Origin of the sequence: Sphaerisporangium corydalis (genome assembly GCF_025506355.1) — a bacterium.
Lineage (GTDB): Bacteria > Actinomycetota > Actinomycetes > Streptosporangiales > Streptosporangiaceae > Sphaerisporangium > Sphaerisporangium corydalis.
Genome location: NZ_JANZYP010000010.1, coordinates 1 through 165,877 on the forward strand (window position 1 = coordinate 1; position 165,877 = coordinate 165,877).

General features: G+C 69.1%; 151 protein-coding genes and 3 tRNA genes. 74 read left to right on the forward strand and 80 right to left on the reverse strand.

Translation table 11 applies throughout. The features are described 5' to 3' along the window. Window positions 1-156 precede the first annotated feature (156 nt). Window positions 157-238 (forward strand) — tRNA-Tyr (locus NYZ98_RS09715). 123 nt (window positions 239-361) lie between these two features. On the opposite strand, the gene NYZ98_RS09720 is transcribed toward NYZ98_RS09715, so the two are convergent. The 21 genes from NYZ98_RS09720 to NYZ98_RS09820 form a co-directional block, all read right to left on the reverse strand. Beyond that, window positions 362-1,744, reverse strand: coding sequence for a tyrosine-type recombinase/integrase (locus NYZ98_RS09720; RefSeq protein WP_262842251.1), 1,383 nt, complete (start codon window positions 1,742-1,744; stop codon window positions 362-364). Further along, window positions 1,744-1,932 carry a helix-turn-helix transcriptional regulator gene (locus NYZ98_RS09725; RefSeq protein ID WP_262842252.1) on the reverse strand — a complete coding sequence of 63 codons (189 nt, stop codon included), beginning with the start codon at window positions 1,930-1,932 and terminating at the stop codon, window positions 1,744-1,746. The genes NYZ98_RS09720 and NYZ98_RS09725 overlap by 1 nt, the downstream gene beginning before the upstream one ends. An 18-nt stretch (window positions 1,933-1,950) precedes the next feature. Beyond that, on the reverse strand, window positions 1,951-3,516 hold the full coding sequence (locus NYZ98_RS09730; RefSeq protein ID WP_262842253.1) for a YfjI family protein: 1,566 nt from the start codon (window positions 3,514-3,516) through the stop codon (window positions 1,951-1,953). After that, window positions 3,513-4,460: a bifunctional DNA primase/polymerase gene (locus tag NYZ98_RS09735; RefSeq protein ID WP_262842254.1), complete on the reverse strand. Its 948-nt coding sequence runs from the start codon at window positions 4,458-4,460 to the stop codon at window positions 3,513-3,515. Before NYZ98_RS09735 ends, NYZ98_RS09730 begins: the two co-directional genes overlap by 4 nt. Before the next feature lie 107 nt (window positions 4,461-4,567). After that, the gene (locus NYZ98_RS09740) at window positions 4,568-5,653 is read right to left on the reverse strand and encodes a DNA cytosine methyltransferase (RefSeq protein ID WP_262842255.1); all 1,086 of its coding nucleotides are present in this window, start codon (window positions 5,651-5,653) and stop codon (window positions 4,568-4,570) included. Then, window positions 5,650-7,512 carry a DNA polymerase gene (locus NYZ98_RS09745; protein ID WP_262842256.1) on the reverse strand — a complete coding sequence of 621 codons (1,863 nt, stop codon included), beginning with the start codon at window positions 7,510-7,512 and terminating at the stop codon, window positions 5,650-5,652. The genes NYZ98_RS09740 and NYZ98_RS09745 overlap by 4 nt, the downstream gene beginning before the upstream one ends. Next, entirely contained in the window at window positions 7,509-7,772 is a 264-nt protein-coding gene (locus NYZ98_RS09750; protein ID WP_262842257.1) for a hypothetical protein, read from the reverse strand. The genes NYZ98_RS09745 and NYZ98_RS09750 overlap by 4 nt, the downstream gene beginning before the upstream one ends. A 70-nt stretch (window positions 7,773-7,842) precedes the next feature. Further along, window positions 7,843-8,328 (reverse strand): single-stranded DNA-binding protein, encoded by a 486-nt coding sequence (locus NYZ98_RS09755; protein WP_262842258.1) that lies wholly within the window; start codon window positions 8,326-8,328, stop codon window positions 7,843-7,845. 29 nt (window positions 8,329-8,357) lie between these two features. Next, complete coding sequence (locus NYZ98_RS09760) at window positions 8,358-8,594, reverse strand: hypothetical protein (protein WP_262842259.1); 237 nt, start codon at window positions 8,592-8,594, stop codon at window positions 8,358-8,360. A 64-nt stretch (window positions 8,595-8,658) separates the two neighbouring features. Beyond that, on the reverse strand, window positions 8,659-8,958 hold the full coding sequence (locus NYZ98_RS09765; RefSeq protein WP_262842260.1) for a hypothetical protein: 300 nt from the start codon (window positions 8,956-8,958) through the stop codon (window positions 8,659-8,661). A 24-nt stretch (window positions 8,959-8,982) separates the two neighbouring features. Beyond that, window positions 8,983-9,201, reverse strand: a complete 219-nt coding sequence (locus NYZ98_RS09770; RefSeq protein ID WP_262842261.1) for a hypothetical protein — start codon at window positions 9,199-9,201, stop codon at window positions 8,983-8,985. Between the two features lie 139 nt (window positions 9,202-9,340). After that, on the reverse strand, window positions 9,341-11,608 hold the full coding sequence (locus NYZ98_RS09775) for a cell division protein FtsK (protein WP_262842262.1): 2,268 nt from the start codon (window positions 11,606-11,608) through the stop codon (window positions 9,341-9,343). Next, a complete protein-coding gene (locus NYZ98_RS09780; protein ID WP_262842263.1) occupies window positions 11,605-12,609 on the reverse strand; it encodes an MFS transporter in 1,005 nt (334 codons plus the stop codon). The genes NYZ98_RS09775 and NYZ98_RS09780 overlap by 4 nt, the downstream gene beginning before the upstream one ends. Further along, the gene (locus NYZ98_RS09785) at window positions 12,606-12,782 is read right to left on the reverse strand and encodes a hypothetical protein (protein WP_262842264.1); all 177 of its coding nucleotides are present in this window, start codon (window positions 12,780-12,782) and stop codon (window positions 12,606-12,608) included. The genes NYZ98_RS09780 and NYZ98_RS09785 overlap by 4 nt, the downstream gene beginning before the upstream one ends. After that, on the reverse strand, window positions 12,779-13,165 hold the full coding sequence (locus tag NYZ98_RS09790; RefSeq protein ID WP_262842265.1) for an RRQRL motif-containing zinc-binding protein: 387 nt from the start codon (window positions 13,163-13,165) through the stop codon (window positions 12,779-12,781). The genes NYZ98_RS09785 and NYZ98_RS09790 overlap by 4 nt, the downstream gene beginning before the upstream one ends. Further along, entirely contained in the window at window positions 13,165-13,350 is a 186-nt protein-coding gene (locus tag NYZ98_RS09795) for a hypothetical protein (protein WP_262842266.1), read from the reverse strand. Before NYZ98_RS09795 ends, NYZ98_RS09790 begins: the two co-directional genes overlap by 1 nt. Then, window positions 13,347-14,042, reverse strand: a complete 696-nt coding sequence (locus tag NYZ98_RS09800; RefSeq protein WP_262842267.1) for an NUDIX domain-containing protein — start codon at window positions 14,040-14,042, stop codon at window positions 13,347-13,349. Before NYZ98_RS09800 ends, NYZ98_RS09795 begins: the two co-directional genes overlap by 4 nt. Window positions 14,043-14,054: 12 nt before the next feature. Continuing rightward, complete coding sequence (locus tag NYZ98_RS09805) at window positions 14,055-14,936, reverse strand: DUF4097 domain-containing protein (protein WP_262842268.1); 882 nt, start codon at window positions 14,934-14,936, stop codon at window positions 14,055-14,057. A gap of 11 nt (window positions 14,937-14,947) precedes the next feature. Then, the gene (locus tag NYZ98_RS09810; protein WP_262842269.1) at window positions 14,948-15,184 is read right to left on the reverse strand and encodes a hypothetical protein; all 237 of its coding nucleotides are present in this window, start codon (window positions 15,182-15,184) and stop codon (window positions 14,948-14,950) included. Continuing rightward, window positions 15,184-15,639, reverse strand: coding sequence for a WhiB family transcriptional regulator (locus NYZ98_RS09815; RefSeq protein WP_262842270.1), 456 nt, complete (start codon window positions 15,637-15,639; stop codon window positions 15,184-15,186). The genes NYZ98_RS09810 and NYZ98_RS09815 overlap by 1 nt, the downstream gene beginning before the upstream one ends. Before the next feature lie 182 nt (window positions 15,640-15,821). After that, a complete protein-coding gene (locus NYZ98_RS09820; protein WP_214415358.1) occupies window positions 15,822-15,992 on the reverse strand; it encodes a hypothetical protein in 171 nt (56 codons plus the stop codon). Window positions 15,993-16,248: 256 nt separating this feature from the next. On the opposite strand from NYZ98_RS09820, the gene NYZ98_RS09825 reads away from it, so the two are divergent. From NYZ98_RS09825 to NYZ98_RS41505, 4 genes are all read left to right on the forward strand, one after another. Beyond that, the gene (locus NYZ98_RS09825) at window positions 16,249-17,013 is read left to right on the forward strand and encodes a GntR family transcriptional regulator (RefSeq protein ID WP_262842271.1); all 765 of its coding nucleotides are present in this window, start codon (window positions 16,249-16,251) and stop codon (window positions 17,011-17,013) included. A gap of 36 nt (window positions 17,014-17,049) precedes the next feature. Further along, complete coding sequence (locus NYZ98_RS09830; protein ID WP_262842272.1) at window positions 17,050-18,141, forward strand: alanine racemase; 1,092 nt, start codon at window positions 17,050-17,052, stop codon at window positions 18,139-18,141. Between the two features lie 248 nt (window positions 18,142-18,389). Then, window positions 18,390-19,166 (forward strand): hypothetical protein, encoded by a 777-nt coding sequence (locus NYZ98_RS09835; RefSeq protein ID WP_262842273.1) that lies wholly within the window; start codon window positions 18,390-18,392, stop codon window positions 19,164-19,166. Beyond that, window positions 19,156-20,319, forward strand: a complete 1,164-nt coding sequence (locus NYZ98_RS41505; protein ID WP_380707194.1) for a helix-turn-helix domain-containing protein — start codon at window positions 19,156-19,158, stop codon at window positions 20,317-20,319. Before NYZ98_RS09835 ends, NYZ98_RS41505 begins: the two co-directional genes overlap by 11 nt. 120 nt (window positions 20,320-20,439) lie before the next feature. Here the strand turns inward: NYZ98_RS41505 and NYZ98_RS41510 are convergent, their stop codons facing one another. From NYZ98_RS41510 to NYZ98_RS09870, 7 genes are all read right to left on the reverse strand, one after another. Next, a complete protein-coding gene (locus NYZ98_RS41510; RefSeq protein ID WP_380707196.1) occupies window positions 20,440-20,901 on the reverse strand; it encodes a GIY-YIG nuclease family protein in 462 nt (153 codons plus the stop codon). Between the two features lie 1,689 nt (window positions 20,902-22,590). After that, window positions 22,591-23,199, reverse strand: a complete 609-nt coding sequence (locus NYZ98_RS09845) for a hypothetical protein (RefSeq protein WP_262842274.1) — start codon at window positions 23,197-23,199, stop codon at window positions 22,591-22,593. Window positions 23,200-23,794: 595 nt separating this feature from the next. Continuing rightward, a complete protein-coding gene (locus NYZ98_RS09850; RefSeq protein WP_262842275.1) occupies window positions 23,795-24,127 on the reverse strand; it encodes a YnfA family protein in 333 nt (110 codons plus the stop codon). Further along, the gene (locus NYZ98_RS09855) at window positions 24,124-24,744 is read right to left on the reverse strand and encodes a MerR family transcriptional regulator (protein ID WP_262842276.1); all 621 of its coding nucleotides are present in this window, start codon (window positions 24,742-24,744) and stop codon (window positions 24,124-24,126) included. The genes NYZ98_RS09850 and NYZ98_RS09855 overlap by 4 nt, the downstream gene beginning before the upstream one ends. Further along, entirely contained in the window at window positions 24,741-25,100 is a 360-nt protein-coding gene (locus NYZ98_RS09860) for a hypothetical protein (protein ID WP_262842277.1), read from the reverse strand. The genes NYZ98_RS09855 and NYZ98_RS09860 overlap by 4 nt, the downstream gene beginning before the upstream one ends. A gap of 155 nt (window positions 25,101-25,255) precedes the next feature. After that, the gene (locus NYZ98_RS09865; protein ID WP_262842278.1) at window positions 25,256-26,068 is read right to left on the reverse strand and encodes an MBL fold metallo-hydrolase; all 813 of its coding nucleotides are present in this window, start codon (window positions 26,066-26,068) and stop codon (window positions 25,256-25,258) included. Beyond that, the gene (locus NYZ98_RS09870) at window positions 26,062-26,658 is read right to left on the reverse strand and encodes a dihydrofolate reductase family protein (RefSeq protein WP_262842279.1); all 597 of its coding nucleotides are present in this window, start codon (window positions 26,656-26,658) and stop codon (window positions 26,062-26,064) included. Before NYZ98_RS09870 ends, NYZ98_RS09865 begins: the two co-directional genes overlap by 7 nt. Window positions 26,659-26,731: 73 nt before the next feature. Here NYZ98_RS09870 and NYZ98_RS09875 point away from each other — a divergent pair, with 73 nt between their 5' ends. Continuing rightward, entirely contained in the window at window positions 26,732-27,268 is a 537-nt protein-coding gene (locus NYZ98_RS09875) for a winged helix-turn-helix transcriptional regulator (protein ID WP_262842280.1), read from the forward strand. 61 nt (window positions 27,269-27,329) lie between these two features. On the opposite strand, the gene NYZ98_RS09880 is transcribed toward NYZ98_RS09875, so the two are convergent. Further along, complete coding sequence (locus tag NYZ98_RS09880; protein ID WP_262842281.1) at window positions 27,330-27,893, reverse strand: dihydrofolate reductase family protein; 564 nt, start codon at window positions 27,891-27,893, stop codon at window positions 27,330-27,332. 297 nt (window positions 27,894-28,190) lie between these two features. Next, window positions 28,191-28,880 (reverse strand): type 1 glutamine amidotransferase domain-containing protein, encoded by a 690-nt coding sequence (locus tag NYZ98_RS09885; RefSeq protein ID WP_262842282.1) that lies wholly within the window; start codon window positions 28,878-28,880, stop codon window positions 28,191-28,193. A gap of 315 nt (window positions 28,881-29,195) precedes the next feature. Between NYZ98_RS09885 and NYZ98_RS09890 the strand changes: the two genes are divergently transcribed. Further along, the gene (locus NYZ98_RS09890) at window positions 29,196-29,603 is read left to right on the forward strand and encodes a hypothetical protein (protein ID WP_262842283.1); all 408 of its coding nucleotides are present in this window, start codon (window positions 29,196-29,198) and stop codon (window positions 29,601-29,603) included. 37 nt (window positions 29,604-29,640) lie between these two features. On the opposite strand, the gene NYZ98_RS09895 is transcribed toward NYZ98_RS09890, so the two are convergent. Both NYZ98_RS09895 and NYZ98_RS09900 read right to left on the reverse strand, forming a co-directional pair. Then, a complete protein-coding gene (locus tag NYZ98_RS09895; RefSeq protein WP_262842284.1) occupies window positions 29,641-30,162 on the reverse strand; it encodes a hypothetical protein in 522 nt (173 codons plus the stop codon). 119 nt (window positions 30,163-30,281) lie between these two features. Then, complete coding sequence (locus NYZ98_RS09900; protein WP_262842285.1) at window positions 30,282-30,917, reverse strand: TetR/AcrR family transcriptional regulator; 636 nt, start codon at window positions 30,915-30,917, stop codon at window positions 30,282-30,284. Window positions 30,918-31,025: 108 nt separating this feature from the next. Here NYZ98_RS09900 and NYZ98_RS09905 point away from each other — a divergent pair, with 108 nt between their 5' ends. Together NYZ98_RS09905 and NYZ98_RS09910 are read left to right on the forward strand one after the other, a co-directional pair. Then, entirely contained in the window at window positions 31,026-31,748 is a 723-nt protein-coding gene (locus tag NYZ98_RS09905; protein ID WP_262842286.1) for an SDR family NAD(P)-dependent oxidoreductase, read from the forward strand. Window positions 31,749-31,884: 136 nt separating this feature from the next. Then, the gene (locus NYZ98_RS09910) at window positions 31,885-32,328 is read left to right on the forward strand and encodes a nitroreductase/quinone reductase family protein (RefSeq protein ID WP_262842287.1); all 444 of its coding nucleotides are present in this window, start codon (window positions 31,885-31,887) and stop codon (window positions 32,326-32,328) included. 55 nt (window positions 32,329-32,383) lie between these two features. Here NYZ98_RS09910 and NYZ98_RS09915 read toward each other — a convergent pair whose 3' ends face one another. From NYZ98_RS09915 to NYZ98_RS09925, 3 genes are all read right to left on the reverse strand, one after another. Beyond that, window positions 32,384-33,196 carry a hypothetical protein gene (locus tag NYZ98_RS09915; RefSeq protein WP_262842288.1) on the reverse strand — a complete coding sequence of 271 codons (813 nt, stop codon included), beginning with the start codon at window positions 33,194-33,196 and terminating at the stop codon, window positions 32,384-32,386. Between the two features lie 165 nt (window positions 33,197-33,361). After that, the gene (locus tag NYZ98_RS09920) at window positions 33,362-33,766 is read right to left on the reverse strand and encodes a hypothetical protein (protein WP_262842289.1); all 405 of its coding nucleotides are present in this window, start codon (window positions 33,764-33,766) and stop codon (window positions 33,362-33,364) included. Window positions 33,767-33,947: 181 nt separating this feature from the next. After that, a complete protein-coding gene (locus NYZ98_RS09925; RefSeq protein ID WP_262842290.1) occupies window positions 33,948-34,799 on the reverse strand; it encodes a lysozyme in 852 nt (283 codons plus the stop codon). Between the two features lie 430 nt (window positions 34,800-35,229). Between NYZ98_RS09925 and NYZ98_RS09930 the strand changes: the two genes are divergently transcribed. From NYZ98_RS09930 to NYZ98_RS09940, 3 genes are all read left to right on the forward strand, one after another. Next, window positions 35,230-35,796 carry a MarR family winged helix-turn-helix transcriptional regulator gene (locus NYZ98_RS09930; protein WP_262842291.1) on the forward strand — a complete coding sequence of 189 codons (567 nt, stop codon included), beginning with the start codon at window positions 35,230-35,232 and terminating at the stop codon, window positions 35,794-35,796. Continuing rightward, window positions 35,793-38,315, forward strand: coding sequence for an MFS transporter (locus NYZ98_RS09935; protein ID WP_262842292.1), 2,523 nt, complete (start codon window positions 35,793-35,795; stop codon window positions 38,313-38,315). The genes NYZ98_RS09930 and NYZ98_RS09935 overlap by 4 nt, the downstream gene beginning before the upstream one ends. A 73-nt stretch (window positions 38,316-38,388) precedes the next feature. Next, the gene (locus NYZ98_RS09940) at window positions 38,389-38,877 is read left to right on the forward strand and encodes a MarR family winged helix-turn-helix transcriptional regulator (RefSeq protein ID WP_262842293.1); all 489 of its coding nucleotides are present in this window, start codon (window positions 38,389-38,391) and stop codon (window positions 38,875-38,877) included. An 81-nt stretch (window positions 38,878-38,958) separates the two neighbouring features. On the opposite strand, the gene NYZ98_RS09945 is transcribed toward NYZ98_RS09940, so the two are convergent. Next, complete coding sequence (locus NYZ98_RS09945) at window positions 38,959-39,927, reverse strand: SPFH domain-containing protein (RefSeq protein ID WP_262842294.1); 969 nt, start codon at window positions 39,925-39,927, stop codon at window positions 38,959-38,961. Between the two features lie 288 nt (window positions 39,928-40,215). Here NYZ98_RS09945 and NYZ98_RS09950 point away from each other — a divergent pair, with 288 nt between their 5' ends. The 8 genes from NYZ98_RS09950 (at window position 40,216) to NYZ98_RS09985 (ending at window position 44,468) form a co-directional block, all read left to right on the forward strand. After that, window positions 40,216-40,434 (forward strand): transposase, encoded by a 219-nt coding sequence (locus NYZ98_RS09950; RefSeq protein WP_262842295.1) that lies wholly within the window; start codon window positions 40,216-40,218, stop codon window positions 40,432-40,434. A 206-nt stretch (window positions 40,435-40,640) separates the two neighbouring features. Continuing rightward, window positions 40,641-40,713: transfer RNA gene (locus tag NYZ98_RS09955), tRNA-Thr, on the forward strand. Window positions 40,714-40,929: 216 nt separating this feature from the next. Beyond that, window positions 40,930-41,003: transfer RNA gene (locus NYZ98_RS09960), tRNA-Met, on the forward strand. A gap of 78 nt (window positions 41,004-41,081) precedes the next feature. Beyond that, window positions 41,082-41,246 (forward strand): 50S ribosomal protein L33, encoded by a 165-nt coding sequence (gene rpmG / locus NYZ98_RS09965; RefSeq protein WP_203881979.1) that lies wholly within the window; start codon window positions 41,082-41,084, stop codon window positions 41,244-41,246. Between the two features lie 409 nt (window positions 41,247-41,655). Next, a complete protein-coding gene (locus tag NYZ98_RS09970) occupies window positions 41,656-42,105 on the forward strand; it encodes a MaoC family dehydratase N-terminal domain-containing protein (protein WP_262842296.1) in 450 nt (149 codons plus the stop codon). Window positions 42,106-42,108: 3 nt separating this feature from the next. Further along, a complete protein-coding gene (locus NYZ98_RS09975; RefSeq protein WP_262842297.1) occupies window positions 42,109-42,537 on the forward strand; it encodes a MaoC family dehydratase in 429 nt (142 codons plus the stop codon). Between the two features lie 69 nt (window positions 42,538-42,606). Next, on the forward strand, window positions 42,607-42,975 hold the full coding sequence (locus NYZ98_RS09980; protein WP_262842298.1) for a hypothetical protein: 369 nt from the start codon (window positions 42,607-42,609) through the stop codon (window positions 42,973-42,975). Between the two features lie 281 nt (window positions 42,976-43,256). After that, entirely contained in the window at window positions 43,257-44,468 is a 1,212-nt protein-coding gene (locus NYZ98_RS09985) for a UDP-N-acetylmuramate dehydrogenase (RefSeq protein ID WP_262842299.1), read from the forward strand. Window positions 44,469-45,251: 783 nt separating this feature from the next. On the opposite strand, the gene NYZ98_RS09990 is transcribed toward NYZ98_RS09985, so the two are convergent. The 4 genes from NYZ98_RS09990 to NYZ98_RS10005 all read right to left on the reverse strand — a co-directional run bounded on the left by NYZ98_RS09990 (window position 45,252) and on the right by NYZ98_RS10005 (window position 50,531). Beyond that, entirely contained in the window at window positions 45,252-45,818 is a 567-nt protein-coding gene (locus NYZ98_RS09990) for a TMEM165/GDT1 family protein (protein WP_262842300.1), read from the reverse strand. A 351-nt stretch (window positions 45,819-46,169) separates the two neighbouring features. After that, entirely contained in the window at window positions 46,170-49,040 is a 2,871-nt protein-coding gene (locus NYZ98_RS09995; RefSeq protein WP_262842301.1) for a helix-turn-helix transcriptional regulator, read from the reverse strand. Window positions 49,041-49,430: 390 nt separating this feature from the next. Further along, on the reverse strand, window positions 49,431-49,601 hold the full coding sequence (locus NYZ98_RS10000; RefSeq protein WP_262842302.1) for a hypothetical protein: 171 nt from the start codon (window positions 49,599-49,601) through the stop codon (window positions 49,431-49,433). A gap of 249 nt (window positions 49,602-49,850) precedes the next feature. Next, window positions 49,851-50,531 (reverse strand): TetR/AcrR family transcriptional regulator, encoded by a 681-nt coding sequence (locus tag NYZ98_RS10005; protein ID WP_262842303.1) that lies wholly within the window; start codon window positions 50,529-50,531, stop codon window positions 49,851-49,853. Between the two features lie 123 nt (window positions 50,532-50,654). Here NYZ98_RS10005 and NYZ98_RS10010 point away from each other — a divergent pair, with 123 nt between their 5' ends. From NYZ98_RS10010 to NYZ98_RS10030, 5 genes are all read left to right on the forward strand, one after another. Next, entirely contained in the window at window positions 50,655-51,854 is a 1,200-nt protein-coding gene (locus NYZ98_RS10010; protein ID WP_262842304.1) for a cytochrome P450, read from the forward strand. A gap of 148 nt (window positions 51,855-52,002) precedes the next feature. Beyond that, window positions 52,003-53,019, forward strand: coding sequence for a 2-deoxyribose-5-phosphate aldolase (gene deoC, locus NYZ98_RS10015; RefSeq protein WP_262842392.1), 1,017 nt, complete (start codon window positions 52,003-52,005; stop codon window positions 53,017-53,019). A gap of 10 nt (window positions 53,020-53,029) precedes the next feature. Then, window positions 53,030-54,460 (forward strand): aldehyde dehydrogenase family protein, encoded by a 1,431-nt coding sequence (locus NYZ98_RS10020; RefSeq protein ID WP_262842305.1) that lies wholly within the window; start codon window positions 53,030-53,032, stop codon window positions 54,458-54,460. Continuing rightward, the gene (locus NYZ98_RS10025; protein ID WP_262842306.1) at window positions 54,453-54,662 is read left to right on the forward strand and encodes a hypothetical protein; all 210 of its coding nucleotides are present in this window, start codon (window positions 54,453-54,455) and stop codon (window positions 54,660-54,662) included. Before NYZ98_RS10020 ends, NYZ98_RS10025 begins: the two co-directional genes overlap by 8 nt. Further along, window positions 54,655-55,527 (forward strand): aldehyde dehydrogenase family protein, encoded by an 873-nt coding sequence (locus NYZ98_RS10030; protein ID WP_262842307.1) that lies wholly within the window; start codon window positions 54,655-54,657, stop codon window positions 55,525-55,527. Before NYZ98_RS10025 ends, NYZ98_RS10030 begins: the two co-directional genes overlap by 8 nt. Before the next feature lie 53 nt (window positions 55,528-55,580). Here NYZ98_RS10030 and hrpB read toward each other — a convergent pair whose 3' ends face one another. Continuing rightward, a complete protein-coding gene (gene hrpB, locus NYZ98_RS10035; RefSeq protein ID WP_262842308.1) occupies window positions 55,581-58,067 on the reverse strand; it encodes an ATP-dependent helicase HrpB in 2,487 nt (828 codons plus the stop codon). Between the two features lie 272 nt (window positions 58,068-58,339). Between hrpB and NYZ98_RS10040 the strand changes: the two genes are divergently transcribed. Further along, window positions 58,340-59,398 (forward strand): lysylphosphatidylglycerol synthase transmembrane domain-containing protein, encoded by a 1,059-nt coding sequence (locus NYZ98_RS10040; protein ID WP_262842309.1) that lies wholly within the window; start codon window positions 58,340-58,342, stop codon window positions 59,396-59,398. Here the strand turns inward: NYZ98_RS10040 and NYZ98_RS10045 are convergent. Beyond that, window positions 59,355-59,933: an LURP-one-related/scramblase family protein gene (locus NYZ98_RS10045; RefSeq protein WP_262842310.1), complete on the reverse strand. Its 579-nt coding sequence runs from the start codon at window positions 59,931-59,933 to the stop codon at window positions 59,355-59,357. The two genes, NYZ98_RS10040 and NYZ98_RS10045, sit on opposite strands and share 44 nt — an antisense overlap. Before the next feature lie 158 nt (window positions 59,934-60,091). On the opposite strand from NYZ98_RS10045, the gene NYZ98_RS10050 reads away from it, so the two are divergent. Next, the gene (locus tag NYZ98_RS10050; protein ID WP_262842311.1) at window positions 60,092-60,283 is read left to right on the forward strand and encodes a PspC domain-containing protein; all 192 of its coding nucleotides are present in this window, start codon (window positions 60,092-60,094) and stop codon (window positions 60,281-60,283) included. A 55-nt stretch (window positions 60,284-60,338) separates the two neighbouring features. Then, window positions 60,339-61,001 carry a lipoyl(octanoyl) transferase LipB gene (gene lipB, locus NYZ98_RS10055; RefSeq protein WP_262842312.1) on the forward strand — a complete coding sequence of 221 codons (663 nt, stop codon included), beginning with the start codon at window positions 60,339-60,341 and terminating at the stop codon, window positions 60,999-61,001. A 117-nt stretch (window positions 61,002-61,118) separates the two neighbouring features. Here lipB and NYZ98_RS10060 read toward each other — a convergent pair whose 3' ends face one another. Both NYZ98_RS10060 and NYZ98_RS10065 read right to left on the reverse strand, forming a co-directional pair. Continuing rightward, window positions 61,119-62,684 carry an amino acid permease gene (locus NYZ98_RS10060; protein WP_262842313.1) on the reverse strand — a complete coding sequence of 522 codons (1,566 nt, stop codon included), beginning with the start codon at window positions 62,682-62,684 and terminating at the stop codon, window positions 61,119-61,121. A 49-nt stretch (window positions 62,685-62,733) separates the two neighbouring features. After that, window positions 62,734-63,729, reverse strand: coding sequence for a phosphotransferase (locus NYZ98_RS10065; protein ID WP_262842314.1), 996 nt, complete (start codon window positions 63,727-63,729; stop codon window positions 62,734-62,736). A gap of 71 nt (window positions 63,730-63,800) precedes the next feature. On the opposite strand from NYZ98_RS10065, the gene NYZ98_RS10070 reads away from it, so the two are divergent. Further along, the gene (locus NYZ98_RS10070) at window positions 63,801-66,344 is read left to right on the forward strand and encodes a GcvT family protein (RefSeq protein ID WP_262842315.1); all 2,544 of its coding nucleotides are present in this window, start codon (window positions 63,801-63,803) and stop codon (window positions 66,342-66,344) included. A 292-nt stretch (window positions 66,345-66,636) separates the two neighbouring features. After that, window positions 66,637-67,938 (forward strand): cytochrome P450 family protein, encoded by a 1,302-nt coding sequence (locus NYZ98_RS10075; protein ID WP_262842316.1) that lies wholly within the window; start codon window positions 66,637-66,639, stop codon window positions 67,936-67,938. A 139-nt stretch (window positions 67,939-68,077) separates the two neighbouring features. On the opposite strand, the gene NYZ98_RS10080 is transcribed toward NYZ98_RS10075, so the two are convergent. The 3 genes from NYZ98_RS10080 to NYZ98_RS10090 form a co-directional block, all read right to left on the reverse strand. Next, window positions 68,078-68,965 (reverse strand): sugar kinase, encoded by an 888-nt coding sequence (locus tag NYZ98_RS10080; protein ID WP_262842317.1) that lies wholly within the window; start codon window positions 68,963-68,965, stop codon window positions 68,078-68,080. A gap of 103 nt (window positions 68,966-69,068) precedes the next feature. Beyond that, a complete protein-coding gene (locus NYZ98_RS10085; RefSeq protein WP_262842318.1) occupies window positions 69,069-69,614 on the reverse strand; it encodes a type 1 glutamine amidotransferase domain-containing protein in 546 nt (181 codons plus the stop codon). 93 nt (window positions 69,615-69,707) lie between these two features. After that, window positions 69,708-70,613 carry a helix-turn-helix domain-containing protein gene (locus NYZ98_RS10090; protein WP_262842319.1) on the reverse strand — a complete coding sequence of 302 codons (906 nt, stop codon included), beginning with the start codon at window positions 70,611-70,613 and terminating at the stop codon, window positions 69,708-69,710. 261 nt (window positions 70,614-70,874) lie between these two features. Between NYZ98_RS10090 and NYZ98_RS10095 the strand changes: the two genes are divergently transcribed. Further along, the gene (locus tag NYZ98_RS10095) at window positions 70,875-71,369 is read left to right on the forward strand and encodes an ATP-binding protein (protein ID WP_262842320.1); all 495 of its coding nucleotides are present in this window, start codon (window positions 70,875-70,877) and stop codon (window positions 71,367-71,369) included. A gap of 67 nt (window positions 71,370-71,436) precedes the next feature. Here the strand turns inward: NYZ98_RS10095 and erm are convergent, their stop codons facing one another. Beyond that, window positions 71,437-72,303, reverse strand: a complete 867-nt coding sequence (gene erm, locus NYZ98_RS10100) for an ErmE/ErmH/ErmO/ErmR family 23S rRNA (adenine(2058)-N(6))-methyltransferase (RefSeq protein ID WP_262842321.1) — start codon at window positions 72,301-72,303, stop codon at window positions 71,437-71,439. A 419-nt stretch (window positions 72,304-72,722) separates the two neighbouring features. Between erm and NYZ98_RS10105 the strand changes: the two genes are divergently transcribed. From NYZ98_RS10105 to NYZ98_RS10125, 5 genes are all read left to right on the forward strand, one after another. Next, complete coding sequence (locus NYZ98_RS10105; RefSeq protein WP_262842322.1) at window positions 72,723-73,211, forward strand: hypothetical protein; 489 nt, start codon at window positions 72,723-72,725, stop codon at window positions 73,209-73,211. Between the two features lie 53 nt (window positions 73,212-73,264). Beyond that, complete coding sequence (locus NYZ98_RS10110; RefSeq protein WP_262842323.1) at window positions 73,265-74,452, forward strand: sensor histidine kinase; 1,188 nt, start codon at window positions 73,265-73,267, stop codon at window positions 74,450-74,452. Beyond that, window positions 74,416-75,138: a response regulator transcription factor gene (locus tag NYZ98_RS10115; RefSeq protein ID WP_316249551.1), complete on the forward strand. Its 723-nt coding sequence runs from the start codon at window positions 74,416-74,418 to the stop codon at window positions 75,136-75,138. The genes NYZ98_RS10110 and NYZ98_RS10115 overlap by 37 nt, the downstream gene beginning before the upstream one ends. Window positions 75,139-75,342: 204 nt before the next feature. Then, window positions 75,343-75,996, forward strand: coding sequence for an ATP-dependent Clp protease proteolytic subunit (locus tag NYZ98_RS10120; protein WP_262842324.1), 654 nt, complete (start codon window positions 75,343-75,345; stop codon window positions 75,994-75,996). A 44-nt stretch (window positions 75,997-76,040) separates the two neighbouring features. Next, on the forward strand, window positions 76,041-76,712 hold the full coding sequence (locus tag NYZ98_RS10125) for an ATP-dependent Clp protease proteolytic subunit (protein ID WP_262842325.1): 672 nt from the start codon (window positions 76,041-76,043) through the stop codon (window positions 76,710-76,712). 112 nt (window positions 76,713-76,824) lie between these two features. Here NYZ98_RS10125 and glnII read toward each other — a convergent pair whose 3' ends face one another. Together glnII and NYZ98_RS10135 are read right to left on the reverse strand one after the other, a co-directional pair. Further along, on the reverse strand, window positions 76,825-77,838 hold the full coding sequence (gene glnII / locus NYZ98_RS10130; RefSeq protein WP_262842326.1) for a glutamine synthetase: 1,014 nt from the start codon (window positions 77,836-77,838) through the stop codon (window positions 76,825-76,827). Between the two features lie 176 nt (window positions 77,839-78,014). Beyond that, on the reverse strand, window positions 78,015-79,898 hold the full coding sequence (locus tag NYZ98_RS10135) for an AfsR/SARP family transcriptional regulator (RefSeq protein ID WP_262842327.1): 1,884 nt from the start codon (window positions 79,896-79,898) through the stop codon (window positions 78,015-78,017). 193 nt (window positions 79,899-80,091) lie between these two features. Between NYZ98_RS10135 and NYZ98_RS10140 the strand changes: the two genes are divergently transcribed. Beyond that, window positions 80,092-80,559, forward strand: coding sequence for a phospholipase (locus NYZ98_RS10140; RefSeq protein ID WP_262842328.1), 468 nt, complete (start codon window positions 80,092-80,094; stop codon window positions 80,557-80,559). A gap of 98 nt (window positions 80,560-80,657) precedes the next feature. Here NYZ98_RS10140 and NYZ98_RS10145 read toward each other — a convergent pair whose 3' ends face one another. The 4 genes from NYZ98_RS10145 to NYZ98_RS10160 all read right to left on the reverse strand — a co-directional run bounded on the left by NYZ98_RS10145 (window position 80,658) and on the right by NYZ98_RS10160 (window position 83,884). Then, a complete protein-coding gene (locus NYZ98_RS10145; RefSeq protein WP_262842329.1) occupies window positions 80,658-81,653 on the reverse strand; it encodes a DNA polymerase ligase N-terminal domain-containing protein in 996 nt (331 codons plus the stop codon). A gap of 34 nt (window positions 81,654-81,687) precedes the next feature. Then, a complete protein-coding gene (locus tag NYZ98_RS10150) occupies window positions 81,688-82,110 on the reverse strand; it encodes a DUF6114 domain-containing protein (RefSeq protein WP_262842330.1) in 423 nt (140 codons plus the stop codon). A 49-nt stretch (window positions 82,111-82,159) separates the two neighbouring features. Beyond that, entirely contained in the window at window positions 82,160-82,756 is a 597-nt protein-coding gene (locus NYZ98_RS10155; RefSeq protein ID WP_262842331.1) for a DUF6230 family protein, read from the reverse strand. 225 nt (window positions 82,757-82,981) lie between these two features. Then, window positions 82,982-83,884 carry an SMP-30/gluconolactonase/LRE family protein gene (locus NYZ98_RS10160; protein ID WP_262842332.1) on the reverse strand — a complete coding sequence of 301 codons (903 nt, stop codon included), beginning with the start codon at window positions 83,882-83,884 and terminating at the stop codon, window positions 82,982-82,984. A gap of 248 nt (window positions 83,885-84,132) precedes the next feature. Between NYZ98_RS10160 and NYZ98_RS10165 the strand changes: the two genes are divergently transcribed. The 10 genes from NYZ98_RS10165 (at window position 84,133) to NYZ98_RS10210 (ending at window position 94,420) form a co-directional block, all read left to right on the forward strand. Then, a complete protein-coding gene (locus tag NYZ98_RS10165; RefSeq protein WP_316249552.1) occupies window positions 84,133-85,722 on the forward strand; it encodes a flavin monoamine oxidase family protein in 1,590 nt (529 codons plus the stop codon). A 120-nt stretch (window positions 85,723-85,842) separates the two neighbouring features. Continuing rightward, complete coding sequence (locus tag NYZ98_RS10170) at window positions 85,843-86,364, forward strand: RNA polymerase sigma factor (protein WP_262842333.1); 522 nt, start codon at window positions 85,843-85,845, stop codon at window positions 86,362-86,364. 58 nt (window positions 86,365-86,422) lie between these two features. Beyond that, window positions 86,423-86,926 (forward strand): hypothetical protein, encoded by a 504-nt coding sequence (locus tag NYZ98_RS10175; RefSeq protein ID WP_262842334.1) that lies wholly within the window; start codon window positions 86,423-86,425, stop codon window positions 86,924-86,926. A 48-nt stretch (window positions 86,927-86,974) separates the two neighbouring features. Beyond that, window positions 86,975-87,667, forward strand: coding sequence for a response regulator transcription factor (locus tag NYZ98_RS10180; RefSeq protein ID WP_262842335.1), 693 nt, complete (start codon window positions 86,975-86,977; stop codon window positions 87,665-87,667). Beyond that, a complete protein-coding gene (locus tag NYZ98_RS10185) occupies window positions 87,664-89,160 on the forward strand; it encodes a sensor histidine kinase (protein WP_262842336.1) in 1,497 nt (498 codons plus the stop codon). The genes NYZ98_RS10180 and NYZ98_RS10185 overlap by 4 nt, the downstream gene beginning before the upstream one ends. A gap of 170 nt (window positions 89,161-89,330) precedes the next feature. After that, window positions 89,331-89,876, forward strand: coding sequence for a hypothetical protein (locus NYZ98_RS10190; RefSeq protein WP_262842337.1), 546 nt, complete (start codon window positions 89,331-89,333; stop codon window positions 89,874-89,876). Between the two features lie 23 nt (window positions 89,877-89,899). Continuing rightward, on the forward strand, window positions 89,900-90,982 hold the full coding sequence (locus NYZ98_RS10195) for a peptidoglycan-binding protein (RefSeq protein ID WP_262842338.1): 1,083 nt from the start codon (window positions 89,900-89,902) through the stop codon (window positions 90,980-90,982). Window positions 90,983-91,104: 122 nt separating this feature from the next. Continuing rightward, window positions 91,105-91,788: an ABC transporter ATP-binding protein gene (locus NYZ98_RS10200; protein WP_262842395.1), complete on the forward strand. Its 684-nt coding sequence runs from the start codon at window positions 91,105-91,107 to the stop codon at window positions 91,786-91,788. Continuing rightward, window positions 91,782-93,290 carry an ABC transporter permease gene (locus NYZ98_RS10205; RefSeq protein WP_316249553.1) on the forward strand — a complete coding sequence of 503 codons (1,509 nt, stop codon included), beginning with the start codon at window positions 91,782-91,784 and terminating at the stop codon, window positions 93,288-93,290. Before NYZ98_RS10200 ends, NYZ98_RS10205 begins: the two co-directional genes overlap by 7 nt. A gap of 245 nt (window positions 93,291-93,535) precedes the next feature. Beyond that, window positions 93,536-94,420: a helix-turn-helix domain-containing protein gene (locus NYZ98_RS10210; protein WP_262842339.1), complete on the forward strand. Its 885-nt coding sequence runs from the start codon at window positions 93,536-93,538 to the stop codon at window positions 94,418-94,420. 16 nt (window positions 94,421-94,436) lie between these two features. Here NYZ98_RS10210 and NYZ98_RS10215 read toward each other — a convergent pair whose 3' ends face one another. After that, a complete protein-coding gene (locus tag NYZ98_RS10215; RefSeq protein ID WP_262842340.1) occupies window positions 94,437-95,123 on the reverse strand; it encodes a class I SAM-dependent methyltransferase in 687 nt (228 codons plus the stop codon). Window positions 95,124-95,312: 189 nt separating this feature from the next. After that, a complete protein-coding gene (locus tag NYZ98_RS10220; RefSeq protein WP_262842341.1) occupies window positions 95,313-98,924 on the reverse strand; it encodes a S8 family serine peptidase in 3,612 nt (1,203 codons plus the stop codon). A gap of 88 nt (window positions 98,925-99,012) precedes the next feature. Between NYZ98_RS10220 and NYZ98_RS10225 the strand changes: the two genes are divergently transcribed. Both NYZ98_RS10225 and NYZ98_RS10230 read left to right on the forward strand, forming a co-directional pair. After that, window positions 99,013-99,147, forward strand: a complete 135-nt coding sequence (locus NYZ98_RS10225; RefSeq protein WP_262842342.1) for a hypothetical protein — start codon at window positions 99,013-99,015, stop codon at window positions 99,145-99,147. A 135-nt stretch (window positions 99,148-99,282) separates the two neighbouring features. Next, window positions 99,283-102,165, forward strand: coding sequence for a helix-turn-helix transcriptional regulator (locus tag NYZ98_RS10230; protein ID WP_262842343.1), 2,883 nt, complete (start codon window positions 99,283-99,285; stop codon window positions 102,163-102,165). 5 nt (window positions 102,166-102,170) lie between these two features. Here NYZ98_RS10230 and NYZ98_RS10235 read toward each other — a convergent pair whose 3' ends face one another. Further along, entirely contained in the window at window positions 102,171-103,283 is a 1,113-nt protein-coding gene (locus NYZ98_RS10235; RefSeq protein WP_262842344.1) for a glycosyltransferase family 4 protein, read from the reverse strand. A 66-nt stretch (window positions 103,284-103,349) separates the two neighbouring features. On the opposite strand from NYZ98_RS10235, the gene NYZ98_RS10240 reads away from it, so the two are divergent. After that, window positions 103,350-106,883 (forward strand): ADP-ribosylglycohydrolase family protein, encoded by a 3,534-nt coding sequence (locus tag NYZ98_RS10240; RefSeq protein ID WP_262842345.1) that lies wholly within the window; start codon window positions 103,350-103,352, stop codon window positions 106,881-106,883. Then, window positions 106,880-107,773: an SIR2 family protein gene (locus NYZ98_RS10245; RefSeq protein ID WP_262842346.1), complete on the forward strand. Its 894-nt coding sequence runs from the start codon at window positions 106,880-106,882 to the stop codon at window positions 107,771-107,773. Before NYZ98_RS10240 ends, NYZ98_RS10245 begins: the two co-directional genes overlap by 4 nt. A 73-nt stretch (window positions 107,774-107,846) precedes the next feature. On the opposite strand, the gene nadD is transcribed toward NYZ98_RS10245, so the two are convergent. Continuing rightward, window positions 107,847-108,437, reverse strand: a complete 591-nt coding sequence (nadD, locus tag NYZ98_RS10250; RefSeq protein WP_262842347.1) for a nicotinate-nucleotide adenylyltransferase — start codon at window positions 108,435-108,437, stop codon at window positions 107,847-107,849. Window positions 108,438-108,708: 271 nt separating this feature from the next. Next, complete coding sequence (locus NYZ98_RS10255; protein WP_262842396.1) at window positions 108,709-109,131, reverse strand: ATP-binding protein; 423 nt, start codon at window positions 109,129-109,131, stop codon at window positions 108,709-108,711. 277 nt (window positions 109,132-109,408) lie between these two features. Between NYZ98_RS10255 and NYZ98_RS10260 the strand changes: the two genes are divergently transcribed. Both NYZ98_RS10260 and NYZ98_RS10265 read left to right on the forward strand, forming a co-directional pair. Next, on the forward strand, window positions 109,409-110,275 hold the full coding sequence (locus tag NYZ98_RS10260; RefSeq protein ID WP_262842348.1) for a helix-turn-helix domain-containing protein: 867 nt from the start codon (window positions 109,409-109,411) through the stop codon (window positions 110,273-110,275). Further along, window positions 110,272-110,493, forward strand: a complete 222-nt coding sequence (locus tag NYZ98_RS10265) for a DUF397 domain-containing protein (protein ID WP_262842349.1) — start codon at window positions 110,272-110,274, stop codon at window positions 110,491-110,493. Before NYZ98_RS10260 ends, NYZ98_RS10265 begins: the two co-directional genes overlap by 4 nt. 21 nt (window positions 110,494-110,514) lie before the next feature. Here the strand turns inward: NYZ98_RS10265 and NYZ98_RS10270 are convergent, their stop codons facing one another. From NYZ98_RS10270 to NYZ98_RS10285, 4 genes are read right to left on the reverse strand one after another with little or no spacing between them, the layout of a single operon-like run. After that, complete coding sequence (locus NYZ98_RS10270) at window positions 110,515-112,479, reverse strand: DUF1998 domain-containing protein (protein WP_316249554.1); 1,965 nt, start codon at window positions 112,477-112,479, stop codon at window positions 110,515-110,517. Further along, window positions 112,367-115,564, reverse strand: a complete 3,198-nt coding sequence (locus NYZ98_RS10275) for a helicase-related protein (protein WP_262842351.1) — start codon at window positions 115,562-115,564, stop codon at window positions 112,367-112,369. The genes NYZ98_RS10270 and NYZ98_RS10275 overlap by 113 nt, the downstream gene beginning before the upstream one ends. After that, window positions 115,557-117,470 carry a UvrD-helicase domain-containing protein gene (locus tag NYZ98_RS10280; RefSeq protein ID WP_262842352.1) on the reverse strand — a complete coding sequence of 638 codons (1,914 nt, stop codon included), beginning with the start codon at window positions 117,468-117,470 and terminating at the stop codon, window positions 115,557-115,559. Before NYZ98_RS10280 ends, NYZ98_RS10275 begins: the two co-directional genes overlap by 8 nt. Further along, window positions 117,467-122,122: a DEAD/DEAH box helicase gene (locus NYZ98_RS10285; RefSeq protein ID WP_262842353.1), complete on the reverse strand. Its 4,656-nt coding sequence runs from the start codon at window positions 122,120-122,122 to the stop codon at window positions 117,467-117,469. Before NYZ98_RS10285 ends, NYZ98_RS10280 begins: the two co-directional genes overlap by 4 nt. Window positions 122,123-122,435: 313 nt before the next feature. Here NYZ98_RS10285 and NYZ98_RS10290 point away from each other — a divergent pair, with 313 nt between their 5' ends. The 4 genes from NYZ98_RS10290 to NYZ98_RS10305 all read left to right on the forward strand — a co-directional run bounded on the left by NYZ98_RS10290 (window position 122,436) and on the right by NYZ98_RS10305 (window position 127,198). Then, complete coding sequence (locus NYZ98_RS10290; protein WP_262842354.1) at window positions 122,436-122,945, forward strand: hypothetical protein; 510 nt, start codon at window positions 122,436-122,438, stop codon at window positions 122,943-122,945. Between the two features lie 349 nt (window positions 122,946-123,294). After that, window positions 123,295-125,373 (forward strand): helix-turn-helix domain-containing protein, encoded by a 2,079-nt coding sequence (locus NYZ98_RS10295; RefSeq protein ID WP_262842355.1) that lies wholly within the window; start codon window positions 123,295-123,297, stop codon window positions 125,371-125,373. Next, window positions 125,370-126,329: a hypothetical protein gene (locus NYZ98_RS10300; protein WP_262842356.1), complete on the forward strand. Its 960-nt coding sequence runs from the start codon at window positions 125,370-125,372 to the stop codon at window positions 126,327-126,329. Before NYZ98_RS10295 ends, NYZ98_RS10300 begins: the two co-directional genes overlap by 4 nt. Further along, window positions 126,326-127,198, forward strand: a complete 873-nt coding sequence (locus tag NYZ98_RS10305; protein ID WP_262842357.1) for a DUF6339 family protein — start codon at window positions 126,326-126,328, stop codon at window positions 127,196-127,198. Before NYZ98_RS10300 ends, NYZ98_RS10305 begins: the two co-directional genes overlap by 4 nt. A gap of 84 nt (window positions 127,199-127,282) precedes the next feature. On the opposite strand, the gene NYZ98_RS10310 is transcribed toward NYZ98_RS10305, so the two are convergent. Together NYZ98_RS10310 and NYZ98_RS10315 are read right to left on the reverse strand one after the other, a co-directional pair. Next, window positions 127,283-128,542, reverse strand: coding sequence for a DNA cytosine methyltransferase (locus tag NYZ98_RS10310; protein WP_262842358.1), 1,260 nt, complete (start codon window positions 128,540-128,542; stop codon window positions 127,283-127,285). A 96-nt stretch (window positions 128,543-128,638) separates the two neighbouring features. Further along, window positions 128,639-129,616 carry a DNA cytosine methyltransferase gene (locus tag NYZ98_RS10315; RefSeq protein WP_262842359.1) on the reverse strand — a complete coding sequence of 326 codons (978 nt, stop codon included), beginning with the start codon at window positions 129,614-129,616 and terminating at the stop codon, window positions 128,639-128,641. Window positions 129,617-129,728: 112 nt separating this feature from the next. On the opposite strand from NYZ98_RS10315, the gene NYZ98_RS10320 reads away from it, so the two are divergent. Further along, window positions 129,729-130,157, forward strand: a complete 429-nt coding sequence (locus NYZ98_RS10320) for a very short patch repair endonuclease (RefSeq protein ID WP_262842360.1) — start codon at window positions 129,729-129,731, stop codon at window positions 130,155-130,157. Between the two features lie 364 nt (window positions 130,158-130,521). Here NYZ98_RS10320 and NYZ98_RS10325 read toward each other — a convergent pair whose 3' ends face one another. Both NYZ98_RS10325 and NYZ98_RS10330 read right to left on the reverse strand, forming a co-directional pair. Then, the gene (locus tag NYZ98_RS10325; RefSeq protein WP_262842361.1) at window positions 130,522-130,683 is read right to left on the reverse strand and encodes a hypothetical protein; all 162 of its coding nucleotides are present in this window, start codon (window positions 130,681-130,683) and stop codon (window positions 130,522-130,524) included. A 30-nt stretch (window positions 130,684-130,713) separates the two neighbouring features. Continuing rightward, complete coding sequence (locus NYZ98_RS10330) at window positions 130,714-131,274, reverse strand: MerR family transcriptional regulator (protein WP_262842362.1); 561 nt, start codon at window positions 131,272-131,274, stop codon at window positions 130,714-130,716. Window positions 131,275-131,330: 56 nt separating this feature from the next. On the opposite strand from NYZ98_RS10330, the gene NYZ98_RS10335 reads away from it, so the two are divergent. Next, window positions 131,331-132,260 (forward strand): oxidoreductase, encoded by a 930-nt coding sequence (locus tag NYZ98_RS10335; RefSeq protein ID WP_262842363.1) that lies wholly within the window; start codon window positions 131,331-131,333, stop codon window positions 132,258-132,260. A gap of 583 nt (window positions 132,261-132,843) precedes the next feature. Further along, window positions 132,844-133,629, forward strand: a complete 786-nt coding sequence (locus NYZ98_RS10340) for an NPP1 family protein (RefSeq protein ID WP_262842364.1) — start codon at window positions 132,844-132,846, stop codon at window positions 133,627-133,629. Between the two features lie 135 nt (window positions 133,630-133,764). On the opposite strand, the gene NYZ98_RS10345 is transcribed toward NYZ98_RS10340, so the two are convergent. From NYZ98_RS10345 to NYZ98_RS10370, 6 genes are all read right to left on the reverse strand, one after another. Further along, complete coding sequence (locus tag NYZ98_RS10345) at window positions 133,765-135,681, reverse strand: adenylyl cyclase (protein WP_262842365.1); 1,917 nt, start codon at window positions 135,679-135,681, stop codon at window positions 133,765-133,767. 570 nt (window positions 135,682-136,251) lie between these two features. After that, on the reverse strand, window positions 136,252-137,124 hold the full coding sequence (locus NYZ98_RS10350) for an SDR family oxidoreductase (RefSeq protein ID WP_262842366.1): 873 nt from the start codon (window positions 137,122-137,124) through the stop codon (window positions 136,252-136,254). 202 nt (window positions 137,125-137,326) lie between these two features. Then, on the reverse strand, window positions 137,327-137,938 hold the full coding sequence (locus NYZ98_RS10355) for a peptidase inhibitor family I36 protein (protein ID WP_262842367.1): 612 nt from the start codon (window positions 137,936-137,938) through the stop codon (window positions 137,327-137,329). Between the two features lie 355 nt (window positions 137,939-138,293). Next, window positions 138,294-139,268 carry an AraC-like ligand-binding domain-containing protein gene (locus NYZ98_RS10360; RefSeq protein WP_262842368.1) on the reverse strand — a complete coding sequence of 325 codons (975 nt, stop codon included), beginning with the start codon at window positions 139,266-139,268 and terminating at the stop codon, window positions 138,294-138,296. A gap of 422 nt (window positions 139,269-139,690) precedes the next feature. Beyond that, window positions 139,691-141,079: a metallopeptidase TldD-related protein gene (locus NYZ98_RS10365; protein ID WP_262842369.1), complete on the reverse strand. Its 1,389-nt coding sequence runs from the start codon at window positions 141,077-141,079 to the stop codon at window positions 139,691-139,693. A 35-nt stretch (window positions 141,080-141,114) separates the two neighbouring features. Next, entirely contained in the window at window positions 141,115-142,617 is a 1,503-nt protein-coding gene (locus tag NYZ98_RS10370; RefSeq protein WP_262842370.1) for a TldD/PmbA family protein, read from the reverse strand. A gap of 519 nt (window positions 142,618-143,136) precedes the next feature. Here NYZ98_RS10370 and NYZ98_RS10375 point away from each other — a divergent pair. From NYZ98_RS10375 to NYZ98_RS10400, 6 genes are all read left to right on the forward strand, one after another. Beyond that, a complete protein-coding gene (locus NYZ98_RS10375) occupies window positions 143,137-144,243 on the forward strand; it encodes a nucleotidyltransferase domain-containing protein (RefSeq protein ID WP_262842371.1) in 1,107 nt (368 codons plus the stop codon). A 64-nt stretch (window positions 144,244-144,307) separates the two neighbouring features. Continuing rightward, a complete protein-coding gene (locus tag NYZ98_RS10380) occupies window positions 144,308-145,264 on the forward strand; it encodes an ABC transporter ATP-binding protein (RefSeq protein ID WP_262842372.1) in 957 nt (318 codons plus the stop codon). 2 nt (window positions 145,265-145,266) lie between these two features. Further along, window positions 145,267-145,995, forward strand: coding sequence for a hypothetical protein (locus tag NYZ98_RS10385; RefSeq protein WP_262842373.1), 729 nt, complete (start codon window positions 145,267-145,269; stop codon window positions 145,993-145,995). Between the two features lie 6 nt (window positions 145,996-146,001). Further along, window positions 146,002-146,763: an ABC transporter permease gene (locus NYZ98_RS10390; RefSeq protein ID WP_262842374.1), complete on the forward strand. Its 762-nt coding sequence runs from the start codon at window positions 146,002-146,004 to the stop codon at window positions 146,761-146,763. Between the two features lie 50 nt (window positions 146,764-146,813). Continuing rightward, window positions 146,814-147,464 (forward strand): hypothetical protein, encoded by a 651-nt coding sequence (locus NYZ98_RS10395; RefSeq protein WP_262842375.1) that lies wholly within the window; start codon window positions 146,814-146,816, stop codon window positions 147,462-147,464. 135 nt (window positions 147,465-147,599) lie between these two features. Beyond that, window positions 147,600-148,712, forward strand: a complete 1,113-nt coding sequence (locus NYZ98_RS10400; RefSeq protein WP_262842376.1) for a nucleoside-diphosphate kinase — start codon at window positions 147,600-147,602, stop codon at window positions 148,710-148,712. 83 nt (window positions 148,713-148,795) lie between these two features. Here NYZ98_RS10400 and NYZ98_RS10405 read toward each other — a convergent pair whose 3' ends face one another. Continuing rightward, on the reverse strand, window positions 148,796-150,046 hold the full coding sequence (locus tag NYZ98_RS10405) for a nucleoside-diphosphate kinase (protein ID WP_262842377.1): 1,251 nt from the start codon (window positions 150,044-150,046) through the stop codon (window positions 148,796-148,798). Window positions 150,047-150,215: 169 nt separating this feature from the next. Between NYZ98_RS10405 and NYZ98_RS10410 the strand changes: the two genes are divergently transcribed. Then, window positions 150,216-150,599, forward strand: coding sequence for a VOC family protein (locus NYZ98_RS10410; protein WP_262842378.1), 384 nt, complete (start codon window positions 150,216-150,218; stop codon window positions 150,597-150,599). 61 nt (window positions 150,600-150,660) lie between these two features. On the opposite strand, the gene NYZ98_RS10415 is transcribed toward NYZ98_RS10410, so the two are convergent. From NYZ98_RS10415 to NYZ98_RS10430, 4 genes are read right to left on the reverse strand one after another with little or no spacing between them, the layout of a single operon-like run. Continuing rightward, window positions 150,661-151,299, reverse strand: a complete 639-nt coding sequence (locus NYZ98_RS10415) for a GTP-binding protein (RefSeq protein ID WP_262842379.1) — start codon at window positions 151,297-151,299, stop codon at window positions 150,661-150,663. Beyond that, a complete protein-coding gene (locus NYZ98_RS10420) occupies window positions 151,280-151,630 on the reverse strand; it encodes a DUF742 domain-containing protein (protein WP_262842380.1) in 351 nt (116 codons plus the stop codon). The genes NYZ98_RS10415 and NYZ98_RS10420 overlap by 20 nt, the downstream gene beginning before the upstream one ends. Then, window positions 151,627-152,052: a roadblock/LC7 domain-containing protein gene (locus NYZ98_RS10425; protein WP_262842381.1), complete on the reverse strand. Its 426-nt coding sequence runs from the start codon at window positions 152,050-152,052 to the stop codon at window positions 151,627-151,629. Before NYZ98_RS10425 ends, NYZ98_RS10420 begins: the two co-directional genes overlap by 4 nt. After that, complete coding sequence (locus NYZ98_RS10430) at window positions 152,033-154,303, reverse strand: sensor histidine kinase (RefSeq protein ID WP_262842382.1); 2,271 nt, start codon at window positions 154,301-154,303, stop codon at window positions 152,033-152,035. The genes NYZ98_RS10425 and NYZ98_RS10430 overlap by 20 nt, the downstream gene beginning before the upstream one ends. 492 nt (window positions 154,304-154,795) lie before the next feature. Between NYZ98_RS10430 and NYZ98_RS10435 the strand changes: the two genes are divergently transcribed. The 4 genes from NYZ98_RS10435 (at window position 154,796) to NYZ98_RS10450 (ending at window position 158,396) form a co-directional block, all read left to right on the forward strand. Further along, entirely contained in the window at window positions 154,796-155,221 is a 426-nt protein-coding gene (locus tag NYZ98_RS10435; protein WP_262842383.1) for an ester cyclase, read from the forward strand. Between the two features lie 86 nt (window positions 155,222-155,307). Next, complete coding sequence (locus tag NYZ98_RS10440; protein WP_262842384.1) at window positions 155,308-156,591, forward strand: serpin family protein; 1,284 nt, start codon at window positions 155,308-155,310, stop codon at window positions 156,589-156,591. Between the two features lie 90 nt (window positions 156,592-156,681). Continuing rightward, on the forward strand, window positions 156,682-157,179 hold the full coding sequence (locus NYZ98_RS10445) for a SigE family RNA polymerase sigma factor (RefSeq protein ID WP_262842385.1): 498 nt from the start codon (window positions 156,682-156,684) through the stop codon (window positions 157,177-157,179). Further along, complete coding sequence (locus NYZ98_RS10450; RefSeq protein ID WP_262842386.1) at window positions 157,179-158,396, forward strand: hypothetical protein; 1,218 nt, start codon at window positions 157,179-157,181, stop codon at window positions 158,394-158,396. The genes NYZ98_RS10445 and NYZ98_RS10450 overlap by 1 nt, the downstream gene beginning before the upstream one ends. Before the next feature lie 15 nt (window positions 158,397-158,411). Here the strand turns inward: NYZ98_RS10450 and NYZ98_RS41355 are convergent, their stop codons facing one another. After that, complete coding sequence (locus NYZ98_RS41355) at window positions 158,412-161,318, reverse strand: helix-turn-helix transcriptional regulator (protein WP_316249555.1); 2,907 nt, start codon at window positions 161,316-161,318, stop codon at window positions 158,412-158,414. 192 nt (window positions 161,319-161,510) lie between these two features. On the opposite strand from NYZ98_RS41355, the gene NYZ98_RS10465 reads away from it, so the two are divergent. Beyond that, the gene (locus NYZ98_RS10465) at window positions 161,511-161,972 is read left to right on the forward strand and encodes a PPOX class F420-dependent oxidoreductase (RefSeq protein ID WP_262842387.1); all 462 of its coding nucleotides are present in this window, start codon (window positions 161,511-161,513) and stop codon (window positions 161,970-161,972) included. A gap of 81 nt (window positions 161,973-162,053) precedes the next feature. Here the strand turns inward: NYZ98_RS10465 and NYZ98_RS10470 are convergent, their stop codons facing one another. Then, window positions 162,054-162,707 (reverse strand): TetR/AcrR family transcriptional regulator C-terminal domain-containing protein, encoded by a 654-nt coding sequence (locus NYZ98_RS10470; RefSeq protein ID WP_262842388.1) that lies wholly within the window; start codon window positions 162,705-162,707, stop codon window positions 162,054-162,056. A gap of 90 nt (window positions 162,708-162,797) precedes the next feature. Here NYZ98_RS10470 and NYZ98_RS10475 point away from each other — a divergent pair, with 90 nt between their 5' ends. After that, window positions 162,798-164,372, forward strand: coding sequence for an FAD-dependent monooxygenase (locus NYZ98_RS10475; RefSeq protein ID WP_262842389.1), 1,575 nt, complete (start codon window positions 162,798-162,800; stop codon window positions 164,370-164,372). Window positions 164,373-164,508: 136 nt separating this feature from the next. Next, the gene (locus NYZ98_RS10480) at window positions 164,509-165,816 is read left to right on the forward strand and encodes a glycoside hydrolase family 18 protein (RefSeq protein WP_380707239.1); all 1,308 of its coding nucleotides are present in this window, start codon (window positions 164,509-164,511) and stop codon (window positions 165,814-165,816) included. Window positions 165,817-165,877: the final 61 nt, after the last annotated feature.

A 165,877-nucleotide genomic window follows, 5' to 3' on the forward strand; every position in this document is an offset into this window, starting at 1 on the left:
CCACCCCCGAACCCCCCGAACCCTCGGCGGAGGCGAGGACGCGAGGACGCGAGGAGCCACCGGGGCAAAGCATGATCAGGCCGGGGACAAACCGGTGTCACGGGCACCCCGGAAGTCCGCTATTCTTCTTGCTGTCGCCGCGAGAGCGGACGACACGGCAGGTTGCCCGAGTGGCCAAAGGGAGCGGTCTGTAAAACCGTCGGCTCAGCCTACGCAAGTTCGAACCTTGCACCTGCCACACCAGCGCAAAGAGGCCCCTGACCAGCATGAACGTGGTCAGGGGCCTCTTGCTATGTGTCCGGTTGTCTACGGCTCGCGATGGCTCTCTACGGCTGATCGTTCCCAATACGTTCCCACGTGCCTACGAGGCCGTCGCGTCCCAGATACGGCGCATCGCTTCCCCTTGCTGCCCGTGGATGCACGTGGCGTAGACCCGCAAGAGCACGTCTACGCTGTGCCCTGCCCACTCGGCGACCTGTGGAGCGGGCACGCCGGCGTTGAGCCATGTGGACACGGCCGCGTGGCGTAGGGCGTAGGGCACATCCATGAGCGGTGAGGCGGCTTCCTCGGGGGTGAATGCCTTCTCTCTGGCCTCGTGGAAAACCTTCAGATAGGCGCGGTCGGTCATCTCTCCCCCTCGGGGGCCGATGAACACGCGCCCATCGGGGCCGGTGCCGAACTCTTCCAGGTGCGAGCGCAAGAGAGTGACCAACTCCGGATGGATCGGTACGGGTCGTGTCTCGCCGTCCGCTCGATGCTTGAGGGCGCGACGCTCCCGCGGCTGGCCGTTGTTAGTCCAGCGGCTACCGGCGCGCGGTTCGGCGTTGGTGAGTCGCATTTCTCCCCATCCTTCGCCGGGCAGGCTTGTCAGGTGTGCGCGGCGAATGTCTATGACTTCCTCCGGGCGTAGCGCGGCGTAGTACATGCACCCGAAAAATGCCTGCATTCGTTCGCCGCGCTTGCCGTGCTTGCGTACGGCCACGAGGAAACGGCGGGCTTGTTCCACGTTGATTACCGTACGCGGATCCACAGCGCTCATGGTCCGGGGTTTGGTCCACTTCACGCTTTTCAGCGGGTTCCCTGGCAGCGCGCCGATCTCCCGCGCGTATTCCATTGCGTTGTTGAGAACCATCCGCTTCCGGTTGGCAGTATTCGCGGCGGCCAATTCGCCGCTCTTAGTTCGGCTGATTCGATCGAGCACGGCGCGGGCGAGTGTGGCACCTCTACCGGGTTCGCTGAGCGCAGCTAGCGGAATGGTGTGTTCTTCGAACCAGCGCAGCGCTTCGGCATGCTCGGGGGACGGTTCGCTCTTGTCTCGAATGCGCGTGCTGTAAGCCCACCGGAGAGCGCCCCGGCGGGCATCCCGGGATGGTTGGCCGCTATCGCTGGTCAAGAGTGCTTCGGTGGCGTCGGTGAGCGCTTCGGCGATTCCGCGACGGTGATTCGGTGAGGCGTAGGGCCATTTCGTCTCTACGTAGGCGAGGGTGAAGGCATACCAGCTCAGGGGCGACTTCTCTCGTGCCCATGAAACGGGGCGCCCCGTGCGCATGTCGAATGCTTCACCCTCGCGTGAAGCAGTCATCAGCTTGGAGCGGAATGCGTCGGCTTGCGCCGCCTTCCTCAGGGTCTCTTTCCGCAGCTCACCCCCGACCCTCCATAGCACGCGGAATGAGGTGATGGTCCCCTTGGCGTTCTTGCGCGCCTCAATCTTGTACACGCGCACGTCGTACGTGGTGTCTTCCATCAGGCGGCAGAGTCCTCTCGGGCGTCTAGCCAGCGGTCCAGGTCGGTTCGGCGAATCCGCAGTGAGCCGTTTGGGAGGGTGATGCAACGAGGGCCGTTCTTCTTGGCTCGCCATTCGTAGAAGGTTGAACGGGAGATCTGGAGTTCGGCACATACCTCGCGAACGGTGAGCTTGGCGGCCGTGAGCATTCGGCAGGCTCCCTTCGGTTATTGCTGTGCGCCAGACAGGCAAGGGTGAACGGTGTAGGCGGGGGAAGGGCGGCGGCCGGGGCCGGTACGTGGCGGTTCGGGTTCACGCTGGATCCAGCCGAGTTGTTCGAGTAGATCGAGCGGTGTTTCCAGGTCGGCCACCTTGCGGAATCGCTTGCTGGCCACCCCGCGGAATGCCTCGCGGACGGTGAAGCGTTCGGGGCGGGTGCGTTCGAGCCAGGTGTGGACGGTACGTGCGGCTTCTAGGTCGGGGTCGGCGCCCATGGAGTCGAAGGCGGCCAGGGCGTGTGCGGTGAAGTATTCGCCGAGGGTGGCGGCGGCGTTCATGGTGTCGGCGGTGATGGGGTGTCGCCAGCCGTCGTCTATGTGCGCGGCGAGGTGGATGAGGCCGGCGATGCGGGTGACGGCGCCGTCGAATTTGCCTGCCCAGTCGGCGATGTGGCCGAGGTCGCCGGAGTCGGGGCGTAGGCGGGGTTCGGTGCGGTGGCGGTGGGCGGTGAAGACCTCGGCGGCTTGGGGGGAGAGGGTGAGTCGGGCGGGGTCGTCCCAGTCGTGCATGCCGATGACGAGTTGCCGGAGGTTGGTCTCGTATCGGTCGGTGACGTGCTGTGGTACGGGCGGGGGGTCGATGCGGCGGTATCCGACGTTGCTTTTCGGCAGGCTGTAGAGGATGCGTCCCAGGAGGCCCTTGCCGCGGAAGCCGGGCATGTTGGCGATGTCGGCGATGATCTCGGGTTGGACGGCGAGACCCAGGGTCAGCGCGGCGTGTTCTACGTGTTCGGTGCGGCCTCGCCGGTCAACGATGAGGGTGTCGCCGGCGTGGCCTTTGAGAAACAGGTCCAGGTTGGGGATTCCGGAGTAGCGGCCGGCGACGGTGGCGAAGATGCCGCCCTCGGCGCTGAGGACGGCGAGGCGTCCGCCTTGTTCGGCCAGCAGGCTGGCGGCGGCTTCGGGGGTGATGTCGTCGGCCACGAGACGCGGTTTGACCGGTATCTGGATGCTTTCCACGGCCAGTGCGGCGCTTTGGGCTTCGGCGACGGCGGACAGTGCGGCCTCGCCGCGCGCTGCTGTAGCGGCACGCGCGGCTTTATCGGCGGCTTCGACGGCGAGGCGGCGTGATACCTCGGCTTCAACGATCTGCGGTCCGACCCTGTTGAACAGGGCCTTTTCGGCTTGCCGTAGGGGTGAGGTCATGTCGCGGAACACGGCCGACTTTCGCGAGCCGGGCGGCATGGCGACCATGACGAACAGGTTGACCGGCTCGACCCACGAGCCGCGGACGTTGACCACGGCGCGTCCCCCGGCGGCGGTGGACAGTGCGGCCATGGCGACGCATCCCGCGAGGTCGAGCGGGGTTTGGGTCTCTTCGGCGACTGCGGTCATGTGGTCGGCGACCCAGGCGGGGAACACGTGCGCGGGGAAGGGCGGCAACTCGGCGCGTTGCCCGAGCGGCACGGGTGTGTCCCACACGTGCGGGCGTGCGTGCAGTTTGGCCAGCACCTCGCTGGCGCCGACCTGGTGAAGGATGGCGTCAGCGCTGATGTCGGGTCGGTCGGTGCTCATGCCGGGTCCCGGGGTTGGCGTTGCCCGGAGTCGAGCCCGGATCGGATGGTGGCGAACGCTTCACCGGCGGTGAGCCCGATGATCTCGGCGGCGATTTGGAGCGTTGTCTCGGCCAGATGGCGGGGAAGTAGTCCGCCGCCGGTGAGCAGGCCGAGGGCGAATGCCGCGGCATTGAGTGTGTCGTTGCGGGTGCCGGGCTGTGCGGTCAAGACCTGATCGATCTCGCCGCGGAGCGCTCCCAGGGCGTACCCGGCGGCGCGGTCTCCGCCTGTCTTGGCCAGTACGTCCCCCACGGAGGTACCGGCCGGTCGGGGGGCGGGCGTGGTTTGCGTCAGTCTCGTGGCCAGCCAGGCGGGCAGGGGTGCCGGGGTGGCGGGGTTGATGACCTCGTAGGGGCCGGTGCCGTCTGGCAGGTCTACGTAGCTGCCGGGGCCGACGACGTAGCCGCCGGATCCTCGTGTGTCGATCAGCCAGCCGAGGCCACGGCCGCGGTTGCCGGCGGTGTTGCCCAGTGTGGTTCCGGGCGGGGCGGTGTAGTACAGGTGGGTGCCGCCTCGGCGGGTGCGGACTTGGAAAGTCTCCAGCGTGGGGGACGGCTGTCCGGCTTCCTCGCAGACCAGGGCGAGCACGTCTGCCCCGTCGTTGACGCCGGGCCGATCCCATGCGGGCGGGGGCGTCTCGCCTGGCTTGGGGGTGTCCAGATCGAGCACCACGAGCCCGGACGGGCCGGTCGCAATCCCGATGTTGTAGGGCCGCCGCCCCCAGATCCGGCGGATGAGTTCGGGGTCGGTGGTGACGTGGCGCTCCCAGTCGGTGAAGCCCTTGAGGGGCACCTTGTTGTGCATGGTGAGGGGGAAGACGTGCCAGCCGCGGGCGGCGGCGGCCAGCGCGCAGGCGGCCAGGCGCGTCCGCGAGGTGGGTGATATGGGGTGGGCGGTGGTCACGGTCACTCCTGTCGATTGACGGCGCTTGAGCGGGCTGCGAACCGGGGCCGGACCCCCTCTTGCCGGCCTAGGAGGGCGGGCTCGTAGGCCATGGAGAGGGGGCCGTGTCATGCCGCGCGTTGCGCAAGGGTCGGCGCCGTGCCTGCCATGTGGGCGCCGAGTAGGAGTCCGTAGGCGTGGTGTGCCTGCTGGGGCACTGCGCCGTTGCCGATGATCCTCAGTTGCTCTGTACGGGGGAGGTCCAGGTCGGTGACGTGGCCAGAGGGGAGGCCCATCATCCACTCGCCGAACTCGGGGTTGAGGCGGCGGTTTCCCCGGGTGCCGGGTTCGGTGGGGCAGGGCGCGGGCCGTCCGGTGATGGTTTCCCAGCGGTGGATGGCGGGGCCGTAGTCGGTGCCGTCAGTGGCGATCCACCGTTCGTCCAGGCGTACGGCTTGGCCGGGCAGGTAGTACCGGCCGCCGCCGTCACGCTGGTTCGGCCCGCCGTGGGGGCCGTCCGACGCCTTCGGGGTGGGCAGCAGGTTGACCACCACTTCGTTCAGCGGCCGGCTGTTGACGCCGATCAGGTTGGAGGCGCCGGACTTCCAGTCCCGCGCCGCTTGGGCGAGGTGCCAGGGCCGCCAGTTCCGTCCGAAGTCGTCGGGGTCGGCATCAGCGGGATGGGCGACGCAGAACCACCGATCCCGCGCGTGCGGTGCCCCGACTTCGGGGTCACCAGCTCGTAGACATGTCCATCGCGCGTCATACCCGAGCGCGGCCAGGTCGGCGGCGACGACGTCCAGCCCGCGGGAGCGGATCGCCGCCACGTTCTCCAGGAACACGAGACGCGGTCGAAGGACGCCCACAGCCGCAGCGACGTTCTTCCAGATCTTTGACCAGCGGCCACCGATTCCGTCCCTTCGTCCGGCGTTGGAGATGTTCCGGCACGGGAACCCTGCCCCGACCACGTCCGGCCGGTAGAAGTCCCGTACCGCGTGCCAGTCGGCACCGGTGATGTCCCCCAGGTTCGGGATCCCGGGGTGGTGGGCGGCGAACACGGCCGCGGCGAACGGGTCGTTCTCGGCGAACGCCACCACGCGGGTGCCGATCCCCGCGCCGATCGCGATCTCCAGTCCGCCGTAGCCGGCGCACAGCGCCAGCACCCGTTGCGCCGGTGCCTGAATGCGGGAGGGCGTGGCGGTGAGGGGGCTCATGCGGCGGCCCTCATGCTCGCTGAGGTGCCGCCGGGCAGGTGACCCCAGTGGGCGCCGAGGATCTCGGCGTCGGCCACGATCGGCACTCCGCGGAAGGTCAGGGTCATGGCGTCTCGCAGGGCGGTGCGGAGGTGTTCGGCCTTGGCGGCGGGGGCTTGGATGATGACTTCGTCGTGGACGAACAGCCAGAGTTTGGCGGTGGGGTGGCGGGTGGCGAAGGTGTAGACGGCGGCGAGCAGGAGGTCGCGGGCGGTGGATTGGACCATGTAGTTGCCGTTTGCGTAGCCGCGGGCGGGGTCGGCGGGGATGCGGCGCCCGCTGGGGGTGGTCACCGTTTTCTCGGTGGCCAGGCGTGCGGTGTAGGCGATGACGTTCGGGTAGGTGGTGCGCCATCGGGCGATGACCTGTCGGGCGACGTCGGGGGTGACGCCGGTTTGATCGGCTAGGGCGGTGGCGCCGCCGCCGTACAGGGTGCCGAAGGTGCATCGTTTGGACACGGTGCGTTGTTCGGGGGTGAAGTTGGGGCCGTACATCAGGGCGGCGGTGGCGTCGTGGATGTCGACCCCGGAGGCGATGACGCGTTTGAGGGTGGGGTCGTCGGCCAGGGCGGCGGCTACCCGCACCTCTACTTGGGAGAAGTCGCAGGAGATCAGGACGTGCCCGGGGTCGGCGGCGAAGCACCTGCGGAGCCGGGGGTCGTGTTTCTTGAGGGTTTGCAGGGCGGGTGCGGTGATGCTCATGCGGGCGGTCTTGGCGCGCAAGGTGTTGATCTGCGGGTGGACCCGCCCGGTCGGGTCGGCGGCTTGGATGAAGGACTTCAGGTTGTGGATCAGGTTGGAGGTCCGTGCCATGGTCAGACGTGCGGCCACCAGCTTGGCCACCACGGCGGGCAGCGTGGTGGCGTGCTGCTCGGTCAGGGCGGTGAGGGTGTCGGCGGTGATCTGGAGGCGGTCGGTCGGGGTGCGGGGCATGCCGGTGATGCCGGCGGCGGTGAGTTGGGTGTCCAGCCAGGCGGCGAAGCGGGGTGAGGCGCCGCGGAAGCACAGGGCGGTGGTGATCCGCGTCTCTGCGGCGGCGTGCTCGCCCTGGACCTCGGCCAGGAGGGTTGCGGTATAGGGGCGGTCGAGTTGCAGGCCGCGGATGGTGATGGCGGTGGCGCGGGCGGCGAGCCACTGTTCCATGTGGACCAGGTGGGTGAAGGCGCGGCAGCGTGCCAGTAGTGCCGGGAGCAGGCGTCGCGCGTAGAGGGCGTCCAGCCCGGCGTAGACGACGTACGCCTCATCGTGGGTGGGTAGGTGGTTCCAGCCCCAGACCAGCCAGGCGTTACCGGCGCGGTGGCCGGATGGTGCCAGGGCGCGCATGCGGTCGTGCAGTGCGGCCTCGGCGTCGCACAGGCCGTTGTCGAGGTGGCGGGCGGTCAGTTCCTTGAGCCCGTGGCCGGCGCGTTCGTCGGGGTCGATCAGCTTGGAGATCAGGTGGGTGTCGATGACGCGCTGTCCGAGGGCGATGCCGAACACCGCCCAGAGCGCTACGGGGTCGTAGTTGGTGTGGGTGACGAACCGCCGGGCGGGGTCAGCCAGGGTGGCGCGGATCGCGGCGTTCTGGGCGGGGTCGGCAGGGTCCAGGACCCACGCGTGGGTGGCGCTGGCGAACTGGACGAGTCGTACGGTGAAGCCGGGGGCGAACTGGCGGGGGCCCTTGTCGTTGATGGCGCTGGTCTCCACGTCCAGCCCCAGCATCTCCTCCCCGGCGGTGAACGCGGTGAACGCGCGGGGGTCGAATCCGGCGGGGGTGTGGACGGTCAGGGTGTGCCCGCCGATGACGCGCACGTAAGCGGCCGGGGGCGGGGCGCTGGTCATCGGGCCTCCTGCGGGTGGCAGGCCGGGCAGGTCCACAGGACGGGGGCCGAGGCCGGGAGGACTTCCGGCGTGCGGCACCTCTGGCAGGCAGGCGGCCGGGGGCGGGGCAGGGCCGCGGCGAGCCACAGGTAACCGTCGCCGGCGAGTGCGGCGTCGCTGGCGGCGGGGTCGGCGCCCGCGGAGGTCACACCGGATATCGGGGTGTCGGTTTCGTGGTCGACGGTGAACAGGACGGCCTGATCGGCGGGTGTGGGTGTCATGGTGGTGTCTCCCTTCGTCGGAGCCTCGGGGCGGGTGGGGTGCCGCCCCGAGGCGCGTTCAGGGGCAGGGTTAGAACGGGGGTTCGTCGCCGTTCCAGGAGCTACCGGGCGCGCCCGCCGCGGCCGGGGCGGGGGTGTTGGAGGCCCACGGGTCGCTCTGCGGTGTGGCCGGCGAACTGGCGTCGCCGTTGCGGGTGGCCTTGACGGGCTTGGCGGTGGCGAAGCGCAGGGAAGGGCCGATCTCGTCAACGGTCAGTTCCACGACGGTGCGCTTGTCGCCCTCGCGGGTCTCATACGAGCGCTGGGACAGGCGGCCGGTGACGATGACCCGCGCGCCGCGGTTGAGGGACTCGGCGACGTGGTCGGCCATCTCGCGCCAGGCAGAGCAGCGCATGAACAGGGTGTTGCCGTCGTCCCACGCACCGGCTGCGCGGTTGAAGGTGCGCGAGGTCGAGGCGACGGTGAAGCCGGCCACGGCCAGGCCGCTGCCGGTGAAGCGCAGTTCGGGGTCGGTGGTCAGGTTGCCGATGATGGTGATGGTGGTCTCGCCGGACATGAGCGGGTCCCTTCCGTTGGGTGATCAGGTCAGCGGACGTTGAGCAGGCGGGTACCGGTGCGGGGGCGGCGGCCGTTGCCGGCGCAGGTGGGGCACCGGGCGTCGGAGTGGGCGAACACTCGGCTCAGGCGGTAGCCGGTGCCACGGCAGGGGCGGCAGCGAACCTCAGGGCTGCGGGTCAGCGCGTGGCGGTAGCCGACGACGGCGAGCGCGACGGCCGGGGGCAGGGCGAACAGGGCGATGGTGATGGTGGTCTCGCCGGACATGGGCGGGTCGTCCTTCCATCGGGGCGGGTCGTGCGGGACGCCGGCGCGGCATTTCACGGGGTTGTCAGGGCGTGGTGGTGAGCAGTGCGGTCAGGTGGGCGCCGTTCGCGGTCACGAAGGCGAAACCGTTGCTGGTGGGGCGGAATCGGTCCAGGCGGATGCGGCAGGTGGTGCCACGCATGTCCCGCGGGTTGCCGTACGCGGGGTAGTCCACGACGCGCTGAACGTCGTCGGAGTTGGTCAGGGTGAGGCAGGTGGCGTGCTGGGTGTCGGTCGCGGTGACCAGGACGGTTCGGCCGAGGGCGCGCTGGTCGGCCCAGATGCTTCCGGGGGTGACGACGTAGATGGCGTGGATCGTGCGCATGCCGGGGGTCCTTCCGGGGAGGGGTCAGCGGGTGCCGTTGTGGTGCAGGCGGCGGGCGTAGACGTAGAGCTGCCAGCCGATGCGGGGGCGCATGCCGGTTCCCTCGCAGGCGCGGCAGGTGCGGTTTCTGCCGGCGGGGCGGCATCGGTTGCAGGTTCCCCAGGGGGAGGCGTAGCAGAAACAGGTGTAACCGAGTGTGACGACGGGGAGGCAGAGGACTAGCAGGACGATGAGCGCGGTCATGGTGGGCTCCTGGCCGGTTTCCGTGGTTTGCGCAGGTGGGCCGCTAGGCGTTAGGGCGCTGGTAGATCAGCGGATGGGGTGCTAGCGGGGGTGCTAGGTCTAGCGGAGGCGGGCGCTAGACCTAGCACCATTTCGCGGGTCAGGATCCGGTCCCGGACCCCTGCTTTCCGTCACGCTGGGTGATTGCGGTGGTGATGTCGTCGCGGGTGATGCCGCGCCGGTTGGCGCCCTTGCCGCCGGTTTCGGGGGTGCCCCAGACCTGCCCGGTCTTGATGCCGTGCGGTTTGAGGGCGGTGGTGAGCTGGGCGGCGCGGGCGTCGGCCTCCAGCTCCATCCACGGCCCGTAGACCTCGGGCCGCAGTTCGGCGAGCCGTGCCACGACGATCTCGTTCCACACCTTGACCTCGGCTGGGCCGACCACCGACAGGATGTCGGCGAGAAGGTCGTGGGTCGGCGCCGTCACGGTGGGGCCCTCGCCGAGGGCGTGCCCGGTCAGGGTGCCCGCGGCCTTGCGCAGGGCGTGGGCGCGGTCGGCGATGAGCTGGGTTTGGGGGGTGTCCAGGTAGGCGGACTTGACCACTTTGGGCATCGGGGTGGCGCCGACCAGGTAACCGGTGCCGGCGTCGGCCTCGGGCACGAACACCGTGGCGCGGATCCCGTTCTTGTACGCGGAGGTGCCGAGGATCATGTCGTTCTCGATCTGGCCGGCGACGCGCAGGCAGTACCGGATGGACACGTTGGCGCTGATGCCGGTGGGGAGGCTGTCCTTGTCGGGGCGCTGGGTGGCCAGGATCAGCACCACGCCCAGGGCGCGCCCTAGTTTGATGATGAATTCGGCGTCCTCACCGGCCTTGGCGCCGTAGGTGGCGTGCGCGAACAGGTTCTGGCATTCATCGATGATGCAGACCAGTGGGTGAAGTCCCAGAGAGCGTTTGTCGGCGATCTGCCGGGTGACGCGCTTGTCGGGGCAGAGGTCGGGCGGCAGGGTCTTGAGCGTGGCGGCGCGGCGCATGACCTCTTTGCGCAGCAGGGTCAGCGAGTCGGCGGCGTAGGCGATGGCCTCGTCGTGGATGCCGGAGACGTACCGGTGGCACACCTTCTCGTAGGGGTCCAGGTCGCCGGTGCCCTTCAGCTCGTGGAACCATCCCTCGGTGGTGGGGTCGAGCACGATGCCGGCGCCCAGTTCGCGCACGGTGGCGGTTTTGCCCTGTCCGGGGAGGGAACCGATCAGCACGTTGTGCTGGATGAGCGGCACCTTGACGGCACGGCCTCGGGGGTCGTTGCCCAGCGGGATGCCCTTGAACACGTCGTGGATGGTGGCCTTGAGCAGGGGCGAGGTGACGATGGTCTTGGACAGGTCCTTGTCGCCGACCCACAGGATCAGCCGCCCCTCATGGATGGAGGAGTCGCCCTCAGGCCAGATGGCGCCGAGGGGCCGGCGCAGCGCACCGGACAGCCGGTCTCGTTTGTCCAGGACGTCTCCCACGGTCACGCCGTAGGGCAGGTCCAGGTCGGCGCGCCAGCCGGGGCCGTCGCGGGTGATCGGGGCGACGAACCGGATGGCGTCCTTGGGGTTCTTGGACATGGCCTGGGTGATGCCGGGGATGCTGAGCGCGGTCAACGCGCGGATGACGATGTCGCTGGTCAGCTTCTCCACCGTGGAGGCCAGTACGGCGCGCTCGATCAGCGGGCGGTCGGCGGGCTTGCCCAGGACGCCGAGGGCGGCCAGCGCCACGGCCAGCGTCCCCCACTGGGCGGCGGTCGGGGCGGCGGTCACGATCAGCGCCACGATCAGCAGGGTGATCAGCACGGCCAGCGCGATCGGGACCCGCAGCCGGACCCGCGAGTCACGCTGACGCGACAGCTTGAGGTAGATCTCCGGGTCGGCCTTCTGGACCGCGGCCACCCGCACCGGTTCGCCCTCCAGGTCGAACGTCCAGCGCACCATGCCACCCACCAGGCGGACCAGGCCGCGGGGGGAGCGGTAGGCCAGGCGTCCGGCGTACAGGGGGGTGTGGGTGAGCTGGTAGCCGGTGACGTGGGCGTAGTGCCGGCCCATCCAGCTCAGGGTGTGCACGGCCTCGGTGCGCGAGCGCAGCCACAGCGGGACGATCCGGCGGCGGGTGCTGGCCTTGCCCTCCAGTTCGGCCCACCAGTCGCGGCGCTCCCCGCCGGGCTGGTCGACCTGGACCGCGTCGCCCAGAACCCTCGCGCCGGTCGGGGTCTCGGGGTCGGTGGGGGTGGGGGCGTCCTCGGCGGGCGGGTAGGGGTGGCGTCCGGCGCGGGCGGTCTCGATCGAGACCACCTCAGCGACGGGCCCGTCATCGGGCATCTGGTCGTGGGGTTCGTCGGGGAACAGGTCCCAGTCGCGTGCGGGACGCTCGCCGGGGTCGTTGGGCTGGGTCATGATGGGGTCACCTCGTGCTCGTTCATGCGGGCGGGGTTGCGGGGCGCGGCCACTGTTCTTGGCGGATTGGGGGCCGCGTCCCGTACGGGGACGGTCGGGGGCGGGGTGCGGTCGGACCGCGTCTGGTCGGTGCGGTCGGCGGGGGTGGGGTCGGCGGTCGGACCGTGCGGTCGGTCCGCGGCGGTCGGTGCGGTCGGGGCGGGGTCGGTCGGGGGTTCGGTCCGCAACCGGGCGAGCAGTCGTCCGGCGCGGTCGGTCGAGATGGACTGGCCGGTCTGGCGGACCGCGTCGCGGAGCCGGTCGCGGGTCAAGGTGATGCCGCGTGCGTCGTGGTCGGCCACGATGCGCCATCCCAGCGGCATGAACTCGTCCACGTCCGCGGGGGAGACAGCCGTACGGCGAGGCCGGTCGGCGGGCGTCTTAACGGGCTTGGCCGTGCGGGCTGGCTTGCGCGCTGGGGCCGGGCGCGGCTGGACCGGCAGAGGTGCGGGCGGCGGGATAAGGGTGGTCGGGCGGTCGGCGGTCTGTATCGCCTGGCGCAGGGCGGTGATGGTCACGGCGATGTTGCGCTGTATCGAGGCGGCGGCCTCGGCCACCACGATCAGCAGCACCGGTCCGCAGGAGTGGATCAGCACGCCGATCCCGTCGACTCCGGCGGGGTTCATGGCGGGGGTGGCGACGTTAAGCAACCACGTCATCAGGCCGGCGGTCCAGCGCAGTGCGGTCAGCCATCCGTCACGCACGCCGTAGCGGTCCAGGGCGCGGCCACCCACCAGGGCGACGACCAACCCCATGTCCACCATCGGCGACAGCATCCAGGCGATAGCGGGGTGGACGGCGTGCGCGGTGAGCAACCCGAACACGTTGCCCGCGCCGTAGACCATGACCCCGACCGCGATGCCCCATACCGGGCGCCCGACGTTGCGGCTGGTGCGCTGCAACCCTTCGAGTTCCGCCTGAGCTTCGGCGCGGGTCAAGGTGGCAGCGTTCGCGCCGGTCATGGCCGTTCACCTCCCGCGGGGCGGCGGTCGTGGATGGAGTGCGTCGAGCGGGTCATGCCGTGCTTGCGGGTGACCTCAAGGAAGCGTTCGTCGGACTTCTGAAAGGTGGGGAGCTTCTCCCCGTGGACGGTGATGCCGGGGCGCTTGCTGGTGTCGAGCTTGCGGGGCGTCATGCGGCCACCTCCGTGGCCTCGGCGCAGTCCAGGCAGGTGCCGAGGTGGCGCGGCAGCACGTAACCGGCGTCGGTGCCGCAGTCGGGGCAGGTGCGGCGGGCGGTGTTGGCCTTGTCCAGCGCGCGAAGCTGGGCGGGGGTGGCGGTGCGCTTGGGCAGGGCGAACCGCACGTCGTACAGGTAGGCGGCGCGGACGCCGGGGGCGCCGTGCCGGCGCGAGCGCCACAACACCTGTGCTTGCACCCCCTGCCCGCCGGGGCGCAGACCGGCGGCGGTGAGCTGCCGCAGGGTGGCCAGGTGCGGCGGGGCCATCCGCCACGGCCAGGTCGGGATGCCGTACCGGGAACCGGTCGGGTCCCAGAACGCGGCGCGGATGCGACTCATCAGGCAGCCTTCCCGAGGGTGGCGTGGAATTCGCTGTCCAGGTCGGCGGCGTAGACGGCGCGCCGGCACGGGGCGCAGTGGAACAGCACCGGTCCGCCGTCCAGGGGGGCGTGGCAGCGTGGGCAGGGCTTGGCGGCGCCGGCGCGGGGCATCGTGCCGGTTGCGGGCGTGGCCGGTGCGGTCATCGCGGGTCGCCTCCCCTACCGGGCGCCACGGCGGCGGCCGTGAGGAATTCGGTGAGCATGGCCTGGTGGGCGGCGAAGATGACCCCGCGGTACGTCGCGTGGAGGTAGTCGGCCAGGATCGTGACGGTGTCGGCGCGCACCCACGCGGCCCGCTTGGCGTCGTCGGCCCCTGCCAGGGCGGGGAACGCCTCCCTGCGGTTGGTCCCCAGGTGGACTCGGGCGGGTACGGTCACCATCCACGCCTCATCGCTGGCGCGAGGATCGGGCACATACCGCGCCGGGAGCACCTGCCAGGTGACCCCGGGCAGGGTCAGCCCGGTTTCCTCGGCCAGCTCACGGATTGCGGCGTAGGCGGCGCTCTCGCCGGCCTCGACGTACCCGCCGGGCAGCGCCCAGCCGTGTCCGTCCCGTCGTTCGACCATGGCCAGCCACCGCCGCCCGTCCTGGTCGGTGGCGGTCACCACGGCGTCGGCGGCCAGTTGCTCGCCCCAGTGCCCCAGCTCGTTGCGGCCGTAGCGGATGCCGGTCGGCGCGTGGGGGTTGACCGGGCGGCCGTCGACCACACGGAACGGGATCGCGGCCTCGGCCTGCCGGATGGCCCAGTCGATCAGGGCGGGGTCGGCGATCGGGTCGGCCCACCCCTCCCGGACGCCCTTGTCGAACACGTCGGGGTGTGTGTAGGTGCGGGTCATGGCGACTCTCCTTCAGTACCGGCGCGGGCGGCGGAGGCGGGTAGTGGCCGGCTGTCGGCGGGGGGTGCGCACGTCGCCGGAGATGGAGCGGGCGTCCACCGTCAGGGCGCCGGAGGCGGCCAGCTCAGCGGGGGCGTTGATGGCGATGTCACCGGAGATCGCTGAGGCGGTCAGATTGCCGGCGTCGGTGGCGTGGACGGTGATGTCGCCCGAGACGGTGCCCAGCCGCCCCGACCCGCCGAAGTCCTCGATCCGGATGTCTCCAGAGGTGGTGACGGCGGTGACGGTCTCGGTGCGCCCGAGCCGGATGTCCCCCGAGACGGTTTGCACGTTGGCGTGGTCGGGGTAGTCGGCGCGGATGTCGCCAGAGGTGGTGTGGGCGGTCAGCTTGCGGCATCCGTCCATGTCCAGGTCACCGGAGCCCGAGGTGTGATCCACCCACTCCAGCTCACCGCGCGCGGTCACCGGCGCGGACCTGGTACGGACGCGCAGGGCCGAACCGTGCGGCAGCCGGACCTCGGCGCGCACACCCTGCATGCCGGGCACGGGCTGCCCGTTGATGAGGTTCCCGGAGATGTGCATGGTCCCGCCGGAGACGAAGATCCCGGAGGCGACGTTTCCGGTGACGATCGTGCGACCGCCGTTGCCGGTGACGACGGTCACGCTGGGCTGGCTTGTGGTGGGGACGTTGACCGTGAGCACGCGGGTCTCGGCGGTGAGCGTGGCGGCGGTCATGGCGGTGGCGTCAGGGCCATCAGCGGGGGCGGTCAGGGTGACCTCGGCGCGGTCGGTATCGGTGACGGTCACGGTGATCTGCCCGTGCGGCATGGTCAGGTCCAGGACGACAGGACCGGGCATGGGCGCGGACAGCGTCCGGGTGCTGGTGTCGTTCATCGGGCGCCCGCTCACAGCGAGATCCGGTTGGTGCGACCGCACTCGCGGCAGTCGGCGAGCGTCTCGTCCTGGTTCGGCGACAGGGGGTCGGCGGTGGTCTTCTGGCAGTAGCCGCACACCCACTGGCCGAGGCCGCCGACGTTGCACCACGAAGTGGCGACGTAGACGGGGTAACCCTCGACGTAGGACTTCCACGACTTGCGGTGAGCGGGTACGGCCTTGTCCCTGCGAGGCTTGAACGGGGTCATCACGCGGCCTCCCGCCAAGCGGCCTCGGCCTCGGCGTCGATCTCCGCGGGCGTCATACCAGCCCACACACCCGAATCGGGGCGGACCTTCAGGGCGTAGATTCCGCAGACCAGGCGGGCCGGGCAGGGTGCGCAGACCTCCCGCGCCACGGCCTCCCGTGCGGCCTGATCCTCGGCGGACTCGCCGCCCTTGGGGCCGACGTGCAGCTCGGGGTCATACACGCACTCGGCGTTCTCGGCGAGCACGCCCGGCGCACCGGCAATGGCCAGCGCCGAGGGATGAACAGGGGTGAAGGCGGCGCCGTAGGTCCAGGCCGCGGCACGGGCCAGCGTGACCAGGTCGGCGGCGTCCTCGGCGGTACCGCACACCTTGACCAGGCGGCCCTCGTACCGCTCGACGGCCGCCCATACCGGGCTGCCGCTGATGGATGTCCGCCGGTGAAGCTCAGCGGTCACCAGCTCCACGCCGACCGTGTGTCGGCGAGAAGCGCGCTGAGCCCTGGCTAATTTGCCCGTGCTGATCGGGACGGCTTCCGTCATGATGGAGGTACTCCTTATTGACTCGTACGGGTTGTGAGGAGCGAGAAGCGGTCCGTGTCTTGGCGGATGGGGGCCGCTTCTCCGCTTGCCTGGCTGAATCAGCCGAGGTTGGAAGCGAAGGTCATCAGCGCGTCGGCGACGACCGTCAGCCCGTGGAACGCGTTGGTGGCCGTCACAGCGGCCTGTGCGGGCTGGCGGATGATGAAGAACAGCGCACAGACCATGAGCAGGATGGGAACGAGCCGGCGGGGCTTCGGCGTCTGGATCATTGATGCGGCCCTCCTGTAGCGGGAGTGCTGAGGTGCGGGTCCTGTTGGGCGGCCCGCCGCACCTCGGCTCTTCAGTTGACTGTTCGACTCCGGCTTGACGGGCAGGTATGCTGCCCTTTTGAAACATCAAACGTTTGTCGATAGCCCCGATGATGGACCTGTCCCTGAGGCGTTGTCAATGAACATCAAACGTTTGGTGTTTAGGAATTTAGACTGGTAGCGCAGGAACCGGACTAACGGCATGAAAGAGGGATAAATGAGTCAGCCGGGAAAGTTGGGCTTCCGTCAGATCGCTTCGCAGATCCGGCAGGAGATCGTGAACGGCGTCTATCCGCCTGCCACGGTCTTTCCCGCTGAGCCCGTGCTTGCCGAGAAGTACGGCGCATCGCGAAGCCTGGTCAACAGGGCGATGCAGGTACTAGCCGCAGAGGGCATGATCCGCCCTCGGCAAGGGAGGGGAACCTTGGTCACCTACATTCCGCCGATGCTGCACTCGCCGGCGCGCTACTCCAGAGAAGCGCGCGAGGGTGGTCAGGCGCGCGGCGCCTTCGACGCGGAGGTGCGGGCAATCGGGCTGGAACCGCAGCACGAGATCACAACGGAAAGAGCCGTACCGCCGGACGATGTCGCCGACGCCCTCGGGCTGCCGCCGGGCGAGGAGAACGCCCTCGTTCGTCGCCGGCGCCTACTCGCGTCCAGCATTCCGGTGCGTCTGAACGCGTCGTGGTTCCCGCTGTCCATCGCCGAGGGGACGGTACTGGAGGAGGCGGGGCCGGTCATCGTCGGTGGCGTCAAGTCGGCGCTGGCCGAACTCGGCTACCCGCAGACGGAAGCAACCGAGCGCATCATCGTCCGGCCCCCTACGGACGCCGAGGCCGAAGCGCTGGAGATCAGCCCGGAGCGGACCGTTCTCGACATCTTCCACGTGGGCAAGACGGCGGATCAGCGAGCCGTGGAAGTGACCACGACCGTCACGCCGGCTCACTACCTGGTGATAGAGAACAGCTTCCCCCTCGCCTGACGTGCGGCCAGACACGACCCGATCGGAGACCATGCGATGACAGCCACACTGCCGACGCACGCGCGAGCCCTGGGATTGACCGACCCGGATCAGCTACCCGCGTACGTGTACGACCTCGCCGAACTTGACGCCCACATGGCGACCGTGCGGGCCGCCCTCGGCGACATCGAGGTCTACTACGCAGTTAAGGCCAATCCCGATCCGAAGCTGTTGCAGGTGATCGCGCCGTACGTCGATGGCTTCGAGGTGGCATCAGGGGGAGAGCTTGCCCACGTGCGCACGTTCTTCCCTGAGACGCCGATCGCGCTGGGCGGTCCCGGCAAAACAGATGCTGAACTCTTCGCCGACGTGACCAGGTTGCACATTGAAAGCCCCAGCGAGATCCGCCGACTCTTCGCGGCCGGTCGCTCCGCGGACGTGCTACTCCGGGTCAACCTCGACATCCCGATCAGCGGGGCATCCCTGGCCATGGGCGGCGGCGCCACGCCGTTCGGTATGGATCCGGCGGGCATCTCCGAGTGCATCAAGCTGCTGGCCGGCCAGGACGCGGTACGACTGCGCGGCATCCACGCCCACCTCGCCAGCGGCCTGGAAGCGCCGGCCATGCTTGAGCTGGTGTCCGCGATTCTCGATTACGCTCGGGGACTCGGTGCCACCGAGATCAACCTCGGGGGCGGCATGGCCGTGTCCTACGCCGATCCTGACGCTCGCTTCGACTGGAAGACCTACGGCGAAGGGCTAGCCGCTCTACGGCGTCCGGGCGAGACTTTCCGCATCGAGCCGGGCCGGTCCTTGTCGGTCTACTGTGGCCGGTACGTCACGCGGGTCATCGACGTCAAGCGCGTGCATGGCGAGCTTTTTGCTGTGGTGGCAGGCGGTACGCACCACATTCGGACGCCAGCGACCAAGGGGCACAGTCAGCCCATGGTCATTGAAGAGCCGGGGGAGCCGATCACGATCGTCGGTCAGCTCTGTACACCGAAGGACACCATGGCGCGACGCGTCCCGGTAAGTCTGAAGCCGGGGGATGTAGTGGAGTTCCTAATGGCCGGCGCCTACGCCTGGAACATCTCCCACCACGACTTCCTAATGCACCCGAAGCCGAACTTCCGCCACCTGAGAGGCTGAGCCATTCACCCTCAAGAGGCCCGCGACAACCTGCGGGCCTCTTCGCTGTTGCGGGAGCAAGCCAGTGCATCCACACGGACGTGCCGCACGACCGTCCTCAAGGATCTCGCGATGTGGCTTTGACCTGGCAAGACGCCCGGTCGGGAGTATGTCGATAGTCTACATGCAAGAAAGTCAAGATCAACTGAAGTTGCTGCGCTATGATCGTGGATCACGCAGAAGTATCTAGTAGCTAAGGAGACCCAACCATGGAGACCAGCTCCCCCCGATGGGCCGTCACGCTCTTCGGCACTGATGCCGACAGGATCCGCGAAGCCGCAGCTACGAGCCTCGCCGAAACAGAAGACGCGATGCTCAGCGCTCACGCTGTTGGGCGTTCGAAGCATCAGTTCGCGGCGAGCGGTGCCCGTATGACCAATCAATTCGAACGTCTACTGGACAACATCATGGAACTCGACATCCCCGGCACGCGGGTAGTTGAGCATCTTGCAGTCTTCTACAAACTAGTCCTCGTGCATGACGTGCTGCTCTTCCCTTACCGAGCTGACACGAAGGAAAGGGTGGAGCCAAGTGATAAGTGGCCAAAGAAAGTATCTAAGATAGTTAGAGAGCTGTTCGCCTTCGCGCCTGAGCGTCGATGGGAGACACCTTCTTTATTCGAAACGGGCGCGGATAATAAGGTAGAACTACGTGCCACGTTGGCAAGCTTGCCGGAAAGTACTCAGCTTGTCCTCGTCCCGTATGTGATGAACCTTTCGGGGCTTCGCGCGGCATGGTGGGGCCAGGCAGCGCTGGCAGGCAAGGGGAGCCTTCTGCAATGGGTCCATAAGCCAGAGTCGCTGCTTTCGCAGAATCAGACTAGAGCGACTGGTGTGCCCCCGTACTCGGCTCATAGCTTTGATGCTGGCGACATGCCCGAGGCAAAGATGACTGTTAGGTCTGACGCTGAGCGCAAGTTCAACGTCCCGCCCGTAACGGAACAGGAAGCGTCACACTCTGACGTTATTGAGAACAATGAAGGATAACCAGCCGTCGCTACCTGGAATTGATCAGGGTCGGGTTACTCCCAAAGTCGTCTGGGAAGGTTTCGACCCCAGTCGAGTAACTCAGGCCAGACATCTTATCGGCCTTACCAAGAAAGAAGTGGCTGAACGTATCGGCGTTTCAGCCGCAGCGGTTAGTCAATACGAAACAGGTAGCATTCGCCCGCGTCCTGAGGTGATTCCGCGCCTTGCCGAAGCATTGCGGGTACCCATTAATTTTTTCATAGCCGGGAGGCCACACGGGAAGCTGGATCCATCGATGGCCCACTTCCGAAGCTTGAGGTCCACTTCGGGAATGCAACGGAATAAAGCGCTCGGATTTGCGGAGCAGGTTTGGGAGTTGACGTACGCTCTCGAAAAGAGAGTCCAGCTACCACCCGTAGATCTTCCTGGCTTCGCTGGAGGGGAGGTCCATCCGGGTTCAGAGTTGCCTCAGAACCCGATAGAGGCTGCTAAAGCATTGCGAAGCTATTGGCAGTTGGGAAGAGGGCCGGTAACCCATATGGTGCGCCGAATGGAATCGCACGGAATCGTGGTTGTTACACCTGACGCTGACGAGTCCGCTTCTAAGGTAGATGCCTTCTCTAGTGCTAGTCTGCCGCGCCCTCTTGCCGTACTGACCCCTAATCGGTCGAATGACGTATATCGACACAGATTCAGCGCCGCTCACGAGCTTGGCCATCTGGTTCTGCACGCTGTCGCTACAGGTGAGATTCAGCAAGAACGAGAAGCCGACACCTTTGCTGCTGAGTTCTTAACGCCACGGGCAAGCGTTCTGCCCATACTTCCTCGCCGAATCGATTTTTCGCAGCTTATTGCTATTCAGCGTACGTGGGGCGTCTCTATCCATTCGCTGATATACAGATATCGAGAGTTTGGCCTGGTATCTGACGCGACCACTAGCCGAGCGTACCAGCGTTTGCGAGGTCTCCAGGGACAATCTGGATTCAGTCCGGAATCCACTGATGGCTACCCAGGGGAGCAACCGACCATGCTTCGGCGTGCATATGAGCTGGCTGAACAGCATGCCGGACTGACTGTCCCTCAGCTCGCATCAGAGTTGGCATGGGAGCCTGTTCGAGTCCGACAATTGTTGGGAATGAATAATATTCGCCCGGTTTTGCGAATAGTCTAGTATGAAGATGGAAGATGGGGGACTGTGAAAGCTTCTTCAGAGTCCCCCATCCGCATATTTCCAGTATTTCTAGCCCTGTCTGTCACTAGTGGGGTTCGTGTGCCTTTCTCGAATCTGGCCTTAAAGGATCGCTGTCCCATCAGGCCGAGGTCCATGAAGGACTAGGTAAGAATTAGGCTGGTCGGGTATCTTTTCGTGTCGCATATAGAAAACGCGACCCGTGATATCGATGTAGCGCCCTAAGCTATTCCGATGCATCCATGCCTCTTCGCTTACCCAATCTCGGCGAACTCGCTTGTGTTGTGGATTCCTTTTTCGGTCATTCATTAAAGGGTTCTCGGAGTAGATGGCGACGCTTTCTGCGGCATCTGCTTGGTCTCGATTATTGTAAAGCTCAACCTCGATTCGAACGACCCTGTGCCACCACCGTTGAGTGAGGGCATGCCGTTTTAGGCGTCTGCCGAGGTTCTCCGTGATGCCGATGTAGATGAGTTGATCACCGATTCCGTATAGGCGGTAGAGAGTCGTCGGGACTTGGATGGAGAGATTCATGGGGAGGATGATGCCAGGCGACACCGACATCCGTGTGGTCTGTGACGAACCTGGTAAGTTCTCCGCTGGTGGCCAGGGCAATCGAGCGCTGGCTGCCAGGCGCGGGACGTGGTACTAGATAGGTGATCCCATCTTGTGCTGATCGGGTGTGTCATGCTGCTTTGGCGCTACGGTAGTGCTGACTAGCATGATGCTCGGTGAATGGGCTGACGATCGCGCAGCGTAAGCGCGTGAGTGGGAGCTGTGGAACTATAATCTGCTGACGGAACTGACAGAGCCGACAGAGTCCGTGCCGGGGCGTGTTCGCGCACCTCAGTGGGCGACGCGTATCGTCGGACCCTACCCTGACAGAATTTGACAGAATTAGCCGCATGCCTGACACAATGGATTGCTCGACCATGCCCGGCTTTGCCGCCGAGGGCTGGATCGGATTCTGTCAGGTATTCTAGCTATTTTGTCGGATTTTGTCAGATAGCCTCAGACGCTATCCGAGCGTGGGTCTGATCTCGACGAACGTCGCGCAACCGTGGATTACGTCGGTTCCGTCAGTTCCGTCAGGAATCCTGGTACCCGAGTCGATAGCCTGCCGCCTCCGGAGACAGCGATTCGTAGGGCGATCCGACGCGCTAGAAGGCGCTGTGGCGGTCGCGCGGCGTTATCTCAGAGGTAACGTGTGGCCGCGAGCTTCACGCTCATAGAGGGGCGCTGAGACGTGAGTGTTTCCCGATGTGTTCCCATCGGCCGACGAGAACACACAAGCTTGCAGGTCAAAGTGTTTTTGGGCTTGGTCTGTAAAACCGTCGGCTCAGCCTACGCAAGTTCGAACCTTGCACCTGCCACACCAAGCAGAAACGGCCCTTGACCAGCGTAAATGCGGTCAAGGGCCGTTCTCGTTGTGTCCGGCTGGGATCGGGTCTCTACGGCTGGCTGTGCCCAATGCGTGCCCAAGGATTCACGGGGCCGTGGCGTCCAGGATCCGGCGCATGGCCTCCCCCTGTTGCCCATGGATGCACTTGGTGTAGACCCGCAAGAGCACGTCCACGCGGTGCCCGGCCCACTCGGCGATCTGAGGCGCGGGGGCGCCCGGCGTTGAGCCACGTGGACATCGCCGGGTGACGCAGGGCGTAGGGCGCATTCATGAGCGACGATGCGGCTTCCTCTGGGGTGAACGCCTGCTTTCGAGACTCGTGAAAGACCTTGAGGTACGCGCGATTAGTCATCTCACCGCCTCGCGGGCCGATGAACACTCGCCCATCAGGGCCGGTGCCGAACTCCTTCAGGTGGGAGCGAGTCGCGCCACCAGGTCAAGGTGAATCGGTACTGGGCGCGTCTCACCGTCCGCGCGGTGCTTGAGCGCCCGGCGCTCTCGCGGCTGGCCGTTGTTGGTCCAGCGGCTGCCGGCGCGTGGAAGCTCCCGCAGGATCTCGCGCACCGTATGTATGTAGCCGAGACGCGACAATCAGCGACATCGTACTAATTCGCTATCTTCCTCGAGGTAACGCAACGCCCTAGCTTGGAAATGGCCAGGACGGGAGACGGCAGGGGCCGAGCACTACGCGACTGCGGAATGATACTTACGAATGAGCCTGATCGAGGAGCGCGCCAATGCTAAGCGCAAGTTCTGGCCGATCTCGTGACGCGGCGGTGCGACTCGAACATGTGAACCAATCGTAGTAACGGGAGTGTGGATTTCTCCCGTAGATAGCTTGCGTGGCCGCCCTATCGCTTGCGTCTTTTCGTTATTAGAAATATTAACGCCAGGCATATTATGTGTCGCCATCCAATAAGCTCTGTGGCGTGCGCTAGGGCGCTTGTTGGCTTAGCGGTTCTTGGACGAAGGCGCTTCGGCTGCTTTTCGTTGATCTCCAATAAATGTTGCTCTGTTGAGTTGTTGACGAGTACGGGCTTTCTTGACTTCCTATACCAAATTATCATGTAGCCCAAAGTAAAGCTGAGCCCGCTGCCAATCCACCATGGATACAGTAGCTGGGTAGCCTTTGATGCCAGGCAATCAGCCATGCGTGTTGCATCGCGTACGTCCGGGCAGAGCTCCCAGCCGAGCTGTTGCTGTACCGGAAATGCGGCAATTAAAAGAGCGCTCGCGCCGATCACAGCACCTGTTGCAGCGGCTCTAAGCAGGGCAGTCAGCCAGTGTGTCGGTCTTTCAAATCTAAGGAATCCCCCGATGGTTAATAATAGCAGAGTGCCGATTATCGTGGTGGAAGTATCCCAGCCTCCATCTTCGGATAGAGTCGCAAGGCTAATGCTGATTGGAATTGCAATCAACGCCGCTGGATCGATCTTTGAATCATTAGTACGTGTAACCATGAGGATACGATAGGTGATCCACATGGCTGGCTGTGGGCTCTTTGCCCATCTGGCCTGCGCCCAAGTAGCCAAGCGAGACAGAAGCACACCAGCACGCCCACGCTTCACCAGCCAATCAGCGGGCATTGCGCTGTAGGAGGACCCCCTGTCGGCCGCTCCTCGGCGGCTGGCCTGGAGGCCAACGTAGACATGCGTCGTATTCGCGTCGCGATACATGTTCGGTAAGTCAAAGACTGAGAGTTTTACCAGTTCAGAGGCCTGTTTGTGGTTCGGTGGACAGCACTCTGTAAATCGTCGGCTCAGCCTACGCAAGTTCGAACCTTGCACCTGCCACCGGGATTTCCCCCAGCTCAGAGCCCCGTAAGGGGCTCTTTTGCTTTCCAGGGGCATGCAGTCAAGCGCAGCGACCTTGAGAGCCGGTAGGCCGTCGTTGGGTCACAGAGAAACGGCCGTGAGTTACGCGGCCGTGGCGCGAGTCGTTAGGTGAACTGGGCCGGAGTCGGCTCCCTATTCGACTCGTCGCGTTGAGGCCGTACGCTCACCGTGAGTTGTAGCAGTCGGGTGCCAGGGTGTCGGACGTTCCGGTGGGCTGGGGTTAGCCGCGTGGGGCGTACATGATGATTAGTACGCCGATCAGGCAGATGGCTGCTCCGGTGATGTCCCAACGGTCGGGGTGGAATTTGTCCACCGCCATGCCCCAGGCCAGCGAGCCTGCGATGAACACGCCTCCGTAGGCGGCAAGGATGCGGCCGAAGTTGGGGTCCGGTTGGAAAGTGGCGACAAACCCGTACGCGCCTAGGGCCACGATTCCGGCGCCGACCCACAAGAGGCCACGGTGTTCCCTCACTCCCTGCCACACCAGCCAGGTCCCGCCGATCTCGGCGAGGGCGGCCACCAGGAAGAGCAGGAGGGAACGCGCGACAGTCATGGCCGGGCCGGTCGTTGTCGGTTTTCGGGCATCACACCCGGCCCCTGTCCGCCAACGAGGTCGCCATCCCGGCCCGATCCGCCAACGAATTCGTCATCCCGCCTCGATCCGCCAACGAGGTCGTCATCCTGGCCCGATTCGCCAACGAGGTCGTCATCCTGCCCCGATCTGCCGACGAAGTCGCCATCTCTGCCCGTGTCCGTTGGTTCGGAGAACGGCAGCGGGCAACAGGAGCTGCCCGCGCACGCCACCAGGTCGTCGCACCCGGCGTTCACCGCCTGGATCAGTGTTTCCCGGATCGTCTGGAGGTCGGAGATCTTTCGCTCCACCTCTGCCAGCTTGCCCGACGATCGCGCCCGCAGGCCGCCGTCCGGTTTGCCGTGACGGTGTGCCGTCGTCTCGACCAGGCCGGTCACCTCGTCCAGGGTGAATCCCAGCCGCTGCGCGACCTTGATCACGCGGAGGACGGTCACGGTATTCGGCGGGTACAGCCGATGGCCGCCGTTGGTGCGCTGCGGCTCCTCCAGCAGGCCCCGCCGATGGTAGTAGCGCAGCGTCTGGGCATTGACCCCCGCCGCTTCCGCGACCTCTCCCGTACGCAGCCAATTCCCGCTCATGACGCCACCCGAGGAGCCGCGCCGCCAGCCACTGCCTGGGGAGCCGCGCCGCCCGCCCGGGACGCGAGCCCGTCGAGCACCGTGACGTGAGTCGCGGGAACGTGGATGTCCAGGGTCAGGATTTCACCGGCAGGAGTAAGGGTGAAGTCGAAGAAGGAGCAGCAGTTCGTCTCACGTGCCATCAGTTCGCGGGCGGTCTCCTCTATCTGTCGTCCGGCTTCCAGAGTCAGCCGAAGGTGTGTCGGTCCTACGCGTTCCAGGGCGCGCGACGCCGAGGCGAACAGGTCGTCGAACTCCGCCACCCGCAACGGACGGTCCTCGGTCGGAAGCGTGCATTCGGCCGGCGTCCAATCCATGGGCCCTCCAGGTGCCGAGGCCGCCGCCCGTCTTTCCCGCGAGCGTCGTCCCTTTCAGACGGTAAGCCTGTACTCCGGTACAGGATGCAACCCCCGAAACCATGGATGGCCCGAGCGGCGGCTTGACCTGCACCGGCACCGTTGTGGACAGTGCACTAGGGCGTCCCGTCGCGCTCGCTTCCTTGGGTGAGGCGCTGGAACTGCCGTTCGTGCACGCTCGCCACCCACTCCCAGCCGGGCTTGGCGGACGGGCCGACCCGCAGGTCGCTGGGATCGTGGCCGTCGCGCAAAGCGAGCACGTACGCTCGGTCCCGCTCGATCCGTGCGCGTACCTGATCGGCTCCGCCGACGGACCCGTGGCCGGGGACGACGACATCGACATCGCCTGCCACGCCGTCGAGCAGCCGCAGCGCGGCGAGGTAGTCCTCGATCGGGTCGGTGGTGCCGTTCAGGTCGAGCATCGGGATCAGGACGTCGGACAGCATGTCGCCTGCGATGAGGACGCCGCGCTCCTCGATCAACAGCGCCGCGTGGCCCGGGGCATGCGCCTCGTGCTCGATGATCCGGACCTCGGGGCCGTCCCACGGAATTCGCGCCGTGGCCGAGGGCAGGCCGGTGATGAGGCCGAGCAGGTCCAGCGGTACGTCGTCGGGGATGCCGAACCGGCGGGCGTCGATCCCGTTCGACAGCCGGGCCCTGACGGTGTCCGCGCAGCGGGCCGTGCCGTAGCGGGGCGCTTCGCCGAGCCCGGGGTGCCAGAGCAGGTGATCCCAGTGCGGATGGGTGGAGAAGGCCACCACGACGGTCTGCCCCGAATCGGACAGGTCGCGTGCGAGGCAGGCCAGTTCGTCCCCGTGTACCCCGGCGTCGACGAGCAGCACGCCGTCCTGGCCCTGCACGACGACGGCGTTGCTCGCGCAGAACTCGCTCTGGTGGACCAGCACACCGTCCGTTACCTGCTTCAGCACGGGTTGGCCTCCTTCACGTCCCGGACGGAGTAGTGATGCAGCGTGACGCCCTGTTCGAACGATCGCTGGTCGAGCAGGTCGAGCTCGATCGGCATGTCGTAGTCGTCGAACAGCGGCCTGCCGAAGCCGAGGATCGCCGGGTGGGTGCAGAGCAGCAGTTCGTCAAGGAGGCCCGCCCGGAGCAGCTGCGTCGCGAGCGTCGCGCCGCCCACACTGATGGTGCCGTCGGTCCCGGCCCGCAGGGCGGCGAGTTGCTCGATCGCGTCGTCTCCGCCGATGATCCGGGTGTTGTGATCGGCGCTGAGGCGTGTGCGGGAGACGAGGATCTTGGGCTTGGCGATCCAGAGCTCGCCGTACTCACGCATGAAATCCGGCAGCGACGCGTCCTCGGGCGCCCGTGGCCAGTACTCCTCCATCGTCTCGTAGATGACCCGGCCGTGGACCATCAGCGCGAGCTCCCGCGTCCGCGCGTTGAACTCGCGATGCAGTTCCTCGGTGAGGCGCAGCCACTCGCCGGCACCGTTGTCCCCAGGAACCTGCTCGATCCGCAGGTCGAGGGACACGTTCATGAAATAGACGAAGCGGCCCATCATCTCCTCTTTCACTAGTGGTTGCGATTTGCAACTACTATAGGGAGGGCGAAATACCTGTCAAGGAGGAATCGTGCAACCACGGTCCGGGTGTCCGATCAACGCCGCCGTCGAAGTGCTCGGAGATCGCTGGACGTTGCTCGTGCTTCGCGACGTCATCTTCGGCGACCGCCGGTACTTCCGGGCGCTGCTCACCGGGTCGATGGAGGGCATCGCATCGAACATCCTCGCCGACCGCCTCGTACGGCTCGTCGAGGCGGGGCTCCTCACCCGTGGCACCGCGGCGCGGGGGCAGCGCGCTCGGTACAGCCTCACCGAAGCCGGCATCCGAACCCTTCCGATCATCTACGCCCTCGGCGACTGGGGCCTCGACTGGCGCCCCGGCAGCGACGAGCTCCGGAGCCGGCAGGAGATCATGCGCGCTGAGGGTCCGGCGTTCGTCGAGGAACTCATGGACGAGCTCCGCGTCCGTCACCTCGGCGCCCCGCCGATGCCGCACGACGGCCCAGGCCCGCTCGAGCGCCTCGACGCCGCACTGCAGAGCGCGCGACCGCTGAGTACGCGACCGCTGAGTACGCAAGGGGCGCACAACGAATCGGACGGTCCATGACCTCGCCCAGCACCGCACCCGCACAGGTCCCACCAGCCTGGGACCACGCGGGCCGATGGGGTCAGCGATGTCGGCGGTACCGCAGCTCCACGATCCCGCTGCTGGAGGGGGCGCTGGAGACCAGGTCGAGCTGGTAGGACCTGGGAACGCCGTCGAACAGCCGGGTGCCCTCGCCCGCGACGTAGGGGAACATGCTCACGTGGAGCTCGTCGATCAGGTCGAGCCGCATGAGCGACCGCCAGAGGCTGACGCCGCCCCAGACGATGATGTGGCCGTCACCGCCCTGCCTGAGCTTGTCGACCTCCTCTGTCGTGTCGCCGGCGGCGATGGTGGTGTGGGCCCAGTCGGCGGTCGTCAGGGTCCGGGAGAAGACGACCTTGCGACCGGCGTTCAGGATGCCGGAGAACGGGTGGTCGGTGGCCGTCGTCATGGACGCGCCGATGGACTCGTAGGAGGTACGGCCCATGACGTGCGCGTACGCGCTCCGGAGAAAGTCGAGGTGCGCCGGGTCGTCGGGCTCACGGTTCTCGGGCAGGTCGAAGCAGAACTTCCAGAAATCGGTGTCCTCGTCGGCGAGAAGGCCGTCGAGGGAGTAGTTGAACACTGTCGCTATCAGTTTCCGCATGATCAGAACTCCGTGGTCTCGGGTCGTCTGGGGGTCGTGCTCACTGGGGAACGGGCCGCGGCGCTCGCGTGGCAGCGGCGGCTGTGGCCTGTCGCCTGGGGTTCAGACGCCATTGCCGCCCGAAACTCATCGGCATGAAGCGCGTGGCGTCGCCGCCCAGGGCTGGGGGCGGGCCGAGGTGACCACGTCGTGCGGCCGGCCCAGGGGGATGCGGCTGATCTCGCCGAGGCGGTGAGCTCGCTGAGCGGACGAAAGGGGACGCGTCGGAGCGCGGCTCAGATGACCTTGAGCAGCGGCTTAGATGACCTTGAGCAGTTGTTCGGCCAGGACGGCTGCCGAGGCGGGGTTCTGTCCGGTGAACAGGTTGCGGTCGACGACCGTGTAGGGCTGCCACATCTCGCCCTTGGTGAAGTCGACGCCCAGGTCGATGAGCTCGTCCTCCAGCAACCAGCGGGCCTTCGGGCCGAGCCCCACCGCGTTCTCCTCATCGTTGGTGAACGCGGTGACCCGGTAGCCGGCGAACGGCGAGACACCGTTGATCCTGGTCGCGAGCATGGCGGCCGGGGCGTGGCAGACGATGGCGAGGGGCTTGCCGGAGGCGAGCGCCGCGGTCAGCAACCGGCCGGCATCCGCGTCGAGGCACAGATCCTCCATGGGGCCGTGGCCGCCGGGGAAGTAGACGGCGTCGTAGTCCTCCAGACGGGCGTGCGCCAACCGGATCGGCCGCCGCATCACCTCCGCGGAGCGGATGACCTCCTCGAGATCGATAGCGGCCTGGGCGCTGCCGGCCATCTCGGGCCGCAGGCTCATCATGTCCACGGTCGGGACCACCCCGCCGGGGGTCGCGACCACGACCTGGTGACCGGCCTCGGTGAGCGCCTTGTACGGGGCCGCGAACTCCTCGGCCCAGAATCCCGTCGCGTGCCGGGTGCCGTCCTTGAGCGTCCAGTACGCCGCCCCGCTCATCACGAAAAGCACCTTCGCCATCGGACAGCCGCCCCCTCGTCCGCAGTAACCCGGTCGCCACAAAGCCCTGACCAGGACGTTCATCCCCCATCATGATCGAGGCCACACCGCCGCTCCGGTTCGAAGAATTATGCGTAGGCGGCTTTCCGGGACTTCATGTGAATCTCGGGCTTGGGTGGTTTTGCTTTTCGCTTTCTCGGACCTTTCGCTACTCTGCTCATCGTGTTCTCCCTCGTTAAAATTGCTCCCGTACCCACTACGAGTGACAGCTTTTCGCCGGAGTCGAGCGAAGCCCAGGTCAATCGCCCCACTCGATATGCGCCGTACAGTTCGCCTATGTCTCTTCTCAGAAGCCTGGCCCCCATCAAGGCGGGTCAGGTAACCGTCAGCAAGATGTTCATGGCGTTGATCATTCTTGTCTCGGCGGTGGTGGGTGGGGTGGTGACGAGCCTCCTGCCGCGCGGCGACGTCCCGCTGATCGTCGCTGAAGGGCATGCTCAGCTCACCATGCGAGGGTCGGGCTCGTTCCAGCCGGATGATGGAGTGACGGCGTTACTTCCGGCCAATGTGTGGTGGACCGACAGTGGCGGTGGCGAGCATGTTGGAGGCCGTCCCTCGTGTCTTTGGGACGAGAAGAACAAGGGCAATGAGAACAAGTGGTCCAGGGTGGAGGCCGGTTATCGGTGGATGAAGATGCCGAGCGGTGGATCGTATCCCCTGGTCGCCTGGCTCAGGTGCCCTTAGCTTCCGGAATATGAGCAGCAGGCGGTCGGGTGGGGGGTCAGGAGGCGAGGAGGTCGAAGTGGAAGCCGATGAGGAGGAGGGTCGCGGCGACCAGGCGTAGGGGGGCGGCAGTGGGGTGTCTGAAGCCGTCGGCCGTCCAGTGGACCAGGGCGGTCAGGGCGAACCAGATCGCGCAGCCGGCGCCGGTGCCGGCGATGGCGGCGACGATCACCAGGGTGATGTTGGCGGGTGTTTCGAGCTTCGAGCCGGTGAGGTGCCACAGCGGGTAGTTACGTAACGCGACGTAGATCGCTGCGGACATGCCGATGATCCCCGCGGCGATCAGGGTGACGAAGTGGACGACGAGGTTCGTCTCCGTGGGGCGGTCTATTTGGACCTGGGCCGCCCGCAACCGCGTGGGGCCGACGATGTCGAGCACGATGGTCGCCCCGCTCGCGAAGGCTGTGATCTTGCCGAGGCGACCCAACCAGATCATGGGCATGCCCAGCAGGTCGTTGCCCAGCGTCGACCTGCCCTCCGACCACATCCGCCATGCGTCGAAGTAGCTGATGTCAGGCATGACCGGAGCCTAGAAGTCGCGGAGGTGGTTGCCTAGCGGATGGTGAGGGATCACCCGTGCCGGTACTGAATGCCCGTCGCGATATCCCCGCGTAATTCAGGGCGGCCGGAGGCCGCGGGTCAGGAGCACTCGCGCATGATGTCCGCCAGTTCGTCGGGTCGCATCGGCGGTTCGGGTAGGGGGTGGGCCGCTGAGGCGCGTAGGCCGTCGAGCATGAGGGCGAGCTGGCGGCGCCATGCCTGCGGCCTGACGTGGGCGGTGGCCTCGACCGTGCGGGCGGTTCCCCAGGTCACGAAGGCCATGTCCTCGAGGGTGACGTCGCTTCGCAGTGCTCCGGAGTCGCGCGCCCGCTCGATGATCTGCTTCATCAGCTCGTACCCGCGCACGTGGCCCTCGGTCGGGGGTGCCTGGGGGACGCGGCGGCAGACGAGGTCGTTGTAGCCGCGGTCGGCGGCCTGCAGTTCGCAGATCCGTTCCAGGAAGTGGACCAGGCACTCCCACGGATCGTCCATGGCCAGGGCCTGCTCGGCGAATCGCACCACGGTCCCGGCGCGGTCGGCGAAGACGGCTCCGATCAGGTCGGCGCGGTCGGGGAAGTGGTTGTACAGCGTGCCGCTGCTCACCCCGGCCGTACGGGCGATCTCGTCCAGGGAGACGTCCAGCCCGCGCGCGGCGTACAGCTCCTGGGCGGCCTTGATCAGCAGGTCACGGTTGCGCTGCGCGTCCTTCCTCAGTGGCTTCGCGCGAGTCGGCATGAGAGCGATCCTACCTAAGTTGACCGCATTCCCAACTTATGGCTACGCTCCAAGAAGTTGACGGTACAGTCAACTTACGGAAATCCGATCGAGGAGCTGACCTCTCGCATGCCCAGAACCCTCGCGATCTTCGGTGCCGGCCCCGTCCTGGGCCTGTCCCTCGCCCGCCGATTCGGCAGTGAAAGCTTCCGCGTCGCACTCGTCGCCCGTACCACCGAGAATCTCGGCCATCTCGTCGCCAGGCTCGCCGAGGACGGCATCGAGGCGGCCGGTTTCGTCGCCGACGTCTACGACCGCGAGCAGCTCGCGGGTGCCGTCGCGGCCATCACCGCGGAATACGGCCAGATCGACGTGGCCGAGTTCAGCCCGGGGGGCGGCGACATGGGCGAGGGCATCAGGCCCGTGCTGGACGTCGACCCCGAGAATCTGCAGTTCATTCTCGACCGCTTCCTGCTCTCGGGTGTGGCCCTGGTCCGGGCCGTGCTGCCGGGCATGGTCGAGCGCGGCGACGGCGCGATCTTGTTCACCGCGGGACAGTCCGGCGTCCACCCGGCGCCGTTTCTCGGCAACATCGGCATGGCGCAGGCGGCGCTGCGCAACTACTACTCCAACCTCAACCGTGTGGCCGCCGGCCAGGGGGTCTACGTCGGCGCCGTCAACGTCGGCGCGCTGATCGAGGGCAGCGTGCCGCACCGGGCGATCATGGCGTCCACCGAGCCGCTCGGGTTCGAGCCGGAGGTGATCCACCCTGACGTGTTCGCCGAGAGCTTCTGGGACCTGTACGCCAAGCGCGACCGCGTGGAGGCTCTGGTCGGCTCGTTCGGCCAGTAGGACCTGCGAGGGGCAGGCAAGTCGAGAGCAGTACGCAGATTAGAGAGCACTGCTCTTGACTGTGACGGGTTGTCGGGGCATGCTTGTTCTTGAGCGAGAGCAGTGCTCTCGTAAGGAATCTGCCGAGGAGCCTGCCATGACCCGCTACATCGAACCGAGCCGTATGGACCACCTGTTCAACCGCACGGTCGCGGGCCTCACCCGGCTCGGGGTCAGTGTCTGGGGTTCTCGGATCCTGTACGTCCGCGGCCGGTCCAGCGGCGATTGGCGGACCACGCCGGTGAACGTGCTGACCCTGGACGGCACCCGGTACCTGGTCGCGCCTCGCGGCATCACCCAGTGGGTGCGCAACGTGCGCGTATCCGGTAACGGCGAACTGCGCGTCGGCCGTCGCGCCGAACCGTTCACCGCCACCGAGCTGTCCGACGACGAGAAGCCGGCCATCCTGCGGGCGTACCTGAAGCGCTGGGGCTGGGAGGTCGGCAGGTTCTTCGAGGGGCTCGACGCGAACGCGTCCGACGAGCAGGTGCGGGCGATCGCTCCGGGCTTTCCCGTCTTCCGGATCGACCAGGGGGCCTGAACCCTCCGCTGGTGGATGCCGGAAGGCGGGGGATGGCCGTGGCGAGTCACAGCGGTCAGGTCGTCAGGGAGAGGAGCAGGGCCCCCGCGATGGCGATGCCGTAGCAGGTTGCGGCGAGGGCCACGATTCGGGTGCGGCGGTGTTCGGTCCAGGATGTGCGGGTCAGCAGCCAGGCCAGGGCCGGGAGGACCAGGATGCCGTGCAGGCTGATCCCGTGGACAGGCTTGAGGAAGCCGCCGAGCTGGTAGGCCAGTCGCTGGTGGCCGGTGTTGACCAGGGTCACCCCGCGGGCGATCATGGCCGCGCCGGAGGCCAGGCCGATGAGCAGGGTGACGAAACCGGCGCGGATCGCCAGCCGCATGCTCGGCGGCTGGTCGGGGTCGGTACGCAGGGCGTGCGCGGCGAAGGTGACCAGCACGGTCACCAGGACGGCGCCGCCCACCGCGAGCATCAGCGAAACCGACCTGTTCACCGTGGTCTCGGTGTTGAAGTGTGACGGGACATGCCGCCATGCCTGGAGCGTGGTGCCGCCGACCTCGACGACGCAGTCGGCGGCGAAGACCGCGAGCAGGATCGTCCGGGTGCGCGGGCCGACGCGCAGGTAGGAGGTCACCCAGGTGATCGTGATCAGGGTCAGGCCGAACGACAGGCCGAACGTGGCCGGCTTGCGCCACGACACCGGCCCCTCCCAGGGCCCGCCGCTCACCGCGAACACCCCAAGGTGGAACACTCCGGCCACGAGCAGGGCCGCTCCCACGACGTAGCAGGCGCGCTCGACCCCGCGGGCGTCCGTCCAGGACGACGCCAGCGCGGCGAGGCCCCGGCGGAGTGCCGTCTCGTTCGTACGGTCGGCCGCTGCGGTGGTCATGGGCACTCCTGGGGTGGGGCGGTGATCGCCCACCCCAGGCTGGTCGTCCTTTTTCGGCCCTGAGGAGGGAGCGAACCGGTCGCCTCTCACGCTGCCGAATGCCCGGCGCCCGCGCATCGTGCGGCGGGCGGCTCCCGGTGTACGCCGGGGGGAGTATCCGAGGGGTCAGGGGAGGTTGCCGCGCCAGTAGGTGCCGCAGACGCGGAGTTTGGCGGTTCGCTTGAGTACCTGGCGGACCTGGCCGAACGAGATCTCGGTGCCCCAGTACTGGTGGATGACGGCGGTGACCGTGGTGCCCTTGCCGTTCCAGATGCGGACCGGGATGACGTGGCGGCCACGGTAGGCGCCGTCGTACCAGATGTCCGCCACGGGCTGCCGGTTCTGGGTGCGCTTCTTCACCTGGAGCGTGTGCCGGCCGTCCCTGCTGACGAGGGTGATCGGCGACAGCCCGGGAATGTAGGTCGACTGGCGGCAGGCGGCCGCCTCGGCCGGGAGCGTTCCAACAACGGGGAGCAGGGTGGCCGCTCCCAGGGTCAGGGCCGTCAACGAGCGTGCCAGCCGAAGACGCATCGCCGTTCTCCTCGCGTTTCGATGTCGTGGGTCTCCCGGAGGACCGGCCCAGACGCTCTGGGACGGGCGGGGGCCGGTCCTCCGGGAGGCGGTGAATGGCGAGTGCAGCGTAAATCGGGGAGCCCGCGCGAAAAACAGCATTCGATGGGTTCTCGGTGCGGATTCTCAGGGGCGCGGGGTGTCAGCCGTTGGCGAGGGCCTGGACGCGGGAGAAGTCGCCGTTGAAGAGGTCCTGGTCGCCGGGGAAGGTTCCGTGGTCGGCGAACTGCCAGATGGTCTGGTAGCCCCAGTTGTACGGCATCGGGCCGGGCGAGCCGTTGTAGTTGGCGAGCATCAGCGGGTTGGTGGAGGAGAAGTCGCCGGAGTTGCCGGTGCACTGGCTCCACCAGCTCGTCGCGGTGTAGATGACCGGCCAGCGGGTGGTCCTCGCGTGGTACTGGTTGCTGAAGGAGAGGATCCAGTTGACCATGCCGGCCGCCGAGAGCCCGTAGCAGGTCGCGCCGTACGGGTTCCACTCCATGTCGAGCAGCCCGGGAAGCGTCCTGCCGTCCTTGGACCAGCCGCCGCCGTGCGCGATGAAGTAGTCGGCCTGGGCCGCGCCTGACGAGGTGTTCGGGGTGGCGAAGTGGTACGCGCCGTGCACGATGCCGACGTTGTAGGCGCCGGTGTACTGCTGGCTGAAGTACGGGTTGACGTAGCTGGTGGACTCCGTCGCCTTGACGTAGGCGAACCTGGCGCCGTTGGCGGCGACGCTGGACCAGTTGACGTTGCCCTGCCAGCCGCTGACGTCCAGGCCGGGGGTCTGCGCGGCGAACGGCCGGATGACCACGTCACCGTTCCGCGGTGGTTCGTGCTTGGCGACCTGCGATCCCATCCAGTCCATCTCGGGATGGGTGACGGGGTTGACGGGGGTGGGGGCGGCCACGGCGGCGGGGGCGCCGAGCGTGACCGTCATGGCGGTCAGCGCCAGAACGGCGAGTGCCTTGGCGCGGGTGGTGAGGGCAGGGCGGGGCGATTGGGCGGGTGATGCCACGTGATCCTCCGAGGGGGGTGTGCCCGGGGAACGGTCGCGAGACCGCGGCGGGTGTCCGTTCGGTGGCCGGATCGTGGTTGGCCGTGCGCCGCGGTGTCGGCAGAGCGGGTGGGCTCCTTTAAGGGGATAAGACCGATTTCCTTAGTAAATATCCTTCATCCGCCTCATGATGAAAGGTGTAAAGTTTCCTAACTATCCCAGTCTGATTGGCAGATCCGGCACCCACCGCAGGTCGTGAGGGGCGGACAGGCCAGGAGTGGCTTCGAGGTCCTGGGCCGATGGCGGGCTCCCCGCGCGAGGCGGTCAAGGGGTGGCTGGAGCGGGGCTGGATCTGGGGTGGACGGCGATGGGACATCGTTGGACATACCCCACTTTCGGTTGCCTCGGGCAATAATATATATTTGCCTTAGGCAACCAGATGGAGGCGGTCATGGCGTCGAAGGAGAGCTGCGGCGAGCTGCTGGTGCGGTTGAGCGACATGGGCACCGTGATCAAGGCCGTGAAGCGGGACCTGCCGTTCGTCGGCCCCCGTACCGGCCTGGCCCTGCTGGTGGCGCTGCACAGGTGCGGTGAGCTGCGCATGGGCGAGCTGGCCGACCTGTTCGACGTCGACCAGTCCGTGATCAGCAGGCACGTGGCCGACCTGGAGGAACGCGGCTGGGTCGAGCGCGTCCCCAACCCCCGTGACGGGCGGTCCTGGTACGTCCGGCTCACCTCCGACGGCCGGCAGGTCACGGAGAAGTCGCTCGCACGAGTCCGCGATCTCCTGGCCAGCACGCTCGACGACTGGACCGACGAGGAGATCATCAACCTCGCCGGCCTCCTCGCCAGGCTGCGCGACAGCTTCGACGCCCACCGGGACCGTGCCGCCGCGCACCACTCCCGCATGCCAAGGACGGCCCCCCCACCGCCCCCGACTCCCGCGGTCTCCGCGGTCCAGGCACCGGAGGTCACCACGGCCGCCGGCGCCGCCCAGGTAGTGAGAGGAATTCGATGACAACCGCAGTACCGGCCGGGGTGCGGGAGGCGGCGCCTGAGGCGGCCGCGCCGATGTCGCACCGGGAAATCTTGGAAGCGCTGTCGGGACTGCTACTCGGCATGTTCGTGGCGATCCTGTCGTCCACCGTCGTGTCGAACGCCCTGCCCACGATCATCGCCGACCTGCACGCGGACGAGACCACGTACACGTGGGTGATCACCGCGACGCTGCTCGCGACCACGGTCTCCACCCCCATCTGGGGAAAGCTCGCCGACCTGGTGAGCAAGAAGATCCTGGTGCAGCTCGGGCTGGTGATCTTCGTCGTCGGCTCGGCCATCGCCGGCGTCTCGCAGAATCCCGGGATGCTCATCGGCGCCCGCGTGATCCAGGGCCTCGGCGCCGGCGGTCTCACCGCGCTGGCCCAGGTGATCATGGCGGCGATCATCTCGCCGCGCGAGCGGGGCAGGTACTCGGGCTACCTCGGCGCGGTCTTCGCCCTCGCCACCATCGGCGGCCCGCTCATCGGCGGCGTGATCGTGGACACGTCCTGGCTCGGCTGGCGGTGGTGCTTCTACGTCGGCGTGCCGTTCGCCCTCATCGCCCTGATCGTGCTGCAGAAGACGCTGCACATTCCGGTGTACAAGCGCGAGGTCAGGATCGACTGGGCCGGCGCGACGCTGATCACCGCGGCGGTGTCCCTGCTGCTCGTGTGGGTGTCGTTCGCGGGCAACAAGTACGACTGGATGTCGTGGCAGACCGGCGCGATGGTCGGCGGCTCGCTCGTACTGGCGCTGCTGTTCCTTCTCGCGGAGTCCAGGGCCCGCGAGCCCATCGTCCCGCTCCGCCTGTTCCGCAACAGCGCGATCAGCCTCGCCGTGGTGGCCAGCCTGCTGGTGGGCGTCGCCCTGTTCGGCGCGACCACGTTCCTGAGCCAGTACTTCCAGCTCGCGCGGGGTGAGACGCCGACGATGGCGGGGGTCATGACCCTGCCGATGATTCTCGGCCTCGCGCTGTCGTCGACCATCGTCGGGCAGATCATCACCCGCACCGGCCGCTGGAAGATCTTCCTCGTCATCGGCGGCGTGTCCCTGACCGCCGGCCTGGGGCTCATGGGCTCCCTGCGGTTCGACACCCCTTACTGGCTGATGGCGATCTACATGTTCCTCGTCGGCATGGGCGTCGGCATGACCATGCAGAACCTCGTCCTGTCCGTCCAGAACCAGGTCAGGCCGGAGGAGCTCGGCGCGGCCAGCTCGGTCGTCGCGTTCTTCCGCACCCTCGGCGGCGCGGTCGGCGTGGGCGCGCTCGGAGCCGTGCTCGGCCACCGGGTCATCCAGTACCTCGACGAGGGCCTCGCCAGGCTGGGCCTGCACACCACCCTGACCAGCGGTTCTGTTCCCCACCTCGCCGACCTGCCCCTCCCCGTGCGGCTGGTGGTCCAGGGCGCCTACGGGCACGGCGTCGGCGACGTGTTCCTGTACGCGGCGCCGTGCGCGCTGCTGGCCCTGGTCGCCATCCTGTTCATCAAGGAGATCCCGCTGCGCACCGCCAGCGCCGAGGAGATGCGCAACGCGGGCACCCCGGAGGACGGGAACAACGGCTCGGGCCCCGGCCGTCACGCCCAGCGTGAGGTCCCGGAGCGGGTCACCGTGCCGGCCGACTCCGCGTACGGCACGCAGGAGCCCGTGCCGGTCGGCGCCTCGGTCGCGGCGGCGGAATCGGACGTCCCGGTCACGACGGAGGCGTTCGTCCCCGCCCAGGCGGGCTTCATGGAGCCCCTGGAGGGCGGCGGCGTCCGGGGGTTCGTGCGGGGCGTCGGCGGGACCCCGGTGGTCAACGCGACCCTGACCCTGATCGATGTGCGCGGCGCCCAGATCGGCCGCGCGGTCACGCGGGACAGCGGGGAGTACGGCCTGTGGGTGCCCGGCGTCGGCACCTACGTCCTGATCGCCTCCGCGCTCGAACACGACCCGCAGGTGGCGACGCTGGCCGTCGGTGAGGCGCCGCTGGACTTCGACCTGGTGCTGAACGGGTCGGGCAGGCTGGCCGGCACCGTCCGCGACCCGGAGGGCAAGCCGGTCGTCCAGGCGACGGTCATCGTGACCGACGCGCGCGGCGAGGTGGTGACCACCGGCGTGACCGGCCCCGACGGCGCGTACGGCTTCGCCGGGGTGGCGGCGGGCAGCCACACCCTGGCGGTGAGCGCCGCGGGGCACCGTCCGGCCGCGCTGCCGGTCGAGGTCGGCACCGGACAGACCAGGCTGGACGTCGAGCTGCTGCCGACCGTCCGGGTGCGGGGCACGGTGCGCCTCAAGGACGGCGGCCCGCTCGCCGACGCGCGCGTCACGATCCTCGACGGGTCGGGCAACGTCGTCGGCTCGGCGACCACCGGGCAGGACGGCGAGTACGGTTTCACCGACCTCGCCGGCGGCCGGTACACGGTCGTCGCCACGGGGTACCCGCCGGTGGCCAGCGCGCTCGACCTCACCCGCGAGGGCGACGACGCCTACGACCTGTGGCTCGGATACCCCGAATGACCGGAATGCCGCCGGTTACGGGTCACGTGGGGGCCGGGCGTGCCCGACACTGAGGGGAGGAGGAGGCGGAATGATGTCTGACACCCAGACGGTGGCGCCCGTCGACGCGTCGGTCCCCATCGAGGAGTACGAGGCGTACTGCGCGGTCGAGCATCAGCTCGGCGTCCTCTTCCGGCGCTCCCGCGCCCTGTCCGCCGAGATGGGACGCCAGGTGCATCCCGAGCTGGAGCCGGGCGCGTACGGGCTCCTGGTCCGCATCGGGGACGCGGCGCCCGCCCGGCCGAGCGACCTGGCGGCCTACTTCGGCGTCGGCAAGGCCACGATCAGCCGCCAGCTCAAGGTGCTCGCGGAGCTGGGCCTGATCGGGCGCGAGCCTGACCCGCTGGACGGCCGCGCCCACCTGCTCGGGCTCACCACCGAAGGGCGCGAGCGGCTCGACCGGGCGCGCTCGGCCCGGCAGAAGCGCTTCTACGCGCTGCTCGGCACCTGGCCCGAGAAGGACGTGCGGCAGCTCGGCCAGATGCTCGCCCGCTTCAACGCCCTGGCCGACAAACTGGACTGACACCTCGCACGGCCCGTCCGTCCACACCGCGTACCTGCCGGCGGTGTGGACGGTCGGTCATTTGGTGGGGAGAGCGGTGGGTCATTTGGTGGGGAGGGCGACGCCGCCGCTGTTGCCCGGCGCGTAGACCGTGATGCCCTGGGGGAGCGCCTTGAGCTTCTCGATCTCGGCGCAGGTCTTGCACCGGTCGTACCCGTCCTGCCGTGCCTTGTTCGCGTCGGCCTGCGCGCGGGCCTGGGCGACGGCCGCCTGGGCCTCGGCCACTCCGGCGAAGGCCGCCTGCGCCCGGTCGACCGAGGCCTGGACCTGGGCCGGCAGCGAGACCTTGACCAGGTTGAAGCGCAGGTCGATCAGGAAGTTCGCGCCCAGCATCTGCCGGAGGTCGCGCTCCAGCGTGCTGTTGACGGCGTTCTGGACCTTGATGAGGTTGGCGTTGTTGTCCTGCGGCGCCAGCCGCACCGGCTTCTGGGCCGCGCCGTTCTCCACGAAGGCGCAGGAGGAGACGAGCTCGGCGCAGCGGAACACCCCGATCTGGCTGCGCAGGGCGTTGTCCACGACCGGCCGGATGGCCTGGCCGAAGAAGCTGGACCAGCCCTCCTCACCGTCGTAGGGGTAGCGCATCTCGTTGTCCTGGCCGCGGAAGCGGCGGGTGCCGAACTTGTCGTCGAACAGCTTCAGGGTGTCGTGGTCGAGGTTGAGCGTGAAGTACAGCGTCCCCTCGATGCCCATGTTGACGCCGTCGCCGCTCGGGACGGTCACGACGTCGACGCCGAGCAGCGTGCTGCGCTTGGGGTCGGCGGTGATGGTGTAGAACCGCTGCTGGGCCGGGTACTTGTGCACCTCCGACCACCAGCCCGTCCACGTGACGCCCGACGCGGGGTCGATCACCTGGCGGACGAGGTTGTCGTCGAGCGGGCCGCCGTCGCGGACGACCGCCACCTCCCCGCCGTTGGTGCTCTCCCAGCCGCCGAACAGGCCGAACAGGGTGACGATGGCCGTGACCAGCGCCGTCGCGACGGCGACGAAGATCAAGGTGGGGCGTAATGACATCGGTGCCTCCTAGAACCGCTCGTGCCGAAGGGGTGGGCTTCGTCGTATGATCTCCCTTCAAGGTAGATTTCGTTGAACAATACGACAAGCCCCTGATATGACCATTTACTTACGGTCTTTCTGGCGAACGGGCGCGTGCGGGTGGGGCCGCCCGATACGGTGGAACCGAGGTCACGGGGGATCACGTCGCAGGTCAGTGGGCCTGGTGCCGCTGGCGGGACGTTTGGTGTCATAGCGATGCGTGTCACTTCCTGACACCTATGGGGATTGGGCATAATCTGTCCCGCTATGGAGACGCGCTGGGTCGGGCCTGACGGCTACGAGATCACACCCGCGACGCGTGGTGATCGCCAGGTGCTCCGCCTCCGACGGCACGGCGAACTCGTGGTCGACTGCTTCAGCATCGACGAACTCCGTCAGTTCGTGAACCTCGCCGAGCTGTGCGAGGTGATCACGGTGCCGTTCGGCAGCCGTTCCCCGCGCGGGCGGCAGGAAGCGCTCCGCTGATCGCTGACGACGGGTCCGCGCCGGGCGTCTTCGCACGTCCGGCGGCGGCTCCTGCCAGGCCGCTCGCGGACAGGCCTGGGGGCACCCACAGTGGGGTCCCCATAAGGGTTCCCGGATGGGCGTTCTGATTCGCATCGGTCGCGGGGTCCGTGTATGGTTACACCTGTCCGCAGCGCGGCGCGGTGACGCGAACGCGAGCGAGACCGGCCCCTTTAGCTCAGTCGGCAGAGCGTCTCCATGGTAAGGAGAAGGTCTACGGTTCGATTCCGTAAAGGGGCTCGACAGCGTAAATGCCCTCTCCCGGATTGTCGGGTGGGGCTTTTCGCTTGTGGGTATCGGCGCGTGCAGACCAGTCGCCTGAAATGGGGAATTGCGGGGGCCCAGCGATCAGGCATACTGGGAGCACCCAGCCCAGATCGGGCACGCGAAACCGCGTACGCGATCGTCGTACAGGTCAGGTATCCTCTAGAGGCCGGTCGAGTTCACCGGCCCTGAAGCGGAGTAGCTCAGTCAGGCAGAGCAAGCGGCTCATAATCGCTGTGTCGCCGGTTCAAGTCCGGCCTCCGCTACTACCCTGCCCGGTCCCTCTGTGAAGAGTGGCCGGTTCGGGTTGTCCATGTGTCCCAAACGTAGAAAGGCACTCCCACGTGGCTGCCACCGACGTTAGGCCGAAGATCACGCTGGCCTGCCAGGAGTGCAAGCACCGCAACTACATCACGCGGAAGAACCGGCGCAACGACCCGGACCGGCTTGAGCTGAAGAAGTACTGCCCCAACTGCAAGTGCCACCAGGCGCACCGCGAGACGCGCTAGGGAAGTACTGCCGGCGGCTCCTCACCCGGCCGGGCACCGACCTGCCCCTGCCGGAAGGCCCGCTGCGCGGCGCGCTTGGCCGTTCTCGGGCCAGGCGCGCGATCGGCGTTCTACCCCCGGAAAGCTGATCCGCCCTTCCACGCGGCAAGGCCGATCTCGTTTCGACGTCCGATGATTCGACGTTCGCTGCGGGAAGATCTTCACGACGCGGGAAGCCGGTTCGTCATGTCACGCGGGATGATCCGCTTTGCCATGCGACGAACCCGGCCGTCCTGCCGTGCGAGGGAAGCCGATCCGTGCCGTGACGCGTTCGTCGGCGACTGCCGAACGTTGTTCTGTTACCGTCGGGCTCGTCAGCTGCGCGTTCCGAGAGGGCTCAGCTTCGCGTTTCCGAAAGGGCACCGGCACGATGGCATTGAACCGTGATTTCGTCGGACGGACGTACCCGTCGTCCACCTCCTACGAGGTGGCCCGCGTCAAGATCAGAGAGTTCGCCGCCGCGATCGGCGACCACAATCCGATCTACCGCGATCCCGAGGCCGCCAAGGCGGCGGGCCACCCCGACGTCGTCGCGCCGCCGACGTTCCCCATCGTGTTCAGCCTCTCCGGCGCCGGAGAGGCGCTCGCCGACCCCGAACTCGGCCTCGACTTCGCGATGGTGGTGCACGGCGAGCAGCGCTTCGAGTACGAGCGCCCGATCTACGCCGGTGACGAGCTGCTGTGCACCTCGACGATCACCGAGATCCGCAGCGTCGGCCGCAACGAGCTGCTGACGGTCACCAGCGAGGTCACGACCCTCCAGGGCGAGCCGGTCTGCAAGACCTACAACACCATCATCGAGCGCGGAGGGGCGGCGTAACCCATGACCGCGACCGTGAAGTACGACGAGGTCGAGATCGGCCACGCGATCCCCGCCGCCGAATACGCCGTCCACCGCGTCAACCTGGTCATGTACGCCGGGGCGTCGGGGGACTTCAACCCGATCCACTGGAACGAGCGGTTCGCCAAGGCCGTCGGCCTGCCGGACGTGATCGCGCACGGCATGTTCACCATGGCCGAGGCCGGCCGGTTCGTCACCGACTGGGCGGGCGACCCGGGGGCGGTCCTGGACTTCGGCGTCCGGTTCTCCTCCATGGTGGTCGTCCCGGACAACGAGGACGGGGCGGTGATCACGGTGAGCGGAGTCGTCGAGGAGAAACTGGACGACAATCGCGTGATCGTCGCGCTCACCGCCAGGTCCGGCGACTCCCGCGTCCTGTCCAAGGCTCGCGCGACCGTCCGCCTCGCCTGACCGTCCCCGCGCGAGCCCGTGTCCCGGCGCTGCCTGAATGCTTCCGTGTGAGCTGGGTACGGGGGCGGGATGAACGAGCCGTCGAAGCAGGAACGCGTAGCCGCTGATCAGCGTGCGGAGACCAGGCCGGACGTCGGCGAGGGCACCCGCGCGGAGGCGGGGCCGGAGAACGTGATCGCCTCCCAGGTGCTCTGGGATTCGAGCCTCGCGACGTCGCGGCTGGACCAGGAGATCGCCGTCCCTCCGGCGGAGAACGACGAATCGGCCGGGAAAGCCGAGACGCCGGTGTCGAAGGCCGAGAAGTCGGGGTCGGCGGAAGAGAAGGACGTGCCGGTACACGAGGATCACAAGGACGCCGAGGCCGACCACCACGAGCGCGAATCCCGCTCGCCCGCCGACCGAGCCCGCGACCTGCGCCGCCCGAACGTCAATCACTGACCCGTCCCGACGGAACGGCCGAGGCCGGCCCGGACGATCGACGGGCCACCGAGGTTGGCCGATCTCCTTGACCGTCCCGACGGGACGGCCGAGGTCGGTCCAGGCGTTCGACCGTCTCTGCGGGAGGGCCGGGGGTCGGTCTAGGCTGAGGGCCGGCGCGTGGTGTTCGCGCGCCGGGCTCGCCACCGCCGGGCTCGCCCGCGGGGTTCGTCCATCTAGATCGTTCTTCTGGTTCATCCTTCGGGTTCGTCCGCCGGATCCGTACGCGCTGGGGAAGGTGCATGGCTGACCGTGTGGCAGGGGTGCGGCTCGCGCCGTACACCACGTTGAGAGTGGGCGGGCCCGCCCGCGCCTTCGCCGAGGCCCATTCGGGCGAGGAGCTCGTCGCGCTGGTGGCGGACGCCGACCGCGTGGGCGAGCCGGTGCTCGTCCTCGGAGGCGGCAGCAACCTGATGGTCTCCGACGAGGGGTTCGACGGCCTGGTGATCCGGGTCACCTCGCGAGGAGTGGACGTCAGGGACGACGGCGACCGGGTCGTGGTGACCGCGCAGGCGGGGGAGGACTGGGACGCCCTGGTAGCCCGCGCCGTGGCCGAGGGCTGGTCCGGGATCGAGTGCCTGTCCGGTATCCCGGGCCTGGTGGGGTCGACCCCGATCCAGAATGTCGGCGCGTACGGGCAGGATGTCTCACAGACCGTCGTCGGCGTGCGGGTGTACGACCGGCAGGCGCGCGAGCTGCTCGACCTCGACGCCGGGCAGTGCGGTTTCGCCTACCGGCACAGCGCCTTCAAGGCGGATCTCGCCCGCTACGTGGTGGTGTCGGTGACCTACGCCCTGGAGAGGTCGGTCAGATCGGGGCCGGTTGGGTACGCGGAGCTGGCGGCCAGGCTCGGGGTCGAGATCGGCGACAGGGTCACCCTGCGCGAGGCCCGTACGGCCGTGCTCGCCCTGCGCCGGGGCAAGGGCATGGTCCTGGACGCCGCCGACCCGGACACCTGCAGTGCCGGCTCGTTCTTCACCAACCCGATCCTGACCGCGCCGGAGGCGGCCGAGCTGGAGCGCCGGGCCCCGGGGTTCCCCCGCTGGGCCGTGCCGGGGGGCGCGGTGAAGGTGCCCGCGGCCTGGCTGATCGAACATGCGGGCTTCCCCAAGGGCTACCGGCGCGGCCCGGCGCGGATCTCCACCAAGCACACACTGGCGCTGACCAACCCGGGCGGCCTGGACCTCACCGGCTTTCCCACCGACCCCGAATCCCAGACCAGGGCCGCCCCAGCCATCGAGCCCCACGCTCACACCGACACCCAGGGCCACCCGCCCGGTCCGCACGCGGGTCCGCACGCTGGCCCGCACGGCGGTTTGCACGCTGGCCCGCACGGCGCCCCGGCGACGGCGGCCGACCTGCTGGCCCTCGCCAGGGAGGTCGTGGAAGGCGTCGACACCAAGTTCGGCGTCACCCTGGTCAACGAACCCGTGATGATCGGCCTCCACCTCTAACACCAATCGCCGTACCACTCCCCACTCCCTCGGCGCCCCAACGAACCGCTGAGGCGGAGGGGCGCCGGGCCAGAGGTCGGGAGGGGCGTGGACGCTGTAGGTCGCCGGGCCCGGTCGGTAAAGGTCCTCGCTTCGCTCGGGCAGTTTTTAGGGCCTCCCGGCATGGCTGGTGTCCGCTTCCCCACCCTTCCGCGCCCCCTCCACCTCTTCCACCGCTTCCGCTCCTCTACCCCTCCTGCCCCACCGTCCCTTGCGCCCCGACCCGTTCGCGCCGGGCTGATCCCCACTCGGCATCGTGGGTTTCTTGTTCGGCGCCGATGCGGTGGGAAGTGGCACGGTCAATTCGGCGCCGAACTACGGTGATCGACCGGAGCACGTCTGCCGAACCCAGCCTTTGTTCCCGGCAGGCAGGTAGAGCGCTATTGATTCGGTGGTCAAGAGGGCCGGTAGGCCGTGGAGAACACTGCCCGAGCCGAAGGCGAGGACCTTTGATGGTGAAGCAGGGGGTAGGCGCGACATGAACGGGGTCGGTGGGGCGGGCTAGGCGGTCGGGCCTTGGAGTGTCGTGGGCTGGTTGGGCTGGTAGGTCTTTGGTGTAGTGGGGGGATCGGTAGGGCCGGTAGGCCTTTGGAAACTGCCCGAGCCGAAGGCGAGGACCTTTTCAGGTGGGTTGGCGCCGAAGAGGGCGCCGGATTCGCCGTTCCATTTCCCGCCAGTTCGGCGCCGAGCGGAGATCTCGCGATCGAGGGTTGAGCAGGGTCTCCGTGAGGGAGCGGCAAGGTGTCAGAGGAGGGGTTCGGCTAGGAGGAGGAGGCCGAAGATGGCGAAGGCGGCGGCGGCGCCGTAGCGGATGACCTTCTCGGGGAGGTGCTTGCCGATCAGTCGGCCGGCCAGGATGGCCAGCGCGTCGGCGGCGACCATGCCGACGGTGGAGCCGATCCAGGTGCCGAACCAGCCGTGCTGCGTCGCCAGCGTGATCGTGGCGAGCATGGTCTTGTCGCCCAGTTCGCTGAGGAAGAACGCCACGGTGACCGCGACCAGCGCGCTGCCCGTGGTGCGCTGTGCCTTCCTGGACTCGTCGTCGCTCAGCTCGTCACCCCGCAGCGTCCACACGGCGAAACCGAGGAAGGCGATGCCGGCCGCGATGGCGATGGCGGTCGTCGGGAGCGCGTCGCCGATGAGCCCGCCGAGGCCGACGCTGAAAAGGTGGACCACCGCCGTGGCGACGGTGATGCCCGCGAGCACCGGCCATGGCCTGAATCTCGTGGCGAACGTCATGGCCATGAGCTGGCTCTTGTCACCCAGTTCGGCCACGAAGACGACGGCGAGGCTGATCCAGAACGCTTCCACAGGGGGGTCGCCCTTCCTTGTCGTGCGACCGGGCCGGGAAGCGGGCACCTGAGGGAGTTCGGGGTGCGTCGACCTCGGCCCGGCAGCGTGATCGTGCAACTGCTGCCGGACCGAAGGTCTCGTCCGCCTCGGAATCGAGGCCCGCGCGACCGGGCTTTCGCCAGCATGTCGATCACGCGATTGGGACTACTCCCCTTCGGTGTTTCACTCCAACCTTAACGGATCGCTCCAGCCAGCTTTCCGGCAAGACCGGGTAAAGGACGCTCGTGTCGCGACGTGGCGGGCCGGAACCCCGTGCTCGCAGGGCACCGCGCACCAGGTAAAAATCCGCGAGCTGGATGGTGCGGGGGGTCAGGTGAGGAGGGAGAGGCGGTGGGCGGCGGCGGAGGCTTCGCCTCGGGTGGAGACGCCGAGTTTGCCCAGGATGTTGGAGACGTGCACGCTGACCGTCTTCGCGGAGATGAACAGCTCCGACGCGATGTCCCGGTTCGACCGCCCGAGGGCCACCAGCCGGAGCACCTCCAGCTCCCGAGGCGTCAGGTCGGCACTGGCCAGGCCGTTCCCGCCGGACGGCACGGGGGCGGTGGCGAGGCTGACGCCGACGCGCCGGCACAGGGTCTCGATCTCGGTGATCAGCGGGCGGGCGCCGAGCGCGTCGGCGATGGGGTAGGCGTCGCGCAGCCGCGCCGACGCCCCCTCCCGGTCGCCCAGCCTGGCCGCCGTCGCGGCGGCCTGCGTGAGGGACACGGCCCGGGGGTAGGGCCGCCCGAGGACCTCCCAGGCCGAGGCCGCCGCGTCGAAGTCGCCTGAGCACATCAGCCGGTACGCCTCGGCGACCGGGCCGTCGGAGGTCATGGTCGCGACCAGCGCGTCCGCCCTGGCCCGGACGGCCCGCGCGGCATCGGGGGCGGCCGTGGCCGCCGCGTCGCAGACCAGCCGGTTCTGCGCCATGGCCCGCCAGCCGAGCATGGCCTTGCTGGAGTGGGCGTTCCCCGTCGGCGAGAGCAGCTCGTCCGAGGCCTTGAGCGCCTCGAACGGATCGCCCTTGAGCAGGTGGAGCTCGACGACGAGGCGGACGTTGGTCATCCACTCCTGCGCGTACTCCTGGGGCTCGCCGTGCAGGGCGCCGACCTCGCTGAGCAGGCGCTCCAGAAGCTCGACCTCCCCGCGCCCTGCCGCGATCTCGCACCGGACCCGGAGGAGGTGCTCGCGCGTCCTCGGGACGGGGTCCATGGTCAGGGCGTGTTCGACGACCTCGACCACTTCGTCCCACCGGCCGAGCGCTTCGAGGGCCTCGGCGCGGTTGTTGGCGGTGAACATCCCTGAGACGCGGTAGCGGCCGTACTTCTTGGCCAGCGCCTCGCCTTCCAGGGCGAGGTCCACGGCCTGCTGGGAGCGGCCGAGGTTGTTGAGCGCGTCCACGTTGTTGGCCATGGCACGCAGGACGATCTGCGCCGAGCGGAGGTTCTCGCCTATCGCGACGGCCCGCTCGTTGGTCTGCAGCGTCGCCTCCAGGTCGCCCGCGAGGGACTGCCCGAGCGCCAGGTTGGTCAGCAGCTCGGCCTCAAGGCGGTCGTCGCCGATGCCGCGCGCGATCTGGAGCGCCTCCTCGGTGAGGGCGGTGCCCTCGACCGTCTGGTTGGTGAACATCAGGAACGAGCCGAGCCGGTGGAGGACCCGGGTGCGGGTGGCGCTGGGGCCGGGCACCAGCCGCTCGGCGTACCGGAGGTCGTCGAGGCCGCCCCTGCGGCCCTTGTCCACCTTGAGCTGGGCCCGGCGGACGAGAAGGTGGGCGACGCGCTCGGGCTCGGTGTTCTCGTCCAGCTCGGCGAGCGCGCCCTTCACGAACTTCATGCCGCGGTCGGTGTCACCGCTGATGATCGCGGCCTCCGACGCCATCTCCAGCACGGTGACGTGGTCGGCGCCGATGCGCTCGGCGGCGTCGGGGACCCGGTCCCACAGGGACAGCACCCGCTCGAGGAGCTGCATCTGCTCGGTGTAGGCGAAGGCGTTGACCGCCTTGCCCGCGGCCTCCCAGGCGGAGATGAGCGCCCAGTGGTGGTCGCGGGCGGAGAACCAGTGATGGGCGATCTCGATGGCGGCCCGGCCGGGGGGCACGAGCTTGCGGTCGCGGTCGATCTCCTCGGCGAACCGGGCGTGGATGCGGTTGTGCTCGCCGGGCAGCATCTCGTCGTGCACGGCCTCGCGGATGAGGGAGTGCCGGAACACGTACGCCCGCCCGTCGGACACCTGGATGACGTTGCCGGCGATGGCCGGCCGCAGGGCGTTCTCGAGGTCGACGTCGGACAGGTCGGTGACGGCCGCGAGCAGTTCGTGGCCGAGCCGGTTGCCGCCGGCCGCCGCGATGCGGAGCACCCGCTGGGTCTCCTCGGGCAGCCGCTCGACCGATCCGATGATCAGGTCGTGGAGCGACTCGGGGAAGCCGCAGTCGTCGTCGCGCTCGACCAGGGCCTCGACGAACAGGGGGATCCCCTCGCTGCGCTGGTACACGTGCGTGACCCAGGCGAACTCGGGCACGCCACCGCGTATCCCGGCGATCTGGGCGGCGACCTCGCTCTCGCTCAGCCGGGGCAGGTCCAGCCGTACGACGCCCTCGACCCGGCTCAGCTCGGCGAGCACCGGGCGCAGCGGGTGCTGGCGGTGCAGCTCGTCCGAGCGGTACGTCATGATCATGAGGACCGGCGCGGTCCTGAGGTTGCGGCTGAGGAAGGCGATCAGGTCGCGGCTGGACCGGTCGGCCCAGTGGATGTCCTCGATCACCAAGATGACCGAGCGGCGCTCGGCGAGCCGCTCCAGCAGGGTGAGGAACTGCTCGAACAGGCGGGCCCGGCCCGTGTCGGTCTCTCGGTCGCCGCTCGGCTCGCCGAACTCGGGCAGCAGCCGCGCGAGGTCGCGCGCGGCGCCGTCGGGGAGCAGCGCGGCCACCTCGGCGGCGCTCATCTCCTTGACGAGCTGCCGGAGGGCCGCGGTGAACGGCGCGTAGGCGAGGCCTTCCGTGGAGAGTTCCACGCATCCGCCGATGAGGATGTGCGCCCCGATGCAGGCGGCGTCCTCGGCGAAACGGGTGACCAGACGGGTCTTGCCACCACCGGCCTCACCACCGAGGAGCACGGCGGACGCGGCCTGCTTGCGTGCCTGCTCGAAAGCGTCGGAGAGTGTTTTGAGCTCTGCTTCCCGTCCTACGAAAACCGGACTGACCATCCGACCCATCATGTCTGCAAGCATGTCATGACCCATTACATCGATCGCCCTATTTATCAGCGCATAAGCGGTCCGTTTCGCCGCCGTAGGGGTCGGGAAACGGCCCCTGGCCGACCGGCGCTGCGGGCCGGTCGGCTCAGGGTGGCTGGGCGGCCCGGCCGGGAGGGAGGTTCCGGCCGGGCGTCACCGCCCCGGGTCTTTCCCGATGGGATCGACCCATGTCCAGGGGGTCTCGCCGCCCGGACGTGCGGTCAAGGGCACTTTCGGTTCCGGTCGGGAAGGACCGGGACCGTCCGGGGCTCGTCCGTGCGGACGAGGGATACCCCGGACTCCAGGAGTTCGTTCGCTCCGCGCGGTGCCGGCGGGCGGTGCGAACCTGACGGAGCGCGATCACGAGGTGCGGAGCTTGCCGAAGGCGGCGCGCAGACGCGGGTGCGAGCGCTCCCCGGACTCCTTGTTCTTGCCGTTGACGGCGAGGCGTGCGAGCCTGTGGTCGGCCGCCTCCTGCTGCAGTTCGGCCACTCGGCTGGTGATGAGCTGGTAGTGGATCTCGGGGGCCATCTCGGTTCTCCTTGAGGTTGTTTCTGCTGATAACTCAAGAATCCGGCTAAGGCCCCCATGTCCACATCGGGCGGATGTCTTATCTCCTGGGGTACCTCGTCCTAGGACCGCCTACGACCCCCGCCTTGTGCCTTAGACGCGGGCGCGGCGCCTAGGCACACCCTCCGGATCATGCCTAGGCCGCCCGTGGGTCAGGGTGTTTCCGCTGGTCACGGCCCTGCGGCCCGGGACGCGCGGGTAGGGGGGTACTTAGGTCAGCCAGGTGGCCGTCAGCCCGGTGTCGGGCGGCAGCGGGGTGGCCGAGGCGGGGCGCAGGGAGTCCAGCACCAGCGCCAGGTAGCGCTGCCAGCCGTCGGCGGGCCGCTCGGCCAGCCGCAGCGTGCTGACCAGCATGAACACCAGCCGGGGCAGGTCGTCTCTGTGCAGGTCGGCCCGCACCAGCCCGGCCCGCTGGGCGCGTTCGACGACGGTGGACAGGGCGGTGAAGAACCGCGACTTGAGGCCGGCGGTGAGGGTGGCGGGCCCCTTGGCGGCCTGCAGGATGCCGAACTCCTCGCCGGCCATGGTCAGGGCGGCTTCGAGCACGGTCACCAGGGCCCGCCACGGGTCCTCGTCGGCCAGGGCCCTGACGATCGCGGGCTCGACACCTTCGGCGTAGCAGGTCTCCAGCACGGCCTGGAGCAGCTCCTCCTTGCCGGGGAAGCGCCGGTAGAGCGTCGCCACGCCGACCCCGGCCCTGCGGGCCACCTCTTCGAGCGGGACGTCGATGCCCGACTCGGCGAAGGCGTCGCGGGCCGCGCGCACGAGCCGCTCGGCGTTGCGCGCCGCGTCCGCCCGGAGCGGGCGCGGGCCGGTGGTGCCGCCTTCAGGGAGAGGCGGCCGGGCGGAGGCGGCCTCAGGTAGCGGGCGCGGGCCGGTGGTGCTGTCCATCGTGAACGATCCTAACAGATAGTGAACTATCACTTGTGGTAGCCTCGAAGCGCACGGTCACCCAGTGGAACCCGTCCTTGGCACCGACGCCAGGCACGTCCGCCTCACGAAAGGAACCGGGCGATGACCGAAACCCCGCTCGCGCCGACCCATATCAGGCGAGACCGCTTCGACCCCGTCCCCGAGCTGGCCCGGCTGCGGGCCGAGGAGCCGGTCAGCCTCATCCAGTCCGTCTTCGGCCTCGACCGCGAGGCCTGGCTGATCACCCGGTACGAGGACGTACGCGAGGTGCTGGGGGACGCCTCCCGCTTCAGCAACAAGATGCGGTCCCCCTTCGCGCCCGGATCCGAGCCCGAAGGGCAGGCGTCCAGGCGGGCCGTGTCGGGCGTGCTCATCGGGTACGACCCGCCGGACCACACCCGGCTCAGGCGCCTGCTCACGCCCGAGTTCACCATGCGGCGGATGCGGCGGATGGAGCCGCGCGTCGAGGCCATCGTGGCCGAGCACCTCCAGGCGATGGAGGACGCCGGTCCCCCCGCCGACCTGGTGAAGTCCTTCGCGCTGCCCATCCCCTCGCTGGTCATCTGCGAGCTGCTCGGCGTGCCGTACGGCGACCGGGAGGCCTTCCAGCGCCGCAGCAGCGCCCGGCTGAACGTCTTCGCCGACCTGGAGGAGCGGGTGGCGGTGATCGCGGAGTCGCAGGCGTACATGGGCGAGCTGGTGGCGCGGCAGCGGGCGAACCCGGGCGACGACATGATCGGCATGCTGGTGCGCGAGCACGGCGACCAGATCAGCGACGCCGAGCTGATCGGCGTCTCCGACCTGCTGCTGATCGCCGGTCACGAGACCACCTCCAACATGCTCGGGCTGGGCACCCTCCTGCTGTTGCTCAACCCTGACCAGCTCGCGCAGGTGCGCGACGGGGACCAGGTCGACCAGGCCGTGGAGGAGCTGCTGCGTTATCTGTCCATAGTCCACACGGTCGTCCCCCGCACCGCCAAGGTGGACGTCGAACTGTCCGGCCAGAAGATCAAGGCGGGCGAGACGCTGATGCTCTCGATCCCCTCGGCCAACCGCGATCCCGCGTTCGGGGAGGACCTCGACCAATTCGACCCGGCCCGCGAGCTGGCGGCGCATCTCGCCTTCGGGCACGGTATCCACCACTGCCTGGGCGCGCCCCTGGCCCGGATGGAGATGCGCATCGCCTTCCCGGCCTTGCTGAAGCGTTTCCCCTCGCTGCGCCTGGCCGTGCCGGTCGAGGAGATCCCGTTCCGGTCGTTCTCGGTGGTGTACGGGGTGGAGTCCCTGCCGGTGGCCTGGTGAGAGTCCCTTTCCCTCGCCGGTTCTCCGCCCGGCGCGAGGCCGGGCGGGGGGCTGTGGGCGACATTTGCTGAAATGTCGTCTGACCTCTCGGCGGGTGGCCCGGTTTGGAACAATCACGCTGGTCGGCGATGCTGGTGAGGTGTCAACTCTGACTCCCTCGTTCGCCGGGGTCGCGTCATCGAACGCGACCCTGCGGGCATTCCTGCAGGGCCTTCCCGGGGTCGATCGCGTGGGCGCCGACCAGCGCGCCGCGATGCTCGCCACCCGTTCCATCAAGACCACCGCCAAGGCACAGGCCATCGACCTGGCCATCTCCATGGTCGACCTGACCACTCTGGAGGGCGCGGACACCGCGGGCAAGGTGCGCGCGATGTGCGCCAAGGCCGTACAGCCCGATCCCGGCGACCCCTCCGTCCCCAAGGTGGCCGCCGTGTGCGTCTACCCGGACATGGTCGCGGGCGCCGTACAGGCGGTCGGGCGGTCCGGTGTGCGGGTGGCCAGTGTCGCCACTGCCTTCCCCAGCGGCAGGTCCTCCCTCGACGTCAAGGTGACCGACACCGCGTTCGCCGTGGCCGCCGGGGCCGACGAGATCGACATGGTGATCGACCGGGGCGCCTTCCTGTCCGGCGACTACCGCAAGGTCTTCGAGGAGATCGTCGCGATCAAGGCCGCCTGCGCCCGCGAAGGCGGGCCGTCGGGGAACGGGACCGCCAAGTCCGGGAACGGGGCCGCCAAGAAGGGTTCCCCCGCCAAGGGCGACGCCCACCTGAAGGTCATCCTGGAGACCGGCGAGCTCGCGACGTACGACAACGTGCGGCGGGCGTCCTGGCTGGCGATGCTGGCCGGGGCCGATTTCATCAAGACCTCCACCGGCAAGGTCTCCCCGGCGGCCACCCTCCCGGTCACGCTGGTGATGCTGGAGGCCGTGCGCGACTTCCGCGCCCAGACCGGGCGCATGGTCGGGGTCAAGCCCGCCGGCGGCATCCGCACCACCAAGGACGCCGTCAAGTACCTCGTGCTGGTCAACGAGACCGCGGGCCCCGACTGGCTGGACCCCGAATGGTTCAGGCTCGGCGCCTCCAGCGTGCTCAACGACCTGCTGATGCAGCGCCAGAAGATGGCGACCGGGCGCTACGCCGGTCCTGACTACTTCACCCTCGACTGAGGCGGGCCCCATGTTCGAATACGCACCGGCGCCCGAGTCGCGGGACATCGTCGACATCCGCCCCTCCTACGGCCTGTTCATCAACGGCGAGTGGGTCGACTCCCTGGGGGACGAGCGCGACAAGACCGTCAACCCGGCGAGCGAGGAGGTGCTCGCGGAGTTCACCCTCGCGAGCGAGGCCGACGTCGACCGGGCCGTCTCGGCCGCGCGCAAGGCCTACGAGTCGGTCTGGGGCCAGCTCCCGGGCCGCGAGCGCGCCAAATACCTGTTCCGGATCGCCCGCATCATCCAGGAGCGCTCGCGCGAGCTGGCGGTGCTGGAGTCCCTGGACAACGGCAAGCCGATCCGCGAGTCGCGCGACGTGGACCTTCCCCTGGTCGCGGCGCACTTCTTCTACTACGCCGGCTGGGCCGACAAGCTGGAGCACGCCGGGCTCGGCGCCGACCCCCGGGCGCTCGGGGTGGCCGCGCAGGTCATCCCGTGGAACTTCCCGCTGCTCATGCTCGCCTGGAAGATCGCCCCGGCGCTGGCCTGCGGCAACACCGTGGTGCTCAAGCCCGCGGAGACCACGCCGCTGACCGCGCTCGCGTTCGCCGAGATCTGCCGCCAGGCCGACCTGCCCCCGGGCGTGGTCAACATCGTGACGGGCGCCGGGGCCACCGGTCAGGCGCTGGTCGGCCACCCCGACGTCGACAAGGTCGCCTTCACCGGCTCCACCGAGGTCGGCCGCATGATCGCCCGCTCGGTGGCCGGGACTCGCAAGAAGGTGACGCTAGAGCTCGGCGGCAAGGCCGCCAACATCGTGTTCGACGACGCCGCGCTCGACCAGGCCGTCGAGGGCATCGTCAACGGCATCTTCTTCAACCAGGGCCACGTCTGCTGCGCGGGCTCACGGCTGCTGGTCCAGGAGTCGATCGAGACCGAGCTGCTCGACGCGCTCAAGCGCCGCCTCTCGACGCTGCGGCTGGGCGACCCGCTCGACAAGAACACCGACATCGGCGCGATCAACTCGGCGGCCCAGCTCGCGAAGATCAGGTCGCTGACCGAGGCGGGGGAGCAGGAGGGCGCCGAGCGCTGGTCCCCGTCCTGCCCGATCCCGGACAAGGGCTACTGGTTCCCGCCGACCCTGTTCACCGGCGTCGCCCAGTCCCACAGGATCGCCCGGGAGGAGATCTTCGGCCCCGTGCTGTCGGTCCTCACCTTCCGCACCCCGGCCGAGGCCGTCGAGAAGGCCAACAACAGCCCGTACGGCCTGTCCGCGGGGGTGTGGACCGAGAAGGGGTCCCGCATCCTGTGGATGGCCGACAAGCTCCGCGCCGGCGTCGTCTGGGCCAACACCTTCAACCGCTTCGACCCCACCTCGCCGTTCGGCGGCTACAAGGAGTCCGGATACGGCCGCGAGGGCGGCAGGCATGGACTGGAGGCGTATCTCGATGTCTGAGCCCTGTGAGCACCGCCGGGCACCCCGCAGATCCCGCCGGGGGCAGGCCACGCGCGGGCACTCCTTCGCGCGGGCCGGCCGCACGACCACGACCGGCCGCCAGGGCTGGTTCGCCCACCGCTGCGGGGTGAGCCGCTGCCGCCAGGTGTTCGCGCCGGTACGGCTCTCGCCGGAAGAGATGACCTGGAGAGGCGATGACTGAGCCCAGCAGGCTCGCCGTACGCAAGACGTACAAGCTGTACATCGGCGGGGCGTTCCCGCGTTCGGAGAGCGGAAGGTCCTACGTGGTGACCTCCTCCAAGGGCGACTTCCTCGCCAACGCCTCCCGGGCCTCGCGCAAGGACGCCCGCGACGCGGTGCAGGCGGCCCGCAAGGCCTTCCCCGGCTGGTCGGGCGCCACAGCGTACAACCGGGGGCAGATCCTCTACCGCGTCGCCGAGATGCTGGAGGGGCGCCGCGCCCAGTTCGTCGCCGAGCTGGTCGACGCCGACGGGGTGTCGGCGCGCAAGGCGGGCGAGCTGGCCGACGCGACCGTGGACCGGCTGGTCTGGTACGCGGGCTGGTCGGACAAGATCGGGGCGGTGCGCGGTGCGGCGAACCCGGTCGCCGGGCCCTACTTCAACCTGTCCACCACCGAGCCGACCGGCGTGGTCGCCGTGGTGGCACCGCAGGGCGCGCCGCTGCTCGGCCTGATCTCGGTGATCGCCCCGGTGATCGTCACGGGGAACACCTGCGTGGTGGTCGCCTCCGAGCGCGCGCCGCTTCCGGCGATCACTTTGGCCGAGGTGCTGGCGACCTCCGACCTGCCGGGCGGCGTGGTCAACCTGCTGACCGGCGCGGCGCCCGAGCTGGCGCCGTGGCTGGCGTCCCACATGGACGTCAACGCGATCGACCTGACCGGCTGCGCCGCCGAACTCGCGGTGACCTGCGAACAACAGGCCGCCGAGAACCTCAAACGCGTCCTGCGCCCCCCGAACGCCACCCCCGACTGGCTGGCCACCCCCGGCCTCGACCGCATGACCGCCTTCCTGGAGACCAAGACCGTCTGGCACCCCACCGGCATCTGAGCCCCGGCCCGCCGGCTCACCGCCGGCCCGGCGTCCGAACCCGGCCGGGCGGTTCACCGTGGCCGGGGGTTCTTGGTACGGCGGGTGGGGACGGCGGTGAGGGGGTCTTCCGGCCAGGGGTGGCGGGGGTAGCGGCCGCGGAGTTCGGCGCGTACGGCGCGGTAGCCGTCGCGCCAGAAGGACGCCAGGTCGGCGGTGACGGCGGCCGGGCGGCCCGCGGGGGACAGCAGGTGGACCACCAGCGGCACCCCGGCGACGCTGGGCGCGGCGTCCCAGCCGAACAGCTCCTGGAGCTTGGCGGCCAGCACGGGCTGGTCGCCGGAGTAGTCCAGCCGGATCCGCGACCCCGTCGGTACGGTGATCCGTTCGGGGGCCACCTCGTCCAGGCGGAGCTGCCAGGTCAGCAGCCGGCGGAGCGCCGCCGTCACGTCGACCCGTTCCAGGTCGGCGCGGCGGCGCAGGCGGGGCAGGGGCAGCCAGGAGGCGGCCGCGGCGAGCAGGCCGGCGTCGGACACGTCCGGCCAGGGGGCGCCCAGCACGCGGTGGCAGAACGCCATGCGGTCGCGCAGGGCCACCGCGTCCGGGGTCCAGCGCAGCAGTGACAGCCCTTCCTGGCGCAGCCCGGACAGGATGGCCTCGCCGACGTCGGCGTCACGCAGCGGGACCGAGGACAGCTCGACCGCGCCCAGGCGCTCCACCCGCCGGGCCACGACGTCGCCGTCCCAGCGGACCTCCTCGGTCACCTGGTGGAACGGCCGCGCGGCCTCCCTGGCCACGTCCTCGTCGATGACGACGGCCTGCCTGATCCTGGCGGAGGCGGCGCCGGCCGGGCGGTCGGCCACGGCGATGGCCAGCCATTCGGCCGAGGCGAGGTGGGAGTCCCGGGGCAGGGTCGCGGCCGTGCCAGAGACCATGAGGTACCCGCCGGAGCGGCGGCGGGCCACCCGCTCGGGATAGGCCAGCGCCACCACCATCCCCGCCACCACATCATCACTCCCACCATGCCCACTCACCCGGCTCCCGGCCCGGTTTCCGCCGCTTCGGGCGTGGGTGTCGGTGCCGTTCGTGGGCTCGGCGCCGCTTCTGAGGGACTGGGTCAGGCGGCGGGTCTCCTTGCGCCAGTCCTTCCAGTCGTTCCTCCGGGCCTCGCGCCACACCGCCACCAGGTCGTCGGGCGCGGAGTGGGGGAGGTCGCCGGACAGCAGCGCCACCACCTCGGCCGCCGCCGGGGGGCCGTCGATCAGGGCGCGGGCGAGCCGGGGGTGGACGCCGACGCCGGCCATCCGGCGCCCGCGCGCGGTGACGCGGCCGTCCTCCAGGGCGCCGAGCGCGTGCAGCGTACGGCCGGCGACGGCCATGGACGCGGCGGGCGGCGGGTCGAGCAGCGACAAGGTCGAGGCGTCGGGGGTGCCCCAGAGGGCGGCCTGGAGGGCGAACCCCGTCAGGTCGGCCAGCGCGATCTCCGGTTGAGCGTGGTCGGGCAGCCGGTCGTGCTCGGCCGACGTCCAGCACCGGTAGACGGTGCCCGGCGCCTCGCGACCGGCCCGCCCGGCCCGCTGGGTGGCGGACGCCTTCGACACCCGCACCGTCGTGAGCGACCCGAGCCCCCTGCCCTGGTCGGTGCGCGGCTCGCGCGCCAGCCCGGCGTCCACCACCACCCGGACCCCGGGGACGGTCAGGCTGGACTCCGCCACGGACGTCGCGATGATGACCCGCCGCCGCCGGCCCCGCGCCAGCACCTCGTCCAGGGTGCCGGCCTTGCCGTGGACCTGCAGGACGTCGGTGCCGGGAAGGTCGCCCAGCGCGCCGGCCACCCTCGCGATCTCCCCGACCCCCGGCAGGAAGCAGAGCACGTCGCCGGTCCGTTCGGCCAGGGCCCGGCGGACGACCCCGGCGACGTGCGCGAGCAGGGCGGGGTCGACGCGCATCCCGTGCGGGGGCGTCACGGGCCTTTCGGGGGGTGCCCAGACGACCTCGACCGGGTGGGACGTGCCCGCCGCGCGCACGACGGGCGCGTCGCCGAGGAGCCGAGCCCAGGGGGCGGCGTCGGCGGTGGCCGAGGTGGCGACGAGCAGCAGTTCGGGGCGGATGGTGGCCCGGACGTCCAGCAGGAACGCGAGCGCGGTGTCGGCGTCCAGGTGGCGCTCGTGGCACTCGTCGAGCAGGACGGCGTCGATCCCGTCGAGGCCGGGGTCGCGCTGGAGGCGCTGGAGCAGCACCCCGGTCGTCATGACCTGCACGTGCCTGCCGGGACGGTGCTCGCCGCGTACGGTGAAGCCGACCTCCTGGCCGACCTCGGACCCGAGGAGCCACGCCATGCGGCGGGCGGCGGCGCGGGTCGCGATGCGCCGGGGCTCGGCCACGATCACCCGCCGCCGTGGGCCGTCCCCGTCGAGGCCGGCCAGCACGAGCGGGACCAGGGTGGTCTTCCCGGTGCCTGGGGGCGCGGTGAGGACGGCGGCGCCGCCGTCGCGCAGGGCCGCGAGCAGCTCCGGCAGGGCGTGCCTGACGGGCAGGCCGTCCGTCCGAGCGTCGTCCACAGCAGTGCCCTCCCGGCGGTCTCCCCGCACACGAGGCTATGCCGTCGGCCCGTCGGCGGAGACCACGGCCGATCCGGTCGTAGGGCGCCAAACGGGAGGAACTACCATATGACATCTAATGACTAACTATGGTGAACTTTGGCTGACCGCAGGTCGGCCGGTCCGGGACCGGGACCTTGCGGGAAACCGGAAACATCCGGACCGGCAACTGTCGCGATCCGGCACTCGCCCGGCGCTCCCGTGAACGTCATGATCCTCACGAGGAGGCGTTGATGGCGTGTCATACCTTGGTGGCCCCCGCCTACGAGCCGGAGGTGACCGCCCCGCTCAGCGACCCCCCGCCGGCCGGGCCCGCGCGGCGTACCGGCGCCGGACGGCGGGCGCTCACCCGGGCGCTGGTCGCCGCGGCCGTGGTCGCGGTGGTCGTGCTCTTCCGCGACCGGCTGCCCAGCCCGGGCGAGGTCTGGCGCCTGATCACCGCCGCGCACCCCGGCTGGCTCATCGTCGCGGTGCTGGCCGAGTCGGCGTCCATGCGGGCCTTCGCCCGGCTGATCCGCCACCTGCTGGTCGCGGGTGGCGCCCGGCTGACGCTTCCCCGCGCCCTAGCGGTCACCTACGCGCGCAACGCGGTGTCCAACTCGCTGCCCGGCGGCCAGGTGCTCAGCGTGGCCTACACGACGCGGCAACTGCGGCGCCTGGGCGCCTCGACCCCGCTGATCGCCGCGACGCTGCTGCTGACCGGCGTCTTCTCCACGCTGACCTTCATCGCGCTCGGCGCCGTCGCGCTGGTCGCCGAGCCCGCGACCCGGGTCACGGCGCTGTGGGGCTTCCTGGCCGCCGGGCTCGTCGCCGCGGCCCTGGTGCGCTTCCGCCCGAGGTGGCCGGGACGGTGGCTCGCCGGGCGCGGCGCCAGGACGGCGGCGGTGCTCGCACAGATCAAGGGCGCGCGGGCGGCGATCTCGCTGACCCCGCGCGACCGTCTCACGCTGCCCGCGCTCGCCCTGCTGAACTGGCTGCTCGACCTGGCGTGCCTGGCGGCGGTCTGCGCCGCCGCGGGCGTCTCGGTCGGCCCCCACACGGTGCTGCTCGGCTACGTCGCGGCCAAGGCCGCGGGCGTGCTGGCGCTGGTGCCAGGCGGGCTCGGCGTCGCGGAGGTCGGCATGGCCGCGACCTTCGTCAGCGCGGGGATGACGGGGGTGGCCGCGGCCGCCGTGGTGGCGGTCTACCGCCTGATCTCCTACTGGGCGGTGCTGATCGTGGGGTGGACCGCCTGGCTGGCGCTCGGCCTCATCGTGCCTGGAGGGCGTCCAGAGCGACGGCCATCGCGATGACCAGCCGCCGGTCGAGGCGGGGGTCCTGGATGTCCACGAGGTAGCGGTCGCGAAGCCCCCACTTGCGGTCCACGGAGAACGCGATCTGGGCGCCCGCCTTGAAGTCGAAGTGGTACGGCAGCCACGACAGCGAGTCGACGAACCGCCGCAGCAGGCTGACGAAGACGTTGCGCTCCTGGCCGGTGAACGTCGTCATTCCCGGCTGCTGGAAATGCCAGGTCGAGCGGATGAGCGACGCGGCGAACTCCTTCTTGAAGAACCCGATCGGCTGCCCGGCGTGGTCCAAGATGTCGTATCCGCTGCCGAGGTCGATCACCTTGCGCGCCTTGAACCCGGCGAGCACGAACTGCCGCGTGTCGTCGGTGTACAGGGTGACCTGCTCCTTGAACGCCATCCGCTTCTGCTCGGCGAAGGCGACCATCGGACCTTCCGACCCGTCGGGCTGTTCCAGATGGACCACATAACGGTTCACCATCATGGTGATCTTCTGGCGAACGAGCAGGCGGCGCTGCGCCTGCAGGGTTGGGAGGTCCACTTTGCTCTCCATCGTCAGGGGATTGCCACCCTAAGGGTTTTACCGCGCGTGCATCGCGTGCCTCGCACGGTGAACCGTACGACGAATGACTTTCCCGGAACGGGGCAGGGGACTCGATCGTTGGGAGCAATGAGAAGCCAACCGGGGGAGGAGACTCTATGTACAGGTCGAGAGAGCACAAGATGATCGCGGGTGTCTGCGGCGGCATCGCGGAGAGCTGGGGCTGGACGCCCACGATGGTGCGTCTCTTGTTCCTGCTGTCCTGCATCCTGCCCGGGCCGCAGTTCATCATCTACCTCATCATGTGGGCCTTCATTCCCAAGGCCCCGGCCGTTTCCGGCCGGTACTGAGCCCGCCGCCCATCGGGCGCCATAAACGTCCACTCGTAGGACGTATGCTCGACATGTGAGCGAGCGAATCGTACGGGCGCGGCCCCTGGCCCTGCTCCAGGACGACCTGGTCGACTACGAGAAGGCCATGGAACGCATGACCGAGCTGGTCGGCGCGCGGCAGCGCGACGACCGGCCGGACACCCTGTGGCTGCTGAGCCACCCTCAGGTCTTCACGGTCGGCAAACGGACCGCCGCCGAGCACCTCCCCGACCCCGCACACGGCATCCCCGTGATCCCGACGGGCCGGGGCGGCCAGCTCACCTACCACGGCCCCGGGCAGCTCGTCGGCTACCTGATCGTCAAGCTCCGGGCGGACGAGGGCGTCGTCGACTACGTGCGCGAGGTGGAGCTCCGGCTGGTCGAGGCGCTCGCGCGGCTGGGCGTCGCGGCGGAGCGCCGCGAGACCCCGCCCGGCTCGGAGCTGCTGACCGGTGTGTGGACGCGCGACACCGGGCGGAAGATCGTCTCGATCGGCATGCGGTCCAGCAGGGCGGTCACCAGCCACGGCTTCGCGCTCAACGCTGACGGCGACCTCGACCCGTGGCACTACGCCGTGCCGTGCGGCATGCCCGAGGTGGACATGACGTCGCTGGCCCGCGAGCTGGCCGGGCCGCCGGACGCGGAGCACGTCCGCGCGGTCGTCGCCCAGGCGTTCGAGGCCGCCCCCGAATCCTGAGGCGCCGCGCCTCCCCGAGCACGCGCGCGGCCCGAGGCCCGCGCGGAGCACGCACATCCCGAGCCGGGCACGCGTACGGCCCGCGCCGAAGCCGGGCGCGGGCCGTACGCGTGAGGGTCAGACCAGCGGCTCGGGGGAGGACGTGTCCATCGGGACGTCGTCGACGTTGCGGCGGGGCCCGGTGAACCAGTTCTTCGCCGACAGCGCCCACCACAGGCCGATGCCGATGAGCACCGCACCGACCGCGAGCGGCGCGTAGTTGACCGACGCCCAGGCGAAGTCCTTGTTGCCGGGGACGCCGGCCGGGACGATCGGCATGATGAAGTACAGCGAGATGACGGCGATCTCGATCACCGCGATCCAGCAGAACACCTTGTACTTGGCGCCCAGCGTCCACGGACCGGGCTTGAAGGCGGCGCCCATGCGCAGCCGCAGCCAGATCGGGATGAGGAACGCCAGGTAGAGCCCGATGACCGCGATCGACACGACGGCGAGGAACGCGACGGGCGTCGTAGTGCCGGCCGGCGCGTACAGCGCGGGGATCGTGATCAGCAGGGCGACGACGCAGCCGGCGATGATGGCGTTGACCGGCGTCCGGTTCTTGTCGACGCGCGACCACAGCCGCCACCCGGGGACGGCGCCGTCACGCGAGAACGCGTAGGTCATGCGGGACATCGAGGTGACGCAGCTCATCCCGCAGAAGAACTGGCCGATCGTCGAGATGCCGAAGATCACGGTGGCCAGGCCGGGCGTCAGCGAGGACGTGAAGATCGCGCCGACGAAGCCGAACTCCTTGTTGACCGCGTCCACGTCGGTGGCGGCGAACAGGAAGGCCAGCAGCAGGATCCAGCCGCCGATCGCCGAGTAGAAGATCGACTTCCACAGGCCCTTGGCCGCGCTCATGGCCGCGCCCTGGGTCTCCTCCGACACGTGGGCGCACGCGTCGAAGCCGGTGATCGTGTACTGGGTCAGCAGGAACCCGAGCGGCAGCACGTACAGCCAGAAGGACGGGCCCGAGGCGCCGTTCCCGAACCCGGAGTTGTTGAACTGCTCGAACAGGAAGCCGACGTTCTGGTGCTTGGACGGGCCGAAGATCAGGATGAGCACGACCGCGGCCGCGCCGAACACGTGCCACCACACCGAGATGTTCTGCAGGATCGAGATCAGCCGGTGGCTGAAGATGTTGATCAGCGCGTGGAGCACCAGCACGATCGCGAACAGGATGAACGTCTGCTGCAGCAGGGGGCCCTCGGCCCAGCTGTCGCTGAACCGGCCGATCGTGATGTTCAGGAACGTCGCGCAGCCGTAGTCCACCGAGGCGGTGACCGCGATCAGCCCGATCAGGTTGAGCCAGCCGGTGAACCAGCCGTGGATCGGCTTGCCCAGCTTGGCGGCCCACCAGTAGATGCCGCCGGCCGTCGGGTAGGCCGACACCAGCTCGGACATGCAGAAGCCGATGATGAGAATGAACGCCGAGATCAGCGGCCAGCCGATGGAGATGGCGATCGGCCCGCCGTTGTTCCACGCCTGGCCGAACGTCGTGAAGCAGCCGGCGAGGATCGAGATGATGGAGAACGAGATCGCGAAGTTGGAGAAGCCACTCCAGCTACGCGAGAGCTCCTGCTTGTACCCGAGTTCGGCCAGACGTTCTGCGTCGTCGTCGGTGTAGGACTGCTGGGCCATGGAGGCCTCCTTGCGTGGCGCGGTTACGCGGTGATGCGGGTTTCGCCCATCAGGCCGGGGCAGCCGATGGCGGGGGGTCGGCCGGGGTTTCCGGCTGTGGAGGGGGTGGTGGTGACGCGGGGGGCCGTCGCCGGCCCCGGACGTCGTCGATGAGCGGGCCGAGACCGGGATCGGTGAGGTCCCGTACGGCTTGCGCGAACTTGTCGGCGGCTTCGGCGTGGTAGTCGAAGTCGGCTGCCGCGGCCTGCTCGGCGAGCAGGCCGTGATGGACGCTGAACCACAACGTCCAGGTGAAGTTGGACATAGTCAGATAAAGCTGGACCCTTGACGCGGGATCATCGCCCCCGAAGTAGGCGCGCGTCAACCGCCCGACCATTTCCCGGTCGTAATCCGCCTCGGCGGCGATGTCCCCCAGCTCGAAGGCCGGATCGTTGTTCCCGGAGAGCTGGTAGTCGACGATGCGGACCGCCGACCCGTCGAAGATGAAGTTCTCCGGCAGCAGGTCGTTGTGGCATGGGACGGACGCCGGCCGGCGCACGTCCAGCGCGGCCTCGATGTCGGCCACGACCGGCAGCCAGTCCTCGAAGCCCTCGGGGACCTCCAGCCCGTGGGCGTGGCAGAGCGCGAGCAGTTCGTCGAGCTTGCGGAAGATCGAGAACTCGGTCGCGAACCTCGGCCCGGCGTGCAGGCGGCGGCAGGCCTCGGCGATGCCTTCCGTCATCGCGGGATCACGGACGGCCGCCGCGTCGAGGGTGGGGCCGTCGATGTACTCCAGCAGCACCGCGTCGGGGAGCTCCAGGAGCACCCCGGCGCCGACTCCGGCTTTGGCGGCCCTGACGGTGTTGACGATCTCCAGGTCGAGGGGGATGCCGAGCCCGGCCTCGGACACGCGCGGGTCGAGGATCCGCAGCAGCCAGCGGTCGCCGGCCTCGGTGTCCACCCGGACGATCCGGTGGCTCAGCCCGCCCTTGATCTGGGTGGGGACGACCGGCCGGCCGGCCCAGGCCGTGACACGTTCGAGCGCCGGGCCGAGGAGATCTGGCACGCGGGCCTCCTTTGGTCTACCTTCAGACCATTGATCTGATTCTGCGGGCTGGGTGTTACACGGGGGTACCGATGGTGAAACTTCCCGCCGAGGCGCAGGCCGTGGTGGTCGGCGGCGGCGTCGCGGGATGCAGCGTCGCCTATCACCTGGCCCGGCTCGGCTGGACGGACGTCATCCTGCTCGAACAGCACGAGCTGACGGAAGGCACGACCTGGCACTCGGCCGGTTTCGTCGGCCAGCTCAGGTCCACCGTCACACAGACTCGCATGATCATGTACTCGGCGGGACTGTACCCCGAGCTCGCCGAGCTGACCGGACTCGACCCCGGCTGGCACGGCGTCGGCGGCCTGCGGCTGGCCACCACCGGCGAGCGTCACGAGGAGCTGCTGCGCCAGGCCGGCGCCGCCGAGACGTACGGGCTGGACATGGAGATCCTCTCGGCGGACGCGGCGCGGGACATGCTGCCGATGATGGAGGTGGGCGACGTCCGCGCGGCCCTGTGGCTGCCGGGCGACGGCTGGCTCGACCCGGCGAGCCTCGGGCGCGCGCTCGCGGCGGGCGCGGAGAAGCTCGGCGTGCGCATCGTCACCGGCGTCGAGGTGACCGGCATCGACGTGCGGGACGGGCGGGTGCACGGCGTCCGGGCCGGCGAGCAGTTCGTCAGGACCGGCACGGTGGTCGACGCGGCCGGGGCGGCGGCGGGGCGGGTCGGGAGGATGGCGGGAGTCGACGTCCCGATCGTGCCGATCAAGCACCAGTACGTGGTGACGCGCCCGTTCGGGGTGCCGGCGAGCACGCCCACGGTGCGCGACCCGGACAACATCGTGTACTTCCGTGAGGACGGCGGCGGCATCCTGGTGGGCGGGTACATCCGCACGCCGGACGTCTGGGAGACCCCGGCGCCGCTGGCCGAACCCCGGACGCTCTTCGAGCCCAATATGCCGAAATTTCGTGAATCGTGGGAGTCGGCGGCCCGGCGGCTCCCCGCGCTCGCCGACGCGGGCGACGCCGAGGACGCCGCCGCGTTCGGCAAGGTCGTCCACGGGCCCGAGGCGTTCACCCCCGACGGCGAGTTCCTGCTCGGGGAGACCTCGGTGGCCGGGATGTGGGTCGCGGCCGGGTTCTGCGTGCACGGCCTCGCGGCGGCCGGCGGCGTCGGCAAGGTCATGGCCGAGTGGATCGTCGACGGCTCGCCCGAGTACGACGTCTTCGGCATGGACATCCGCCGGTTCGGCGCCCACGCGCGCGGCGCCCGCTGGGCCCGTGCCAAGGCGCTGGACTCCTACAGCAAGTACTACGACATCGTGTACCCGGGCGAGGAGCGCACCGCCGCCCGCCCGCTGCGCCGGTCGCCCGCCTGGGGACGGCACGCCGAGCTCGGCGCCGAGTTCGGCGAGAAGGCGGGCTGGGAGCGGGTCAACTGGTTCGCCACCGGCCCGCAGGACGCTGAGCCCTCGGGCGGGACGCGCTCGGGTGAGGCTTCCCCGGGTGAGGCTTCCCCGGGCGGGACTTCCCCGGGTGGGACTTCCCCGGGTGGGTCGAACGCGGGTCGAGTGAACGCGGGTGAGGAGAACCCGGGTGAGGCGTTCCGGCCTGCCGGGTGGGCCGGGCGGTTCTGGTCGCCCGCGATCCGTGCCGAGTGCCTGGCCACCCGCGACACCGCCGGGCTGTTCGACCAGACCTCGTTCTCCAAGCTGGAGATCACTGGCCTGGACGCCCTGCGGCGCCTGTGCGCCAACGACATCGACCGCCCCCTCGGCTCGGTGGTCTACACCCAGATGCTGAACGAGCGCGGCGGCATCGAGGCCGACGTGACCGTGACCCGGCTCGCGGCCGACCGGTTCCGCATGGTCACCGGGACCGCGTTCGGCGTGCACGATATGGCGTGGCTGCGCGGCCACGGCCTGGAAGTGCGCGACGTCACCTCGGCGTACGCCTGCTACTGCCTGTGGGGGCCGAAGGCGCTCGCCATCCTGGGCGAGCTGACCGGCGACGACCTGACCTTCGGGTACATGCGGGCGCGGGAGATCAGCGTCGGGAACGTCCCGGTGCTGGCGCAGCGGGTCACGTTCGCCGGCGAGTTCGGCTGGGAGCTGTACTGCCCCACCGAGTACGGGCTGACCCTGTGGGACACGCTGATGGAGGCGGGCCTGCCGCACGGCATGCTCCCCGCGGGCTACCGGGCCCTGGACTGCCTGCGGCTGGAGAAGGGCTACCGCGTCTGGGGCCTGGACATCACGCCCGAGACGACGCCCATCGAGGCCGGCCTGGGCTTCGCCGTGCGCGACGGCGGGGGTTTCGTCGGCGGCGACGCGCTGGGGGCGCTCCGGCGCACCCTGTGCTGCCTGGTCCTGGACGACCCCCGGCAGGTCTGCCTCGGAGGCGAGCCGGTGCGGGTCGGCGGCAAACCCGCCTCCCGGGTGACCAGCGGAGGCTACGGCCACCGGGTCGACCGCTCCATCGCCTACGCCTACCTGCCGGTCGACGCGAACGGCGCGCCGTTCGCCGGGCGGGTCGAGGTCGGCGTCAACGGCGCGTGGGCGGGCGCCGCGACCGTCGCCGAGCCGCTGTACGACCCGGCCAGCACGCGGGTCCGCCGCCTGCCGGTCGCCTAGGAAGCGCCACCGGGATACGGCCGACCGCGTTCCGGGACGTACGGCCGTCCCGCGTCCCGGGACCGGGAAAGCGCCCCTTCCACCCCCTCGGGTGTGGCGGCGCGGCGTCCCGAGGCGACAGTCGTTCGACAGTTGTGTGGAGCAGGGTTGAGAACGGCCGGGGATGTGCATAGATCTACGCGATCCCCTTGGCTGAGCGGCGGCGTCGCCCCGTGCGAGCCGCGCCTCGCTGAGCCGGAAAGAGGAGGGAAACCACCAGGCGCGACCTCATTGACGCCCGAGGAGGGCAAGCATGGGCAATCCCCACGACAACCGTACGAACAGCACCACCGGCTCGGCGCCAGCCGCCGGCCCGGCCCCCACCGTCGACATGATGGACCCGGCACTGATGCGGGACCCGTTCGGCGGGTACGCGCGGATGCGCGAGCAGGCGCCTCTCGTCCGCGGCTCCTTCTTCGGGCGCGGCACCCCGATCTGGCTGGTCACCCGGTACGACGACGTCAAGATGGTGCTGGGAGACCCCCGGTTCGTGAACAACCCGGCCAACGTCCCGGGCCTGGACATCGAGAACATCCGGGAGAAGGAGATCGAGGCGCGCGGCATCCCCCGCGAGTACGCCCAGTACGTGCTGGACAGCGTCCTGGACGCCGATGGCGCCGACCACATCCGGCTGCGCAAGCTGGTGTCGCGCACGTTCACCGCGCGCCGGGTCGCGGAGCTGCGGCCCCGCGTCGAGCAGATCACCGAAGGCCTCCTCGACCGGCTCGCTGGCACCGCCGACGACGGCGTCGTGGACCTGATGGAGCACTTCGCCTACCCGCTGCCGATCACGGTCATCTGCGAGCTGGTGGGCATCCCCGAACAGGACCGCGCGCAGTGGCGGGAGTGGGGCAAGGCGCTGGTCACCCTGCAGTCGGGCGGCATGGCCGACGCCCTGCGCGACATGGTCGGGCACATCCACGAGCTCATCGAGCGGCGCCGCGTGGCGCCCACCGCCGACCTGCTGTCCGGGCTGATCCGCACGCACGACGAGGACGGCGACCGGCTCAGCGACACCGAGATGGTCACCCTGGTCCTCACGCTGATCCTGGCCGGGCACGAGACCACCGCCCATCTGATCGGGAACGGGACCGCCGCGCTCCTCACCCACCCCGACCAGCTCGCCCTGCTCCGCAAGGACCCGGGGATGATGCGCGGCGCCGTCCACGAGCTCATGCGCTGGTGCGGGCCCGTCCAGGCGACCCGCCTGCGGTACGCCGCGCGTGACGTCGAGGTCGGCGGCATGCCGGTGGCCAAGGGCGAGGCGGTGATGGCCGTGCTGGTGGGGGCCAACCACGATCCGCGCGAATTCGACCACCCGGAAAGGCTCGACATCACCCGGGAGCCGGACGGCCGCAGGGAGAACCACGTGGGGTTCGGGCACGGGCTGCACTACTGCCTGGGCGCGGCCCTGGCGCGCCAGGAGGGTGAGGTGGCGTTCGAGGCGCTGCTCCGGCGCTTCCCCGATCTCGCCCTGGCCGTCCGGCCCGAGGAGCTGGAACGGCAGATGATGCCGGGTTCGTGGCGGCTCGCCCGGCTGCCGCTGCGCCTCTGACCCCCCGCACGACCGTGGCACACCGGCGGCGAGGCGACCCGGGTTGGCGAGGGGCCCGGATCCCGCGACGGCGGTGTGCCCGGCGGTGGGACGGCTGGGGGCCGGTGGGCGACCTCGCGGCCGGGAGGCGCGGGAGGCGTCAGAAGGTGAGGGGCGGCAGTTCGGTGCGGGTGGGCAGGCCCTGCCAGGGACTGGCGCTGGCGACGGTGAAGGCGGCCAGCGCCGAGCCGCGCCGCAGGCGGTCGGTGGGGTGCAGTTCCTCCAGCAGCGCGCTGAGGTACCCGGCGGCGAACGCGCCGCCCGCGCCGACCGGGTCCACGACCGTGACCGGCGCAGCCTGGGCGTCGTACCGCATGCCGTTGACGGTGGAGCTGGCCCCCTTGGCGCCCCGGGTGATCACCAGCTCGCGGATCGTTCCAATCACCGGCTCGATGATCTGGAGCTCGTCCTGGTTGGCGAACAGGACGTCCGCGCCGGTGGCCAGCTCGTTGAGCGCCTCGACGGCCTCCTGGCGGTCGATCCAGAGCTGCGGGCGGTAGTTGACGTCCACCGAGACCGCGACGCCGGCGTCCCTGGCCAGCTTGATGGCGTGGTGGGCCGCGCTCCAGGCGGTGCCGCTGAGCGCGGGGGTGATGCCCGTGACGTGCAGCACCTTGGCCGCCTGGAGGGCACGCGCCGGTACGTCGCCCGGGCCGAGCCGCGAGCCCGCCGACCCGCCTCGGTAGTGGACGACGTGACCGACCCGGCCGATGCGCCGCTGCCTGATCGCGACGCCGGTGGGCGCGCCGGGGTCGGACTGCACGTGGGAGACGTCCACCCCCTCGCCGCGCAGCACCGTGACGACCCGGGCGCCCAGTTCGTCCGCGCCCACCCGGCCGAGCCAGGTCACGGAGTGCCCGAGCCGGGCGAGGCCGACGGCGGCGGTGAGCTCGGCGCCCGCGACGTCGAGACGTACGTCGGTGTCGTGGCGGAGACGGTCGGCGGAGATGACGCCCAGCGCCTCTCCGAGCGTGAAGACCTCGGTCATGTCAGCATCTCTCGTGCCATGCGGAACGCCCATCTGCCGCGGATGGCCGCCAGCATGGCAGAGACCGATGCGCCCCACAACGCGATGCGGACTTCCGGTCGGCTCAGGCGCCGAACGCGTCCATCGCGGCCTGGCAGAAGGCCTTGAGGTCGTCGGGCCTGCGGCTCGTGATCAGCTTGTTGGGCCCGTTGGCGCAGACCATGACCTCCTGGTCGACCCAGGACGCGCCCGCGTTCGTCAGGTCGGTCCTGAGGCTGGGCCACGAGGTCATCGCGCGGTCCCCCACGACGCCCGCCTCGATCAGCGTCCACGGCGCGTGGCAGATCGCCGCGACGGGCTTGCCGTCGTCGAAGAACGACCGCGCGAACCGCACGGCCTTCTCGTCGAGGCGGAGGGCGTCGGGGTTCGCCACGCCGCCGGGCAGGACGAGGCCGTCGAAGTCGTCGGCGCTCACCTCGTCCACGGTGGCGTCGACCTTGAACCGGTCCGCCCTGTCGAGATGGTTGAAAGCTTGAACTTCACCGGCTTCGGTGGAGATCAGCCGGGGGGTCCCACCGGCCCGCTCCACCGCCAGCCACGGCTCGGTGAGCTCGATCTGCTCGATTCCCTCCGTGGCCACCAGAAAGGCGATCGTCTTGCCCTGAAGCATGTCGACTCCTTCGAGCTCGGGTTCTCCGTAGTGAACCCGTGCCCGGCATCGCCCCGGGTATGCGCAGGTCCCCGAGGGGGAGCCCGCCGGGGCTCACATCTCGTCGAGGAGCTTGGTCAGGAACCGCCTGGACTCGGCGACGGTGGAGGCCTCGACGCACAGCCGGTCCATGACCTTCATGTAGGGGTCGGTCTCGTCGCGCTTGTCGAGGTACAGGGCGCTGGTGAGCTGCTCCATGTAGACGACGTCGGGCAGCTCGCGCTCGTCGAAGCGCAGGATCGTGAACGGGCCGCCGGCCGCCGCGTGGCCGCCGTGGCCGAACGGGACGACCTGCAGGCTGATGTTGGGGCAGTCGCCCAGCTCGATGAGGCGCTCGACCTGCGCGCGCATGACCTTCGGGCCGCCGAGCGCGCGCCGGAGCGCGGCCTCGTCCAGCAGGGCCCACAGCCTCGGCCCGTCTGAGGAGACGATGCGCTTCTGCCGGGTCATCCTCAGCGAGATGCGGCGCTCGATCTCCTCGGCGGACGCGCCGGAGTGCCCGAGCATGATCACCGAGCGGGCGTAGTCCTCGGTCTGCACCAGGCCGGGGACGAACTGGATCTCGTAGGTGCGGATGACCGAGGCGGCCTCCTCCAGCCCGACGTAGAGCTCGAACCACGTGGGCAGCAGGTCGCTGTACTTGTGCCACCAGCCGGGGGCGTTGGCCTGCTCGACCAGCAACAGGAAGGTGGCGCGCTCGTCGGTCTCGCCCACGCCGTACAGGGTCAGCAGGTCGGCGACGTCGCGGACCTTGAAGCCGACCCGGCCGAGCTCCAGCCGGCTGATCTTGGCGTGCGAGGCGCGGATGGCCTCGCCCGCGGCCTCACGCGTGATCCCCTTGGCCGTGCGCAGCCGGCGGAGCTGGGCGCCCAGCAGGATCCGCAGGGCCGTCGGCCCGCCGCCGGTGTAGGAGTTGATGAACCCGTCCGCCGCGCCGTCGTGTCCGAGTGCCGAAATCATGCGAGCTCCCTGGGGCCTCGGATGAATGAGCCGTCAGTCTCTCATCCCCGGTACGTAGCCGTATACAGCATCTCATCTCGTGGATCTTTCAACAGTACGTTGGATGAAGGATGCACACAGATCGTCCTATGTCACGATTCCGTGGGAAATTAGTGATCTGCACGTGCATCTGCTCTTGCATCTGTACGCGACGTGAAGAAAGATTGAGCGTCCGACGTCATGTCCCGACCGCGTGAACGGCCCGACGTAGTGAGGACCTTGATGACCGCACACCTGGTACGCCGGCAGTCCGTCGTACGGGGGGAGGCACCCTGGTGGCTACTCCCCGCGATGGAGGGCAACCTCTGGGAGCCCGTCGGCGCCGAACTGCGCGCCCTGGGGCGCACCGGCGCGCCGGTCAAGATCGCTCGCGACTTCACCGTGCTGACGTTGAACAACTGGGGTCTTGACGAACTGGCGTCCGACGCGCGCCTGGTGGTCTCCGAACTGGTCACCAACGCCGTGCGGCACGCGGGAGAGCCTACCCGGCTGCGCCTGCTGCACCGCGCCTCCCATGTCGTGTGCGCCGTCTTCGACCCCCGGGAGCAGCCCCCGGTCGTCACCGACGCCGACTACTTCGCCGAGACCGGCCGGGGGCTGTGGCTCGTCGAGAGCCTGAGCTGCTCGTGGGGCTGGCGGCTGCAGGCGGGTCGCGGCAAGCTGGTCTGGGCCGCGTTCACCGCTCCTTCCGCGGTCGGCCGCCGCAACTCCGCCTGAGCCGCTCACCTCAGGGTGGAGCCGGGCGCGCCGCTCGCCTGGACGGCGAGGCGGCGCGCCGGTCACCTCAGGGGGAGCCGAGGGCCCGCCACAGGACGACCCACTGGTCCGGGTGGACGAAGGCCACGACCGTGCCGGGCCGGATCCCCGCACCGGCGAACGCCGTGTCCACCCTCCTTGCGCCGTACCGCGTGAGCAGGGAGGCGCGGAGCGAGCCGCCCGCCCCGCCGAAGCCCAGCTCGGCCAGGTCGCCGTATGCGGCCGCGTCGCCGGGTGGCAGGAGCGGCACCGGCCGCCGGTCGACCCGGAGGATGGCCGAGTCGACGCGGGGCACCGGCCGGAACGCCTCGCGGCCCAGCCGGCCCGCCAGGCGCCACGAGTACCACGGCCAGGTCCGTACGGTCAGCAGGCTCCAGCGCCCGAAGCCGCCCGTGCGCTTGCGGGCGTACTCGAGCTGGGTGACCAGCGTCGCGGACGACAGGGCCGGCGCCCGCAGACACCAGTCCACGATCCGCGACGTGACCGAGTACGGGATGTTGCCGGCCACGGCGAACCGGTCGCGAGGCGGGCGGGCGGCCAGGAAGTCGCCCCTGACCACCTCGACGCGGGCGTCGTCACGGGTCCCGGCCGCCAGCCTGCCCGCGAGCAGGGGGTCGATCTCGTAGGCGACGACCTTTCCCGCGCGCCGGGCCAGGGCGCGGGTCAGCACGCCCTCTCCCGCGCCCGGTTCCAGTACCGTCTCGCCCGGCGCGGGGGCGGCCGCGCGGACCACCCGCGCCAGCGCGTCCTCGTCGACCAGGAAGTTCTGCGACAGCTCCCGCCTGGCCCGGTCGCGGCCGGTGCGCCCGCCGCCCTTTCCTGCTTGGTCGCGGGGCTGGTTCCGCCCCTGTTTCTGGATATGCGAATAGTCGCCGTGCGCGAAGGATCGTGCCACTTCCGATGCCCTTCCGGGTCCGAGATGAACAAGGTCTCGGAGGCCCTGGGCACGCAGGAGCGACCAGCGGGTTCAGTGGTGGGGAAGCCCCGCTAGATGACGCGTTCCTGACGAGCCAGAGCCCGTCGGACGCGGGGGCGCTTCACCAGGCACGGTTCGCGGTGAACCGGCCGGTCGGCGAGGTTGAGCGGGAAATTGAGCACGTCCACGACCCTAAGAAAGGCCCCGCGAGGCCCGCAACGGATTTATCCACCCCCACGCTTCGCCTGCTCCACTCCGCCCGCCCGTTCGCCTGCTCGGCCGCTCCGCCGCCGGCGGCCGGGCGCGGGTCCGCCGGGTCCTCCACCCAGGGGTGGAGGGGCGGATCTCCACCGGTGCGCCGATCCCGTGGCGGGCGCGGATCCCTACCGTTTCGAGGCATGGACCCCTTGCAGACCGCGGCGCTCGCGATCGTCGTGACCGTACTGATCGTCTACCGTCAGATGAGGACCCGGCGCGCCGCCGGCCAGGGTCTTCTGTACTTCGCCCTGGCCCTGATCGCGGTCGGCCTGTTGTCGGGTGGCCTGGTCGGCACGCACGATGTGCCGCTCAGCGTGGGCTTCCTGGTCGTGGAGCTCGCCTTCGCGGTCGGCTTCGGCGCCGTACGAGCCCGCACGGTGCGGGTGTGGCGTGACCGCGCGGGGGTGGCGTGGGCCAAGGGCACCGTCTGGACCCTCGCGGGCTGGCTGGCCTCCCTGATCGCGCGCATCGGCCTGTACGCCGCCGGACGCGGCCTCGGTCTGGACACCGCGCCCACCTCGGTGCTCCTGTTCGTCGGCGTGACCATCGGCGTGCAGGCCCTGCTCGTGGCCCGCCGCGCCCGCGACCTCCCGGCCGAGCGGGTCTCCACCCCGTCCGTCCCGGCCTGACCCGGCCGGGGCCCGGCATCGGAGTCCGGCGGGGCGGCCGGTATGTTCGCGACATGGCCAGGACCCGCGTGGAAGGCCTGAGCCCCGCCCTGGTGCCGAGGTTCCTGGCCATCCTGGTCTTCGTGATCGGCGAGGCCCGGCAGGAGCCCGGCTTCGCCCTCACCGGCCGTGGGCTCCTCACCGCCGCACTGACGTTGTTCATCGCGGGCACCCTGATGATCATCACCAGGCCCGTGGCCGTGGCGCGCCCGCCGGTCGTCGTGCTCGGGATCCCGGTCAGGCTGGCCGCCACGGTGGCGGCGTCCCTCGGGCTCCTCATGGTGAGCGCGGAGGGCGGGCCCGCCACGGCCGCCCTGATGTTCGCCGTGGGGGTGGCGACCGTCAGGTACCCGCTCGCCTGGTCGGTGCCCGTCGTCGCGATCGCCCTGGCCGGCCTCGGGCTGCTGAGCGTGGCGGAGCGGCGCTGGGACGAGGAGATCGGCCTGGTCGTCAGCACCTGCGTCGTCTTCCTGGTCGCCAACTCGATCAGGCAGGGCCGGGCGGCCAGGAGCGCCGAGGCCCGGGAGGCCGTGCTCGCCGAGCGGGCGCGCATCGCCAGGGAGGTCCACGACATCCTGGCCCACTCCCTGTCCGCGCAGATCGTCCACCTGGAGGGGGCGCGCCTCCTGCTGCGCGCCGATCGCTCCGAGGAGGCGCTCGACCGGGTCGAGCGGGCCAGGGACCTGGCCAAGAGCGGCCTCGAGGAGGCGCGCAGGGCCGTCTCCGCGCTCCGCGAGGACAGCCCGCCCCTGCCGGTGGCGCTCAAGGTGCTGGCCGAGGAGTTCCTGGCGACCACGGGACGGCCCTGTGAGCTGGTCGTGACCGGCGTGGAGCGGCGCCTGGCCCCCGAGGCCGAGCTGGCCGTGGTCCGTACCGCACAGGAGGCTCTCACCAACGTCCGCCGCCACGCGCCCGGCGCCGGGGCGGCCGTACGGCTGGACTTCGGGGACCGGGTGTGCGAGCTGGAGGTGACCAACCCGGCCGGCGACGGCCCGGGCACCAAGGGCGGGGGGTACGGTCTCGTGGGGATGCGGGAACGGGCCGAGCTGCTCGGCGGGACCCTGGTGACGGGGGACGCGGACGGCGGCTTCCGGGTCGGCCTCCGGCTGCCCGCCGGCGACGGGACGGCGCGGGGCGGGGCGCCCGCGAGGACGGATGGCGTGGCGTGGCGGAGACACGTGCGGAGGGCGGGACGGGGATGACCGCCCGGGTGCTCGTGGTCGACGACCAGACGGTCATCCGCGAGGGGCTGACCCTGCTGCTCGGGCTGCTGCCCGGCATCGAGGTGGTCGGCTCGGCCGGGGACGGCGAGGCGGCGCTCCGGATGATCGAGGCCGAACGGCCGGACGTGGTGTTGATGGATCTGAGAATGCCGCGAATGGATGGAGTTGAGGCGACCAGACGTGTTCGGGCGACATTTCCGGATACGCAGGTGGTCGTTCTCACGACTTACTCGGACGACGAATCGGTGTTCGCCGCGCTCCAGGCCGGGGCCCGGGGCTTTCTCACCAAGAGCGCCGACGCTGAGGAGATCTCCCGGGCCATCGCCGCGGTGATGCGCGGCGACGCGCAACTGGATCCGGCGGTCCAGCGCCGCCTCCTGGAGACCATGACCCCGCCCGCCCCCGCGCGGGGCACCGGCGCCGCGGGCCGTGAGCGGGGTGCCGTACGGCAGGGGAACGGCCCGCCCGACGGCCTGACCAGGCGGGAGGCCGAGGTGCTCCGCCTGATGGCGCGGGGCCGCTCCAACGCCGAGATCTCCGCCGACCTGTTCATCAGCGAGGCCACGGTGAAGACCCACATCAACAATCTGTTCGCCAAGATCGGCGCCCGAGACCGCGCGCAGGCCGTCGCCTACGCCTACCGCCAGGGCCTCGCCACCCCCTGAACGGGCCCCGGACGAGGGAATGGATGTCAAGCGAAATACGTTGTCAGCGGAATACGTTTAAAGCTGAATCCGCTTTCAGTGAAAATGTGCCGACAGTGAAAAGTCTGTCGCGCTGATCGGATATCTGGCAGCGTTAAACTGAGATTTTGCGGCGCGTAAAAGCCGCGATTACCAGACGACTAAAACTGGGAGCAGGTGACAACGGTGACCCCGAGGCGTTCTTCCCGTGACCCGTTCGCGGCGGCCTTCGAGTCCGTCTCGCAAGCCGCGGAGGGGCAGCAGCCCTCTTCGTTCATCGATCCGCTCGGCCAGCGTCTGCTGCGCGAGCGCATCATCTTCCTGGGGCAGGAGGTCGACGACGAGATCTCCAACAAGATCTGCGGCGAGCTGCTGCTCCTCTCGGCCGAGGACGCGAAGCGCGACATTTTCCTGTACATCAACTCACCCGGCGGTTCCGTGACCGCGGGTATGGCCATTTACGACATCATGCAATACGTCCCTAACGATGTCTCGACGGTGGCGATGGGGCTCGCCGCGTCGATGGGGCAGTTCCTGCTGTGCGCCGGGACCACGGGCAAGCGCTACAGTTTGCCGCACGCGCGCATCCTGATGCACCAGCCTCTTGGCGGGATCGGCGGCACGGCGTCCGACATCAAGATCCAGGCCGAGCAGATGCTATACACGAAGAAGATGTTCGCGGAGCGCATCGCCTTCCACACCGGCCAGACCGTGGAGCAGATCGAGCGCGACTCCGACCACGACCGCTGGTTCACGGCCGAGGAGGCCAAGGACTACGGCTTCGTCGACCACGTGGTGCGGAGCGCCAACCTCGTCCCCTCCGCCGGCCCGGTCTCCTGACCGGCCGGGTCATCGCACGACCTTGAACCACTAGCGGAGGCATCATGAGTGATCTGAGCCGGACAGGCCCCACCGCCGGGGTGGCCCCCGTCGACAGCCGGTACATCATCCCGACCTTCACCGAACGCACGTCGTACGGCGTCAAGGAGATGAGCCCGTACAACAAGCTCTTCGAGGACCGCATCATCTTCCTCGGCGTGCAGATCGACGACACCTCGGCCAACGACGTGATGGCCCAGCTGCTGACCCTGGAGTCGATCGACCCCGACCGTGACATCAGCATCTACATCAACTCGCCCGGCGGTTCGTTCACCGCGATGGCGGCGATCTACGACACGATGCAGTTCGTCCGGCCGGAGATCCAGACGGTGTGCATCGGCCAGGCCGCGTCCGCGGCGGCGGTGCTGCTCGCGGCGGGCGCGCCCGGCAAGCGGGGGGCGCTGGCCCAGTCGCGCGTCCTGCTCCACCAGCCCTCCACCGAGGGCAGCTTCGGGCCGACGAGCGACATGGAGGTGCAGGCCCGCGAGATCATCCGGATGCGCGCCCTCCTGGAGTCCCTCATCTCCAAGCACTCCGGCCGCTCGCTGGAGACCGTGCGCAAGGACATCGAGCGCGACAAGATCCTCACCGCCGAGCAGGCCAAGGAGTACGGCGTCATCGACGACGTGTTCGCGAGCCGCAAGCGCAAGCCGACCCTGGTGAAGAAGGCCGGCTGACCGACCACGGCGTACGCCGGCCGGCGCGGGTCGTCCCGCGGCCGGCGTGGCCGTGGCGCCGCCCGCGGGAGGAGTCCCGGCGAACGGCGCCATCGAACGAAGAAGCTCAGGCTCAGACCTGGCCGGCCTTCTCCAGGGCCTCGCAGCAGGTGCCGACGATCAGCCGGGTGACCACGTACGGGTCGCAGTTGGCGTTCGGGCGGCGGTCCTCGATGTAGCCCTGCTTGTCCACCTCGACCTGCCACGGGATGCGCACGGACGCGCCGCGGTCGGACACGCCGTAGCTGAACTCGCTCCACGGGGCGGTCTCGTGCATGCCGGTGAGCCGGTTCTCGATCTCGGCGCCGTACCCGGCGATGTGCTCGTCGACCTTGGTGCCCAGCGCCTCGCAGGCGGTGATGATCGGGTCGTAGCCCGAGCGCATCGCCTGGGTGGAGAAGTTGGTGTGCGCGCCGGCGCCGTTCCAGTCGCCCTTCACCGGCTTGGGGTCGAGCGTGGCCGAGACGCCGAAGTCCTCGGCGATGCGGTACAGCAGCCAGCGGGCGACCCACATGTGGTCCGACACCGCGAGCGGCCCGGCCGGGCCGATCTGGAACTCCCACTGACCGGGCATGACCTCGGCGTTGATGCCGGAGATCGCCAGGCCCGCCTCGACACAGGCGTCGAGGTGCGCCTCGACGATCTCGCGGCCGAACACCTCGTCGGCGCCGACGCCGCAGTAGTAGAAGCCCTGCGGGGCGGGGAAGCCGCCAGCCGGGAAGCCGAGCGGGCGGCCGTCCTTGAAGAAGGTGTACTCCTGCTCGATGCCGAACCACGAGTCCTGGTCGGCGTAGCGCTCGGCGACGGAGGTCAGCTGCGCGCGCGTGTTGGTGACGTGCGGCGTCATGTCGGTGAGCAGGACCTCGCAGAGCACCAGGACGTTGTCACCGCCCCGGATGGGGTCCGGGCAGCTGAACACCGGCTTGAGCACACAGTCGGAGGCCTTACCCGGAGCCTGGTTGGTGCTCGAACCGTCAAAGCCCCAGATCGGCAGGCCCGCGCCGTCGGCAAGGATCCTGGTCTTCGACCGGAGCCGCGCCGAGGGTTCGGTGCCGTCAATCCAGATGTACTCGGCCTTGTAGGTCACGACGATCCCTTCAGCAAGGCAGACCCCACTCGTGTCCGCAACGCCGAGGTTGTCAATGAGCCGTTTCGGAGCTGTTGCCCGTTCATGAACGCCATGTGAAATCGTTCACGAATCACCCGCTCCGGGCATACGTCACTACTGCTCAGATACCAGGCAGGGGTGTCCTGATGCGGAGATCACACCCCGAACGCGAGCCAACCGGCATCGTCACGATAGTGGTCGGCCAGGCGCCGCCGCGCGGCCTGCCGGTCCGCCTCGCTGTCCTCGGTGTGGGCGAGATCGGTGGCGTACGCGCGCAGCAGGTCGTGCATGCCGTGCCCGGCGGCCCGCGCGGGCCCGATGAGGTGCGCGTGGGCGAGCAGGCCGAGCAGCCGGCGGGCGTCGTCCGGCGGCACGCCGATGAGGGCGGCGGCGGCGCCGGGATCGAGGTCGGGCCCGGGGTGCAGGCCGAGCAGCCGGAACGCGCGGGCGGCGTCGGCGGGGAGCCGCCGGTAGGACCATGAGAAGACCGCACGAACCGCCGCCCTCGGATCACCGCCCGCGTCCAGCAGGTCCAGCCGCCGCCGCTGGTCGGCCAGCTCGGCGACCAGTTCCGACAGCGGGCTGGCCGGGCGCGCGCTCGCCAGCTCGGCCGCGATGCGCAGCGCCAGCGGCAGCCGGGCGCACTGCCGGGCCAGCGCGGCCGCGGCCCCGGGCTCCTGTTCCACCCGGCCGCCGACGAGGGCGCGCAGCAGCGCCGACGCGTCGGGCGCGGGCAGCAGGTCCAGGTCCAGCCTGCGGGCGCCGTGCAGGGCGACCAGGCCGGCCAGCGAGTCCCTGCTGGTCACCACGACCACGCAGGACGGCGTGCCCGGCAGCAGCGGCCGGACGTGCTCGACCGACGAGGCGTTGTCCAGGACGACCAGCATCCTGCGCCCGCTGATCTCGGTGCGGTAGCGCGCGGACCGCTCGTCGGTGTCGGCAGGGGCGTCCGGTGCCGGGACGCCGAGGGCCGCGAGGAGCCCGGCGAGCGCGTCGGCGGCCGGGACCGGCCGGCGCGGGTCGTACCCGCGCAGGTTGACGTAGAGCTGCCCGTCGGGGAAGTCGGCCCGCGCCCGGTGCGCCCACCGCACGACGAGCGCGCTCTTGCCCACCCCCGCGGTGCCGGACACCACGACGACCCCCATCACCGGCGGGCGGGCGGGCCGGCTCAACGCCGTCAGGGCGGCCAGCTCGGACTCCCTGCCGACGAAGGCCGGCACCTCGGCGGGCAGTTGCGCGGGGACCGGGCGCGCCGCGCGTGCCTCCCTCGGCCGTCTGGTCCCCGCCGACGGGCTGCCGCGCAGGATCGCCTGGTGGATCTCGCGCAGTTCCGGGCCGGGTTCGGCGCCGAGCTTGTCGACCAGATGGGCGCGGACGCCGGCGTAGGTGTCCAGCGCCTCGGCGTGCCTTCCGGCGGCGGCGAGGGCTCTGATCAGCACCCCGGCCAGCGGCTCGGCGAACGGGTAACCGGCGGCGAGCTCCCCCGCGGGTCCGATGACCTCCTCGGGGCGGCCGAGCCGCAGCTCCGCCCGTCCCCACTGCACGGCGGCGTCGAGCCGCTGCCTGCTCCACGTCTCGCGCATGCGCGCGGCCCAGGTCCCCGGCAGGTCGGCCAGCGCGGGCCCGTCCCAGAGCGCCAGCGCCTCCCGCAGCAGCTCCGACCTCTCGTCGTCCGGGAGTCTCTGGTCGTACGCGGTCATGACCAGCGCGCGGAACCTGTGCAGGTCGACCAGGTCGGGCTCCATCTCCAGCGCGTAGCCGCCGGTACGCCGGGTGAGCGCGACGGTCCGCCGGGTCAGGTCGCCGGAGGTCCGCGCCTGCTCCAGGATCCGGCGGATCCGGTTGACGTAGGTGTAGAGCACCCCGCGGGCGTCGGTCGCGGGCGCCTGGTCCCACACGCGGTCGATCAGCGTGGGCCAGGGCACCAGCCGGCCCGCGTCGACCAGCAGGGCCGCCAGGACCGTCCGCTGCTTGGCCGATCCGAGGTCGGCCGCGTGGCCCCGCACGGTCCATTCGACCGGCCCCAGAAGCTGGAACACCACCCCTCCCCGATAACCACATTTATTACGACAAATGGCGATATGGCGCTTCCAAATTTAATTCAGATTTCGTCCAGGCACCTCATGGATGATCCAGGACGAGCCCCTCATCGCCTCAGCCGTCCACCCTTGACGCCCCTGACGCCCGAGCACGGCTCACGCCCCGTTTCGATGCCTCAGAAGGGCGCATTCCGTGCGAACACGAAACGCCATCGCGAGCCTGTCCGTCGCCTTCGCCGCGGCGACCGCCACACTGGCGACCGCGCTCCCGGCCTACGCGGACCTGTCCGCCGTGGAGCTGCAGACCAAGACCGACCAGTACATCTTCACCGACTCGATCGGCACCTTCCTGCAGGAGCGGGCGGCGCAACCGTACGCCACCCAGATCGACTGGTCCTCCGACGGCTGCTCCTGGGCGCCGGACAAGCCGCAGGGCTTCGACTTCCTGCCCTCCTGCCAGCGTCACGACTTCGGCTACCGCAACTACAAGCGCCAGTCCCGGTTCAACGAGGACAACCGCGGCCAGATCGACATCAACTTCAAGGACGACATGTACGACGTGTGCCGCAAGTACAGCGGCACGCAGGCGTACAAGGGCGTGATCTGCCGGGGCATCGCCGACACCTACTACGCCACCGTCCGCAACCTCGGCGGCACCTGACCACGCCCCGGCCCGCGGGACCGCCGGGCCAACGGGCCCGGCGGTGTTCGGCGAGCTGGTACTCCCTCCCGCGTGCCGGCCGGCGGCCGTCGGGCCGGTCAGCCGGTGGGGACGCGCAGCCAGTACGGGGAGCGGGCGCCGGGATCGTAGGGGCTGTCGAGGCGTTTGGCGAGGACGGCGGGGAACCCCTGCTCCCTGGCCACCTTGAGCACGGCCGCGCCGTCGCCGGGGAACCACGGGGTCGTCTGCCAGTGCGGGCCGCGCAGGGCCAGATGGTCCAGGGTGCGGCGCCGGTCCTGGTAGCTCCGCCCGAGCAGGTCCCCGCTGTTCAGCCGCAGCACGTCGAAGATCATGTAGACGGGCGCGCCGTCCATCTCGACGATCTGCCCGTCCAGGACGGTCGCCAGCCCGCCGGCCGCCTTCCCGAGCGGCTCCAACTCCGGATGGTCCCCGGCCGGCAGGACCGTGCCGTCCGCGTCGTACAGCCGCACCCGCCCGCCGCCGGTCGCCGCGAGGACCCGCTCGCCGCCGAGGTCGAACTCGAAGCCGTACGCCGCCGGGTCGCGGGGCAGGCGCTTGCGCTCCACCGGGACCATCGGCCGCAGATCGGACGCGGGCGGTAACCCGGTCGCCGGCGGCGGGTCCATCCGGTGGATCATCCAGCTCTTGCCGTCGGTCCTGAACAGCACGTACTTGCCGGAGAACCGTGAGCCGCGCATCACGACCATGACCTCGCGGTCCGACCACTTCTCGGTCTCGTAGGTGCCCCGGTCCCAGATGAGCATCAGGCCGCCGCCGTACTCGCCCTTGGCGATCTCGCCCTCGAACGTGGCGTACTCGATGGGGTGGTCCTCGGTGTGCACGGCGAGGTGGTTGGTCTTGGGGTCCATCGGGATGCCCTTGGGGATCGCCCAGGAGGCCAGCACGCCGTCGCGTTCCAGCCGCAGGTCCCAGTGGAGCCTGCGGGCGTGGTGCTCCTGGATGACGAAGGTGTCGTCATGGCCCGTGGGGAGGGACCCTGGTTCGGGGACGGGCTCGGGGGTGCGGGCGGCGTCGCGCTTGCTGCGGTAGGCGTCCAGCTTGTCGGCCGACATTGCCGTTTCGTACCCGCGCTCCGGCCCTCGGCACCTACGAACCGTGGTGGACCTTCTCGGGTTCGGGGTCGTTCCTGAGGCTCCGGGGTTCGTCGTACCCGATCGTCCCGGGCTCGCCGGCCGGTGTCCCCGACGGCGTCCACGCGGCGGACAGGGCGCCGCCGAGCAGGCCGAGGACCAGCCCGGCCACGAAGCCGCCCAGGTTGACGTAGAGCACCGACAGGATGGACAGCAGGACGACCACCACGCCGAGGAAGACCCGCTGGGCCGGATACGCCCAGATCAGCGGGCCCAGGACGATCAGCGTGATCGAGATCAGGTACGTCAGCCCGGCCTGGGCGGAGTGCAGGAGCAGCGGCAGCACGTCGAGCCCGAAGGGGACGCTGAGCATCTCCACCCCGGCCAGCAGGGTGAGCAGGCCGCCCCAGAACGGCCGCGAACGCCGCCACGACTTCACGATCTCTCCCTTCGGGACGGACGCGACCCGGCCTTTCCCAGGTCCGCCTCTAGAAGCATTCGTGTACACCGGGCAGGACGCGCGCCAGGGAATTGGGCACGATGAGGGACTCGGCGCTGTTGGCCAGCTGGATCTGCCGGACGTCCTTGACGACGACGACGGCGGCGTACTGGCCGGCGGCGCCCGGCGTGCCGTGGACCCCGGACAGGGTGGGCAGGGTACTGGCGTCCCTGCCCACCTGGAAGTTCGTGTACATCGTGTACCCGGTGATCATCTTGGCGAAGACGACCTGGTTCTGCGCGCGCACCGGCTCGCCCAGGTCGCCGCCGGTGAGCTTGATCGTCGCGACGCCGACCGGGGTGTTGACGAGGTAGCTCTGGCAGAGGTCGAAGATCTCCGCGCGCCGGGCGGTGGTGACGTAGGCGGGGACGGTCCCGTTCGTGGTCTCCACCGGGTCGCCGAATTCGGTGACGTTCCATGCCCGGATCACGCTGGCGGTCACCTTGAGGTCCTGCCCCGCGATCACGAACGAGGCGTTGACGGCGCCCCAGACCGTGGCGCAGCAGAGCAGCAGCGTCGCCACCGCCGTCGCCGGAAGAAAGATCAACGCGAAGCGCTTCCACCGCACGCGCCCCTGTTGACGCATGGAACTCCTCATCTAGCCCCGCCGCCTGCCGAGTCATCACACCGTGACGAACCCCACGGCTTACGGCCGAGCATGATGATCTTCGTACTTCCCCTCAACCGGCCACGCCGGATATCGCGGTAAGTTTGCGCTGAACCACACCAGGAGCCCGCACGAGAGCCCCGGCCATGGCATCTCTTGACGTGTCACCACGAAGATGATGGCCGGACGGCCGGTGCGCGTCGCTCAGGCGTGGACGGGGACGGCTCCGCGCACGTTCAGCATGATCGCGTAGACGGAGGTCGTGGCGGTCATGAACAGCCAGTTGCGCTTGAGGCCGCCGAACACCAGGTTGGACGTCTTCTCCGGGAGCCGCAGCTTGCCGACCAGCGTGCCGTCGGGGGCGAAGCAGTGCACCCCGTCGTGGGTGGCGGCCCAGATCCGGCCGGTGTCGTCCAGCCTGATCCCGTCGAAGGACCCCGCCGTGCACTCCGCGAGCACTTCGCCGCCCGACAGCGTCCCGTCGTCGCGCACGTCGAAGACCCGGAGGTGCTCGCGCCTGGTGTCGACGACGTACAGCCGCGTCTCGTCCAGGGAGAACGCCAGGCCGTTCGGCCGGGCGAAGTCGCCCGCCACGACGCGGACCTCGCCTGAGGGGTCCACGCGGTACACGTGGTCCGCGCCGATCTCGCTCTCGGCCCGGTGGCCCTCGTAGTCGCTGGTGATGCCGTAGGAGGGGTCGGTGAACCAGATGGAGCCGTCCGACCGCACCACGACGTCGTTGGGGCTGTTGAACCGCTTGCCCTCCCACCGGTCGGCGAGCACGGTGACCGAGCCGTCGTGCTCGGTGCGGGTCACCCGGCGCCCGCCCTGCTCGCAGGAGACCAGCCGGCCCTGGGCGTCCAGGGTGTGGCCGTTGGTGTAGCCGGCCGGGGCACGGAACGGGCCGACGTGGCCGGTCATCTCGTCCCAGCGCAGCATGCGGTCGTTCGGGATGTCGCTCCAGACCAGGTACCGGCCGGCCGGCACGTACGTGGGTCCCTCGGCCCAGCGGCAGCCCTGGTAGAGCCGCTCGACCCGCTCGTCGCCGCCGACCCCGGCGAAACGCTCGTCCAGCACCTCGAACTCGGCAGGGATGTTCTCTGTCATACGGCAAGCAAACCGCACCACCGCCCCGACGACTCCTGAGGGGTCGGCGGCGTACGCCCGGCCGGGGATCTCAGCCGGTGGGGGACAGGAGCAGGGTGTCCGGACCGCAGGCGACCAGTACACGCGGTAGCAAAGCGTGAAATGTCATACCAAGCTATGACTTTTGGTGAAATGTGGCTGGAACGTGCTTGTCGATCATTCGCAATAGATCACACCCACACTTGCCTCCAGAGATCTTGGAGGTGCTGGTGGACCACAGCAGGCGTGGGTTTCTGACAGCGGTCGGCGCGACGGGCGGCGCCGGGGCGTTACTGGCCACGATGGGCGCGCTCGGCTTGGCGCCCACCGCGGAGGCGGCGGCCCGTACGGCGTTCGACCCGCCCCGGCCGTCCGACTTCACCCTCACCGGCAGGGGCGCGAAGAAGGTCGTCGTGCTCGGCGCCGGCGTCGCGGGCCTGGCCACGGCCTACGAACTGGGCAAGGCCGGGTACGACTGCACGGTGCTCGAAGCCCTCGACCGGGTCGGCGGGCGCAACTGGACCATCCGGGGCGGCGACCGGATCACCGAACTGAACGGCTCCACCCAGGTCGCCCGGTTCTCCGACGGCATCTACATGAACGCCGGCCCGGCCAGGCTCGCGCAGTGGATGGTCACCATGGACTACTGCCGCGAGCTGGGCGTCCCGCTGGAGGTGTTCACCAACTCCAACGCGCAGGCGTACATCTTCAACGAGTCGGCCGGGATGACCGCGCCCGTCGCGTGGCGGACCGCCAAGGCGGACGTCTACGGCTACATCTCCGAGCTGCTCTCCACGGCGACCGACAGCGGCGCGCTCGACGCCAAGCTGACCGCCCAGGACAAGGACCGGCTCATCACCTTCCTGCGCGGCTTCGGCTCCATCGGCACCAAGGCCGCGGGCTTCGCCTACACCGGCACCGAGCACCGCGGCTACAGCGTCAACCCCGGCGCGGGCGAGCAGCCCGGCACCATCCTCGGGCCGGTGCCCTCCCTGTCGGAGGTGCTCGCCAGCGGCGTCGGCCAGCGGTTCTCCTTCGAGTTCGGCTACGAGCAGGCGATGCTCATGTTCCAGCCGGCCGGTGGCATGGACGCCATCCCCAAGGCGTTCGCCCGCGCGGTCGGCAAGGACAGGATCCGCCTCAGGTCCGTCGTCACGAAGATCACCGACCTGCCCGACGGGGTCGAGGTCGAGTACCAGGACAAGGACGGCAGGACCAGGAAGATCAAGGCGGACTTCTGTGTCGCCGCGATGCCCCCGCACATCCTGGCGAAGACCCCGCACAACCTCGGCCCCGACGTCCAGGCCGCACTCGCGACGCCGACCGTCACCTCCTCGGGCAAGATCGGCCTGGAGTACCGGCGGCGGTGGTGGGAGACCGACGAGAACATCTACGGAGGCATCACCAACACCGACCTCGACCTGTCCGTCATGTGGTACCCCTCCTACGGGTACGGCCAGCGGCGCGGCCTGGTCATCGGCTACTACAACAACGGCGCCAACCAGGACGCGTACGCCGCCCTCAGCCACCCCGAGCGGGAGAAGCGCGCGGTCGCGCAGGGCGTGAAGATCCACGGCGCCAAGTACCGCGACGAGCTGGCCACCTCGGTGTCGGTCTCCTGGCGGCTCCAGCCGCACATCGAGGGCGCCTGGGTCGGCTGGCCGTCCCGAACCGGCGGCTACCAGCTGCTGAACAAGCCCGCCGGCCACGTCCACTTCGCCGGCGACTGGCTGTCCTACCTCATCGCCTGGCAGGCCGGCGCCCTGGAGTCCGCCCGCAAGACCGTCACCGACCTGCACACCCGCGTCCTCACCCACTGATCCCGCCGCAGTCCTCCGGCCCGGCACCGGCTGCGGCCGGAGGAGACTGCCCCGGGGGACCGTGAACCGGCCGGACCGCTTTTCCGACTGTGCTCGGTGACGGGTGAACGGGAGGGCGGGATGACCGACGAGCTGCTGGTGCTGAGGTGCCGGCTCGGCGAGCGTGAGGCGCTCGCCGAGCTGGTGCGAACCTGGCACGCGCCGGTCTGGACGTACGTGCGGCGCATGCTGGACGCCGAACGGGCCGACGACGTGGCCCAGGAGGTGTGGCTCGCGGTGCTCCGCGGGCTGCCACGGCTGAAGGAACCCGCCCGGTTCGCGCCCTGGCTTTTCATGATCGCGCGGCGCGCGGTGGCGAACCGGCTGCGCGAGGAGTACCGCTTGGCCGCGACCGCGCCGGAGCCCGAGGAAGGCCCGGCCGACGCCGCCGACGCCCTGGTCGACCGCGCCGAGATGCTCGCCGGGCTGTCCGGGCTGCCGCCCGCCGAACGCGAGATCCTCGTCCTGTTCTACCTCCAGGACCTCCCGGTGGAGGACTGCGCCGAGATCTGCGCGATCCCGGTCGGAACCGTCAAATCCCGGCTGCACCGCGCCCGGCGCATGCTGCGCGACCAGCTCGTACAGAGAGGCTTCCAACCGTGAACGACGAGCTCGTACAGAGGTTTCCGGCCGTGACCGCCGGTGGAAAGGGGTCCGGGCCGTGAACGATGAGCCGCGCCTGTCGGCGGAGGAGATGATCGGGCGGCTGTCGGGCGCGCTCTCACCGTGGCGGCGCGTCCGTGGCGTCGTCGCCCTGGTCGCCGGCCTGGCCGGCGCGGTCCTCATCGGATCGCTCTGGGCCACCGAGCCCGGTCCGCTACCCGGGCGGACCCGCCTCGCCTTCGCCATGCTCACGCTGTTCTGCCTGGCATGGGCCTGCTACGGGGGCTGGGCGGTGACCCGCCGGGCGCCGCTGTTCGCCGCAGACCGCGTCGTCGCCGGCTGGCTGGCCCTGACCGCCTCGGCCGCGACCACCGCGCTCATGGTGACGGTCGCCGCACGGCGCGGCTCCGGCCTGGCACCGGCCCTCGCCGCCGGGTCCGCCCTCGTCGCCCTCTCGATCGTGCTCACCGTCCGGGCCCATGCGCGGCGCCGCGCGCTCCTTCGCCGCAAGCACGAGCTCTCCGGCGAGCGGGACGCGGGCCGGGGGACCGGCGGGACGTGAGTGGAAGCTTTGAGCTGGCATTGAGGTGGCTCGGGTAAACGTAGGGTCATGGACCGGCCTGACAGGGTGCTCGTCGTCGACGACGAGCCCAACATCCTCGCGCTGCTGTCGCAGACACTGCGCCTGGTCTCCTTCGAGGTGCGGACGGCGGAGTGCGGATCCGACGCGCTGACGGCCGCGGCCGCGTTCGAACCCGACATCGTGGTGCTCGACGTCATGCTGCCCGACCTGGACGGATTCGAGGTGGCGCGCCGGCTCGGCGAGGTGCCCGTGCTGTTCCTGACCGCCAGGGACACGGTCGAGGACCGGGTCCAGGGGCTGCGCCTCGGCGCCGACGACTACGTCACCAAGCCGTTCAGCCTGGAGGAGGTGGTCCTGCGGATCAGGGCCATCCTGCGCCGGAGCCGCGCCGCCGGGCCGTCCAGGGAGCACCTGCTCAGGTACGCCGACGTCGAACTCGATCCCGACGCGCACGAGGTGCGGCGCGGCGGCGTCCTGGTGGAGCTGTCGCCGACGGAGTTCAACCTCCTCGCCTACCTGCTCACCAACGCCGGGCGGGTGGTGAGCAAGCCGCAGATCCTCGACAGCGTCTGGCGCTACGACTTCGGCGGGGACGCGAGCATCGTGGAGTCCTACGTCTACTACCTGCGCAAGAAGATCGACCGCTGGGACCCGCCGCTCATCCACACCGTGCGCGGCGTCGGCTACACCCTCAGGACACCGAGGAGGGGTGAGACGTGAAGCCGCCAGGCAGGTGGACACTGCGCGCCCGGCTGGTGGCGGCGGCGGTGGCGCTCACCGCCGTCGCGCTGGTCCTGGCCAACGTGGTGGGGCTGACACTGTTGCGGGACTACCTGGTCGACCGGCTGGACGACCAGCTCACCTCCACCGTCATGACCGCCACCTCCGGGATCATGCTGGCGAAGCCGCTTCCCCTGCCCGAGACGCGCGTGGCCGCCCCGCTGCAGGTGTCCCCGAACCGCATCGTCAAGCGGATGATCGGCGACCAGGGTTTCTACATCTTCGGCCCCGGCGGGAAACTGGCCGGCGAGTTCCCGGGGCAGGCCGCCAACCGCCCGGACATCGGCCCCCTCGACCAGCTCAAGAAGGACGAGCCGTACACGGTGGCCGGCACCGCCGGGCCGTCCTGGCGGGTGTTCGCGGTCGACCTCCCGGACGGCGGGACCGTGGTGATGACGGCGTCGCTGGCCGAGGTCGAGGCGACGCAACGCTGGCTGATGGCCATCGACGCCGCCGTCATGGCGGTGGTGCTGCTCCTGCTCGGCCTGGCCGCGACCGCCCTGGTACGGCTCGGCATGCGCCCCCTGACCAGGATGGAGGAGACCGCCGGGCAGATCGCCGCAGGGGACTTCAGCCGCCGCGTGCCCGAGACCGACACCCACACCGAGCCGGGCCGCCTCGGGGCCGCGATGAACGTGATGCTCGACCGGGTCGAGGCGGAGATCGCCGCGCGGGTCGGCTCCGAGGCGCGGATGCGCCGGTTCCTCGCCGACGCCTCCCACGAACTGCGTACCCCGCTGACCTCGGTCCAGGGCTTCGCCGAGCTCTACCGCAGGGGCGGCACCCCGCCGGGCCCGGCCATGGACGAGACCATGCGCAGGATCGAGGACGAGGCCACCCGCATGGGCCTGCTGGTCAACGACCTGCTGGTCCTGGCCCACCTCGACGAGGAACGCCGCCTGGCCGAGGAGCCGGTGGACCTGCTGGAGATCGCGGTCCAGACCGTCAGGGACGCGCGGGCGCGCCTGCCCGAACGGCAGGTGCGGCTCACCGCGCTCGGCTCCGCGCTCAGCCCGGTCATGGTGCTCGGCGACGACGCCCGGCTGCGGCAGGTGGCGACCAACCTCGTCGCCAACGCGCTCGCCCACACCCCCGAGGACGCGAAGATCACCATCCGGGTCGGCACCGGCACGGCCGCCGCGTCGCCCGCCGCCGCGCTCGGTGCCGGAGGACCGGGACGCATGGGCGTGCTGGAGGTGAGCGACACCGGCCCCGGAATCCCCGGCGACCACGCCGCCCGCGTCTTCGAGCGTCTCTACCGGATCAGCCAGAGCCGCTCGCGCGCCGACGGCGGTGCGGGGCTCGGGCTCGCCATCGTGGCCGGGATCGTCAAGGCGCACGGCGGCCGGGTCGAGCTGGCCACCGCCCGGGGGGAGGGCGCGACCTTCCGCGTCCTGCTGCCCCTCCAGGACGCCGAAGTCCCCGTCGCCTGATCCCGGCGGTCCGTACCGGCGGCCGTACCGGCGGCGCGGCCGCTCCATGGCCGTCCGTTCGATGGCCCGCGACCGCTCCGGAGCCCGGATCGGCGGCCGGGCCGGGATTCCGAGGTGGCTCCCAGGTGGTTCGGGGGTCGTTCCGATCTCCGGTCAGCAGCATTCGGTGCATGAGAAGAACACTCGTGGCGGCGGCGTTACTCGCCCTCGCCGCCGGATGCGGACAGTCCCCGCCCACCTCCGGGGTCGCCTCGGTGCAGGGCACCAAGACCCCTGCCCAGGCCACCGCCACCCCGACCGGCTCGTCCGACCCCGAGGAGAAATCCCGGAAGTTCGCCGCGTGCATGCGGGAACACGGAGTCGAGATGCCCGACCCCGAGGCCGACGGCGGCAGGATGAGGATCACCATCCCCAAGGGGATCGGCAAGGACAAGATGGACAAGGCCATGGAGGCCTGCCGCGCCCTGGGCCCCATGGGCGAGAAGCGCGGGCCGGTGCCGCCCGAGGAGCAGGAGAGGCTCCGCGCGTTCGTCAAGTGCATGCGGGACAACGGCGTCGACCTGCCCGACCCGGACTTCACCGACGGCGGCGGCGTCAGGATCGGCGGCCCGAACAGCAAGATCAAGCCCGATGACCCGGTGTTCAAGAAGGCCGACGAGGCCTGCAGGGACAAGCTGGGCGGACCCCTCAAGGCCGGCGAAAGCCCCCGAGGGTGAGCGGCACACGGACGGAGGCCCGCGTGAGCACGACGGACGAACCAGAGGCGTACCCGCGGCGTAACCGCCGCGCCAGGACGGTCGCGGTCGTCGCGGGCTGCACGGCGCTGCTGGCCGGCGCGGTGGCCGCGGCGGTCGGCGTCGGGGGCGGTACCGGCACGGCCGTCGCCGAGCGGACACCCCCCGCGACCGCCAAGGTCACCCGCACCACGCTGACCGAGAGCCAGAGCGTCGACGGCACCCTCGGCTACGGCGACACCGCCACCGTCTCGGCGTCCTCCCCGCAGGGCACCGTCACGTGGCTGCCGTCCCCCGGCGCCGTGATCACCCGGGGCCGGGCCGTCTACAGCGTCGACGCCGACCGGGTGCCCCTGCTGTACGGGAGCACCCCCCTTTACCGCACCCTGAAGGACGGGGTGGAGGGCAAGGACGTCGCGATGCTGGAGCGCAACCTGGCCAAGCTCGGCTACGACGGCTTCACCGTGGACGACGAGTTCACCTGGACCACCCGCGAAGCGGTGAAGGAATGGCAGGAGGACATCGGCGTCCCGGTCACCGGGCAGGTCGAGCCGTCCGCGGTCGTCGTCCACGACGGCGCGTTCCGGGTCGCGGACGTCAAGGCCACGCTCGGCGGTCCGGGCAGCGGCCCGGTGCTGACCTACACCGGGACGACCCGTCAGGTCACCGTCGCGCTCGACGTCGCCGACCGGCACCTGGTCAAGAAGGGCATGAAGGCCACCGTGGAACTGCCGGACGGCTCCACCGTGCCGGGCACCGTCAAGGACATCGGCAAGGTGGCCACCGAGAGCACCACGCAGGACGAGACCACGACCACCATCGAGATGCTGGTCTCCATCCGGGCCACCAAGAAGCTCAGGTCCTACGACACCGCGCCGGTGAGCGTCACGATGGTCGCGGCACGGCGGAAGAACGTGCTCACGGTGCCGGTCAGCGCGCTGCTCGCGCTGGCCGAGGGCGGGTACGGCGTGCAGGTCGTGGAGGGCCCGGTCACCCGGTACGCGGCGGTCACGACGGGGATGTTCGCCGACGGCAAGGTCGAGGTGACCGGCGTCGACGACGGCGCCACCGTGGTGGTCCCCAAGTGACCCTCGACGACACCACCCCACCGGCCGCCACCCGCGCCGAGGCGGTCGCCGAACGCTCCGTCCGCGCCGACGCGGTGGCCGAGTACTCCGAACGCTCCGAGCGCTTCGGGCCCGACGAGGTCATCGTCGAGCTCAGCCAGGTCAGCAAGCTCTACGCCGGCGACGTGGCGGCCCTGCGCGGGGCCACCATGTCGATCGGGTACGGCGAGATGGTCGGCATCGTCGGCCCCTCGGGCTCCGGCAAGTCCACGATGCTGAACATGATCGGCACCCTGGACCGGCCGTCCGGCGGCACCGTGCGCATCGCGGGCCACGACGTCGCGACCCTCACCGACCGCGAGCTGTCGGCGCTGCGCGCGGGCACGATCGGCTTCGTCTTCCAGCAGTTCCACCTGGCCGGCGGCGTGCCCGTGCTCGACAACGTCGCCGACGGGCTGCTGTACGCGGGGGTGCCGCTGAAACGGCGGCGCGGGCGGGCGATGAAGGTGCTGCGCCGGGTGGGGCTCGCGCACCGCCTGGACCACCGGCCGCACGAGCTGTCCGGCGGCGAGCGGCAGCGGGTCGCGATCGCCAGGGCCGTGGTCGGCGACCCCGACCTGCTCCTGGCCGACGAACCCACCGGCAACCTCGACTCCACCTCCGGCGCCACCGTGATGAGCCTTCTGCGCGACCTGCACGAGAGCGGCACCACCGTCGTGGTCATCACCCACGACCGCGACATCGCCGCGACCCTGCCCCGCCAGATCGAGATGCTCGACGGCCGCGTGACGCACGACTCCCACCCCAGGCGGGTGGCGGCGTGCTGACCGTCACCGCGGAGCGGAGCGGCGCCCGGCTGACGCGGGCCCGGCTCAGCCCGCGTGACGTGCTCAGGGTCGGCGGGGCGGGGCTGCGGACCCGGCCGCTGCGGGTGTTCCTGTCCGCGCTCGGCATCGCGATCGGTATCGCCGCGATGATCGGCGTGGTCGGCATCTCCGCCTCCAGCCAGGAGGACCTCAACCGGCAGCTCTCCGCGCTCGGCACCAACCTGCTCACCGTCTCACCGGGCAACGACCTGTTCGGCGAGGGGTCGCACCTCCCCTCGGAGTCGGAGAGCATGATCGGGCAGATCGGGCCGGTGACGTCGGTCACCGCCACCGGGCACACCACCGCCAAGGTGTACCGCAACGACCAGATCCCGGAGGGCCAGTCCGGCAGCATCGCGGTCCTGGCCGCCCGCCTGGACCTGCCTAAGGACGTCGGCGCGACGCTCGTCAGCGGCACCTGGCTCAACGAGGCCACCCACCGCTACCCGGCGGTGGTCCTCGGGTCCCGCGCGGCCGACCGGCTCGGCGTCGTCACGGCGGGTACCGAGCAGCGGGTGTGGCTCGGCGGCCGGTGGTTCACGGTCGTCGGCGTGCTCGCCCCGGTGCCGCTGGCCCCCGAACTCGACACCGCGGCCCTGGTCGGCTGGCCGGTGGCCGAGGAACGGCTCGGCTTCGACGGCTACCCGACGACCGTCTACGCCAGGGCAAAGGAGGAGCACGTCGTCGAGGTCCGGGAGGTCCTCGGCGCCACCGCGAACCCCGAGCACCCCGACGAGGTCGACGTCTCGCGGCCCTCCGACGTGCTGGCCGCCAAGCAGGCCACCGACGCGACGCTGAACGCGCTGCTGCTCGGCCTGGGCGGTGTCGCGCTGCTGGTCGGCGGGGTGGGCGTCGCCAACACGATGGTCATCTCGGTGCTGGAGCGCCGCGCCGAGATCGGTCTCCGCCGTTCCCTGGGGGCCACCCGGGGGCAGATCCGCCTGCAGTTCCTGGCCGAGTCGGAACTCCTGTCGGCCCTCGGGGGCGTCGGCGGCGTGCTGCTCGGCATCGGCGTCACCTTCGCCTACGCCGCCTCCCAGGGCTGGCCGGCGATCATCCCCGCCTGGGCGATGGCGGGCGGCCTGGCCGCCACCTTGGTCATCGGCGGCCTGGCCGGCTTCTACCCGGCCGTCCGCGCCGCCCGCATGCCCCCCACCGAGGCCCTCGCCGCGCCGTCAGGCGGTCACTCCATCACGGAGTGGAGGAGCGCGACGACACTCAGGGCCATGGTCAGGGCCACATCCGTGTCGCCCGTGACGCCCAGCGCCGCGCCGATCGCACCGGCCACCCCGAGGATGACCACCCAGCGCTGGGGGATCCGCGTGGGTCGTCGCGGTGGGGGCGTATTCTCCGCCGGGTTTCGCCACGCTATTCTCATCGTTGGTTCCTTTCTTCGGTTCACATTGGGGAATGGACTCAGAGCGGCCCCTGTCTCGACCACAGCGGGCCGCTCATTTTTGTGACCTGTACGGCCACGTGACCCCCATCCTCCTGGAGTGATCTTCGCTGTGCAAGAGCATCTGCACGAGTAGATGACTCCTCATATGCATGGCCATCTGCACGTGCATGCACTCTCCGGGCTAAGGTGTGTACCGAACGTGCTTCGGTCGGCGGCCGCTCCGGCGACGCCCGCCGGGGCGGCGCCCGGTGGACCGACCGGTACGCGACAGCACTCCGTGGAAGAAACGCCTGGTCAGAGGAGATGATGATGGCCCCGCACGAGGCGGACGCCGACAACGCCGCCGGCACTCGGTACAGCTCCGCCGTGCTGCGGATGGTCCTCGGACAGCAGCTCCGCCGGATGCGGGAAGAGCGTGGCATCTCGCGGGAGACCGCCGGGTACGTGATCCGGGCGAGCGACTCCAAGATAGGCCGCCTCGAACTCGGGAGAAGCTCCTTCAAGCCACGTGACGTCGCCGACCTGCTCACCCTGTACGGCGTCACCGATGATCGCGATCGTGAAGCGCTGCTGGACATCGCGGCGCGGGCCAACCGGCCCGGCTGGTGGCACCGGTTCAACGACGTGCTGCCCCCGGGGCTGGGCTCCTACCTCGGGCTGGAGGACGCGAGCTCGGTCATCCGGGCGTACGAGGTGCACGGAGTCCACGACCTCCTGCAGACCGAGGAGTACGCCCACCGGCGGTTCGGGCTCCTCGACCCGGAGGCGCCACCCGGTCGCGTCGAGCGTCGGGTGGAGATGCAGATGACGCGGCAGAAGGTGCTGACCCGGCCGGGTCCGGCCACCCTGTGGCTGGTCATGGACGCGGCCGCCCTCTGGCGGTCACCCGGCGACCGGGACCTGACGCGCGCCCAGATCAGGCACCTGATCGAGATGTCCCAGCTGCCGAACGTGGCCCTGCAGATCGTGCCGTTCGGCACGTACGTCACGCCGGGGCTGCCCTTCAGCATGCTGCGCTTCCACGCGAAGGAACTGCCGGACGTGGTGTACGTCCAGCACCTCACCGGAGCGCTGCTGCTGGACAAGCCGGACGACGTCATGGGCTACCTCGACGTGATGGACTCCCTCAGCGTGGCGGCCATCGGCCCCGACTTCGCGGCGGACGTCCTGCACGACATCCTCAAGGAGATGTGAGGACGCCCCCGGCGGGTCAGCGGGGGACGGCTTTGACCCAGCCGCGGTCGCCGTCCAGGAAACCGGCCATCGTCAGCCCCTCCGCGCGGAGTTCCGATTCGAGGTGGTCGTCGTCCAGGCGCCTGGTGAGGAAGGAGTGGGTCCAGCGCCGGTCGCCGGAGCCGTACACCATGGTCGCGGAGAGGAGGCCGGGCCCGGGCCTGCTGACCTCCGTCATGCCGATGGCGCGGCCGTCGTCGGTGACCCGTTCGAAGGGCTCGGCCGTGTCGTACCACTCGGGGGGCTGCCGCTGGAGGATCACGCACCCGTCGTCGGCGGCGTGCTCGCGGCAGGTGCGCAGGAACGCGCGGCGCAGCTCGTCGTCGGGGGTTTCGATCACGTACGACATGAGCAGGACAACGTCGAACCGCCTGCCCAATGCCAGGGACTGGATGGGGGAGCGGACCGTGGTGGCCCCCCGGATGTGCGCGAGCATCTCGGGCGACTCGTCGACGGCGGTCACCTCGTGGCCGAGGGCCAGCAGCCCGTGGGTGACCCGCCCGGCGCCCGCCCCGAGCTCCAGGATGGACGCCCCCTCCGGCACCGCCGCGTGCACGCGCTCCGGCTCGCCCCTCGCCGTGAGCGTGGCGTAGAGATCGACCGCCGACCCGTCTGGCGCGATCGTCCCTGGCCCGGTCCCGTGGTACGTCTTCCGCGAAGTCATGATCCCCATCCTGCACGACGTCCGGTCCCCGGTCCGCTCCTGTCGAGCGACGGGCGCGCGACGGGCGCGCGACGAGCGCGCGACGGGCGCGCGACGGGCGCGCGACGGGCGCGCGACGAGCGCGTGACGGGTGCGCCCCCGGCGCTCACGAGGTGAGGGCCGGGGGCGCGGACGGGTCGTGACCCGGTGTCACCGCTTCCAGGGTTCGAAGTAGGCGACCGTCGCGAAGTCCATCTCCAGGGAGTCCGGCGGGGTCCCCCCGCTGGCGCTGGTCCCGGCCACGAAGAGGCGGACCCCGACGCCGGGGACCGCGTCCACCGCGATCGCGTGGGCGGCGTCCCGGGCGGCGACCTGGCCGTCGTAGTGCCCCACCCAGGTCTGCGCGCCGCTCGCGGCGTCGTAGGCGATCGTCACGTAGTCGGCGCCGGCCGCGTCGTCGGTGCTCTCGCCGGTGACCACGACCTTGCTCCCGTCCGGGGTCACGGCGACGTCCCACGCGAGGTCATCGGTCCCCGCCTGGCCGTTGTACCGCTGCACCCACGACCGGTGCCCGGTGGCGGTGTCGTAGGCGATCGTGGTGTAGTCCGACTTCGTCCCCTCCCCTGTGGTGTTGCCGGTGACGTACACCGTGCGGCCGTCGGGCGCGAGGACGATGTCGTGCGGGTTGTCGCTGTCGTGCGCCGGGCCGTCGTAGGTGTCCGTCCACAGCTCCTTTCCTGTGGCGGTGTCGTAGGCGATCGTCGCCACGTCGGTCTGCGTCCCGCTGTTGGAGTCGGCACCGGTGACGAACACGACCTTGCCGTCCGCGGCGACCGCCATGCGGGTGGGGATGTCGATCCCGTTGTCGGTGCCGTTGTGGTCGGCCGACCAGAGCTGGTCGCCCGTACGGGCGTCGTAGGCCACGGTGCCCCAGTCGGTGAGACCCGTGCCCTCCGGCCCCGAACCCTGTCCGGTGACGAAGACCTTGGACCCGTCCGGGCTCACCTCGACCACCCGCGCGTCGTCGGTGCCGCCGCCCGGCCCGTCGAAGTACTTCGTCCACGTGGGCGTGCCGGTGCCGGCGTCGTAGGCGACCGTGACGAAGTCGTCCTTGCCGCCTTCGGCGAGCGTGCTCATGCCGGTCAGGTAGACGGTCTTCCCGTCCGGGCTGACCGCGACGGCGTTGGCGAAGTCGGCGAGCTTGGCCGCGTCGTGCCGCGCGACCCAGAGCTGCTTGCCGGTGACGGCGTCGTAGGCGATCACGACGGCGTCGTTGGCGGTGTCCTTCCCCGCGCTGACGCCGGTGATGAAGACCTTGGACCCGTCCGGGCTCACCTTCATCCCGGCGACCTCGTCATAGCCGCCGTCGCTCGCGTACCCGTTGCTCCACAGCTCGACCCCGGTGGCCGGGTCGTAGGCGACCGTGGACATCCGCGGCTTGAGCAGGCCGGGGGAGGGGTCGAAGCTGACGCCGGACACGTACAGCCGCTTGCCCTTGGGGTCCAGGGCGACGAGCTCGGCGGAGTCGCTTCCGCCCGCGGCCCCGTAGGTGGCCGCCCACGTCTCCTGCACCGGGCGCACCAGGACGGGGACGGTCACGGTGTGGTGGCGGTCCCGCCAGGTGAGCCGCCCGCCCTGGTAGACGTTGGTCGGCGCCGTGGTCCGCGTGAACGTCACCGTGAACGACTTGCTCTGCCCCGGCCTCAGCGTGAGCCTGTTCGGCTCGACCTTGGTCTTGATCCCGGCCAGGCCGTCCGTGGACGCCGTGTACGTCGCGGTCGAGTCGCCGACGTTGGTCACCCTGCGGGTGACCTTCTGGGTGGTGCCGGACAGCCGCCCGACCGAGATCGACGGCACGTTCATGTCGCTCGGGTCCAGGGAGTACCCGGCCCTGGCCAGCTTCGCGCAGGTCTCGGCCCTGACCCCCTTGGTCGTCGCGCACAGGAAGGCGATCCAGTCCTTCATGCCGCTGTCGTAGGTCAGGCCGGGGTCGGCGGCGCTGTTCGGGGTGACGTGCCCGGCCCCCTTGGCGAAGATCACCTTGGGGTCGGTGGCGGGGCCGTCCAGGACGTCGGCGCCGGTCGTCATGAGCGCCGACTTGACGGCCATCGGCGACCAGTCAGGGTGCAGGTCCTTCAGCAGCGCGGCCAGCCCGGCGACGTGCGGGGCCGCCATCGAGGTCCCGCTGAGGAAGTTGAACTCGTTGCCGTTGTTGCCCGGCGGCGCCACGGCCGCCAGGATGTCCTGCCCCGGGGCGACGACGTCGGGCTTCAGCAGGTCGCCGCCGCCGGCCATCAGCGGGCCGCGCGAGGAGAACGCGGCGACATAGGGCGCGGGGACGTTGTCGCTGATCTTCACCTGGTCGATGGTCGCCGTGGCGCCGGGGGTGGCGGCGTAGTCCTTGACGGCCTGCCGGTCCTTGACGTCGAGATGCACCGTGGGCACCACGTGCAGGTCGGCGTTGAGCGAGTTCTCGTCGACGTTGGTCAGGAGCACGCCGACGCCGCCCGCCTCGGCGACGGCGGCGCTCTTGTTCAGCCGGGGTGTCACGCCCCGGTCGCAGACGACGATCTTGCCCCGCACCTTGGCGGGGTCCAGGACCGGTGTGCCGCCGTTGTCCTTGGCGGTGTAACACTGCTCCACGCGCGTCGCGTCGGCGCCGGGCAGCGCCGCGGCGGTGGCGTCGACCAGGGGCGCGGGGCCCACCTTCGCGGCGGCCAGCGACACACCGGTGTAGACGGCGCCGTTACCGAACGTCACCTTCCCCTGGGTGCCTCGGTTGTGCGTCCCCGCCGCGACCGTGGTGATCCACGGAGACGGGTGCGCCACCGTCGAGGCGGCCGGACCGTCGTTCCCGCCCGCCGCCGAGACGAACACGCCGGCCTCCGCGGCCGACAGGAACGCCATCTCCACCGGGTCGAGGAAGTCCGTGCTCGTCCCGGACACGGAGTAGTTGATGACGTCCACGCCGTCCGCCACCGCCTGGTCGATGGCCGCGACCAGGTCGGAGTTGTACCCGTTGGCCGTTGAGGCGTCCTCGACCGACCAGAGCGCCTTGTAGGCGGCGATCCTGGCGCGCGGCGCGATGCCGCTGATCTTCCCGAACGACGCGGCCGGTCCGGTCACCGGGACGTCGAAGTTCCCGCCCGCCGTCGAGGCCACGTGCGTCCCGTGCCCGTTGTAGTCACGCGGCGACAGGTACTCCCACGGCAGGAACTCCTTCAGCGCCGCGTCCCCGCCCCACCCGGCGTCGAAGTGCCGTGCCCCGACCAGCTTCCCGTTGCACAGCCCGCTCTTCCACGAGTCGTCGCCGGGCGTCTCGCACCCGCCGTCGAAACCACGGACCGGAGGGAACGGCTTGCCCTTGCTGTCGGTGCCGGCGAAGCTCCTGGCGTCCGGCCAGATCCCGCTGTCGATGACGCCGATGACGAGCCCCTCGCCCGCGCCGTGCTTGCCCGTCGGGCCGCCGAGCTGATCCCACAGGCCGCCGCGCGCGTCGAGCCCGAGGAAGGACGGCGTCGACGACGTCGACACCGACACCTTCTTGTCCTCGGTGACCGCCACGACGTCGGGGTCGGCCCGCATCTCCGCGGCCTGGGGCGCGGTCAGCTTGGCGGCGAAACCCTCGTACGAATACACGTACTCGTACAGCTTCTTGCCGCCGCCCACCTTCCTGAGCGCGTCGTCGTGCCGGCTCCGGAGATGGGCCACGTACCTGGTCACGTCGGCGGAACGGCGGTCGACCTTCTCGCCTCGCTTGGGCTTGGTCGTGGGCAGCCCGGCCTGGTCCCCCTCGTAGGTCACAACGGGGTCCTGCGCCATTTGCACAATGTAAATCTTCTGCTCATCCGGGGCGGCCTCGGCCGAGACCGGGCCACCGGGCCAGGCGGTCACGGTCAGCATCAGCCCGGTGAGCGCCATCGCCGCCGACAACCGTCTGCGAGCATGGCCAGGGGATTTGGATAGGTCCATCGTTGCCCTCCGCGCATCGCCGCTGATCAAGCGGACGATCGCCGAGGCTAACGAGAGCGGGCATCAGCCGTGATCCGTACCGTATACGGATTTTTGGGCCGCCATTTCGCCAAAGTTCGCCAAGGGTGGTCCGGTAACCTGCTCGTGGTGATCGAGAGGGGGTGGCCGGGTGTCCTTGGGCCCAGCCCGCGTCGCCCACTCAGGCTCCTTGTCCGGCACGCTCATCGGGCGCCGATCCGAGCTCGCGCTCATGCGCGCCGCCGTCGCCTCCCCGCCCTCCCTGGTCCTGGTCGAAGGAGAGGCGGGCATCGGCAAGAGCCGTCTGGTGCGCGAGCTTCTCGCCACCCGGCCGCTCGCCGGGACCCGCAGGCTCGTGGGCCAGTGTGAGCAGCTCCAGGAACCCCTGCCGCTGTCCCCCGTGCTCGACGCCCTGCGCCTGACCGGCGGGGAGCTCGCCGCGTCCCGGCCGCGCAACCCCGTGGTGGGGGCGCTGGCCCCGCTGCTCCCCGAGATCGCCGAGTACCTCCCGCCGCCCCCGCCCGCGCTCCGCGACCAGCGGGCGGAACTGCACCGGGTGTTCAGGGCCGCGGTCGCCCTGCTCGACCACCTCAGCCCCCTGGTGCTCGTCCTTGAGGACGTGCACTGGGCCGACAGCGGCACGCACGACTTCCTGTCCTTCCTGGCCTCCCACCAGCCGCAGGACGTCTCGCTGATCGTCACGCTGCGCTCGGCCGTGGGGCTGCCGCCGATCCGTGCGGCGTTCGCCCGCGCCCCGCACGGCCCGGCGCTGTCGGTGGGCCTCACCCCGCTGAACAGGTCCGAGGTCGAGCAGCTCGCCGAAGGCATCCTGAAGGCCGAGCTCCCCGGGTCGTTCGCCGCCCCTCTGTACGAGAAGACGGGTGGCATCCCGTTCGTGGTGGAGGAGGTGCTCCGCACCCTGCTGGGCAGCCTGCCCGCCGACGAGATCCCCGGACGGCCCGACGTCCTGGCCGACCTCGCCGTGCCGACCGTGCTCCGCGACGTCGTGCTGCAACGCCTGAACTCGCTCGACGACACCGCGCGGGAGATCCTCGGGGCCGCCGCCGTCATCGGCATGACACCCGACGACCGGCTCCTCGCGGAGGTCACCGGGCGCGGCGCCGCGGAGATCGCCGGTGCCCTCGCCGAGGCCCAGGCCGCCGGCCTCCTGCACGAGCAGGACGGGCGATGCCGGTTCCGCCACGCGCTGGCGCGGCAGATCGTGGACGAGTCGGTGCCGGTGTCCGGCCGGCGGTGGCTGCACCTCAAGACGGCCCGCGCCCTGGAATCCGGCCCGGGACCCAGGCCGGTGGCCAGGCTCGCCCACCACTTCCGGCACGCCGGCCGCACGGCCGAGTTCGTGGACAACGCGGAGGCCGCCGCCGACACCGCCCTGTCGCACGGCGACGACGCCACGGCGGCGCGTTTCCTGCTCCAGGCACTGGAGGCGGGCGACCTGTCCCAGGACGTGCGCGTACGACTGGCCCTGCGGCTCGGCCGCACGGCGGTCGACGGGCTCGCCCACGCGCGGGCCGTACCCATCCTCGAACGCCTGCTCGCCACCGAAACCCTCCCCGCCCACCCGCGAGGGGAACTGCGGTTCGCCCTCGGCCGGCTGCTGCGCCAGCAGGGCGAGGCACGGGCGGGCTACCTGCGGATCGAGAGCGCCCTTCCCGACCTCGGCGACCGCCCGGCGCTCCTCGGCCGCGCGCTTTCCGTCCTCGCCGCCCCCGAGACCATCGTGGACCGGCACATCAGCGAGCACACCGCGCACTGCGACCGCGCTGAGGAGGTGGCCCGCCGCAGCGGCGACCCCGACGTCGCCATCGCGGTGCGCATCACCCGGGCCTCGCTCCTGCTGGAACAGGGCGATCCCGCGAGCTGGCGGCTGATCGCCGAGCTGCGGCGCGACGACCGGCTCCGCGCCGCGCCGCGCGAACACGCCCGCGCCTGCCTCAACTGGGCCCAGGGCGCCCTGCACATCGGACGGCTCCACCAGGCCGAGGCCCTGCTGGCCGAGGGACGCCAGGTGGCCGGCCAGGCCGAGTACCTGCGGGTGGCGGAGGTCGTCGAGCTGGTGACCGCCGCCGCCGACCACGCCGCGGGACGGTGGGACGGGCTCTCACCCCGCCTCCGCCGCCTGGGAGGGGCCTCGGCCACCTTCGCCGCCGCGACCCTGGACGCACGGCTGCTGCACGGCGCGCTCCTCGCGGCCACCGGCCCCGCCGAGGAGGCGATGGCCCACCTCAGCGAGGTGATCTCGATCGCCGAACGGGTCGGCGCCGTGTGGCCGCTCATCCCCGCGCGGACGGCGCTGTCCCGGCTGCTGCTCTCCCTGAACGACGCCGCCGGCGCGGCCGGGCACGCCACCGCCGCGCTGACCCAGGTGCGCGCCAAGGGCAACTGGGTGTGGGGCGCCGAGACCGTGCTGTGCCTCGTCGACGCCCTGGACGTCCTCGGCCGCGCGCGCGAGGCGGCCGACCTGGTGGCCGAACTGGCCGCGGGCATCACCGGCGCCGACGCCCCCATCGCCCAGGCCGCCCTGCTGACCGCCCAGGCCATCCTGACCCGGAGCACCTCGCCTGAGGCCGGTGACCGGTCGCTCGACGCTGCACGTACCATCCTGCGGGACGCCGGCCTGCGCTACGAGGAGGCCCTGACCTGCGAACGCCTGGGCCGCTGGCGCTGCGAGCACGGAACCATCGGCGGCGGAACGACTGTGGGTGGAACGACCGACCGTGAACCGGACAGCGGAGCGCTCCTGCTGGAGAGCGCATTGCGCACGTACGGCGAGATCGGCGCGGACCGCGACATCGCCCGCGTCTGCCAGATAATGCGACAGAACAGCGTCCCCATCCCGTACCCCTGGCGGGGCGGACGCCCGTCCCACGGCCAGACGCTGTCCTCGCGGGAACGCGAGGTGGCACTACTGGCGGCGGCGGGCAAGACCAACCAGGAGATCGCCGCCGTCCTGTACCTGTCCAGACGCACGGTCGAAAGCCACATCTCCAGCGCCCTCCGCAAACTCGGCTACCTCTCCCGCAAGGACCTCCGGGAACTCCTTAACCACTGACCCCGTTATTCGCCGGCCACCTCGCCGAGGACGGTGTGGACGGCGGCGGCGACCCTGGCGGGGGAGTAGCGGGACCGGGCCGAGGCGCGGTGACGGGCGACGACCCCGGCGTCCGGGCCGGTGGACGCCAGGACCAGGAGGCGTTCCCGCAGCTCGGGCACGTCCTCGTACAGCACGTCGGGGTCGTCGCCGCAGACCTCGGGATAGGAGCCGATCCGGGGCAGGAGGCAGTGGTTGCCGGTGGCCATCGCCTCCAGCGTCGCCACGCCGAGGCTCTCATGCGTGGCCGTGCTGATCTGGACGTGACTCTGCCACAGGGCCGCGTAGTAGTCGTCGATCGGCAGATCCTCGCCGCGGACGACGCGGCCGGGAAACGCCTCGGCCATGTCCCGCAGCCGCCCCGCCCAGGAGGACCGATCGGGGAAGTGCCTGGTCACCAGGAAGCGGGCGGCGGTGCGTTCGAGGATCTCCGCCGCCACGTCGAGGAACACCCCTGGCTGTTTCGCGGTGTTCGGCGCGTGGTTGAACACGATGGTCACGCCGTTTCCCGCGCGTGGCCGCCGGGCCGCGTCGATCCTTTCGAGATCGATGGGCAGGCCCACCGCGCGTATTCTCCCGGTCAGCTCGCCGGCCGCCTTCTCGCTCACCGAGAACACGTTGCCGAGAATCGTGTTCCGCATGTACTCGCTGACCACCAGGACGCGGTCCGCCGCCATCAGGTTCCCCAGGTCGGCCCAGCGCAGTTTCGGATAATGCTCGAACCGGAAAAGGTCCGTCTCGTCCCAGTGGCTGCCGTGCGTGTAGGTGACCAGGGGCAGTGCGGCGGTGTCGTCGAGCACCCACCGCAGGTCCGCGGTGAACGGCCACAGGGCGTGGAAGGCGAGCGCCACGTCGTAGTGGTTCACGCGCACCGCCGCCTCGACGGCCGCGAGGATCTCCCCGGTCCAGACGGTGAGCCGCCGCGCGTCCGACTGGATGACGTCCACCTGGAGGCCGAGCCCGCGCAGGCCCGCGACCAGCGCGTCGGCACACGTGACGCTGTACCCCAACGCGCCGCTCACCCCGGTGGGCCCGGCGTCGGCCGGATGAAGATAAGTGGCGATAAAAAGGATTCTCAATCGGCACCTCCTATGGGAGATTTCCGTTGTCAGGGGTGACGGAACAGTAAGCCGATCGGATCCCTAATGTCGATCTTTGATGATCTGAACCAGAATCGACCGGCCGGGGCGCGGCTCTTCGTCGATCGGCACACGCCGTGCCGGGAGTTCGCCGAGCGCCTCAACAACGATCCGGCGCAGCAGGTCGTCCAGGTTTATGTGGGTGTGGGGGGCAACGGGAAAAGCGCACTGCTCCGTACCCTCCAAAGGCGGTGCGTCTACCGCATTCCCCGCGAGCATTGGGAGGAGATCCACGGCTATCCGGATGAATTCTTCGTCGACGCGCTGAGCCGTGCCCCTGGCGCGGAGAAGGTGCCGGTGGCGCTCCTGGACTTCGGCGCCCAGCCGTCCGGGGTGAACCGTCCGCAGGAGCCGCTCAGCGCGTTGTTCATGCTCAAACGGCAACTGGCGGAGGCCGGTGTCCGGACGCCCCGGTTCGACTTCGCGGCCGTCGCGTACCTGCACCGCTCGGGCGCGGACGTCCGGGCGCTGGTCAACGAGCTCTTTCCCCGGTCGGAACTGCTGTCGGCCGCCGGCGTCGCCGACGCGTTCCTGCAGGTTCCCGTCGTCCAGGTGGGCACGGCCCTGTTCGAGTGGTTCAACGGCAGGCTCGACAACCTCATGGAACAGCGCAAGCTGCGCCGCAGGGTGCCACCTGAGGTGGTGGCCGAGGTGCTCGCCCTCGCCCCGGAACCCGATCTCATGGAGGCCCTGCCCCGGCTCTTCTGCGAGGACCTGCGCGCGGTGCTGACCGGCCGCCGCACCCCGCACCGCATCGTCCTGCTCTTCGACACCTACGAAGCGGTGGCGGGAGAGGGCAGCCGGTCGCGGTTCGGCAACGTCGGCGGCCCGCGCTGGATCAGGTCACTGCTCGGCAACCTGCCGCTCGCCGACGGGGCCATGGCGGTGGTGGCGGGCCGGGCCGCGCCCACCTGGTCGCGGGCGCTCACCGAGCCGATCCCCGAGCGGTACGTCAAGATCGACGCGCTGGGGGCGCTGCCCGACCGGTTCGCCCGGGTGTACCTGGAGGAGGCGGGGGTGACCGACCCCGAGCTCCAAGATGCGCTCGTCTCCTACGCATCCGACGAGGCCGGCCTGGTCCATCCCCTGCTGCTCGGCCTGTCCACCGACGTGGTGCTCACCGCCGCCGAGCGCGGCCGGAACCTTCAGACCGCCGACTTCCCCGCCGACCCCGAACTGCGGGACAGGGAGCGCGCGCTGGCGGCCCGGCTGCTGTCGCGGATCAACGACGACCTGGAGGAGGCCGTGGCGGCCGTCTCCGCCGCCAGGTCGTTCGACAGCGACCTGTTCTTCCACCTGGGCGCGCAGATGGACTTCCCGGCGACGATGGCGGTGTTCCGGCGGCTGACCGCGTTCTCCTTCGTGACCCCTATCGCCGGAGAACAGCGATTCGCCCTGCACCAGTTACTGCGCCGCGCCATCGCCAACATCGCGCCCGAGGTCGTCCTCCAGGCTCACGAGGTGCTCGCTGCTTACTATGGTGCCGTGCCGCGACCAGACGAGTTCACCCGGCGGATAGAGCACATCTACCATCGCGCCCAGCTCGACCCGGCGGCGGGGGTGACGCTCTGGCTCGCCGAGATGGACCGGGTGCTGGCCCTCAGCCGGTTCGACCTGTGCAGATCGCTGCTGAGCGTGCTCGGCGACCTCGACATGCCCTCCCCCGAGGTCGCGGAGGCCTGCGACTACCAGGTGGCACGGGCCGAGATCGCGCTCGGCCGCTGGGAGGAGGCCGAGGAACGGCTGCGCGCGCTCCCCGGGGACGCCGCCCACACCCACCTGCTGAAGGGTGAGCTGGCCTTCGTCCGGGGCGACTTCGAGGCCGCGAAACGGCACGCCGACCAGGCGCTCGCGGCCGGCGAGGACGGCGCCGCCCGGCTGCCGTACCTGATGTTCTCGGCCAACATGATGCTCTTCCTCGGCCGGTTCGACGACGGCAAGCGGCTGTGCCGCGAAGGACTCGCGATCTTCGGCGTCGACGGGGACGGGAACACCGCCGTCCTGTGGCACTCGCGCCTGGCGTCCATCGAGTTCTTCTCCGGGGACATCGAGGCGGCCAAGGAGCAACTCGCGCTGGCCGCCCGGCGGCTGGACGCCGTCCCCGAGGCCGACCGCGACCGGCAGGCCGAGGCCGGGCTGCGACACGAGGAGGCCGTCATCGCCGAAGCGGAGGGCAGGGCCGCCGACGCGCTGCGCGGCCAGGCCGAGGCACTGCGCATCCGCCGCGAGATAGCCGACGTCCGGGGCGTCGCCCACGGCCTCAACGGGCTGGGGCTCGCCGCCCTGCAGATGGGCGACGCCGCCGAAGCGGAAGCGCGCTTCGTCGAATCCGCCGTGTTCGCCCGCGACCTCGGGGAACGCCTGCTGTACGCCAAGGTGACCCGGGGCCGCGCCGAGGCGGCGACGCTGGACGGGCGGTTCGACGACGCCGACCGGCTGGCCGCCGAGGCGCTCGCCGAATTCGAGGCCGCCGACATCCCCTACGACGTCGTGCACGCCTGGATCACCCAGGCCAGGGTGCATCGGGCCCGCGGTGACGAGCGCGCCTGGCTGGAGTTGACCGACCGGGCCCGCAGGGAGATCGAGAAGGAGGGCTTCGGCAGCCTGTACGCACGCTGTCCGGAGGTCCGGCCCCCCTCGGCCGAACGCATCGGGCGCGCCATGACGGCGTTCGCGGCGGGCGACGCGTTCGGCGTCCCCTGGGAGGGCTCGGGCCCGGAGTCGATCGACGCCGACCGCATCGGCGAGCTCCCCGCACCCGCGTGGGGCTGGCCGCGCGGCTCGACCTCCGATGACACCGCCCAGATGCTCCTGGTCTGCGAGCTCCTGTCCGACACCGACGGCCACCCGACCGCCGAAGCGTTCCTGGCCCGGCTCGCCGCCGCCGAGGACGAGATCCGAGGCATCGGGCCGACCACCCGCCGCGCCCTGGACCGCTTCCGCGAGACCGGCGCCCTTCCCGAGCCGACCCCCGGCGAACGGGCCACCAACGGTGCGGCGATGCGCATGCTCCCCGTCGGCTGGACCACACCCGCCACCGACGACGACCTGCGGCGCCACCTCGTGGAGACGCTGGCGATCGGCACCCACCGCGCCCCCGAGGCGATCGCTGCGGCCTGCATCGTCGCCGCGATGGCCGCCTGGGCGATCGAGGGCGTCGGCCTCGACTCCGTCCTCGCCGCCGCGCTCACCGAGGCCGACTGGGTCGCCGGCCGCTACGCGGAACCCACCGTCGTCCGCGCCGCCCTCGCCGGCACCTGGACCCCACCCCCCGACGGCATCACCCTCGACGCCCTGGGCACGGTCGCCGCCGTCGTCCACATCCTCCGCACGACCACCGACCTCGGCTCCGCCCTCCGCCAATCCGTCCTCCTCGGCGGCGACACCGACACCGTCGCCGCCCTCGTCGGCGGCATCCGCGGCGCCATGACCCCCACCGACCTAGACGACCTCCCCTGGCTCCCCATCGTCGACTTCACCCTCCCCACCCCCCTCACCACCCGCCTCCACCGCCTCCGCGCCGACCACTACAAACAGTGACCAAGAAGATCGCCACCGGAGCCGAGAAGATCGCCACCGGAGCCGAGAAGATCGCCACCGGAGCCGAGAAGATCGCCACCGGAATCCGATCGGCCGCCCGGCCGATCGCGGTGCTCGCCGGGGCCGGGGTGTCGCAGTCCGCAGGCGTGCCGACCGGGCAGGACCTGCTGGAGAGCGTGGCCCGGCAGCGCGGCGAGGACCCCGGCTCCGACCCGGTCGCCTGGTACCTCCGCTCGGTCGGCGGCTTCCCCGACTACTTCGGCATGGTCGGAGACGGCACCGACGCCCTCCCCGAAGCCATCTTCGACCAACCCGCACCCACTCCCGCCCACCGAGCGATCGCCCGCATGACCGCCGCCGGCCTGGTCGGCCCCATCCTCACGACCAACCTCGACCGCCTCCTGGAAAAGGCCCTACGCGAACAGGCCCTCCCCTTCGAACTCGCCTACGACCTCAACACCCTGACCCGAATCCTCAATAACCTGCGCCCACCCCCCGACGGTCCGGAACGGATCGATGATCAGTCGGCCCAGACCGTTCACAAGGTGGTCGTGCTCAAACTGCACGGTGACTACCGCGACATCGGTATCCGGCACACCGCCCTCGGCGACCACATCTACCACGGTGTGATCGACGACCTGCTCGACCGGTTGTTCGCCGAATTCGACCTCCTGGTCTGCGGCTGGTCGGCGAGCTGGGACGTCCCCTTACGCCGCGCCCTACGCCGAGCCACCCGAGGCCAGATCTGGTGGCTCCAATGCGGCCCACCCTCCGCCGCCGCCCAAAGCACCTTCGCGGCCCGCCATCCCATGGTCGCCCCCGTGACCAGCTCAGACGAAGGCCTGACAACTCTCAGCACCCTCCTCCTCGACCCAGACCGCGACATCTAGCCCGCTCCCGCTCGACATGGGCTGCCATATCCAGCGCGCTCCTGCTCTGTACAAGCCGTGACATTCAGTGCGCTTATTCTCGGTACAGGCCGCGCTCCGTGATGTAATCCACCACCGGGTCGGGCACCAGATAGCGAATCGACTGGACACGGCTGACCCGCTGCCGGATCACCGTAGAGGAGATCTCCCACACCGGAACATGAAGCAGCGTCACCCGCTCACGCCCCAGCAGGCTGGAGCCGCCCAGCTCATACCCCGGCCGCGAACAGAACACGAAATGCGCCAACTCGCCAAGCGAACGCGCCTCCCGCCACGTGGCAATCGACGCCAGCACGTCAGCCCCCGCGATGAAGAACAACTGAACGCACGGCCCATGCAACCGCCGCAGCTCGCGAAGCGTGTCAACCGCGTACGTAGGCCCGGCCCGATCCACCTCCATCCGGCTCACCGAGAACCGTGGATCAGCCGCGACAGCGAGCCGCGTCATCACATACCGCTCCTCCGCCCCCGAAACCCTGAGCAGATCCTTCTGCCAAGGCCTCCCAGCCGGCACAAAGAGCACCTCATCCAGCCCAAGCCGATAAGCAGCCTCACTGGCCTTCAACAAATGCACATTATGAATGGGGTCGAACGTGCCCCCCATAATGCCCAACCGGACAGCCATGGCCCAGTATCAGTACTCAACGAGGGACCTGTCCGCTCCGCTCCGTAACGCTACCGCTCGGCGTACTCGCGAAAGAGCAATCAGCCCACTCGGGCGACAAGCGCGGAGAGTTCGATAAGCGAGTCGACTCGCCAGTCTGCTGCGCCCTGGATCGCTGGGTCCTCGGCCCACAGATGCCCCCACGGGCCTCGACGGACGAAAGCGGTCAGCCGGTCATCTGCCACTGGAGGTGTGATCAGCGCCGACCGCGGCGGAAGCCCACGTACATGCATCACCGTTCCGTCCCTCCGAGATCTCCGCTGAAGATGCTGACCCGTACGGCGTCCGGTGCGGGGAGGTGACAGCGGACCTGCTTACCGATGGGAGTGAGGGCGACGTCCCAGCCGGGGGCGAGAGCGTCGAGCAACCACAGGCCGCGCCCGGACTCGGCCTGGTCGTCGTCGGGAGCCGTACTTGAGCGGACGGGCAGGCGGGCCGGATTCGGGTCATGGACCTTGACCCAGACCCCCTTGCTGTCCTGCTCCACCTCGACGACGACCGGCGCCCAGTCACCACAGGCCCGCACAGCGTTCCCGATCAACTCAGAAGCCACCAGCCGAGCCGACTCCGCCACCTCACCATCGACCCCGGCGGCAACCAGCCGCGCGAGCGTCACCTCCCGAACCGCCCGCAGGTTCTCCTCACACACATTCATGTGCACCACGAACCCACCCGGCCTCGCAGCCAAGTAAAACCCCAAGGCAGCCCTCGCCTGCTCACCCGTCACAGTGGCCCTCCTGTACTAGGTACGTTTTTCCGCGAATCACCAGTTTGGGACACCTAGGGCATCTAATTGACTACCCAAAGTGACGGCGACTTCCCGTAGATGATGAAGGCTTTCCAAGATTGGGCGCAAGGTTTCGACCCAACTCGGTCTCACTATTCGTGGAAGAGGCCAGTCTCACCTGGGGGTGGAGTGCCAGACTGCCCCCATGCCCAACGCGCCAGTGGTTCCGACGGTCCGACGCCGCCGCCTCGGCTCGACGCTGAAACACCTTCGCAACCAGGCCGCCCTCACCCTGGACGAAGCGGCCGCCGCAATGGGCTGGAAGGCCCCAAAGATGTCCAAAATCGAGAACGCCTCCGCAACCATCCGCCCAGCAGAAGTCGCCACCCTGCTCAAGGCGTACGGCGTGACCGACCCCGAGGTCTTCGCCGCCCTGGAAAGTCTGGCCCGGGACGCGGGGAAGAAAGGGTGGTGGCAGACGTATACCGGCGTCGTCTCGTCCGCATATGCGGACTACATCGCTCTCGAATCCGACGCCGAGCGCATCTGCGAGTGGTCACCACTGCTCATCCCCGGCTTGCTACAGACCGCGGCCTACGCCCGTGAGAACATCGCCGGCATCACGCACTTCCGTACTCCAGACGAGATCGCCGCGCTGGTCGAGGTGCGTCAAGCACGGCAGTCCGTCCTCAGCCGTCCCGGCAACGCAGTGGAACTCTGGGCGATCATCCACGAAGCAGCCCTGTATCAACGCTTCGCCGTACGGCCCGCCATCATGCGCGAGCAGCTCCGCCGCCTGCTCGACGCCGCTGAGCTGCCCACTGTGACGGTTCAGGTCATGCCGCTGGACTCGACGGCGCATCCAGGCATCTTGGGCGGCTTCAGCCTCGTCACCTTCCCGAGACCGATCCCAAACCTCGTGCTATTTGAGAACCTCAGCGGTGCGACCTACGTTGAAGGCGACGACACGACGCCCTTCGCAAAAGCTGTTGAACGGATACGCGCCTCTGCGCTATCAGTTGAGGACTCCCTCGCCCGCATCGCGAAGCTGGAAGAAGGTAGCAAGAGATGAACGGGTCCAACGCCCATCTCTACGCGTACGACCTCTCCGCCGCAACCTGGCGGAAGTCCTCCGCCAGCGGCGCCGAACACAACTGCGTCGAGATCGCCAACCTCCCTAACGGCGCCAAGGCCGTACGAGACTCCAAAAACCTGGACCGCGAGCCCCTCAGGTTCAGCGCCCTGGGCTGGGCTACTTTCCGTCAAGCTGTGCTAAGCCCTTGGGCCTAGGGGACGGGGGTTGTGGAGCTGCTAATGAAAGAAACCGATTTCCGGAGTATCCGGAGTGCCGATGAGCAGGGCTCGGTCGAGGAAGGTGTTATTGGTTTCGCAACTGATCTCCGGAAGGAGCACGCACGCGTAGCAGGCTGCGAGGTTCAGGCTGTCCGTTCCTGTGGCCTCTGACTCCATGCACGGAGGATCCTGGGAACACCAGGAGATGCGGTCCATCGCCGTTCTCAGAGACTTACGCAGCTTGTGTAGTTCGCCTTGACCCACTACACCACCCAGGCTTCCGGCGGAGTCGCTCGTGGCGGTATAGATGAGCACTCCGGCCATATCTGCGGACGAGTAGATACGTTCTCGAAGGGCAGCGGCGGGGTAGCCGCAGTCCAGACTCCACTCGTTGATCAGGGCATGGGCGAGGGTGTGCAGCAAAACGAAGCGGGGGGTGATGGGCGATCGGATATCCGATTTTGGGGGCCCGTCCTGGGATATTTCCGCCCGTCTGATCAATTGCGCTTGGTGGTTGTCGCGCATGCGGTTCGCTCGGGCCAAGGGACCTTCGCTCCCCTCCCACGCGCGTAACAGGTCTCCGTCGAGTCGCAGGAAGACTCCTTCGCCACGGACCTCGATGGCCGGCAGCCAGTCGCTTTCCTGGCGGGACAGGGCTGCGGGACGAGATAGCGGGAACTCTGGATCAGGCATCTCTAATCTGGTGAACGACTGAAGAGCCCGCACCTCGCGCAGTCTTTTCACGAGCATGACCTTATCGAGACCTTGAGGAATAGGATCGGTCAGATCCACCTTAGCGGCTTCGCACTCGAAATCGTCGTCTCGGGTGACATTGGTGGTTCCCTCGGTAAGCTCTTTGTACTCCTTCCCTCGCAGGCGGGCAGACGCGCTGGACGGAGTATCGTTGTCGTCGCTTTTCTCGGTGTCCAATGCCAGGTGTGCAAGAAAGGCTTTCAGTACCTGCTCTTGAGTGTAGTGGGTGGGTGCGGTGATCGTGCGGATCGCCACCGCCAGCGCTCCCTTGTCGTCCTTATAATCCATCAAGCTTTCTAGGTGCTTGTTTACAAGCCCGTGAACCGCCTGCGAGAACGGTGGAATGGACAGTGACGAACGCTGCACGGGGAACCACGCTGCGGACGAACCTCGCTGCAACGCTCGTGGGCTTTCCGTGCAGTCGTCCTCCCCTGCATCGCGTCCCAACCATGGACGTCCGCCTTTGCAACGCACTCCGATGGACTCCAGTGCCCCTCTGCTGAGTGCGCCTTCCATGGAAACCGGCTTAGCTTCACAGGAACACTTGACGACGATAGACCTCAAGGACGCGGTTCCACCTATGTTGTGCAGGCTCAACTCATGTCGTCCGAGCAGGTCTCCGTTTGAAGCGTCGGCCCTGTAGTGCAACCACTCCCAGTACGGGAAGTCGTCAATATGCCCATTCGCGCAGGCGACGACGAAACGGGAGGGGGTTAACGGTCTGTCACAGGCACCGCATCGACTCTTCCCACGCGGAGAGCCGAATCTGGAGAAGGGTTGCAGGGTTTTACATTCCACGCAAGAATACATCTCAGGAAACAGTCGTACCCGAACGCCGTCGCCGGCGGGGGGACTCGCTGCGGGTGGGAGCCTGAACTTCTTGACGCCCAGCCACTTGCGGAGATTGGGTTCGTAGATGACCGGCGCTTCGTCGATTCTCCAGGTGTGCAGGCCACTGATGATAAAGGATCGATCCTCCAAGGCCACCATCGAGCCGATACCATAAGTCGTGATCATTTGGGTGCGTCGGACGGCTCCCTGAGGGGCCCGTGACCGTTCTGTGACGCCACGCCGATCGCTGGCCTGACGTCGGTTCGAGCCAATACGAGAAGCCATGTCACCTCTCCAGGTAAAGGTCGGACTCCACGTCCACGTCGCGAAGGCTCCAGAGTGTTGAAAAGCCGTCCTCAAGGTCCTCATCCGAGTAGGACCGCAGAAGTGCTGCGTCATTCGGCCTTGGCATGCTCCGTTTGAACGAGTACGGGGCCTCGTACATTAGATCGGCATTCGTTTCGGCGAGATCCCGCCATCGCTCGATGATTTCCTCGAGATCCTTCCGAGTGGCATCGACTTCCTCCGGTGCCACACCCTTGACCCTAGCGAGGATGTCGTTGCAGAGCTCCTCAAGGAAGGTGAGAAATCCTTCTACATCGCTCGCGGCGGTGTTGGGACGTGCCCGAGCATGTATCAGGCGGGCGAGGCCGATCAACACGGCGTGGAGGCCACGGTCGCGTGCACGGGCGGAGAAGGGGGTGACGCTGGTGGACTCCACTTGGCGGTAGAGGGCGGAGTGGTAGGAGACGAAGCTCTCGTAGTGAGACCGATCGCGGGAGCGCGCCGCGTTGAAGAGCATCACGACGAGGCCGGGGTGTCGTCGGCCGACTCGGCTCGTCGCCTGGATGTACTCGGCCGTGGTCTGCGGCTGACCCATGACCGCCATCAGACCGAGGCGGTCCACGTCCACGCCGACCGAGATCATGTTAGTAGCGAGCACGGTGTCGAACGCGTCGTTCGGCAGTGCCAGCTCCAGTTCCTTCAAACGTCTCGGGATGTCGCTCGATTTCACTCGACTAGTAAGTTCTGCCTGTACATCCGCTGCACGAGCTTGGACGTTCGCCCGCTCGGCCAGCAACTTCAGGCGGTCCTGGACGTCGTCGTTGACCTGTAGTTCGGCGGCGGCGAGGAGGCGAAGGCTGTTGAAGTAGCCGATCAGGGTCCAGTAGGCGTCGCGGACCGCGTCCTCGCCCTTCACGTGCAGCGCGTGATGCAGTAGTGCGGCATAGGCACGCACCAGCAAGGTCGCCTGGCTCGTACTAGGCGTCATGAGGCCCACGTAGAGTCGTGAGCCTTTTCGGTCGGGTGGCGCCTCCACGGCGAACCAAGAATCTCGGGAGTCCAGGCCGGCAGGCGGAAACTGGTTGACGCCCCTGTCGAACAGCGCGCGCCCTTGGTCCGCGGCCCGACGGATCGTCGCAGTAGAGGCGATGATCTTTGGTTGGTTGGACGCGATGTCGATCGCGGTCTCGTAAAGTCCTGTGAGGGTTCCCAACGGTCCGGATATGAGATGCAGCTCGTCCTGGACGATCAGTTCCGGTGGTGGAGTACCGTCCGTCCTATCGAGATTGAAAATTGCGGCGACGTCCGCACGCCAGGCGATCTGAGCGAACTTGTCGACTGTGGCGATGACGAGGGTGGGCCTGGCTTTGTAGACGGCCTGGTCCACTACGTGAACGGGCAGTCCGGAGTGGAAATCGCAGTTTCCCGCCGGGCAGGTAATACTCATTGTGGTGAGATCGTCAGGCACCTCGTAGTCCCATTCGCTCATCTTGGTGCCGCACCACGGACAGTTGCGGAGCTGAACGGGATTTTCTTCCTGTAACTCCGCTCCATCGCGAAGCTTTTTGATACTTGCCGCGGCCACTTTGAGTGTGTTCGGGGTGGCAGCCCTGCCTACCCACATACCAAGTGAGATCTGCTCAGTGCCGAGTCGGGCTATGCTATTGCGCCGCATCAACTCCATGGCGCAAATGAGCGTGGCGGCGCGTTCAAACTGCTGCAGGGTTAGCAGTCGCAGCGTGTAACGCATCAACGCGGTGACACCGCCTCCCTGCTCTCCTTTGCGTAGCCGACGGAGGAACACGGTGTACGCGATGAGGCCGAGGTAGGCCTCCGTCTTGCCGCCACCGGTCGGAAACCACAACAGGTCCGCGATTGAACGGTCGGGGTGATCGTGGTCGGTGATGCTCTCCAGACAGAGAAGCACGAATGCGATCTGGAACGGACGCCAGCGGCCGGTGAGGCCCACATCCCCTTCCATGCGTGTCTTGATCCACGAAGTTCGTCCTCGCTGCACGGCCATCGCCTCGTTGGCGAGACGGAAGGCGGTCATCGCTTCTGAGTTCTGACCTAGCAGGGCGATACCGCCTGCCATACGGTCCGCCACCTGCTCGCACAGGCGTATCTGCTGTCGGGCGACTTTGCTGTATTCGCCGTCCCTCAGTTCGTTCGCTTCCATGGAGCGCTCGGTGATCCAGGCTCGGTAGCCCGACAGCAGATCGCCCAGGGCGCTGAGCACCGCGTCGTTCGGTGCCTCAGCCAGATGGAGCATGTCCAGGGTTGGGACGTCGAATTCGGGGTTCGAGTCGGCGAGCAGTACGTCGTAAGTGGGAACGAAGGACGACCAGAGCGCTGAGATCGCGGCCGGAGAGACCTTTTGGAGCACCGCGCCTCGTGCGGGAGGAGGTGTCCAGTCCCAGTCGGCCGCGCACCCGTGGCCGACCGCAAATGTCGGGGCGTGGCGGTGCAACAGTTTGTTGGCCAGTACCTCATCCTCGTCCGCCCCCACGGGAACCGGTCGCTCCACCAGGAGAGGGATCCCTGTCTGGCCCTCTATTCGAAGATGGGGTTGAAAGAAGCAGTGCGAGTCCCTTAGGGCCCCTCGACCGACTTCATGCACGTTGACCAATGTGGCAGTGACGGCGACGGCGTTCGCAACGGGCCGCCGGACCCGTATGCGCAGTTCGAGCCCGGACGCCACCTCCTTTGTCACCGGGCCATGCCGGGTCACATCGATCTTAAGCGGGTCGATCATCAGCGGCCTGCGACGCCACCGTACGTTCAACTTCTCCGTGGAGCGTCGTTCGATTCGTTGGGCCTTCACGAGATTGCCGTCGGAGTCGATCGGCTCGTACACGGCGGCGCGTACCGTGATTGTCACAATCTCGGAGCTGGTCGGGTCGACCGCGAAGGTGAGGCCCATCGAGGAGGGGGTCTGGACGTTGGCCAACGAGACCCCGGTGTCGGGGATCTCCTCGACAGCCATCCGGGCCGGCGCAAGATCGGCGTCCTTCTCGCTCTGCTCCTCCTCGTGGTCGTCCCGGTCCTCGCGACGAGGAAAGAGAATCCCTGTGGAGTACGTGGTGACGGGAGGATCCGGGATGATCTCACGCTCTCCCCCGACGGGCCCTAGAAGATCCTTTTCGAGGTTTTCGACCAGCTCGCTGCGGAACCGATAGTGATCGGCGTGTTCAGCCATGGTCGCCCTCCTCGGCCGCAGCAGGCTTGTCGTAGCTGAATCTGCCGAGTCCACCCAGGCGTGGTGCCAGCCACACGCCGTGACCGCCGAGTCCGGCCGTCGCGCCTGCCGAGACGACGCCGGTCACCGTCTCGACGGAATCGATCGAGACGCCGGTGATCGTCGCGGGCCAGGAGGTCGGTCGGTGCTCCTTGCGGATCCGCATGTATGTGTACAGGTCCGCCGCGAACGCGTCTGAGGTGAGGCCGATGGGATGGCCGTGATTCCTGAGTGACACCACGTACGTGGGACTCTTCTCGATGTCCGATGGTTCACCATCGACGCGCCGAAGGATCACTTCGTCGCCCGGCCTCACCTTGTCAACGAATAGCTCCTGCAGGTCGAGGGCCGTATGGTGAAACTGAACGTTCGGAAGCTGGATGTGGTCGCCCGCAGGCTCCCGGGAGCAGACGTCGCGTCCGATCAGCTCCAGCCCGTGCCGCCAAGTCTTCTTCCCCATCCGATAGAGGCCCCAGCGTTCCAGCCGGAACGCTTTTCGAAGGTAGAGAGGAGCGATCTGGAGAGGGCGTAGATGCATCAGCTCCTGCCGCGGCCGGGATAGCGCCACGTACAGCGTGCGTGCCTCCTCGGCCGCGTCGATAGGGCGGGGGCCGTCGTTCTGCAGCGGGCCCGGGTCGACGACGATCACGCGGTCGAACTCCAACCCCTTCGCATGGTGCACGGACGACACCACAAGATTCGCGGGAGGTTGGGCGGTCAGCTCGTCTGGCAGACCGCCAGCGGCGATGACCGACCGCATCCGTAGCAGATCAACGGTCTGACCACGTCCGCGCGTGGTACGAAGAAGCAGATCCCACAGGCGAGCGTGGTCGGTTCCGCCGGCGAAAGGTCGGGCTTGTAACGCCTCCTCAAAGCGGGTCTGGGTGAGAATCGACGTGTCGGTCGCGCGGAACAACGAGGCGAGCCAGGCCGGGGCCACCCGGTCGCGCGCGGACCGTTGTCGTCTGTGGGAGACCCCTCCCGCATGAAGCCTCTCGGACACCAGCAGGGCTTGACCGTTCGTACGGCAAAGGATCGCCGTAGTTCCTTCATATTGCTGGAGACTCTGGCGAACGAACTCGTCCTCAAGGTCACCCATGAGCAGGGTCCCTAAGAGCGCGTTGCGCAGGTCTCGGTATGCCAGCTCTCCAGAGGTCTCTACTCCCGCCTGGAGTAGGGGAGCGAAGGAGAGGACGGTCATAGCCTCTTCGGTCTGAGCCCGGAAATTCTTTGTGAGACGCAACTCGACCAATTCGTCTTCGAAGCGGACGCGAAGCCAGTCGAAGAAACGGCCGTTCTCTGCGGCTCGGGTCGTCGGATCGGCGACCTGGAACCCATAGATGGCCTGGGCCGGGTCGCCGACCACGGTGAAGCCGCAATCATAGGTGTCAAGCAGGGTCTCCACCAGGTCACGGCGACTGCCGACGAGATCCTGCACCTCATCGACCACCAGATGGCGAAGGTTTTCGTACAGCTCATCGACGTCGGGATCCCCGATGAGGTCAGTGGCCGCTTCGATGCGCTCGTCGAAACCTCGTGCAAGCCAGTCACCATCGGCGTCTGTTACGAGGAGCAGTTCCAAAGCCCAGGAGTCGAAGGTCTGTACTCGAACGTGTCGGGCCGTGTCACCGTGACGTGCGAGCCGCTCCTTGAGTTCGCGGACCGCCGCCCGTGAGAAGCTCAGGACCAGGACCTCACCCGCGTTCACCTCGTCGCGTGTCATCAGGGCATCGAGGCGGCGTACGAGGGTGTGGGTCTTGCCGGCACCAGCCTCGGCGATCACCAAGGTTCGTGCGTCGACAGGAAGCCGCACGACCTTCTGCTGTTCCGGAGTGAGCCGGGGGTCACCGTCATAGGGACCGTTCATTTCTTGCTCCACAGGTGCTCGAACCGGGTGAAGGCGAGCTTCTCACCGAAGTTCGTGATGTTGTCCTGGACATCGAGGATGAGGCAGACCTCGTTTCCGCCGTTCTTCGGTCCTCGCAATCCGCGGCCGATCATCTGCTGGTAGACATTGGGACTATAGGTGGGACGGGCGACGACGACCGCGCGAGTGGCCGGGGCGTCGAATCCTTGGGCAAGCACCCCGTAGTTCGCGATGACGCGGATCCGACGGTTTCGGAAGTCCTCGATCACACGGGCTCTCTCCGAGCTCGGTGTCGCGGATTCGATGACCCTTGAGGAGATCCTCCGGTCATTCAGACGGGCGACCAAGAGGCGGGCGTGGTTAACCGAGGCGGCGAACAGGAGGACCGGCCAGTCGGGGTCAAGTGAGGCGATCTCCTTGATCAGCATGCTGTTACGTTCCTCGTCGGCCGCCAGCCGTTCCTCGGCACTGGCCGGCAGTCCACGGAAATCCGCCTTTTTGAGCTCTTCCTGCGTGAGGCTGATCGTCGCGCCGACCAGAGGTCGGTGTTCCACGCGTGCCAGTACCCCCTGGTCCTGGAGGATCTCGTACGGTTCGCCGTCGAACACGCCGTCGTCGAGCCGCGTCGAGCCGAAGCGATCGATGAGGAGACGGGTCTGATCCTCGTTCGTACTGCGATATGGGGTAGCGGTGAGTCCGATGAGAGGCCGCTCTGTCTTCGTGTAGGTAAGCCCGAGATGGCGGAAGATCTCGGTGTAGGTGGGGGCCAGAGCTGAGTGCGCCTCATCGACGATCACGACGGCGGCGCGCCGGAGCCACTCGTAGTCCTCGTCCCTCAGGCGGTTCTTTAGCGAGTCGTCGATGGCCACCACTAGGTGGGCATTGGAGGTGACAGGCGTCGCCGAGTTGCCGTCCCAAAGTCGGCTGATCGTCAGCCGCTTCTTTGGAGGTCCCACTTTGGACCAGAGGAAGCGCCAGCTCTGCACGGCCTGTTCGCAGAGCTCACGGGACTGCGCGATCCACAGCACCGGGCCCATGACGCTATGTGCCTTAATCGCGTTGATCACGGCTTCCACCGCGACGCGTGTCTTGCCCGCACCGGTGGGGAGCGTCAGCATGGCACGCCCAGGACGCGCGCGGTCCAGCAGCCGGAACATGTTGTCGGCCAGTTGCTTCTGATAAGGATGGAGGGTCGGTAGATCGACAGGCCCGTCGACGATCTCCTCTGCCGGCGGGGGGACGGCCTTGGTGCCCGCGAAGCTCTCTGGAAGTCCCAGGTCGCTGGTGAACCGGCGGGCCGTGCTGTCGCCCCTGAAGGTGGTGGGGGCCTCAGGGAGACGGGCGGCCAGATCTTTGCCATGGTGGCGGAGAATGGCTTCTCCGTGAGCGTTCAGCGCCAGTTCGGCTATCCGATGGGCATCTGGAGCACGACCCTTCTCGGTCTGCTCACCTTCCACCAGACCCTGAGGAAGTCCTCTTCGTAGGGCATCCTCGCCGACCAACAGGAGGATCTTGTCCGCCGGATCCTGCGTCTCGCGGGCGCGGCGCATACGCTCGTCGTCCCGTTGCTGCTCCCTATACTTGAGCACCGAACGACAACCTGCCTCCGCGAGCCCCAGTCCCAGGACTCGGTCGACCGCCATGAGGGCAGCGAGGTCGTCCGCGGGACGGAGCACCAACACGCTCCTTTCCTGAGTGGCCTCGTTCAGTGTCTGCGTACGCATCCCGTTCGGTGTTCTGACAACCTCGTCCAGTTCACCGCACCGCACGAGAGACCACCCCGTGACCTGCGAGCGATGGTTCATCTTCAGATGTGGGAACTCGTCGACCAACAGGACCGGCTCGGACTGTGCCACGTACCGGATTTCCTTCTCGACCACCTGGGAGAACCGAAGCATGCCCCATGTTTGGATCATTGCCTCGGCGGCCTCGGCCGAAGGTACGAGCAACGCGGGAACACGTTCACGGACAAGCGCGTCGTACTCGTCCCGGACGGAGGTGACCGCTATCTCACCATCTGGACGGTCGGTCGACCACTCATCGCCGACCCGGCAACGTGTCGGCACGTCCTCGGGCCACGTCGCCTCCGCCTCAAAGAGTAATGCGTAGACCTTGCCCGCGAACTCCTCCACCTCACTCGTCGCCGCGCAGGAGACTAGTTTGCTCCAGATGACCTGAGGAACGCCGCTCAGGTCGGACGGCAACCTGAGAGCGGCCCCGACCGTGGTTGAGACCCGTGCAACGGGTAGAAGATCGCGATATGTCGCCAGTTGAGGACCGACGCATGATGCGACGGGCACGACTCCCTGGGAGGTGGACAGGTATCCATGCTTCCGCGCCATCCAAACTAAGGGTGAGGACACCTTGGTCTGGGTCGCCAACTGACTCCCGTGTCGAACCGTCCACGCCGTGACGAGACCGTGTTCGGGAAGAACGCCGAGAAATGCCGCCCGCCCCTCGTTGCTGAGTTCCGGTAGGAGATGCAGTGGGCCAGGGGGGTTGGCGCCATCCACCTGGATGCTCTTCAATTGAGGAGTGGATGCCGTGGGGGGGAGCTTCTTGCAGTAGGTCTTCCAGGCGCCCTCTACGTAGTTGTTGAACCACCATTCCCCCCGTGGATCCTGATCAGATATCGGCCGGTCTACCAGACCGAGGCCCTTTAGGAGTGGAAGGTCATCGGCGTGGAAGTCGAGGTCGAGTGCGATGGCCGCATCACGTGATCCGTCCCGAGGAACGACCGGGCCAGGCAGAAGGCAGTGACGCACCGCTTTCCACTCGCCGGACATGACGCGTACCTTGACGACCCGCGAGGGATCGAACTCGCCCTCTTCCAGGACGGTGAGCGCGCGAGTGGGTCCCGCCTGCCGGGCGAGTTGCCAGAAGTCGGCCCATTGCCTGCTGTTGTAAGCTTCGAATCCCTGGTCGATGATGGCGGCGAAACGCCCCGAGGCGTCCGCCTCCTGGATTCCCAAGGACTCCAGGGCCTGTACGGTTCGCTGATCCGCCAGTACGTCGGGATGAACGTAGACCATTCTGTCCCGAAGATTGTCCGTCCCGCTTCGGCGGAACACCTTGCCCCGCACCGGAGGGACCAATCCGTCGTCTTCCGTCAGCAGGATTCGGGTTCTGACCGCTTCGCTGGCCATGGGATTACCGGCTCTGTGCATCTCCGCGACGATGCGGACCGCTCGCGCGGATGCCTCCGCCGTGCCGTCCGAGACGAGAGCCGACAGCCACTCCTGAATGGTGGACACTCGGCATTTGGCCTGCTCGATGATCCTCTCGGCACGGGCCCGACGTTCGCGCTTCTCGATGGAGTGATGGCACCAGTCGATCGGACGCCCCTCGTAACCGCTCCACAGTGTCAGCCAGCTCTCGTCCAGGCCGGCTGGATGCAACTTCACGGTTTCCGGCGTGCGGAGACGACCGATCTGGTCCGGGAGGGATGGCTTACGGGCGGCAACCGCCCAGATGGAGCTGGTCAGACTCTTGTCCGCCCATTGCGGAGCCTCGCGTCCTCGCCCCGGGAGCAGATCGATGTATGTGGCCGGATCATCCGGGTCCGTCAGTTCGGGCAGGGAGTCGACGACCAACTCCGCCGACACCTTGATCAGCTCGTCGTTGAACGCGTTACGGTCGAACAGGTTCTGCCGGTCCTCGGAGGTCTTCCACGGGGCGTTGAGGATTCCACGCAATGTGGTGGCATAGTTCGTGGGGAAGTAGGCCCAGAGGATGCCGCGGTCGCGCGCTCGGCTGGGGACCGCCCAAGAGATATCTATCTCCGGGCGATCGTGAAGCTCACCAGCGGCTCGTAGTGCCGCGTCGGTCGGGCGGTGTGTACGGGTGAACACCCGCCACTGATGGTCGATGCTGACCTCGTCAGGACGTATCTCCTGAAGTATGCGATGCGTTCCGTCGATACGTTGGAAGATCTGTCGTAGTGTGGGGCGCCCGGCACGTCGATCCTCCAAGGTCAGCGTACCGACGTGCGGCGAGAACAAGGGGAACTCAAGGGGGAACCTCGCCAGGTCGATGCCGAGTCTTCCCACACTCTCGGGTTGAAGTGGTAGCCGCACCACGGTCGTTGCCCACCTCATGAGCTCGTTGAGCACCGGGTCGGATACGCGTGCCTGCGCCGGATCGATTACTTGCGCCATGCGGAGTACAGGAGTCTCACCGGCGACCGAATGAACCGCCTTGATCTGTTCGGTCGACCATGCCCGATCGAAGCCGAAGGCGAACTCGCTTTCGCCGTCTCGACTGAAGAACTGAGGTGTGTCGGAGATGCTAAGGACGGACTTGACACCGACGCCGAACCTGCCTATTTGACCGCCGCGCTTGCGCGAGACGCTCATCCGAAGGATGGTGTCGGCGCCGGCTGCCGTCACCGGCGTGCCCTCATTCGCGCAGTAGAGATGGGTCGGGGTCAACACGACACGGATCTCGCCGCCGGCCTGGTCGCGCAGCTCATCCGCACCGTTTTGGACTAGCTCGTACACCTGACGGTCGCCGTAGCCGCCTTGCGTGATCCTGCGCTCACTGTTCGCGTGCTCTTGAATGAGACCGGGATCCACCGTGTAGGTTCTCAACACTCGTTGGGATTGTTCGATCACGACCTGGATCACGGAGAGTTTGTCGACGGAATCAGCCACGGTGGATCAACTTCCCTAGGAGACGACTTCTGGGGTAGCCATTGTGCTGCCGGCTCGGCCGAGGCTTGCCGGCAGCACGAAAGCGCACTTCACTCGTATACGAAGGAATGGGAGCGCGGGGACGACCGCTGCCACAAGCCCTGTACGACGGCAGGCCGTTCATCGCTGTCGTCGTTCCTGTGTTGAGCGGGGGAACAGGCTCAACCGTCGTGTCTCACGACGGCTTGATCCACGTGGAGAACTTCCAGATCCGCAGAGTGATCTCGTTGGTCGTCATGTCGGCGCTGAGATTATACTCCCGCATAAAGTTCCGATGGCCGACATTGAAGCCTACGAAGAAGCACCTGCTACCGACATGCTGCCCGTGTCGACCATTGGTCGTCGGTTCCGCCATGGCGTGTTGAGCCTTTCTCTGACTTTTGGTGTCAAAACCCCGATCGGTGTCCCTCGCCGACCCCAAAGCTGCTGGCGATCACTTCCCAGGCTTCAGGAGAGTTCGGGCCCATGTCCCTTGAAGAAAACAAGGGTGCGGCATAACGACGGACTAACCCTCGCCGTCTACGGAACCAGGTCGCTGGACCTACATCGTTCTCAGCCTTTTCTAATTCTGGTGGGAGCTGACTCGTGCGATCATTCGCTCAATGAGATTACCTTGAACCAGAGGGATGGAACAGCGTATTTCGCAGAAATCTGCGGACACTATCTGAACCTGGATCTGCCGTCCCAAAAAGGGCATGCTTCTGCCGGAAAGGCTGTGATTTTCAACCCTTATGGATCGTACAAGGATGATGGACAGCCTATCCCATGTCAAGTGATGATTTGAGCGTCTTTGGCGTTGGCTCGACAGGCCGAAGAATCGGATGTATGGGCGCCTGGACGGCCATACATGTATCTAGATGGACAAATGGGTCTAGTGCCTGCTCGTGATGCTGACCGCTGCCCGACCGTGCCAGTCGGGCTTGTCAGGGTCTACCGCTCCCATGCTCAGGCCGCGTCCTCACCGAGTGTGCTGTCGCGATCATGCAGGCTAGGCGAGTGGTTCATGATCTTGATGTCACCGTCAGAAGTTGAGACACCCCGTCTATGGCTGTCAATCCTGTTTTGACGTAGCCTGTCGCGTCAAAGGCACTCTGATCGCAGCTGACGAGCGGTGGCCCGAGGAAGGAGACGGCATGGAGGATCCTGGCACCTTCGGGGTGTGGCTAGGGAGGCAGCTTCGTCGGCAGGGGATGAGCCAGGCGGAGCTGGCGCAGAGGTTGGATGTAACTCGGGCCGCGGTCTCGGCGTGGGTCACCGGGCGTGCGGAGCCTCGTTTGGAGAAGATCCGGCTCATCGAGGAAATTCTCGGACTGACAACCGGTTCCGTGATGACTTTGGACGACGTGCCGGATTCCGCAGGGAACGTTGTCTGGTATCACCGTCCGGCGCATCGAGACGGGGGCCGTGAGCTTGGCAATCCGGCGGCGTTCGCCTTCGAGTCCGATCTAAGGGTCCTCGCGCGAGAAGCGACGCAGAACAGTTTAGACGAGAGACGCGATATCGATGGGCCAGTTCGGATCCGCTACACCCTGCACGAGGTGTCCGGAGAGCGCCTGTATCGCTTTCTCAAGGCGTTGCGCTGGGACGATCTGGAGCCGCACTACGAGGCTGCGGCCGACCGGAACACCAAGGTCGGACGCGTGCTGACCAATGGGCTGCGTGAGATGCGTGAGACCAGCAGCCTGTTGCTTCTGCGGGTCGACGACTACAACGCCAACGGACTCACCGGACCCGAGTACGACGACGGGCGCTTCGCCGCCGTGGTGCGACGCCAGTTGGACAGCCACAAGTCGCGCTCGGCCGGCGGGTCATTCGGCCTGGGAAAGGCGGTCCTTTGGGGGACGAGCCAACTGGGCCTGGTGCTCATCAACAGCACCCTCTCCGAGCCGTACGAGGGACGTACGGCGCGTCGCGTCATCGGACGCCTTGATCTGCCCTGGCGTCAGGTGAACGGCGAGGACTACGCGGGTCCGTCCTGGCTCGGTGAGCCTGACGCGGAGATGGGGGGAACTGCCTGCTCCTGGTGGGCCGATCCGGACACCGTCGACGCGCTGCAACTCAAGCGTGACAGTGACGCTCCTGGTACGTCGTTTCTCATCGTAGCCGCCCACGACGGCACTGGTGAAGCGACGACGCTGGAAGAGATGCACGACGCGCTCGTAAGGAGCTTGGGGGAGAACTTCTGGGCTTCGATGGTGGCAAAAAGTGGGTCTCGTCCCATGTTGGAGGCTTCGGTGGTCGCCTTGCGTGACGGTCACACCGTCAAGGCTGCGGAACGGGTCGATCCTGACGAGTACGAGCCCGCACGCGTTCGTGCGTTGCGTGCCTTCCTGGAAGGCACGACGGTCGAGGAACTGACCTCCGACGAGGACGTTGTGCGGACGACCGTCCGGTTAGGGTTACCTCCGCTCAAGGACACCGTCGTGATCGACGCGGAATCGCCGAACGAACATGAAGCGGTCCTCCTTCTCACCCCCACGAACGACGATGACCCGGCCCCCAACAAGATTGTTTGTATGCGTGGCAGTCGTATGGTGGTCATGAAACGCTCGGTGAGCGATGTCCCGATGGGGGCGCGTCGTTTCCAAGCCGTCCTGCTCGCCGGATTGGCGACCGGTTCGGATACGCCCGATGCCTTCGCTGCTGAGGAGTTCCTCCGCGCGGCGGAACCACCCGAGCATAACGAGTGGAAGAAGACGGACGACCTCACGGCGATGTACGCAAGAGGTGCGGCGGCCCGTATCCAGGAATTCCGGGTGGCGATGCTCGCTGAGGCGCGCCGGCTGCTCCGGGTACAGGAAAGAAAATCGGAGGACGGACCCCCCGCCCTTCGGGACCTCCTCAGCCTGGATCCACCTCCTGCCCCTCGTCGTCCTGGCTTTCCGACGGTCGGAGACGTGGAAGGCAGCATCAGAACGGACGGTGCTTGGCAGGTTCGGGTCGAGATCCGACTGCCGGAACGAGAGGACCCATGGGTCATGGCGCCGGTGCTACGGTTTGTTACTCGTTCCGGCCCGAAACCCGTGGCCGAATGGTCTGAGCTCGTGCCAGAGTCGCATTGCGAGGTGATCGACGGGACGCTCCTCCGCTTCGCCCCCCGAGTCAGGGCAGCGGTTTTCACCGGCGTGAGCGATGTGACGAGTCATCCGGTTGCGGCGCATATGGCAATGGCAGAAGTCGACCTGGTGCGCCCGAAGGAGGCTGGCGCGTGAAGACATTGATCCCTTATCCGACCTTGGACGGTGAGATCGTCCTCGAAGTAAAGGAGGCGCGTCTCGACGGTAAGCCGCTGTCCCTCACACTGATCTCCTCCATGGAGCAGGTTGTGGCGTTGCATCAGGTGGAACGGAACGACTGGGAGCGGGCCCGGATCGTCCTTCGGATGCGTACGCCTCAGGAGTTGATGTCTGACGAGTGGGTGGATGTCGCGTGCGCTGCCGTCCTGACGGAGAAGAAGACGAACGTACGCCTTGTCACACCGCTTAAGCGGCAGTCCGACAATTCCTGGATTGGGGTGGCGGAACTGCATCGGGACTGGCATGTAGGACAGGCGGAAGTCGAAGGCATCGTCACCGCGACCGTCGCGGACGTCCAAGGCCGAGTGATCGCGCGCACCCGTCGCCGATGGACCGTCGACCTGCACCTGCGCACTCCAACCAGAAAACGGACCATCAGAACCGTCTGGAAGGACTTCTCCTCCGAGGAGAACGTTTACCTACACCCCTACAAGGGTGATCCATGGGCCATAGAGGCGGCCGACGATGAGCCGGTCGTCTACCTCAACAGTGGGTTCGAAGGACTTCAGTTTCTTCTGGACTCCGCTTCCCGCTCGGATCGTGCCGTTCAGAACGCCGTCGCGGGGCAGATCGCCGGTGACTGCTGGGCGGCCCTGTTCAACACAGCGGTCTACTCGATCGACGTTGAGGACGGAGAGCCGCAGTGGCCGGTTGGATGGAAGGAATCGGTACTGCGTCGCATGCTTCCCGATGTCTATCCTGACCGTTCGCCTGATGACGCCTTAGTCGAGTTGTGCGAACGGCGCCGGCAGGGCGAGAGCGGCGGAGAGCTGCAAACCCGAGTGCTTCACGCGGCGACGAAGCAGGCCAGGATGTCCAGGTCACTTAGTGTTTTCATCCGAACACTACGTACGGTGGAGGAGGAGAAGTGACCGACGTCGAGCGGCCCGAACGGTTGGCGCTCCTACCAGATGCGGCCGTGGCCGGACATCTGACGGTCGGCGTGCGTACCGGGGCGGAGAAGTTGCCCCAGGCGGCCCTCGCCAAGGCATGTCTTCCGCTAGACGCCTCGTCGCGTTGGGAGGCGCCGCGGGTGCGGGATCTGGTGGACGAGGCCATGCGGCGATTCGCTGACCTGCCCACGAAAGCCGACGCCTGGTTAGCGCCCCGCCTGCACGCGGGGCTACGTATGACACGGAGAGAGGCCTCGGACGGCCGCTTGTGGAATTTCCTAGCGCTGAGGCTCGCCCCGGACTATGTTTTCTGGCGACATCCCGGACGACCGAGCGTTGAGAAGCCAGTACCCGAAGTGAGTTCCGGCCGTTTCCGGGGAGCGTTTCACACCCAGGCTTTCGCGCGTCTTTGGTGGGCCGCGGAACTTTTTCGGAATGGCGATGACTACGAGCCGGTGGAGGTGGCGTGTGGGAACCAGGACATGCTCAACACCACGCTCCGGCTGGAGATCGTTCATCACAGGCCGACCGCTCAGGCGATCATCCAGATGCTGAGCCGACAGACCATCCGTGTGGGACGGGAGGTCAACGCTCTGGCCAAGGCCGTGAACACTGCGGGCAGCACCCTGATGTACGAGATCATCGCCTGCGATGAGGTTCAGGACGCCGACGCGTATCGCTGCTGGATAGAAGAGATCGACACCGTGTACATGCCTTACGACTCTCTTCCAGAAGGGCCGGACGACATCCGTGTTCCCGAAGCGGTCGTGGAAGCCCTGATCCCCACGTTCGAGAAGTTGTACACGGAGGCTCCCGTGCGCGGCCGCGACAAGCGCACTACCGTTTAGCGATTCGGAGCGGGCAACCGCCCGGTGGTTCGGGATTCCGGAGACGATCACGCCGCCCTCCACATGCAGGGCACGTGTGACCGATCAGCTCCTGGCGGATGATGGCGGGCGGGCTTCTCGACGAGGGGGAGGGGCGGCAACCTGCCCCGTCACCCTGAGGTAGTCGTACACCTGTCTCGCGATGACCCGGGCCAGGCCCACTGGCACGGCGTTGCCGATCTGCCGGGCTATCTGTGTCTTGCTCCCGCACCAAAGGAAGCCCTCTGGGAAGCCTTGCAAAAGTGCGGCCTCATAGTGAGTGATCGGTCGATCCGCCCAGGGATGGAGGTAACGTCCCTTTTCCGGCTTGTAGAACTCGGTCCGGATGGTCACCGAAGGTCGGTCGATGTACATCCTGCCCATCACATCATGGGAGCCTGACCGGTGGTTCATCCAGCTCTCAGTGGAGCGCTCGGGGTAGATGTTGTGTCGGTTGCCACCTGGCGGGATGTCCGCATATCTGAGAAGTGACAGTTCGGTCGGATTGCGGCCGATATGGAGATCGGACGTCTTGAAGATCCCCGGCATGCCCTTGCCGAGCAGGTCGCAGCGAGAGTCGGGAAGGTCCGTGGTGCTCGGATACTCCGGAGTCAGCGGCCGGCCCTTCACACCGAAGACCGAGCTGACCGGCACCCATGTGGCCAGGTGGTCCGTGCCTTCGAAGAGAGATGCGTCGATCTTCTTCGGATCGAGATGGGTGGGCGCGGGATGTTTCAGAGGAGACCTGTCCGGATGGAGTCCTACCAGGTCCCGGTGCGTGGCCAACACGATGGTGCGTCTTCTGGCCTGTGGCACTCCGTAGTCGGAGGCAAAGAGGCGTTTCGATTCGAGCACGTAGTCCTTCAGATCACCTCTTTCGGCGGCAGCGGTGAGCGCTTTGTACTCGGAGGAGATGAAGAAGCGGTCAACGTTCTCGATCACGAAGATCTTCGGCTGGAGCCTCCCCACCACCTTCATGTACTCACGCCACAGTTGGTTGCGAGGGTCGCCTGGGTCTTCCTTGCCAAGGCCGGAGAAGCCTTGACACGGAGGCCCGCCCAGGATGACATCCACGTCGCCGTGGACATCGCCTGGATCCCAGTCCTTGATGTCACCGGCGAAGATGTGGCGAACGCCGCCTGCCTCCGCCGCGAAGTTCGCGGCATAGGTCGTCGCGGCGGCGAGGTCCATCTCGACCGCGCCTGCGACTCGAAACGGTGGCCGATCGACGTCGTGGGGCGTGAACTCGTGGAAGCCCTGTGTGAAACCGCCACAACCTGCGAACAAGTCTACGACGTTGAGGTGATCGGCAGGTACGGCGTTCATGGCGGTACCTTACCTAGGAGCGGGATGAAGAATATCGCTTGGGTGGCAATGCCCCCCATGTTGTGACCGCTCCACCTTTGACCTCGGGTGATGTCTTCATCCGCTCAGTGCTCGTGCGAGCCCAGTGCCGAGGGCGGTTGCGAGCGGTGGGGGGCAGGCATGCCCGACCTGGCGGTAGCGCGCCGTCTTCGCGCCTGTGATCACCCACTCCTGTGGGAAACCCTGAAGGATGGCGACCTGCGGAACGGTCAGTTTCGGCAGTCCTTTCCGGTCGGTGGGAGCGGTGCCCACCCGCAACACGAAGTCCGGTCCGGGGACGTCGTCGGCGATGCTGCCGCCGTTGACCCCGAGTCTGGCCCAGATGTTCTTCGTCCGTGTCGGACCGAGATCGGCCCCGCCCCTGTCCTTGGACCCGCCGATGATCGGCGGCGCGACCTCGTTCGCCATGACCCGCCATTCCTCGGCCCCGGCCCAGCCGCGACTCGCCATCGATCGCCAAAGCGTGTCGCCGACGGTGGCTGCGTCGCCCAGAGGATCAGGCCACTGGAATCTAACTAAATCGTCCGGGCGCATGGCAACGAGCACGCCGTGTTCACGTCGCTGAGGCACGCCATAGTGCTGGGCATCGAGCACACCCCAGAGCCATTGGTAACCGTTGCTCTTGAGCTCGCTCTCGACGAAGTCACGTGTCTTTATGAGCCGCCGGTCCTTGACCAACGCGGGGACGTTCTCAAGCATGATCACGCGAGGGCGAACCTCGATCGCCAACCAGATCGCCGCTCTCAGCAGATCGTATCGATCTTCTACATGCTTCTGCTTGGCGGCGACGGAGTAGGGGAGTCGGGGAAGCCCGCCAGCCAGTAGATCGACGTTCAAGACCTTCGGATGCTCATGTCCGACGAAATCGATAAGATCAAGCTGTTTGACGTCCCATGCCGGGCGGTTCGCGCGGAGGGTGGCGCAGGCATGCGGATCGTTGTCGATTAGCATCACCGGATCGAAGCCGGCCTTCTCCAAGCCCAGTGCCTGACCGCCTGCTCCGGCACAGATTTCCAGGCTGGTGAACCTTGTCATCGTCGACTCCTCCGCGTCAGGTTGGAGAGTACCGGGAGAGGAAGAACCTTGATGACCGCCTTCGCACGCTGATCTGGTCTCGCGAGCCCTCTCGCTTCCGTACGGTTGGGTTATGGTGGCTTCGAGACCGGTAGGGGCGTCCAGCGAGGGCGTGCGTAAGAGCATGCAGGCGAACAAAGGGCGAGACACCAAGCCCGAACTCTCCTTGAGACGTACGGTCCATGCACTCGGTCTTCGCTATCGTGTGGGCGCTCGACCCTTGCCGAAAGTCCGTCGGACCGCTGACCTGCTCTTCCCCCGTGCCAAGGTCGCGGTCTTCCTGGACGGGTGCTTCTGGCATGGCTGCCCGGTCCATCACAGTGTCGCCGTGACCAACGCCGCCTACTGGGCCGAGAAGGTCCGCCGTAACCGTGAGAGGGACGCTGAGACGGATCGCCTGCTCACTGAGGAGGGATGGTTGGTCATCCGCGTCTGGGAACACGAGAGTCCAGTAGAAGCGGCTTTACGGGTCAAGAGAGAGGTGACGTCTAGACGAAAGTGAACTGGTCCGGGATCGGTAAAGTTTGGTCAGTTCGGTCGTGAACAGGTCGATCTGAGACTCCGTCAAGCCGATGTTCAAGAGTCGCCGACACTGCTGGCCCAGGCATCAATGCTGGCTTGGAGCAGGTCGGCTGTGAAAGTGAAACAGATGTATTGAACGGACCCCGGGGATCGCCAGCGCTCGCCGAGCATTCAGCCAGCCACCTCATCTTGGATACCCTGCCACTCCACCACGGTAGGGCTTCTGCTTCCGGATGGTCGCATGTGACGGGCGGCGCTCGCTCGTTTCACCCAGGTGTGGTCAATCCCCGAACATCGATCATGATCCGGCGAAAAGTGTGGTGAGAACCTGCGAACATCCGTAGTCAGTTCACAAGAAAATCACCTACTGCCAATGCTGGTACGACCAGGTCAAGGGCGGCGGCGAGTTCGAGTCGGCCGGCACGAATCCCGGCCATCGGCATCTCGGCTTGGCTCACGCCATCTGTACGGCCGTGCCGCACGCCTTCGGCGACGCCGGCGGACACCGCGCCATCGTGTACTCCCGCTGCGGCCGGTCAGGGCCGGTCGGCGGGCGCTTGCACGCTGTTGTGCGGGGGCTGGGATCGTTGCCAGGGGTCGCCGGTGGTGTTGGTGGCGAGGTGGTGTTCGTAGGCGGTGACCTTGGTGGAGATGAGGTCGAGGCAGGCATGTAGCTGGGTGAGTTGTTCGGTGATGTGGTGCTGGTGGGTGCGCAGGAGTTCTAGGCGTTCGGCTTCGTTGCCGGTGCCTTGGCGGACGAGGTGGGCGAGGCGGCTGATGGTGGCAAGGGGCATGCCGGAGGCTCGGAATTTGGCGCAGTTGGCCAGCCATTCGATGTCCCATGCGCTGTAGACCCGTCGGCCGCTCTGGTCGCGGCGCACCTCGCCGGCCAGCAGGCCCTCGCGCTCGTACAGCCGGAGGGTGTGGACGCTGAAGCCGGTGCGCTGGGCGACCTCGCCGATGGTCAGACCGAGATCTTCAACGGTGGGCAGATCTTCGTTTTCAGCGATGCTGGAACCCGAGTCCTGGAGGGCGGTCAGATTCGCGTCCTCGCTGATGCTCGAACTCGTGGTCCGGCTCGAGCCTGCGTTCTTCATCGTGCCGATGTTAGCCAGTTGACCTAGACCTTGGTCTAGGACCTAGCGTTCGCGGCATGATCACTGACAGGACTGATGACATGAGCCGCGGCGCGTTCGGAGCGGCCAGTACCGCTGATGACGTGCTCGCCGGGATCGACCTCAGCGGTAGGACCGCGGTGGTCACGGGTGGCTACTCCGGCGTGGGGCTCGCGACGACCCGTGCCCTCGCCGGTGCGGGGGCACGGGTCGTCGTCCCGGCTCGGCGGCCCGAGGCAGCGCGGGAGGCACTCGCCGGTGTTGAAGGGGTCGAGGTCGACAAGCTCGATCTCGGCGACCTTGCTTCCGTCCAGGCGTTCGCCGAAAGATTCCGGGACCGCCATGCCACTCTCGACATTCTTATAGCCAATGCCGGGATCATGGCCTGTCCCGAGACGAGGGTTGGGCCAGGCTGGGAGGCGCAGTTCGCGACCAATCATCTTGGCCACTACGCGCTGACGAATCTGCTGTGGCCCGCCCTCGCAGCGGCGGGTAATGCCCGGGTCGTCTCGGTCGCCTCTGGGTACGACCCGGAGTCGCGCATCCGATGGGACGACGTGCAGTTTGCCAGCGGCTACGACAAGTGGGCCGCGTATATGCAGTCCAAGCTCGCGAATGTCCTGTTCGCCCATCACCTCGATCTGCTCGGCGGGCCGCATGGGGTACACGCTTTCTCGGTGAGCCCCGGCTGGATTCTCACGCCGCTGCAACGACACCTTGAGGTCGGTGAGATGGTCGCCGCTGGCTGGATCGATGGGGATGGGATCCCGGCGCCGGGGCTGTTCAGGACGCCGGAGCAGGGTGCGGCGACGCAGGTGTGGGCCGCCACATCGGTCGAGTTGGAGGCACACGGCGGCGAATACTGTGCCGACTGCCACATCGTCGGGGACAGCCCGGTGGACAGTGGTGAGGCGTCCCGGCTCTGGACGCTCTCGGCCGATATGACCGGCCTCGACCTCGTCCGCTGAGACGGATCCGCCAGTATGTGGCTGCGGCACGGTACTGGACGTTAGATGAGGCGCTGAGTACCGGCAGGTCCTAGGAAATACTGCCCGAGCCGAAGGCGAGGACCAAGACCCGAGGAGACGGTGCAGGATCTTGCCCAGGTTCGCCCGGGCCGGAGGTGCGGAGCAAGACGCTTTCGCCGATCAGCGCCGAGGAGGATCTGGAGGCCGTTAGTGGACACGGCACTGGTCGTTAGGTGGGGCGCTGGGTGCCGGCAGGTCCTGGAAATACTGCCCGAGCCGAAGGCGAGGACCAAGGTTCGGAGGGACACGGTCATCTCGTCCAGGCGCCTGTGCTGGGGGCGGGGACCGTTCGTTTGGGGGCCGTTTGGTGGCTGTCGTGGATACATGTCGGTGTCACCTCGTTTGGGGACCTTGATCAGGTGTCCGTCACGTGGTGGTGTGAAAGTGCGAGGCGTGCTCATGTCGGGGATCGCTCCACCACGCCGGCGCGACGCAGGTCATGAACGCAGTCCTTCGAGAAAGCGGAAGAATGCGAAAACTGGCGTCATTCACGTCGACCGCGAGGGCATCGAAGTCAGCGACCGTGTCAGAGAGGAGTACCTCGAAAAAGCGGTTCCGGTTCGGGATCGTGCTCGGCGTCGCCGCGCTGGGGGTCGTGATCCCCGCGGCGCCGGCCTTCGCCGATCCGCCGCACAACCTTCCCCAGTCGGCCGGAGGGTGGGAGTCGTCGTTCTCGCCGGCCTTCGACTATGACGGCGACGGCTGCTACGCCACCCCCGCCATCGGACCGGACGGGACGCTCGCCCCGGGCCTGAACCCGACCGGTGCGGTCAACGGCAACTGCCGTGACCAGTCGGACCTGGACAATTCGCAGACCTACGCCCGGTCGAAGTGCAACAACGGCTGGTGCGCCGTCGTGTACGCCAGCTATTTCGAGAAGGACCAGGCGCTGCCCGGTATCAGTCTCGGCGGTCACCGGCACGACTGGGAGCACGTCATCTCCTGGATCAACCAGGGCTCCAACCAGGTGGACTACGTGTCGACCACCCAGCACAGCAGCGTCGTGACCTACGCGCGCTCGCAGGTGCGCTTCGACGGGACACACCCCAAGGTCGTCTATCACAAGGACGGGGCGTCCACGCACTTCTTCCGGCTCGCCAACGGCAACGACGAGCCGCCGGAGAACCATTACCACAACTGGCGATACCCCCCGCTGGTGGACTGGAACGGCTATCCCAGCACTTCGCTGCGCGACAGGCTGATGAGCGCGGACTTCGGCTCCGCGACCATCAAGATCAATGACGGTAGGTTCGCGGACCTGCTCGCGAACGCCAAGCCGAGTGGTATTCCCTTCGATCCCCGGGCCTGATGACCCCATAACGACCCCGCCGTGAGAGCGCCTGTCGAATAGGCGCGCTCAGCGGGTCGGCAGCGCGGCTCCCCGGGACGGTGACGGGCGCTGTGGTGGGCCGGAGTCGGGTGACTCCGGCCCACCGAGGCTGTTCTATGGCGCCGGGTAGTCCGTGATGTACACCGGTACGCCGATCTTGGTCGTGTCGGCCGGGTCGCCCACGCCGTTGACGACGTGGTCGATGATTCCGGCACTCAGGTTGACGGTCATGATGTGGTGGAGTTTGACGCCCGGGGTCGCGGGGACCTCGAAGCCGTTCTCGGTGTGGATCGCCGGGTTGTTCTGGTTGAAGACGTAGACGCCGGCGCCGTAAAGCTTGTGGGTCTTCACCCGGTTGCCGACCTTGTACCCGGCGTAGCCCTCGACGGAGCCGTTCATCCAGTCGGCCTGCGTCGGCGGGTCGTACGGCAGTTCGTTCTGGTACAGGATGGTCGTCCCGTCGTCGCCGTTCCAGACCGTGTTGTACCGCTGGAAGTGCTCGACGAACAGGCCCGTCGCCGTCACGTGGTCGCCGTTGATGACGGCGCCGTAGCGGCCGATGTTGGTGTTCCAGCGCTGGGTGTCGGTGAAGCCCTCGACGCCGTGGTCGGCACGCCACACCCACGTGTGGTCGATCAGCACGTTGTCGCTGTTGACCTCAAGTGCGGTGTCGGCCTTGCCGACGTGCGGCCCGCCGACGCGGAAGTACACGTCGGACAGGGTCGTCGGGTTGTTCGAGCCCGGCCGCCTGCCGTGGTCGTCGCCCCTGCCGTGGTCGTCCCTGCCGTGACTCCTGCCCACGCGGAGCAGGACCGGCGACTTCTGGAGGCCCGCGTCGATCGTGACGCCGGCGATGACGGCGCCGGGGACGTCGGCGACGTCGAGCGGGGTCGAACCGTTGACGGCGGTGAGGGTGGCGTGCCCGATGCCGAGGACGACCGTGTCGGGACGGTCGACCTCGATGCTCCGCGCGATGTCGTACACGCCGGGGGTGAGCAGCAGGTGCTTGCCGCGCGCGAGCTGGCTGTTGATGACCCGCACCGAGTCCGACGGCTTCGCGACGAAGAAGTCGCTGATCGGCAGCGTGCGGCCCGGCGTCATGCCGTTGGCCCAGGTGACGCCGCGGGTGTTCTTCTGGGCGGCGGGCACGCGGACGTTGTACCGGCCCTGCGCGTCGACGAACAGGTACGGCTTCTCGCGGCTCACCGGGGTGGTGTCGAGGGTCGTGTACGGCGGGTTCGGGAAGGCGGCCTCGTCCGGGGCGCCGACGACGCCCGAGAAGACCTGGTTCCACACGCCGTTGGACCACCCGGCGACCTCGGTGTTGCGGGTCAGCCACTGCTGCTGCGAGCCGTTGGTGACGGACGGCAGCTTGGAGTCGGCGATGAAGCCGCCGCTGGCGTACTGCGGGCCGGCGGTGCAGTAGTCCATCAGCGACAGGGTGCCGCCGCTGATGTTGAGGCGCCGCATGGACACGGCCTGGGAGACGGCCCAGAAGTTCGCCGACGACCTGCAGCCGTCCTGGCCCGCCGCGTTGATGTTGATCGACAGGTTGGACAGGGTGCGCCAGAAGTTGACGAGCGCGAGGCAGTTGCTCGTGCCGCCGTTCTCCAGGCAGCGGTTGTAGACCTCGACCTTGCCGTTGATGACGACGTCGGTGGGCGAGGCGCCCAGGCCGGCGATCTCGGTGTAGTAGCCGACCTTGATCTGGAGCGGGTTCTCCGCGGTGCCGTACGTGCCCGGCTTGAACAGGTAGGCGTGGCGCGTGGTGCCCATCTCGTTGTCGACCTGCGCGGTGTGCGCCGCGTCGAGGGTCGCCGCGATCTCACTGACCGGCATGCTGGGGTCGAAGATGGTGACGTTCGGCCCGAAGTCGGGGGCGTGGGGCCCGGGGGAGGCGGCGGTGGCGGCCGTTCCCGTCGTCATGACGGCGGTCGCCAGCACGAGGCCGAGCGTGAACGCGCGTCCGAGCCGTCTGCGGCCGGGGAGCCGCCTCGCGGAACCTTCGTTGCCAGGAGTCCGGGTCGTCATACGGTTCGTCCTTTCCGCTCGGCGTGCGGCGCCGTGTGGACGGGAAACGGCGTCGGGATCGGGCGAACGGCGTGCTTCGCCGGATAGGGAAGCGCTCTCGGATGATGGGCATTCACAGAGGTCACGGCCTGTCTACTGGGGGGTGGGCAGCCGGATATGACGGAACAGAGCGAAGAGAGCGCTCTCTCCGTAAGAGGTGGTTATCCAGCGGCGGAAGATGGATGGTGTTGGGATGTTTCTATCGTGTGAATCGGTCCAGCGCTACGCCCGAGCGACGGTTGATTTTCGCGGACGGGCGATCGGTGGCCCGCGACCAGCGGGTTCAAAGGGAAACGAGGCCCCCCGATGACGAGGGACCTCGTGGTCTCGATGTGGACGGGGCGCGGCTCCGGGTCTCCGCGCCGGTGATGCCGTTTCAGGCCCGGAAAGCGACGGCCTCAAGCCCGGAAAGCGACGGCCTCAAGCCCGGAAGGCGACGGCCTCGGGTCCGGAAGGCGACGGCCTCGGGTCCGGAAAGCGACGGCCTCAGGCCCGGTAGGCCCTGGTCTCCGGCCCCGGTCGGCACCGGTTTCAGGCTCGGAACCCGTCGGCGTGTTCGCGGGCCCACTGGGCGAAGGTGCGGGCCTGGCGGCCGGTGACCTTCTGCACGGTGCCGTTGGGGGTGGACCCGACCTCATGCTCGGTGCCGTAGATCCGGAGGAGGAAATCGACCATCTCGCGGCGGCCGATTCGCGGGGGGTCGCCGAAGACCTTGAAGAGCAGCATGTCCGGCGGCGTGCCCTCCTCGACCCACTCCTTGCGCGTCTGGTCGGGTGTGAGCTCCTCGAACCGCAGATCCCTCCCGGTGACCTCGGAGAGGACGCGGATCTTGTCTCGGGGCGTCAGCACTTCAGGGCCGGTGAGGGCGTAGGTCTGACCGGCGTGGCCGTCCTCGGTCAGGGCCACCGCGGCCACGGCGCCGATGTCGGACTCGTGCACGGGCGCGCTCTTCCGGTTCCCGTACGGCTCGCGGATGACGCCTCCGGTGCGCAGGCGCTCACCCCAGTCGGTCAGCGTGTTGCTCATGAACTCGATGGGCTTCAGGTCGGTCCACTCCAGCGTGCTGGATCGGATGGCGGGCTCCAGGGTGCCCTCCTCCCAGCCGCCGAGGACGGTGACCCTGCGCACCCCCGCTCGTACCAGCAGGTCCGCGATCTCCTGCCCGTTGGCCAGCGGCCGGTAGTCCTGGCCGAAGTTGATCAGGTGGACGGCGGTGACGCCGTCGAAGACCCCTGTCAGGGTGGCCGCGTCGGTGAGGTCGCCGGCGACGACGTCCACGCCTTCCGGCAGGCGGGCCCTGGCCGGGTCCCGGGTCAGCGCCCGGACCTTCCTGCCCGCGCGCAGCAGGTGCTGGACGGTGTGGCCGCCGACGGTTCCCGTGGCTCCGGTGACCAGAACGGTCATGACGACACTCCTTGTGAAGATCGATCGGTGCGGTGATTGATCCGCTCGCCACCCAAGAGGCGCCGACCGCCGGGAATGTGACATCCGAGCCAGGGAAGCGATTCAGCCCGCACGCGGGAAACGGCACCGCGCCCCGCCGGGTCGTGGACCGGCGGGACGCGGTGCCCGTGCGCTGTTCGCGGGAATCAGTTGGGCGCGGGGATCAGCAGGGGACGACCCGGTCGATGATGTCGTTGAGCTGGCCGCCGTTGTCGTAGCGCTTGTCGATGGCGAGGTTCGCCCGCCAATCGGGGGCGTAGGTCCAGAAGACGAGCTTCCAGGAGCCTTCCCAGTTGTAGAAGTTGGCCCGCGTGCCGGTGGTCTGGTTGTTGTTCAGCGAGGAGAAGCGGTCGTTCCACTTGGCACCGGCGGCGCCGGTGCCGACCCAGGCGCCGTCGGGGTAGTGGTACCCGCTGAGGTCGTAGGAGCCGCAGGTGTAGAAGCGGATGCCGTTGCCCCCGCCGCCGGAGTGCTCCCACGCGCAGAGGTACTGGTAACTGCACGAGGCGGCCAGGGCGGCGGAGTCGGAGGCATTGCGCGGCAGCATGAGGATCATGCCGTCGGCGATCTTCACTTCGGTGTCGCTGATCTTCTCCGCCTTCGGGTTGAGGCGCAGGACCTCGTCCACCGTCACCTGCCTCTCGACGGACGGCGGCGCGGTGGAGGCGGTGGGCGAGGGCTCGGGCGCGGCCTGGGCCGGCGCGGCGGTGACGGCGATCGCGCATGCCGCGGTCAGCGTGCCGGCGAGCGTGGCGAGCGTGCGGGTCAGTCGCATCGGACTGCCTTTCTGGAGAGTGATGATGTGAGGTGCGGCCTTGCCTTGAGTGCGTCCGTGCGAGGTACGCCACGCCTGCCGCGCGTATGCGTGTGATCAGCCCCGTTGGATGGCGGCGCGTCGATCGGCTCGCGCCGCTTCCCGTCTCCCCCGAGTCGGTGCCCCCCGGCCCCGTGTCCCCAGCGCCTGATGAGTGGCGCTTTGTGCCGGTTGAGATCCCTCTGATGGCACTCTGTGGTGGTACGAGATGATTCTCTGGTGGCCCGGCCTGCGGCGTCATTGACGCGCGGTGCCGAGTCGTTGACCGTTCGTGCCGGACGGAGGCCGGCCGCGGGCCCGCCGCCGGACGGCGGGCCTAGGCGTGGGCCTCCTGGAGTGCGAGGCGGCGGTAGGCGGAGGGGGATATGCCGTAGGCCGACTGGAAGGCGCGGGTGAAGTGCGGGGGCGCGGCGAAGCCCCAGCGGGCGGCGACGGCATGGGCCGCCCGGTCGCGCAGTGCCGGGTCGGCCAGGTCGCGCCGGCAGCGTTCCAGTCTCTGGGCGCGGATCCAGCCGGAGACGGTGACGTCCTCGTCCTCGAAAAGCCGGTGGAGCTGGCGCAGCGAGATCCCGTGAGCGGTGGCGATCATGCTGGGGCACAGCCTCTCGTCGGCCAGGTGCCGTTGGATGAAGGCGTGCACGCTCAGCAGGAGCGTACGTTGCCGCGCCTCCGGGGGGACGGCGGATCGCGAGTCCAGGTGGGCGGCCAGCAGCGAGGTGATCAAATCGGTGAACGTGGTGCCCAGCCTCGACAGCGTGCAGGGTCCGTACTGGCCGGCGTCGGTGGTCAGGCGGGTCAGGAAGCCGGGGAGCAGGGCGCCGACCCCTTCGTGGCCCGGCAGCGGGGTGGCGGTCAGCCGTTCGATCCGCTCCGGCGGCAGGGGTACCAGCGCGCGGGGGAACTCCACCATGAAGCCTCTGGTCTCCTGATCGGACACCGTCGCCAGGTGGTACGGACGCGAGGTGCCGTACAGGGTCAGCTCGTAGGGCCGCAGCCGGGCGCACCTGCGTTCCTGCGTCACCGCGGCGTCGCCGTGGACGGGGAGCACGAGCTGGAACATCTCCGGGTCGGATCGGCTGATCATCTCGGGGGTACGGCGCAGGCCGCACGAGCCGGTCAGGGCCAGGGCGGAGACGCGGACCGCGCCCATCGCGAGGACGCGTGACCGAATGTGGAAGCGCGGCGGGTCGGCACTGGTGATCTCCACCGGGCCGACCACGCGGGACATGTGCTCGCGCAGCAGTTCGAGCCGCTCAGGCACCGGAAGGTGCTCGGTCTCGTAGATCTCCATGGCGTGACTCACTCCCCTTATTCGCTCGCGGGTCGTCGTACGCCGCTCGCCGGGAGAGTCGGGAAGGACAGGCTCGAAGGCCTTGCTGAAGTTCTGAGGTGCTTCCTCCACATGGGTTTTGGATCGTTCCCCCGGTGGTGGCGTGTACCGTGCGGTCCCGTCGCACGGTGAGCCCGGCTGCGATTCGCGGTCGGGCCTGCCTGGTGGCGCCCTCGATCCGGCGAGGCGGCCAGGACGAGTATGTGTCGCGGCGGCGGGAGCTCACAAGGAGATGGGCGTGACGTGGGACCGTGGGACGCTGGGATGCCCTGACCTGCGGTCACGGCCGACGAATGGGACGGCTGGGACGCCCTTCACGCGTGCATCCGTGCGAACTACGCCGACAGGCGTCACCACCACACCGGCGACAAGATGGGACGGGGTTACGGCGGGAAGCCCCACGGTTCCGGTTCTATGCGGATGGGGCTTGTGAGGGCTAGGCCGTGGCGGATGGGGACCAGGACCTCCGCCGTGTCCGATCTCGCGGTGATCGCGCTGAGCAGGAGTGGCAGGGCCGCGTTCAGGCGGTGGCGGTGGAAGGTGCCGTCGGGTCGTTGGACGAGGGCCGTGGCGACCAGTGTGCTGTCACCCGTCGTGTGCCCGTGGCTCGCGCCGCTGATGCCGATCACGTGATGACGTGGACGTGAGGCCGTTTCCACGGGCAAACCGGCCCAGCGTGGCAGCCGGACCCGGCACTCCAGCGGGTCGTCCGGGCGGGGTCGGAACGCGTGCCCCAGTGGCCGGAGACCGTGGGCGGCGGCCGTTCGCCGGTCCATTACCCGGTCGTACGCCGCGCCGCGGCTGATCAGGGTGGCGTGACGGCAGAGGGTCCCTTCGTCGTCGAACGCGCGCGTCGCGGGGGCGAGGTACTGAGTGCCGGCGGCGTCTCGTCCAGAAGGGTCGAGGGCGTTCGGTTTGAGGGGGTCGATGAGGTCCGGTCCGCCGAGGAGGCCGGTCAGGACCTCGGGGCGGCCGGTCAGCTGGCGTGTGATGATCTCCAGGAGTTGGGCCGACGCCCAGGCCGACAGGCCGGCTCCCTCGGTGATCTCCGCTGCGTTCAGCGACGTGCCGGGGGACAGGTCGCCGAGGGTGCCGGGGAGGGGGTCACCCCGGTCGATCGAACCGATGAGGTCGGTCAGCGACGCGCCGACCCAGGCGCGGGTCAGGCCCGGCGGGTCGCCGCCGGTCACCGTGCACCAGCTTCGGGTGGTGCTCTGTACGAGCAGGCGCCCGTCGGTGGCGACGTAGCAGCGGGTCGTCGTCTGGGCCATGGCTCGTACGAGGCGCGGCAGGACACCGGAGGCGTCGGCCACCGCCTGGGCGACCCGGACGGCCGCCTCGGCCGGTGTCGGTGCGGCGTCCACCGGCGCGCCGGTGGTCCAGGTCCGCTGCTCGGGTGGGTCGTCCCGCTGGCCCGGGTCGGGGATGCCCGTGGCCCCGGAGATCGAGGCCAGCCGCGCGGTCATGGCGACCAGTGGTCGAAGGCCCGCTGATCCTTCCCATGGCGCGCTCGTCTCCGCGGCGACCCTGGAGTGCCATGCCCGGCAGATCGCGTGGGACATCTCGGTGTGCGTCGTGGTGAGGCCGTCCCTCGTGGTGAGGCCGGTAGTTGTGGTGCGCCCGCCCGTCGTGGTGGGGCCGGTCGTTGTGGTGGGGCCGCCGGTGTGCCACGTCGCCTGCTCGCCCCTCTCGGTCACGATCAGGATCTCGGCGGGCGACCCGCATGCGGCCGAGCGCAGTTCGGCGGGGTCGGGCCAGGCGGGTCCGGTCATGTCGTCACTTCGGCCGGGCCGGTTCGGAGGCGCCTTCACTTCTGTGGCCGGGGCTGGGAGGTCATGCGGTTGCTGCGCATCGTCGGTCCCACGGTCCGGACCGGGACGAGCTGGTTCTGCTTCGCGCAGCGCGCGTCCACGTGGCCGCTGTCGCCGCACAGCGCGTCGATCGTGCGCAGGGTGGCCGTGGTCTCTCCGGTGAGAGTGAACGGCTGGAGAGGCGGCCCCGGTCCGTCGCGGCCGATCAGCCGCGCCTGGTCCACGTGGAGGGTGAACCGGCCGGAACGGGGGTCGCACCACGCCGAGGCGATGGAGTGGACGAAGACGCCTCCCGAGGAGTCGCCGATGACGACGGTGGGGTCATGCGGCCCGGGATGAAGCACTGTGGTCGTCATCCTCGGCAGCGGCGGGAACCGGTAGTCGGCGCGCCGGGCGTGCCCGCCTGGACGGAGCTCCGCGCTGAGTGAGCCGGTCACCGTGCCTTCGGTGACGAGGCTGACCGGGCGGGCGGTGTTGCCCACGTCGTCCACGTGCGTGGCCGCCCACGACGAGGGGTCGGCGGGGTCGTCGACCACGGTCAGGTCCGGGCAGGCGACGCGTTCGCCGTGCCGGAGGGGGGTGCCCGGGTGCGCGGCGACGTCCTCCTCGAGGAGGTGACCGCAGATCTCGTGGAGGAGCATGCCGGAGACGCCTGGCGCGAACACGACGGGCACATCGCCGTCCGGGGCGCTGACGGGGGTCTCGCCGAGGCAGAGCGCGGCGCGTGCCGTGTCGGCCGTACGGCGCCCGATGGGGAGTGGGGGCGCGTCAGGGCCGGGAAACCCCGGGCCGCAGAAGCCGCGCCGGCCCGTTCGTGGATCCAGGACGTGGAAGGCCAATCGGGATCTGTCCCGGCAGGCGGTGCGCGGCTCGCCTTCATGATGCCGGGTCGCCACGGTCTCCAGGATCACGACCGCCCTGCCCTCGGGCCGGAGCAGGGGGTCGCCGCTCGCCAGGTCGAGCCGTGCCGCCTCGGCGAGTTCGACGAGCCGGCCGACGGTCGCGACGTGCTGCTCGGTCAGAGAGGACGGCCCGGCGAGGCCGCCGTCCGCCGTCGGCCTGCCCGCTTTGGGAAGGCCGTACGCCGCTGGTCCGCACGCTTCCAAGAAGCCGTGCCTCGTCGGTTTCCCCGATTCCAAGAGGCCGGCCGCCGTCGGCCTGCTCGCTTCCGAGAGGGCGTACGGTGCCAGGCTCTCCGCTTCGGAGAGGTCGTTCGTGAGCCATTGGCTGATTGTCTGGACGGCGGTGGTTCCGAGGGCGGCGACCTGGATCCGCCGGGACGCTCCGCTGATGCGGGTCTGGAGGGCGATCCCGTACACCACGTGGACCGACGGGATGACGGTCTCCGCGTCGAATGCGGCGGTGAGCAGGACTTTGTGCTGGCAGTAGATGGACCACTCCGCGAGCCCCCTGGCGGCCAGGAGCTCGGCCGTTTCCTCCAGCGTCCAGCGCAGGATCGCCGTGTCCCGGCTCTGTGATGGGTTCTGTGTCGCTTTCATGACCATCGGTGACACCGCCTCGGTATGGGGACTTCACTGGCCCCTCACCAGGTCCTCGGGGTGCCTGCCGCCGGGGGACTCGAACGGTACACGCATAGGCACCGCCTTCCGGACAAAGCCCCACACCCCCATTCAGGCATAAATTAGGATAAACAGCTAAATCTCCCCCATACACCGCTTCTATGGACGCTAACCGGCAAGGGCGCCGCAAGATGTCGATTCGGCGTGAGGTCGTGACGATCTTGCGATAGGTTCCGTACCGGGAAGATCAGGTACGTTCTTTGGCGTTTCACGCATCTGGTACGACCCGTTACCGAGAATTACCGAATGATGCTGACAACGAAAGGAGGTGCGCTATGGGTGACGAGATCATTGAGGAGGAAGAACTCGGGATGATCGTCATTTGAGCGACGCGGCCGATCGCTTCGGAAATCGTCGTGGTGTCATTAGCGACGGGGGTCTCGTGCCCCCGTCGTTTCTTCCGGAAATGGCTCTATGAACATGATCTCTCGTCATCCGGTGAGCGTTCGTCAGGACCCGCCCAGCGGAGAAACCGTCAATTTCGCCGGCCCTGATGATCTCGTCGAATGGGCGGCCGACGCGGTCCTCCGCCAGTTCGGCACCTCGCCCGCGGTGTCCGCGGTCTACCTCGCCGGGTCCCTGCTCGCCGGGCTCGGTTCGCCGACCAGCGATGTGGACGTGTTCGTGGTGCGGGACGGCGCCGACGAGACCGAGGTCCCCGAACAGTTGCTCATCGGAGGACGGCGGTTCGACGTCGAGACGTTGCTCCCGGGCACGTTGCGGACCCTCGTCGAGGACGTCACCTGCTTCGAGCGCGTCACCTACGGCGACATGTCGCCGGTGCACCAGAGCGAGTCCCGCTACGACCTGGCCGTACGACTTCTGCTCAGCCGCCCGGTGCTGACCGGTAAGGAATACGAGGACGCCGTCGCGCTTCTCCGGTCACGGGAGCGGGAGTTCCGGCGCATGCTCATCACCAAATGGGCGGCCGAGTGCCTGGCCATTCACGAGGACGTCCGGGGAGCGTTCGAGGACGACCAGCGGGACGACGCGCTGTTCAGCGCCGCCGACCTGATGCGGTACGCCGCGCAGGCCTACCTCGCCGGGTGCGCGGACCTGTACGTGAAGCACAAGTGGATCCCCAGGAAGCTGCGCCGCTCGGGTGGCCCGCGTTTTCCCTACGGAGAGTTCCGCCGGCTGCTCGGTGGCTGGCCGGAGGGGCGTGAGGAGCAGGGCGGGCTGCTCGCCGAGCGGGTCAGGTTCTGCCAGGCGATGGTGGTGGCCGCCCTGGTGGACGGGTGGGAGGACGCGCGCGCCGCGGAATGGCGTTCCTGGTCGGCGTCGACAGGGCCGGGGTCCGGGCTTCTGCGTTCGGTCGAATGGATGCCATTACGACTGACCGACCGGATCGTTCTCGCCCAGTCCATGGACAAGGCGTTCCGGATATCCCCCCAAGGGCTGAGACTGTGGGGCCTGTGCGACGGGCGCGACAAGGCGGACGTCATCGGCGAAATGATGGATCACCTGAAAGACGAGGGCCTGCGCGGGGAAGTGGAATCGTACCTCAGGCGGTTCGAGGACAACGGCCTCGTCGTCCACGGTTGATCGGCCAGGCCGAGGGACCTGTTCACATATTGGTTCGACGCGTAATCGATTCGGGGAATGATTGGTGAGCGAGTTCTCTCCAGATCACGACGGCATTTCCGTCCGGCGGCTGGTGCGCGAGTTCAGGTCGCGGACCGGCCCGCCCTCGACAGCCGTCGACGACCTGTCCTTCGACGTCCGCCCAGGTGAGCTGGTCACCCTGCTGGGCCACAACGGCGCCGGCAAGACCACCACGGCGCGCGTCCTCGTCACCCTCCTCGAACCGACCTCCGGGTCGGCGTGGGTCGCGGGCGCCGACGTCCGCACGCGGGCCCGTGAGGTCCGGCGGCGGTGCGGGTTCTCGTTCGGCGGCGACACCGGTCTGTACCCCCGGCTGTCGGCGGAGGAGAACCTGAGGTTCTTCGCCACTCTGCACCGTCTCGGCGGCGCCGCCATGCGCCGGCGATGCGCGACCCTGCTGGACCAGGTCGGCCTGGCCGACCGGGCGGGGGACCGTGTCGAGTCCCTGTCACACGGCCTGCGTCAGCGGTTGCACATCGCCCGCTCGCTGCTGCACGACCCGCCGGTGCTGGTCCTGGACGAGCCGTCATCGGGGATCGACCCCGTGGCGGCCCGCGACATCCGTGCCATGCTGCGCTCGTTGGCCGCGGATGGGCGGGCCGTGCTGCTGACCACGCATGACCTGGTCGAGGCCGAGCAGCTCAGCCACCGCGTCCTCGTGCTCCGTAAGGGAAGGCTGGTCGCCGAGGCGACACCGAGCAGGCTGCGGCAGCTCGCCGCGAACTCGCTCGGCACCCGGATCGAGGTGGAGTTCGACGCCCGCGTCGAGGCGGAGATCCTGCGCGACTGCCCGGGGCTCAAAGTGCACGAACCGATCGGTTCCGGGTGGAGCATCCTGGTGTCGGACGGGGCCCCGGCGACGTCCTGGCTGCTCACGACGTTCGGCTCCTCCATCGTCCACCTGAACGTGTCGCCGCCGTCCCTCGAGGACGCCTACGTCGAACTGGTCGGGTCGGTGTGACGATGGCCATCGTATGGGCGTCCATCCGGACACACCTGCGCCAGCAGGGACTCTCGCCGGTGGCGTGGCTGCTCTCGGGACTGTTCCCGATCGCCCTGGCCTACGTCGCGCGCCAGCTCGGCCGCGAGGCGGATCTGCGCCTCGTGGCGGGGGTGTCCGCCGCCGCGATGATCGACACCGCCGCGGCCCTCGTCGTCCTGACCGTGCTGTCCGAACGTCAGTGGGGCACTCTCAGGACGGTGGCCGGCACGACGCGGCGGCCGGAGCTGGTGCTGGTCGGCAGGCTGTGCGGGGTCCTGATCCAGACGCTTACCGTCGTACCCGTGACGTACGCGTTCGTGTCGGTGGCCTGGGGCCTGGTGCCCGTACCGGCCCCGGCCGTCGCCGTGGCCGGGGCGCTGGTGCTCGCGGCGGGTGTGGTGATCGTCATGATGCCGCTCGTCGCGGTGCTGGTCCGGTTCCGCTACCACCCGGGAATGACGAACGGGATCCCGGCCGTCATCCTCGCGTTCACCGGAGCGCTGGTCCCGCTGGCCCAGCTGCCTTCCCTGATGCGCGCGTGCGCGACGGTCCTGCCGTCCGCGTGGGCGATCGAGGCCGTCGGCTCCGGGCAGTGGCGGACGCTCGGCTACGGGGTCGCGGTCATGGCGGGCTGGGCGTTGCTCGGCGGCGTGCTTCTCGTGCTGGTGTTCAGACGGCTCCGGCTGCGGCCGGACGCGTTCGAGGTGTGATCCGCCGTGGCTGACCGATGGCTCACCTACGCGTGGCTCTCCTACAAGGGTCTCTACACCTGGCTCAACCCCTGGGGTTATCTGTCATCACGTGTCGTGCGGCCGATCGCCGTCTGCCTGCTGTTCCTGCCGCTCGGCGGAAACGATGAGGCGGCCATGCTGCGGTTGCTCATCGGCAGCACCCTGCTCGTCATGGCGACCGACGTCGTGTTCGGCGTGGCGCTGGCCGTGGGCAACGAACGTTCCTTCGGCACCCTGGGCACGGTCATCGCGAGCCCGGTCGGGTTGCCCGCGACCCTGGCCGCGCGGGCGTTCCCCCATGTCGTCGACTCCTTTCTCGGCTCGGTGACGACCGCCGTGATCGCCGCCGCCGTGTACGACATCCCTCTCACCCCAGGCCAGATCGCGCGCGGCGTGCTGGCCCTGGTCGTGGTCGGCGTGAGTTCGACCGGGGTGGGGATCGCCGTCTCCTCCGTGGCGTTGCGGTTCCGCGACGTGTTCCTCGCGCCGAACATCGCGCGGGTCGTGCTGATCGCGCTGTCCGGGGCGCTGGTGAGCGCCGGCGATCTGCCGGAGTGGCTCGGCGTCGTCTCCGGCGCGCTGCCGATCCACCACGCGATCACCTACGTCCTCGGCGTGCCGGACGGACGAGCATTCGCCCTGGTCCTGGAACTGGCCGTGGGCGCGGCCTGGGCGACCGCCGGTTACGTCCTCGTCGGCTTGATGATCCGCTCGGGAAGGCGGGCCGCGACCGTGGACCTGACCTGAACCCCGGCGGCGGGACGACACGTACACGACCTAGGCGGAAGGAAGCCGGCATGGACGAGACCACCCTCCCTCCAGCACTGCGAGAGGCCGTCACGGTCAAGACGGCGGGCGCCACCGGAGTGGCGCGGCTCGCGATCGCGGGCCTGCTGGAGATCGTCGAGGACCGTACCGCCCTGCGTGCGGCGGCGGCGTTCCTGAGGGAGAGGCTGCCCGGCTATGCCCCGATCTGGCATATCGCCAATGCGGTCCACGGCGGCGAGCCGGGTCTCGCTCTTCGCCGGATCCGCGCAGAGCTTGACGAGGCGGTCGAAGCGAGCGTGGTGGCGGCCACGCGGTGGGTGGTCGAGCAGGGGGGAAGGGTGACGGCCGCCCCGAGCAGCTCGGTCGTCACCCAGGTCCTCGCCGATCCAGGTGTACGGGAACAGGGCTCCGGGGGTGACGCTCTGGTGGGTCTGGCCGGGGCGGACGCCATCGGCGCGACCGGGGTGCTGAACATCCTGGGCACCGCCGAACTGGCGCGGCGGCTGCCCACCCTGGTGGTCACCACCTCGCTGAAGCTCGTACCCGAAGCGGTCTTCGGCCGGCTCGGCGCGCCGGTCTTCGAGCGGATCCCTCTGGCGGCGTTCGCCGGTGTCGTCCTGGACGGCGAGATCGTCACCCCCGACGAGGCCGGCCGCCGCGCCGAGGCCCTCGGCGAATGACCCATGAACACCCGCACCACCCCTCCCACACCCACCCACCCTTCGCCACCTCACCCTTCGCACCCTTCGCCACCTGACCCCTCGCCACCCGCCCAGGCTCCGCCATCGGCTCACCCTTCGGCGCCCGCTCATCCTTTGGCACTGGCCAACGCTTCGACATCGGCTGACCCATGGGTACCGGCTCACCTGTCGAGGCTTGTCGAGAAGCGGGCCCTGTACGCGGTCGACACCTACTTCCGGGAAAGCCTTGAGGACCTGACCGCCACGGCCGCCCTGGTCTCCGCAGACTCGGTAGCCTCGGCGGACTCGGTCGAGCGGTTCTGCCGCGACCACGCGCTCCTGCTGCTGAAACCTGACGCGGTGGCCACCCGCCGGCTCGGCCAGGCACTGCGGTGGGTCACCACGCGGGGGTTCTCGATCGTGGGTGCCGCCACGGTGACGATGAACCGGCACGCCATTCGCGCTCTATGGCAGTACGGGTTGAATGCCGCGACCCGCGACCGCAGGGACGCCGCCGACCTCTACGTCACCGCGAGCGACTGCATGCTCGTCCTCCTGGCGCTTCCCGGACGGCCGGAGCCCGCGACGCTGGTCCTCAGCCGGCTGAAGGGCCCGGCGGATCCCGCCGACTGCGGCCCCGGCCAGTTGCGTCACGAGCTGGGTGCCGTCAACTATCAGCTCAACCTGGTGCACACCGCCGACGAACCGGCCGACCTCGTACGAGAACTGGGAGTCCTCTGCGACCACGAGACACGGACGACCCTTTACCGGCGCGCGTTCACCCTCCGGGACGCCACATCGGACGCGCAGGGCACAGCGGACACCGCATCGGCCGCGCACATCATGGCGGACGCCGCATCGGACGCGCACATCATGGCGGACGCCGCATCGGCCGCGCACGTCATGGCGGACGCCGCATCGGACGCGTACGCCATGGCGGAGCGGTTGGAGGCGGCGACCCCCGCCGCGGACCTGAGCCTCGACCGCACGCTTGAGCACCTCGCCGGCCTCGCCGCGACCGTACGCCGCACCGACCCTGACCGGCGCTCCCGTTCCCGCGAGCTGAGCGCCCTGATCACCCGGGTGCGGGAGGGGCGTTCCCGGGACTGGCGCCGGCTGCTGGCGCTGGCCGGCGAGGCCGGTGTCCCCGTGACCCGCTGGCAACGCGTGATCCTCGCCACCTACCTACTGGATCCGCACGTACCTGGAGCGGCCGGCCTCCTCCCGGACGCGTCCACAGGAACCTGACCAGCCCATGCCCGACGGCCGCCCCCACGCCACACCATTCGGCCAGGTCTCCGTGTCACGCGGAAACTTCCCGCGCTCCCCTGTCACACCGTTCCTCCCGTGACGCTCGCGGGTCGCAAAGCCCGTGTGTCGGTGAGCCCGGCCCGGCACACCCATTCGGTCGCCAGGACCATGCGATCGCGCGTCCCGAGCGGAAAACCGGTCGTCCTCGCGGCGGCGACCACGTGGCCGAAATCGAACGGTGCGCCGAACAGCGCCGCCTCGATCGCGCCGAACAGGGCGAGCAGGCCGTCCAGCCGTACGGCGTCCGACGTCCGACGGTGGCGGGTTGCGCGCTCGACGGCGCCGAGCACGGGCCGGAACCGCCGCTGAAAGTCGGCGAGCGCCACGAGCGGCTCAACCGGATCATGATCCTCCGCCCACCTCTCCTCAACCGAAACCCGCCCCACAACCTCAGCCAGCGCGGAGCGATCCGGGTCGGCCGACGCGGAGCTGGAAGAGTCGGTCGGTACGAAGCGGTCGAGGCCGATCGGCGCGGAGCCGTCCGGGCCCATCAGTGCGGAGTGGCCCGGGTCGAGCATGGCCTGAATGTCGGTGATGATCCTGGCGCGCATGCCAACACAGACGTGCGCGAGCGAGATCCCGTCACGCTGGTCGGTGGCGGGCGGCAGGAGGTCGAGGACGTCGACCTTCGGCGGCGCGGCGGCGAGCGCCTGGCCGGCCGCTTCCCACAGCGCCGTGGCGTCGTGGTCACCGAGGATGGCGGCGGACTCCCTGACGACCTCGGCCGGCCCGTCCGAGGTGTGCGCCAGGTTGTTGAGCAGATTGGCGGCGCCGAGCCGGGTCCGCAGGTGGTGCGGCGCGGCCCGGCGCGGGTCCGCCGGACCCTTGAGCCCCTTGAGCCTGGCCGCGGCGGAGACGCCGTCCGCCGCCTGCCCGAACAGACCGAGGACCACGGACGGGCCGCAGGTCATCAGGTCGGCGAAGACCTGGACGCGGACCGGATCGCGCGCGCCTATCTGGTACTTCCAGACCCGCTCGATGTGCGTTGCGTCGAGGTGCCTCAGACCGGCGTAGATCACCTGAAATCCATTACGGCCCAGCCATTCCAGCGCGGCCGGCACCCGCCCGGTCGTCACGCACAACGGAGGCAACAGCAGCAGCGCGGTCGACCGGAGCACCTCCCCGCCACCCCGTGCCATCCCCAGCCCCCGCCGAAAGTCCGGATCCCGCTCGTAGCGCGCGAGAGCGGCCGGGTCCACTCCGGTACCCGCCGGTTCGGAGAGGTTCGCGGCTGCGGAGAGATCGGTATCGGTCAGGTCTCTCGCTGCCATCGGCCCTTCCTAGGTTCTCACCACCGACCGACCGGCTCGATACGGTCTGCACGTATCGTGCCATAACGGTCCCAATGACAGTCAGGGATGGGATTTGGTGATTGTGCGTCGGATGATGAAGGTGGTTACGTGGGCTGTTTTGGTCGGGTGATAGATGGGGGTGGCGTGGGTGGCGCATTACAGCAGGGTTCACAAGGTCGTGGTCGATGTGGTGGAGGCGGACCATGACCAGGAGGTGAGGTTCTGGGAGGCGGCGACCGGGATCACGCTCAGGCACAATGAGCGGTTCCCGGAGTACCACGGTGCCTTCCTGGCCAAGGAGGGGTTCGGCTTTCTCGTTCAACGGCTCGGGGACGGGCGGAGCGGGGTGCATCTCGACATCCACACCACCGACCTGGAGGCGGAGGTAGCGCGGCTGGAGGGCCTGGGCGCCACGCGGGTACGCCAGGTGAACACATGGTGGGTCATGCGGGACCCGGCGGGCCTGGCGTTCTGCGTCCTGCCCGCCGCCTCCGGCTCACTGGACGACACCAACGCGCAGCGCTGGGATTAGCGCGGCGTCCCCTGTCAGGTGGGGGAGGCGCGGCATCCCCTGTCAGGTGCGGCATCCCCTGTCAGGTGGGGGAGGCGTGGGAGTGGGATGGGGTGGGGGTTGGGGGGAGGGGGTCGTTGAAGGGGCCGCCTACGGCGTAGGTGACGAGGGTGGCGAGGACGTCTTTGACGGATTCACGGTTGCGGACGTCGCACAGGACGATGGGGGCGACGCCGTCGAGGCCGAGGGCGCGGCGGACCTTGACCGGGTCGTGGCGGCGGGCACCGTCGAAGCAGTTGACCGCGACCACGAACGGCAGCCCCCGCTGCTCGAAGTAGTCGACGGCGGGGAAGCATTCCTGCAGCCGCCGGGTGTCGGCCAGGACGACGGCGCCCAGCGCGCCGACCGCCAGTTCGTCCCACATGAACCAGAAGCGGTCCTGACCTGGGGTGCCGAACAGGTAGAGCCACAGGCCCTCGCGGATGGTGATGCGGCCGAAGTCGAGGGCGACCGTCGTGGTGGTCTTCAGTTCCACGCCCGAGGTGTCGTCCACGCCGACGCCGCGTTCGCTCAGCAGTTCCTCGGTGTGCAGCGGCCGGATCTCGCTGATCGTGCCGACCATGGTCGTCTTGCCGACCCCGAAGCCGCCGGCGATCAGGATCTTGAGGGCCATCGCCGGGGTGACCTCGGCCACTCCCGGCTCAGAGGCGGCGTAGTCCATGCAGCACTTCCCTGTAGATGCGTTCGTCGATCGCCTGCGCGGCGGGCTGGGGCCGGTCGATGGTCACGAGGCCCTCGCGTCGCAGGTCGCCGAGGATCACGCGGGTGATGTTGAGCGGCAGCTTCAGGTGCGCGGCGACGTCCGCCACCGGGGTGGGCCTGCGGCACACCGACAGCACGGCGAGGTGCTCCGGGATCAGGTCCGACGGCGGGAAGGACGTGCTGACGGTCGTGACGATGGCCACCAGGTCGAAGCTCTCGCCCAGTGGGCGCGCACGGCCGCCGGTCAGGCCGAAGAGCCTGACCAGCGGCCCGGGATCCTCTCCCGTCACGACCTCACGCCGTTCCAGGCGGGCGCTGGAGCCGCCCCCCTCGGTTGTGCCGACAGGTGTTCGCCGACGCGTTTGACCATGAGCGCCATCTCGTAGGTGACCAGGCCGAGCTCGGCGTCCCCTGCGGCCAGTACGGCGAGGCGCGCGCCCTGGCCGGCGGCGGTGACGAACAGGAACCCGTCCTCCATCTCGATGATGGTCTGCCGTACGCCGCCGAGGCCGAAGTGCCGTCCCGCGCCCAGCGCGAGGCTGTGGCTGCCCGCGGAGATGGCGGACAGGTGTTCGGCGTCCTCCCGGGTCAGATCCCGGGAGCCGCCCATGGCCAGTCCGTCGGCGGACAGCACGATGGCGTGCCGGACGCCGGGGATGCGCTGGGTCAGGTCGTCGAGCAGCCAGCTCAGTTCAGGTCTGGGGTCGGGCATCGGGACGGCCCTCCTTTCGGTTCCATGTGTCGTGGTCCTGCTCGGCGCGGGTGCGGCCCTGTTGCCAGCCCCGTTGCATGGACGCCATGAGTTCCTGCAGTTCCTCGGGCGACCGCACGGAGACGTCGCGCCGCTCCTGGGAGCGTGCCTGCCTGAGCTGGGGCGCCAGGTTGGCCTGCCGTACGCGCATCGGGAGCCCGTCCAGGTCGTCGTCCTCGGCTCCCGCTACGGACACGGCCCGCCGCGCGGGTTGCTGGTCGGCGACGAACCATTCCGACGGGCGCTCCGGTGCCTGGGCCACGAGCCGGTCCTGGGGTCCGGAGAACGCCCGGGGCCGTGCCTCGGGTGCGGTGGCCAGTGCACGTACCGGGCGGTCCGGGCGGGCGGGGCCGGCCCGGCGGGGCGTGGGTTCGGGGGCGGCCGGGACGTCCGGTGCGGCGAGCAGGGTGGAGGGCAGCAGCACGATCGCGGTGGTGCCGTCGTAGGGGGACGGCCGCAGCACGATCTTGATGCCGTGCCGGGCGGCGAGCCTGGCGACGACGAACAGGCCGAGCCTGTCGGTGTCGACCAGGTCGAACTCGGGCGGGTCGGCGAGCTTGGCGTTGAGGTCGTCGAGGGTGGCCTGGGCGAGCCCGAGGCCCCGGTCCTCGACCTCCAGGGCGAAGCCGTTGGCGGCCGTCGTGCTCCTGATGTGCACCGCGGTGTGCGGCGGGGAGAAGACGGTGGCGTTCTCCACCAGCTCGGCGATGAGGTGGATCACGTCGGCGACGGCGGCGCCGACGAGCATCGGGGCCTCCGGCATCGGGGGCACCGTGACGCGGGTGTAGTCCTCGACCTCCAGTACGGCGCTGCGCACCACGTCGAAGAGCGGCACCGGGTCCCGCCACCTGCGGGCGGGGGCCGAGTCGGACAGGATGATGAGGTTCTCCGCGTGCCGCCGCATGCGGGTGGTCAGGTGGTCGAGCTTGAACAGGTCCTCCAGGATCTCCGGTTCGTCGACGCGGCGCTCCATCGTGTCCAGGAGCGTGAGCTGGCGCTGGAGCAGCGCCTGGTTGCGCCAGGCGAGGTTGAGGAAGACCTGGCCGACGCCCTTGCGGAGCGTCGCCTGGCCGATGGCGGCCTCCACGGCGGTGCGCTGCACGGCGGAGAACGCGTTGACGACCCGGTCGACCTCGGCGGTGTCGGCACGGTCCAGGTTCGGCGCCTCGGCCGCGGGGTCGACGTCCTCGCCGCCGCGCAGCCGCGCGACCAGGCGGGGCAGCCGTAGCTCGGCCAGTTCGACGGCGGACGACTGGATCCGCCGCAGCTCCTCGATCATGGAGCGGCCGAACCGGTAGGACAGGGCGATCGAGACGAGGACCGCGAGCAGGCCGAGCCCGAGGACCAGCCCGATCCGCCAGTACGCGGCGACCTTGGCCTGATGCGCCTCGGCGGCGGAGCGGACCAGTTCGTACTGGGTGTCGCGGTTGATCTTGCCGATGAGGGCCCCTGCGTCGCTCCGCCACACGGAGGGCTGCACGGGGGGCGCGCCGTTGGTGTCCCAGACGAACAGCGCGTCCTCCACGGCGAGCAGCCGCTGGTAGGGGGCGCTCTTCACGAGTTCGAGGTAGTGCGTCCGCAGGTCGGGGCCCACGTCCCGGTCGGCGTTGGCCAGGACGAGCCTGCGGTTGGTCATCCCGGCGACGAACGCGGCCCGGTCGGTGGGGGTCATCTTCCTGTGCACGATGGTCGAGGTGAGGACGGCGTGTTCCCTGCCCAGGTACTCGGCGGTGGCGCTGAAGGCGGACATGCCGCGCACCGCGCGGTACGACGACACGTCGCTGAGCGCGTCCCCGTCGCTGAACTGCCTGTTCGCGGCGCTGATCAGGTCGTCGTACGCGTTAATGATCTTCAGGGGCGGGGTGAGCCTGCCGCTGTCCGCCGAGGCGCGGAGCTTCCCGAGCCCGTCGAGCGCCGCCACCAGGGCCTGTACCTCGGCGGGGGTGCTGCCGCCGCCGGCCTGGAGGTCGACCGATCCGATCACCTGGCGCAGGCGCTGTACCTGGGCGTCGGTCCGCCGTCGCTGCTCGGCCAGCGGCTGGTCGGTGCCGGTGCCGTCGACCGCCTCGGCGGAGAGCTGGCGCTCCTGCTGGAACTCGATGATCAGCTGCAGGACCGGCGATCCGATGACCTGCCAACGGCTCTCGGTCTGGGAGATGGTCGCGATCTCCTCGACGCTGGAGTACGCGATGACGGCCCAGAGAGCGATCATCGAGATCAGCGGAATCAGCAGGATTCTGAGGAGCTTCGAGCGGATCGGTGGGGGGGAGCTCATCCATCATGTCCAGTTCCGCGCGTGTTGGCGCGCCGTAGGCAGCCGGGCTAAGGCCGACCCCGAAGGACACTTGCCACGACCGATACGCGGGTGATTTGGACAACTATGCCCATCGGTACAGAAGTCCTTCAAGACAGAAAAGCGAAGATTGAATATCGATGTTGCGATTGGTGCGGCCCGCGTGACGGAAAGTGACCGTGACCTGGCGTTCGTCACGGATTGTGGCCATCCCGATGCGCGAAGGGCCGCCGGAGGGAGCGGGTGCCGTCCGGTCGTGTCTCCCGGCCGTACGCGCGCCGGCGCGGGGCGGAGGCCGGGACGCCGGGCCGGGACGCGCTGCGGCCGATCCGGGGTGCGGTGATGTGTTGATGCCGGTTGACCAGGTCGGATGTCGTTACAGTGAGGTGATCGACCGGGGGGAGGCGCGCCATGTCCGACGCCAGGAGGGTCTCCGAGGTGCTGATCCGTGCGTTCAACTCGCATGATCTCGACGCCATGGCCCGCTGCTACAGCGACTCGGCCGTCTACGTCTCTCCGAGCGGCACGGCCGAGGGCCCGATGGAGATCGCCTCCTATTACGGTCTCTTCCTGGAGGGGTTTCCGGATCTTCGGTTGACGCCGATGAAGACGCTCGTCTTCGGCGACGAGGCCTTCACCCAGTGGATGCTCTCCGGCACCCAGACCGGGCACTTCCTGATGCCCGGCGGGCGGACGATCGAGGCGTCGGGCCGCTGCGTCACGATCCGCGGCTGCAGCCTGCGCACGGTCGAGAACGGTCTCATCCAGACGAACTGCATTTACTACGACCAGGCGGAGCTGTTCTCCCAGCTCGGAGCCCACCTCGCGATGGACTGACCGGGAAGCGGTCTCGGGCCGGCCCGGACGGGGTTGAACCCCGGTGAGCGCTCGGACGTCAGACGGGTATGCCGTACGAGAAGGGTATGATCCCGGCCCGGCTGCCGCGCCGGGAGTTCCTGGTGGCCGCGCTGCTCGCGGTCGCCGTGACCGCCTGTGGTGGGAGGGGTGACTCGCGCGTGCTGGTCGCTGAGGGGGTGAGCCGGGAGGTCCCGAAGGACGCCCCGGTCGCCGAGGTCGTGAAGGGCATCACCGAGTTCGGGCACGCGTTGTACGCGGCCGGCGCGCGGGACACCGTCAACACGGTGCTCTCGCCGTTGAGCATCGCCTACGCGTTCGGCATGGCCAGGGCCGGTGCGGCGGGGGTCACCTCGGCGGAGATGGACAAGGCGTTCGGCTTCCCCGCGGCCGGTCCGCACACCGCGTTCAACACCCTGTCCCGGCAGATCGTCACGGTCGACGGCCCGCCGCCGGCGCCGGACCCGGAGGGCGAGCGGGACGCGAGCAGCGAGCCGCGCGATCCCGTCGTCGGCATCGCCAACGGGCTGTTCACGCAGGAAGGACTGCCCGTCAGGCAGGAGTTCCTTCGTACGCTCGCGTCGCAGTACGGCGCCGGCGTGCACACCGTGGACTTCGCCAAGGACGCGACGGGGGACATCAACGCCTGGGCCGACGAGCAGACCGCCGGCCGCGTCAAGAAGGTGTTCGACCAGCTGGCTCCGGCCACCAAGCTGGTCATCGCGAACGCCGTCTACCTCAAGGCGGACTGGCTGCACACGTTCGCCGAAGGCCCGGCCGAGGAGAACGCGGCCTTCACCCGGGCGGACGGGTCGGAGGTGCGGACGAAGCTGATGCACCTGACGTCCGACCTGCGGTACGCCTCCGGCACCGGCTGGCAGGCCGTCGAGCTGCCGTACGCCAAGAGCGACCTGGTCATGTGGGTGCTCGTCCCCGAGCGCGGCGGGTCGCCCGCGGACCTGCTCAGGCCGGCCGCGCTGGCGCGGGTGGCGACCGGTCTGCGGACGGCGAGCGTCGACCTGTTCCTCCCCGGCTGGGACTTCGCGACCGGCCTCGACCTGGAGCCGCCGTTGCGCAAGCTCGGCCTCGCGGGGATCTTCGACCACGGCGACTTCTCCGGCATCGCCGACGGCATCTTCCTCGGCCAGGCGATCCACCGCGCGAACATCTCGGTGGACGAGTGGGGCACCGAGGCCGCGGCGGTCACCGGGCTGGCGTTCCCGACCTCCGCCCGGCTCGACAGGGGCGCCAAGGTGCGCGCGGACCACCCGTTCGCCTTCGCGATCATGCACAGGACGACGCTGACCCCCCTGTTCATCGGCCACGTCGCCGACCCGACGGCCAAGGCCTGAACGGCCCGAACCGCCGCGTGTGGCGGTGGTTCAACACTTTCGCCGGTGAGTTCGTCTGGGTGGTGACGGGCCGACGAAAGGCGAAGGTAATTGGACGACGACTTCCGCTTCGCGGACTTCGTCGCTGAGCGGGCCGACGCGTTACTGCGGTACGGCTACGTGCTCAGCGGCAATCCGCACGACGCGGCCGACCTCACCCAAGAGGCACTGATCCGGCTGCACCGCGCCTGGCCCAAGGTGCGGCGCAAGCAGCAGCCGGAGAGCTACACCAGGACGATCATGGCTCGGCTGCACGTCAGCACGTGGCGCCTGCGACGCAGGGAACTGCTCGCCTGGAACCTCCCCGACGGGCGGCACCTGGACATGCTGCCCTCCGACGCCGAGCAGGGGCTCTGGGAGGCGCTCAAGGACCTGCCGCGCAAGCAGCGGACCGTGATCGTCCTGCGCTACTACGAGCAGCTCACCGACGCCGAGATCGCCGGCGTGCTCGGCATCGCCCAGGGGACCGTCCGCAGCCACGCGTCGCTCGGCCTGGGCAAGCTCAGGTCCGCGGTCGTCCACCCCTCGACCATGGACGGGAGTGCCTGATGAACGACGAACTGGCCGAGACCCTGCGCAGGACCCTCCAGCACGCCTCGGAGCAGGCGCCCCGGGCGCCGGGCGGCCTCTCCGCGCGCGTCGTCACCCGCTCCCGGCGCCGGGCGGCGCGCACGCAGATGGCGGTCGCCGCGCTCGCCGTCGCGGTGGTGGCGGGCGGAGTCGTGGTGGCGGCGCGGGGAGGCGTGCCCGACCCCGCGCCACCGGCGGTGGAGACGTCGAAGACGCCTTCCGCCGGCAAGGTGAACCCCCCGGCGACCGCGTTGTGGAGCCGTACCGCCCCGCCGGCCGAGAAGGTCTGGCCGGACGCGGTGTGGAAGATCCCGGCGAAGCTCCTCGGCGGGCGCGCGTTCCAGGCGCGGGCCATCATCGACGACCGCACGGTGCTGCTGGAGACGCGGAACGGCTCTGGAAGGGCCGACGCGCTCTACGCCTACGACGTGCGGGACCGCACCTCACGCAAGCTCACCGATGTCCGCACGCCCGAAGGCGTGGTCGCGCGGGGCTACACGGCGGGCGCCGGGCGGGTCTTCTGGGAGATGTCCAACCGGGCCGACGGCAGCTACGAGACGACATTCTGGTCGGTCCCGGTCACGGGCGGGCGGGCCACGGCCATCGGCACCGACCGCGAGGTCACCGGGGACGGGACGCTCGCCGTGGTGGGCGGCAGGCTCGCCTTCTCCGCCTCGGAGGGAGGCGTCTTCACGATCCCCCTCGGGGGCGGGACCGTGGAGGCGGTGCCGGGCGCCGGCGCGCACCACATCCTGCGCTGGCCCTGGGTCGCCAGGTCCGACCCGAACTCCGCCTCGGCGGCCCGGTACACGGAGCTGCTGAACGCCGAGACGGGCGAGCCGACCGAAGCGGTCGTCCACCCGGGCGAGTACAGGGTGGAGTGCGGGGTGACGACGTGCGTCGGCGTCAAGGACGGGGTCACCTTCCACCGGCTTCGCGACGGTTCGCGGGAACGGCTCATCCCGGCGCTCGTTCTGAACAACCGCATGTTCGCCGACCGGTTCTATCCCCTGCTCACCAACGGCCGGCCGGAGGTGATCCTGCGTGACGCGGTCACCGGCAAGGGCGGCGACCTCGGCCTGGCGTCCGGCAACGGGCCGCTGGGGGTGATCGCCGACACCCCCGTCATGAGCCGCGTACTCGACATGCGGCGTGCGGACAGCCACCTCGTCGTCGACCTCGCCCGGATCCGGTGAGCCGCCTGGCGGGGGTCAGGCCGGGGGGCCGTCGAAGAGGTGGAGGCGGTGGGCGGTGGCGGCGGCCTCGCCTCGGGAGGAGACGCCGAGCTTGGCGAGGATGTTGGAGACGTGCACGCTCACCGTCTTGGCGGAGATGAACAGCTCACCGGCCACCTCGCGGTTGCTGTGCCCGTCGGTCACCAGGCGGAGCACCTCGTACTCGCGGGCGGTGAGCCCCAGCCCCGCCTCCTCGCCGTCGGGCCCCCCAGGGGACCCCGGCGGGGCGGCGCCGGGGTCGGCCGCGAGGGAGACGCGCGCCCGTTTGGCCAGGGAGCCGATCTCGGCCGACAGGGGGGCGGCGCCGAGCCGCCCGGCGATGAGGGCCGCGCGGGACAGCCGCTCGGCCGCCTCCTCACGCTCGCCCGCCGCGACGGCGGCGCGCGCGGCCCCGAGCAACGACCACGCCTCCGCGTACGGCTGGTCCAGCGCCGACCAGGCGCTCACCGCGCGCTCCCACGCGACGCGGTCCGGCGCCCCGGACGCCTGGGCCACCTCGGCGGCGAAGGTCAGGCGGTGCGCCTCCTGCTGCACGCCCTCGACGTCGAGCGTGCCCGCGAGGGCCCGCACCTCGGGAAGCAGCGGGCCCGCCGCCCGGGCGGCGGTGACGAGCAGCGGCCACACGTAACGGGAGCTGTTGGCCGGGTCGTGATCGGACAGGACCCGCCGCACCAGCGCGAGGGTCTCGTCGTCGCGGCCGTGGACCATGCTCAGCTCGATCTCCCTGCGCAGGTGCGGGAGCGTGGTCTGGTCGCGGAAGAGGGTGAGGGCCATCTCGGCGGAGGTGGCACGGAAGAGCGTGTCGGCCCGGTCGAGGTCGCCCCTGGCCAGCGCGATGTCGAGGGCCAGGCCCTGCAGGCTCGCGCGGTAGGGGGCGGGCGGCACGACGTCCATGGCGCGGGCGATGACCTCCAGCGCCTCGTCCCACCGGCCGAGCGACAGCAGCGGTTCGGCCAGGTTGATGGACAGGAAGGCGCCCGACGAGCGCTCCAGCCCGTACGCCTGGGCGTCGGCGATGCCGCGGCGGGCGACCTTGGCCGCCTCCTCGTGCCATCCGGAGCCCTCCAGCGCGTCGGACTCGGAGATCGCGGCACGCATCAGCCCGTTGTAGGTGGAGGCCTCCCTGGCCATCTCCCGGGCCTTCGCGAACGCGGCCATGTGCGCGTCCATGTCGGAGAACCGGCAGCGGGACCAGGTGAGCGTGATCAGCGCGTGGGCCTCGATGTCGAGGGAGCCCACCACACGGGCGATGCTCATGGCCTCCTCGGCCAGCGCCTCCCGCTCGGCCCAGGTGTCGGGGCCGTGCAGCGCACGCGCGAGGTTCTCCAGGATCTGGGCGCGCAACGCGGTCGGCGGTACGGCGGGGACCAGGCGGGCCGCGGCCCGCAGGTCGTCGAGGTGGCCGGCGCGGCCGAGGTCGTAGCGGACGAGCCCGCGCTGGCGCAGCACCCGGGCGGCGCGGATGGGGTCGGCGTCGCTGTCGATCGCCCGCAGGGCCGCCTTGGCCAGGGAGATGCCGTGCTCGAACTCCCCGGCGAGGTGCGCCACGGTGATGGTCTGCCGGAGCAGGTCGACGTAGTCGCAGCCGACCAGCTCCTCGGCGCCGGGCACGGTGTCCCACAGTTCGAGCACCCTGGTCAGCATGCGCAACTGCTCGTCGTACGCCGTCGACTTGCGCGCCGCGGCGGCGGCACGCCACGCGCTGACCAGCGCGGAGGGGGCGTCGTGCGCGGCGTGCCAGTGGTGGGCCAGCTCGATGGCGCCGCGCGGGGCGGGCAGCAGGGACGGCTCGCGCTCCAGGCTCTGGGCGAAGCGGGTGTGCAGGCGGATGCGCTCGCCGGGCAGCAGGTCGTCGTGGACGGCCTCGCGGATCAGGGCGTGCCGGAAGGCGTACCCCTCGCCGTCGACCATCAGCACGTTCCCGGCCACCGCCGGGCGCAGCGCGCGGGACAGGGTGCCGTCGTCGAGGCCGGCGACGGCGGTGAGCAGGGTGTGCTCGATGCGCGCGCCGCCGGCGCTGGCCACCCGGACCAGCTCCTGGGTCTCGTCGGGCAGCCGCTCGACGCCCGCCAGGAGCAGGTCGCGCAGCGAGTCGGGCAGGGCCTCGCCCAGGCCGCCGCTGAGCAGGGCCTCGACGAACAGCGGGTTGCCCTCGCTGCGCGAGTAGATCACCTCGATGTCCAGGGCGGTGGGCTCGCGGTCGAGGATGCTCGCCGCCTGCTCGACGACCTCGCGGCGGCTCAGCCTGCGCAGGTCCATGCGGGCGACCCAGTCGATGCGGCCCAGCTCGGCGAGCAGCGGGCGCAGGGGATGGGTGCGGTTGAGCTCGTCGGCGCGGAAGGTGACCAAGGTAAGCAGGCGCGTGTCGGGGCGCTGGTAGCGGATGAGGAACGACAGCAGGTCGCGGGTCGAGCGGTCGGCCCAGTGGGCGTCCTCGATGATCAAGATGGTGGGCTTCAGCTCGGCGAGGTGCTCCATCAGGCCGAGGACCTGCTCGAACATCCGGGCGCGCGCCTCGGCGCCGTCATCGTCGGGCTCGCCGAACTCCGGCAGCAGTCTCGCGAGCCCGCGCGTGCCGCCGCCGGGCAGCAGCGCGGCGATGCCGTCGCGGCCGAGGTCGCGCGCGAGCTTGCGCAGCACGGCGGTGAAGGGGGCGAACGGGAGGCCTTCGGTGCTCAGCTCCAGGCAGCCGCCGATCAGGACGCGGGCGTCGCCCGCGCGGTCGGTGAACTCGCGCAGCATCCGGGTCTTGCCGACCCCGGCCTCGCCGCCGATGAACACGGTCGTCGCGGCGCCGTCGCGCACGCGGGACAGCGCCTCGCCGAGCACGCCGAGCTCGTCCGCTCGCCCGACGAACAGGGGGCTGATCGTATGCGCGGTCACGCCTCCCAGCATCCCACCCGCCCCCGACGTTTCCACACGCGGTGGCCGGGCCGCCCGCTGATCCATCCACGGGGGGCGCTCGCTGATCCACGCGCGGACGTCTCCGTACGCTGGGGGCCGGTCGCCCGCTGATCCACGCGCCGGAGTCCGGGCCGCCCGCCGGGCCGTGGGCGGTGGTCGTAAGGTGAGGTCATGAGCCCGAAGATCGCGACCGCGGACCCGGTCACCCGTGAACAACTGATCGACTTCATCCGCGACCGCCACCGGGCGCTGCTGCTGACGACCCGGCGGGACGGCGGGCCCCAGGCGTCGCCGGTGAGCTGCGGGGTCGACGAGCAGGGGCGGATCGTCGTGTCCACCTACCCCGAGCGCGCCAAGACCAAGAACGCCCGCCGCGACCCGAAGGTCAGCATCGTCATCCTGTCCGATGACTTCGACGGGCCGTGGGTGCAGGTCGACGGGGCCTGCGAGGTCCTCGACCTGCCGGAGGCGATGGAGCCGCTGGTCGACTACTACCGGGCGATCTCCGGCGAGCATCCCGACTGGGACGACTACCGCGCGGCCATGGAACGCCAGGGCAAGTCGCTGCTGCGCATCATCCCGGTGAAGTGGGGCCCGGTCGCCACCGGCGGCTTCCCCGCCCGCCTGGCCTGACACCCTGCCTGGCCTGACACCCTGCCCGGCCTGACACCTTGCCCGGCCTGACACCTTGCCCGGCCGGGCAGCCCGCCCGGCTCAGCGTCCGGCGGGCAGGCACGTGGCGCGGAGGCCGGCGATGATGGTGGTGACGCCGAGGACGAACTGCGCGTCGCCGCCGTCGGTGAAGATCTCGCCGACGGCCTTGGCGGTGAGCGGGTGCCGGTCGGCGTCGATGATCTCGGCGATCAGCTCGGGGCGGTACGGGTTCCCGCCCGTGGTGTAGGCGTCGCCGAGCCGGGCCTGCTCCTCGATCGTGAAGCCGATGGTGTAGTGCAGAAGTGTCGGCATGGCCCGCGCCGCGTCGTCCAGGGAGAACCCGGTGTCCATCAGGGTCCGCAGGGTGAGCTCGATGGACCGGCTGATCACCGGGTGGCTGACGTGCGTGCCGGCGACGACCCTGGCCCCGTCGCGGTAGCGCAGCATTGTGCGGCGCAGCCGCAGGCACAACTCGCGCAGCCAGTCCTCCCAGGAGACGTCGCGCCGGGGCGACTCCAGGCCCTCGCCCGCCTCGATCATCACCAGGGTGGCCATCGCGTCGAGCAGTTCCTGCTTGTTCTTGACGTGCCAGTACAGGGCGGGCGCTTTCACGTCCAGCTCCTTGGCCACCACGCGCATGGTGAGCCCGTCGAGACCCACCTCGTTGAGCAACCGCAGCGAGGTGTGCGCGATGACCTCTGCGTTGATCTTCATCGGTCCCTCTCTGTCGTGCTGACCTTGACAGCTTAACATCGTTCGAGCCATCCTTAACAGCGTTAGATTAACGCCATTAAGGAGACTGCCATGGACGCGGAAGTGATCGTCGTAGGCGCCGGGCCGACCGGTCTCATGCTGGCCTGCGAGCTCAGGCTGGCCGGGGTCGACGTGCTGGTGCTGGAGCGGTTCGCGGGACACAAGCCGGACTCGCGGGCGGGCGGCATCCACGCCCGCACCATCGAGGTCCTGGACCAGCGCGGGATGGCGGCGCCGTTCCTGGAAAGGGGCGAGCCGCTGGCGGGCGGCCACTTCTCGGCCATCCCGCTGGACTTCAGCGGGATGGAGACCCGCTACCCGTACCTGCTGAAGATCCTGCAGTCCCGCATCGAGGAGCTCCTGAGCGAGCACGCGGCCCGGCTCGGCGTGCGCGTGCGGCGCGGGGACGAGGTGACCGGCCTGCGCCAGGACGCGACCGCCGCCGAACTCGACGTCCGCACCCCGGGGGACGGCACGCGGCGGACGCGGGCCGGGTACGTCGTGGGGTGCGACGGCGGGCGCAGCACGGTGCGCAAGCTCGCCGGCATCGGCTTCCCCGGCACCCCGGCGACGCTCACCGCCCTGCTCGGAGACGTGGAGCTCGCCGAGCCGCCCGGCGGCCTGGTCTTCCAGGAGCCGCACGAGCGCGGCACGATCAGCGTGATCGGGTTCGAGCCCGGCTGGTACCGCGTGATGACGACCCAGCACGACCGCGTCGCCGACCCGGACTCCCCGGTGACCTTCGAGACGCTGCGCGAGGCGTGCCTGGAGATCGCCGGCACCGACTACGGCATGTCGCGCCCCCGGTGGATCTCCCGGTTCGGCGACGCGGCGCGCCAGGCCGACTCCTACCGGTCGGGACGGGTGCTGCTGGCGGGCGACGCCGCCCACATCCACTACCCCTCAGGCGGGCAGGGCCTGAACATGGGCGTGCAGGACGCGGTGAACCTCGGCTGGAAGCTCGCCTCGGTGGTGCGCGGCCACGCCCCGGAGCGGCTGCTGGACACCTACCACGCCGAGCGGTATCCGGTCGCCGAGCGGGTGCTGGCGAACACGCGGGCGCAGACCGCCTTGGCGCGCACCGACGCGCACACGATGGCGCTGCGCGAGCTGATGGCGAAGCTGATCGGGTTCGGCGACGTCAACGCCCACCTCGCCGGCATGATCACCGCCCTGGACCTGCGGTATCCCGCGGCCGGTGCCCACCCGCTCGCCGGCCGCCGCGTCCCCGACGCCGGGATCGCGACCGCCACCGGCGAGACGCGGGTCTACGAGCTGCTGCACGCCGGGCGCGGGGTGCTGCTGGACCTCGGCGCCGGCGCCGGGGCGGTCGCGGCCCCGTGGAAGGACCGCGTCGACCACGTCCAGGCCAGGTCCCTGGCGGCCACGTGGGCGGTCCCCTCCCTGGGTGCGGTCGCCGCGCCGGGCGCCGTCCTCATCCGCCCGGACGGGCACGTCGCCTGGGCCGCCGACGCCGACGCCGACGCCGACGCCGACGCCGACGCCGGGGACGATGCCGGCGCCGGGGATGTCCGCGCCTGGGACGGCGGCGACGGTGCCGCCGAGGCGCCGGACCGGGACGCCCTCCGGGGCGCGCTCGGCGACTGGTTCGGGCCGCCGCGCTGACCTGCGCCGACGCGATGGGCCGCGCCGGGCGCGCGCGGAGGCATTGACGGGCAGCACGGGGGACTCTACGATCCGTGAAAACTTATAGGAAACTTTCCTATGAATAAAGCTTCCCGAGCAGCATGTGGAGATGGCCGTGCGACGTCCTTTCCAGCACCTTCTCGCGGCGGCGGTCGCCGTCGGCCTCGCCGCGGTGGCCGTACCCGCCGGGGCCTCGGCGGCGACCGCCGTTCCCACGCGAACCCAGACGGCGGCCCACCCGGACGGCGGTGACCGGTTCAAGCGGGTCGCGTACTTCATCCAGTGGGGCATCTACGCCAGGAACTACCACGTCAAGGACGTCGACACCAGCGGCGCCGCGGCCAAGCTGACCCACATCAACTACGCCTTCGGGAACGTGGCCGCCGACGGCACCTGCGTCTCCGCCGACCCGTGGGCCGACTGGCAGCGGCCGGTGTCCGCCGAGGAGAGCGTGGACGGCGTCGCCGACGCGCCAGGCCAGGCGCTCAACGGCAACCTCAACCAGCTCAAGAAGCTGAAGGCCAAGCATCCCGGGCTCAAGGTGCTCATGTCGCTGGGCGGCTGGACCGGCTCGAAGTACTTCTCCGACGCCGTCGCCACCCCCGAGGGCCGAGGCGCGCTCGCCGCGTCCTGCGTGGGCCTGTGGCTCAAGGGCGACCTGCCCGACCTGCCCCCGGGCAGCGGCGCGGGCGTCTTCGACGGCATCGACCTGGACTGGGAGTGGCCGGGCTCGGAGGGCAACGCCGGCAACGTCATCCGTCCCGAGGACAAGCACAACTTCACGCTGTTCGCCGCAGAACTGCGCAGGCAACTGAAGGCGCACGACGCGGGCGACCAGCTCACCGCGTTCCTGCCCGCAGCCGCGGCCAAGATCGACGCCGGCTTCGAGGTGCGGGACGTGTTCCGCAGCCTGGACTTCGCGACCGTCCAGGGCTACGACCTGCACGGCTCGTGGGAGAACAGGACCGGCCACAACGGCAACCTGCTCACCGACCGCAAGGACCCGAACCCGGTCAAGTACAGCGTCGACACCACCGTCCGCGACTACCTGTCGCGCGGCGCCCCCGCGAAGAAGATCGTGGTCGGCGTCCCGGCGTACGGGCAGGGCTGGACGGGCGTCACCTCCACCGGCAACGGCCTGTACGCGCCCGCGACCGGCCCGGCGGCCGGGGCCTGGGCGGCCGGCACCGAGGACTACAAGCTGCTGGCGGGCAAGCCGGGCAAGCGGTACCGCGACCTGCTCACCGGCACGGTCTGGCTGTACGACGGCAACGACTTCTGGTCCTACGACGACCCGGCGAGCCTGCTGGGCAAGGCCGCGTACATCAGGCTGAAGGGGCTCGGCGGCTCGATGATGTGGTCCATCGACGGGGACGACGCCAAGGCCTCTCTCACCTCGGCGCTCTACACCGTCCTGCGCTGACGGCGCTTCCTGACCCACGCGACGAGCGGTGGGGGGGGGCGGGGCGGGGCCCCCCCCGGGG

Bases quoted from the DNA above. Each gene is read 5' to 3' on its own strand.
- NYZ98_RS10000 (WP_262842302.1), bottom strand. From the start codon at position 49,601: ATGGCCCCCGAGATCCACTACCAGCTCATCACCAGCCGAGTGGCCGAA.
- NYZ98_RS10040 (WP_262842309.1), top strand. From the start codon at position 58,340: ATGGCGTGTCATACCTTGGTGGCCCCCGCCTACGAGCCGGAGGTGACC.
- NYZ98_RS09950 (WP_262842295.1), top strand. From the start codon at position 40,216: ATGGAGACGCGCTGGGTCGGGCCTGACGGCTACGAGATCACACCCGCG.
- NYZ98_RS10075 (WP_262842316.1), top strand. From the start codon at position 66,637: ATGGGCAATCCCCACGACAACCGTACGAACAGCACCACCGGCTCGGCG.
- NYZ98_RS10025 (WP_262842306.1), top strand. From the start codon at position 54,453: ATGTCTGAGCCCTGTGAGCACCGCCGGGCACCCCGCAGATCCCGCCGG.
- NYZ98_RS09935 (WP_262842292.1), top strand. From the start codon at position 35,793: ATGACAACCGCAGTACCGGCCGGGGTGCGGGAGGCGGCGCCTGAGGCG.
- NYZ98_RS10430 (WP_262842382.1), bottom strand. From the start codon at position 154,303: ATGATCGCTCTCTGGGCCGTCATCGCGTACTCCAGCGTCGAGGAGATC.
- NYZ98_RS09895 (WP_262842284.1), bottom strand. From the start codon at position 30,162: ATGCCTGACATCAGCTACTTCGACGCATGGCGGATGTGGTCGGAGGGC.
- NYZ98_RS09900 (WP_262842285.1), bottom strand. From the start codon at position 30,917: ATGCCGACTCGCGCGAAGCCACTGAGGAAGGACGCGCAGCGCAACCGT.
- NYZ98_RS10160 (WP_262842332.1), bottom strand. From the start codon at position 83,884: ATGACAGAGAACATCCCTGCCGAGTTCGAGGTGCTGGACGAGCGTTTC.
- NYZ98_RS09855 (WP_262842276.1), bottom strand. From the start codon at position 24,744: ATGAGCGGGAATTGGCTGCGTACGGGAGAGGTCGCGGAAGCGGCGGGG.
- NYZ98_RS09845 (WP_262842274.1), bottom strand. From the start codon at position 23,199: ATGGTTACACGTACTAATGATTCAAAGATCGATCCAGCGGCGTTGATT.
- NYZ98_RS10180 (WP_262842335.1), top strand. From the start codon at position 86,975: ATGGACCGGCCTGACAGGGTGCTCGTCGTCGACGACGAGCCCAACATC.
- NYZ98_RS09980 (WP_262842298.1), top strand. From the start codon at position 42,607: ATGAACGAGCCGTCGAAGCAGGAACGCGTAGCCGCTGATCAGCGTGCG.
- NYZ98_RS09800 (WP_262842267.1), bottom strand. From the start codon at position 14,042: ATGACCCGCACCTACACACACCCCGACGTGTTCGACAAGGGCGTCCGG.
- NYZ98_RS09850 (WP_262842275.1), bottom strand. From the start codon at position 24,127: ATGACTGTCGCGCGTTCCCTCCTGCTCTTCCTGGTGGCCGCCCTCGCC.
- NYZ98_RS10060 (WP_262842313.1), bottom strand. From the start codon at position 62,684: ATGGCCCAGCAGTCCTACACCGACGACGACGCAGAACGTCTGGCCGAA.
- NYZ98_RS10080 (WP_262842317.1), bottom strand. From the start codon at position 68,965: ATGACCGAGGTCTTCACGCTCGGAGAGGCGCTGGGCGTCATCTCCGCC.
- NYZ98_RS10315 (WP_262842359.1), bottom strand. From the start codon at position 129,616: ATGACAAGGTTCACCAGCCTGGAAATCTGTGCCGGAGCAGGCGGTCAG.
- NYZ98_RS10020 (WP_262842305.1), top strand. From the start codon at position 53,030: ATGTTCGAATACGCACCGGCGCCCGAGTCGCGGGACATCGTCGACATC.
- NYZ98_RS09910 (WP_262842287.1), top strand. From the start codon at position 31,885: ATGACCCGCTACATCGAACCGAGCCGTATGGACCACCTGTTCAACCGC.
- NYZ98_RS10415 (WP_262842379.1), bottom strand. From the start codon at position 151,299: ATGGACTACGCCGCCTCTGAGCCGGGAGTGGCCGAGGTCACCCCGGCG.
- NYZ98_RS09740 (WP_262842255.1), bottom strand. From the start codon at position 5,653: ATGAGCCCCCTCACCGCCACGCCCTCCCGCATTCAGGCACCGGCGCAA.
- NYZ98_RS09830 (WP_262842272.1), top strand. From the start codon at position 17,050: ATGACAGCCACACTGCCGACGCACGCGCGAGCCCTGGGATTGACCGAC.
- NYZ98_RS10050 (WP_262842311.1), top strand. From the start codon at position 60,092: ATGTACAGGTCGAGAGAGCACAAGATGATCGCGGGTGTCTGCGGCGGC.
- NYZ98_RS09720 (WP_262842251.1), bottom strand. From the start codon at position 1,744: ATGGAAGACACCACGTACGACGTGCGCGTGTACAAGATTGAGGCGCGC.
- NYZ98_RS09725 (WP_262842252.1), bottom strand. From the start codon at position 1,932: ATGCTCACGGCCGCCAAGCTCACCGTTCGCGAGGTATGTGCCGAACTC.
- NYZ98_RS09860 (WP_262842277.1), bottom strand. From the start codon at position 25,100: ATGGATTGGACGCCGGCCGAATGCACGCTTCCGACCGAGGACCGTCCG.
- NYZ98_RS10190 (WP_262842337.1), top strand. From the start codon at position 89,331: ATGAGAAGAACACTCGTGGCGGCGGCGTTACTCGCCCTCGCCGCCGGA.
- NYZ98_RS09775 (WP_262842262.1), bottom strand. From the start codon at position 11,608: ATGACCCAGCCCAACGACCCCGGCGAGCGTCCCGCACGCGACTGGGAC.
- NYZ98_RS10360 (WP_262842368.1), bottom strand. From the start codon at position 139,268: ATGGAGATCTACGAGACCGAGCACCTTCCGGTGCCTGAGCGGCTCGAA.
- NYZ98_RS10085 (WP_262842318.1), bottom strand. From the start codon at position 69,614: ATGCTTCAGGGCAAGACGATCGCCTTTCTGGTGGCCACGGAGGGAATC.
- NYZ98_RS10365 (WP_262842369.1), bottom strand. From the start codon at position 141,079: ATGACCGGACCCGCCTGGCCCGACCCCGCCGAACTGCGCTCGGCCGCA.
- NYZ98_RS10370 (WP_262842370.1), bottom strand. From the start codon at position 142,617: ATGAAAGCGACACAGAACCCATCACAGAGCCGGGACACGGCGATCCTG.
- NYZ98_RS10105 (WP_262842322.1), top strand. From the start codon at position 72,723: ATGGACCCCTTGCAGACCGCGGCGCTCGCGATCGTCGTGACCGTACTG.
- NYZ98_RS09750 (WP_262842257.1), bottom strand. From the start codon at position 7,772: ATGACACCCACACCCGCCGATCAGGCCGTCCTGTTCACCGTCGACCAC.
- NYZ98_RS10215 (WP_262842340.1), bottom strand. From the start codon at position 95,123: ATGACTTCGCGGAAGACGTACCACGGGACCGGGCCAGGGACGATCGCG.
- NYZ98_RS09770 (WP_262842261.1), bottom strand. From the start codon at position 9,201: ATGACCGCGCTCATCGTCCTGCTAGTCCTCTGCCTCCCCGTCGTCACA.
- NYZ98_RS09790 (WP_262842265.1), bottom strand. From the start codon at position 13,165: ATGAGTCGCATCCGCGCCGCGTTCTGGGACCCGACCGGTTCCCGGTAC.
- NYZ98_RS10355 (WP_262842367.1), bottom strand. From the start codon at position 137,938: ATGCGACTGACCCGCACGCTCGCCACGCTCGCCGGCACGCTGACCGCG.
- NYZ98_RS10450 (WP_262842386.1), top strand. From the start codon at position 157,179: ATGAACGACGAACTGGCCGAGACCCTGCGCAGGACCCTCCAGCACGCC.
- NYZ98_RS09810 (WP_262842269.1), bottom strand. From the start codon at position 15,184: ATGACCCCGTTCAAGCCTCGCAGGGACAAGGCCGTACCCGCTCACCGC.
- NYZ98_RS09970 (WP_262842296.1), top strand. From the start codon at position 41,656: ATGGCATTGAACCGTGATTTCGTCGGACGGACGTACCCGTCGTCCACC.
- NYZ98_RS10295 (WP_262842355.1), top strand. From the start codon at position 123,295: ATGGAGGATCCTGGCACCTTCGGGGTGTGGCTAGGGAGGCAGCTTCGT.
- NYZ98_RS41510 (WP_380707196.1), bottom strand. From the start codon at position 20,901: ATGTCGGTGTCGCCTGGCATCATCCTCCCCATGAATCTCTCCATCCAA.
- NYZ98_RS09885 (WP_262842282.1), bottom strand. From the start codon at position 28,880: ATGGCGAAGGTGCTTTTCGTGATGAGCGGGGCGGCGTACTGGACGCTC.
- NYZ98_RS09945 (WP_262842294.1), bottom strand. From the start codon at position 39,927: ATGTCATTACGCCCCACCTTGATCTTCGTCGCCGTCGCGACGGCGCTG.
- NYZ98_RS10320 (WP_262842360.1), top strand. From the start codon at position 129,729: ATGGTGGCTTCGAGACCGGTAGGGGCGTCCAGCGAGGGCGTGCGTAAG.
- NYZ98_RS09820 (WP_214415358.1), bottom strand. From the start codon at position 15,992: ATGATCCAGACGCCGAAGCCCCGCCGGCTCGTTCCCATCCTGCTCATG.
- NYZ98_RS10125 (WP_262842325.1), top strand. From the start codon at position 76,041: ATGAGTGATCTGAGCCGGACAGGCCCCACCGCCGGGGTGGCCCCCGTC.
- NYZ98_RS09745 (WP_262842256.1), bottom strand. From the start codon at position 7,512: ATGACCAGCGCCCCGCCCCCGGCCGCTTACGTGCGCGTCATCGGCGGG.
- NYZ98_RS09930 (WP_262842291.1), top strand. From the start codon at position 35,230: ATGGCGTCGAAGGAGAGCTGCGGCGAGCTGCTGGTGCGGTTGAGCGAC.
- NYZ98_RS10210 (WP_262842339.1), top strand. From the start codon at position 93,536: ATGGCCCCGCACGAGGCGGACGCCGACAACGCCGCCGGCACTCGGTAC.
- NYZ98_RS10070 (WP_262842315.1), top strand. From the start codon at position 63,801: ATGGTGAAACTTCCCGCCGAGGCGCAGGCCGTGGTGGTCGGCGGCGGC.
- NYZ98_RS09755 (WP_262842258.1), bottom strand. From the start codon at position 8,328: ATGTCCGGCGAGACCACCATCACCATCATCGGCAACCTGACCACCGAC.
- NYZ98_RS09785 (WP_262842264.1), bottom strand. From the start codon at position 12,782: ATGACGCCCCGCAAGCTCGACACCAGCAAGCGCCCCGGCATCACCGTC.
- NYZ98_RS10145 (WP_262842329.1), bottom strand. From the start codon at position 81,653: ATGTCGGCCGACAAGCTGGACGCCTACCGCAGCAAGCGCGACGCCGCC.
- NYZ98_RS09940 (WP_262842293.1), top strand. From the start codon at position 38,389: ATGTCTGACACCCAGACGGTGGCGCCCGTCGACGCGTCGGTCCCCATC.
- NYZ98_RS10005 (WP_262842303.1), bottom strand. From the start codon at position 50,531: ATGGACAGCACCACCGGCCCGCGCCCGCTACCTGAGGCCGCCTCCGCC.
- NYZ98_RS10095 (WP_262842320.1), top strand. From the start codon at position 70,875: ATGACCGCACACCTGGTACGCCGGCAGTCCGTCGTACGGGGGGAGGCA.
- NYZ98_RS09835 (WP_262842273.1), top strand. From the start codon at position 18,390: ATGGAGACCAGCTCCCCCCGATGGGCCGTCACGCTCTTCGGCACTGAT.
- nadD (WP_262842347.1), bottom strand. From the start codon at position 108,437: ATGGCTGTCCGGTTGGGCATTATGGGGGGCACGTTCGACCCCATTCAT.
- NYZ98_RS09995 (WP_262842301.1), bottom strand. From the start codon at position 49,040: ATGGTCAGTCCGGTTTTCGTAGGACGGGAAGCAGAGCTCAAAACACTC.
- NYZ98_RS09915 (WP_262842288.1), bottom strand. From the start codon at position 33,196: ATGACCACCGCAGCGGCCGACCGTACGAACGAGACGGCACTCCGCCGG.
- NYZ98_RS09880 (WP_262842281.1), bottom strand. From the start codon at position 27,893: ATGCGGAAACTGATAGCGACAGTGTTCAACTACTCCCTCGACGGCCTT.
- NYZ98_RS09825 (WP_262842271.1), top strand. From the start codon at position 16,249: ATGAGTCAGCCGGGAAAGTTGGGCTTCCGTCAGATCGCTTCGCAGATC.
- NYZ98_RS10440 (WP_262842384.1), top strand. From the start codon at position 155,308: ATGATCCCGGCCCGGCTGCCGCGCCGGGAGTTCCTGGTGGCCGCGCTG.
- NYZ98_RS09890 (WP_262842283.1), top strand. From the start codon at position 29,196: ATGTCTCTTCTCAGAAGCCTGGCCCCCATCAAGGCGGGTCAGGTAACC.
- NYZ98_RS09920 (WP_262842289.1), bottom strand. From the start codon at position 33,766: ATGCGTCTTCGGCTGGCACGCTCGTTGACGGCCCTGACCCTGGGAGCG.
- NYZ98_RS10465 (WP_262842387.1), top strand. From the start codon at position 161,511: ATGAGCCCGAAGATCGCGACCGCGGACCCGGTCACCCGTGAACAACTG.
- NYZ98_RS10345 (WP_262842365.1), bottom strand. From the start codon at position 135,681: ATGACGACCCGGACTCCTGGCAACGAAGGTTCCGCGAGGCGGCTCCCC.
- NYZ98_RS10475 (WP_262842389.1), top strand. From the start codon at position 162,798: ATGGACGCGGAAGTGATCGTCGTAGGCGCCGGGCCGACCGGTCTCATG.
- NYZ98_RS10470 (WP_262842388.1), bottom strand. From the start codon at position 162,707: ATGAAGATCAACGCAGAGGTCATCGCGCACACCTCGCTGCGGTTGCTC.
- NYZ98_RS09805 (WP_262842268.1), bottom strand. From the start codon at position 14,936: ATGAACGACACCAGCACCCGGACGCTGTCCGCGCCCATGCCCGGTCCT.
- NYZ98_RS10290 (WP_262842354.1), top strand. From the start codon at position 122,436: ATGGCCGACATTGAAGCCTACGAAGAAGCACCTGCTACCGACATGCTG.
- NYZ98_RS10240 (WP_262842345.1), top strand. From the start codon at position 103,350: ATGTCGATCTTTGATGATCTGAACCAGAATCGACCGGCCGGGGCGCGG.
- NYZ98_RS41505 (WP_380707194.1), top strand. From the start codon at position 19,156: ATGAAGGATAACCAGCCGTCGCTACCTGGAATTGATCAGGGTCGGGTT.
- NYZ98_RS09905 (WP_262842286.1), top strand. From the start codon at position 31,026: ATGCCCAGAACCCTCGCGATCTTCGGTGCCGGCCCCGTCCTGGGCCTG.
- NYZ98_RS10090 (WP_262842319.1), bottom strand. From the start codon at position 70,613: ATGATTTCGGCACTCGGACACGACGGCGCGGCGGACGGGTTCATCAAC.
- NYZ98_RS10155 (WP_262842331.1), bottom strand. From the start codon at position 82,756: ATGCGTCAACAGGGGCGCGTGCGGTGGAAGCGCTTCGCGTTGATCTTT.
- NYZ98_RS10010 (WP_262842304.1), top strand. From the start codon at position 50,655: ATGACCGAAACCCCGCTCGCGCCGACCCATATCAGGCGAGACCGCTTC.
- NYZ98_RS10330 (WP_262842362.1), bottom strand. From the start codon at position 131,274: ATGAAGAACGCAGGCTCGAGCCGGACCACGAGTTCGAGCATCAGCGAG.
- NYZ98_RS10405 (WP_262842377.1), bottom strand. From the start codon at position 150,046: ATGGCAGCGAGAGACCTGACCGATACCGATCTCTCCGCAGCCGCGAAC.
- NYZ98_RS10255 (WP_262842396.1), bottom strand. From the start codon at position 109,131: ATGAATGTGTGTGAGGAGAACCTGCGGGCGGTTCGGGAGGTGACGCTC.
- NYZ98_RS10275 (WP_262842351.1), bottom strand. From the start codon at position 115,564: ATGGCTGAACACGCCGATCACTATCGGTTCCGCAGCGAGCTGGTCGAA.
- NYZ98_RS09730 (WP_262842253.1), bottom strand. From the start codon at position 3,516: ATGAGCACCGACCGACCCGACATCAGCGCTGACGCCATCCTTCACCAG.
- NYZ98_RS10385 (WP_262842373.1), top strand. From the start codon at position 145,267: ATGGCCATCGTATGGGCGTCCATCCGGACACACCTGCGCCAGCAGGGA.
- NYZ98_RS10265 (WP_262842349.1), top strand. From the start codon at position 110,272: ATGAACGGGTCCAACGCCCATCTCTACGCGTACGACCTCTCCGCCGCA.
- NYZ98_RS10110 (WP_262842323.1), top strand. From the start codon at position 73,265: ATGGCCAGGACCCGCGTGGAAGGCCTGAGCCCCGCCCTGGTGCCGAGG.
- NYZ98_RS09975 (WP_262842297.1), top strand. From the start codon at position 42,109: ATGACCGCGACCGTGAAGTACGACGAGGTCGAGATCGGCCACGCGATC.
- NYZ98_RS10310 (WP_262842358.1), bottom strand. From the start codon at position 128,542: ATGAACGCCGTACCTGCCGATCACCTCAACGTCGTAGACTTGTTCGCA.
- NYZ98_RS10335 (WP_262842363.1), top strand. From the start codon at position 131,331: ATGATCACTGACAGGACTGATGACATGAGCCGCGGCGCGTTCGGAGCG.
- NYZ98_RS10350 (WP_262842366.1), bottom strand. From the start codon at position 137,124: ATGACCGTTCTGGTCACCGGAGCCACGGGAACCGTCGGCGGCCACACC.
- NYZ98_RS10425 (WP_262842381.1), bottom strand. From the start codon at position 152,052: ATGCCCGACCCCAGACCTGAACTGAGCTGGCTGCTCGACGACCTGACC.
- NYZ98_RS09985 (WP_262842299.1), top strand. From the start codon at position 43,257: ATGGCTGACCGTGTGGCAGGGGTGCGGCTCGCGCCGTACACCACGTTG.
- NYZ98_RS10395 (WP_262842375.1), top strand. From the start codon at position 146,814: ATGGACGAGACCACCCTCCCTCCAGCACTGCGAGAGGCCGTCACGGTC.
- NYZ98_RS09765 (WP_262842260.1), bottom strand. From the start codon at position 8,958: ATGCGCACGATCCACGCCATCTACGTCGTCACCCCCGGAAGCATCTGG.
- NYZ98_RS10030 (WP_262842307.1), top strand. From the start codon at position 54,655: ATGACTGAGCCCAGCAGGCTCGCCGTACGCAAGACGTACAAGCTGTAC.
- NYZ98_RS10220 (WP_262842341.1), bottom strand. From the start codon at position 98,924: ATGGCGCAGGACCCCGTTGTGACCTACGAGGGGGACCAGGCCGGGCTG.
- NYZ98_RS10170 (WP_262842333.1), top strand. From the start codon at position 85,843: ATGACCGACGAGCTGCTGGTGCTGAGGTGCCGGCTCGGCGAGCGTGAG.
- NYZ98_RS09760 (WP_262842259.1), bottom strand. From the start codon at position 8,594: ATGTCCGGCGAGACCACCATCACCATCGCCCTGTTCGCCCTGCCCCCG.
- NYZ98_RS10260 (WP_262842348.1), top strand. From the start codon at position 109,409: ATGCCCAACGCGCCAGTGGTTCCGACGGTCCGACGCCGCCGCCTCGGC.
- NYZ98_RS10280 (WP_262842352.1), bottom strand. From the start codon at position 117,470: ATGAACGGTCCCTATGACGGTGACCCCCGGCTCACTCCGGAACAGCAG.
- NYZ98_RS09780 (WP_262842263.1), bottom strand. From the start codon at position 12,609: ATGACCGGCGCGAACGCTGCCACCTTGACCCGCGCCGAAGCTCAGGCG.
- NYZ98_RS09795 (WP_262842266.1), bottom strand. From the start codon at position 13,350: ATGACCGCACCGGCCACGCCCGCAACCGGCACGATGCCCCGCGCCGGC.
- NYZ98_RS10435 (WP_262842383.1), top strand. From the start codon at position 154,796: ATGTCCGACGCCAGGAGGGTCTCCGAGGTGCTGATCCGTGCGTTCAAC.
- NYZ98_RS09870 (WP_262842279.1), bottom strand. From the start codon at position 26,658: ATGGGCCGCTTCGTCTATTTCATGAACGTGTCCCTCGACCTGCGGATC.
- NYZ98_RS10270 (WP_316249554.1), bottom strand. From the start codon at position 112,479: ATGACGCAGCACTTCTGCGGTCCTACTCGGATGAGGACCTTGAGGACG.